The following is a 186,812-nucleotide window of genomic DNA, read 5'->3' as shown; positions in this document are numbered from 1 at the left end:
AAATTTCTCTGACTATATTCTTTACTTCTCAAGCACTCAAATCTCTTCAAGCGCCCACACAGTTTGTCTTCATCTTCTTAATCAACTCGCCCCGAAGGCGTGATGCGTATTCTACGGATTTCGCTTCTCATGTCAAACACTTTTTGCAAATTTTTTTGTTTTTTTTGCATTAAGTACTTCTCTCTGTTTATTGAAAGAACCACTTGGGTTAGCATTGACACATATGGAATTAAATCATGCAGCCGCATCGGTTTTTGCTTATGCTGCTTTTTATCAAACGCAAAAATTCATTATATACCAACCCCGTCAAATGAGCAATATTTGTACAGACAATTTGCAAGCCCTCTACAAAACACTTGATCTGTCTCTTTGAAGAAAGCTACTTTATCCATTAGCTTCATAAATAAGGAAGGTTATGGCCTGGTTCACTTTAATACTTGCAGGACTGTTCGAAATTTGTTGGGCAGTTGGACTTAAATATACGGATGGTTTCAGCAAGTTGCTCCCTTCAGCACTCACAGTATCCGCTATGGCAGTCAGTTTTATCTTATTAGCTTCCTCACTCAGGTCCTTACCCATTGGTACCGCATATGCAATCTGGACTGGCATTGGTGCAGTCGGCACTGTTATCTACGGCATCTGTTTTCTTGATGAGCCTGCCACTCTCATGCGACTTTCATGTATTAGCCTGATTATAGTTTCTATAGTTGGATTGAAGTTAAGCAGTCACTAGCCTGCTACTTTTGTGAACATCATGATCTTGGCTTATACTTAGAGAAAGCTTTGTAGCCAAGGACGAAATCATGAAGAAATTAGTGCTAACCGGTGCTTTGCTTGGATCCACTTTATGGCTGTCTGGATGCACAGTAAGTCAGACCACTTATACTACTCCTTCTTACAACCAGGACTATGTATATTCAGTAGGCTATTATGGATACAGACCTTACTGGGGCGGGTCTTATTATAACAGTTATAACTGGGGCCATCCTTATTGGTCTAGCAGACCTTATTGGCGTAACGCATACTACGGACCCAGAGTTAATAGGTGGCACTTTCGCCGCTGGTAACTGTTAATGCTGGAATTACATTTAATTCCAGCATTAGATTTTACATTGAGGGGATAACTGCTGAACCGCAGGTTTGCTCAAGATGATGATTAAAGTGTTCTGTTATGTCTTTAAAGGTTTCTGTTGCAATATCTGACATCGTTTCTAGCGAATTCAGTACAAAAACCTTGTATTCATTTCCTGAACTTTTCTCAAATACCGCATTGAGCATTTCTGGTAATTGATTCAGTGTTTGATTGAAAATTGTGCCTTTATCCTTGCTTACGCAAGCTACTTTCTCAGCCCCCGCAGTCGATGTGTACTTAAAGAGCAGCTCATCATTCATGCTATCCATAGCCACTGCCTGCCGATATAAGAATACGCAGCAAGAGAGGTCCCTGGTTCGCAGTGAGTCTGCCAAATGTTCCAGTACTTTCGCTTGATAAGCCTTATCATAATGCCTCATCTGCTCTAATACCTTTACCAGCGCATTGGTTACATCAGTTACCTTATGTGCTCTTTCTCTTTGTTGTTCAGGAGAAGGTGATGGCGTTCGTCTATTACTTCCGCCAAAGAATAAATTATCCAGATTTGAAGAAATACTCTTTTCTGGTAAGTTCGGATTAATCAATGGAGCATGAGTCTGCAGGGTATTGCAGGAAGTGCCTGGCGCAGCTAATCCTACCAGGAAATCTACGGCGTCAGAACTATTCAGCAAAGAATCCTCTACAATCACAGCGTTGGTATGCAAAACGTTCCTTTTCTTGCTGAGCGGGAGATCTTCTCCTCCCTTTTCATCGATCGCACCCTTTCGTTTTTTTGCATATTTTTCCTTCAGGCTTTTTTCAGCTTCTGTTTCGGATTCAGTCTCATCTTCAGTCATTGAATCACCATCTCCATACAGAACTATCTCGTCATCATCGCTGTCTGTATTTCCAACAAGAGGTTCGTATTCAAAACTTTCGGTAGATGAGTCTAATTGCAAGGCCTTCTTATTCTTGCCAGATGCAGGATCTGCAACTAATGCGCGAAACTCTTGAAACCTGCTCTCATGCATTTTCTTTTCTTTAGATGTCGTTCCTTGGGGGTAACGGATCGATGAGTCAGCGAATGCCTTAATGCTTTTCATCAGACCATCACGTTCCACTCCAGGTTTAGCTTCGCTGCTCACATCAAGCGCAATTTCAAAAAGTTCAACCAAATAAGGCATATGTAATGACGCAGTCGCTTTCTCAAGAGACAACAGGTTTTGTTTTTTTAAAATACTAATTATTTTTCTGAATTGACTGGCTGTTTTCGTCTCATCGCCAGCCAGATGATAGGCTATCTTGACATCGAGAAAGTGATGGTAATAAGGAATTTGCAAAGAAGCATCGGCAAGATAATCAAAACCTCTATTTCTCCACAAGAAAACAGTGTCCATGTTGACGTTTTTTGCAGTCTTTCCTCTAGGTATGTCGCCTTTTACGACAGAGAGATGCCAGTCCGCAATGTCGATCATCCGTGCAGCTAGCGTCAACCAGGTTTCATTGACCTTTTTTTGCAGATCATCAGAGTTCAACGTATACACAATGTCAGTGACTTGTTTTAAATTAGTAACAGGTTTCTGCAATTCTTCCCAGGCTACATCATACGAGCGGGGATTATATTCAATATGAGCAATCCTTTCGCACTCAGACATTAACACTTCACATATATCCTCTACTTTCTTTATATTTTCTATTGTTTCTTTGGACTGTTTAGTTTTAGCTTTCTTCATTTCTTACACTTGTTACAATAAAAGACCAAGCATTATACCTTGAGGCTTAAATTTAGTCAAAGTGTTGAAATATTCTATTTTTCAAGCCAGTTACAGCAAGCTGCTTACTATAGATAAGGGGAATTGGACAAAAAAATCCCCGCTAGGAACGGGGATTACTCTGAGCTTGATGAGTTTTTAAAGCTTAGGCGGACTGCTGGTCGTATCCTTAGCAGATGGCAATCCAAGCTCTTCTTCAAATTTTTTAATAAGCTGCTCATCCAATTCGGCCTCGGAAATCAGCTTTTCCCATGCTTTTAGCTTGTTTTTTAAATACTCTAACATTTTCTCAATTTGAGCCTTAAAAGCTTCCGGCTTATTTGCATATAACTTGTTGAGTCTGACAATAAATGTAATCAGGGTATGGGTAAAAATATCCTCGCCCTCACATTCATAATCCTTTTTATTTTTATGCAGCTTAGGGTGCATCGCGCTCAACCTGAGCATCGCATTAATAATTTTATCATTCTTTGGATGTATCGCCAGAACCTGTCGGTATAGATATAAAGCGATAGCAGGTTGATTGGTCTGCCTGGGCTCTAGCATGAAATCCGCCATAAATGATAAAACAATAGGCTTGAAGGATGACGTTTTAGCTTTTGCAGTAAAACTGTTTAAAACCTTCATAAATGCCTGCCCCACTTGCTGCATATCAGGTTTTTGGATTTCAACGCCCGGAGCTGAAACAGGAACGGGGCTGGGAGTCTTCCTGGTAAAAAATCCTGGAGCGCTGCTTGAAGAAGAAACCGATTGCTTCTCCTGTGCTTGCATCAGTGACATACTATCAGCAAAAAGAATCACTTCTTCTTCAATAACTGAATCTGTATCAGGTGTTTCAAGGCACACTTCGACAACTTCAACCTCTCTGCTTCTCTTATTGGCAGGCGAACTTCCAGTCTCAGAATAAGTGCTTACGTCTTCGGCTATTGAAGCCGCTTTTCTTTTTTTCCTGGCTGTATCCTTATTTATAGTCAGGGTTATTTCTTCTTCGTCATCCACTATAACAATCACCTCTTCGACCTCTTCAGAAGATGTCAGTGATTCACTGCCTCTCGATGTTTCAAAAACGGGAACACTATCCTCTTCTTCGTCAGTATCAGAATCGAAATGAACTTGATCAAAATCAAATTGATCTTCTGGAGTCTCTTCTTCAATTGGAATTTTTTCCAAACGTCTACTACTAATGAATCGGCGCGGCTCAATGACCAGCTCAATTTCCTCTTCCTCTTCCGCAGCAACGCTTACAGGGAAGGTTTGAGTGGTTTCATCCGAAAATTTTTCCAGATTATCTGCAAGTCTGCTTTCAAAAATATTCAGCCAGCCTTTTAAACTTTCTGCTTCATCTTCATCATCTGCCTTACCCGGGAAAGAAGCGGAACTTGCGAATTTCATTGCTGCTTTAACAATTGCACGGCTTAGTCTTTCTTCCGGGTATTCTTTTGTCGCGCACAGACTTACCGCAAAAAAGCACAGTCGTTCTTCGGGAGTAAGGCTGGATTTTGTAAGAAGCTTATGTACTCCAATCAGCTTAAGCATGCCCAAAAGATTTTGCCTTTCTTTTGAAAGCTCATAGCGATCCCCTAGAATTTCAAGCTTCAACAGGAAGGCATTAAAACCTATCTTCAACCCATGCTCATCCAATAGAGCTATGGAATAATCGACCCACTTCAGCGCGTTATCCAGGAGAATGGTCTTATCCGCTGCATCTTCCGCTTCTCCACAACTCTCAGAGGCTTTACCACTGGTTCTTTCACAAAAAGAAGCGCTAAGCGTGATAATTCTGGCGATCTCTGCCTGCTTTTGGTTTTTTTCACCAAATCGTTTGGCCGCCTTTAGAAGCATGCTGGAAATGGGCTGTATTAAACTCAAAATGGGATCATATTCTTCACTAACAAAACTTGCTTTTTCGTATAGATTAAAATAAGAAGTCAGTAAATATTCACTTACCGCTAAATAATCTTCATACCAGCCATCCGGCACCCTTTTATTAAGTCCCGACTGTCTATTCTTTACAGAGTTGAGCTGCTCAAGCATGACTTTAAATTTATCTGCTGCTTGCTGATAGGTTCTCGGCTTATATAACTTAACTGCACTATCCCATTCTGCTGCCTTGATATACTTCATATTTTTCACTTGCTTGCTAAATAGAGCAAATATTTTACCTCATGGCAAATATTAAGTCAAAATGATGGTTTTGTGCAGAAATTGCTTTTTCATTAATGTTCTTTGCGGGATGATTAATACAATTCGGGGATAGAACAGTGCCATCCTGGCAAAATCTGTGAATTATGAATGGATTTCCAGCCGGCGCGCATAGGCGTAAACTTAAGAAGAATCCTTTATCCCAAGCTGGGAGAGGGCGAGGGTTGATTTTTAAGCCCTCTCTAACTCTCTCCCTGAGGGAGAGAGAGGATTTTAAGGAGAAATAGCCCGAGAAGACTCTTTTCTCTCGAGCTGTAATGCAGGAATATTATTCTTTAGCGCGGGAAACGTATTCGCCTTTGCGGGTATCGACTTTAATCAGCTCACCCGTTTGTATAAATAATGGAACACGTACCACCGCTCCCGTTTCGAGAATGGCCGGTTTACCGCCGCCGCCAGAGGTATCGCCACGGACACCCGGATCGGTTTCAGTGATGGTCAGGACGACAAAATTGGGAGGCGTTACCTGAATGGGTTCGTTATTCCATAAGGTGACAATGCAAATATCCTGCTCTTTAAGCCATTGTTTGGCTTCTTCCAGCGGCTCTTCTCCGATTGCATATTGCTCGAACGTATCAGGAACCATGAAATGCCACAGTTCACCATCGTTATATAAATATTGCATTTCAACATCTGTCACATCGGCAGATGGCAGGGTTTCACCCGATTTGTAAGTGCGTTCAACCACTCGACCTGTTTTTAAATTCCGAATTTTTACTCGGGTAAACGCCTGGCCTTTTCCGGGTTTAACAAATTCACAGTCAACAATGCTGCAAGGCGCACTGTCAACCATCACTTTCAATCCATTTTTAAATTCATTGGTGCTATAAATAGCCATTCGGACTCCACAGTTGAGATTTTGTTGCATTTTCGTTAGAGTTCGCGCAGTTTATCAATTTTGAATCATTAATGCGAGATGCCTTTGTGAGTTGGCAAAAAATTTTAGCGCAGGGATTTGCCTCATCCAGTGAGTTGTTGCAGTTTCTGGGCTTATCAGCTGTTCAAGGCAGTACGGCAGCAGAAAAGCTCTTCAAAACCCGAGTACCACGCGGTTTTGCGGAGCGCATGAAAAAGCATGACCCTGAGGATCCTCTTTTGCTGCAAGTTCTGGCCAGTGAAGAAGAACTGCTTGAGGTCGATGGCTATCAGAACGACCCTTTGCAGGAAAACAGCAGCAATCCGCTCACCGGATTATTGCATAAATATACCGGGAGAGTTCTGCTAACCTTAACCGGCACTTGTGCGGTCAATTGCCGTTACTGCTTTAGAAGGCATTTTCCCTACCAGAAAAATAATCCTGGCCGCGAAGGCTGGCAGCAGGTCATTGATTATATAAAAGGAAACTCCAGCGTTTCTGAAGTTATTCTAAGTGGCGGCGATCCCTTGCTGGCCTCCAATACCGTTTTGAGCTCAGTGCTTAAGCAGCTGGATGAAATCAAACACGTCACCACTGTACGCTTTCATACCCGAATTCCTATTGTATTGCCGGAAAGGATTGATGAGGAATTTTTATCCATCTTAAGCTCATTGCGGTTGCAAAAGGTGATAGTGGTTCATTGCAATCATGCACAGGAGCTGGATGAAGCGGTTGAATCAGCCTGCCGGCTGCTGCAGACATCGGGTTGTCATCTGCTCAATCAGTCGGTTTTATTAAAAAAGGTTAATGCCGATGCAAAAACTTTAGCCGAGTTGAGTCAGCGCTTATTTAGTTGTGGCATATTGCCTTATTACCTGCACATACTCGATAAAGTAGCAGGAGCCGCACATTTCGATCTGCCGCAGGAAAAGGCATTGCAAATTTTTCGAGATCTGCAAACCTTGCTTCCCGGATATCTGGTACCTCGTCTTGCAAGGGAGGACGCCGGCAAAGCCAGCAAGACCCTGCTTATTAGCAGCTAAAAAGAGAGTGTTCTTCGAACTGTCATGCCATGTCATTTTGGAGATCTCTCACTGTGTTCGAGATGACGGCTGCCTGAACGCTCTCGCTAAAAATCCGCATTGGCGGTTTTTGAGTAAAGCTGCAGTAATTTTTCCTGGGCGGAGTGAGAACCATTACGCATAGGCTTATAAGTGCCGTCAGCCTGCATTTCCCAGGCATACATATTATCTTTCAGGTAGTTTTTGAAAATTTCCTGCTTGATTCGCTTACGAATGGATTCATCCTGAATAGGGAACAAAATCTCAATACGATTGTACAGATTTCGCTCCATTAAATCGGCGCTTGAACAGTAATAATATTCACTCTCTTCAATGCGGAAGCAATAGATTCGATGATGTTCAAGAAAACGTCCCAAAACTGAGATAACTCGAATATTTTCTGAAATTTCAGGTATACCCGGTTTTAAACAACACATGCTGCGAACAATCAAGTTGATTTTTACGCCCGCCTGGGATGCAGCATACAGAGCCTGAATCATGGCCTTATCGGTCAATCCGTTAATTTTAATGTTAATTTCGGCATTTTTTCCTTCTTTCGCCGCTTCAGCACAGGCATCAATATGTGCCATGAGATTTTTCTGCAGAGTAAACGGAGAATGGCATAATGCCTTTAACTTAACCGTTTTGCCAAGGCCGGTTAATTGCTGAAAAATAATTTGTGTGTCCGCAGTAATCGCTGCATCGGCGGTTAATAAGCCAAAATCGGTATATCGCCTGGCAGTTTGTTCGTGATAATTGCCTGTTCCCAAATGGACATAGCGTTTGAGTTTACCGTGAGTTCTTCGCACCACCAGAGTCATCTTGGCATGGGTTTTATAGCCCATTACGCCATACAAGACCAGCACACCCGCTTCATGCAAGCGATTAGCCAATCGCAGGTTAGACTCTTCGTCAAAACGGGCGCGCAACTCCACTACCGCCGTCACCTCTTTTCCAGAACGGGCGGCTTCAACAAGAGCGCGAACCATTACTGACTCAGAATGCGTTCGGTATAAGGTCTGCTTGATAGCCAGAACATTAGGATCAGCAGCAGCCTGTCGGACAAAGTCAATGATCACCTCATAACTTTGATAGGGATGATGCAGAAACACATCTTGCTCGTCTAACACATTGAACAAATTTCGGCGTTGATGGATAAAATCAGGATATTGCACATTGAGAGGCGGATAGTTCAAGTCAGGCCGGTCTATACGATTAATAGCACTGTAAAAGCGCTGTAAATTGACAGGCCCATCGCAGTAATACGTATCCTCATGGTGAAGGTGATGTTTCTGCAATAGAAAATCGACAATATGTTCAGGGCATTTTTTATCCACTTCCAAACGCACAACATGCCCATAATGTCTTGAAAATAGTTCCCTTTGTACGGCCACAGCCAAATCTTCAATTTCCTCCTCGCGCAAAAACAGATCGCTGTTTCTGGTCAGGCGGAACGGGTAACAGCCATTGATTTCCATGCCTGGAAACAAGCTGCTGATATGCGTTTGAATAATTGATGAAAGATAAACAAAGTAACTGCCGCCATCAGTACATAACTCGGAAGGCAGATGGATCATTCTCGGCAGCGAGCGCGGGGCATGGACGACCGCATAGTCAATGTTTCGATCAAAAGCGTCCTTTCCACGAAGGGAAATGATAAAATTAAGACTTTTATTAAATAATCTTGGAAATGGGTGTGCCAAATCCAGGGCAATTGGGCTTACGATAGGCAATATTTCATTTTTAAAATAGTGTTTGGCCCATAAATGAATGTCATCCGTCCATTCTTCGACATTTAAAAAATGGATATGCTCTTTACGCATCTCGGGCAGTAATTGCCTGTTGAAAATATTATAAAGCTCATCGCTTAGAATATGTGCCTTCTTACTGATCTGGCTAAACACTTCCTCGGCGCGCAAGCCGTCAATATTTAATTTTGGAGATGCTATGGCTATTTTTTCTTTAAGACCCGCGACTCGTATCTCAAAAAACTCATCCAGGTTACCACAGCAAATACAGAGAAAACGCATCCGCTCCAACAAGGGGATTCGCTCATCCTTAGCCAATTGCAACACCCGTTCATTAAAAGCAAGGGCTGTAAATTCGCGATTAATATAAAATTCCGGATTATCAAAATTCTTACTCAAGATCGCTCCTGCTGGATATTTAAATTATTCATTATCAGGTATGGACCAAAAAGAAGCAGATGCCAATATAGGCAATAAAGCCCCAGAATGGGGATAGTTGTAGATATACCAAAGCTAAGAAAAATAAGATACAGGCGATTACAACAGGCAGCGAATAATAGCTTTGAATAACTCCTTGCGCCACTGAATACGACGCGGCAGCTAATAAAGCCAGAGCCCCATACTGCACGGCGATCATTATTTTCTGAGCGAAGGGAGAGTTGTGATTGTTCAGGAACTGATAACCCACTACAGCAAGAACCAAGCCTGGTAAATTCAGGGCAAGGACCGCCAGAAGCAAGCCGATGTATCCGGCAAGCTTGTATCCTATTAATGCGGAAAGTTTTACTGCCGTTAAACCGGGGAATAGAAAACTCGAGCCCACCATCGCGATAAACTCTTCCTGGCCAACCCAATGACGATGATTAACCACCTCAACTTCAATCAGTTTAAGCATGGAATTGCCGCCGCCCAGAGAAACTATACCAATTTTTCCAAAGCTTGCGACTAAGTTAAGCAAAGTATTATTCATGAAAATGAGTCTGCTTTAAAAAACGCACATAATCGCAGGAAATATTCTGCCTCATCAATAACTGACTCAGGCGAGAAACCAAAAGCTGAGAACGCCCCTCAATACAGACACTAAAAAATCGCTGATCCGCAATACTCAACCTTGCCAGCTCAAGCTTAATTGTCGGATTGAGGGGGAATTTATACTTCAGAGCGACCTTGTCAACTCGAATCATACGGCTTTCCTGCTGAACTTTAGCGAGCATTTCCCCTACAGTCAGTGCTGGTTCTCCAGACAACAGGTCTTCTGGCGCCTGCTCCAGGAGGTTGGTTTTATGCCCGAAGCCCTGGCATCCCCCTTTTTCTTCAAGCAGGGGTTTGTATAACAGTTGATCGCGCCGATCTTTAATATTGTAGTATCCTTCACCGATAAGATGGTACACATCGACTCGCTGCTTGATTTGATAACGGGACAGATCGAGAAACTCCTCGCCTAATCCATGTAAGGTGATATGGCTGTCGGCGGGCCAGAAATAGCGAATTTCCCAGCGCAGCGAATCGGACTCCTCCTGAGGAAAAGCAGTGAAATCGATTAAATCCTCAGGGTCAATTTCAAAATTCCAGACCAGGCGGGTTTTTAGCATACCTTCGTTTTCCTTCACCTAATAAATCTTTAGCAAGCGACTCTCGCAAAATTAACTGTAACGAGTATATACTACAAAATCAAATGCTTAATTGCTCATTTGCAACTCATAATAATATTAAAGGAATAAACATGGCTACAATTCTGTTTCTAATCTATCTCGTGTTTACTCTGATCATCTTGTATCGCGGTTTGCCCGCAATTGTATGGGAGATTGGCTCGGCAGTTTATCTGATTCTGGCTACTTTTTTTATCGGCATGCACTGGCTGCCAGGAATTTTAATTTGGCTGGCTATTCTTGTGACGGTCATTCTATTACACGTTGAGCCGGTTAGAGCTGCCTTTGTTGACTTTATCTATAAGCGCTCGGTCAAATCAATTCCAAAGCTGTCGAAAACTGAAGAAGAAGCACTCAATACCGGCGATACCTGGATTGAACAGGATATATTTACAGGCTCACCTGACTGGGAAAAATTATCCGCTATTTCTTCAGACCTGACTCCTGAAGAACAATCTTTTCTGGACAACGAAACACAAGCGCTCTGCAATATGCTGGATGAGTGGAGCATTGGACAGGAAAGGGATTTACCAGAAACCGTATGGAATTTTATCAAGGAAAAAGGCTTTCTGGGCCTCGTTATTGCCAAAGAGTACGGTGGTAAAGGATTTTCTGCACGGGCTCATTCCGATATCGTTATGAAAATTGCCAGCCGCTCTGGAGTAGCGGCGGTTACAGTGATGGTTCCCAATTCTCTTGGCCCAGGCGAGCTCTTGCATTATTACGGCACGGATGAGCAAAAAGCAAAATATCTCCCAAATCTGGCAAAAGGGATTGATATCCCCTGCTTTGCGCTGACTGAACCTGGTGCGGGAAGTGACGCGACCTCCATTCAATCAGAAGCAATTGTCACTCAGAAACAAATCAATGGTCAGAATGTTCTTGGTTTAACCATTAATTTGAACAAACGCTGGATTACCCTGTCTCCGGTTGCCACTTTAATCGGTTTGGCAGTTAACCTCAAAGACCCGCAAGGCCTGTTAAACGGGGTCGGAGAAGAAGGGATTACCTGCGTATTAATCCCCAGAAATACCGAAAATCTGGAAATTGGCAATCGCCACTTACCGGCAGATCAACCCTTTATGAACGGCACCATTCGTGGAAAAGATATCTTTGTGCCTATTGATACCATTATTGGCGGCCAGAAAAATGCTGGTCATGGCTGGCAAATGCTGGTGGAATGTCTATCGATTGGACGTTCAATTTCCCTGCCGGCACTGGCTGCGGCTTCCTCCTCCGTTTGTTATCTGGTTAGCGGGGCTTTTGCGCGCATCCGTCGGCAATTCAGTGTGGAGATTGGTCAATTTGAAGGGATTGAAGAGAAACTGGCTGAAATTGCCGGCTTGAGTTATCTGGTTAACGCCACGCGTTTGTTAACAGTCGCAGCCGTGAATCAGCATATGAAACCTTCTGTTGCCTCGGCCTTAACCAAGTATTTTAATACCGAGCTGGCACGTAAAGTAATAAACAACGCAATGGATGTGCATGCTGGCCGTGCGGTAGTCGTTGGACCACGAAACTACTTAACCAGCTTCTATGTCAGTCTTCCCATTTCGCTGACAGTTGAAGGGGCGAATATTATGTCAAGAAACCTGCTGATCTTTGGCCAGGGTTCGATGGCTTGCCACCCCTTTGTACGAAACGAGTTTTATGCAATTGCCAAAGAAGACAAAAAAGAATTCGGTAATTTGCTTTGGCAGCATATTCATTATTTTCTGCAGAATTTTGCGAAAAGTATTTGTTCTGGCTGGACCGGTGGTATTTTCATCGCCGCTCCAGATAATGCGCTGAAAAAACAATATCGAAAATTAGCCCGGTTAAGCCATGCCTTTGCCTGGCTCGCTGATCTCTCCCTGATTTATCTGGGTGGTGAGTTGAAGCGTAAAGAGCGTCTGTCGGCACGTTTGGCAGATGCTATGTCGTATTTATATCTGGCCATGGCAGCGCTAAGGCTTTATCAAAATGACAAAGGCAATGCGGATCAGCAACTGCATGCGCTTTGGGCAACCTCTTACTGTTTTTATCATGCGCAACAGGCAATGATTAACTTCTGCCAGAATTTTCCTTCACGTATTATAGGCGGTTTAGTGCAATTTTTACTCTTCCCTCTGGGGCAGAGCATGCGTTATCCCTGTGATCGGCTCGACAAGAAGCTGGCGCGCTCAATGATGGGCAATAACCAATACCGCGACACTATCAAGCACTGGGTATTTTTGAGTGGCGATAGCAGTCAGCCCGTTGATCGTATGGAAGATACCCTGCAACTGCTAATCCAGAATGCCGGCTTGTATCAGAAAGTGGGCGGCTTAAAGCGTTATGAGTTTGACAAACTGCATGACATTCTCGAGACCCGGGTTGCAAAAGGAGAACTTACCCAGGAAGAAATGGATACTTTAATGAAAGTAGAAAAAGCCCGTTGGGACGCCATTCAGGTGGATGAGTTTACTTTTGATTCCATGAAAAACAAAACTTACTCGTCAGTGACAGATAAAATAGCGACACCTTTTGATTGATTTACTATTCTTTAACAATCGAGGAACTTATTTTAATCAAGCTACTCTGTTACTCTTTTGCTATACTTTGTTATATTTTTTGACAAATGTAACTGCTTGCCTGCCAAAGAAAAAAGGCTTGCAAGCAATTACGAATTCATCCTATCTGTGAGTTAAATGACATGCTGAAAACTACCAAAAGGGGCAGTACAGTTGCCGAAAATATGCCCTATTTTAAAGCAATCAAGCAAGCCGGCGAGGTAGCCTCAACGCCCGAAGCGGCAAGATATCTGGTAGATCAAGCCACTAAAAAAATGGCTGCGGTGGGTAAACTGGCTGATGCACAAACCATGCTTAAGTCGCTTGAAGAATATCGTCAGAATGTGGAAATGCAAAGAGAAAGACCTTCGCCGCAATCCGGTGACGGGCCTGTACGCTCAGACTTTCAAAATCTGCAGCATAATCTCGCTGAAGCAGCAATTGAAGCGATAAAGGGTTTAGCCAAGGGCAGCATCAAACTGGATTATGCGCTTAATGATCAAACTAAAATATTGCGTGGTTTTTCAGTGAACGGGGATATTATCCAAAAAGGAGAGCCATTACTGGATGCACTGGACAAAGCCCTTAATGCCTGGCTTGCTGAAAGAAATATGGTGAGCAAGGGAAGTATGATTTATGAATGCGATCAGAGTGGACAAATTAAAAAGGACTCCGCGGGAAATCCAGTCAAAGCGGATCCAGTTAAACTGGGACAAATGATCAATGATAGGGAACAGGGCTTTCAGAAGACCCTTTCTTCAAAAGGCGTTGACATCAATGTATCGCAGCATCGATACCCGGAAAAACGCGCCGAAGCCCAGCAAGCCGCACAAGCTCAACAAAGACAAGAACCGGAACCGGAAGCACCTACCTCAAGCTCCGGTATGGGAGGGTAGTGTCAGTTGTGAGGGAGTAGAACTAAGCAACTAGTTTGTCGTCTTTGCGAACAAAGTGAAGCAATCCAGATCGGAACTTGAGCAATGCAAGGAGCTGCATTGCTTCGCTAACGCTCGCAAAGACACTTTTTTGTGCTCCTATCTTCATACGCAACAATGCCTCGCGGGAAGGACATAATTCCTTAACTTAATGCAGTGATCCTAGTCCACTCCCATATTCTGAGAGGAGATTTTTCTTGAAGGGGTCTGATTAGCAAACTGCCAGCGTTCGAGAGAGCCTATATCTATCCAGCTGCCGGCATAATGCTCACCGCTGATTAAGCCTTTTGCAGCAGTCTCTCGCCAAAGAGGGGTCACTGAAAAACGCCCAGGCTCATACCGGTCAAAAAACTGGGGATGGTAACAGGCAATTCCCGAATAGGTGTATTTTTTATCCTCATTACTAACTTTCAGGTTTTCATTCAAACCGAAATCCCCCCTGCCATTATGAGCGGGATTATCGACCAGAACCAGATGCGCAAGCGATCCTTTCGGCAACTGGATATTTGAAAAATCAAAATCGGTAAATATATCGGCGTTTACAGTAAGAAATGGCGTATTACCCAATAAAGGCAATGCATTGATAATACCTCCGCCTGTCTCCAACCCCCCTGGTGGCTCAGGTGAATAATGGATATCCACCCCCCAACGGCTGCCATCCTGCAGGTGATGCCGGATCTGACTTCCAAGATAGGCGTGATTGACAATAATTTTCTTAAAACCCGCAGAGGCCAGATTGTTGACATGGTACTCGATTAAAGGCATGCCCTGAACACGGCACATTGCTTTGGGGCAGGTTTTGGTAAGGGGTTTTAGTCGCTCTCCTCTTCCTGCCGCCAAAATCATCGCAGTTTTCATGGCAAATGGATCCTTCGTTGAATAAATTGGTAGAATGGTTTCAATTCCTCATAACTCTCAAGACAATCAAGTACATAATGGAGAGTTAATGGCAAATCTTTTAAGTAACCCGGCTTATTATCGCGCAAATAAAGCCTGGAGAAAACACCAAGCACTTTCAAATGCCTTTGCAAACCACATAAATCAAATGCACGCTGAAACTCTTTGAGACTCATCTCTTCCGTCAGCGTGGACTGATCATAGAAACATTTGACCCATTCATGAACCCGCTCCCTGGGCCATTGAATATAACAATCTTTTAATAAGGAAACCAAATCATAGGTGCAAGGGCCTTTCATGGCATCCTGAAAATCAATCAGGCCCAATTCTTTTGGCCTGTCACTCAGAATCATCAGGTTACGTGAATGAAAATCACGATGAATCATGGTCTGCGGCTGAGCAGACAACTGCTCAACCAGCCAGTCAAAGGTATTCGCCAACAAATGTTGTTCCGACTCGTCAAGCTTCAGTTTCAAATAGGCATCAACAAACCATTCATTAAAAAGAGACAACTCCTGAAGCATGAAGCCAGTATTAAATACCGGTAAGTTGCCTACGGCACATTGCTGTAAGCGCAATATATTATCAATCGCCACCGCATACCATTCATCCACAGTGTCTGCCTGCAAATGTGCCAGAAGCAACTGGTCGCCAAAATCTTCAAGTACAATAAAGCCCAGCGTCTCATCGGCCCTGAATATCCTGGGGGAGCGCAAACCATAACGGTTCAATAATTCGGCAATAGCCAGAAAGGAATTGATTTTTTCCTTTTCTGGGGGAGCATCCATAATGATCCCTTTGAAATTGGCATATTCAATTCGGAAATAACGCCTGAAACTGGCATCGCCAGTCAAAGGTTTGATTTCATACTCTCCGCCTACCCAGGGTTTTAACCAATTGTGCAGTGCGTTTTCCCGTTCTTGCATGCTATACTCCAAAACCTTGTTCATAGACTGCTGAAGCATCAGCAATCATTAAAATGTTGTGCACTTTGTGCTCGTGGATCATAAGGTATTTTGGTGACGGTGAAAATCAGGTTTTATCAGAAGATCCTATCAATGAACAGCAAAACGATTTCCCGCGCGTTTTGCGCAGGTAGTCTATTGGCTGCGGTTTCTGCCGGCCTGTTTTATTTCCGAAGCGTCAATGCGGAAACTGCCATCATTGAGCCTGTGCAAGCCTGTGTTATCAAACCCAATATGGAAGATAACGACTATAACCGCGCCTTATTTGCGCGCTGCCTTAATTGGCAACCCAATGCAGCAGTTCCGGTTTGTCGCGGCAACTATACTGAGATGAGCATTCCGCCATTGGACGAGGATGAAATTCGCCTGCAGGCGGATAATGTATCCTTTTACCGCGAGGGTCGTTCTACCTTATCGGGAGATGTAACCGTTCAGCAGAATGAGCGCATTGTTAACGCCCAAACGGCTTATGTGTATCGAGATGACAAAACCAATGAAATTACCCATGTTGAATTATTAGGCAATGTCCGCTATCTCGAGCCAGGCCGATTGATGGTCGCCCGCAAAGTTACCATTAATATGCAGGACAAGTCAGGTAAGGCAGAAGATGTTATTTACCGTTTTAATACGCGGAAACAAGGTTCTATCCTGCCGGCCTGGGGACGAGCCAGCCTCATTGAGCGCTTTGCCAATAAGGATTATTATCTGAATAAGGCGACTTACAGCACCTGTGCACCTCAGGATAGAGCCTGGGAAATACGCGCTGAAAAAATCACCCTGGATGACTCTGAGAAAATGGGGGTAGCTCGTAATGCCCAGCTTTTAATCCGGCGTGTGCCTGTTCTGTATACTCCTTATTTAAGTTTTCCCACTTCTAAAGATAGAAAATCAGGTTTTTTACTCCCTACCAAGGGCTACTCCAATGTGGGCGGCTTTGATTTCTCACTGCCTTATTACTGGAATATGGCCCCCAATTATGACGCCACTATTATCCCTCATCTGTATACCCGGCGCGGATTAATGATGGGCGGGCAATTCCGTTATCTTACTGAAAACTCCAGTGGAAACATCAATGGCCGTTTTTTACCGCACGACCGCGCCTATGCTGATTTTTTGCATGACAATCAACTGGATTTTCCCGAACTGCGCGGTTTGTCAAAAGATCGCTGGTCGCTGCAATTCTTTGATTTGACGCGAATTAATCCAAATCTCAACCTCAGAATTAATTATCAGCAGGTCTCGGATGATTATTATCTGCAGGATTTCAGCAGTAATCTCGCTGTACTGACTGAGCGGCAGCTGTTACGTGAAGGCGAACTGGATTATACAACGGAACACTGGCTGTTTCGCGGTTTGCTGCAAAGCTATCAGACTCTGCAACCGATTAATGAATCGAGAATTGCTGATATTTATCAGCGTTTACCGCAATTGATGGCTCATGGCGTCTATGAGGATTTACCCTTTAACGGCAATTTGAGTCTGCACGGTCAATTCGATAATTTTGACTGGCCGAACAGTTTGTATTATCAGCCAGAGGGACCGCGCTATTACTTCAATCCGATATTATCTTTTCCACAACTTCGACCCTGGGGCTATATCACTCCTAATATCGAGCTGGTTGAAAATTACTATGATGTACGTCGTTATTACAGCGACATCAATCGGGATTTTAACAATACGACCCCCCGTTATTACCTGGACAGCGGTCTTTATTTTGATCGCTCAAGCAGTCTGTTCGGCCAGGCGTTTAATCAAACGCTGGAACCGCGTCTGTTTTATCTCTATGTTCCTTTTCATAATCAGACTGAAATACCAGTCTATGATTCGGCTTATACCATTTTCAATGCGGATCAATTGTTCAGGACTAATCGCTTTTCCGGTTATGATCGCATCGGCGATACCAATCAATTATCCTATGCGGTGACCTCCCGTTTTCTTTCTGATGAAACAGGTGCTGAAAAAGCCAGTTTTACTATTGGGCAAAGCCGTTATTTTGCCAATCGCCGCGTCCAGCTTTGTCAGTCGCCCACCGGCTATTGCAAAGATGTACCTTACACTCTGGGTTATCTCTCACCCACAACAGATTATTCGCCTATTGCCTCTCGAGCCTTGTATCGCCTGAATCCCTCCTGGGTAGTTACCGGTGACTATGTCTGGGATCCGCATACTCGCTCAACGGATAACGGCAATATTAATTTTCATTACCAGCCCGAAGTCAATAAAATTATAACGCTGGGATATACCTATCTGGTTAATGGCGATATAGTGGAGCTTTCTGAAATACCCCTGCAGAAAAATGCGCTGCACCAGGCCTCAGCCTCGTTTGCCTGGCCAATTAATGACGCATGGAGTACATTAGGTGCTTTCAGTTACAATATCAGCAAACGCTATGACATGATGACTTTTATGGGCATTCAATATGACAATTGCTGCTGGGCAGTCAGATTAGTAGGAGGACGCGCGTTCAAGAGTTTAAGCCAGGCTGCGCGGCCTCAGTACAATGATAATGTGTATCTGCAACTCTTGCTTAAAGGCCTGGGTTCAGTGGGGAATAGTGATCCTGCGACCATTATTCATACTTATATTCCGGGTTATCGAGACAGTTTTCATCGTTACTAATTGATTTGTATAATATTGATTACGACTTGTATTTTGTTTAAAAATAACCCAAAATCGCAGAAAAAATAAAATGAGGAAACCAGGCATGTTTAAACGTTTCGCAGTATTGAGTCTGCTGATATCCTTTTATACACCCACACTGTTTGCTGAGCCATTGGATAGAGTGGTCGCCGTTGTTAACGATGGTGTCATTACTTCCAGTGAATTAAATCAGCAGGTCAGTATTCTAAAGAAGCAGTACGAAGCCAAAAATATGCAGGTTCCTTCCGATAAGGTATTGCGTAAACAGGTTTTGCAGCATCTGATTGATGTGGATTTACAGCTGCAATTAGCAAAGCAAAATGATATCAGCATTGATAATTCCGAGTTGAATGAGGCAATTTCCAAGATTGCCGAAACCAATCATATTTCACTGACCGACTTGCGTGAGGCCGTAGAAAATCAGGGCTTAAGCTGGAATAACTATCGCGAAAATATTCGCAAGGAAATTCTTTTGGGCAGACTGCAGCAAAAAGCGGTTGGCCGGGATCTCAACATCACCAATCAGCAGGTAGAGGATTTCCTGAAGACCTCTTATCAGCAGGATAAAAGCCAACTGACTTATCATCTGCAAAATATTGTTATTCCCTTACCTGAGGAACCCACCACCGATCAATTAAAAAGTGCTGAGAAAAAAGCCAGCGATCTTCTGAAAAAACTTCGCCAGGGCGCTGACTTCAGTCAGATTGCCATCGCCGAATCCAGTGGGGAATTTGCATTGGAGGGCGGTGATCTGGGTGAGCGTCATTTAGCGGAATTACCGGATGTATTTGTCAGCGAAGTAACCAAAATGAAGGCAGGCCAGATTGCCGGCCCGATTCGCACCGGAAATGGTTATCAGTTAATCAAGCTCACTGCCATTGGCGGAGATAATGGTAAGCATGAAGTGGTAAAAACCCACGTACGTCATATTCTGCTTAAATCCGACTCCAGTCTGACTCCTGCTGAAGCAAGCCGACAAGCCAATAACCTCTATCAGCAAATCAAATCCGGCAAAGACTTTGCCCTGCTAGCCAAACAATATTCACTGGATGCCGCCAGTGCGGTTAAAGGCGGTGATTTGGGCTGGGTTACCCCAGGAGAGTTAGTTCCTGAGTTTGAAAAGGCAATGGACGGCTTGCCGCTGCATAAGGTCAGCAAACCGGTAAAATCAGTCTTTGGCTGGCATTTAATCGAGGTGCTGGAGCGGAAAAAAGTGGATGATTCCGCCTCGTATCAAAGGCAACAGGTTCGTCAATTCCTGCAGCAGAAGAAATTTACTGAAGCCGTGCAGAACTGGCAGCAGCATTTACGTACCGATGCCTACATCAAAATTATGGATAAGGAATTGGCATGAGGCCTCTGCTGCTCAGCAGTGGTGAACCAGCCGGAATCGGCCCGGATATTTGCCTCGCTTTAGCAGAGGAAGAATATCCGGTGGTGATCGCGGGCGATCCCGATGTTTTAGCCGAGCGCGCCCGCCAGTTAAATCTTGCGGTGGAATTGGAAGTTTTTCAAAGCAGTGCTTCATTCACGCCTCGCCGAGGCAGTCTCCAGGTGTTGCCGTTTTCTTGTGCAAAAAAAGTAAAGCCTGGTGAGCTTAACCCGCAAAACGCGCCAATGGTTATCCAGATGCTCTCGGAAGGCATTGATGCCTGTCTCGCCGGTGAGTTCGCAGCCTTAGTGACCGCCCCAGTGCATAAAGCCATTATTAATCAGACCGGTATTCCATTTACAGGGCATACAGAGTTTTTAGCCGAGCGCTGTAAAGCGGATACCGTGGTTATGATGTTGGCCTGTGAAGCGATGCGTGTCGCCTTGGTTACTACGCATTTGCCACTGCGTGCAGTTGCTGACGCGATTGATGGAGCGCTTTTACAATCCGTGATTCGCCAATTGCATCAATCGCTGCAGACTGATTTCGGTATTAAAAATCCGCAAATTGCAGTGGCAGGTTTAAATCCCCATGCCGGTGAAAGCGGCTATCTGGGCCGCGAAGAAATCGATGTAATCATCCCCGCACTGCGGCAATTGCAGGCCGCAGGTATTGAGGTTCACGGCCCCTTTCCTGCAGACACAATGTTCACTCCTCATCACAAGGCCGATGCCTTTGTCGCCATGTATCATGATCAGGGCTTACCGGTGCTGAAATATGCAGGCTTTGGTGATGCTGTGAATATTAGCCTGGGTTTGCCGATTATTCGCACCTCGGTAGATCATGGAACGGCGCTGGAATTGGCGGGCACAGGCAAAGCGGCTTGCGGTAGTCTGCTTGCCGCCGTAAAAACCGCATTGGCTATGGCCCAACAAAGAGCACAATATGACACTAATTAGCTTAATTGCAGCCGTTGACGAAGCCCAGGGGCTGGGTAAGAACAATCAGCTGCTCTGTCATCTACCGGCTGATCTGAAATTTTTCAAGCAAATGACTTTAGGTAAACCGATTATCATGGGACGAAAAACCTTCGCCTCCATCGGAAAAGCGCTTCCAGGCCGTCAAAACATTGTGATTAGCCGCTCGTCTGTACCCGCAGCTGAGATTGAGGTAGCTCACTCCCTGGAAGAGGCGCTGAAACTCACTCCGGCAGCACCAGAAGTAATGATCATCGGTGGCGCCAGTATTTATCAGCAAATTCTGCCACAGGCACAGCAGATTTATCTGACGCAGATTCATCATCGCTTTGATGCGGATGTGTTTTTTCCAGCGATTAATCAGGATGAATGGATTTGTGAGAAAATTGCGGAGCATGTGCAGGATGAGAAAAATGCCTATTCAATGAGTTTTTATCTTTATAAACGAAAATAATCGAGAACTTCAGAAGCTTGAACTTGCTTTACAATACACATTAGTGATACAGGCAATGGCTCTCCTGAGTCTCTGAGCCGCAACTAAAACATTATTATGGCGATCTATGAAATGCTTTAGGCAACCTGCTGCCCCAGGAGCACACCACATTTCAACTGCAATCTCCCTATCCTACACTTGATTTTGGTTCAGCCAGGATAAGTCATTACCTATATGTTTTATAATAGACCAATATTAATGAGTTCGCGATAATAATGATAAAAAGCAAAGGTGATGGTTTTTGTGGCTATATACGGTGCCCTTCTTCCCCATTCGCTTGCGTACCGCACATAAAGCTTTAGTTTACTTAAGCTTTCCTTGACTCCAAAAGATCAATTGTGTAGGAAGAAGCCCCCCGCCCGCGGAAGAAATTTAAGCAAAATACTTATGTTTTTCGCGGAAGGGTTGGGGACACTGCTATTAAGTTAAGAGTTTTGTCCTTCCCGCGAAGGCGGGAATCTATTTCTCAATTGGCATTATAGCTAGCGCAGAGATGGATCCCCGCCTTCGCGGGGAGGACAGTTTATATACATCTAAGCTTAACTTAATGGCAGTGAGGGTTGGAGCGCGGGAGAGCAGGCCGGGACTTAATCGCGAAAGTTCTCAAACTGTAATTCCACAGGCACTTTTTCCTTTTTTAATAAGGCAATGACTTCCTGCAAATCATCGCGTTTTTTGCCGTTCACCCGTACTTTATCACCCTGAATAGAAGTCTGAACCTTAAGCTTGGCGTCCTTAATAAGACTAATGAGTTCCTTGGCTGCGGGTTGATCAATTCCCTGCTTGAATTTCATATTCAGAGAATAGGTTTTTCCGGTATGAATGGGCTTATCTTCGATTTCCACACCGACTAAACTCACATTACGTTTGGTGCAGTGATTACGAAATAAATCTTCAAGTTGCCTAACCTGAAAGTCGGATTCTGATTTTAAGGTAACGGTTAGCTCTTTCAGTTCGATGCTGGATTCAACGCCGCGAAAATCAAAGCGTGTTCCCATTTCTCTGATGGCATTGTCGACTGCGTGACGCAGCTCCACCAGGTTGATTTCGGAGACAATATCAAAAGAAGGCATAGCATTTTTCTTTAGTTAGTTAATTCCGAATAATTGTACCAAAAAATCATTTTCTTCGATGCTGATTTTTTTTGTGAGTAGACCTGGCAGTCGTATTGATCAAATATCTTGTTAATTTGAGCCTCAGTGTGATAAAATTTTATCCACCAATATGCGCCTTATTAATAAAACCTTAAGCAAGTCAGTTTATAATTTTTTCAGATTTTTTACCTTAGGAGTTGGTATGTCAGTTGAACAAATAGCCAGGCAAGTTAAAGCAAATCTTTTGCAGATGCTGCAAGAAACAGTAACGCTTCCCAGAGATTATCAAGAAGGTGTGAAGATACCTGCTAATAGAGTCGAGAATGTTCAAAAGGCTATTCTTGATAACATCAACAAGATTTTGGATGGTGCTTTTCAAGCGATTGAAGAAGAAACCAGAATGGAATTTGCGGAAATTCATGGCGATAACTTTCTACGTAAAAAAGCATTGGCAGAGGAATTTGATAACGCAAAAACAAAAGCAAGAAAAGACTTATACAAGAAATTAGCGCTTACTCTTCACCCCGACCGGCTTCAACATGACCAGGCCTTACGCCCCTATTTTGACTATACTGGCCTTGAGATCCAGGTTCCCTTTCAACTTCTGAAAGCATTTGAAAATAATACCAATCTTATCAATGAAATGGCTAAAGATCCGATTAGTGGATTTACGTCGGCCATAAAATATTTTCTGAACGCATTCAAGTACATTTTTAATGCTAAAAACCGCTATCCGCAACCCTTAAAAGCCTTCGCCATTGCCGTGGATGGAGCAATTGCAGTGGTCGTTCTGCTCACCAGCCTTCTGTATCTGATCCCATTCGGTATGGTTCATGGTTTAACTTCCCTGATGCGTTCAGCCGCTGCTAACTTTACCAACTTTGTCACTTCCAGCAAATTGGACAAAGTCGCTAAGGATTATCGAAATGATCCGGTGAACTTCGTAGCTGCTGAAACTCAATACTTGGAAAAAGTGCGCAGCACAATGCTCCTGACAGTCGAACTTATCGCTATGCAAAAAGCCGAATGGGATGAAATGGAAGCACGAGGCATTCGAGTGGAGCGCACCGCACTTCCTGATATCACCGTTGAACAAGTACGTGCGATGACGAGAGAACAGCTTCGCCAACAAGTATTTGGTGAAAAAATGAGGAAAGCTATGGAGGAAAGGGCATTCGAAACCATGATGGCTCAGGCCTTTGGAAGACAAGCCCCCGAAATCACAGAAGAGGAGATTAACCGCCTTATTGATGAAGACATTCGTAATGAGTATCTATCCTCCACAGGGTTTACCCGGGTTAAACATACCGCGCAAGCTTTCGGCAGGGCAATTTTTGGGCCCCTTCCTGAAGGATTCGGCAACAAACTGCTCTCGATTTTTGTCGCCCGACCCTTGCAATTAGCGCTGTCACCCTTCGCTGTCGCTGCATCAGCTTTTGCTGAAACACTACGATATGCAAATGTTGCCATGCTCTTGGGAGTGATTACTGCGGGAGCACTCGCTTATACAGCCTTTAACATCATGATTAGCCTCCCTGTGCTGGTAGTTGATGGGATTGCCGCAATTGGACGTGCTTTGACTTCTGGATGCTCAAGCAAAGAAGAAGCGGATGTGGAAAAAGGCTTTGGCACCTCTCACAGCAAAATGCATGGGAAAGGGTTGGGTGCAGAGAAAAAATCTGAGCGGCAGCACCAGACTAGGCAAACTCATGGTCATGGCTACGATGGTCACTCCTCATATGGCTCACCTCATTCACAGCCTTCTGATAGAGCTGACTCCAGACGTTTAATCGAAGACGATGCTCCAAGTTCTGGATGCACAGTTAGCTAATTTATAGTTTTCTTTCAAAAGCCCCGCTTCAGGGGCTTTTTTTTATTAAAGCGATTGCTTAGACAGCTCTGCACATTTTTCTTCCGCATCTTTTTGACACTGTTGGAGACAATCGGAATTGCTGCCCTGGATGCACACCGACTCCTGACAGTCTCGCACCGTTTCCTGTATGCAAACATCCATATCAAAATCGTCATCAGCGGCATAAGCAGCCATCACCAGGCAATTTAAGGATAAACAAAGACAGATTGGAATGAGTTTCATTATTATTCTCGTCGTGACTATCCATTGTTAATAGTAGACGATTTAGAGAGGATTGGCTGAAAATGTTAGGCCTGCAGCCTTTCTAAACATTCATTCGTGTTATTCCCTCTCCCCAACCCTCACTGCCATTAAGTTAAGCTCAATTGTGTATTAAACTGTCATCCCCGCGAAAGGCGGGGATCCATCTCTGAGCTAGCCACAATGTCGATTGAGGAATAGATTCCCGCCTTTCGCGGGAATGACAGAAGTCCCTAACTTAAATGGCAATGTCTCCACCCCTCTTCCGCGATGACTAGCTGAATTTAATCAATGGCTAATTGGAAACCCGCACCCGCGCCTTTTGCGGAGCTGAGCTGAATGATTAAGCATTTAGTTGATTATTGATAGTCCCAAAGCACATCCGCTTTTTCCCGGGCAGCCGATTTCAACATATTAACCAAAGGAAATGCCCGATTTGACAAGCTAACCGGCTTTTCTTCTTCCTCATCATCGAAACCCTGTTTCGAGGGAGCCTGCCGCTGTTTTTCGAGAGCGGATTGTAACATGGCCAAAGCTTCTGGAATCTGCTCTTCCGTAAGGGCGCCGGGTATTTCGCCGGAATGACCCATCATGCTTATCAATTCCTTAGCTACTTTTTCAAACATCACAATATTTTCATAGGCATCACTGACAAATTTAACTAGCATACGAATCTCCTTTGCATAGTAGTATTCAGGCAATCGGCTATTAACTCATTTTTAAGCGCACAATGCTATAGTGAAATAAGGGACTGTGAAATATTCAGTCAGGGAGGATGTATCATGGACGGAATCTCAATGTGGAATGCACTGGAATTGAGCTCGCAGCCTGCAAGCGCTTTGGATCAGGATCTCGATGTTGAAATTGCAATTGTCGGTGCCGGCATTACAGGGATCACAACGGCCCTTTATCTGATTAACGCTGGGAAAAAAGTAGCTATTCTGGAAGCAGATCAAATAGGAGGCTATACGACTAGCCGCTCGACAGGAAATCTTTACACCGCAGTACAGCCGCTTTATCAGCAGATAGAAAAAAACTTTGACCTCGAAACCGCCAAAGCAGTCGCTCAGGCTCGGCAAGCTGCTATTCAGTTAATTGAAACGAACGTCAATAATGAGCAACTTAATTGCAATTTTTCTCCTCGCCCCTGGTATAGCTATAGTAATGGGCCGAAGAAATCTGTCTTTGATAATGAAGTCGATGTGTTCCGCAGAATGGGCCTTGGATTTGAGGAGGTTTCCGAGCTGCCCTTCCATTTCCCTTTTCAAAGGGCCATTGTGATGCCAAACCAGGCACGCTTCAATCCTTTACGCTATGTCAAAGCACTTGCGGATAAGTTACAAAAGGCAGGCTGCATGATCTTTGAAAATACACGCGTACTTTCCATTAAGGAAGATTCTCATCCTGTACTTTATACATCGCATAATCAAGTCCGCGCAGAGAAAATTATTCTGGCCACCCATACACCAATCGGAGTGCATGCGATACAAACCTTCACCGCCCCTTATCGAAGTTATGTTTGTGGCTTTAAAATGCCAGAATCCTTATGTCCAGAAGGGCATTTATGGAATTTTGACAGCCATCATGTGTTATCTACCCATGCCGGTGATACAAGCAACAGGCCGCAGATTGTTTTGATTTCTGGTGCTCATCATAAGACCGGGCAGGAAAAAAATCCCGAAAAACACTATATTGAACTGGAGTCGGATTTCCTCACCAGCCAACCTGAAGCCAAACTGGAATACCGCTGGTCTGCACAGCATTATCAATCAGCTGACGCCATACCCTATATCGGCTTTAGTAATAAGAAAACACAAACTGTGTTAATGGCTACTGGTTATTTCGCTGATGGTTTGATTTATGGTAGTTTGGCGGGATTGATTCTTGCTAATTTGATTATTGGCAAAGATAATGAGCTCAACCATTTATTCAAGGCAGATCGCAAAGCAAGTCTTGCCAGTTTGCCAAGCTTTTTTAAGGAAAATATGAATGTTTTAAGTCAATATTTAAGCGACTTACCGCAAATTAAACAACCGCTCGTAAAAGAAATCCGAATGGGTGAAGGAAAAATTATCGAGATGGAGCGGGCCAAATTTGCTGTGTCACGTGACGCCAATAACCAACTTCATGTGGTATCGGCCGTGTGCCCGCATATGAAATGTATTGTAGACTGGAATCATAGCGAACAAACCTGGGATTGTCCTTGCCACGGTAGCCGTTTCAGCCCTGACGGGCAGGTACTGGAAGGCCCGGCAATGCAAAATCTCCCGGTAAACTCCAATTTTAAAGAATAATAAGGAAGCAGCATGCAAGTAGTATTAGTCATTTTGTTTTGTTTAACGGCTTTGGGTGGCATCTATCTCGCCAGTTATGTGTTTAGCAATAGGGAAACGCCTAAGGGTGTGGCTATTGCGCATGGGAGTCTGGGGGCAATCAGTATTCTATTTTTTGTCGTACTGGCTTTTTTCTATTCTTTACCTTTAGCGGCACTTGCCATTTTTATTCTTGCTGCAATGGGCGGTATTTATATTTTCCTGAAGGATATTAAGGGCGTTCCTCCTTCAAAACTAATGGTACTCGGGCATGGACTATTGGCATTATGCGGCGTGTTAATTCTCATCCTGTGGATAGTGAAACAATGACCTATGTCAAAAAATAATCGCAAGGAAAACAAGTTGAACTGGTCGGCTTTGTTTGCAGGGGCAATTGGCGGAGTCGGCTTGAATTTCTTACTTAATCTTCTGGCCCTGGCCATTGGATTGAGTAGTTTTTCAATCGCTCAGGATGGGAGTACCCGCTTCTCACTTGCCGGCTATTCTCTATTTTGTTTTTCCGCTTTTATTGCTATGTTTTTTACCGGCTGGCTGGCTGGTAAATTATCCTCCGGGCTGTTGTTGAGAAAAGCATGGGGCATGGTGCATGGTTTTTTGGCCTGGTGTCTGCTGTTACTATTCACTGTGATGCTGATTACCAATCTTATCCAATATACTGCCTTTCATGCTAATTTCACCTCGAACTTAGTTGGTATTAAAATAAGCGCCAATTCGCCGATGGTGACCGAAACACAGTCAGAACAAAAGGGAGTTTCGGCCATTCCCGATACTGAGAAAGCTAAAAAGATTCTGCGAATCAACAGCTTTCAGACTTTCTTTCTGTTTTTAACAGGTGCCTTGGCCAGTTGCCTGGGCGGCTACCTGGGTTTTGTTCCGGGCAATTTGGGAAAACCATAGCATGAAAGCAGCTGATTGTATTATCGATCTAATTGTCGCAGGAATTGAGAAAGCCTATGTGGTCTTTGAAGATGAGCAATTTATCGCTTTTCTCGATCACCACCCTCTTTTTCCAGGACACGTTCTGCTTTCTCCCAAAACCCATATCGCCAATTTCGATGAACTGCCAATCCCGCTTGTTGAGCCATTATTTATACTGACTCAGAGGCTTAGCAAAGCAATAATCAAGGCCATGCAAGCCAGCGGCAGCTTCATTGCTACGAATAATAAAGTGAGTCAAAGTATCCCTCATCTTCATATTCATATTGTCCCCAGAAATAAAGGCGATGGCTTAAAAGGTTTTTTCTGGCCAAGACAGCGATACCGGAACGATGCACATCTGCTTGAGACGCAGCTTAAGATAATTGACTGTTTGAAAGAAACATAAACCAAAGCTGGTTTGTTTTAACTGATTTCCTCGTATAATAAGCCTTTTTATAAATTCGGTGTCTATCGTGTCTCAACTCAAAACATTTCGGGCCTTTTTAAACAATTCCTGGAAGTCCTATGAGAATTGTCGCAAAACGCTCTGGTGGCCATACAGCTTTTTATTGCTCACCCCGCTTGCAGTGCTGGTTCTGGCATTTGTTGTTCCGGCCTTAATGGCCAAAGCAGGATTATTTTCCGATCATTTTATGGATAGCAAGCTATATCATGGCTTTTTGCTATTGCTGTTTTATTCAGTAGCCGGCCTGTTTATTCATGCTTGCAACTTGGTATGTATGACGCATATTAATGGGGAAGCAATTAATGAAAATACCGGTTTTGTGAGCATAAAAATGACCTGGAAAACGGTGCTGATTTTCACTGGCGCCTCTCTAATCACCTGTCTCGGCTTTGCGCTGTCTCCTTTCCTGGGAATTTTAGCCTGGCTGGTTTTTTTATTAGCAGCAACAATCGCATCCTCTTCACCGACAACATCCTTTAAATCAATTTTACAAATCAATCTGCATTTGTACAAAAATCACTATGGCAAAATAATAGGCCTGGGCTTGGCACGTCTGCTGGTTTTACTAATTTTTATTAGCCCATTAATACTATTTGCATTGTTTCAGCACACCCCAGCCGGCCTTCGCTTTTTGACGGCCTTGCTTGCCTTTCCCTCGATGGCTTATCTATTTGTAAGACTTCTTCCCTTTTATGTGTTTCTTCCTAATTATTTTTATAAACACATGGCTTGAGCTATAGGTGTGTTTTTAAACACACCCTGGCCTTCCCAACATCTCTTTGCTCATTCTTAACTCACAATTTTTAAAATTAAAACTATACTTAGCTTGTGTGGAAAAAACTTTATAAAAAAGGATCCATTATGAAGATACAATCTCTAAGTATTTCTAAAGTTTTAACTCCCCTTGCACTGGGTGCGCTTTTGACACTCGGTATAGGTTATACCTCCAGTGCCAATGCAGCTCAAGGCTGCGGATTCGGTAATCATATGAATTACTGGGGTCGATGCGTGCCTAATGAGCCTGGTCCCTGGGCTAAACCTGTTCCTGGCAGACCTGATTGCTGGGTAAATGATCACGGGGCTTTTCGCTGCTATCGTTGATAACTCTTTGCTCATCACTCGTTGATGGGCAAATTCTTTATTGTTGAAGTAAATCAGAGTGTTCAGAAGGGAGAATTAGTGGGCTTACCACCGGCCTGTTATGTACAGGTGGAAGTCTGGTTACAGGCTTTAGGCGTCTTCAAATGATGAAGCATGCTCACGGCCTGCAAGAGCTGACCTCCTGGGTAATAGTTTGAGCGGTGTAAGCCCAACTAATTCTTTCAATTAGATTAGCGCAATTATTGATCGTTTACAAGAGCTACTGTCTTTTAAAAAGACATTTTCAGCCAAGCTCCGGACCAGTTCTTCTGCCTTCTAATCGCGGCAATGGATCCATTTTTGACTTTCCATTTGCAAAATCGGCAATACTGGCGGCCTGAACACTGTCATAGGGCCCATAGCTGCTGAGATGAGTGCAAAGCTGCTCGATCACCGTATAACTGTTTCGCTGATTCATCCCGCGATAAACATAATCCTTTAACGTACGACCACCGTCTCTGCTTATCAACAGCGTATGCAAGGCCAGGACTTTGGTATCCATACTCACGGCACCGCTTTCAAATAAGCGTTGATAAAACAATGCTCTATTTACACCCAGTTTTCCATGGTACCGGGCGCTGAAAAAGCCATCATGTGCAAACTGAAAACCACTATGATTTTGATAATCCTTTATATAATCCTTGATGCCCTGCAATGTTCTGCTGATTACCTCATCAATGTTGGTTTCATTAATTTTTAAAACTATCGCATCGTATTGCTGCATTTTTTTAAAATAAGATGCAGCGATCTTCTGATCATTATAACCAGGTTTCGGTATATACTGGCTATCATCAAAACCTGGATATACGATACGTCCCTTTCGTGATAAACGGCCTTCTTCTATGATCTTGTCACGATGCGGGATGACTAACTCAGGAATGATATTTTTGACCATTACCTCTGAAGAAACCCGCTTGGCAATCGGCAGACGAGAAGGATTGAAGTCATCACGAGTCCGGATAACTTCAAGCGTGTCAGCCATATTAATCAGCTGGCGAATGTAATCCACTTCTGGATGTATAGCCGCATGCAGGTCCATGAAGGTGGCTTGATTATCTTTAAAGCGAACCGCATCCCCAAAGAGTTTGGCTAGTTTGACTTTTTGTTCACTGGAAAGTTTTTTAAATTCCGGACTTTTCAGATAAATTTCCCTGAAATATTCTTCACAATGGTTTCCGCTATCTTCATCCCAGAGGTCCATACCATCACCGAGACGGCCGGTATCATGGAACAAAGTCGCGATCTGAACCATTTCGAGAAGCAGGGCAATATTATTACCCAAGCCAAGTTTCTCACAAATTTCCAGCATGGAGCTGTCATAGTCGGCATCATATTTTGTGTAGATGTGATCAATTTGAGTAATCGACTCCATTGCGGCCGAAGCGTGGGGCATACCATGCGATAGTCGGATATAGGTTTCAAAAGTGCCCGCTTCCTTTTGGATGGGAACATCTTCTCGTTTATGCTGTATTTTTTTTAAAGATACAGGGTAAGGGATTTGTAGTTTCCGTAAGTTCACAACGCTTAAAGGCTTGGAATAATAATGGAAATTTGCGTAATGGACTGCTTTATTGATATTGGACATATTCGACAACTCTACAACAAAAGTGCGCTTATTTTATCCCATTTGCGCATATATAAACAATAGAGAGGGTGTAAAAATGAAACAATTTTTGCTTTTTATCGTTGAGCCCAGGGTCCATAGCGGTCAGCTAAGAAGTAATGTTATCCCCTCTCCACCGTGCGCAGCGTGGTGGAGAGGGGATCTGATATTCTTAGCCTGACGGCTATGGGCCAAGGGCTCCACCTAAGTACATCATTTATAACTCATTGACGAACTGCTGGATGAACTGCAGGACATCTCTTTATCATCATGAGATTGCCCGATGTGAAAGTCAGTCACATCCTTAATCCTTTTTTCATAAGTATTCGGAAGCAGCAACTTAAGCTCTGCCTCCGACAGATTATTAGCAAATGTTATTTCTATCAATCTGCATTTCTTACCAAACCCTGACTTCAGCGTATACTGCTCATCCTGATTCCACTCATTTTTTATGCATTCGCGCCTGAAACGATCCAGATGACGGATAGAGATATACCAGATATGAGATTCTGGCAGGCTGGTTTTCTCCAGCAGATCACAACTGCTCCTGACTGTCTTGGGCAGCATCTCAGACAACTGATTAAAGGTGAGCCTGGCACTAATCACTATCATCAGCCAATGGGAACCATTGGAACGTTGTGCGGGTTGCTTTCCATCTGCATAAATACCGTTAAGGTAAACCAGCTCGTAAGTAAACCTGAACTTACTCTTTTTTACTTCATCTTTAAAGAGAGGTAATTGTTCAGTAGAAATAGGCAAATAAAATTTCGGTTTTGTAAAAAATTTAGACTCTAAAAACTTTTTGACCGGCTCAACTGTCTCCACTGGTTTTTTTGACTTAACTAAACTTCCAAAGAATGATGAGGATTGTTTTTTTGAATACATTCCTTGAAACACTAAACAGTCCTCCCTTGAGAAAAACAACAAACTCTCCGCCTGTTTTGAATCAGCAGGACTGTCAGTTTTCTCTGCATCGGGTATGAATTGCCAGAAATTGACCGGTCCGGAAGTGTCCTCAACTACTGGACGGTTAATATAGTAAACACTGCGCGAGGTTAAATGCGTGAGATAAAAAGAGTCTGGATTATCTAAATGTTTTGAAATGACGAAGGGCAAAGGCTCTGGAGCTTCCACACCTAATTCCCCTGCATGCTCTCCACAGGCTATTGACTGATTTTTATTATCTTTTACATATTTTTTAATATCATTAAAAGAAAGATTGTCGAAACTTAATAAAACAGCATTCTCAGCCAACCAGGTTTTGGATATCTTGCGCATAACGATTGGCATGCGTCTCTCCTTCTCAAATCTATAAAAGAAGGCATTATACACAAAATAGGTAAATTTTACACAGCAATGGAATAATTTAATCGAATTTGCTAATTTAACGTCGGTCCAAACTATGTCATTCCAGTTGCAGGCTGGAATCCACTTCTAGAAAAATCATCGATGGATTTCCGCCTTCGCGGAAATGACAGAGGATTAAGCTCGATGGTCCTGAGCCAAAGCCTTCACTCGATTCACAAAGTTCGTACCAGGATCGGTTTTTGAGCGCTCATATTCTGGATCTTTCTCCAGCCAGAGCGGGCTATGTTTATATTCAAGATATTCATGATGCCCAATCACATGCTCGATTTGCGGATACTTGTTTTTTAAATAGCAAACCAGAAATGCATTCGCCTCTGCTTGTTGCTCTGTTAAATCATCCTTGCCATCAATTCCGCCGACATTTTCAATGCCAATAGCGTAATGATTCAGCCCGATTACATGTCTGGCCATTAAATTATCAGGCATGAGCTGATAAATACTGCCGTCACGATCCACCAGATAGTGGCTGGATACATTCAAGTCATCCGGGATTTCACTCCTGCGAGGGGAATTTGCAGGTAAAGACGGGGGATTAAATACGCGCATAGCGAGTTCAAGACTTGGCAAACAGGTCCAATGAAGAACAATCATTTTAGGCTCGATCTCAATAGAAGAGGAATCGATTCCGTAATGAGTGAGTTGATATAACCGGGTAAGCTCCACTCGCTTGTGATCAAATTGTATTGGTTTTTGCTTGATGATTTGCGGTTGATGGCAGGAAAATGCCTGCAGTTTGGCTGCAAACAGGCATAAGAACAGTCTAATTAAATTCATACACTCATTGAACTTTTTAAAAGCTCATTGTTGCAGATTTAGGTTAAACAATACAGTTCTCTCTGCCGTTCCGCTTAAAAAGCAATGGAGAAACAGGCTGTATTGAATTTGACATCCCCGGCAGATGGTCTACTTTTAATTAGTGAGCTTTTTTTATGCTCAGTGGTATTTATTTCTAACAAAATATAACAAGGAGAGTTAATTATGGCTACTCAAAATCATGGCGGTGGACGAGGTTCTAACCTGACTCAGGCAGATCGTAAAAAAGGCGGTGAACACTCCCACGGAGGTCAAGGCAAAGGCCAGGGCTCTTTGAAGTCTAAAGGCGGTAAAAGCGGCAGCTCTAAAAATAAATAAGTCTGAAAACCTCAGAAATCCGAAGCTGTTCCTGTAACTATTTAAAACTTTGAAATCGCTTTGCTGCTCGTGGCTTATTACCGCAGTCTCGAGCAGTAAAGCATCAAGGTTTTTCTTTTTGTCTATACAAAAGCATAAGACCCATGGTGCTTAATTTCTGTTTCCTGATATTCAGGATATAATTTTTTGAATTCCGTATAGCAGTCTTTGAAACGCCCTTTTTGCAATATCACCAGATGTTCCTGAAGCTCAGAGGTCTTACTCTCCTGCAGACAAATTGACAATAATTTCTGAACAGCAAACAATTCTTTTCGGCTATGCGTTTCATTAAAAAAACAGCCGCCTCGGCGAATGGCACGTTGTAAGCTGCCTATTTGTTCCCTGAGTTTATCTTCAAATCCTAAACGAGCGATGTGATTGTCGAGTGTTGGCGCTAACTCGTTAACTGACTTTTGGGTGAGCTGTCCATAAGAAGCCAATGCTTCACTGCAAAGCGCTCTGGTACTACGATTTATTTCCTCATTGGTCTGAGTTACAAAAAAATCAGCAAGACGACTCCAGAACGAAGTCTGTTGCTGGGCATGATACTGCATTTGAGCCAGCACCTGAATGACCTTTGGAGCCCAGACTTCCGTATTATAAAATGACCCTTGCTGCACCATTGTATTGAGAGTCGACACTAACTGACGCAATTGTTTTAGTTCCATCTGAAAATTATGCCGATAGCGGCCAGTTAAAACACTCCACCAGGAACCATAGTTTTGCGTTTGCCGTACCAGTCTCTGTTCTGCCAGAAGATCTGAAATAATCGCCTGAGTTAACTGTTGGTGATAAGGATTGGTGCTTCTCATAAATAAATCAAGCTTCTGGGTGAAAGACAAGACATTGATAATTCCCTGCGGATTCACAGCCCCTGCTCTGGTAGGATCTTGCATCTCATTAGGGCTAAGTTTTATTGATTTAACCCCGGCATTTAATTCATCAGCCAAACGTCTGATCTCAATCACAACCTTCGAGCTGTTAGCAACTCGTTCTACACTGAAATGATAATTACGATGCGGAAAGCATTGTTTTAATTTTTCAGCTACTCGATCGAGTACTTGCTGCGGACTGCTTTTTGAAAAGAACGTCTCTGTAGGAAGCGTTAGTCGGGCATGACTAATGGTTTTAGGCGTCTCTCGTAATAGAGCATCAACCAGTGAATCCAGCGAATAATAATTCTCTTCAGGTTCTGCCCACAATAAACCTGTTTCCTTTGTTTTAAAGGATTCTGGAAGTTGCTTGTTGTCGCCTACTATGACTATCGAATTATCATAAACCTGTGCCGCGTGCAGCAGGTTGTCTTTTCGGATGAACTCACTGTTTCTAATAAGCTTACTGTCAGGGCCTGTAAATTCATTATCCAGGACAATCAGGGTTCCATGGGCATTGTCTGCCAAAAGTGATTCAGCCTCTGACTCCAGTGGAAATCGCCCATAGTAGGAGGTATTCCATACAGCAACTGGTTCCTGAGCAATGCCTGTCAATTGCTTCATCCAGAACTGCACTGCTTCAGGAGAGGTTTCAGCATTAATCACCAGCGTAATGCCACTCTTTGAATGCTGGTATCTGGGGGTTACCTGCACAGTAAAAACCTGTTGCTGAATCAGTGACATGGATTTATTTCTATCGATAGGCTTTAGTTGTAAATTGGCTTTAAATTCACGCCTTGAACCAAAGGCAAAGTGTTCATCCAATACAACCTGGGCCTGCAGTTTTTCTGTTTGATCAGGCCCTAGAGATTCGACTGCCTTTCCAACGAGAACGACTGAATTGCTTTCATCTTCATCTACAATCTGCAGAAAAACATCTCGTCCTTCCTTACGGCCCAAGGCTTTTGTTGAGATATTCTTAACCTCCAGCTCCAAATCCAAAGGCTCACCAATAGCGACGGTATAAAATTTCTTTCTGGGCAACAATTGAACGGGATAACAGACCCTAATCGGTGATATGTCCGACTCAGCGTAAGGACGAGCAAGCCTGGTATTCATTAGTTGAACACGAAGATGGGTGGTTTCAGCATAGGGCTCACTGCATTCCCCTTTTATAATAAGCGGTTCCCTGATTTTCAAAGTCAGGGGAGCTGACTGATTGTCAGCACGACCACCGGCAGGAATATCTCCCCGCACTTGCCCTGCTCCAGTTTGCTGGAAAATGCTTCGCACAGACAGATCAACATTAACAGGCATCGACTCTACTGGGGAAGGCATACTGATTGACTGATTGTGAATGTCGTAAACCACTTGCACCGTATCACCCGGTTCAAACAGACCATGTTGCTGACCTGTCCAGTATCGCGGATTAGTTATTTTCAGTTGATAGGGGGCTGTATGTGTTGATTGAATGATTCCCTGAGAGAGAATGTGATACCTGACGCTGCCGTCAATACCCGGAGCACCGGGGTATAAAATTTCTGTTGGGGTGTAACCATCGGGGCCGTCTTTACCGTCTGGAGCATGGCTATCAATAATGGGCAGGGGATTATAGGGCTCAAAATCCTGATGAGGGTGATGGTGGTGGTGACGGTGGTAGTGATAGTTTCCAGGGTCATCAAGATATCTTCCACCCTTACCGCCCTTGCCCCCTTTGCCGCCCCGACCATGCCTTCCCGCTCGACCAGGCATTCCAGCGCGAACATCTGTATCGCCGACCAGGGAGAATAATGACAGATCAGCAGGATCATTCACGCAAATCTCAACCTCTCCTCCATTTCCAGCAGGACCGCCATTTGTTCCCTTTTCACCATCCTCCCCTCTCTTACCATCCTGGCCTCTTTCAGCGGGCAGGTAACAGGTCGCATCACTTCCCCAGGCACCGTCAACTCCTTTTTTACCGTCAGCTCCTATCTTTCCATCAACGCCATTACCACCCCGCGCCGATACTTCAAGACTGTCTTTTTTAGAGATAAACCCGTTGATACGCTGTTGCCCGGAAGAAGAAGTCTCCACAGTTCCCTGATATCTCACATGAGAAGCAGAATCTTCTGTGAGCGTAATTTTAATCTTCCCCGCAGACTCTCCTGTGTTTCCTGAAACCGATAACTTCATGGTGACGACCTCTTCTTGTGAAAATCAGATGCCTTAGTCAATCGCCTCTTTCTGTTCTTCCTTCCTTGAAATACCCAACTTTTCCTTTAATCTGGCGACTGCATCAGGATCATATTGCTTGGCAGTTTTATGTTTGACAATAATATCAGCAGCGGATTTGCCAGACTGCTGTGCTGGAGAGGGATAGTTACGCTCACCAGGCTGGTTATAATCATAGCTGGAAGAATAATGCGTGTAATGATTATTCGTGGATTTTGAGGGCTCAATGCGGGCTGCTGATGTAATCACTGGTTTTACCGTTTGTAATTTTCTTGCATTGCGAACGCTTTTTTCAACCCGTTTCTTGATCTTTGCCGCGGCTCGCTCCGCTTCGTCCTCGCTTACCTGACTTGTGGCATTGCCTTGTAAATCAACGCGCATTTCACGTGCTTTGAGACAGGCCAGATAATCAAGACGACGGGTAAAAATGACTACTGCTTCACGTAATTTGCTGCGTGAGATTCCATCTTCTGCCGCTTTGTCTGCATAAACGAGTATATCCTCCATAATCCCGTTCTTTAAAGGGCGGATACGCTGCGTGTTATCAAATGCCTGGGGAAATTGTTCGCAAAGCCATATCAGAGCCTGATTGCGTGATTTTTTTGACTGATTTTTCTGTGATTTATTAATCACCGCTGTTCGTGGATGAAGCTCTTGTCTTCTCATTCTGATACCTTGAGTGGATAATGATTAGAGAATTGAAAATAAACCTCGGCCAATCAACAGTCGTTGATGTAATCGCGAGGAAAGGCAGCCATTCTACAAAACAAAAAAATAAAAGTAAATTTTAACTAAACAAAATATGTACTTCATGAACAATAATATTTCTTATTCTTCAATTATATTTTGACCTGGAGGTGCTTGACTGTTCCTTTGAAGTATAGGCCGCATCGCCAAATACAATCCCCCGGTATATAATACTCTTAAATAACAGCTTTTTAGATGTTGAATGATTTCGCTGTTTACTGCGGTTTGAGCTGGCTGCCCCTGGCAAACCGCAGCAGGTAGGGAAAGTTAATTCGCGGTATGCCGCGGCCCAGGCAGTTTGTTATTGGATTTTCATGAAACCTTGGCACCAAAGTTAGGATTATCATCCATGAAATGGTTAATGTCTCTTTTAGCGCTATTTTTTCCCTGGCTGGTATTATTAATTTATGATAACCCGGGAGGGGCTATTGTCGCATTGGTGATGCAGGCCACTCTCTTTGGCTGGCTCCCCGCCAGTATGTGGGCATTAAGAGTCGTGCGGGAAAATTATAAAGAGAAAAAACGGGTTAAGAAGGCACGCAAGGCTAAAAAGGCAGAGATGGAGGCAGAGGACTAGCTGGCTTCGCCTACTTACTGCGGCTTGACCGCAGTATCCAGGAATGGTTGCAGGAGGTCTGAATTGTATCAGCCAGTTTGAGCTGGATACCTCGAACAAGTCGGGGTACGTAGGAGGAGGGGTTAAGTGGCCTACAGAGGGAGTAAGTGGCGGTGGTTCTGATAAGAAATATAATAAAAAGGAGAGTAAATGACCATACGGGTAATTGTAAATGGTGCCTCAGGCAAAATGGGACGTCTTGCCTGCGAGACACTCCAGACCCAGGAGGAATTCCAGTTGGTTGGAGGTCTTGGACGTGAGGATAATCTGGAAAGAACGATTGCTGAAACACAGGCATCTGTTGTAGTTGACTTAACCCGTGCGGACTCTGCCTTTAAAAACGCCATGACCATTATTAATGGCGGCGCACATCCAGTGATCGGCACCTCCGGTTTATTACCTGCCCAAGTGGAAGAATTAAAAGCTACTTGCGCCAACTTAAAACTCGGCGGCATCATCGCCCCTAATTTCTCAATCGCCGCAGTAATGATGATGCATTTCGCAGCGCTGGCTGCTAAATTTTTCCAGAATGTGGAAATTATTGAAGCGCATCATCCGCAGAAATTTGATGCGCCGTCCGGCACTGCCATTAAGACCGCTGAAATGATTGCCCAAAGCCGTCAAATTCCGCCAGAAGAAACGCTCGCACAGGAATCTATCCTCGGAGCTCGCGGCGGTCAGCATGAAGGGATCCCCATTCATTCTATCCGCCTGCCCGGAATTCTGGCCCGCCAGCAAGTCCTGTTTGGCAGTCAGGGAGAAACCCTGTCTATAGTTCATGACAGCCTTGATCGCAGCTCTTTTATGCCAGGCTTGCTGCTGTCATGCCGAAAGGTTATTCAGTTGGACCAGCTGATCTACGGACTGGAAAACCTGTTAGACTTCTAGGCGTTTTAATTCAATCCCCTTGCTCTCCCTCAGTTCATTTGGGCCACAATATCCACACCGCCCACAGCTTCATCCATTAAGGGGATTGCTGCATTCTTCGCAAAGGCCAGGTCTCTCTTTTCCTTAAGCGTTTTCATGGCAGCACTATATTTCTCACCTGGAGGAGCTGAGTCTCTCAGTTTAAGAATGGCCTCATAAACTTCCTTAGTATCTTTATCGCGATAGTCAGATGAGCGGCTTCCCAAAATATAATAAATCTCCGCTAGAATTCTAGTGGAATCATCCTGCCGGCTAGTTGCCTTCTTCATAAAATCAATACCGCCAGGCATAGCATCGACGTAGGAGGTTTTATTCCAGAAAGGAATACTCTTACCAAATACATAGCGCTTGTCTTTCCAGAAAGCCGTTTCACCTGTTAATATCTTTATTGATTCCAGTAAATCCACGGTTTGCTGGTTGTCCAGTCGTTGCGCGGCCATGATACACTTGGACAAGCCATTAAATATCAAGCCTTTTTTATGCCCTTCTGATACCTGAGAAGGATGCGCCTGCTTAAAGGCAGCTATTTTTTTAACTTCATTATTCGTGGCATTTTTATCATCGCAAAGCAGGGAATTTTCAAAAGGTTTCATCTTCTCTTCAATTGCCTGTGCAATATCTCTGGGAAAGTAATTTGCGGGTGTTTTAATGCCTTCGGTTCCCGGCGCGTTTTCATCAGCAAATTCATGAGCATGCCGATCAACATAAAGGTCAGAAACTATATCCACAAAGTTGTCTCGCTTTACTCCGAACTCATTAAATTGAGGCCATTCACCATAAAGTTCATAGTAAATCTGCATTGCATCGGTATGAATAATTTCCAATGCTTTCCTGTCCTTACCGCTGACACATGATCCATAACTGGCTGCGTTGATAAAATCAGCCAATAAATGTTCATAGGAACTTAAGGTCAGTTCTCTACCAGTATAGTCCCGAAAATTGGTTGTGAATGGACCAGACTCCAGGGTTTTCTGGTAAGCCTCAATTAATTTCTCCAAAGCCGAGGTTTTGGGAAATACTGACTTCGCCGCATTGAGTAACTCCAGACAGTTTGGATCATCTGCTGCCGTATAAAGCAGCCGTTTTGCCATATTCAGCGCATGGTTTTTAGTAAGTACTCTAAACTTGTCTTTGGGTGCATTGGCAATAACCCATTTACGCATGCCATCGAGATACTGATCCGGCACCCCAACTAATGAGGCACCCATCACAGGGCTGATTAAAGTCTGAAAAAACACTGTGCTCTTCTGGTAACGCTGCTCAACAAGTTCAAGCACTCGTTTAAAATTAAGCAATGCATGCGACTCACCGATAGGTTTGGGCTGCGTCTTCACATCACGAGAGGCCAGATGGCTGCTACGCAGCCTGGGAGTAAACTTCTTTTTTTCGCTACAGTCCGCATAAAGCATTGCGCAATTATGTTCAGCCAGATTCGCCAAACCCGGAATGCTCCTTAATCGGCTCGGTAAAAAGTGCACCACATCTTCAATTCGTTCACTTTTATCAAGGGCCGCTTTTAGCAGTTTCTGTTCGGCAAGGGGGAGGTACACGAACCAGCTTGGCAGGTCACGAATGGTTTTAATATATTCGTCCGTAGTCTTGGTAAAATTTTCACGAAGGCTTTTGCCAAGCTCATGAAGCTTGCCCTCAACCCGTTCAAAACTGTTTCCTTCGGAAATCAATAATACCCGAATTAACTGCCGGCGATTCTCTGATATTGCCTGAAACCACTTCGGCTGGTTTTTGACAGAGCCATCAATAATCGCCAGATAATCGGCATTGCTGAGCGCCTTGGCGTCCGTTATCTTGCGCCACCAGGCGATTATCGCATTATTTTCACTGTTAAGCTGGGTGGCAGTCTGGCATTCCTCAGGAGAGGTGAGAAAAAACACCTGCTGATAATAGGGAAGTGTATCCAGCCACTTGGGTAAGTCAGAAAGATAGGTCTTCTTAATCTTTGCAAGGTCATCGATGGTTTCTTTGGAGCAGGCGGGTAATGTATTCTCCCAGTTCAGAATAAAACCTTCCCTGAATTGAGATATTTTACTGAGCGAGGCCAGGTTGTTACGCCCTTTCTGCATGATGACATATTGCTCAGCCCGATTGAGTAAACTCACTGCATCCCTGACACGATAGGGCCAATTCCAATTGTCAATCAGTGAGTTCACCAGCATGCCTGTGAAACTGGCTAATACTTCCTGATATTTATCCTGGTCGCCCAGCTCGGGCAGCTGACTACTCTGTTTACAAAATTCCAGATATTTCCTAAGTTCTTCAGGCATGCAACTTGAAGGGGTAATTGACTGGTAAATAAACTCAAAAGCCTCTGCCAGAATATCCATCCGGCGTTGATAAATTTCTTTTAAATCAGGTGTCTTTTCGTGTTCCTTAATCACTAAATCGTCAAGACTATCCAATTTAAGCTGAGATTTCAGATTTTGCTTCATTTCTGAAGTCAGAACGAGTCCTTTTTCAACCCTCAAGATTGTTTTTGGCATTTTGCATCGATCCTTGCATGCTTAGGTCATTTTATTATTGATTAAAAAGCCAAACTTAACAATTTTTTGTTAGTATTTTCAAATAGAAAATTGTTTGCCCTTCATTTTTCCAAAAAAAAGGACGATTTTTCAAGTCATTTCTTTCATGTTAAGATGCTTGTTTTCATCAAAGAAAGGTTAAAGGATGACCCTCCTCAATACAAGAGATTACACCGGCTACTCAGAAAGTAGTTTGGAAGAAGCCATTGCCCAGGCGCTCGCCAAGTCAGGCAAGGATCATGATCAGGTCAAAATCATCGAAACCCGAAGCGCTCAGCCTCAGGACAACAAGCGCTATTATCAGGCAACTTTGTCGACATTTAGCGAATATTGATAAGAAAGCAGGCCCTTTCTTCAACAGGAGTGAAAAGATGGAAACTTCCATTGGGCATTTTATTAATGGCAAAATAACCATTAATGACAGTAAAAACACGCATCAGGTTTATAATCCAGCTCTCGGCGAAATCATTGCTGAAGTCCATTTTGCGGACGAACAGATTTGTGAACAGGCCATTTCCGCCGCTGAGAAAGCAGGCAGCGCCTGGGCTGAAACACCGCCGCTCAAACGAGCCCGCGTTTTTTTCAAATTCCGCGAACTGCTGGAAAAAAATCAGAATGAATTAGCTGCGATCGTTAATCGCGAGCATGGCAAAACTATCGATGATGCGAAGGGCTCTATAGCGCGGGCCATTGAAGTAGTTGAGTTTCACTGCGGGCTTGTCAGCCATTTGCAAGGTCAGTTTTCCGCTGAGGTTAGCACAGGAATTGATAGCCATACTCTCTATCAGCCGCTGGGAATCTGTGCCGGTGTTTCGCCTTTCAATTTTCCGGTTATGGTTCCCGTATGGATGATGATCCCGGCGATTGCCTGCGGAAATACTTTTTTATTAAAACCATCAGAGCAAGATCCCTCTGCACCACTTCGCCTTCTGGAATTACTTGACGATGCCGGTCTGCCTCCGGGAGTGGCCAATTGCATTCAGGGTAATAAGGATACCGTGGACTATCTGCTTCGCCATCCCAAAATCAAAGCATTCACTGCAGTCGCCTCTACTCCAGTCGCCGAATATATTTATACGGAAGCCTGTGCACATGGCAAGCGCGCGCATACCTTTGGCGGTGCCAAGAATCACTGCGTCATTATGCCAGACGCGGACTTCGCCCAGGCAGCCCAGGCAGTCACAGGAGCAGCCTATGGTTCAGCCGGAGAACGCTGTATGGCAATTTCCGCTGTAGTTGCTGTAGGTGATGAGAGCGCTGATCGCTTCATTAATGAAATAAGTCCACTGATTAAAGCAATTAAAGTGGACGCCGGAGATGTGGCAGGCTGCGATATGGGACCTCTGATTAGTAAAGCCCATAAAGAACGTGTTGTTGAGGCTATTTCCAATGGTATTGAAGAAGGCGCCAGACTCTTGATAGACGGACGCTCATTTACTCATCCACAGCACCCTCAGGGATTTTTTGTCGGGCCGACCTTATTTGATCATGTCACTGAATCCATGAGTATTTATCAGAAAGAAATTTTTGGCCCGGTGCTCATTGTACTTCGCGTGAAAACCTTTGATGAAGCCCTGGCCCTGGTTAACCGTAATCAATATGGTAATGGTACCGCGATATTTACCCGTGATGGCTATACCGCCCGAAGATACAGTCAGGAAGTTCAGGTGGGCATGGTCGGGGTTAATATTCCGATTCCTGTTCCCATTGTTAATCATCCTTTTGGCGGCTGGAAGCATTCTTCTTTTGGCAATACCAATATGCATGCTCTGGAAAGCATTCATTTTTATACTCACCGCAAAACGGTGACCAGCAAATGGCCTTTAACCAATTTGAAGCAGAATGCGTTTGTAATGCCGACTCACGATTAATAGCAAAGAGAATAAGGAGAGGCCACATGGCAAAAATTGGATTTGTTGGATTAGGCCATATGGGATTGCCAATGGCTATTAATCTGGTAAAAGCAGGTCATGAGGTGACTGGCTTTGATTTACAGACAAGCGCTCTTGACGCCCTGGTTGAAGCGGGCGGTTATGCGGCCAAAAAACTTCATGACACCGCCAGAGATAATGAAGTGATTATTACTATGCTGCAATCCGGCTCGCAGGTCGAACAGGTTTGCCAGGGTGAAGATGGTCTGTATGCGACAGCCAGACACGCCATTCATATCGACTGCTCATCGATTGATGTACAAACCAGCAGGAAGCTCCATCAGCTGGCTGCTGATAAACAACTGCTGTCTCTGGACGCGCCAGTCTCTGGGGGCGTTGCCGGCGCTAAAGCGGGTACGCTGACATTCATGGTGGGCGGCAGGGAATATGCTCTGGATAAAGCCAAAACCGTGCTGAACAGCATGGGAAAACGGATTATTTATGCTGGAAACGCGGGAAGCGGTCAGGCAGCAAAAATCTGCAATAATATGATTCTTGGTGCCACCATGATTGCGGTTTCAGAAGCATTCACTCTCGCTCAGGCATTGGGCTTGTCGGCTGAAAAACTCCATGAAGTGGTTAATTCCTCGTCCGGCCAATGCTGGGTCACTTCAAAATATATGCCGGTGCCGGATGTGATACCAGATGTCCCCGCCAATAGTGATTACCATCCCGGGTTTACAGTAGCCATGATGTTGAAAGATTTAATGCTGAGTCAAAAAGCTGCCACCATGACTGGAGTTCATACTCCAGTTACCGGACGAGCCACCTTGCTCTACCAGCAGTTTAGCGAAGCCGGATTTAGTGAGCTTGATTTTTCTGCCATTATCAAAGCATTGAACGTATAAGGTTTTTTCTATGAACAGTCATTCAGGCGCTCTCAATTTTTGGGCTTCTGTCGCTAATAAGCAAATCAGCTGGTACGCCCCCTGGAAAGCAGTGATGCAGGGGGGCTTCAGGCAGGGATTTACCCAATGGTTTGTCGATGGCAAATTAAATGTATGTTTCAATTGCGTGGACCGGCATTTGCCCCACCGTGCTGAAAAAACCGCAATTATCTGGGAGGGTGATGAAGAACATGAGCAACGGACTCTAAGCTTTTCCGCCTTGCATGAGGAAGTCTGCCGTATGGCAAATGCCTTGAAGAAGCTGGGCATTCATAAAGGTGATACGGTCGCTATTTATTTACCGATGATACCGGAAGCTGCCATTGCTATGCTTGCCTGTGCTCGCATTGGAGCAATCCATACTGTCGTCTTTGCAGGATTTTCAGCCCATGCTCTGCGGCAAAGAATTCAGGCTGCGTCTTGTAAATTACTGATTACTGCTAATGGCTATCAGCGTGGCGGTAAATTTTATGCCTTAAAAGAGCAGGCGGATGAAGCCAGTGTAAACCTCGCATTGAAAACCCTGATTATTCGCTCCACCCATCGCGCGATTGATTTTAACCCCGCTGTTAACTTTTACTGGGATGAGTTGCGTGAGCAGGTTAGTAATGATTGCCCGCCGGAATGGATGGATGCTGAGGATCCGCTGTTTATTCTTTATACCTCCGGAAGCACCGGACAACCCAAAGGACTAGTGCATACCTGTGGCGGCTATATTGTCCAGACTACTTATAGTCACCAACTGGTTTTTGGATGCAAGGAAGAGGATGTCTTCTGGTGTACTGCTGATGTCGGCTGGATTACCGGCCACAGCTATGTCGTATATGGCCCTTTGGGAAATGGTACCACCACACTGATGTATGCCGGCATCCCCAATTGGCCCAATCCATCACGCTGCTGGAAGATTATCGATAAATATAAGGTTAATGTATTCTATACCGCGCCTACCGCCTTAAGAGCTCTTAAACGGGCTGGCGATGAATGGCTAAATGACAGCTCAAGAACATCGTTGCGCCTGTTAGGTACAGTGGGTGAACCGATTAACCCGGAAGTATGGGAGTGGTACTATCAGCAGGTCGGCGCAGAATGCTGTCCGATAGTAGACACCTGGTGGCAAACTGAAACAGGCGCTATCATGATAAGCGAACAACCGCCCTATCAGCACCAGAAAGCGGGTTCTGCCTCCCAGCCTTTGCCAGGCATTTACCCCATTCTGCTCAGTGATGAAGACGAAGAACTGGATGGACCCGCACAGGGCGCACTGGCTATTAAATTCCCCTGGCCGGCAATGGCGAGAACTATTCAGGGCGATCATGAGCGCTACCGCAAAACCTATTTCAGAGGCGATTACTATATTACTGGAGACGGCGCCAGACGAGACGAGGAAGGCAACTTCTGGCTTTTGGGAAGAATCGACGATGTATTGAATGTTTCTGGCCATCGCCTTGGGACTGCTGAAATTGAAAGTGCGCTGGTGTTACATCCGGCAGTTGCCGAAGCCGCTGTTGTGGGGATTCCCCATCCCATTAAAGGAGAAGGCGTACTAGCCTTTGTCAGTTTGAAGACAGGTTATCAAGCGAATAGTCCATTAAAACAGGCTTTAGTGAATTTAGTGATTGACGAAATTGGCGCCATTGCCAAACCAGAAAATATTCTATGGGTTACTGACTTACCTAAAACGCGATCCGGAAAAATCATGCGGCGCATCCTTCGACTGATTGCCGCTGGCAAAGCGACATCCATTAGCGATTTGGGGGATATTTCGACTCTTTCTAACCCGCAGGTGGTTGAGGAATTATTAAAAATAAAGATTGAATAGAGACAACCCTGGGCAACCTGCTCATTAAATTAGAGAGTGTTCATTAAATTATGCCATTCCTCACAGGCACGCCGTCATCTCGAACGCAGTGAGAGATCTCCCAATCCTGGTTTGTGCCCCATCCGGAGATCTCTCACTGCGTTCGAGATGACGTGACACAGTTTTGATGCACAATCTCTTATTTGGTCATTCACAAGCGCCAACGCCTTCGCGGGGATGGCAGCCGAATATACAAGCGGCCCTTGTCATTAGCCAATCTTTACATGCCTAGTTTTGTTTTGTGCATATCTGATTCGTCTTCTATATCCATGTCAGACTCATGCTCTTCAGCATTACCAATTACTTCCAGCGGTGGGGGCACGTGCTCATATTTTACAAAGGATCCACTATAAAATAGCGCAGATGCAGGTTGAGTCAAAGTGAACTGACTTTTCTCATTTGCAAGCTTTCCGATCAAATGCTCAGAAAACTGCACAATCAGCTCATTCAATTGTAGCTTGTTGAGTGCTCGCAGACGATCCGGATCCCAATTATGACGCTCGAGCGTACGTGTCACATCTTCAATAAGACAGGTTGCAACGAACGGGGTCTTAAGTTCATGGACTGGCAGCATCACCATGAATTTTAAACAGTGGATTGCCCAGGATACCGCTTGAGATGGATTAGCATAATATCCCAGTAATGCGTAACCCGCCACCTGACGTAAAGCCAGGGGATGCCCGAGTTCGGCGGCTATCTGTAAATACTGCCCGTCGCCTTTACCCAAAAACGGGTAGCCTTTCTGCAGATCAGCAAGTATATAATAGAGATCAGCCGTTCTGGCTTTTTCACCTAGTCTGGCAAGAAGGGACGCCAGTTTATTGCGCATAGCCTCCGGTTGCTCTTGTTTGCAGAGCTCCTCCAGGCGTCTGACCAGATTGTAAAAAGATAGCGCATCATTCTCAGGAAGCTCGTCGATTGCCTTCTCCAGCAGCAGTCTCTCCTCTTCAGCAGGGAGAGGCTTTACAGGGATGGGCCTAAAAAAACTTGAAATCATTCTTCACTCAGGAATTTAAAAATTGCATACATTTTATCCTTAGTGACCATAATTTTTCAATACTATCAGTATCAATTTACAGCAGATAATCATTGAACCAGCTATTAGCCAAATGCGATACTTCTTCAAGCTTGCCTGATTCCTCGAATAAATGATTCGCACCGGCAATAATCTGCAGCTCAGCATGGGAATTCATTTTCATTTTGGCATCCTGGTTAAACTTAATCACCGTACTATCATAACCGCCCACGATTAAAAGAGTGGGCGCTTTTAAATCCTGTAAATAAGCTAAAGCCAAATCAGGCCGTCCTCCTCTGGAAACAATGGCTTTGACCTGATCAGGATCGCGAACGGCCGCTTCTATTGCGGCGCCCGCACCAGTGCTGGCACCGAAATAACCAATCCCAGAAGGCATGGGATCCAAAGTCTGCTGACACCAGCGCTTGGCATCAATCAAACGCGAGGCAAGCAGGGAAATATTGAAGCGGATTTCGCGGGTAAAACTATCGATCGCTTCTTCTTTTGGCGTCAGAAGATCAAAAAGTAACGTTGCATGCCCCATATTGTTCAGAGAACGGGCAACAAAATGGTTACGACTGCTTAAGCGGCTGCTTCCGCTCCCGTGAGCAAAAAGTACAATACTTTTTGCCGACTCCGGTATGAATAGAATGCCATCCAGACAGGCATTGCCACTGGGGATACGAATAGTATGCATTTTGTTTCTGAGAAAATTATTCATGCGCTTTCACAATGCCAGGCCCATATGTTTAATAGTAGACAAGCCCGATCAATTATGGTGAAAATTAATTCAAATTGTAATGATAATAGGTACAAATTATTTGCATTGGAAAAGGATGGGCAAAAAGTATAAAATACACCCAACTTGAATTGATAGAAGTAGAATATGTTATCTTCTTTTTTCCCTCCTGAAACGACAAGAAACCGTAAAGTTTATATCCCTGTACCCTTGCACAACCTCTCTGAAAGCCAATCGGATGTGTCCATTGGACTTAAAACAGACTATGTGAGTTACTCGAAAGAACAATTGGCAGCCGCAGTAAGCCTGGAAGACGTAGCCGGTGTATTATCACGATATTTCTCATTGGCCAGGCGTCAGGTGGGTCTGGACTCGAGTGAAGCGGATAAAATTGTCAATCAAAATGGTATCACTATGTACTACATGATAGTCGAGGCCACCTTGAATGAACGCTATTTGTCTAAAGAAAAAGAATCAGCCTATATTGGCAAAGAGGACTTTCATTTCATTGCCAAAGATACCCAATTTTCTAAAATTAATATCATGTCCCTGACACCAATGGTCAAATACGGTACACGAACTCCCCGCAATACTCATGACAGAACAAAACCGGAGTCACTCTGGCCGAAGGAGGTTACCGGGGAGTTCCTCACCCTTTACAATCCGGTCTACCCTCCCTCGCAAAAAATCGCAGAGCCTCCTCGTCCTGTAATTATACCCAGAGCCTCAACTCGCGTGCGGCCATCGCCTACTCGAACGCCCGCTCCCCAGGAAGTGAGAAAGCAACTCAGCATGGATATTTTTAATTCTGATAAAACTCCTGAAGCATTCGCACAGCTTTTTAAGCGTGTTGAGCAGCAGTTCAATCAATATGGCGCATCAGCTGAAGCCCAGGCAGAACTCATCAGTCTTTTTGATCAACTGGCCACTAAAGCACAAAGCGCAGAAGAACATTTCAGGCTTGCTCATTTGCAGGCGCAGTATGAATACTTAGGCAATGAGACTGGCTTGCATATTCAAAATGCTGCACGGCTTGGATACCCACTAGCTCTATGCCAGGTTGCCGATTATGCTCTGCAAGGACGCTTCTCTGATACGAGCAAATCAGTAGCCTGGGCAATAAACTGCCTTGAGTTCCTGACCAGGCTCCCGGCCAGTCATCACGCTGATGCTGACAAACTTCCGGGTTTCCTGCAAAATTTGCGATGTGTATTGGAAGCGCATTCCCTTGATAAAGATAACCTTCCCAAAAGCGGTTCTTCCTTGAGTGCCTTGATTAGCAAATGCAAACAGGGGAATAGTTGTTTCTTCTTAAAGGATCCTGCATCCTTTTTGTTTTATAATCATTCGTTTGCCGCCAGTGATCTGGACGTTCCTCCTTCCCTGGAAGACAGTGAAGAGGATATTGGTTTTAGATGCAGTTAAAAGAATACTTATCCTGCCATCAAGTTAAGCTCAATTGTATATTGAACTGTCATCCCCGCGAAAGGCGGGGATCCATCTCTGAGCTAGCTATAATGCCAACTGAGAAATAGATTCCCGCCTTTCGCGGGAATGACAAAATTTCTTCGCTTAATGGCAGTGAGAGTTAGGGAGAGGGGGTTAAAAAGACTCGTTATTAGGATCGGTCAAGCCATACCATTGATTTAATTGTTTAATCAACTCCTCTACTCCTTCTTTCTTAAGGCTGGAAAAAGTCTGGGCCGTAATCAGATCAGGCATTAAATCGTATTGTTTTTTTACTTTCAGCAAGGTGTTTCTGGCTTCGCTTTTACTGATTTTATCCGATTTGGTCAGTAGGATATGCACCGGGAGTTCACGATCGAGTGACCAGTTAATCATCATCTGATCGAGTTCTTTCAGGGGATGCCGACAATCCATCAGCAATATCAGGCCTTTCAGGCATTGACGAACTTCGAGATAATGCGCCAGATTTTTCTGCCAGTCCTGTTTAGTCTTTAAGTCTACTTTGGCAAAACCATAGCCCGGCAAATCGACCAGGCGACGCTCTTCATCCAGACTGAACAAATTAATCAGCTGGGTTCGTCCCGGAGTTTTACTGGTTCTCGCCAGTTGCCTGATGCCGGTTAAACAATTGAGGGCACTGGATTTGCCTGCATTGGAGCGGCCAGCGAACGCAACCTCGTAACCTTCATCGTCGGGTAACTGATTGACTTTTGCGGCGCTTTTCAAAAAAACGGCCTGCTGATAGGGATTCTTTATCATCTTGTGAATTTCATTTTGGGATTTTTGCCGAGGCAGTGTAACATTATCCTATGCGATAGGGAATTTAAGTTCATTGCTCGATAAATAGATACGGTGAACTTTTAAAAATCAGAATACTAGTCTTTGGTGCGATATGAAAAAAATAATCCTTGCTGCGATGCTGTTGGCTTTCTCCACTGGTTTTGCAGCTCCGGAATCCGAAGCTGTGCAGAATCGGCCAGAAAAAATCAGTTTATGCTCTGCCTGTCATGGGGAAAATGGCAGCAGCAACAATCCGCTATGGCCCAATCTTGGCGGACAACATGTCGATTATTTATTGAAGCAGCTGCAGGATTACAAGGCTGGCAAAACCCGTGCCGATGCCAGTATGACCGGCATCGCCGCCACTTTGACCCCACAGGACATGGAGCTTCTATCCGCTTATTATGCGAAACAACCGGTAGCGCATGGTAAAGTGCCTAAACGCTTTGTAAAACGCGGAGAAGAACTTTATCGAGGCGGAGATTTCGATAAGCACATCACCGCCTGCATCGCCTGCCATGGTCCACGCGGAACAGGTAATGGACAAGCTGGCTTTCCTCTATTATCGGGGCAGCATGCTCCCTATACCATTGCACAATTGCAAGCCTTTAAAAATAAGAAACGCAGCAATGATATTAACCACATCATGCAGGATATCAGCAGGCGCATGAGCGATGAGGATATGGAAGCGGTGGCTTATTATATTCAAGGGCTGCACTAGAGCATGTTTTTATTTGCAATTGGTGCATTGCTCTATTTCGGAGTACAATAGCAGCCATTGCCCTTTACTTTGATTAAATGCGAGAACTTATTATGTTAAAAGCGCTTTTATTATCAATCCTGTTATTTCCCGTTATGGGCTTTGCAGAAGATTTTACCGCTGGAAAAGACTTTGAAGTACTTGAATCCGCCTCCCCGAAATCCAGCAACCAGGTCAAAGTTACCGAATTTTTTAGCTATGGCTGCCCCTGGTGCTATCGTCTGGAACCTAATCTTGAAAAATGGGTGGCACAGCAAGGTAACACGATCAAATTTAACCGGGTTCCCGTAGTCTTCAAACCCGATTGGGGATTTTATGCCAAAGCCTACTACGCAAGCCATCTGCTGGGTTTAGGCGACAAGCTCAATCCGGTTTTATTCAAGACGATTCAAATTGATAAAACCCCATTAAATTCTAACGAGGCAATGATAAACTTCTTTACTTCTCAAGGCGTCGATAAGGATATTGCCGAAAGCGCATTCACGCATTCAACCACAATCGATATGAAAGTAGGCGAAAGCAATAGCTTAATGGCTAAATACCGGGTTAACGCAGTACCGGCATTAATCGTGAATGGCCAATATAAAATCGATCTGCAAATGGCAAAAAGCGAAGAACGTTTGTTCAAAATCCTGGATTATCTGGTTGCCCAAACCAAGGCTGGAAAAACAGCCTGAGTTCAATGTGTGTAGCAGCCTGAGTATTAAATCCCAGGCTGCTGTTTAAAAGGAAAAGCAGTGACTCCCTTGCAGTTCGCCGTCATTGGTAACCCCATCACCCATAGCCTGTCACCGGATATTCACCAATCATTCGCAGCACAATTCGGAATAAATCTGGAATATCATCGGCTACTGGGCGATGAGCAACATTTCGCACAGCAAATCTCTGATTTTTTCATGCAAAATGGGACTGGCCTGAATGTCACCCTGCCATTTAAAGAGCATGCTTTTCAACTGGCTGAAATAAGCACCGAGCGCTGCAAAAAAGCACGATCGGCCAATACATTATGGGAAAAAGAAAACAAGCTGCATGCCGATAATACCGATGGCGTCGGTTTAATCAATGATTTAAAACGTCATCTTGTTTTAGACAAACTGAACGTTCTGATTCTGGGAGCTGGCGGGGCAGCACGCGGCATTATCTATCCCTTGCTTGAGCAAGGAGTAAAGCAGCTGGCAGTCTATAACCGCAGTCCCGAGCGGCTTAAAATATTAGCCAGTGACTTTCCGGATATTAATCCTGTTCAATGGGGGGGGTTGCAGACTTCTTTTGATCTCGTTATCAACGCCACTTCAAGCAGTACATTGCAAAAAGCAATACCCCTTCCCGATACTTTATGGTCAGCAAAGCCCTTTTGCTATGATTTGTCATACCAAAAACAAGCGGATACTTCCTTTGTTTCTTTGGCCAAGTCCAACGACTGTCGGGCAATCGATGGTTTAGGTATGCTGGTTGAGCAAGCCGCGGAAGCCTTTTCCATTTGGCATGGAGTCAGGCCTGATACGCAACCGGTACTGCAGATACTGCGCGGCGTCTAAGAAAATCAAATGACCGGAGTGCTCAATCCTCAAAAAACTCCAGCACAATTTCTCTTGAAGCAAAGGTATCCTCATAGCCCATTTTCCACAGTTCGCGGGTAAAGGGGCTTTCAAATAACAAAAAGCTTAGCAAGTCTCCTGAATGGCTTTTAGCCCCTAACATATTTAACATTAAGCGCAGTAAAGAAGGCATTGTATTATATTGAGCCTGTGCAATGGCACCAATATCAGTGCTCGGTCGCAAATGCAGAGTTTGCACCCCCCGCCAGGGTGCATTTCTTTTTTTCCACAGAGACAGCAGTTTGGAAATCTCATTCATTCGATTAACCATCTCTATATCACGGTCCAGGTTATCCAAAAATAATCCATTGAGCATACTACCCAGAATCCTGGCGAAACCAATTTCGCCATTGTGTAATTTTTCATGATGGAAAACAGGCAATTGGCGAGTTCCCAATATTAATATTTTCTCTGCCTTGAAACGAATCGCACCGCGCAAGGGCGAAACCAGCCCCATACTGCCATCGCCATAATGGTAATTATCGATACGAGTAGTTGGAAAAAACAGAGGCAACGCGCTCGAGGCCAAAATATGCTCCATCTCAAGCGTTGCGGGTTCACTGATATGACGCGGATAATGCCAGTCTTCAAATCCATCCGCATGAGTCTGGTAAAAAGAAATCGTTTGCTGGGCATCGTAACAATAAGTAATTACCTCCATTGTACCCAAATGATTATTAAGGATGTTTTCTTTGAGAGTCGTAAAATTAATATTACTGCTGATAAACTCCCGCAAAGGGCTGGTATCCAACAGATGACCAGATTGTCTTTGTTTGATTACGAGGTTACTGACATTGCGAAAAACGGATTTGCTCAGCGCATAATTACTGGCATTAAAGATCTGCTGACAATAAATGTTACTCCACAAATCTTCCAGCTTCTCGGCCGCTTCGAGAAAGTTTTGCGCATTCTCTGCCAGCACCGCTGCATTGATGCTGCCGACGCTAACGCCGCTAACCATCGCGAACGGCAATTCTCTTACATTAAGGATTTCTGCGATCGCTTTAATCACTCCGGCCTGATAAGCGCCACGCGCACCACCACCGGCCAGATAAAGGGCTACTTTTGCCATGTTCTTATTATTTATTGGTATCCTGCTAGGAATATAGAGGAGAGCATGCAATCATGGCAAGTAAGAACTTGAAATTTCTATCCTCAAATTAACTAGCATCATTTTTTGTTAATGATTACTTGCTATATTAAAGACAATAACGGGTAATTAATTATGAAAGAGAAAGAAACCGAAATTGAAGCATCGACCAGTCCCTGGCAGCAGAAACTGAATAAGCTGCAGCAGATCAGAGAACCGCTTAGCATTACCCCGGTACCGCCCAAGAAAAAGGCCCTGGTATTGGAAGCCCTTAAGCGAATTCCTTTATTTTCCGGATTTCTTCATAGTGTGGACGGAGCTGGAAATGCGTTTAGCAAACTGGCGATGGTTTCGGGTAATATTTCAGGCCCTGTGCAGAGTGCCAGCCGCGGATTTCAGATTGGTAATGCGGTTTTATCCGGAATTGATTTTATACGAATCCCGCTGATTTATCTGGCAGCCTATATGCTAGGTGAAAAACCTCCGATAAGCCTCTCCAAAAATGCCCGCCTCCTTTATTCGGCCGCTCTGCTTGGCCTGGCTATCACCGCACTGGCGATACCACCTATTGCGCCAATCATCGCAATGACCGCAGCAGTGATGGCGCTAGGTCTTAGTTTGGTAACCTTGGGAAAGCATCTTCATTCAATCTATGCAGCAAAAAAAGAGATAGCATCAATTAATACGGCCATTGAACTCGAAGAACAAAATCTTAAGAATCTTCAGGAGCAGGCTGAACTATTTGAGCGCAAACTCACTGCAGCTATCGATTCTGGGGATGAGGAGACCGCTAAACAGTTATCCCGGCATATTGATAAGCTGGACCAGGATTATGAAGCAGTTAAAAAATCGCTGCAGGCCCTGCACGATCGCCGATTTTCACGAGAAGAGAAACTCAAACGGCTCGGAGGAATGGGGATTGTCGATAAGGTCGTCGGAATAGGCTTATCCTCTCTGGTTATCGCAGGAATGGTACTAAGTCTGTTTTTTCCACCGGCAGGTCTTGGCATTGTTGCAGGAAGCGCGCTGGCGGGCGGCCTTTATGTGTTAGGCCGAGTAGGCATTCCACTGCTTAAACAGGGGTGGCAAAAGTTAACCGGTAAAGATAAGGCAGCCGAAGCCAAGGCAGAAACACCAGATGATGACGATACAGAAAATGAAAAACAAGAACTCCTGCAGGATAGTAAACAGGATCAGCTTGAGTCTGCATCACAATTAACACAGACACCTGATTTGCCTGATAAAGGATCGCCACTCATCTTAAGCTCCACCTTACAAACTGAGTTGAGTCTTGAAGCCCCCAACTCGCCTGCTGTGTTAAAGCGCAAACTGGAGCACCTTCATTGGGTTGGAGAGATAGAGCAGGAGTTGGACAATGCAATCGAGCACTCCAATCAAAGGGATATATTAAAAATTTTTAATCAGATCGCAGTTCACCTCAATGAAAGCCCTGAAAAAATGAATAAAGACCAGGTTAACGACTTACTTGAGGATTTTGAGTGTATGGATTCTGCCCTTAATTTGCTCAAGCAGGCAAAGCAGTCCGTAATCGAAAACAAGCTGGATATAACTTCCCATGAAATCAAAGATTTCATGGGATTTGCTCCTTTAAAAACCGCTCTTGAAGATCGCAACTTCGACTTCCAGCCACTTTCCGAGGCGCTTGAGCGGCAAAGCTCCGGAGGCCGCGAGGGAGATCAGGATACCGAGCAGGAAGGAATCAAGGAAGAAGCGAAAAACGGCTATCATTAAAACGGCAGTCAGCATTGAAACCGCCTTTGTTTCTGACTTTGCGTGGCGTATTGCAAATTCAGATAAACTCGTATAGCTTAGATAGATGTGCGTTCAAATAGCGTTATGAAATACCGAACCCACTCACATAATTAATCTAGGCAAAGGACTGATCAACATGCTGAAACTGTTTCGGAAGCAACCCCGGGCTTTTCATATGATTTTCATGCTGGAGATTTGGGAGCGTTTTGGTTATTACACTGTACAGGGAATTTTAACACTTTATTTTATCCGCTTTTTAGGTTTTAACGAGACTGATTCTTATTATACTTTTGGTGCATTTTCTGCACTGGTTTATGGCATGGTCGCTTTTGGCGGCTTTCTTGGGGATAAGGTGCTTGGCACGAAGCGCACTATTATTCTCGGCCTGATTATTCTTTCCCTGGGCTATTTGTCATTAGCGCTTGCCGATAGCGAGACTGTTTTTCTGGCATTGGGTCTGGTTTGTGTTGGAAATGGTCTTTTCAAAGCCAATCCTTCCAGCCTGCTTGCGAAATGCTATACGGAAAATGATCCGCGCCTTCATGGAGCCTTCACACTTTATTACATGGCAATCAATTTAGGCTCAACGGTTGCCTTATTTATTGGACCTGTATTTGCCAATCGCTACGGATATTCCTATGCTTACTTCGCAAGCTTCATAGGCCTGATATTGGGATTGGCTAATTATTTCTTCCAGAGAAAACATGTGGCGCATATCAATACACCAGCGGAGCTTAAACGTATTCCGCTCTGGCAGTGGCTCACTATAGGGGCCAGCATTGTTGCTGCCACCTTAGCCTCCGCCTATCTCTTGCAGCATGTCAATATTGCCAAAGATTTGGTGTGGCTCGTTACTGCCCTTGTCGTGGCAATCTATTTTATTTATATGCGCCGCGAACAAAAAGCCGGGTTTATGCGCATGCTGGTGGCATTTATTCTTATGCTGGAAGCTATCGTCTTTTTTACCCTCTATCAGCAAATGCCCACCTCTTTAAACTTGTTTGCCGTGAATAATGTCGTTCCCAGCCTCCTGGGCCTAAGTATCGACCCTCAGAGCTTCCAGGCATTGAATCCTATCTGGATTATTATAATGAGCCCGGTGCTGGCAATAGGTTATGGCAAATTGCATCACAAGGGCATATCGTTTTCCATACCCTATAAATTCGCCCTGGGCATGCTCTGCTGTGGGGTGAGTTTCGGGCTCTTGTATTTTGCCCGCTTCGCGCATGATGGTAATGGCATTGTGTCATCCTGGTGGCTGATTGCCAGTTACTTCTTTCAGAGTACAGGAGAGCTACTGGTTTCTGCTTTGGGCGTAGCAATGGTTGCCGAGCTTGTGCCTGCCGGAATCGCCGGCTTCGTGATGGGTATGTGGTTTCTTACTTCTTCGGTAGCAGGCTTTATCGGCGCATCAGTCGCCTCGCTGACCGCCTTGCCAGAACATGTCAAACCCGGAATAGCCTCCCTGGACATTTACACCAATGTGTTTGCTGGAATTGGCGTGGTGACCCTCTTTATTGGAGCAATTATGTGGCTTTTGGCAGGAAAGCTGAATCAGTTCATTCATCCTGGCCTGAGCAAACCACAATCAGCTACTGGATCAGAAGCAGGTGATCAGCATTTAAATCTTTTTCAAAACCCTTAACCGGATTCTTTGGGGCAATAGTGCATTGCCCTAGTATTCTTTTGCCAAAGAATCAGGTAGCTTTAATATTTGCATTAATCATCAAGGACAAATCATGCAAAACTTTATTAAATTCTCGTTACTCAGTAGTGCAATTATTTTTAGTTCAGCCTGTAGTATGAATTCAACAGATTATCTGGAAAACAGCACATCTGTTCCAATGACAGCTGCACAGAAAACAACCGATGGAAAAATAATCGCCGGACTTATTGCATTAAATCAAAATGAAATAGCAGCAGGACAGCTCGCAGAAGCAAAAGCGGTTAATCCCTCAGTCAGGAATTTCGGACAAATGATGGAAAGAGAACATGGTGCTAACCTGTCAACCACTGAAACAGTTGCACAACGCACAGGAATTACTCCAATCAATGGCCCCGTCGCTCAGACTTTAAAGTACAAGGGACGAGTCGAACTTGCCAGGCTAAAACGCCTGAATGGTCCAGCTTTTGACAAAGCCTATATAGCTGCAATGGTGAAAGGCCATGCAGACGCTTTAAAGCTGATTGATAATAAATTAATGCAACAGGCTGTTAATCCGATGCTGCGCGCTCATTTGGAAAGAACACGCGCTCACGTCAGTCAGCACCTGCAACAAGCTCAGACGATTCAGCAATCACTGCAGTAAGTTTTTGCCCTCTCTCAAGCAAGCGCCAATCAAGCAAGAGAGAGGGCTTTAATATCTCTATCGATTTCCCGGTTCAAAATGAGTACAATACAGCCTTTTCCAATGGAAATGACTATCCATGCAAACCTTGCAAGCTACCTGGCAGAGACTGTCGACCTATAATCTGGCGCCGTTTTTTTTGATTGGCTTATTCTTTGTTGAACCCTTAAGTTCAACAGCAAAGAGTATCTTCCTGGGACTGGCTGTTCTTTCAATTATTTTTACTCCCTGTTACCGTGATAATCTGGCTGCCATATTTCGTAAACCCTGGAGCCTGCTTGCCCTATCCCTGTTTTTTCTGGCACTGACGGCCAGTTTTTGGAGCCCTGCAAGCTGGGGAGAAAAATGGCTGGTTATTGAAAAATACAGTAAATTCGTCTATTTGCCTTTATTAACTCTGGGATTTATGGAAGCGGACACCCGCCGAAAAGCGGTACATGCCTTTCTTGCAGGAATGCTTTTAACCTGCATTTTATCCATTTTACAATCCAAAAATATCATTCCGGGCGGCCAGGTGAATGCGGATGCGATTTTCCGTAACCACATCATGACCGGCATTATGATGTCTTTTGCGGCCTACCTGTCCGCTTATTATTTTTTTCAAGGCAAAACAACAGCCCGCTATGCCTATGCCCTGGTTTACCTGCTATGCACTTACCAGGTCCTTTTTATAAGCACAGGCCGCACCGGCTATGTGATTTATTTTCTTTTGATGACGACTCTTGCCTGCCAGCTTTTTAGCAGAAAACAGGCCCTGATAGCGATTACTCTGATTCTGGCATTATTTGCTGTATGTTATAAATTAAGCCCGGCAATGAATTTCGGCATACACCAGGTGAAAGCGGAACTTGATTATTACCACGCCTATAAAGATACGTCGGTAGGCTATCGCTTACAGTTTCATAACTTCGCCAAACAATTATTCAAACAACATCCATTATTTGGTAATGGAACCGCAAGCTTTACTTATGAATTTAAAATTCATAAGCCAGTCCCTTCCTGGGATCGGCGGTTACTGGAACCCCATAGCCAATACTGGCTGATTGCTGTTGAATTTGGTTTGGCAGGTATTCTGCTGTTTGCTGCCTTTTATCTGGGACTGCTCAGTGCCGCCAATCGTCTGAGAGAATATCGCTTCACAGCTTTTGCGTTATTGCTTGTTTTTGCGGTAGGCAATATCTCTGACTCCCTGCTTTTTTACTCAGGGTCAGGATACTTTTTTATCGCCTTTATGGCGCTTTGTCTAGGAGAGTCTTTGCAAAACAAGGGCCGGGAAGAGATTACTCACTAAGGGATTTCTCTATAAATCCTCATCCTAGCCCTCACTGCCATTAAGTTAAGGAAATTTTGTCTTTCCCGCGAAGGCGGGAATCCATTCCTCAATTGGCATTATAGCGAGCTCAGAGATGGATCCCCGCCTTTCGCGGGGATGACAGTTTAATATATAATTCTTATGGTGAATTACATAATTAGCATAAATAAAGCCATTCCAATCATCATTAAGTTTTCAGTGAGCGAAATAAACCCCAAAGGTACCTTACTGTCACCGCCCACACAGGCGCATTTAAGTTCACGTTTGTCGATATATACCGCCTTAAATACTGAAACAGCCCCTACAGTTCCAATAAATAAAGCAATTGGAACAGAAAGCCAGTTTAAAGCGCCTGCAATCATTAATATCCCTGCAAGGCCCTCTGCAAATGGATAGATATAACTGTAGGGAACCCAGCGTTTAGCCAATAGATCATAGTTCAAAAACATGGTGGAGAAGCTTTCGATATTCTGTAGTTTCAACAAAGCAAGGATTGACATGCTAAAAGCGATAAACCAGCCCAGGGCATGTGGCGTAAACGGATTAGTAAAGCTAGCGTAACTCATTGCCATTGCCATGAGTGCCGTTACTGCAAAAAGTGCAATAACAGGGCGATAGCTTTTTTCTTTTGGATCTTTTAATTTCTTTCCAAAGTATGCTCGCAAATCGTCATAACCACCTATTCGCTTACCATTAATGAACGTTTGAGGCGTGGTGCTTACATTATGTTCGCGCTTGAAGGCATCGACTTGCTCACGCGTTGTTAAATAATTGTCTTCAACTTCATAACCTTGACGTTTTAACAAATCTTTCGCTTTAAGGCCGTAAGGACAGACATGATGTTCCATCACCATTCGATACAAAACCGCTTTTTTAATTGGAGTATTTTTCATTTCTGCCCTTTTTAATTATGCTCTGTAACTAGTAATATAGAGTACGCAATCATAATACCTAGTCAAGTCAGGTGCAGAAGAGCTGTGTTCCTATTGCGAATTAAGTGCAGGCACCAGGCGTTACTATCGGATCTTCCGGGAATTCCTTTTCTTTGAGATTTTCAAGAATTGCTTTCTTTTGCTGAAATAAGAGCGCTTGCGTGGTTTGTGATAAATCGACAGCAGCTTGCTGCGTTTTACTAAAGAAAAGAGTACGTCCTGCAGCCCCTCCGCCAAAGGCGGCGGCACTGCCAAAAAACAATGCAGCGACTCCCATCGCAATCGCTGTTCCCAAGCCTGCGCCTTTGACAGCACCGACCACACTGCCAACACTGGCTCCAGCGAGCCCTCCAGCCACATGCCCTACCAGAGTCCCCACCAGCGCCCCGGTCACTAAACCGACGGCCGCACCGATAAGAGCTCCCAATAAAGCTCCCACCAATACACTGGCAGCGATGGCAAATTGCTGTTTTCCACTGGGTTTGATAGTTTCTTTCTCAAACTTCTTCACTGAGTCAATGAATTCGTCAATAGCTGCGAGACGTACTTCGGGGGCCAGGCGAGGATCGTTGACTTTGTCATACTGTACTCTGAAAGCCGACATTAACTTTGCGGTCTCTGCAACGATTTCACCAATTCGTGTTGATTCACTTTCAAGATTGTCTTTAAAATAAGCATTACATAAACGGCTATGAAGAACAGATTTAAATTCATCCAATCGGGTGCCAATGACCAGTAATTGTTCCTGGGTCTGGGCATTCTTCTGCGTCCAGATTTCACTGGGTAGCATCAGTTCATCAATCTGTTGCAGAGCGACAAACAGCTTTTCATTTTCCTGCCATATATTCTGGTAGAAAGCATGTAAGATCTGATCACGCTTTAATGGCAGGCGGCTGACATCTGCTTGCAGAATATTAAGCAGATTAACCTGATCGGAGCGCTGTAGCCGGCAAAAATGATTTAAAAACAGAGTTTTTGCATGCTCCTGTTTTGAAATCATATTCTCCAGAATAAATGTCTTTAGTGAATCACCTAATGCGGCCAGATTATTCCTGGCATCTCCTGGTACAGGAGCCCCAACCCGTTTGGCAAATGAAATCAGGATGTCGGGTTTATCTTTATAGACATCGATTGCTCTGTCGATTTCGGCTGTGATTTTATCATTCAACTTGTTTGTATCGACCGTTGAGAATCGAGCTAAAACATGGAAAAATTCATTGCCTTCCGTCAAGGCGACGGGCAATTTTTTATGATAAGCCGGCGGCCCATGACGCGAAGGACGGTAACGGATTAAATCCAGGAGCTTGTTGACATGAATTTTTCCATCCAAATGGCGGTTGAGCAAACGAAAATCACCCAAAGCCCCGCCAAAATCAATATGCGCGGCACGCGTATTATTTTTTGCAGGAATAATGAATAGCTTGCCCTGCGCCTCGACACAGTATTCAATAACTTTATCTGAAAGAGTTTCAAGATTAGACATGCCTTCAACCGGCTGTAGCTCCTGGGCCTCAGCATTATATTGATGAACCTGTTGCTTATAATAAATCTGAGAGCCAATTTTTACTGGTTCATAGTCTTTAGAGTTATCGGGAACCTTAGTCCAAAGTACGAAACCTTCGTAACGGCCATTCGTAATAATAGGGAGATAATTTTCTGAACCTGAACGCTTTATGGGAACAGCGCCAATATTTTCATAGTGCAGATCAGGATCGTCTGGAATAGCTCTTAGAGCCAGGCCTACGGTTAAATCACGATAACGACCCGATTGAATCATGACATCAATGGCTTCATCGTGCTGAAAATAGGAAGGACGCTGATTGGGTAAGGTCTCCCAATTGGGCACCTGAGCCCTTAGCGGCTTATCTGTAGGCAAATTATAGGCAAGATGAGCATCTAAAAATAAATCACGGTACCCGGTGAATACGTTGGAAGCGATGTACACACCTTCATTCTGGGTCGGTACATAATCCACATTGGCAATAATGTCTGGATTTTCGCCGGTTTCCTCTGCAATGAAGCGCATTAGCTGACTGGCAAACACTTCACAGATATTCTTGTCTTCCTGCGGGTCTTTTTTTAGATACACCAAGACGTCTTGCTGCTCTTCTGATTTAACCTGGTACAAGCCGCCATGCTTGCCGCCATCATTTGCACCGCCGCTTTTTCCACTGAGAAAATGCCAGTTTTGCAATAGATATGAAGAGCTCGAAGGCTCTTTGTCATAACCATCAAAAACGGGCAATATAGGAGGCATAATAAGGACAAACCTTTGAAACATTATCCTAATTATAGAAAAAAAAACTTAAGAAATTATTAGCAACTGATAATAAATTAATTGTAACTCTCCAGGTTCGTCATCCTGAGCGTAGTGAAGGATCTCAAACTGCTTGGAACTGAGCCAGATTCAGGAGATCCTTCACTGCGTTCAGGATGACGTTGCGACGATCCACAACCTGGGGAGTTACAATTAATTAACGTCAAAAAATAAAGGATTGGCCTCTGGCCACGAATCCCAAAAACCCATCTTTTTTGGCATCCGGTAATTGACCGGGATTGTAATGATATAACCAGATTTTCTTTTTAAGTTCCGGAGGAATAGTTACCAGCTCCTTATAATGAGCATGCACACCACTGGGAAAATTCTGTGTTTCACAATCATGAAAAATAACATCGGCTTCTTTATAGAAAAGCATCATCTGATCCGGCACATACTGGGTATCAGCAGTAAAAAAAATTTTTTTTGAATTGTATTCAAACATCAATCCAAAACACGGCATTAGAGAATAATCATTAAATACGTGGATCATTTGTATTAATTTGAACGTGATCCCTTCCCAGACAAACGTTCCATATTTATTGATCGAGTGAACATTGAAATAAGTCTGTAAACTGGCTCGCTGATTGGGCAGGGTGCTTAAGCCCCCTGCCAAAGACTTTGACCAGAGATCGCCCACAACACTATCAGAAACAAACAGGTTGGGCTTGCCCTGATACCGCGCATCGAAAAAAGTACTTAAAGCAAACCACTCCAGTCCACCAATATGATCACTATGCAAATGACTGATATAAACGCTGCGGATATCATGGTAATCGATCTTTAAATCATACAGGGCAAATCTGACATCAGAACCCGCGTCAATTAGAAGACTTTCCCCATTTAATTGAAGCAATACATTGGACTGAAAATTATTACTTCCCACCGTAAATGCAGAGCCTGTTCCCAGAAAAGTCATCTTTAGTGACATATTTGCCTACCTGTTAGTCCAAACTGTTACTTTATGGAGGGAAGTCAGCTCCATTTGCAGCGAAGGCGCTTGTCGATTGCCCCTTTTTCGCACTCCATTGATACACTTCATAATCATCAACCGTTTTCCCGTTGCTCACAAAACCGCTGGTGTCCTCGGATGGTTTTATTGAGGTCTTTGAGATAGCAATGGTGCCTGGCTCAGCATGTTTTTGCATATGCCCTGCTATGTCAATAACCTGATCAGTTATCTCCTCCAGGGGCAAACGCTCATCATAATAAATCACCCCGGCGTGAATCCCGCAACGAACCGCGAAATCTCTGGAAATCTGCTTAACCTTTTCATTAAAGTGCTCTAATTGAATTATAGAAGCCTGCGCAGCATTCACTGCATTATCCACCGTGTTAAAACAAGCCATAACGCCATCCGGAGTCCAGGCAGATTTCACACAGCCATTTTCATCGAGATTTTTCTGCACCATTTTTTTAAATCGTAAAAAATCGAGCTGAATTAGAGAGCGATCTTCTTTCGTTTTCATGCCGGTAGAATTGACCACATCGATGGACAAAAATGCGAAATATCTCGACATTGCCTCCAGTTTCTTTTTAAGAGCCATGAATTCCTGATACAGTTTCTTGGAAACTCTCTTGTTTTTAGTACTATTAATCTGCTCGAGTTTTTCTTCCAATGCAAGATATAAACTACTATTTCGAGCAATTTTGTTCTGGCTTCGCCAGGCAAGCAAATCTTTTTTCTGCTTGAGATAATAAGAGTAGCGTTTAATGCGTTTGTGCAGGTATTTTATGTTGGATAATAAAATCAAAAATACGATGATTTTAATTAAACCGGTCAAGTCATGTTCCTTGTTAGGAGGAACTACCTTGGTAATCACTGAATCAATTGGTTTTGAAATCGGCTGCTCAATTTTTTCAAGCGCGGCAACATATTGATTGTTCGCCCACTCAGGCTTCCATTGTTTCAGATAGGGAATTAGAAATAATAGAATAGCGGCGAATAATGCCACTCGAACTAAAAGCAACACCAGCGATACTGTTCTCAGTAAGAAAACCAACATTCTGTTCCTCCTTAAAAACCTGCAAGAACTCTAAACCAGTAAATCATGCGTTCTGAAAATGACTTCGCCATTTTCAATCCATGCCTTGGTAATTGAGTATTCCGGAAGTTCTATCCAGGTTGTTCTATCATTGGTTAAGGGCTCTGAAGCGAATAAAATATTATTTCGCTTATTGAAACCATGCATTTTATATACCCCATCATACACACCGTACTGCTCACCAAAGGTGACCCATAAACTGTGATACTCAAGAAAGGCTTTTTGTACCTGTCTGGTGTTACGGCCAAAATCATAAACAAAACGGGTTACAATCAGATATTTTCCATTAGTCACAAACAGATTAACCGGTGACGCCAGCTCAATTTTGCAAAGCTGTCGCACTTCACGAAGAATTCTTAATGTCTCAATCAGGGATTCCCAGGCTTCATCGAGCGAAACATCCGCCGTGTAATCTTTAAGTTGAGAGAGAAATAAGGCATAGATCCATTCACTATCAGTAGTTCCTCTGATCTGCGAAAATACATCCGGTCTGATTCGTTGGGTGAGAACCTGCTTCATTACCGATATATGTTCCAAAGTACCATTATGAGCCAGAGCAAGTTGAGTATTGTCCAACTTAAACGGGTGAACATTCTGCTCGGATACGGTCTCATCAGTGCTGTATGCAACGCCTCTTACATGCCCGAGAAAGCAACTGGCCGATATCTTTTTTGATAAGCGATGCAGGTTTTTATCAAAAAAAGGCAATTGCGTGGTTTTATAATAAAAAGGCTCACTATCATTATATGAGTTTGAAGACCAGGCACAAAAGCCCAAGCCTGCCAAATTCTGAATATGATGCATTAACTGAGGGGCATAGCTTTGATGTGCCAGTGAATTATCCGGCCCATAAAGCAAATCATAAATCGGGGTTTCCTGTTGTCCCAGGTAAATGAGTACCCTGCACATAATGCCCTCACTTCAACAAATGATGATATTCGGTATCGATTCGGATAAATTGTCTATTGACTATATAAACCGAACGGGCGATACCCCGATGAATATACTGGCTTATTTTATAAAAAATTTCGGGATGCGTTTTTTGCAAGTTAAAATAGTCGGCATCATCGAGTTCCAGAACAATACTTTTTTCACAGATGACGTAATTGGCGTGCTTTCTGAATTCGGCAAGAAAGAAATTTTCCATGAATATCTCGCCAACTCCAAATACCGCAAGTGATTTCTGCAATTTGTCCTCTTCTTTGAAGAAAAGCATCACAGCTCCCGAATAAATCAAGGCCAGACGGCGATTGTCTGAATCGTCAGTGATAAAGCGATAACCTCGATCATAACTGCGAATGGCCATCTGTTTTATCAGAAATCCAAACTGCTCTTTGTTCATATCCTGAAAAAAATTCATGTGCCGAACATGCTCTAAATCCAAATCCTTTAAAGTCAGCTCTTCACTACTGGCCTTTGGATCTGCTAATCGTCTGGCATGGGCACTGGCCCAGTATTCTTCTGGCAGCTGACGAAACAATTCACGCATGTGATAAAAATTGGCGACAATCTTCTCAGCGGTCTGGTAAGCAATCGCTTTTTCAATTTTATACGCAATTTGCGGAGCCGCTACTCTCAGCATTAAAAGTACATCCTGGGATAAAATAAAGCAGAAGGTATCTACCTCGGCAATAATATTGGCCGTAAAAGGGGCGTGAGCCAGAAAGGACACCTCACCAAAACATTGACCTGGCTGCAAAGTGGTCGCTTCTTTAGTGTAATCCCCTGGTAAAGCAATCCATACAGATACCAGTCCATCTCCAATCAGATATAAATCCCCCCCCATGCGTCCCTGACGCAGGATGGTTTTACCCTGAGAAAACACTTGCTCCTTGATGTAATCAGCAAGGAACACCAGTTCTTCTCGAGTAAGCTGCTCGAAAAACACCATCCTGGTTAATGTTTCAAAATTATTTTTATTCATGATCGTGAAATAGGGGGCCTTATGAGCAAGTATAGACCAGCCCAGATAACCTGTTTAAAATCAATACGATTTTGGCAGAGAGCTTACCGTGGTAAATACTTCTTTGTTTCATGCAATTCGCTTGTCGGTGTAAGATGTTGCCAGCACTGCTAAAAAGAGGTTTATAGTGAAGCGATTTCTGAACTCTTATCTGTTTTCTTTAATATTAATTCTGGCATTTATTCTGGGGGGCATTTTTGCTTATTTTTTTAAGCAAGAAGTGAAGTATCTTAAACCTGTAGGTGATATTTTTCTTAATTTATTATTTACCGCCATTGTTCCGCTGGTTTTTTTCAGCATCACATCGGCAATATCTCGCCTGGGATCCCTGACACGCCTGAAAAAAATAATGAGTTATATGGCTTTAGTTTTTTTATGTACCAGTTTTATAGCAGCCCTGTATGCCTTAGCGATTGTGAAGCTGTTTCCTCTGGAAGGCTTATCAAACTTACTGATGAATAACCCAGCCCAAATGGAGTCAATTAAATTGGGGCAGCAGGTAGTGAGCATTTTTACTGTTCCTGAGTTTTTTCAATTGCTTTCCCATCAACACCTGCTTTCTCTTATCCTCTTTTCCTTGTTAGTGGGCATTGCCTGCGCTGAGGCTAAAGAAAAATATGAGCCCTTTATCACGCTGCTACAGATTGGCGAGATGCTGTTCATGCGGATTTTTTCATTCATCATGTATTTGGCACCGCTGGGTTTCTTTGCCTATTCTGCCACCCTGGTGAGTGAGCTTGGTCATGAGATTATCGAAACTTATTTTCATATTGCCGTCACTTACTACCTTGCCGCCTTGATCTATTTCACTCTCTTTTATAGCTTTTATGCCTTTCTGGCGGGGGGAAAGACAGGCGTTTCAACCTATTGGAGACATATTTTTCTACCCGCAATCACCAGCCTCGCTACCTGCAGCAGCGCTGCCAGTATTCCTGCCAACCTGGCGGCCACTCGCCAAATGGGGATCCCTGCTGATATTTCAGAAACTGCAATCCCTCTGGGTTCTCTCGTTCATAAAGACGGCTCCGTCATTGGCGGCATGTTTAAAATTGCTTTTCTGCTGACTATTTTTCAACTGAATTTCGACACAAGCAGCGTTCTGTTAGCCGCGCTCGGTGTTTCTTTACTGGTAGGGACAGTGATGGGGGCCATCCCCAGCGGCGGCATGCTGGGTGAGCTGCTTATCCTGAATGTCTATGGCTTTCCCCCTTCGGTGCTCATTGCGATTGCAGCGATTAGTATCATCATTGATCCGCCAGCGACATTATTAAACGTTACGGGAAATACGGTCAGTAGCATGCTCATTGCGCGCTTGAGCAAAGAAGAAGCTTAGTTAAGCTCAATTGTATATTAAACTGTCATCCCCGCGAAAGGCGGGGATCCATCTCTGAGCAGGCTATAATGCCAATTGAGGAATGGATTCCCGCCTTCGCGGGAATGACCAAACTCCTTAACTTAATGGCAGTGAGGGCTTTTTAAGGAAGATATTAACCGAGCCTTTGGCGTACCGCTTCATATAATGAAACCGCCGCAGCCACAGAAACATTCAGACTTTCGACACTACCAAGCATTGGCAGCGAAAAAAGACCATCGCAATGCTCGCGGGTCAATCGGCGTAAACCACTGCCTTCAGCACCCATCACCAGCGCAACAGAAGAGGTTAACTCAAGTTGGTAGATGCTTTCCTGAGCCTCGCCGGCGGCTCCATAGAGCCATACGCCTTCCTGTTTGATGATTTCCATCGCACGCACCAGATTGGTCACTTTGACTACAGGAATGGATTCAGCGGCGCCGCAGGCTACCTTACTGACCACAGGAGTAATCCCCGCGCTCTTGTCTTTAGGAATAATAACAAAATCCACACCAGCCGCATCAGCCGTACGCAAACAGGCCCCCAGATTATGAGGATCAGTAACGCTGTCGAGAATAAGGATTAAAGGCGGCTTTTTGCAAGCCGCTACCATATGCGCCAAATCACTCTCAACATATTCAGGCAACCTGCCTGTAATCGCCAGCACACCCTGGTGCGCCAGGTCAGGATATTGTTGCTTCATCTTTTGCACAGAAAGGAATTCCATTGGAATTCCTGCCTCTTCGGCCAATTTGACCAGCTGCTGCATGCGCTGATCCTGACGTTCCTGGCTTAGCAGCAGTTTATGTACAGGGCGATGAGGTTTTTTTAGTAAAGCGGTCACCGCATGGAGACCATAAACCATTTGATCAGCCATTCTTCTTTTCCTCATCGACAGGTTCAAAGTCAATCTTCCGTTCATCCAGATCAACACGGGCAACCAGAACCGTCATTTTATCACCCAGGCGATAGGTCTGACTCGTCCGCTCGCCTACCAGCCGATGTTTTACTGCGTCAAAAGAATAGTAATCATTACGAAGAGACGTTACATGCACCAGGCCTTCGACGTAGATTTCATCCAGTTCCACAAAAATTCCAAAACCGGTAACCGCAGAAATGGTTCCATGAAAAGTCTGACCCAGTTTGTCCTGCATATATTCACATTTTAACCAGGAAACCACTTCTCGGGTGGCTTCATCAGCTCTTCTTTCCGTCATCGAGCAATGCTTGCCTAATTTATTCATCTCATCATGGGAATAGCCGAATGAATCAGAATCCTTTTTATCCAGTAAATGCCCTATTGCGCGGTGGATCAACAAATCCGGATACCGGCGGATGGGAGAAGTGAAATGCGTATAGGCAGGATAAGCCAATCCAAAATGCCCTTCATTATCCTCACGATACTGCGCCTGTTTTAAGGAGCGCAGCATTACAGTTTCAATAAGGTGCCGTTCATGCTTGTCATGGATCATTGACAGGGTTTTCTGAAAATCTTTAGGGCTTGGCTTTTTTCCACCTTCCAAACGCAGACCGAGCTCTCCCAGAAATTGCCTCAAAGCAGTTATTTTGTCTTCTTCAGGCACCTCATGCACGCGATAGAGAGCAGGTATTTCTGCTTTTTCGAGAAAACGGGCAGTTGCCACGTTGGCTGCCAGCATGCACTCCTCAATTAATCGATGGGCATCATTGCGGACAACCGGTACTATTTTCTTTATTTTACGCTTCTCATCAAACTCAATTTTGGTTTCGGTGGTTTCAAAATCCATCGCACCCCGTAATTTTCTTGCTTTAAGCAGTACTCTATACAGGTCATACAGATTTTCCAGCATTGGCCACAGCGGCTGGTGAGTCTCATCCGCATTTCCCTGCTCAAGCCAGTCACCCACCTGATTATAGGTGAGCCTTGCGTGAGAATGAAAAACTGCCCGATAAAAGCGGGAGCGAGTAATTTTTCCTTCAGAACTGATGGCCATCTCCGCCACCATACACAGGCGATCCTGATGGGGATTTAATGAACAGATTCCATTTGATAAGGCTTCCGGGAGCATCGGCACCACTTTACCGGGAAAATAGACTGAATTACCCCGTCTGGATGCCTCCTGATCCAGTGCCGAACCTACTTTTACATAATGACTCACGTCGGCAATAGCCACATAGAGCTGGAATCCCCCTTTGGGCTTCTTATAGCAATACACCGCGTCATCGAAATCCCGGGCATCTTCACCGTCAATAGTGACAAAGGGCAGGTCCCTTAAATCGGTTCGTCCTTTTATCTGATCCTCGGTGACGCTTTGCGGAACACGAGTCATCTCTGACTGTACTTCGGAGGGCCATTCGGCAGGGATAGCGTGCGCATGGATAGCCACTTCTATTTCCATTCCCGGGGCCATATGATCCCCAAGAATATGAACTATTTTACCAATTGCCTGATTTCGTTTGGAAGGAAAAGCAATGATTTCAGCCAGAACCATCTGACCATTTTTGGCTTCAGCGGAAAAGCCCAGCGGAATAGCGATATCCTGAGTAAGACGCTTGTTATCGGGTATGACAAAGCCTACGCCATGTTCGGTAAAAAATTTACCAACTACGCTAAGATTCCCATGTTCAATCACTTCATGGATTTGCCCCTCTGGACGACCACGCCGATCAAAACCGGACTGGAAGGCTAACACTACATCGCCATGCATCACTGCGCGCATTTCCGTGGCGGATAACACAAAATCATCGCTGCCATCATCGGGGATAAAAAACCCAAAACCATCCGGATGTCCCTGGACAGTTCCCCGCTGGAGATTAATGCGTTTCAGAAGGCAAAAACGATTGCGGCGGTCTTGCATAATCTGACCATCACGCAGCATCGCTTTTAAGCGATAGCCAAGAACTTCCTGTTCATTTTCATCCTCTACAGCCAGCCGGGTTAATAGCTGCTGACGCGTCATAGGGCGTCCGTATTCCTCCAGAACCTGCATAATAAACTCACGGCTGGGGATAGGAACCTCGTATTTTTCTTTCTCCCTTTTATAGTAGGGATCCTTTGATTTTTTGCTCACAATTCTCAATCTAATAATTATATTGTTCAGTCTACCATTTATTGAGACTGATCAGGTAATTTAAATCCTCGTCCCCCCAGGTTTGCTGACAGGGAAGCAAGGGGCATATTTTCTGCAGCCCAGAAGGTGCCGGCATTCTTTTCCGGAATTTTTACACCGGTCCAGGCACACACAGCGATCGTTCCCTCACAGGGAATCTGTTGCTCATGGCCCGGTCTGGATTCGATACAACTTAGCTCAAATTTCTTTTTATCGAGACTCAGCGCAGACCAATTACCAGCGGTCAAACGACTGCTCCACCCGGCACTCGCATCGGGCTCGGAAACCGGGTGAGTAATCCATAAATCAGATTCGGATAAATTATGGATCAAAATAACGACCGGCTGTTTTGTCTTTAACATCACGGTTTCACCCTGAACTGTTACAGGCTGGCAGGTAGTCGGAAAATTGTCTGCTCGACTTATTAAAGAGGGCAATAGAAGCAAAGCAGCTATAATTAATCTCATTAATAACCTCCTGATTTTGATAAACCTCGCGTTTCTGCGAAAGGCTGGCAATTGTCTACTGATAGTATCACAATTTTATAGACTGTACCTCTTGCTTTAGCTAGGCTATAGTGACTGTAATCACTATTTTTTATCCATTCTCGAGCTCTATTCAATAAGGTTATACAATGAAAAAATTGGCATTGGGGGTTTTACTCCTGTTTAGCAGCGTTTTGCACGCAGAAACCCTCACTGTCGGTACACTTCCCTACGCTCCTCCTTTTGAAATGGCCGCTGACAAATCCAATCATTTCTTTGGATTTGATATTGATATCATGGAGGAGGTTTGTCGCCGCATTCAGGCTGATTGTCAGTTTATTCCCATGACTTTTGAACAATTAATGGTAAAAACCTATAGCGGAGAAATTAGTCTGTCTATCGCAGCCATTACAATAACTGATGATCGCAAGGAAAGCTACCTATTTAGTCTGCCTTATCTTCCCAGCAGCGGTCAGCTTCTGACCAGCACCAAATCACCGATAAACGCCATCAATGATCTGGCCGGAAAAAAAGTGGGCTCGGAAAAAGGAACAATTTTCAAAGAAATGCTGCTCGAAAAATTTAACAGCAACATTCAGATTATTGAATACTCGACGCAGCCCGAAATTTTTCAGGCATTGAGCAATAACGAGATTGACGCGCTTATTCTCGATGAAGGTTCCTCTAAATACTGGAGCGCTAATGGCGACTTCAAATTAATTGGTCCTGAAATGAAAATTGGTATCGGTTACGGTATTATGGCCAATAAAAGCGAACAGGCTCTTGTTGACCGTATCAATAAAGCCCTGCTGAGCATGGAAAATGATGGCACTTATGTCAAAATTTATTCCCAGTATTTTGACCAGACCCAGTAAGTTTCACAGCTGACAGAGATACATGCTACACTAGTGCCTTTTTATATCCCGGGTTTTAACATATGCTTATTGATCTTGATGCCCTTTTTGACTTGCATGAGCAATCCATCATCCGCTGGAAAGAGGAAGCGCTTCGCTTCACTCAACAGGACTTTTTTGCTCTGGTTGAAGAAAACCATGCCTTTAACTTTCAGTTATGGAATGCTGAAGATCGTGCTCGACGAGACGATCAGGGCTTTCAGTATGTATATGAGGCAAAACGAGAAATCGACGGTTTTAATCAGCAGAGAAATAACCGTATGGAAGCAATGGATGAGTGGTTGTATAACAAGTTATCGCCCAGCACCTCAGCCAGCTGCCCTGTTCATTCTGAAACACCTGGTATGATTATAGATCGTTTATCCATTCTGGCTCTTAAAACCTATCACATGGATTTACAAACAAGGCGCGAGGATGCCAGTGAAGCTCATCGTCAATTATGCCAGCGAAAACTGGATACTCTTCACCTCCAACAGCAACAATTGCAGCAATGTTTACGAGAATTCATTGAGGAAATCAGAGCAGGAAGCCGGACATTCCGAGTGTATCATCAGTTTAAAATGTATAATGATCCTACATTAAACCCATGCTTGTATCAGAAGAAATGATCGATGTACCCGCAGCATAAGTGAGTCTTGAGCTATCAGTGGGTTTGGAGTTATCAGATCGGCTAAATATTCCACGAGATCTGGGTGAATTCAGCGCTTTTATAGAAACGGCATCATCTTGCGAAGGTCTGCTTATGGATATATCAGATTCCGGGTGACTTGAGAGGGAAAACATGGACGTTGAACGACGGTGAAAATTATTACGGGAGTCAGGATGTCGTTCAACAGGCCGTCCTGATCCCTGTTTCGATGTGGGACTGGGCTGCTCCTTAAGATCTTTCACCTCAGCTTCATCATAGGTTTTGTCTTCTTCGTAGTCATCGAATGGCGGATAATCCTGGCCTTTGCCAGCCATGTTCTGCATTTCAATATCCTGGCTGTCCTTTTTGGACACGGCATCAATGGCATCACGTCCAAATCCACGCGCCAAAGCCCTTCCGCCCAAAATCAGCGAATGCACGACAGAACTCACTACCCCCAACCCCACCATCAGCGGCGTATCATGATAATGCCCATTTTTATCGACATCCTGTAATGGATTAAGGATAAAATCGGTCGCTTTGAGTCCTTTGTTAGGGTTGGCTGCGCGCACTACTTCAAACCACTCCTGGAAAGGCTGTTGCGGCGAAGGATCGAGTAGAAGCCCTTCTGCCAGAACTGCTGCCACTTCTTCCTGAGCACTCATTTTCTCAGGATCCTGTAAATCAGTACAATTTTTCAGAAAATCGGAGAGGCGGGAGTATGGATCTCTCTTTTCCGGTGTTTGTTGAATACGGTGCTTGTAATTGGCATACATTGTATAAGCCACAAACCCAATCAACAGAGCCAGACCAGAAGACACAAAGGCAATTACTAACAGGGGTGGAAATGGAACAGAGGCTAAGGTCAGAAACGTGGCAGCAGAGAATACCATACTCGCCACCGCACCGTAGGCTGCCAAACCATTTTTTAAACCCGCCAGAAAAGCTGAAGAATCTGAAAGTAAAACCAAATCCTGCAAGCGCTGACGCCGCTCGGCAAATCCTTTCAATATTTCGTAGATTTCAGAGGTTAAAGCCTCGTGTTGCTCTTTAAACTCTTTGTAATTGTGCTTTTCCCGAGGCTGCGTGTATTCCTCGAGATGTTGTTTTTCATCAGCCGATAAAGCATCAAGCTCAGTATCTCCAAGAGCCCGCTTGGCCAGAGAGCCCAGATAAGCTGAACTTCTTTTAGAAATTTCCAGCGTCAAGGGCTCTAACTCAGCAAACTTCTGGGTCAGAATATCGCGATATTCCTGGGTGTAAAGCGCTAGTTCAATTTTAGCCTGTGTAATTACCAGCTTACGCTGATAATCATACTCTTCATACAGGCGAGTGGCGACGCAGGTCACACAGTAAATAAGGCTGAACGCCGTCATGATAGCAAAAGCAGGTATAGACAATGGGCATAAACTCATTACCCCGAGATAAAGGTAAAGGCTATCGATGATTCCGCCATAGGTAGCTGCCATGAGGGCCATCACTCGCACACGAGTAGTCTGCCTTCTGACCGCCGCACGAAACTCTTCAATCTCATTGGCAGCCAGGTCTTTTCTATCCTGAATCATATCCAGATATTTGGCATTCAGGCGCATTGACTCTTTGCGTATGCTGAGCATGTGCCGATACCAAATGCGGTTGAGCGCTGCCAATATTCCAAAACTAAGTCCCATTGGCAAAATCAGAAAGTTAAATGCCTTGCTATTGTCAAGAACATTTGCAATTTGCAAAAGACTTCGTATTCCCTTATACGCATTTTTTAATGCTTTCATCACATCGCGCAGGTAGGGCCAATAGGTGGCTACAGCGCTCTTAAACCAGTTTTTATCTTTCTCATCGAAATAATTACCCATGACCGACAGGGCAATAAGACTGATGGATTCGGTAATTGCAATGGAGATTCCAACTGGTGTTAGCAGCCAGTCGTGCAGGGCATCGGCAGAGTTTCGAGAAGAGTTTGTAAGAAGTAAATCCCAAAACAGTTTCAGATTACTAATGGAAAGATTGAAGGCATCGGTAACGGAATAGGCAATGTAAATATCGCCGTCATCATGGAGCTTTTTGGCAAGCAGCCTTGCTTGCGCATCTAGCCTGCCGGGTATTGCCAGCATGAAGGCGAGTGCTTGCGACAACCCTTTTTTATACATTTCTTCTGCATCGGGTTTTAACTCTTCTTCAACTTTTTTAAAGCTTTCAGACTTCGACTTCATGCTCGTCAGGCAACGGCTAAGATGCTGCGCATTCTACCGAATTATAGGATAGATGGCAAGAAAATTTTCACTTTGATTTCAAAAGATACAAAAAGGCAGGACAGTCGACAATTTTATCACATTATTTTTTTTTTACAACCTATTAAACTAATCAATTTGTTCGTTTTTTGATTATTTAATAAAAAAAACCGGTGAAAATCCCTTGGCCGGACTATATTCTGTTAATTATTAAAAAGTCAATAAAAACAGTATATTATATACATCACTGCTCCCGCAACGAGGCCTGCTGCCGGAATGGTCAGCAGCCAGGCAAGAAAGATTCGCCGTATGATTGACCAGCGTGTTCCTGACGCTCCCTGGGCTTCAACCAGTCCAACTCCCGCAATTGCCCCTGTGACTGTATGCGTGGTTGACACCGGAATTCCATATTCTGTAGCTACGAAAATGGTTATGGCTGCTCCTGTTTCAGCGGCGCTGCCTTTGAGCGTATTCAATTTGGTTATTTTATTCCCCATTGTATGCACAATTCGCCATCCACCGGCGAGAGTTCCCAGGCTTATCACCAAATGGCAGGAGATAACTACCCAGAATGGTATATAGAACTTATCACCCAACCAGGACGCTGAGAAAAGCAGGACTGCAATTATGCCCATGGTTTTTTGCGCGTCATTGCCGCCATGGGTCAGACTGAGAAATGCCGAAGATGCAAGCTGCAGCAGTTTAAAAGTCCGCCGTATCTGTCTTGGATGAGAGTTACCAGCGGCAATTTTATAAACTCCTGTAAATAGAAAACCAAGCAACATTCCAAGAACGGGAGAAATGAAAATACCGGCGATCACTTTAAGAAAGCCCATTGGGATAAGCGCTGTAAATCCGGCTTTGACGACCGCGGCTCCCGCTAATCCTCCGACCAGAGCATGAGAGGAACTGGAAGGTAAACCATAATACCAGGTCAGCAAATTCCAAGAGATAGCACCGATCAAGGCAGCGAAGATTAATGGCGCGCTGACAATTGAGGTGTCAATTAAGCCGCTGCCAATGGTTTTGGCAACCATTAAATTAAAAACCAGAAAAGCGATAAAATTGAAAAAAGCGGCCCATAATACGGCTTGGCGAGGGGTTAATACACCAGTGGTCACAATGGTGGCGATGGAATTGGCGGCATCATGAAAACCATTAATAAAATCAAAAACAAAGGCAATCATGATAACCAGAATGATGAACCAGGCAGAATCCATAATTGTTATTTCCAGTTATGCGTTAATCTGACCTTTTGGCCAGGCTTTCTACGGCTAAACTAATACAATATTTCGAGATCGATTTAAAATCCGGGTCTCTGGATTAATCATTTGCTTTGACAAGGGGTTTAATTCGCACTTTGGCAATCCTCGCACCCTGCATCTGTTCAATACGGACAACAAAATCATTAAATTCAATGGTTTCACCTTGGGTCGGCACCGATCCTAACTGATGTAAAATCAAACCGGCAATGGTTGCCGCCTCTTCTTCCTGCTCTTCAGACAAACTAAGCTCCCTGTGCAAGGCGCGCTCAATGGTATAAAGAGGACAATCGCCTTTTACGGTAAACGACCCGTCTTTGTGTTCAATCCAGGCATCCTGCGTTTTATGAAACTCGTCTTTGATTACTCCCAAAACCAAATGCAGGAGATTATCCAGGGTGATAAAGCCAATTATTCCTCCCTGACGACTGACAATCAGAGCAAAATGCGGCATTCCTTCCTGGAAGCGTCTTAGCAAAACCAGGGCCGGCATGCGATAAGACACTTTAGGAATTGGCCTTACCAATTCCTGTAGATTCAAAAGCCCACCTTTCTCTGTTCTATGCAGCAAGGGTTGTATGTCTTTCACATGCAAAAGGCCGATGATTTTCTTTGTTTTTTGATCAAAGACAGGATAGCGGCTGTAGCGATAACGATTCAGAATTTCTATCAGGCTATCCTTTTCAACAGGATTGGGCAATTTAATCATGTCATTGGAGGACTGCATGACGTCATCCGCACGAAGATCAGCAAGCTCTAAGGTTTGCGCCAGAATATTGCTTTCCTGAGAGCTCAGCTCACCATGCTGCTGACTGGATTGCAGAATTAGCTTGATTTCCTCGCTCGAATGGGATTGTTCCCCGGGATGTATGACATCAAGCCCTAGCAATTTCAGAAAAAAATTGGATGAGTAATTGAGCATCCAGATAATAGGAAACATCAGCCAGTAAAAATAATAGAGGGGAGCAGCGGTCCATAGTGAGATTTGCTCGCTTTGCCGAATCGCTAAGGATTTGGGCATCAGCTCTCCGACAACAATGTGTAAAAAAGAGAGCAGGGAAAAGGCAAAGACAAAGCTGATAAATTCAACAAGGCCCTGACTCTGAATGCCCATTTGATGCAGCAGTGGTGAAATCAGCTCGGAAAAGGCTGGTTCTCCAATCCATCCAAGACCAAGAGAGGCCAAGGTAATACCTAACTGACAGGCGGAGAGGTAGGCGTCAAGCTGACTATGCACTCTGGCGAGGATCCGGCCGCGCCAGGGATATTCCTCTGCGATAATTGCCGCACGAGTCGTGCGCAAACGGACCATGCCAAATTCTGCCGCCACAAAAAACGCATTGAGCAGAACCAGGAGAAAAGCTGCGGCAATTAATAAAATAGTCATGGTTAGATATAATAAGCAGTTTTAGTCATTATTTTAGAGACTACAGACATCATCTTTTTTATCGGCAAGGGCAGATCCATTGCTCCCGCTTCAATCGCCTCATGGGCATGATTACTTTCGTCCTGTTCCATTTCCTCGATAATTGCACGTGATTTGTGATCCTCAGCAGGAAGATTTTTTAAATGATTTTTAAGATGTGTGGAGACCTGGTTTTCTGTTTCGGCCAAAAATCCCAGACTCACCTTATCGCCAGCCAGACCAGCCACCGCTCCCAGAATGAGTGAGCCGGCATACCAGACAGGGTTTAAAATACTGGGTTCACTGCCCAGTTCTCTCAAACGCTGCTCACACCAGGCAAGGTGATCCACCTCTTCACTGGCAGCCTGGGTCATTTTTTCCCGGACGTGATCCAGGTTAGCGGTGAGCGCCTGCCCCTGATATAAGGCCTGCGCACATACTTCCCCGGCATGATTCACGCGCATCAGGCCGGCAACATGCTTCCTTTCCTGCATGCTTAAATGCGGCTCCTTAAGTCCCTGTGCCGGGGATACCCTCGCCGTTTCCCGTTTTTCCGGTGGCAAAAGGCTGCGAATTGCCGTATCAATTTGAGCAAGACATTGATCAAGCAAGTTAAATTCCCGCATTATCTCATCCAGTTAAACAGTTCAATTATTATTATGTTAGCCTGTTTATCGTTTGAATACGAGTCCAGGAAATCAGTGGGCCAGGATGAGCAAAAGCGAGGGGGATTATTCTGCACTAAACTATATAAAACCATTTTAAATAGAATAGAGCGATGAATAACGATGCGTTTAAGAAGCTGAACGATAGAAAGGGAAATTACTCCGATGAGGACATTGATGCGCTATTCAGGCAAACCAATGACCTGCAGGATAAGGAGCTTGCTAAAAAAGAGAAGCAACGCGAAAAATATGATCCTTTTAACGAGGATGAGTTTGAAAGCTTTGATCCAAATGAAAGCTAGTCGATTTTACTAGTGAATCTAATTTGACTATTATTAAAGTGAAGGGCATTGAAAGATGCCGTTAACTTAAGATAGGGAGATCTCTATGTTAGGATGGGCACTTATTTTTCTGGTGATTGCAATTATCGCAGGCGCCTTTGGCTTTGGGGGAATTGCATCCACAGCAACCAGTATCGCTAAAATTCTGTTTTTCCTGTTCCTGGTTGTGTTCGTTGTTTTACTTATTTTGAACTTGTTTGGCGGCGGAACGCCACCTCCAGTTTAATCCTTGCAATGGTAAAAAAGACACCTTCGGGTGTCTTTTTTATTCAGGCATTAAATAACATTTGCAATTGAGCCGTTAACTGTCCGTATCCTGCTTCGATATTAATATAATTTTCCTTTCCCAGAAAGTAAGACAGAGAACCATCATCCTGGGCCGTGTCTGATTGTAATGCGACATTGAATGCCAGACGTTTCAACCTATAAAATTCTTCTTGCCGGGTCACAAAGAAAAAATTACGGAAATTGGAATTGCGTAAATAATTCAGCGCCTTGGCATCCGGTGCCAGAGGGTGCTTCGGAAAATACTCCTGGATGGAATAGCCCTGGTTGTTGTGCACCGCAATGACTTTTCCGGGAGGAATCAACTCAAGAATGGCTTTGGCAAATCGTCTGACTTCGCGATGCGCAGACGGTGAATAGTTACCATACTGCGTTAAGGTTTTTTTGATGCCCGCATCAGTAAATATTCTGTTAGGATCAAATTCATAGCGCTGCTTTTTCAGGTAGAAAACAATGTTCCGTTTTCCAGAATGATGTAAGGTAATTAATGTGCCGCCGTTAGAGTCCACATAAAGCTTGGCAGCCTGTAGAGCGGTACTCTCATTTTCATGCAAATGCACCAGGGTTTTTCCCTGGCCGGCCTGGCGAATGATCTGGATTTTAGCATCGCCTAAATTGAAATGGTGAATTTCAGTATGAAAAATTCCTGTAAACAGAAAATAGAGATAGCTGAAATAAATCATGTTGGGTCCATTAATTTTTCCAATGGGCAAATTTTATACTTTTCTCGAGAAAAAAGCACCTGCTGAATTTATAAATATTCAATTGAAAATGATTATCATTCGTGTATGATATCTGGCTTCTAGCTTAAATGGATTTAGGATGAAATTAGCCGTTTTTTGTCTCATGGCCCTTGGCGGCTTTGCATTTGCTTTTTCACCGCGCTGTGATGTTCACACCTGGCATGACATTCGTAGTACCGAAGGCAATTGGAAAATAACGATGAGGATGATAAGCCAGACAGGTTTACTGGTTGACGAATCCTGTCAGCCAGTAAATGAATTTAAGATTTCACCCAGGCAGGGATTGCGATATGGATTCGGTTTTTCTGATAATGCCAGTTTCGATATTGCCTACACGATTACCGCCATCAGGGAAGCACCGGGATTTGAATCCCAGACCTGCGTTTTTGTAGTCACTGCCAATGGACCAGCACAACCAGACATTAATGCACTGGCGTATCATGGCGCAAATTGCGACTGGAAAGTAGTTCCAGGCATTGGAGAAGACTTTACGGTCGGTTAAACTGGTTATTTATGGTCATAGCCTATTCAAGGATTTTAATGCCTGGCCATCCGTTTTAATTAAGCAGGAGAGAATATGTCTCTACTGAGATCTGCATTTGCTGGTTTAGGAACCGCATCCGGAGTTGCCTGGCCTTTTTTAGGGCTTTCCCTAGCCATCTTTGGCCTGGCTGCAGGCAGCGGTGCCGCTGTTAGCCTCGGAGTTTTAAGCGGCGGTCTTTTTGCTCTGGTATCGATGCCGGTCCTTTACTGGACCTATCAATATTTTCAGAAAAAAGAGAACAAATTATCCGACAAATTCAAGCGCTACTCAGAAGAGTATCTCAATCAATTTTACCTGCTGATCAATCAGGCTCAACTGGCCTATCAGAAGCAATGCGAGGCGAATAGTGGCTTCAATCAGGACTTCTATCAGTTCCTCAGAAACTGGCTTAATGAAATAGAATTAAATTCCGCGCAGGATCTCTCCCTGAATTTGCAATTCCTTGCTTGTCTTAAACGAAATAAACAGCAATGGCTGCAGGTCCTCACCTTGCAGGGCGATGCGCGTAAATCAGCTTTAAGGGAGCCTTTATATGAGTTTTTACTGCTTAGCTTTCATTCCGAACATGCAAAAGGAGCAACTGCCGATCAAAAAAGGGAAATCGCATTTATCGTATTTGCGGGTGCCTTTGGTTCAGTTGCAGGATTTAGTTCAGGATTCTCAAGTTTGTTGAGCAGTATGGGCTTATTTGCCGGACTTGGCAGTTTCCCTGTTCTATGCCTTGGGATATTGGCTTTAGCCATTGGTCTCGCGCTGTTTGCTGCCAGTCAGGCCGTTGAGCTGAGCGATCAGCACTCCAAAAAGAAATGGCTCTATAAAAGTCTTAAAGCATCCAGACAGCATTTGGAGACACTGCAAAATGAGCCGCTTTTTTCTGCAGAACAATTCAAATCAGAGATCAGTACAAAAGATACTGATCATTATCCTCCCTTGATACATAATACGGCAAGCAAGCCTGGATCATCCGCTACTTGCTGCGAGTCTCTCGGTTTTAACTCAGGACAAGGCCTGGGATAATTGACTGTACGTTTTGGAACTGTTCATTATGCAAAAATCAAAAAAAATTAACTGCCCTATCTGCGGCAAAACGAATACCTGGAAGCCGGAAAACAGCTTTCGCCCCTTTTGCTCGGAGCGCTGCAAATTAATTGACTTAGGCGAATGGGCGTTTGAAACCCGCAGAATCCCCGGCGCTTCAGTTTCTGGGCAGTCAACTGATGATGGCGAGGATGATTTTTCATAGGCTTAGGGGTGTTTTTTAAAATAATCGAATGTCGGGCGAAGCGCCCGACTTACGTTGTTTTCTATCAGAAAAAAGGGGGCGCTTTTTGACCTAAAGCGAGGCGGCAATTGCCTTGCTGATATCTGGCATTATATTCTCAGAGCCTATCAAATCATTGACTCCCGCTTTTTCCAGTTTGTATGTTACCCGGGTATTCGCTCCGGAGAGAATGACTTTCACGCCGCGGCGCTTGAGATTGCCAATCGCTTCTTTTAAGGTTTGCAAACCAGTGATATCAATAAATGGCACCCAGCGCAAATGAATGATCAGCACTTTGGGGTCGGTATGTGTGGCAGCCAGCGCATGTTCGAAATTTTCAACTGCTGCAAAAAAGAAGGGGCCTTCGACGGTATAAACCTGAGTATCCGCTGGCAGTTTTTCAATGCCATTTTCTTTTAATTCCTGCTGGATATCTTTTTCATCCGCCTCACGTACTTCGACACTGGAGGCCATACGGCGAACAAAATGCAGCACCGCCAGAATCACCCCAATATTTACCGCAATCACTAAATCAGCAAAAATGGTCAGTGCAAACGTCACCAGGAGGATGACAATATCCGCGCGCGGAGCCTGCTTGAGCATTTTAATGAAATGGCGCGCTTCACTCATGTTCCAGGAAACGACAAATAGAATGGCCGCCAGAACCGCCAGAGGCACATTAACCGCCAGCGGAGCCAGCACCAGAATAATCAGCACCAGCATCAGCGCGTGAACTATTCCGGATAAAGGACTATTTCCACCATTACGAATGTTGGTCGCTGTTCTGGCGATAGCTCCGGTGGCAGCAAAACCGCCCAGAAACGGCGCGACAATATTGGCCACACCCTGCCCTATCAGTTCCTGATTGGAATTATGTTTTGTACCTGCCATTCCGTCTGCTACCACAGCAGACAAAAGTGACTCAATCGCACCTAGCATGGCTATAGTAAACGCCGGACCAATCAGTTCAATAATTCTTGCAGTTGTGACCGGAGGAAAATTAAGTGAAGGCAAGCCTTGCGGAATCCCGCCAAACGCCTTACCAATCGTGTTAACGCCATCAAACTGAAAGATGGCTTGCAAAGCAGTGGCAATAACCAATGCGATTAATGGAGCAGGGATGCGCTTTAAAAAGGATATACGCGGTGCGATGATAAGCACTGCCAGAGAAAAAAGGGCAAGCAAGGTAGTTGTCAGATGGAATTGCGGCAAGGCTTGAATTAATTGCCAAAGCTTTTGATGAAAATGTTCACCCGAAATTGCCGGTAAACCAAAAAAGTCCTTCCATTGTCCAACCCAGATAATAACAGCTATCCCCGCTGTAAACCCGACGATCACAGGATCAGGGATAAATTTGATAATGACCCCCAAACGGGCAAGTCCTAGAAAGAACAGCATAAAGCCCGCCATAATGGTGGCAATCTGCAGACCATCAATACCGTATTTAGCGGTGATACCAGAAAGAATAACGATAAAAGCACCAGTTGGTCCGGCGATTTGTAAACGGCTGCCGCCAAATACAGAAACGAGAAACCCGGCAACAATCGCCGTGTAAATACCCTGCTCTGGCTTCGCCCCGGACGCGATAGCAAATGCCATTGCTAAAGGCAAGGCCACAACGCCCACAATAGAGCCTGAAATAATATTGGATAACCAGAATTTACGGTTTAATAATCCGGCACGATACGCTTCAAGAATGGCAATCATGAATTACTCACTGAAACAAAATTGTCCAGAATTATAACCTATTGCAGAGAATCAGAACAGCCCCCCCCCCTTCCCTGCAATCCTCACTGCCGTTAAGTTAAGGAATTATGTCCTTCCCGCGAAGGCGGGAATCCATTCCTCAATTGGCATTATAGCCAGCTCAGAGATTGGATCCCCGCCTTCGCGGGGAAGACAGTTTAATATACAACTGAGCTAAACTTGGCAGTGCCTGCTCATCTTCAGGCAGGAATGGATACTCGGGAAGCTCTCTTTCTTTTCCAGTCATTGTAGAGAGCGATGGAAAGGCTACAAAAGGCAAGATAGCTGACTGCATAGAGCAATGAGGCCATTGCTGGAGAAGCCCAGCCAAAAACCAGTTGCGTCAGATAATTCTTGAAATTAAGCATCTGACCTTCTCTTTCAATATGAATCATAAATTGCAGCTTGAGGAAGATGATGTGAAATACGTACAAATTTAAAGCATTCGCTCCCCAAAATTTAAAGAGGCCGCATGCCTTCTGTTTTTTCTTCAGATCAATCAGCCAATAGCAAAAGCTAAACGCTAAAATAGCCAGGCCGCCAGACCACAAGACAAAAGAGCTTGACCACAGGCTTTTGTTTACAGGAAACCAATGCCCCCAGCACCAGCCAGAAACACAAAGCGACAAGCCTAATATAAGCAGTATACCAAGTCGATTTTTTTCTCGAGCTCCGAGAAGAATATGAGCGCTTAAATTACCAAGCAAGGCCGTGCTGATGGCAGGGAATGTCGATAAAATACCTTCGGGATCATAAAGCGGTTGATATAAATGCGCAGGTGGAATAATCAGCCTGTCCACATAGGCCGCCAGATTGGATTCCTGAGTTAAACTGCCAATTGCTGCTCCCGGCACGGGGAAATAGGCCATGAAGAGCCAATAAGCTATTAAAATCATCACGGCAAGCGCCACTTGAAACCGTATACTGGTTGAGAGTTCTAATACCGCTGCAAAGAAATAACAGATGGCGATGCGCTGTAATACGCCTGGAATTCTTAGCGTTTCCCAGGAAAAATGAGGGATTGCGTTGAGCAATAGTCCACATAGAAACAGCATGATACTGCGTTTTAAAATCTTTGAAACCAGCTGCCCGGTTTGCAATCGTGCTCGACTGGATTGAACTGAGAAGACAGCTGAAACACCCACCATAAAAATGAAAAAAGGAAAGACAAGATCTGCCAGACTGCAGCCATTCCAATGAGAATGAGCCAGAAATCCATAACTTTGCGGATTTCCTGGGCTATTGACGAGAATCATTAACGCCACAGTTATTCCGCGAAATACATCAAGGGACAACAGACGGGGAGGAGTCTTATTAGCGGGAATGAAGGCAGTCAATTTATTCCTTGGGCAGCATGCTTTGTTTAAATTTGACTATATGTTCATAGGCTTCGTCAATGCGTGATTCCTTAATTTCTCCCGATTTGACCTTGGCTTCAATAATATCGATAACCTGCCTGGGATCCTGTGCCTTGTCGGTAATCTGATTACCGAAAATGAACATATCAACACCGGCATTAATAGCCAGGGGCAGGGAATCTTCCAATCGGTAATGCTCACTGACCGCTTTCATTTGCATGTCATCAGTAATGATTACCCCATTAAAATGCAGATTTTGTCTTAGAAGACCTGTTAATATTTTATACGACAAAGTCGCCGGTAGACCTGACTCATCCAGTTGTCTGTTGACAATATGGGCGGTCATAATCATACCGCAGGCTGAATTGCTGTTGATTAAATCGCGATAGGGGTTTAACTCATAAGCCTGCCAGGTTTGGGTCACATCAACAAAACCGAGATGCGAATCCGCTGTTGAACTGCCATGCCCGGGAAAATGCTTGTAGGCACATTGAACGTTTTCTTTTAAAAAACGACTGGCCATAATATCCGCATAATAACTCACCTGTTCCGGATCCGCGGAGAAACTTCGATTCAGTAAGCCGATAATCGGATTTTGGGGATTCACATTGACATCGAGAATAGGCGCAAAATCAAGATTAAAGCCTGCTTTTTTAAGGGTAGTTGCCATTGTCTGGGCCGCTTGCCCTGCCTCAGCCTGACTCATTTTACCGACATCCACTGCAGACCAGGTTTTAGGAAAACCATAATCCTGCTTCAGGCGATCCACAGCCCCCCCCTCGTAATCCACAGAAATAATCAGAGGTAATTGAGGGCGCTGTGCTTTCTCATTGGCTAAACGGGTCAACTCCTGCAGATCTTCATTGAGTTTCTTAACCTGAGCAGGACTTTCGATATTTTTATCAAATGATAAGGTTTTGTAGTTATAATCAAACAGTATTACACCGCCCAGATTGTATTGCCCTATGTCTTTTATAATCGCGGCATTGGAATCTACATTTTTACCCTCAAAGCCGACAATTAGCATTTGCCCTATTTTTTCGCGCAGGGAAATTTCCTTTGCAAAAGCAGGAACATTGAACAACGCCAGCGACAAAGCGAGAATGGACAGTTTTAATTTCACACTTAACTCCTAGTCAAGAAATGACAAAAATGCTGCCAAATTATATCAATGGTCTTAAAAAAACACAAACATATCGAACTTGCCCTGTTTGATTACTAACAATAGAAATTATCTCTCCTGCGTCATCCGAGCGCAGCGAGGGATCTCCCCGCAGTCGCACAGTCTTGTCATATCGATCGATATAAATCATCCCATCCGGATTCGACTCATTAATCAGACCATGCCTGTGCTCGTATAACGTGGGGAGTTACCTCTTCATTTAAGTGAATAAAACTTAATCACATGATAATATATTATACTTATAGAGCACAAACCAACCGCCGTTTACTATGCCAGGAAAAAAAGCTCCTAACGGAAAGCCTCCGCGAGAGGCTATTATTGCGCCAGCAGATCAGCTATCCGAGGCTGAGTTAACCAGACTTCGCCAGTTGAGTGATCATCAGCATGCCTTGGTGGGACAATTATCTCAATTCAGCAGTAAAAAATTTGAAATCGCGCCTCAGCTTATGGAGGGAGTCGAGCTCTTAAACGAGCTGGAGAAATTTCTGGAGATAATTCCCAGGTTTGAGCGAGGCATGGCAAGGATTGAATCGAATCAGTTGACCACTGAAGATCAGGAAAGTCTGATTCGCTTACTTGAAGCAGAGCAAAAAAAATTGCTGGATGAAAAATCCGGTATGGAGCAGCAACTACGGGAGATATCGGATGATGCTCTAAAGGGCTCAATCAGGAATACAATCTACGATATCGTAGAAAAAATCAGATTTCTGCAAACCGTTATTGTTTCTGTTAAAAAAAACCACACCACCGCACTACAGCGAACGCAAATCTCACTCCTGATTCTACCGGAGCGAATAAATCAATTACAGAAAACTTTAGAAAACATTCAGCCATCTTTTGCCCATTTACAATCTCTGGAAAAGACTCCTCTGACATCGATAATTACTGCAGCCAGTGAACTGTATGCGAATGCCAAAGCGGAACTGAATAATCAGCGCAGAGACCTCGGCCCACCACGGGCCGGTCCTGCCAATCAGAATGTTCGTAAAATCGACTCCTGGTCAGCTGAGATAGAAAAATTAATGCAGGAGTTTTTAAGCACCCGCGACGCAATGCCCACTGCAGAAAACCCTCAGAAAAATCTGATCAAGCTGTTCAATCTCAAGTGGCAGCTGCAGCTTAAGCATTTTGAGATTCGTCAAGGCATTAAATTAATGGCTGACGAACTGGAGATCAATAAAAAAGATGCCGAAATTAATGATACGCAACAGCAAATTCCTGAAAAAATAAATCGATTAAGGCAAACCCTGGCTGCTATCCAGCTCAACCAGATTTCACTTCCACAATTTAAGGAACTGGAGCGTCAGATACGAAGTGCTTTGGAAGAAAATGAAAAAACGGCCACTCTTGCTCCTCTTGGCAAGGCTGAACTGCAATGGGACAATCGAAGCGAACTGGCGCCTGTTTTACTTGAACAGCGCGACACACGTCTTAAGGCTCTGAAGGAACAAAACCAGCGTCTCGATGAACTATTAAACAACCTCAGTCAAACATTGGAAGCTGAGAAACAACGACTGCAGCCCCTTCAGGAGCAGTTGATTTTAGCCTCCAGGAAGCAGGCTCTTCTTGTTCAGCTAGGGCTCACCCAAGAGCGTAAAAATTTATTCCGCAATTTTAATCTGCTATTAAACAGCGATGTCAGGACTCTCCCGGCGGATAGCTTTGGCAATACGATGCATAACCTGTTAAGCCTCTTTCGTTGGGAAGATCCTGAATTTAAAGTAGAAAAATTCATTAATCAAATTAACTCGGAAACTGCAGCAGCAAAACAAAAATTTAACAGCAATTGCCCTGATTTAAATATCGGACCTAATTCATTCCAATTCAATGGCAAAAACTATGAGCCGGCCACTATCATTTCACTTCTGATAGCAAACCGCAGTTTTCTGAATAACCTGCCTTCATTCAAAAATGCCAATGACGATTTGAAGAGCCTTATTCATAAAGGAAATGAAACAGAGCTATTACATTTTCTCGAAAAACAGCTGCATGATTATCTGATTGCCTATACAAAGTTATCAACGGCGTTTGCCGAGGGAGCGAATGAGCAGACCAATTATTCTCAAGCCTTAATGCAGCTGAATGAGAACAGACCTGTGTTGAACAGCATACTCGAGCTGGCCGGGCAAGCTGCCGAGCATGAACGTATCATTAAGCAGCGTGAACAAAAAGCCCTTGAGGAAGTCGCCGCCGCTGAGAAAGCCGAGCAGGAGCAGCAATTGCAGAAATTGCAAACGGAGGCAGCTATTAATAACACGGTGGATATCTTGAGCGCACAATTGAAAGTTCAGTTAAACAAAAATCTGCTACTCACTCAACAGGTCGAAGAGATTCTTTACAAACTGACAAAAGAGGAGCAACGCATTAGTCAAAAAGATCCGGCAGATCCTAGAATCAACTTATTAGGAAATATTAGTCAACAGGTTTTTGCTCCCTTTCAAAATAAACTGAAAGATCTCAATGAAAGAATTCAGCAATCAACTACTAATTTGTCTGCAGATACAATGGAAAATACTAAAGCGGAACTATTGCAATATGTTAAGGAAACCAATCAGTTAGTTGCCACAATACCCAATCAGGTCTCTGCGCAGTTGAGTGATCAGGAGCTCGAAAAGCTGTCTTCTGTTAAGCAAAATGCCTTTCTGCGATGGATTGACCAATGGATTATCCGGCCATTTTATTCCAAACGTTCAGACAGTATTTTTGCAACAGCAGTTGAAAAAAATCTTAGTAGTTTCAGAGATAAATTTATCTCCCAGAATAAAACCGACACCACCAGTGAAACAGAAATTGGCGATCTTAATATTCCACAGCGAAATTAATTGTTTAATGCGCAGCTAACGCCTTTTGAATTAATTGCGCCTGCTTTAAATTTTCGACAAAATCCTGCTTGGAGGACTCAAGATAATTTTTGATGGCGGGATGAGTTGCAATCGGTTTAAAATCCTGCTCAAAAAGCGTTAAGGCCTTGCTGGAATTACGAATCTCAAATTCGAGATATAAGTTATCCAATTGGCTGTTTTCCGCTTCGGAAAGTTCTTTCAACTCCTGATTTTTTACACCGCGCAATTTCAATGCCGTGGCTGCATCAATAGTTGAAATGCCTGTCGTTTTGCTTAAATGATAGATTTCCTTTAAATGATGCCGGGCTTGCTGATCAAGTTTTAAGGCAAATTGCTGTATAACAGCATTGTTTGATCTTTTATACACATAGCGTGCCAACGCCGACTGATTTTCATTGATCACCAGCAAGTTAGCCAGCACCGCCCCATCTTGTTGCTGGGGTAAAGGACCCAGGACTGAATTATTCTGATTCACAGCAGCAATTTGCAAGAGCCCCAGCAAAAGCAGGCAGATAATACCCATTTTTGTTTTCATATTCAGGCATCAGGAACATCGGCTTAATTTAATTATAGCGATTAACAAATCGATTTTATAATTTTACTGTATTTGGCATTTACTGGATTATAACTTTCACGCTCTTCAAAAAGACTATCCCTATCAATTTTTATGTCCTTCATCAGGGCCAATTTAAAATTTCGCCATTCCGGCAAATGCCCTGATTTACTGCCATTACTTACCTGATAGGCATGCAGTTGCCTACTGCCATTTAAAATTCCGTAATGATGGGGTTCAACCCGGCGAGCATGCCCATCATAGGAAAAAAGCAGATGGCATTTCTTCATGATCGCCGTGGCAATGATCGTCTCTACGGAAGGCATGGTTGCCTATTGGGCTTTCACTGGCGTTTTAACCGTTTCAAGTACCTTGATATTATCGACAAAGCACTTGGTCTCACCGCTCCATGGCAGTACAAATTGATCACAGTGGTATCTTAGTACGACATGCCGATTATTTTCCATCGCGGAAATGGCCTGGTTGACCAGATCAGATTTGAATTGCCCCAAAGTGAAGTGAAACTCTCTGCCTGTCGCACCACTGGCATTGTCCAGTCCCCCGCGAATCAGTTCACCTTCCCAGGTTCCCCAATAACGGCCTTCTTTCGCCACCTTGACAATAATGCCCGATTTCTGGCCTGATTGAACCGTCCAGCATCCTGTCAGCAGGGGGGTTGTTGCCAGAAGTATTCCGAACAACAGTTTCTTACTCATTCTTTTCTCCAGAACAGTTTTAGAGGTATATCTGCTAAGTATAGAGAATTTCTAGAATTTTCCGATAGCTTTTTTCCATCTTACCCGATAACTATGATCGCGCCAGCGTAATTCCGCCTCGCATCCCGCTGATATTGAAGTCACACCGGCAGGCGTACCGGTATAAATGATGTCTCCCGCTTTGAGCGGGAAAAATTGACTGATGTAAGCGATTACATCGGCAGGTTTCATCATCATTTGGGTTCCTCTGGCCGATTGTCTGACCACTCCGTCGATAAGCAGTTGAAATTCAGCCTCCAGATAATCCGGGAATTGGTGACAGGGAATCCACGGGCCAAGAACTGCCGCATCTTTAAACACTTTGGCAGTAGTCCAGGGATGCCCCTGTTTTTTGAGTAGGGTCTGACGTGCTCTTAAGGTCATATCCAGCCCAAGCGTCACATCTGAAATCGCATTTGAAGCCTCTTCAACACTCATCTGATACCCATCGCGGGCAATGCGCAAGGCAATTTCACATTCAGGCTGAACCGCTGAATCCTCAGGAAAATACAAGACAGCTTCCTTATCCCAATCATTGAGCTGCCTGAGCACACTGGCAGGTTTTAAAAATAACACCGGCTTCTCCGGTACCGCATCGCCAAGCTCCCGGGCATGCTCGAGATAGTTCTTTCCCACACACACAATTTTATCGATAGACATTGTTCGTACCATGTATTCAGCCTTTCAGGAGTTTAGCTTAAACCCGTTTAGAGGCAAACAGTGACAGAGGATTCGATATATGCATCGGGTCTTACCAGAATAACCTGATTTTTGTAAGGTGAATTATCTGTCCAGTAACTGTCATCTTGATTAGTTGAATAAATCTGAATGCAATCAACCTCTTCCGGTAAATCCGGGCTGATGGCCTGATTACCAAAAACAAGCAGGGTGAATTTTCGATAATCCAGAAGCGAATACATTCTAGTTCTGGTTTCTCCCTTAAAGACCTCGAAATCAAAAAGCCGGGTACCACACAGCGCAGATTCGCCATAACGAATTCCCATGCCGGTTATGTTCCCAGCCCGTTTTTCTATTATTTTTACGTAATCCTGAGCGTGGCTTCCCTCTTTCGAATATTTGGTAGAACGGACCAGCTCGGCCGAGGTTTCAATCACTGAGTGCGCCACGGGTTTGCGCTCTTCCTCATAGGTTTGCAATAGGCTGGCAGGTGCGCTTCCCTTGATTACCCTGCTCAGTTTCCACATCAGATTGAAGGCATCCCCAAGACCAGTGTTAAGACCTTGTCCGCCATTCACCGAATGGATATGGCATGAATCGCCCGCAAGAAAAATACGCTCCTGTACAAAGAATTTTTCGGCAACCGATTCTTTAACTGAAAATTGCGAGAACCAGACAATTTCTTTAAATTTCAGGCTATGGGGTTTAATGGCCCGATTAATTTTGTCGATTGCATCCTCAAGACTAAACTCTTTGGTATCCATTCTGATGTAAAATCGGTCGATAGGTTCTTCTCTGGGGATCCAGGCGACATCGGAAGTTTCTGCCTGAAACACAATAATATCCGGAACTTTGGGGAAGTCGGTTTCAATAATCCCATCGATTACCGCCCAGATCAGTTGCGGACGAATAATATCAAACGCGATGTCAAAATGATTACGGACAAAGGAGCGCGAACCATCAGCACCGATTACATAACGTGACTGGACCTGTTCACCATTTGAGAGTGTAGTCAGACAGGCTTCATTATTGAGCTCAATATGCTCAATTGCCAAGTTTCGTTTAACCGGAGCGCCTAAGGCTATTAATTTATGATCTAAAAGATTTTCCAGATACGACTGTCCAAGCATCAGGAAATGTTTATGAAAGCAGCCCTCCAGAGACTCCCACCATGAGGACTGGCGAGAAATGAATTCGCCATTCGCCCAGACTGAACTGGTATTGCAGGTTTTTCCAAGCGGATACAATTCCTTGAATAAACCCGCCACCTCAAGGAGCTGAAGGCTGCGTGCATTGAGCGCGTCCGCCCGGCCGCGATCCAGAGGGCCGCTGGACTTATCCGCAACTATCGTTTTAAGACCGGAAATCTGGCCCAGATAGGCACACAGAAGCCCTACAGGGCCTGCCCCCACAATTAAAACATCCGTGGCGGTTTTACTCATTGATGGGATTCCAAATGAGGATTATCAAAAGGCGGATCACTTAAAACATGTACCCGCTGCAGATGCCTTGGCGACCTGGAAACAAATCCCTCGCGCCCGTGTAAAAGTGAAAAATTATCGGCAATCACTATATCATTGCTCTGCCAATCATGGGCATAAAAAGTATCCGGCGCATACAGGGCGGCTTTTAAGCTGCGATGAAATATCTCTGACTCTTCAGAATCAAGCCCGATAAAATCAAGATCAGGAGGGTTCACAAAGCGCCCTTTGTCTTCTGAACATGGCTCGTTGTAGCGAATAACAGAATAATCCTTATAAGGATGTTTATTGATAATCGGAGATACGGTTTTACTGTTATAAAACTCCATTGTTCTTTCATAAACTCCTGTCACTTTATTCCATAAATTTCTGCACTCAGTTGATGCGTTTTTTAAAGCTAATACGGTGTTTGAAAAAGTGGTTCGGCCTCCCTGACCAGCCAGAGGCGCTTTAACGCAATGAAAAATTTGAAATTCGGGCACTTGCGGTCGATACATTCCATCCCAGTGCAGGGGCACATAACTGTGATCAAATATATGATCTTCAGGCTTCTCCTGCTCGATTAATTCGAGCACTTTTCCAAAAGGCCAGACGCTGATTTCCCCCCAGCTTTCACAATAGGCTGAAAAGTCTGCTGAATTCTTAAACGTATCAAAGCCTCTTAACAAAACCAGCTGCTCCTCGCCGCACAATTGACGCAGCTCCCCAATGTCGAGATCGTTTACGCTGGTATTTGGGTAATCTGGTGTGAGACAAAGCCCAAAAGGCTTAAGCCTGGTGATCTTAAAATTCATGGATTATCTCCGTACTCTCGTTCAGTAGATAATGGCTTGGACGTCCATCATCGGAATGAATTAATGTGGCCCCCAAACCTTCGGCTTGCGAGCGCTTAAGCAGAATATATCCCTTACCGGTTCCAACCGCTACACCATGCCAGGGAGTCATCCAGCGTTCGTTTGCAATTAAACGAATCCCCAGTTTTTTTGAACCGCAGACTTGCGGATGGATTGATAGCCTTATTGCCTCTGGAAAACGCTCTGCAATCAACTCACTCCAGGCATTGCTTCTTCTGATAACCTCGTAAGCTTTATCGCGTGCTGCTTTTTGTATGGCCGAGCGGCTTTTCATTTGTCCAGTATAGAGAGAGTCTTCAAATAAAAAGCGAGTAATGCCGCAATACATTCGGTTAGCCTCCTGGTCATCGGCGTCGGCGAATGGCTTTGAGCCATTGCGTATTTTTTGTTTTATATTGCTCAGGGAATTTCCATAACGACTCATTAATCGATCACGCATTTCCTGAAAACTCAGTGACTCATAACAATGGTCGAGATTAAACGTTGACAGATCGCAAAGCGACATCTCATCTATTAACTTATCCAGTTCATGCTGGTAAGCGCTAACATGCGTTTCTTTCATGCCCACCACATCACTGAATACTCTTCCATCAGAACAGAGCAGAATGCGAATGCCCGGGAAATAATATTTTTTTACTTGCTGACAAAGAGTCCCCAGAAAAGCCAGGGAAAGCCGTTCCGCATGATCTGGCAGAGGGCTTAATACTTTTTCGAGATTGGGTGATTTTCCAGGAAAAGCCGGTAATACAAAAAATACGGGCTCGTTTCGTTTAACGGCAGACAGAATTTTAGGTAAATGGATTGAAACACAGCACGAACAGCCCACGCCCCTGCATGATACACCTGATTTAGATACACGCCGAAACGTCATGATCTCTGTCAGAATCTTTATCGCGGTTTCTTTCGCTGCCGAATGGCTGGACGCAAAATTTCTAATAGCAGGTTTCTGAGTTAATATGGGAAGCATTGCTGTATTTTTCCTTTTTTTCTCCTGAGTTAAAAAAATACAGGCTTTCAAAGAATAAATAAAATAACTATTTAATATGATTGTGATAAGGATTTCTTATGTCACTAGGTTTGGATGATATCAAGTATTTCATAACGGTTTGTGAAACACTCAACATTACCAGAGCATCGGAAATCATTGGCATATCTCAACCGGCCTTAAGTTATGCAATTAAGCGCCTGGAAAATGAACTGGGTGGAGAGTTGATTATTCGCCTTAAAAATGGCATTCAGCTCACCAAACTGGGCGAGGAATTCGTATTACGTTCGCGCCGTCTTCTCTATGAGTGGGAGCAGGCGCAAAACCTGGCTAAATCTGAATCTGGCCTTATTCAGGGACGCTATACTATTGCCATGCACCCTTCTGTCGCGCTTTATACCATCGGTTTTTTTATGCCCGCAATTCAGAGCGAATTTCCAAAGCTTAATTTTAATTTTATTCATGGTCTGTCGAGAGAGATGACCGAGAAGGTGATTAGCTGGGAAGCTGATTTAGGAGTGGTCGTCAATCCTATTAAACATCCAGATCTGGTAATAAACCATTTATGCAATGATGAAGTTACTATCTTTTTTGCAGAGAATGCCGCCAATAAACTCATTTATGATCAGAATCTTGCACAGTCTCAATACATCCTGAAAAAAATTGACAAGAGCAATCGCTTTGACGGAACGCTTAATTCGGTAAACCTTGAGGTAGTCGCCAAACTCACCTCTCTGGGTCTTGGTTATGGGCTTTTGCCAGCAAGACTTGCTTTACAATATCCTCATCTTAGAAAATTAACAGACGCGCCAGTGTTCAAAGATGAAATCTGCTTGATCTATCGCCCGGAGAAACATAAAAATCCTGTGAGTAGAAGCATTATAGAAACCATCAAATCGACGGTTAGCCGCTGCTGTAACAGCTGGTTAGATAAGCAATTGTAGCCCTGCGAGGAACCGGATTTCGAGAAGACAGGCTGGATGGAGTAAATAGTAATTACCGCTACCTACCCGACTTTAATCGATTGGTTTAGCTTAGTTTTATATTCATGCCATGTAAGCATCTGCTCTTGAGACTCATCAAAAAGTTTCAGGGCAATCAATTGTTTTGTGTCTTTCAAACTTAATCGAGTCACATGATGAAAACAGTGATTGTCTCGATGACATTGGGATAAATTATAAAACGGAATTCGAGGTATCAGGGTATGAATATGATGATAGCCGATATTTGCTGTCAGCCATAAAAGAGGTTGGGGAAGCTCATAAAATGAGCTTCCTTTTAAAGCAGAGTCCTGTAAATTCCATTCCTTTTGTGAAACAAAATATCTATTTTTAAAATTATGTTGAACATAAAATAAATAAATGCCCATAATGCCAGCTAACCATTGTGGTATTAAAATAGCAAGTAGAAAAAATTTAGTTCCACCCAATATAATTAGGGGAGCATAGAGGAGAACAATACCTATATTGGTTACTATTACACTTAATCTTTCTTTGCGACCGAATCCTTTTCTTTTATGGAAAAAACGGTGGTCAATAATAAAAATGTAAAGACTTCCGATTAGAAACATAACAAAACTATTACGATAGAAGTAATATACAAATTTACCCCATCGACTTTTTGCACTGTATTCACTTACACTTAAGACTTCAATATCACCGGGCCAGGGGCGTCGATCGATATTTCCCCCACTTCCATGATGAATAATATGAGCTTTTTGCCAATAATAATATGGGGTAAATAAAATGACTCCAGTGAAAACACCTACCCAGTCGTTATATTTTCTCCGTTTAAAAAGATTTCCATGACTTAGATCATGTTGAATTATAAAAAGACGAGTAAAAATAAAACTAAGTGGTATTACAAGGATAAATAAGGGCCACCAGTTCCTTAATATCACTTCATACAAAATCACTATACCCAGGATTAGCAACCCTAGCGTGAGGATAATTTCAAATGCCCCACGCAAGCACTTGATTTGAATGTATTTATGAACATCGATATTTTCCATAATTTCACCCTGGGTCCGCTGCTCGCTCTCCTGTTAGGGTTTCGCTTTATATGTTCTCTTGAACTCACTCATTTCTTTACCAATAACCAACAGCTCATCTTCGTCAAATATTTTTTTTACCACAGGAAAAAGTTCATTTTCTTCTTCACTCGCATGATGCTCAACATCTTCCTGTAACTGGGCTAATTCCATTTCCCAATCTTCTGAAGATTTAATTTTACTCAACCGATCCATCAATTTTTTTGCATTCTTCTCTTCAGAAATAAGATGTCTGACCTCGGGAGTCAATTGTTTTTTTGATTTAAATTGTGGGTACCAAACCGTTTGTTCCATTTCTTCATGCCTGGCTAATTCCATGTGAATGGTTTCAAAAATTCTTCTCTTAGTTTCTTTTCGATGACTGGACAGATTCATATCCTTAAAAAGGCTTCTGACTTTTTCATGTTCATTGATTAAAAATTCAATAGCATTCATATCTATATCTCCTATAGATCTAATTTCAGGTTTCAAAATCAATATCTGCTTTTGAAAAGAAGTATTACTTCAGGCGGTGAAAAGTCATCACAACCTCAAGGTATTATTTGATGTATATATAAGGGAGAGGAAGGTCGGAAGATTCATTCTTTAAATACTTCACATATTAATTATAGCAGTGATTGTCTGATGCGTGGGCTGCTTGAGAATTAGTGCCATTTAAAAATTATTATTTAATTTTTCTAAGAGGTATTTTATTTCATGCTTTTCCTCCTCTTTAAAGCCATTTAAAACAAGCTGATTAAGCTCACACGCACATTGTTCGATAATCTTTTGACAATTTCGCCCCTTTTCGGTCAGCCTGATTTCAATCGCTCGTCGGTCTGTGGCACTTCGAGTTCTTACAATCAGCCCATCACGCTCCATACGATCCAGCGTTCTGACCGCTGTGGGTTGTTCAATACCGATTTGCCTATGCATTTCAGATTGAGTCAAGCCGTCTTGCTGGTAAAGAGCCATCAGAAAATAAGTATAAGCGTCAGTAAGACCGTATGGCTTTAATAACTCATTGGCTCTTTTGATTAATAAGCGGCTCGCTTTTTTAATCAGAGTGGAGGGATACATTTTTTTTCTCAATTTACATAGCTTGCTATATATTAACAAGCTATGTAAGATTGATCCAGTTTCTTTAAAACCGAGATTCGCAATGACTAACCTAACCGATTTTTCAGGAGACTGCTCATGACGCTTAAGTTATTATCACTCTCCGACGTGAAACAATGCATCAGCATGCCAGAGGCTATCGACGCAATGGAAAGGGCATTTATTCAATTAGCCCAGCAAAAAGCGGCCTTGCCTTTACGAACGGCTATTCCTGTAGGCCATAACGGATTAACACTAACCATGCCTGCTTATTTATCTGACGAGAAAATTCTGGGATTAAAGGTAGTTTCTGTCTTTCCTGACAATAGTCAACACAATAAACCGTCGATTAATGGAACCATTTTGTTAATTGATGCAAGCACCGGTGAGCCTCTCGTGCTCATGGATGCGGCTTATTTAACAGCGCTTCGCACAGGTGCTGTTTCAGGTCTGGCAAGCAAATATTTTTCCCGCGAAATACCTTCAACGGTCGGCATTCTTGGAGCCGGAGTACAGGCGATGACACAGCTTGAAGCAGTGGCTGCCGTGCGCCAGATTGAACAGGTATTTGTGTGGTCACGGCATTTGGAAAGTGCAGAAAAGTTTGCCAGAGAAATGGGCGCTTTCTACAATATTCAGGCTTGTGAGCAGTTATCTACTGCCTTGAAAAACTCAGATATCATTTGCACTGCAACAGCGAGTACAGAAGCTTTAGTGCATCTTAGGGATCTTAAACCCCATGTACACATTAACGCCATTGGCTCACATCATCCTTCCATGCAGGAGATCAGCGGGGATGTGCTCCAGAATGCAGTGGTAGTAGTGGATCAGATAGACGCCGCAATGAAAGAGGCTGGTGAAATAATTAATGCGGTAGAGCAGCAAAAAATTAAAAGAGAATCCATTGTTGAGCTCGGAACCTGGTTAATGGAAAAAGCGCCTCTGGCTCAGGAAAAGCTTACTGTCTTTAAATCAGTTGGTCTGGCGATTCAGGATTTGGCAGTGGCAGAGGTCGTATATCAAAATGCCTTAAGAATGAATTTAGGTTCTGCGTTCAAGCTTAATTAATAAGGATAATCCATGCAGTATCTTCATACGCAAACACCGCTTATCGAGTCTCAATATTTAAAAAATACACTCAATAAACAGGTTTATTTTAAGCTGGAATGCTTGCATCCTCCAGGCTCATTCAAACTGCGGGGAATAGGCGCATTATGCCAGGAAGAGCTTCAACGGGGTGCAAAAACTTTCGTTGCTTCGTCAGGAGGCAACGCCGGGATTGCGGTAGCGTATTGCGCAATGAAATTGAATGTTCCTGCCACTGTGTTTATTCCTGAAACCAGCAATCCCATCTATATTGAAGCGATTAAATCCTATGGTGCAAAAGTCATTGTAGCGGGAAAAGTATGGGATGAAGCGCATCAAGCCGCATTAGATTTTGCCAGACAACATCAAGCCGCTTATATCCCGCCTTTTGATCATCCGACTTTATGGAAAGGGCATGCGTCTATGATTACCGAGGCCATTCAACAAGGGCTTTCTATTCCTGACGCGGTGGTCCTCTCTGTGGGTGGAGGCGGTCTTGCCTGTGGAGTTTTGGAAGGAATGCACCAGCATAAATGGGAAAAAGTGCCTTTAATTGCTGTTGAAACCAAAGGGGCTGATGCGTTTTTTCAATCGGTAAAGGCCAATAAATTAGTCACTTTAGACACCATCACCAGCAAGGCAACCAGTCTAGGCGCAAAACGGGTGGCTCAAAAACTAATGGATTGGACCAAAATTCATAAAATAGAAAACGTCGTTGTCAGTGATGAAGAAGCCGAACAAGCCTGTTTCAGTTTTGCCCATGAACAACGGATCCTGGTGGAGTTATCCAGCGGCGCCTCATTATCCCTGATTTATAATGATCATCCTGTTCTTCACAAAGCCCAATCCATTCTGGTAATTGTTTGCGGAGGGGTCAATACAACCCTTTTTAATATCCCTTAGCATTCAATATAAGCTGTCATTGGCAGTGTTTAGTATGTAGCCTGGTTGGCGCTTTGCGACAACCAGGTTGCTTATCCCCAATCTCAAGGAAGACTTTCCTTCATGAAAACCCGGTTGCCGCAAAGCGCCAACCAGGCTACGCTGCTACATATGGCCCGGCAAATTATTCATCGGTTGTGTTAAGAAAGATCATCACGAACATGATGAAATTCAGAAATAGTCCCGCTTTCATTTGCCCATTCCAGTTTGGAGATTGCCACATCGCAAACCACTCCCCACCAATAACGAGGAAGCCCACCATATATAGTAAAAAACCAAAAAACAAGCCAATGAATGCGGTCTGTTTATACGAGTCAAAGTCGCTATTTTTTATCTTGGAACCAAGTATAAAACAGCCAATCCAACAGATAATTGCCGCTACAACTTCCCATATAATAATGAAATAGTACGCCAGTTTCTGGAGGTTGGAGTCGGTAATAGCTCGCCCCATAAGAGCAGTTTCATGGAAGGTAGTATCCATGCTTAATACATGGTGCACGAAAAGCCAATTACTATTGAAATCCACCACATTATTAAAAGCCACCAGGCTTAAGAATAAAGCAACCGACGCCAGCATACCGATTTTTATATATCGCAAACTATAGTTCATTTTAAATAATGTGATTGTTGGATCTTAGAGACAATAATAAGAAAATTAATAATTGGAATCCACACGAGGGCCTAATGTGGTGTAAAAATATTCTTGAGCACTCATTTATTAAATTTTGACTCCGAGAGTAAACCAGGCTCTTCCTTTTCATCCCCTAGAATTTCCTGTTTAAATTTGTTCAGGGCCTTTGATTCATCCGTTTGATTAAAAGCAAAGAAAGTTTGGGCAAACTTTTGTCGCTGCTCTGACTTAGCCAAGCCTTGATTAACTACGGAACCCAGAACCATGCCAATACCAACAAATAAACCAATGACAGATTTAATTACTACTTCAGCAATACGATATAACCAGCCATGTCCCATAATCTTGTCTGCGGCTTTGATCTGTTCTTTACAAGAATTCCGAAATTCAATAATTGTTTTGTTTAATTCCTGTTCCGTTAACTGCAAGGATAATGAGTTGAAGAATTGTTCCTGATTCGTAAATAAAGCCGTATACAACCGTTCTCCTTCCAATTTGGTTACCGTATTATTTCGGCTGGATTTGTTGAGTTCTGACTGCAGCGCTGTCAAATTTTCTAAAAATTTAGTTTGAATTTCTTTTTTATTCGCTTCGAAGTTAATAATATTTTTTTGAAGTTCTTCTTCAGGATTTTGTGCCATAGCAGCATATTCTGCAGGAATCCTCTTTTCCTCAGTAGAACACTGGGTTATAACAGAAGCAGTCAGCTGTTTTGAATTTTGATGGCGATGATATAAAACATCAAAAGTGGCGGTTCCTGGTGCTTCTCCGTGTAGAATATCCTGCTGAATATATTCTTCCAGTTCATCACTTAAATCATTAACAAGGATATTTGGGCAATTTAATAAATTAGAGACTCCGGGTACATCCAGGCAGGTGGCAACATGACCACTACCTATGAGTGCTATATATTTTCCACCGTCATTAAATTCCCTGTATCGCTCAAGCATTGCCATATTCATTGCAGAAAACCGCTCTTTAATAGCGTTGGTATGTCCCAGATCACCCAATGAGTATGTAACCGCCAAACGATAAGAGGCTTCAGAATCGATCGCCACTATTCTGATCTGATGCTTTTTAGCTTCTTGAACTACCGCTGTAAATGTAGCAGATCCTGATAAATTGCGTTCTTTATCCAGACAATTTAAATAGAACTCCAATTCACGCGGCATCGCGTCATCAGGCTCTGAATGTAAATAGGCATCGAGTAATGCCTGGTGGCGCTCCTGAAGTAAATGCTCCATATAAATAGTGGTGACGCCTTGAGATTTAAACAAAGCCATATTATCTACTAAAAACTGTTTGGGGCTTTTATGTTCATGTACCTCGCCAACAATAAGACCCTCATTGCTGTCGAAGCATTTAGTAATAAATTCTGCTTCGTTGAAACCTTTTTTATTTTCAATACTTACTTTTCTTTTAGTTGCCAAGGCCTGCGGGGCCAATTCGATGGCCGCAGTTGAAAGAAGACGCTCTTTTTCAGCATTTAGAGAAATCTGATAATCTTCCTCTATATAGTCGTCTAAAAAATAATTTAATGGGGATTTTCCAAAATAACCCACACCGCCCAGAATCGTTTTATCAAATACTCCTCCATGATTAAAAAAATCAGGAAATAATACCGACATTTCTTTGGGGCCATATCCAATGTCAATACGCAGTGCTTGGTCATCAAATAAGATTAGTGGATTGCTGAGATTGAGTTCACTAATTTTTTGTTTAAAATACTCTTTGACCCTGTTATATCGTGCCGTATGTTTCTCCAGGCCGCTTAATAATCGGCTTGCTGGTTCATCTAAACCACGACTTTGATAATACGCGATCGCTGCAGCTTTTGCGGCTTTTGCATCCTCTGCATTAATAGTGTCACTTTCATCCTGCCTGTGAAATTGAATATCGGGTATTTTTAAATACTCAGCCAGTTCTTTAGGCCATTTTGCTATTTTCTCTCGATCTGTACTCGCAAAAATCTCAAAAGCCACTCTAAAAGGCGCTTTTTGAGGGTTCTGCAGAGCATTAATTATTTCAGACTTGTCTTTCATCTTCGTTCAAATTTATAACCAGATGTCCCAATTAAAACCATTATAGCATGCGTGTGAATAATTTTTGAGGAGATGCTCAACTCTGCATGAAGAAGAACAACAGCAAGGATTAACATCAATCGTGAATTTAAATATTATGTTGGCTAAAAAGGTACATGCAAAGCTTGACCTTGCAGTCGCGTCAAACTTTATCCTGTACCTTGTCAGTTATTGAAGCAAGTCTCTGTTTCTGATCAGAAGTAAAATACTTTAGCAAGCCCAATTCAGCCAAGACGTCAGCTTTTTTAATTTGGATATCCTGTAAAATAAAATCTAAAAAAGCAGCATTAAGGTGATTCCAGTCGCTCATAAAAGGAACCCCATTGGCTTCAGTAGCACAGCCACTTCTACTATAGTTACAGTGCAGTTTGATAATATCAACATATTTAAAGCTTAAGTCTTTTGGATAAAAAGGAAGGGTTTCAATTTTAGGTTCACTTAAGGGATAATTGGCATACTTAAGACATGTCTCTGAACCACGGCGAGCTCTTGCCATTAAGTGCGTGCAAGACAAATACTTCTTTTCGTCTAGTTGAAAATAATTTCCAAATACGAATACATCTGATGCCGCATTTTTCTGCTTAAGCCAGCGGATTATATCAAACCTGGAAGGGTTGATCACATACTCAAATGGTCTGTGACTTACAAGCATTATGGAAGAAATCCTTTTGATTATTGACACATTATTGATAAAACTTTGAAATGTTTCACAAATAGATTGAAACTGATTTGCTGTAGATAAAGCGGTTATTTTCTGAGAGTCAATTCGAATATCGCAACCCAAATATGAAATGGATACCACATCAAAATGGTCTAAATCAATATGACGACTTAGAGCTGAGGCCCAGTTTACAGTATAAGAATCGCCTATAATTAACACCACCGGTTTCTTCGACGCAGAAATATCTTCACCCAGGTAATTTTGGTATTTTTTAGCCAAACTATTTTCATATTGCTGAGCATATGGGCTGTAAAAGGAGTTTACGCGGTTAACAACCTCTCGAAACTCATACCCATTTTCAAGATACGTATTGTACGCTACGAGACCACAAAGAGGCATTAAGAGAAGTAACAAAACAATCTTAAGTCTCTGAAAATGCTTTCCAAGTCGAATGGGCTTCTCTATAAATTTATAGGTAAGATAGGACAAGATAATGGATATAAGCACAATGGATATTCGAACAATTCCAGTAGGATATTCAACACTGAGAATCCGGGCAAACGAGAGCAAAGGCCAATGCCACAAATAAAGCGGGAAACTGATTAAGCCAAACCAGACAGCAACTTTGTTTGACAATATTTTGCGATTGATCCAGGCATCAGAGCCGGCCGATATAATCAGGATTGTTCCTAGTATGGGAACGACTGCCCACACACCAGGGAAGCTTACCGTCATATTAATTTCACAAAATCCAAAAACCAGTAGTAGAAGGCCAAGGAAGGCAAGAATATTGGAGAATGTATTACTGCTGGCTTGATATGCATTATGATACAAAATAGAGTTAATCCAAGCGTTAAGCTTCGTATTAACAGTAGCAAAAGCCTTCCTATGGTACAGCATTAGCCAGGCTAATAAGCTACCGCAAAGCAGCTCCCAAAAGCGTGTTTGAGGAGAATAGAAGGTAGCGGTTATATCCTGAGAGACTCCTACTAAGTTAAGATAGAAAGACAGCGAAACAGCAATGATTGTGATCGTCAAAAGATTAAAATTGCGCTTCCAGGCAAACCACAGTAATAGCGGCCAGATGATATAAAACTGTTCTTCAATTCCAAGGCTCCACAAATGTAGTAATGGTTTGGTATCCGCCAAATTATCAAAATACCCGGCTTCATTCATAAGTACGAAGTTGGAAACAAAGCCTGTTCCCGCCGCAATGTGCTTACCAAGTTGTTTAAACTCATCAGCAAGCAATGTGAACCAACCAAAAATATAAATAATAATTAAAACTAAAATGAGAGCTGGAAAAATACGTTTGATGCGTCGAGCGTAAAACTCAGCAAAACTGAAGGTTCCCCTCTCTAAATTTTCGAAAATAATGGTGGATATGAGAAAACCAGACAGAATAAAGAAAATATCAACACCAATAAAACCACCCATTAGCCTGCCTGGGAATGCGTGATAGAGAACTACCGAGAGAACAGCGATGGCTCTCAAACCATCGATATCAGGACGGTATCCAGGGGATGAAAGGCTAATTGCTCCTTTGGTGACAGACGAGCCTTTTTCTGCACTCATACTCTTCCTTCGCTTGAATTAATATATGAGAAAATTTAGTTGAGCTACAATATTACAACGCAAGTCAAAAGACCAGTTATGAGTACAAAGATTTAGATTTAGCTCAATTACTTAGCCAAATGATAATAATAATGGGACATCTAACTTGAATCAGTTGAATTTTTGAAATCGGCACCAGAGCTGGTACCAAGCTTCAGGCTGGGGCAACTTGAAAGTTGTTAAAACCTAGACTGGAATTGGCTCCCCGGACAGGACTCGAACCTGTGACCTAATGATTAACAGTCATCCGCTCTACCGACTGAGCTACCAGGGAATAAGGCGGAATCATAAAGAGATCCCGCTGATGAGTCAAGGGTTTTCTTAAATTTTTTTATCTTTTGCAGAAACGACTTAAGCGATCAAGCGCACTGCTTAAATTATCCATGCTGGTGGCAAAAGATAGTCTTATACAACCCTCATTTCCGAAGGCAGAACCCGGCACTAAAGCCAGACCTTCGTCCTGCAATAATTTTTCAGCAAACTCGACATCATTGGCGTAGCCTCGCTTTTCGATAATCGATTGCACGTTGGGAAAGCTGTAGAAGGTACCATCCGCAGGGATCACCTCAATACCTGGCATGGTTTGCATGCGATCCACCAGATAATCGTGTCGATGATGAAAGGCCTTGACCATATGATGAACGGTTTCATCACCGCCGGTAAGTGCCGCTAAAGCGGCTCTCTGCGCGATGGAGCAGGCGTTTGATGTGGATTGCGACTGTACTGTTTTCATTGCATTGATCAAAGGTGCAGGGCCCGCCGCATAGCCAATACGCCAGCCAGTCATTGAATAAGCTTTGGAAACACCGTTAAGTACAACAGTTCTATCATATAATTCCGGGCAGGCATTGAGTATATTGCAAAAGGCTTGCGTCCAGATAATGTGCTCATACATATCGTCTGTGGCAATCAAAACCTGCGGATGCTTCTTCAGTACTTCCCCCAGGGCTTTCAGCTCATCAAAACTATAGGCAACTCCTGAAGGATTGGATGGACTATTTATAAAAAATAACCGTGTCCTGGGAGTAATTGCCTGCTCCAGCTGGGCGGGGGTAATTTTATAGCGCATGGCAGGCGTTGTCGGGATAATGACTGGTGTTGCATCCGCTAATAAAACCATATCCGGATAAGAAACCCAATAAGGTGCCGGTATTATGACCTCATCACCCTCATTCAAAAGAGCCTGGCAAAGATTGTAACAGCTTTGTTTTCCGCCGACTGAAACCAGAATCTGATTTAACTGATAAGCAAGTCCGTTATCGCGATTAAACTTTTCTCGAATCGCCTGTTTTAATTCGCTGATACCATCCACTGGCGTGTATTTGGTAAATCCAGCATTAATCGCTGCAATAGCAGCATCTTTGATATGCTGAGGCGTATCAAAGTCGGGCTCCCCAGTACCGAGATTAATAATATCCATTCCCTGTGCCTGCATTTGCGAGGCTTTGGCGGCCACGGCAAGCGTGGGCGAAGGCTTTACCTGCTTTACCCGATTAGCCAGTGTAATTTGCATCAATCACTCCTCTTTCTAAATATTGCCTCTAAACTGACGTGAATTCCTGCTGTTTTGTCATTTGTACATCAGGCAATTATTTACCGCTGTACGACAGGTCAAACTATAATGCAGGTTTGCTAAAAATCAAGCTGTAAAAAACTTGCATCTTTTCCTACAAAATGTATATAGTTCTTATTATGAAAAATGTATTTAAAATTTATTCAAATTTTCAGCCCGCAGGTGATCAGCCTACTGCCATTTCTTCACTGATCGAAGGCGTTGAATCCGGGCTGGCAAAACAAATTCTTCTTGGGGTTACCGGCTCAGGTAAAACCTTCACTATTGCTCATGTCATTGAAGCAATGAAACGCCCTACATTAATTATGGCACCCAACAAAACATTGGCGGCTCAGCTTTATGGAGAATTTAAAACTTTTTTTCCAGATAATGCCGTAGAATATTTTGTATCCTATTATGATTATTATCAGCCCGAAGCTTATGTTCCTGCTTCAGATACCTTTATTGAAAAAGACGCATCAATTAATGAGCATATTGAACAAATGCGCCTCTCAGCAACCAAAGCGCTTATTGAGCGCAAAGACGCCATAATTGTTGCTACGGTTTCGGCCATTTATGGATTGGGCGATCCGGATTCCTATCTGCGTATGGTATTACATCTGTCGCGCAAAGAACAATGCGACCAGCGTAAAATTTTACGCCGTCTGGCAGAAATGCAATATACGCGTAACAATCAGTCTTTGGACAGAGGGCAATTTCGGGTTACTGGCGATGTGATTGATGTATTCCCTGCTGACTCGGAGAAAGAGGCTATTCGTATCGAATTATTTGATGACGAGGTGGAGCGTATTATGCGCTTTGATCCTCTGACAGGCGATATCATTCAGCAGCTTCCCCGCGTGACTATTTTCCCCAAAACACACTATGTGACGCCTCGGGAAAGACTTCTGGAAACAATTGAGCAGGTTAAGGAAGAACTGCGAATCAGAGTGGATGAGTTTACCCGGCAGAATAAGTTGCTTGAAGCACAGCGTTTGCAGCAACGCACCTGCTTTGATATCGAGATGATGCTGGAACTCGGTTATTGCTCGGGTATTGAAAATTATTCACGTTATTTGTCAGGCCGTAATGAAGGCGAACCTCCACCTACTTTATTTGACTACTTACCACCAGAGGCCTTGCTGATCATTGATGAGTCGCATGTGACTGTTCCACAGATCGGAGGGATGTATCGCGGTGATCGCGCCCGCAAAGAAACCCTGGTTAATTATGGTTTCAGGCTCCCCTCTGCACTGGATAATCGTCCCTTACGTTTTGAAGAATTTGACGGCCGCTCACCACAAACCATTTATGTATCTGCAACCCCTGGTCCCTTTGAAAAAGAACAGGCCGACAATATTGCAGAACAGGTCGTTCGCCCTACTGGACTGATTGACCCACAGGTTATTGTCAGGCCGGTCAGAAATCAGGTGGATGATTTGCTTTCTGAAATACGCCTGGTTCAGGCTCAGGGTGAACGCATTCTGGTTACCACCTTAACCAAACGGATGGCAGAAGATTTAACTGATTATCTGCAGGATCAAGGGATCCGCGTGCGCTATTTGCATGCAGATATTGATACTGTTGAGCGGGTTGAAATTATTCGGGATTTAAGATTGGGTGAGTTTGATGTGCTGGTCGGTATTAATTTGTTACGAGAAGGGCTGGATATGCCTGAGGTGGCGTTAGTTGCTATTCTGGATGCCGATAAGGAAGGTTTTTTACGCTCCGATCGCTCATTAATTCAAACTATTGGCAGGGCCGCCAGAAATTTAAACGGCCGTGCTATTTTATATGCGGATCGCATGACCGGTTCAATGCAGCGTGCCCTGGATGAAACAGAGCGTCGGCGTAACAAACAATTAGCCTACAACGAGCAGCATGGAATTACTCCCAGGGGCATTAAAAAATCCATTGAAGATATTATGGAAGGCGCATACAGTCATAAGCGGAAGAGTCAAATCACCGAACGCCAGCCACAATATGAGCTTCTGCCGCCGGATCAGCTTGCCAAACGAATTAAACTACTTGAAAAACAAATGCATACTCACGCCCAGAATATGGAATTTGAAATGGCTGCCAAAGTTCGTGATGAACTCCTGGCCCTTAAAGATCAATTGAAAGCCTGAGTGATGCTCTAATGGAACTAAGCATATGACAATCAGTATGGGTCAACTGAAGTTAATTCTTGACGAGTTTGCAATGACAAATCAGCATCATGAACCAAACAGCAAGTCAGAGCAGCTGGCGGCTTCTCTCGCTTCATTGACCCGCAATATCAAGAATCCGGAGCAAATCGTTGATGCTGAGCTAAAAGCCAAAGTGATTAGATACATTGATCAGTTCTGGCAGTGGGCAGTTGCTAACATTACCGGGGCATCATGGGGAGAAAACCCTCAGGTTGGCAGCTGGCTTTCATTACAGAATAATCTGGAAAGTAATGGTTTTAAAGGCGTTTACCAAAGACATTACCCGTTTTTCTTTGCCCGCCACTCAGAGCGCTTTTACAATGCAGAACAGTCATTTTCCCTTGAACAGGTTTTAGCACTATTCAAGGCGACAGCCCGAGTTTTAGGCTATATAAGGGTAGAGCAGATGGAAAACCACCCCTTTGCCAGATTTCAGGATCTGCAAGCTCAAATTGAAAAAGGAATTAGCACACAGCATCCTATTCTAGTGGATGCCACCAACTTATTCGCATGCTTATTTTATCTTCTGCATTTTCATTTGAACAAAGAGCAAATAGCCTTACTGCCAATGCTTATTCGCTGCCGGCCTGAAACCACGGATGAAGAGCGGCATTCTGAAACTGCTCTGTTTATCAGCATATATGGTTCCAGCGCTTTATGCAGTATTCAGATTGCCTCTTTAAAAGAGTACCTCGATTATTTAACTGTCCGTTCGCATGAAGCGACCAAACCACTTCTGCATGTTCTTCCTCCTTCCCTCCTGGCTCTCTGGAATGTGTTTGCTGAAGTTAAACAAAAGCCGGCCGCATTGCCATTAGCAGCAGCGTTCAATAATGATTTGCTAAAAGTAAACTCTTCAGAAGGCAAGGCCAAACAGGTGTCTAAAGTAGAGAATCAGCAAGCATTTGAGAGGGCAATGAATTTTGTCAACTACACGCTGTATATGATAAACACGATTAAACTGGACCATCCAAACAACGTAATCCAGCAGCTATATCAGGGCTGTCTGCAGTATTATATGGATACACGGCAGAATGAATCCCGTTCAATTTTCTCCTTTACTCCTTTTTCTGATAAGGCGAAATGTCAGGTAGCCGCACAATTGCAGCAAGATAGAAATGCCCAGTTGGGGTTTTTCTCAGGTTTTACCAGCCAACAGGGTAGATTAGGGGTGATTAATAAGATATTTGAAACTGCGTTTTATCCAGTGTCTGAAAAAAGCAGTAATACGGCACCACGGGGATAATTTTGGGCATTTTATTGTTCAATCTTCACCCATATAATATTTTTGATAAATTGCAGTATAGGTGCCGTCATTTTCTATGTTAAAGATGGCCCTGTTAATTTTCTCGATTAGCGGCGCTTTATCAGGCAGGCCGATAATGCCATAACCCTCACCTAATTGAATGCTTTTTCCCACATTTTTTATATTGTAAATGCTGTTACTTATGAACATATAAGCTACTACATCGTTCAATCCAATGACATCTATTTTATGATTGGCCAAATCGGAGATCAGATCATTCATGCTGTTATAGGCAATGATCTGGTTGGTATTTCCATAAGGACTTTCCACTAGCAAAGTATAAAATGTGTCCTTCATTGCTCCTATCTTTTTATTCCTGATATCAGCTAACTTGTCAATCCCACTATTTTGCAAAGCGACAAATTGCATTTTACTGACTGCATAAGGGATACTGGCTGCATACTGATTGAGTTCAAAAGGTGTATAGGGGTTAGGCATAATAAGTAAATCGATTTTTCGATTATCCAGTAGCTCGAATTGATTATGAAGTGTCACACTCTTATATTCACAGCGCCTTCCGATTTGCTTACAAATGGTATTCATTATATCGATGCAAAAACCAAAATAATAAGAGCCTCGAGCGCTATCTACCTTCTGGACAATAGGAAGCCCCGGCACTGTGACCCCAACAATCAGGGAGGAGCAGAAACCAGACTTACAGAAAATCAGTAAAATGAAACACAGCGTCATCCCTGGCTTCAAGGCTCGATAGATATCCATATGATCCCTTGGCATTTTTTTTAAATTTAGGAAGAGGATTGGAAATTGTCAATTACGCCGAAGCTAACTCACCAGGTTATCCAGAGAACGATGAGATCCCTCGCTGCGCTCGGGATGACGTGGAGTTACGCCGAAAGAAGAGCAGAATTTTTGTCATTTCATTGACAAAAATGAATGGCATTAATACACTGAATTTTTATTCAAAATTTCAACACCTATGGCCGTTGATTTTTTTAACCCCTTCTCAGGGATCCAGGAAGCAAAACGCACCCCTCACGCCAGGACTTTGAGAACTTCCCTTTCGCAAAAAATAAAAGATACCTACTTCATTTTTGCCGGCAATGAGAACCATGTGGGCATCTATGATTATGCCAGTTTATTCATACCTCGACTTCTTGAAAATGTGTTGCCCTGGAGATGGGCTTTTGCATTCTATATTCTCCGCGCAATAGTCAGTGGAGCGGCTACCACTCTGGTTTTGCCAATCGTGCTAATCGTACACGCTGTTTCAGAAAGCATTGCCTGGAATTATAAAAAACAGGCGATGGAACTCAAAGGTTATGAAATTGGCGGTGATCTGGAAAATGGAAAACTGCAGAGATTAAGCTGCGCTGAGTTTTTAGAGAGAAACAACCTGGACATTGAAGACATTCAGGTCACTGTTGAAAAACTGGATCCTCATCTTCAAAAAACATTCATTCACACCTCCCATCAGCTGAGATTCTGGCGGCATCCACAGCAGGAAAAAAAGAAGGAGGAAATAACTGATTTTGTAATTCCATTACGACAAGGAAAGGACGCGGGTCTGTATTCGTTTTTCCAATTAAATGTTGGACGGGTAGTCAGTACTATTGAACACTGCAATCAAGTCCAGGAAACCGATATTAATAATGAATTACTTAAGCGTTATACGGGATAATGTTCTGGCTCCCCTCGGACAAGTGAAGCACGTAAGCGGCGGGTGAGGCGCAGGGCGGAGTCACGCTGGCTGGAGGCACTGCGATTAAGTTACGGAAATTTTGTCCTTCCCGCGAAGGAGGGAATCCATTCCTCAATTGGCATTATAACTAGCTCAGAGATAGATCCCCGCCTTCGCGGGGAAGACGGTTATTAATGGCAGTGACGATCAAAGGACGTACAATGCCTTGCGTTTGGCAAGGCAATGACAAGTTCAGAGTTAAGACAAGGCCTCAGTCTGGGCTGATTTAAATTGGCCTCTCCTTTGCCATAAACTGCTGATTAATGGTGGGGAACACATCAATAATAATCCAAGGATTAAAGTCAATTCATAACGACCTGTGCTTCCGACATTAATATTTTCCGGCGGCATGAAACTGACAACCAGGGTGGCCAGCGTTCCAATGATGCCAACTGAACAAACGAACAGCAAGCCTGCTTTGCCCCCTGGAATGCGAAACGCGCGATAATGATCCGGAGCACTGAATCTTAATTTGATTGCTGCAAGAAACATCATTAAATACATCAGCATGTAAAGCTGGGCGGCCAAAGCCGTCAGTAACCAGTATGATCCATTTACACTGGGCATAAACAAAAAGAGGGTCGATAATAAAGTGACAATAACTGCCTGGGTAATCAGCATCACCACGGGAGCATTTTGCCGATTGGTACGTTGAAACAACTCCGGCAGATTACCATCCTGGGCTGCCACAAGAAGTCCTTTGGTAGGCGCAATAATCCAGTTACTGACGCCGCCGAGACCACCCATAACCAGCATCAAAGCCACTATCGGCATCATCCACACCAGGTGGTATTGCTTAAAAAACGCATTGAAGGCCTGCATAATCCCGGCCACCAGATTGATTTCGCTGTTAGGTAATACTACCGCAATAGCCAGTGAACCTAATATGAGGGTGCTTAGAATAATCAGGACCGAGTAAATAAGCGCACGAGGAAAGGCATGCTGCGGATTATTGACATCGTTCGCATGTACCGTGGCGATTTCTATCCCGCAGAATGACATCATAATCGCCGTTAATGAAACCCACATGGAGCGATCCTGCCAATGCGGGCTGATACTTTGCAAATCAAACTGAACTTGCAGGGGATTGCCGCCTGCCAGCCAGACCGCTCCCAGGCCAATGATTAAGCCCATCGGCAACAAAAGACCGGAAATAGCACAGATATTGCTAAACAGAGCAGACGATTTCATACCGCGCAAATTGACCAGAGTTGCCCCCCAGAAGGAACATACAATTACCAGCCATAAAAAATAAGGATTGTCCGCCATTGCCGGATTAATCAGATAACCGATTGTTCCTGCGACAAAAGAAAGGATAGTAGGATACCAGATGACATTTTCAATCCATTGCAGCCAGATGGCAAGAAAACCGGCTTTTTTACCAAAAGCCTCTTTAACCCAGATATAAATGCCGCCCTGTCTGGCCCAGCCGGAAGCCAATTCGGCAGAAACCAGCGCGGTAGGAATTAAAAAAAACAAAGCCCCGAGAAAGAAAAAGGATATTAGCTGGCTGCCAAACAAGGCCGTTGCGGGTAAGTTTCGGATACTGTCTACCGAGCCTACAGTAATCATTGTCAGACTAAAAATGCTAAGCGCATGCTTATTACTCATTACATTCCTTCACTGCTGGTCCACACTTGCTGAAGCTATTATATTGGCTTTAGCTTAAGAAAATCTTAATTATTGAATAATTAATGGTCAAAATGAGCTATTTATTTTAAACGCATTAAAATAAATTATCAAAATGCACCACTGTACGCCACTCTTTTGCATTTGTAAATAATGGATGAGCTGAATAAAATTTAATCATTTTTGGCTCTAGTAAATTGCAGGCATAGAACACTGATTGTTTATCCATATCTGAGTTATAATATCTCCTTTCTATTCGCCTGATTTTAATATGGAAAATACGCTTTTGACTCAGGTTTTCATCTTTCTGGCAGCAGCCTCTCTGATCGTTCCGCTTGCCAGCCGCTTTAAACTGGGTTCGGTTCTGGGCTATCTTTTAATCGGTATCGTTATTGGTCCTTATGGTCTGCGGCTTATGGGTAATGCCGAGCAAATTATGCATTTTGCCGAATTCGGGGTCATTATGATGCTTTTTCTGATTGGCCTCGAGCTTGAACCTCCCATGCTTTGGCGCTTACGAAAAGCCATAATCGGCCTGGGCAGTTTGCAAGTGGGCATCACCACACTGGCTCTGACATTGCTTGGTCTTTTATTGGGCTTTAAATGGCAAACCTGTCTTGCTTTAAGTATGGCCTTTTCCTTGTCTTCAACCGCTCTGGTTTTGCAAATGCTGGAAGAAAAAAACCTGCTGCGGACTGTTGAAGGCGAAACCTCTTTTGCCGTTCTACTATTTCAGGACATTGCCGTAATCGCGATATTGATTATTCTGCCCTTACTGGCAGCCGAACCCGGTCTGGCTGCTGCCAGCGAAGCTCATGCAAGCCGTTTTCTGAACTTGCCGGAATGGGCGCATGCCATTACCGTCGCTACCGTCATCAGCTTGCTGGTTATCTCCGGTCACTATTTTTCACGTCATCTTTTTTCAATGATTGCCCGGACTAATCTGCGCGAATTATTTACCGCAACCTCGCTGGCTCTGGTGGTCGGTATCACTTTATTAATGCAAACCATCGGTGCTTCCCCCGCTCTGGGGGCCTTTGTCGCCGGCGTGGTTCTAGCTAACTCCGAATACAAGAGAACACTGGAAACCGATATTGAACCGTTTAAAGGCTTGCTGCTGGGCCTTTTCTTTATCTCGGTAGGCATGAGCATGAATTTCAACTTGCTGGCCTCCCATTCAGCATCGGTTCTGGCAGGAGTTTTTCTGATTGTGATTATTAAGGCAGTCATTCTGATCGGACTTGGCTATTCTTTTGGATTAACCCGATTACAAAACCTTGGTTTTGCCCTTTCGCTTTCTCAGGTAGGGGAATTTGCGTTTGTTCTTTTAAAGTTTTCTGCCTCACTTGGAGTTATTTCTCTGCAAATCAGTGAGTTGAGTATTCTAATCGTGGCGCTTTCAATGTCCATAACACCATTCCTGATGTTATTGTACTATCACATTCTGGTACCCCGGTTTATGAGCCGGATTCCAAAACCTGAGTTCGATACCATCAAGGAAAATCATCCTATTATTCTCGCTGGCTATGGACGTTGCGGCCAGATTATTGGACGTTTTCTCACTGCACAAAAAATTCCTTTGACTATTCTGGAAAGGGACCCTGAGCAAATTGAACTGCTTCGTAAATTTGGCTTCAAAGGCTATTTCGGGGATGCCACGCGTCTTGATTTACTGCAGAATGCCGGGGCTGCCCATGCGAAACTGCTAATTATTGCAGTGGCTGATCCGGAAGTAAGTCTTGAGGTCGCAGCGATGGCTAAAGAAACCTTTCCCCACTTAAAAATCTTTGCGCGCGCCAGAAACCGCCGGCATGCCTATGAATTGCATAAACTCGGTGTGGACTACTTCAAACGGGATACCTTTGATTCGGCACTCAATATGGCAAAAGATATTATGATTGAGCTTGGACACAATCCCAGACACATGGCAAAAAAAATGCAAATGTTTGCCGAACTCGATGATGCTTCACTTAGAAAATCCTTTGCTTTTTTTGATGAGGAATCGACTTTGATCAGCTTTTCGAGACAAGTAAACTGGGAACTTGAGAAAGTCTTGCAAACTGATTTGGAGGCTCAACACGCCGTTTCAAGAAAAGAGGTTGAAGCTTAAAGAGTCTCAGTGTCGCCATTGAAAAAAAAAGACTTCTGTCATTCCCGCGAATGCGGGAATCCATTCCTCAGTTGGCATTATAGCTAGTCTAGAGATGGATCCCCGCCTTCGCGGGGAAGACGGTTTAATAGAGAGTATTTTCTTAAGTTGATGATTATACACTTTTCGCAGGAAGGAGAGATTTTCAACTTATTTAACTACCATAATCCACTTGGAAGAAGGGTCAGTTCGTCTGTTGTTATTAGGATTACCTGCAGTGTAGTGCTTGCTCATCAAGGTGCTGGTGTTGCCATCAAATTTATTATTACTGATATGTTTTTTCAGGCACTCACTCACTGTTTCTCCTGATGTTTTTCCGCAGAAAGCCTGAGTAAAATCATAGTAGGGTAAAAGTTTGCTGCTGTCCGCATTCTTCCCGATAAAATGATAGGTTACATAATCTTTTAATCGCCATGCGCTGCCTGAATTCGATCTTGAAAAGCTCAGGGTTTTAAAGGAGGAAGCATTTCCATGGTCCACGCCAAGGCCTGCGGAATAAACGATGGGGATTACGTAGCTTTTATTGCCAACGACCATTGCGTGAATTTCATCATAATGTGAGTGAGCGGCCATCATGCCAATGACTACTTCAGGGTATGCCTTGATTATTTTTTTGAATGAGTTTTGATAGTCTGTTTCCCAGGATTGAGGAGGAACATGCATTGCCAGCACTACACTGTTATTTTTTGCGCGACTGGATTTAAGCTGACTCTCCAGCCATTGCATTTCTTCCCTGGCGCCCTCTCGTGAAGGTGAAAAGCTAGGCCTGTTCACAAATAATACGCTGTTTAATGACAGCATTTTGAGATGATCACCTAAATAAGCAGAGTAATAACCATATTTTTTGTTTTCACTGCTAATACAGGCCTGACCCTTGTAGGGGCATTTATTCCCGGTTGAAAGAAAGCCATTGCCATTTCCGGTTATTGCCTGCAAAAGCGTATAGGCTGAATCATCACGATAACTAAATGGACCGTAATTTCTTTGTAATGAATCGTTATTTCCAAACACGGAAAAGAAAGGAGCAGGATTTATCTTTTCCTGAAGCGCTTCGAAAACGCCATTAATATCATCCCTGGAGGTTTTGCGGCTATAGCCATTATGAGCTGGCAAATCACCAAGTAACACGACAGAAGGATTGGCGGACCTCTTCAGATCAACCTGTTCTCCCAGTTTACTGATTAGTGTCTGATAGCTTCGCTGGTCTAACTCATTTCTGAGATCAGCCGGCGGATTAATATTGGTTGTTTTGCGAAGCGTAACATCCATATGCGGATCAGAAATTAAAAACAATTCCGCCTGATTGCTATTGTTTGCAGCGATAGCTGGAATGTTAACGGCATAGAGTAAGCTTGCAGCCATTACCATCATTAATTTTTTAGTGTTCATCATTGTCTCCTAATAAACAGGTTGTCAGTAAGCACTATTAGCGTTCACTTGATTACAATGATATCGACTGGAATTTAAGGCCTCGTTAAAGCAACTACGCAATTTTTGCAAAATAGGTGGAAAAATCAGAAATTATCTGTGGTTTCAACAAAAACTGCCTTTAAATGGGCCTGCATTCAAAGGCAGTTATTAGACTAAGCGTTCTTATTGCTGTTCATCATAGCGTTTAACGCTGGACAGCACTTCCTCTCGGGCCGGTTCGATGCCAGCCCAACCATCGACTTTCACCCATTTGCCTTCTTCAAGATCTTTATAATGCTCAAAGAAATGTTCAATAGAAAGCAACAGCGGCTTAGGCAAATCCTGATAGGTTCCAACGCCTTCATACATTTTGGTTAACTTGTGAGTCGGCACAGCTAAAAGCTTGGCGTCTACCCCTTTTTCATCAGTCATTTTCAGCATGCCCAGTATACGGCAGGCAATTACAGAACCACTGATCAGAGGCACAGGAGTAACTACCAGAACATCAACCGGATCACCATCTTCCGAAAGCGTATTGGGGATATATCCGTAATTTGCCGGATAATACATGGCGGTTGCCATGAATCGATCGACGAATAAAGCGCCGGATTCTTTATCCACTTCATATTTTACCGGTTCTGCATGCATAGGAATTTCAATTACCACATTAATTTCATTGGGTATGTCTCGACCACTATTAATCCGCATTAAGCCCATTTTCTTCATCCAAAAAATTTTTTCGCAGGTATTATGCTAAAAAGTGCTTTAAAAGGCAAAATAACTAACTCCAGTATAAAAGCAATCTCGGTATCAACCTGTATGCAAATAAAATACCTGTTCTTGAACAATAAATTGTACCAGTTCAGATATGGGCTCCCGCGGGTCTTCACCCGGGGGCCAAGTCAAATTGTTATATTTAAATTGAAATATTAAGGTTGCTCTGAGCGCTTTCCTTATTGATTTTACCAATAATATCAGTTAGACCCTGATCAGCCTCTAATAAATAATTCAAGTTATTGCCAATATGACATATGACGGTGGCTCTGCCTTGAGACATTCCGGAATTGACTTCCATTGCATTGCTCATGTATTGCAATTTTTGAGCGATTATTTTTACATCGTCCATGTTATCCAGAGTTATCCAAAAGGTTAATCCTTTTGTTGTACTTGATTTCCAACCCGTTACCCCTGAGTATTTCTCAATAAACGCAGCGGCCTGGGAAACTTGTCTTTGTAACAGTTCAGGCGCTACAGGAATGGCTGTTTTTTTAGCATCATAAACTTTTTCAAGATTTTTGCCGGCTGTCACCATATCTCGGCAGAACCCGATTTGGCATTCTATCTCGTTTTTTAATTTGGGCTTAAACTGTTTTTTCCACTTTTCAATGGATTCTATTGCAAGGTTATTGATGTTGATGGAGGGATATTTACGCTGAATGCGCTTACAAAGAGTAGCCATTGCAATTGTAAGCTGCATATGCTCTTCTCTTTTCTCATTTTTATAGGGTGCCTTTTGAGCTTCAAGGATGCGAGCTTTAATCAAATCGGCTAATGGCTTTCTTGTTACAGCAATTTGACTAATTGCTTTCGAATACTGGCTATCAGGGTTTCTTGCATCTCCTGGATATCGCAATAAAATATCAGGATATCCCAATCCTTTTAAAACACAATTCATTAAACAGGTGGCAGTTCTTCCATTGCCATTAGCAAATGGGTGTATCTCTGTAAGTTCATAAAATACATTTGCTGCAAAAGTTGCTACCTCATCAATATCTTCAGCATTGCATTGTACTAGTTGCTTTACGAGTCTATCGGAAAACTCATTCATTTTTTCCATGATTTGTTCTGGCAAAATACATATCTTGCATAGCTTTCCAACGATGGCCTTATCTTCATCAGAAAGCAAATTCCTATTAAAAGCTACATATAATTTTGACAGCGTACGAACACTTTCCGGATTTTCATCTTTATCAACAATTTTTTGAGCACAATCTGGAATAGTTATTGATGGGTCTTTTTTGATTCGATCGATTAATTTTAAAAACTTTAAGCTATCTGGTTCAGGTACTTTATAGTTTTTGAGTAGAAAATTTGCGAATTTTTTTGGTGTATTTCCAGGAGAATGCTTGTTTGCCAAATAAAGAATAAATTCCTGCACTATGGATGCACCATGATGCCAGCGGAAAACAAATTGATCAGTAAATTCTCCTGAATGCATTTCAAATGGCGCTAATAATGTTTTCGCTATAAAACCATGTATTCTTTTTGTGTGTTCAAGCAGGTCGGTGCTGGTCAAAGACTTTGTTTTTATTAAGGGAAGCAGATTTTCCTGTGCATATAAATAGGCTGCCATCATATCCTGATATTGGCCTGCCTCATGGAAATATGTATCTTGCAAGGTCTGTGAATCGTGGTTGGGAGATGATTCTGGATCAAATGAATAGGCAATAGCAGGATTAAATTCTTTAAGAAAATCACGGTAATACATAGATGTCTCGTAAATTAAAAGCTCTATATTACCATAAATTGACCAATTATTGCATCTATTAAGCACAGATTGATAACATTTGCTCACCTGAATTATAGTTGTTCTTTAATGCTTGAAATATAATATTTTAGGCAGTACCACTATTTGGAGTAAGCATGCCTGCACCGTTCTATAGACGTCCATCAAGAATCTTGTATGGGTAAAAGGACTTACTTTTTATACAAATTACATTAACCAACTCCTGTAAGCGGACGAGGTAAAAACTGATTTAACCGCACTTTAAATCATCCCCCAAGCAGTAAACTTTGAAGTGCCTGCCATCTCGGAGTATAATGATTCATTAAGCCAAATTCAGGAAAACTATGGATTGCTTGTTCTGCAAGATTGCAAAAGGTGAACTCCCGTCAACGATCGTTTTTGACGGGCCTGAGATCATGGCCTTTCGGGACATTCGCCCTCAGGCACCGACTCATATTCTGGTCATTCCCAAGCAGCATATTGCTACAATAAATGACACAGACAGCAAGGATGAGCAACTCCTCGGGCGAATGATCCTGACCGCCAAAAATCTGGCTAAAAAAGAACATTTAAGTGAACAGGGATATCGGCTTGTTTTTAATGTGAATTCAGGTGGAGGGCAGGAAGTTTACCACATTCACTTACATCTTCTTGGCGGCCGTCAAATGACTTGGCCTCCAGGTTAGGACATTGTCAATGCATGAACTATATACAAAAATACTTGAAGAAATTGGTGAAGATCCTAATCGTGAGGGTCTGAAAGATACTCCAAAACGAGCAGCCACTGCTTTTCAATATTTGACTAAAGGCTATAATGAGGATCTCCAGGACATCATTAATAATGCTCTTTTTGAGTCAGATATGAGCGAGATGGTGATTGTTAAGGATATTGAATTATATTCCATGTGCGAACATCATCTTTTACCATTTCTGGGCAAATGCCATGTGGGTTATTTACCAAACGGCAAGGTATTGGGATTGTCCAAAGTAGCACGTATTGTGGAGTATTTCGCACGCCGCCTGCAAATCCAGGAACGTTTAACAATGGAAATTGCCAGCTGTATCGAATCCATTACAGGAGCGAAGGGCGTCGCAGTAGTCATTGAAGCCAAACACCTGTGCATGATGATGCGTGGTGTGGAAAAACAAAACTCAAGCATGCTGACTTCAGTCATGTTGGGCGCTATGCGTCAGAATGTAAGCAGCCGGGCTGAGTTTCTGTCTCTTATCGGTAAATAAATCTTCTGGGCAATATCATCGTCTCTCGGGCTCCCGTGAAAGCGGGAAATCCGCTGACATCCTGTTTATATCCGCTTAATTCATCGAACTGCAACTCGACAATTGATTATTTTTTGAGCAATTCCTATATTATATATGAGATAGTTTATTATGGAGTAATATGCCATGGCCAAAGCTCGTAAAACTTATGCAAAAGAAAGCAAAAAAATAGCGGATGAAAATCTGGAAAAATTGTCCGGTGGCTTAAATATCCAGGTTATAGGATTCAAGGAAGCAAAAAATACAAAAAATAAAGGGAAAAAGAAAAACCGTTAATTGAATACAGAGCTGAACAGAATTGATTTCTTGAATGGCTACGGTTTTTGATATGAGCTCAAACAATTAATCAAGCTGATACTGGAGATAATTATCATGAGCAAAGTACAGAAAACCACCGTAAAAGATAAAAAGATTACCGATGATAATCTGGAAAACTTGTCTGGTGGCACTATACGTACTCCGAAAGCCGAGTTGAAGGGTTATGTGTTTGAAGGTAACCCAAACTCATCTCCTTCGAAAAATACAAAAAAGAAACGACAGACTACAGTTAATCGGCCCCTTTAGGTGTTGGTGAAAAAAACGAATTGAAATAGCGGAGGAGAGCAATCCTCCGCATCTATTGCTAGAGATTGTCAGAATGCTCAGATAAATACTCAGCAACTCCTTTTGGAGAAGCTTTCATACCAGCCTTACCTTTTTCCCAGCCAGCTGGACACACTTCGCCATGCTCTTCAAAAAACTGCACTGCATCGATAATACGAATAATTTCATCAATGTTGCGGCCAATTGGCAGATCATTAACGATTTGTGAACGGACCAGGCCATTTTTATCGATGATAAAGGCACCACGGAACGCGACACCAGCCACAGGATGCTCGACACCATAGGATTGGCAGATGGTGTGGGTCATATCGGCAGCAAGAGTGAACTCAACAGCGCCAATACCACCTTGCTTGGTGGGCGTATTGCGATAAGCATTATGGGTGTACTGAGAGTCAATGGACACGGCGATAACTTCGACGTTTCTTGCTTTGAACTCACTCATACGGTGATTAAGAGCAATCAATTCAGACGGGCATACAAAAGTGAAGTCGAGAGGGTAAAAGAATATCAACCCGTAACGATCTTTTAAAGCACTGTGCAAATTGAATTTATCAGTGATTTCACCATTGCCCAACACTGCAGGCACAGTAAAATCAGGGGCTTTTCTTCCAACTAAAACACTCATTCCTGCTCTCCTTTTTCGGCACATTGCAATGTGCTTAATTCTTATTATTTTAAGAGGTTACTGCTTCACGCAAGATCGCTTCCAACTCACCTTGCTGATATAACTCGGCTATAATATCAGATCCTCCGATTAATTCACCCTTTACATAGAGCTGGGGAAATGTAGGCCAGTCAGCAATTTGCGGCAGAGCCTGTCTGATATCGGGATTGGCAAGCACATCCACATAGGCGAAATTAACGCCGCAGGCATCAATGCATTGGACAGCGCGGGCCGAAAAGCCGCATTGGGGCATTTTGGGATTGCCTTTCATGTAAAGTAATATAGCATTATCTTTAATCTGCTGTTTTATTTTGCTTATAACATCCACTGAAATTTCCACAAAGGCACCTAAAAAAGTTTCGATAAAACATAATTATGGCGAAAATAAGTTCAATTAGCAACTGAACAGCAATCCAGGCCTGTCATTTCAATCATTTTTTTAGTACGGATCCCCAGTCATTCCCGTCGTTTACCCTATAAAGCGCTTTGATTTAATTGAATATGCTCAACATCCTGCTACACTTACCCATTCAACTTACTTATTGGAGAAATCATGGCTTTTTCACTCCCTCCACTTCCTTATGCAATGGATGCTCTGCAACCCCATATTTCCAAAGAAACTCTCGAATATCACTATGGTAAACACCATAATGCCTACGTCACCAATTTGAATAAATTAATTCCCGGCACCCAGTTTGAGTCCATGTCTCTGGAAGAAATTATCAAAAACTCAACAGGCGGCATATTTAACAATTCAGCCCAGGTGTGGAACCACACTTTTTACTGGCACTGCCTGAGCCCACAGGGTGGCGGAGAGCCTGCTGGAGAGTTAGCGGAAGCGATTAATAAAGCGTTTGGGTCTTTTGCGGCTTTCAAAGAACAATTTACCCAGACAGCGATTACTACCTTTGGTTCTGGCTGGGCCTGGCTTGTTCAGGACAATGCCGGTGATCTCAAAATCATCAGTACCAGCAATGCAGGCACGCCGATGACTGATAATTTAACCGCCCTGCTCACCTGCGATGTCTGGGAACACGCTTATTATATCGATTACCGCAATGCACGACCGGATTATGTGAACGCATTCTGGTCATTGGTGAACTGGGATTTCGTAAGCAAGAACATGCGTTAATTCAGGAGTTCATTTTTAATTTAAATACTGCTATTTTAGGGGCGATCGATATCGTTCTCGTTCGCCCCGATATCTCTCAATTCCTGCATTAATCCATGCAGCAGCTCGAATAACCTGGAAAAGGAATATCATGGCAATAATTACCAGTTACAGCCCAATGCCAATTTCATTCACTCATGGAGAGGGAGTATGGCTGTTTGATGAGAATGGAAAAGCCTATCTGGATGGTTTAAGCGGCATTGCCGTTTGTGGACTGGGGCATGCGCATCCTGATGTCACTCGAACTATTCAGAATCAGGCGGCAAAACTTTTACATACTTCCAATGTGTTTCATATAAAAGAGCAGGAACTTCTGGCTGAACGGCTGACCAGAATGACCGGCATGCAACAGGCATTTTTTGCCAACTCGGGGGCGGAAGTCAATGAAGCGGCTATCAAACTGACTCGTTTATACGGGCATAAAAAAGGCATTGAAACCCCTTCAATCATTGTCATGGATCGTGCCTTTCACGGAAGAACCATGGCAACATTAACCGCTTCCGGCAGCAGAAAAGTGCAGGCAGGATTTGAGCCTCTGGTGCCAGGTTTTATCCGCGCCCCCTTTAACGATATTCAGGCGCTGAAAACCATTGCTGAAAACCGAGAAGATATCGTTGCCGTCATGCTTGAGCCTATTCAGGGTGAAGGCGGCATTTTTCCAGCAGAAAATTCTTATCTGCGCGCAGTATCCGATTTATGCCATCAACATGACTGGCTACTGATTCTCGATGAAATCCAGACAGGGAATGCAAGAACTGGCAAATTGTTTGCTTTTATGCACGCCGGAATTCAGCCGGATATTCTGACTACGGCCAAAGGGCTTGGCAACGGCATACCTATTGGAGCCTGCCTGATGAGCGGCAAAGCCTGTGACTTGTTTAAGCCAGGAAATCATGGCTCCACTTTTGGAGGCAATCCATTAGCCTGTGCAACAGCACTTACTGTTCTGGATGTAATCGAAAGAGATAAGCTCTGTGAAAAAGCGGCTCATGATGGAATGCAGCTGCAGGACAAACTGATGCGTAGTCTGCATGAGCATCCGGGAATTCGTGCCATTCGTGGTCGCGGTCTGATGCTTGGTATTGAAATTGACAAACCGGCCAGCGATGCCCGCCTGATTGGCCTGGAGAATGGAGTTCTATTTAATGTGACGGCTGAGAATGTCATTCGGCTTCTACCGCCGCTAACTATCACCGAAGAAGAAATGGATGAACTGGTGAAGCGTTTAAGTAAAACAATTTATCAGTTTTATGGAATGTGAGCGCCTGGCTTTCTCTTGCCCTGACCGGCTTGAGAAAGCCTGTCTTTGAAGCACTCGTTTTTTATTGCAAAGGGATCTCTTTGCCAGACAAAACGATGCTGTCCGCATGTTGCATATTTAAGTATTCGCTACGCATCGCCTGCAATATTTGCTGCAGGGTTAAAAACTCATAACTGAGCTGAAAATACAATTCCGCGCTTTGATTTTCCTGCAGTTCTCCCACTGTAAGATAGGCAGCCTTTCCCATATCTGAAAAATAACGGAGGCTGACATGCCTTTTCTGAGCCATTCCGGGAAACAAACCGCAGAATAATAAGCTTTTATCCCCTACATCCCTTAGCAATTCAACTTGCTTATGCCGGGTGGAATTCATGGACTCGAGAAAATCCATCGCAATTACCGATTCAATCAGTTTGGGGCCTTGTGAAAAACGCATTAACAGAAAGACCAGATAACTTTCAGTCGTTTCATTTAAGACCATCTGCGTTGAGGCTTGCGCTTCATTCACCAATGCATGCCATTGACTAAGTTCTGTGGGATGCAATATCAACTTCTTCATGAATGGCTTCCTTTTTTTGTACTTGTCATTGAAAGTTTAGCAAAGTGCATACCAAAAGATTAAAATTTAGGCATAAGCCGAAAGAAAAATCATGCTGAATAAAGTATTTGAATAGCAGCGCTTTAAAGCGCAGAATATAAAAAAAACATGCATTTTTATGTTATTTTTCAATAAGTTAATTAATATTTTTTACTTGAACCCTTCTCGGTTTTTTCCTAAACTGAAATTTTGCATCGCTTGGGTGTTGCAATGTATAAACGCATATTCGCATTCCTGTTAAGCTTCCTGATTCTCAATTTATATGCCAGTAACCAGCCAGATTGTGATGGAACTACAGCAAACCCCTGTTTGATTCAGGATACCATGCCGGAGACTATCGCATTGGCCTCGATGCGGGATTTATCGCAAATTATTCAATTTAAGAAAGAAGAACCATCTGCCTTGTGGGTTTCGGCAAGTGCTAATCCCAATTTGCAAGGCTGGCTTCAACTGGCAAGCTATATCACGGCAAAAAGCAATGACGAAGCATCGCAACGCATCGTTCTTGATTTAAGACAGGAAAATCATGCCTATCTGAATGGTAACTCCATCACTCTTTCTGACACTCATAACTGGATCAACCTTGGTAAATCCACTGAACAAGCCGAGAAGGCGGAACTGGATTGGCTTAAGGAGCTGGGTAAATCTGAAGTTATTTCAGGAATATTGACTCCTGATCAATTCCTGGAACAGAGTTTTGACGCGGGTTTGACAGTTCAGGTCGAATCATTGAGTAACGAAAAGCAACTGGTGAGCAGTTTAGGCTTCGTTTATTACCGTTTAGCGGTAAGTGACCATCAGAGGCCCAATGATGAGATTGTCGATGAATTTGTCAGCTTTATTGATCATTTGCCGCCGCAAACCTGGCTGCATATTCATTGTCGTGGAGGGAAAGGACGCTCCACAACGTTCATAGTGATGTATGATATGTTAAACAATGCAGCAGAGGTGAGTTTTGATGAAATCATTGCCCGCCATGCCGCCGTTCCCCCTTACTATGATCTGGCCAATACAAGCCGTTCCGATAGTGAGCTGACTCACTATTTTGTTGAGCGCTATCAATTTCTTGATTATTTTTATCATTATTCCCAGGCACGTCTTGGAGGTTACTCAGGCAGCTGGTCGGAATGGATTAACCAGCAAACTATGGTAAGTACCTCCAAGGCACTGTGATTAATCAGACAAGTTTATCAAAAAAGGAATAATCAATCTGGGTATCGGGGAGATTTAAACCAATGGGTAAAACAAAACTATTCAAAAGGGCATGCCAGAAATCAGAATATAAATAATTCTGCAGGGGATGCTCTGCTTCTATGGGAAAACAGGGGCCGTGATTAACTTCCAGCAACCAGACCCGTCCATTGCTATCCACCATAAAATCCACACCAAATAAAGCAAAAGTTTTTAATGTGAAACGGGTAAATGCCTGTGGGTAGCGTTGTTTCAGGGCCCGGAACAACTGTGAAACAATCTGCTGGATTTGTGGATAAATAGTTGGGAAAAATTCAAAACGCTCAGAGGGAATCTGAATGACATTGCTTTCCTCTTCATGCAAGTGTTCATTAGTCAGGTGGGGGCGCAAATCGCTGAATTGTTCAGGAGTATAGGGGTGGCGGGATACATTCAGGTAGCCACGAGGAAAGAGATAGGCGCCGGCATAATTACTGAGTACCAGAAACATCCGAATACTGTATTTACGCTGATCCCTTAATAAGTGAGGCTGGTTAATGTATTGCTGCAGTACATGCTCTCCACCAAGGCGCTGGTTACTGGAGAAATGGGTTTCCAGATCAGCGAGACTATTAAAAATTTTAATAAATTGCCCATTGTTTAACAAGGAAGGCTTTAAAATCCATACCGAATCTTGGTTTCTAAAGCTGTATTGATTAAGAAATTGCAAAATAACAGGCCAATTCTGATCATTAATGATAAAAGTCGGCATCATGACCTGCGGACAATATTCAGCAACCAAATCGCTCAGGCAGTGCTTGAATTCGAGACACTGCGCCGCATTTTCATCAAACTGCAGATTGGCGTCACTGAAATGAGCCATCCATTTGAATCTGGCAGGCATCCAGCCCGCTTCAAGCAGGTAATAATTCAAATTAAAAAAAGTGGGACTTATCGTTTCTTTAAACAGAAAACGTCCCGATTTTAATCTATTCATTACACAATTCCGGATCCTTTTCGTTTAACAGGGATTTGGCTGCAGAACTCTGTTTAATAATTAAAGAAGATAATATACCTGCGAGCAAGCCCCAGAATGCAGCACTGATCCCAAAAAAGTTAAGACCTGAAGCAGAAACCAGAAAAGTCAGTAAGGCCGCTTCGCGCTGTCTGTCATTATCCAGAGCCTCTTTGAGATTGGACGCCAGCGTACCAAATATAGCCATACCGGCAACCGCCAGAACCAAAGTTGAAGGGAATGCTGAAAATAAAGCGACGATAGTGGCGCTGAATAACCCCATCATTAGATAAAACAGTCCTGCACTCATTGTGGCACGATAGCGTCTTGATGCATCAGGGTCAGCCTCTTCATTCGCACAAATTGCTGCAGTGATCGCGGCGAGATTCAAACTGAAGCCGCCAAAAGGAGCCATCAGCAAATTGCCTGCCCCCATAATGCTAACCAGTCTTGAAACAGGAGGATTAAACCCCTCCGCTCTTAATACCGTCAGGCCAGGGATATTCTGGGAGGTCATAGTGATGATAAAGAGGGGCAAGCCTACGCTGAAGAATGCTGACCAGGAAAATTCAGGCCAGGTAAACACAGGTCCTGAAAAGCTCCAATGAATAGACTGGAAACGAAGCTCACCCTGTAAAACAGCCACTGCAATGCCCAGCAACAAGACGACAAGCAATACGTAGCGAGGATAAAAGCGCTTTCCGAGAATATAGGCCGCAAGCATTACTAAAACCATCAGCTGGGCATCCTGTAATGCAAGAAATACATTCAAACCAAAATGCAGGAGAATGCCGGCCAGCATGGCAGAAGCCAGTTCCCCCGGTATACGGGCCATGAAACGCTCAAACCAGCCGCTTATACCAGCCAGAAATATCAATAATGCAGAGCAAATAAAGGCGCCCACGGCTTCAGACAAATGCAGCCCTGTCAGGCTGCTTGCCAAAAGGGCGGCTCCCGGCGTAGACCAGGCTGTCAGAATAGGCATGCGGTAATACAGCGAGAATCCAATACAACTTAACGATACGCCCACTCCCAAAGCAAAAATCCAGGAAGCTAATTCCGCAGTGGAAGCATGCACAGCGGAAGCGGCCTGGAAAAGGATAGCAGCCGAGCTGGTGAAGCCAACCAGAACCGCGATGAATCCCGCAGAGAGATGAGAAAGAGAAAAATACGATCGCATGCTTGGATTCCTATTAAAAACACTTTAGGTATGTTATGATCGATGCGCTATAACGCACAGGACCCAAAGCATAGCATTGTGCGTTATAACGCTCAAGTTTTTATTATCAGACTCTCGTATCAGGTTCTCCACCCGGATACGAGAGTGCTTTAATAGGGGAACCCTGTGGACGAGTTAAACCAGCGTATTGGAATACGCCTGCGTGAGTTGAGGCAGCACTATGGATGGAGCCTTGATAAAGCAGCCCAGGAAACCACTGTCAGCAAAGCCATGCTGGGACAAATTGAGCGTTTTGAATCATCACCTACCGTTGCCACCCTCTGGAAAATTGCCAGCGGCTTTCGAGTTTCCTTTTCCTCTTTTTTAGAAGAGCCTGCTGAGGAATCAGCCAAACTGTTTCTCGAAGGAAGTACCAGTGCCTGGGAACACAGTGACGAGCTTATTAAAGTTACCCCCCTGTTTCCCTTCGACAGACATTTGCATGTGGAAATATTCAAGATCGAACTACTCCCTGGCTGTGAGCAGCATTCGGGAGGCCATGAGCCTGGCGTAGTCGAACATGTTATTGTGATTGACGGCGCTTTAGATGTGTTAATTGATCAACAATGGAAGCAGCTTACTAAAGGGGAAGCAATCCGTTTTGCTGCTGATCATGCACATGGATATCGTAATTTAAGCGATGAGACCGTTTATTTTCACAATATTATCCATTACCCCCACTCTGCTTTTGCATTAGAAAAATCCGTTTAGAGCAATTAATCTATACTATCTACAAACAAAGAACTCAATAACGTAAAGATTGCATCAAGAATCTGTAGTCCCCTTTTTGGAAAAACTGGCTATGCTATGATTAATGTATACCGTATTTCATGAGAATTAACACAATGTCAGGTACTACCCAGTCCAGCAGCGCTGAAACCGTCGAAACCGTTTCAACTCCGGCCCCTGCTACAACAAGTCCCGAGCCAGAGAGTACAGTAGCAGCTCCTGCACCAACTGCCAGCAGTGATACCGCTTCCAAAACCGAGGAAACGAATAAAAAAGCCGCTCAGGATAAAGAAGTTAATGCAGCGCTCGCCGCCGAGGCCGCCAAGGCAAAAACGACAATGGCCCCAGCGCAACCCGCCAATACTGCGAGTGCAAAAAAAGATGATAAAGCAGCGCCTGCCGCGGAAGAGTCTTTTTTTCATCAGGAAGTGGATAAAAATGCAGATCCCTGGATGCAGATGATTCAGGAATGGATGAACCTTATCAATGACCTCAATGCCCAGTTTACCGACTTTGCAGCAGATAAAATCAAAGGCGCTGCCGCCACCGGTAAAGTACTGGGAGGCCAGGCAGTTGATTCGATAGCCGCCCAGATCACCAGCTTCTTCAACAAGTTTAATAATAAACAACCTGCCGAACTTCCACCAGGCCAGGAAGCTAAGCCTAAACCTGATGAGGGCCTGGCCCTGGATGCAGATCATAATATTTCAATGGGAGTGGTGAAGCCCGAGATGGAGTCCCCAGAGGATATCCTGGCGACCTCCTACTTATATAATCCCGGTCCTGAAACCGGGAATACCGGTGACGAACCCGATTTCGGTGAAACTCAAATCCCAAAAGCGGATATGCCTTTGCCAACACCATCACCACAGGAAAGTGCTTCCTTATTCGAAGAGGATGATGAACTTTTTGAAATGAGCGAACTCCCGGAGTCCCCAAAGGATATTCTCGCCAGTTCGTTTACGAATGAAGCCGATTTTCAGATTGGGGATGCTGTCAGCGTAGAAGCTGATGACAATAGTTCCTCGCTAATGACTTCCATAGACGATGACGCGGTGAAGAATTCAGTAGCGGAAGAAGTACCAGATCTGCCTGCCCCCACAGCTTAGAGCAATAAAAATAAATAGTTTGTTTGCGCCGGCTACAGCATAAAAAATGGCTATGCTATGATTAATGAATATGATGTTTCTGACGAGATTTTAAAGAATGTCCGGATCTACCAGTAATACAGCGCAGACTGAAGAGAATAATAAAAAAGCTCGGGAAAATGAAGCAAATGCAGCTCTTGCCGCCGAAGCTTCCAAAGCAAAAATGGCGGTCGCCCCAGTTGCGCCTGCAAAAGGAGCTGACCCAGAGAAAGACGATAAAGAGGCCCCCGCGGCAGAAGAAGGGCATTTCTTTAGTGTAACAGTCGACAAAAATGCAGAACCTATGCAGCAAGTGGTACAGGAACTGCTGAATATGGTTCTTGAAATGAATCAAATGACCACTGATTTTGCAGAGACGAAGCTAAAGGGAGCTGCCCAGGGCGCTAAAGCGCTCGGAGGGCAGGCCCTGGACGCTTTGAAGCCTAAACTCTTGAGCGGTGTCGATGCACTCAGGAATTTCGTCAATCCTCCTCCCAAACCCGCTGAACTTCCTCCTGGCCATGAAGCCAAACCCATGCCTGATGCGGGGCTCTCGCTTGGCCCACGGCACTCTATCACAATGGAGGAAATGGAAGAGCCGGAAGATATTATTGGTTCTTCTTATTTATACAATTCCAGTGCTGATTTTTCAGACACTGGCGACAGCCCTGATCTCGGAGATACCCAGGCACCTAAAGCGGATATGAACTCGGTAATGCTCCACGATCCGGAACAGCAAAAGACCGTTGAGCTTACTGCGGAAAAGTTGCAGACCTGGCTAAATAAAGTAGACATCACCCCAGCCCCTGAAGGGGAAAACCCTTCTATCAAGCTTGGAAAGCAGGGCTTGCAACAAGCAAAGGATGTCATCAACTTTCTAAATACCCCGGCAGGCGATACCACCAAGGAAAAAGTTGCTACTGAACTGATGCAGGCCGTAGAACAGGAAAAAGCCCGGGAAGAGATGCAGAGGGAAGAACTGCTGCAGCAACAGCGCCTGGCCGCTTTTCTCGTGCATATAGCACAGCAGGATGAAGACAAGATTGCAGAAAGAAACATCCAGATGCAGGAAGCGATTGATCAGAAAATACAGCAGGACAGACAACATCAATTGGCCGATACTGACTCCGCCTCTGTCAAAGCAGAAAAAGAAGCCGAGCTGGACGCAAGGATTGATGCCTATGACGCTCAGATAGGCGAACTGCAGCAATCAATTGATAATCTTAATAAAGACATTGAAGCAACCGATAAAGAGATTAAGCGTTTAGAAAAAAATACAGAAACTATCGATAAAAAGCATGATGCCTATCAGGCTAGCGCCGACAAAGTGAAAAAATATGATCCAAAAGATCCCGCTGAACGGGCAAAAATCGAGAAAGGCCTCGCGGATTTGAAAAAAGAGATCGCAAAGGATATGGATAAAATCGCCGAAGAGGCAGGAACTGTATCCCCGGAACAAACCAAAGCTGATATTGCCAAGGTGAACGCTAAACAGGTAGAGGTAGCCGCCACGGAAGATATGCTTGCTGTTTACAAAGGCGAAAAATCTGCCTATAAGGCAGATGGGACCCCGACTTCTGACTTCAATGACACCGCCTATGTGGCACCCAAAGGAAAAAGTATATTAAAAGGCGATGATGGCAGTCTTTATCTGGTTAATAAAGATGTCACCGACGTGAACAGTTTAAGCGCTTCGCAAAAGCAGCAGGCGAGCAGCGATTTTAATCGCGCCAAAGGCCAGATGACCAGCGTAGAGGACGTCATTAAAAATAACCGAAGCGGTGAGCATGGCTTAAATAACCAGCAATTAGGCGCCGCAAGACAAACACAACAGACCCAGCTTAGCCAGCTGTCAGAAATGCGCATGCAGATACAAAAAGCACAGGAAGAAAAGACCCAGACCCAACAGGAACGAAATAACCTTAGAAATCCCTCCCCTGCACCCGGCAATTCAAGACAGTTATCCAAAGCCGAGGTCGACCAGGCCACAACGGTATTTAACAAAATGCTTAACCGGGTCGCGGATGATTACAGTGCTGGTGGTATAAAGGCTCTGCAAAATCAGGTGGTTAATACTTTTGGCAAAAACCCGCAAACCGATGCCTTGCTTAAGCAGATTCCTCAGGGCCAGCCTATTGATCCAGCGAATATCAGACAATTAACCCAGCAATTCCGCTCCTGCGGCACGACACCTGATGCGTCCATGCAGGCAACGGCCGAGGCAGATCAGCAAAATCAGCAGCGTGTCGGCCCTCGTTGAGTTAAGCTGCCGTCACTGACAAATCGCCATTAGGATTGTGACCGCATCTAGTGTATAATGTAAGCACAATTAATTACTACACCGCCGCAAGAATCCAAAAACTGTGTTTTTTGGCAAAAATGGGCTCATAGGCCTGCAGCTGTGCATCGTTATTCGTCCTGAACAAGGTTTTTTATGATTGAGAAGATAAGAAATATAGCCATTATCGCGCACGTGGATCATGGTAAAACGACATTGGTTGACAAATTATTACAACAAACCGGTACACTGAGTGAGCGTGGGCCTAAAGTGGAACGCGTCATGGACTCGAATGCCCTTGAAAAAGAACGGGGTATTACCATTCTGGCCAAAAACACCTGTGTTTACTGGCGTGATTATCAGATTAATATCGTGGATACTCCAGGGCACGCCGACTTTGGCGGTGAAGTGGAGCGAATTCTTTCCATGGTGGATAGCGTGCTGCTGCTGGTCGACGCCGTGGACGGCCCTATGCCGCAAACGCGTTTCGTCACTCAGAAAGCCTTTGCACGTGGATTAAAGCCCATTGTCGTAATTAATAAAATTGATCGTCCCGGCGCGCGTCCCCATTGGGTTATGGATCAGGTATTTGATTTATTTGACAATCTGGGAGCTACTGATGAACAGCTTGATTTTCCGGTTGTTTATGCTTCCGCACTGAATGGCTATGCCATGCTGGAACTGGATGAAGAAGCCAGTGACATGAACGCCCTGCTGGAAACTATCGTCGATCGCGTGGCTCCGCCAGACGTAGATGAGAATGGCCCCTTCCAGATGCAGATCAGTTCGCTTGATTACTCTTCCTATGTCGGAACCATCGGCATTGGCCGAATTACTCGCGGCAACATCAAAGCAAAATCACCGGTCAAGATCATTGATAAAGACGGCGCTATCCGCAGCGGTCGTTTGTTGCAGCTGCTCGGCTTTAAAGGCCTTGAGCGGGTTGAGGTCGAAGAAGCCAGTGCCGGCGATATAATCGCGGTAACCGGTATTGAGCAGTTAAATATTTCCGATACCCTCTGTGATCCTAATAACGTGGAAGCCTTAACGCCGCTGACCGTGGATGAGCCGACTATCAGCATGACCTTTCAGGTTAATGATTCTCCCTTTGCCGGTCAGGAAGGCAAGTTTGTAACCAGCCGCAAGATTCGCGAACGTCTGCAAACTGAATTGCTGCACAATGTCGCCCTGCGGGTGGAAGATACGGCTGATCCTGACAAGTTCAAAGTGTCAGGCCGCGGCGAACTCCATTTATCCATTCTCATTGAAAATATGCGCCGCGAAGGCTATGAGCTGGCCATTTCCAAACCGGAAGTGATCATGCGCGAGGAAGATGGCGTGATGCTTGAACCTTACGAGCGTTTAACGGTTGACGTTGAAGAAACGCATCAGGGCAGCATCATGGAAAAACTCGGCGAACGCCGCGGGGAACTGCAGAATATGCTTCCCGATGGGAAAGGCCGTGTTCGCCTCGATTATCTGATTCCGACTCGCGGCCTGATTGGCTTTCACACCGAGTTTTTATCCAGCACCTCCGGTACTGGTCTTAATTATCATGTGTATGATCACTATGGTCCGGCCTTTAAAGGCCGTCTCGGCAAACGGAACAACGGCGTCATGATTGCGAATTGTCAGGGGGCTGCGAGAGCGTTTGCTCTGTTTAACCTGCAGGATCGCGGCCGTTTATTCATCGAACCACAAGTAATGTGCTATGAAGGCATGGTGGTTGGAATCCATTCCCGCGATAATGATTTGGTTGTGAATGTCACCAAGGAAAAGCAACTGACCAATATTCGCGCCTCAGGCAGCGATGAGAATATTTTGCTGACGCCGCCAATAAAACTCAGTCTCGAACAGGCTCTGGAATTTATTGATGACGATGAATTGGTTGAGGTAACGCCGCAAACCATCCGTATCCGTAAAAAGGAATTGAAAGAAACCGATCGTAAACGCAGTTCTCGTGCTAATGTTGAAGAATAACATTTAACTTTGTCATTGAGATGATGAAACAGAAATTTCAACGCGTGATTTTATATGCACGTCAACACCGCGCCAATCAGGGGGTCAATGAAACCATACAGCGTTTGATTGATTTCCTGGCCAGGCAAGTTGAAACCTTTGTTGATACCGATACCGCAGACCATTTCGATACTGGTCTGCCGGTACTATCCCGAATTCATATGGGTAAGAAACAGGATTTAATCGTGGTCGTTGGCGGGGATGGCAGCCTGCTGTCCGCCGCAAGAATGGCCATCGGGGTTGATGTACCAGTTATTGGTATTAATCGCGGACGCCTTGGATTCTTAACCGATATTCTTCCTTCCGAACTTGAGAAACAGATTAAGCCGGTTCTTGATGGCGAATATTATGAAGAACGGCGTTTTTTGCTGAGGACGCGAATTCATGACCAGGACAACACCTACTTTCAAGGTAATGCCTTGAATGACGTGGTCTTAAGCCGTGGCAATGAAACCCATCTGATTGAGTTTGACGTTTACATTAATCAACAGTTTGTCAGCCACTATCGCTCAGACGGAATGATTCTTTCAACCCCTACCGGCTCAACGGCCTACTCATTATCCGCAGGCGGCCCCATTATGCATCCGCAACTCAATGCTATTGTTCTGGTGCCGATGTTCTCTCACAGCTTAAGTTCGCGTCCGCTGGTCGTTGATTCACAGGTTTCAATCGATCTGGTTATCAGCAATTCCAATGAGTCTGATCTGCGAATAAGCTGTGACGGTCATGAGTCAAGGCTGGTTAAACCAGGGCAACAAGTGAATATTGAAAAAAATGCGCAATGTCTGCGCCTCTTGCATCCGCTTGACTATCACTATTATGATACACTACGCATTAAATTGGGTTGGGAATCCAAGCATCAGGGATAAATCATGCTGACCACCTTACGCATCGAAAACTTTGCAATTGTACAATCATTGGAGCTTGATTTCGCCAGGGGGATGACTGCCTTTACCGGAGAAACCGGCGCGGGTAAATCCATTATGATTGATGCCCTGATGTTAGCTCTCGGTGAGCGTGCCGACTCCTCCGTAGTGAGGCCGGGCGCTGAACGCTGCGACATTACTGCCGTTTTCGATTGCAGCGGCTCAAAAGACACCGCGCTTTGGCTTAAAAATCATGAGATTGATTCAGACGGCGAGCTGGTTTTGCGACGTCTGCTTTATGCCGAAGGCCGTTCAAAATCCTATATTAATGGCAACCAGTTCCCATTACAGAAAATAAAAGAGCTCAGTGAGATGCTGGTACATATTCACGGCCAGCATCAGCATCAGACCCTCATGCAGCACGCCACGCACCGCCAGCATCTGGATCATTATGCCAACCACCCCGAGCTTCTGCAGAATGTGCAGCTCCATTACAAGCAGTGCCAAAAAATAAAGCAGGAACTCGAGCAATTACAAAAACTCGACAATCAGCAGGATCGGATTGATCTACTACAGTTTCAAATTGAAGAACTGGATAATCTGGAGCTTAAAGCCGGCGAAACCGACAGTCTGCACGCTGAACATCAGCATTTGCATCATGCCAGGGATTATTTACTGAGCGGCAATCAGCTTCTGCAGATGCTTGATGGCGATGAAAGTCTTAATATAAGTCAGGCTTTGCATCAGAGCTTACAGCTTCTGTCTGATTTGCCATCTCAGCACCCTGCTATCCAGAATGCGCTCGAGCTGTTGCAAACCGCTTCGATTCAATGTGAAGAAGCCCTGTCTGAAATAAAGCAATTTGTCGAGTCGGTGCAACTGGATCCGGAACGCCTGCAAGAGGTTGAATCACGCTTGGGCGCAATTCATCAGGCTGCACGTAAATACCATGTTGAGCCAGAGCAGCTTGTCGCTCATGCAGAAAAGCTGAAAGAAGACATTAGAAAGTTAAATGATGCCGAGCAAAGAACCGCCGAACTTGAAACACAATATCAGATTCACTTGCAGGCGTATCAGAAAGCGGCTGGGTTACTAAGCGAATCGCGCAGAAAACATGCTGTACAGCTCGCCAAAGAAATTACCAGTATTATTCAGAAATTAGGAATGCCCAAGGGATTCATCAGCATGGAGCTCAGTGCTCTTGAAAAAATGCAGTCTCATGGCCTGGATAAAGTGGAATATAAGGTTTGCACCAATCCGGGGATGACTCCTGATGCCCTGAACAAAATTGCTTCTGGTGGCGAATTATCGCGAATCAGCCTTGCGATTCAGATGATTACAGCTCAACGCGGCGCCACCCCTACTTTATTATTTGATGAGGTGGATGTCGGCATTGGCGGTTCAACAGCCGCATTGGTAGGACAACTGCTTCGCCAATTAGGAGAGCGCCTGCAGGTATTTTGTGTGACCCATCAGCCACAGGTCGCTGCTTCAGCGCATCATCACTTCATGGTGCAGAAACACAGTGATGCACATCATACCTACTCGAGCATTCTCCCGCTCAATGAGTTAGAAAAAGTGAATGAAATAGCTCGTATGTTAGGCGGAATCACTATTACGGAGCAAACACGCTCGCATGCTCGTGAATTACTGACACAACACTCCTGAGCAAAGCGAATAGAAAAGGATTTTCTATGAAACAGTTTATTTCACTGATTGAACGTTTACGATTTCTCTTTTTGTTTTTTGTGCTGATTGCATTCTGCCTGGCAAAAACAATCCATGCGATTTACGCCGATTCTGCTGAAGGCCTGGCCAACCTGTTCTTCTTTTTACTGATCGTCTCCAGTCTGTTTGTCATTGGAAATCGCTCCCTCAAACTGCTGGCGGTATTGACGACGGCCGCCGCCATAGAAATTCTGCTGGTTCTAATTGATTATCCCCGACTAAATACCATCCGCTCTTCCTTTGCTGCAATCTATTTTATGCTGATGTTCGCAGGTTGCCTGCGTTATACTTTTCGTGATAAGTCCATCAATATAACTACTTTATTCGGCTCTTTATGCGCCTACCTTTTTATCGGTCTAAGTTATGCCTATATTTATCTGATGCTTTGCAGCTTAAATCCAGCCGCTTTTTCAAACCTGGGCATGAATGAGGAAAACCTGGCGATTTATTACTCTTTCGTTACCTTAACCACTATAGGCTATGGCGATATTTTACCGCTTAGCCCTTTCGCTCAGACACTCTCATGGTTTGAGTCCTTTACCGGGCAGGCTTATCTGGCGATAGTGATTGGGCAGTTGGTAGGCCGCTATGTGGCGGACCGTCTGAGTTCACAGGAACATTAAAAATGCGGTTGCTCCATAACTGGCAACCCGCTAAACTTGCGCCAGAAAATTCGTCTCCCTTCGGGTGAATAGAAATCGACTGGAATTTGCTTAATGAATCAGGAAACACGCCGCAGGATATTTAAGATCTTTCAATCCTTAAACCCACATCCGACCACGGAATTGATTTACCATTCGCCCTTTGAGTTGTTAATCGCTGTTTTACTTTCAGCGCAAGCTACTGATGTCAGCGTCAACAAGGCGACTGCCAGGCTATTCGCCGTCGCCAATACACCTGAGTCCATTTTAGAGCTTGGAGAAGAGCGGCTTAAAGACTACATCAAAACAATCGGCCTTTTTAATACCAAGGCGAAACATGTCATCGCCACCTGTGAGATTCTGGTTACTCAATATCGAGGGGAGGTACCTGCTGAGCGTGCAGCCTTGGAAAAGCTGCCCGGCGTAGGGCGAAAAACAGCCAATGTAATCCTCAATACCGCCTTTGGTCAGCCCACAATGGCAGTTGATACACACATTTTTCGTGTGGCGAATCGCACCGGAATTGCGCCCGGCAAAACCCCATTAGCAGTTGAAAATGCCTTATTAAAGCGTGTGGAAAAGGAATTTATTCATGACGCGCATCACTGGCTTATTCTGCATGGCCGCTATATCTGCCAGGCGAGAAAACCGCGTTGCCCGCAATGCCCTATTCGTCAATATTGCGAATATCCTGATAAAACTGCCGAATCCGATTTTAAATGAAATCAACCACATAATAAGCCGTGTACCGCATTCAGGGGATATTAAACAAAAATGAACGTCTTGCTCTGGTTATTTGCAGATTTTCCCCATAGAATGAAATTTCGAGAGTCTTCATCAAACTGCCATAACATGACGGCGTGACTGTGAGTAAGGATACAGTTTGATGAACACTCTCGAAATTTCGGACTATTGCAGGAGAGCATTATGGGATGGATGGCCAGCGTTCAAAATTTGGGAACTACGGTTCAGAATTGGGGAAAAAGTCTGAACAATGCGCTAACGTCGTTGAGTAATAATAGCACCTTGACAACCGTTGCAAAGGGATTGGGTAATTCAGCACATAAAGTCGTTTCCTATGGGTTCAAACAAATGGCGGTCGCTCCTGATCTCGCATACAACCTCACAAATTCGTCAGTACGTTCAGTATACAAAAATATGGGCTATATCCTGGGCCGTGATGTTGCTCCCCTGGTGGCGGCAAGTTTTATCACTAAATTAGCAGTCGAGCAATTGCGAGCCCTATACACTGAGGACGAAGAGCAGCTGGTTAGTGTCAATACCGGCCTGACCCTCCTTATTGGCGGTCTCTATGTGCTGGGTTTTTTGTATCGTGCAAAAAAAAATGTCGAAACGACAACCCATATGTTAATGCACATTTCGGATGCCTCAAAAAAATTTTCGGAGGCAGGAAGTGAATTAAATGGCGCTTCATTTAGAGTTATGGCTCCCCCAGCTCCAGGGGCCGCGCCAATTCCAATGACCATTTGCCAACAGCAGAAATGTGGTTTCATGGAAAAATTCAAGGGCTCTATTGAAAACAGTATTACCTACTGGGCAACCCGCGGTCTGATCTGGGGGATTAGTTTTATTCCCTATGTAGGAGAGATGGTTTCTACCGTCTTATTAATTCTTTATGATGGCCAGTTTATTCTGGCGATGGCCATGCCTGAGCATTGCAACCGGCATATTACTGCCTATCTTGAGGAGAATTGGGAGCTGGCGGCCTCACTGGGAATAGGGTCGCGCGGAGTGGCCTTTGCCTTTGTTGAAGGGATTTTTTATTTAACCGGGATACCCCGCGAACACTATCAGGATGTGATGCTGAAATTTGCGGTGTTAATGCAGATTGCCACTGCGACGCATATGAATCTTCCCCCTCCTGTCGATGAAACATCACGCTATGTGGTTGACCCGCTATTGCTTTTCGGCCGAGGCGTTTCTTTTGTTGATGGATTAATCATGGAAGGGGCCAAGAAAAAAATCCCCGAAATGTTAAAACAGCAGAAATCCACCTTTAACTGGGAGAGGGCAGGAGAGATCGTGCAAAGCTGCTGGAGTCATCCCTATCTGCAAAAGGTAATCCCATGGGTAGCACCCTCTATGTTCGTCAGCAAGACAAGTTTTACCAATGACCCTCTGATTAAGGCGGACTGGATAGCGTTTAGAAAAGGCAGTCCGGCAGTGACGAAGGCTATCATCAAGACCTCAAAAAACCTGGCAGTTTGGGCTGCTTCAAGTGAGCCCGATATCTCAGCAAAAGCCTTGCAGAAAATTAAGGGAATGCCTCCTTTTGTGACCAAAATAGCGATGGCTTCATTGTATAATCCATCTATTATGGAGCTTGTCTATCGTGCCCACTTTAGCTTCTCAGCTATACCTCCGGGAGAAGAAAGACCACAGATTCATCTCAATGGGAATAAATTAAGGGAGATTGAATCCTCTGGCAAACAAGATAAAAAAGACGAAACCACTTTGAAAGAAGTCGCAGCGCTGCCTGCACCACCGACGGCAGATCTTAAGTCACAAGAGCCTGCTGACGTAAAGGCTACCCAGCTAAAGGATTCTTCGATAGAGGTTTCAGCCAAAGCCTTGCGATCACGAGGCAAGTTCTCTGCTACGGCCCGAACCGAAGATCTCAGACCTCTCTCATCCTCCGACCCCAGAAATGCAGCCGAGCGCGATAATCTTAAAGCAGTTTCTTTTTTTTGAAGAAATAAAGCATGGCCACAGCTAAAAAGGCCATGCCGCATAAGACCGTGGGATAGGCATAACGCCATTTCAGTTCAGGCATATAGTCAAAATTCATCCCATATACACCTACAATAAAGGTCAGTGGGATGAAAATACTGGCAAACAAAGTTAGTATTTTCATGGTTTCATTCATACGATTATTGAGCGTGGACAAATAAATCTCCAGCATGTTATTCGTCATTTCACGCTGCAAATCAATTGCTTCCAAAAGCCGCAAACAGTGATCATGCAGATCGCGAAAATACATATGATACTCAGCATTAATTAATTGCCCCTTACTCGAAATTAATAAATGAACAATATCTCGAAGAGGAGCGATGATTTTACGAAGCAGCATAATACGGCGCTTGATCACATAAAGGTTCTGCAAGGAAATCGTTTGCGGATTCTCTATCAGCCTGTCTTCAATCGCAGTCAGTGATTGTTCAATTCCCTCCACATAATCAAAGAAATTATCCACCACCTGGTCCATCAAAAGATAAGCCAGATAATCAACAACCTGATCGCGGATTAAGGAGTTTTCCATTGCCAGGCGTTTGTACAGGGAAACCAGCTCTTCATCGTCACTCTCTCTAAAAGTGATCAGCAGATTTTCCTTGATGATAATACTGAACTGCTCGCTTTCTTCGCATTCCTGCTCTTTAGGCTTATCCATCATACGAAAGACAATGAATAAACCCTCATTGATGACATCCACTTTCGGCCGTTGATGAGTATTCATGATATCTTCAACAATCAGAGGATGAACACCGAATACATTACAGCAGTGATTAATTTGTTCAACATTCTGCAAGCCGAAAATATCAATCCAGACGGTTTTCTTCTCGGCAAGCGCTGCCTCTACAAGCTCCTGGTCAAAGCCCTCGTGGCATTGATAATTGGATTCATCATAGATGTGTATGAACGCGCGTGTAGGTTTGGGCGGATTTTCACCGACATACACTGCTGATCCCGGCATCATGCCTCGTTTTGCGGAGGATTGCTTTCTGAAATGAACCATTCGTAATTCCCTGTGCAGAATATTGTACGAGTTTAAATGATGAAAGGGTTTATTGGCAATTTAACCGCTTATCAAAGGCAGCAACATCACTTCTTCCCATTCCCTGATCCCCAGTGTCCGACTTTACCAATCTCAATAACTTGCAAAAATAATTAGTATAGTGTTATATTGCCGGGCACTTATTGGCACGGATGTGGACAATGAGTGCTCTAAACGATTTGAATTAGGGCGGTTGGCTCATGTCTTTTCCAATACAGCAACAGTCACGCAATTGCTTAATGCTGACAGTTTCCATGCTCACTTGTCTGATGCTGCTTATTAATGTGTCATTCAAGATTATTAATTTTGAGAGTATGTTAATCACCTCCAGCAGTGTGCTATGCCCGCTGGTCGCCTGTTTTTATCTGGCCATATTAAGCAAATGCAGCTTTGTGCAACAACGTCATGCTCTCAATCAATCCTTGCTGACACTGTATCTCTTTTCTATAGGTATTTATATTCTCGTTAATCTGCCTGCCGCTGAGTATATGCGTGACAGCACTGCCTATCAGATTGTATTTGAGGATATTCCCAGGAAATTTTTCGCCTCAACCATTGCCTTTGCGGTCAGCTTTTATTTACCCCATCTATACTGTTGTGCGCGGCGTCCCGGAATACTCATTTCCCCCAAAAAACGCTTATTGCTTGTTTTATTCGGCGGTATTTCCTTTTTTTCTTTTGATTTTCTTCTTTTATTCGCTGACCCGCATGTTGAAAGCTTTGGCCGTATGTTTTTCGACTCGCTATTAATTTCAGCGACTATTCTGCTTATTGCAGCGATTTTTTATTTAATAAGGCACCTGACTGCCAAACCGGCTTCTACCGATGTTCCTAAGGAATCATTTTATTTTATTTCGCCCTGGTATCACTATCTGGTCAGCTTCGCTGTCACCGTTACATTAATTTCTCTATCCTGTGAATACCGCATTGTTTCATTTGGAAATGACTGGACTCTGACTGCCAGCGGCATTGTCTTTCCTTTGGTTATAATGGCCAGTAATTTGATCGGCGAGCTTTATGGCTATAAAGCCAATCTGCTGCTGGCCTTATTTATTATCCTGGCTGAGCTGGTATTTGACGGCCTGTTAATGCTGGTGACCGTGCTCCCTTCACCTGATTTTTTTGATTTGACTCCCTTTTATTCCTTCACCATGCCAAGACGCATCCCAGCGACCATACTGACCTTGTTAATAAGCCTGGCAGGGAACAGTTTTCTTCTTGAAAAGCTGAAGCAGACCGGTTACGGCAGCAATCGGGGCTTACGTCTGCTGGTAGCCAATCTCATCGTTAATTCCTTGTTATGCCTGATAAACTACAGTTTGTTATTCGGCGGAATGTATCCCTTTGAGCAAGTATTTAATCTGGCCACCAATGCCTGGGTGTTAAAATTTATTCTCACCTTGATTGGTGTGCCTTTCGTGCTATGGATTTATGAACTGCTCAATTCGCAGATTGTGAGGCGCAGGGATTCGAGCCTGCCTACTGCTTATTAATATCTTATAATCTACCCTTAAAGTCCTCTCTCCCTCAGGGAGAGAATTAGAGAGAGGGTTAAAATCAACCCTCACCCTAGCCCTCTCCCACGCTTGGGAGAGGGGATTTCTCTTAAATAGAATTTAAGAAGGGGTGATTTTATCCCTCTCATCTTTTCTTAGGTCTTTTCCAACCATAAACCGTTTTTTGTCGATTTTCACTTAATGTTAGTTCATCTGCAGGCACACTTTTACGAATCGTACTGCCGGCGCCCACTGTCGCATTGCGTCCGACGGTCACCGGGGCGACTAATTGCGTATCCGAACCAATAAAAGCGCCGTCTTCAATGACTGTCTGATGTTTATTAGCACCGTCATAATTGCAAGTGATGGTACCTGCTCCAATATTCACATCCCTGCCAATTCGCGCATCACCCAGATAGCTTAAATGGCTGGCTTTGGAATGCTCATCAAATACAACATTCTTGGTTTCTACAAAATTACCAATTTTGCAAAAGCTGGCAAGCTCTGTTCCTGGTCTCAGGCGGGCAAAAGGACCGATATGGCATTCAGCACCCAGTTCGCTTTTCTCAATCACACTATTAGGCAAAATCTCCGAACCTGCACCAATATGGCTATCCCGAATCACACAGTTAGGGCCAATGCGACAGCCGTCACCCAAACTCACTTTACCAATAAACACACAGTTGACATCAATGGACACATCCTTGCCACAAGTTAATTCGCCCCTAATGTCGATACGGCTTGCATCAGCAATCGATACCCCCGCCAGAAGGAGTTTCTCAGCCTGTCGCTGCTGCCATATTCTTTCCAGCTGCTGTAACTGCAATGGCGTGTTAACTCCCTGAATCTCCACCGGATCTCGGGCAGTAATGGATTGAACCATTTGTTCTTCCTGTACTGCCAAAGCAATAATGTCGGTTAAATAATACTCTCCCTGCGCATTATTGCTATTCAGCATGGGCAACCAGCGCTTCAGATCCCCGGCGTTGGCACAGCAAATGCCGCTGTATATTTCCCTGATCTGCCGCTGCTGCTCACTGGCGTCTTTTTCCTCTACGATGCCATAAATAGCGGTATTCTCATCGCGCAAAATACGCCCCAATCCAAAAGGATTATCGAGATTGGCCAGCAAAAGACTGAGTTGGTTAAAGCTGCCTGATTGCCGGATTAAATGCCCCAGCGTTTCAGAGCTTATTAAAGGAACATCCGCAGAGAGAATTAAAACCCGGGCTTCTTCGGGAATAAACGGCAGGGCCTGCATCACCGCATGACCGGTACCTAACTGCTTTTCCTGCAGAACCCAGTTCACCTCCAGTGACGACAACGCTTCCCGAACATGGGTTCCTCCATTGCCATAAATTATATGCACCGCTTCAGGCTTAAGGCTTTGTGCAGCCTCTACCACCCAGGACAACATGGGTTTGCCAGCCAGTTTATGCAAAACTTTAGGGGTAGTGGAATACATCCGCTTACCTAAGCCGGCTGCCAAAATAATAACATGTAAGGACATCTATCAATTCTCCTGTTAAAACAAGCGCTTTTAGTGTTTAGGAAGGTTTTGAATTAAACACTCTGCATCCGTATTGCTAATCCTAAAATTACTGATATGATAAAAAATTGCAACTAAAAGGAGTAGTGCAATGACAATATTTTTAAAGATCATGCAAGATTATATCAAAGAACAAATGCATTTGTATGATGCGGACTCCAGGAAGAAATGGGCTCCAACAGCTGAACGCGCGAAACTGGCAGAAGATAAAAGAACCATTGCGGATACGTTAACCGGCCTGATTTGTGCCATTGGAAATGAAGAAACTAAATCACCAATCAAAGAGCCAGCATCTGATGAACCAGAAGAGCCGTCGCTACAAGAAAAAGAGCCGGTGAATTCAGATATCCACAATGATGAAATTTATCTTGCCAAAATTTTAAAAATACTCGAAGACAAACAAATTGAGGCGAACGAAGAGGCACGCCTGAAGAACATTGGCCCCGGAGACTTTAACAAGTTAGTTGTAAATATAAAAGAATTAGCGAGCGCTTACTTAAGAAAGTTGAAAAAGCTGGGATTAAATAACATACCTAACGATCAGCCTAAAGATCCGCAACAGATATTTAATTATTTTATGGCTGATTATCTGTTTAAGAATACCCAGGCAGAAAGCAAAAATCCAACCCTGTTTCAAAGCGTTGCTTCCTTTTTCTTTACTGATAAAGTGAATAATCTGCAAATTGCCGCAGCAAAAGAACGACTGGTTGGTATCGCGGTAAATAATCTTTTTATCATGCTTGGGAGACCAGGTACAGATAAAATGAGAGATAACCCTGAAGGCAGAAAAATTGCCGTGAGTCTGCAATTAACTGCTTTAGAGAGTGGTAACGTGCAGGTAATAAAAGACAATGGTGTGGGCCTGGATCTTCCTATTCACTATGTTGCTCCTTTAGGAACAGTCGGAATGGATAATAATATAGGGGTCTCTGAAGCCTATCTGAAAGAATGTATTAATAAAGCCAGAGAGGCAATGGGTATAGCAATCCCAAAACCAACACCGACAGAAGCGTCCGTATACCAACCCTCCTGATCGGTTTAAAAAGGTTCGGGCATTCCCGGTTGGATCGGACCGGGACATACCTAGTAATTGCTTAGCTCACCACATAAATTTTTCTCTACTGCCAGTTTAATATCAGCCACTGGCAGGTTTTTACTGAGCAGATAAAGCAATTTACAATGTGCGGCCTCCGGCGTCATATCATGACCGCTGATTAAACCGGCATCTTTCAGAGTATGACCGGTGGCATACTGATTCATTTCCACATAGCCCTGCTGGCACTGGGTGCAGTTAATAATAATGACATCGCGCCTGCAGGCTTCTTCCAGCATCTTCAAAAATCGGGCATCGTTATTCTGCGCATTACCAGCCCCATAAGTTTCCAGAACCAGACCACGCAGAGGCTGTTGCAGAAGAGCCTGCAGGACATCGGTTGAGAAGCCTGGGAACAGTCTGAAGTTGGCGATAAAATGCGGGCTGATGGTTTGCAGATGAAACTTTTTCTTAACCGGAGGGAGAATTAAATCCTGATTAATTTTTATGTCAATACCAACACTGGCAAGCAGCGGAAAGTTTGGAGAAGCAAAGGCCTCAAAATGCTGAGCAGAAATCTTCTGACTGCGATTGCCTCTGAGCAAACGCTGGTTGAAATAAATACAAACTTCTGTGACAGGCTGATGTGCACAGAGCCATAAGGAGGTCAGGATATTATCATAAGCGTCATTCCTCACTTCCGACAAAGGAATTTGCGAGCCGGTGAGAATCACGGGTTTGCCCAGATTCTCAAGCATGAATGACAGGGCTGAAGCCGTATAGGCCATCGTATCGGTTCCATGAAAAATAACAAAGCCATCAAATTGCTCATAATGGGAAGCAATATCGCAGGCAATCTGATTCCAGTCGTTAAGGGTCATGTTGGAAGAATCAAGCAAGGGAGAATATTCTTTAATCTGGTATTCAGGCATGCTCGGATGCGAGAGCGCAGTCATTTGTTGCAAAGCCTGCTCCACATACCCCTCGGCCGGTTCATAACCGTGATTGGTTTTGACACTGCTGATGGTACCACCCGTATTGAGGATAAGAACTCGCTTTTTCATTACCAGCCTTGTTCGTAAAGTTCAAAAATCTGCAAAACAGCTATTATTTTAGTGTTGGAACCAAGTTAAATACAGTTTTATTTGCTCGGCTCGAAACTTTGTGAAAAAATCAGGGCATTAAGAGTTTAGTGTAAGTAGTTAGTCATGGTAATTGATCGTGCCGGGTACCGGCTGAATGTCGGTATCATTCTGGTGAACGACTCCGGCCGGGTTTTTTGGGGAAGGCGCCACGGGCATGATGCCTGGCAATTTCCGCAGGGCGGATTGGCTGCAGGCGAAACCTCTCTGGAAGCGATGTATCGCGAACTGAAAGAAGAAATAGGTCTGGATCGGGATGATATTGAGGTATTGGGTGTTACCAAACGCTGGTTGAAGTATCGCTTGCCGAAGCAATATCTTCGGCATGGCAGCGACCCGCTGGTGATTGGGCAAAAACAAAAATGGTATCTTTTGCGCCTGGTAACGAGTGAGCAAAAGCTTAGGCTGGATCTTAGTGACTCCCCTGAATTCGACAGCTGGCGCTGGATTGATTATCACGAACCGCAGGAACAGGTAATTTTTTTTAAACGTCAGGTATATGCCCAGGCAATGAAAGAGCTTGAGCATTTGTTAAGAAAACGACGCACGCCCTATGGCATTCGACGAAAGCGAGGTAACCAAAGTCGATAAATGTTAAAAATACTCAAGCGAATAGTTCAGGATGTAACGACTGCCAGCCATTTAAACGATGCATTGTCCATTCTCGTCCAGCGCGTACGCAAAGCGGTCAGCGCGGATGCGGTATCCGTATTTCTGATTGATAACAAACATGCCGAATATGTACTTGTAGCTACAGACGGCCTCAATAAAATGGCAGAGTATCGGGTTCGCGTGGCGCTTGATCGCGGCATTATCGGCCTGGTGGGACGACGGGAAGAACCAATCAATCTTGAGGATGCCCCTAGCCATCCCGATTTTCATCAGAATCCCCTGATTGGCGAAGAACATTTAAAAGCGTTTCTGGGTGTGCCGATTATCCAGCATCGCAAATTGTACGGCGTACTGACCGTTCAACAAGCGGAAAAGCGTTGTTTTGATGATGCCGAAGAAGCCTTTCTTATTACCCTGGCAGCGCAGCTTGGCGGCATTATCGCCCAGGCTGAGGCCACTGGCGAGCTGGTGCAAATCACTCAGCCCAGGCTCACCGGCGCAAAAAAACCGGAAACTATTCAGACAGCTCTCACCGGTGTGGGCAGTGTTCCGGGAGTAGGTATTGGCACCGCGGTTGTGGTTTATCCGCCGGCGGATATTGATGCGGTGCCCAGGCATAATGTGGACGACATTGAACAAGAGGTAACCACTTTTTTTGATGCCCTGCAAATTGCCCGCCAGGACATGCAAAGACTAAGCAAACGAATGAAACATACGGTTGCTGAAGAAGAACATGCATTATTCGATGTTTATATCCGTATTCTGGACAAAGACAGTTTAGGTACTGAAGTAGAAGATGTTATACGTTCCGAAAAATTAAGCGCGCAAGCGGCACTTTCCAGCGTTATCAAAAAGCATGTTCAGCAGTTTGAAAGTATGGAAGATGATTATTTACGAGAGCGGGCCAGCGATTTTCGCGATCTTGGCCGTCGGGTTTTGGCAGAATTGCAGCGCACCCAGCGGGAAGAAATAGTTTATCCAAAGCGAACCATTCTGGTAGGTGAGGAAATCACCGCCTCGGCTCTGGCAGAGGTTCCAGAGGGGCATTTAGCGGGAGTGGTTTCGGCAAAAGGAGCCAACAACTCGCATGTGGCCATTCTGGCGCGCGCACTGGGCGTACCTACTGTCATGGGAGTTCGCGGTTTAAAAACTGAATACCTGATGGAACGTGCAGTCATTGTGGATGGTTTTTTAGGCCATGTTTACATTTCACCCAATCGTACTGTGCTCGCTGAATTTAAGAAACTGGCACAGGAAGAACACGAGCTGAATCAGACCTTAATCAGCCTTCGTGACAAGCCGGCCGAAACTCTGGACAGCTATAAGGTATCCCTGCAGGTCAATACCGGGCTTGCGATGGATGCGGGTTTGTCAATGAGCGTGGGGGCGGAAGGGGTTGGCTTGTATCGCTCCGAAGTTCCATTCATGAGCCGCGATCGTTTTCCCTCTGAAGATGAACAATATATTATTTATCGACAAATTCTCAAAGCCTTCGCCCCGCGCTTTGTCACCATGCGCACTTTGGATATTGGCGGGGATAAAATACTACCCTATTTCCCGGTAGAAGAGGATAATCCCTATCTTGGCTGGCGAGGAATCCGCGTCACGCTTGATCACCCTGACGTGTTTCTGATGCAGATTAGAGCGATGATTCGCGCCAGCGAAGATCTGAATAATCTGCGGATAATGCTGCCGATGGTTACTACATTAAGCGAAGTCGAAGAAACTTCCCTGCTCATTGAACAGGCTTATCACGAGTTGCTTGAAGAGGGTTGCCGTATTGAAAAACCCAGACTCGGAGTAATGATAGAAGTACCTGCGGCCGTATACCTTGCCAGAGAACTGGCGAAACGCGTGGATTTTCTATCGGTTGGCAGCAATGATCTGACTCAGTATCTGCTGGCAGTTGATCGCAATAATGCACGGGTAGCGGGACTTTATGAATCCTTTCATCCAGCCATGCTGAGGACATTAATGCGTGTCGTCGAAGGAGGGCATGCTGCCGGTGTTGAGGTCAGTATCTGCGGCGAAATGGCCAGCGATCCTCTGGCGGTCATGTTATTGCTGGCAATGGGATTTGACACCTTAAGCATGAACTCCACCAGCCTGCCACGAGTAAAGTGGATTATCCGCAATGTGTCTTTAGCCAGCTGCCGTAAAATGCTGGCAGACGTGCTGGAAATGGAGCATCCGGCAGAAATTAAGCTCTATTTGCAAACGGCACTGGAAAATGAAGGCCTGGGCGGGTTAATCCGAGCAGGCAAGACGTGACTGGTGGTCTATTACTGAATGCTCTGTCTTATTGCTTAACGGGTCTGTTTGCCGGTTTAATGGCGGGGTTATTAGGCATTGGCGGCGGTATTATTGTCGTACCGGCATTGTTTTTCCTTTTTGAACAAAATCCGGCAATCAGCAATGATCTGGCGCCTCATCTGGCAGTTGGCAGTTCACTGGCAGTGATGATTTTTAGTTCTTTAGCGGCAATTCGGGCTCATCATCAACGTGCCAATGTATCCTGGTCGGTTTTTAACCATATCTGGCCAGGTCTGGTCAGCGGTGTTATTCTGGCTGCCGTTATTGCGAGAATATTGCCGGCGGACTGGCTGAAAGCCTTTCTCGGAGTTTTTCTCCTTGGCGCGGCAATACGCATGCGCACGGGATTACCCTCCAGACCAGAGGGCAGCTTTCCGGCCGCCTGGATCAATCACAGTTTCAGCTTCTTTACCGGGCTTATTTCAGGTTTGCTGGGGATTGGCGGCGGCCTGATGATTGTTCCTTATCTGGCTTATTGTGGTGTTAATATAAAAAAAATCGCCGGAATATCCGCCCTTTGCACCCTGGCTGTCGGTGCAATTGGCTGTCTCGCTTTCACTATATCAGGTTTAACTGATAGAGAGCTGCCTTATGGCGCCTATGGCTATGTGTATTGGCCAGCGGTAATTCCTATCGCGATAAGCAGCATTTTATTTGCGCCAGTGGGCGTGAGTTTAAATTATCGCTTGCCGGTAAGACGTCTGAATATTATTTTTATTATCATGCTGGTGGTGACCGCTGTAAATTTACTTTGGGACTTTGTTTAAACCTATAATTGAGGAAAACATGCTAACTTATCCCGTTATTAATCCCGTTGCGTTTACGCTGGGCCCAGTGAAGGTTCATTGGTATGGTTTAATGTATTTGCTTGGATTCTTTATGGCCTGGGCTCTGGCCCGCTTGCGCGTTAAGCTATATCGCCTGGACTGGAGTAATGAGCAGGTTAGCGATTTAATTTTTTACGCAGCGCTTGGCGTTATTATTGGCGGTCGTGTGGGCTATATGCTTTTCTATAACACGCATCAGCTAATCAGTGCTCCCTGGGCTTTGTTTAAGCTTTGGGAAGGAGGAATGTCGTTTCATGGCGGATTGATTGGAGTGGCTCTGGCTTTATGGTTATTTGCACGCCGCAGTAAAAAACCATTTCTTGAGGTTGCCGACTTCATTGCGCCACTTGTACCATTAGGTCTTGCCGCGGGCCGCGCCGGGAATTTTATCAATGGTGAATTATGGGGACGGGTTACGGATGTGCCCTGGGCAATGATTTTCCCGGGAAGCGATGGTCAGCCGCGCCATCCATCCCAGCTTTATGAGCTTGGGCTAGAGGGTATTGTACTTTTCATTGTAGTCTGGTTATATGCAGCTAAAAAACGCCCGACAGGCTGTGTATCCGCGATATTTTTAATCGGATATTCACTTTGTCGTATTTTTGCGGAATTTTTCCGCGAACCAGACATACAACTTGGTTATTTGGCATTTGATTCGCTAACCATGGGACAGCTGTTGTCCATCCCCATGTTGTTAGCCGGATTATGGTTATGGTGGGTAAAACAATGCAAACCTATTTGAATCTTTTAGATCATATTTTAAAAAACGGCACCGAAAAAACCGATCGTACCGGTACCGGCACCTTATCGGTATTTGGGTATCAGATGCGATTTGACCTGCGCCAGGGCTTTCCTTTAGTCACCACTAAGAAACTGCATACACGCAGTATTATTCACGAGTTATTATGGTTTCTCAAAGGAGACACCAATATCGCCTATCTTAATGAAAATGGCGTTAGCATCTGGGATGAGTGGGCAGACAGCAATGGCGATTTGGGCCCAGTTTATGGCCGCCAATGGCGAAGCTGGCCTTCTCAGAGTGGTGAAGCGATTGATCAGCTCAGTGAAGTCCTTCAGCAGATTCAAAGTAATCCGGATTCCAGACGATTACTGGTCAGTGCATGGAATGTGGGCGAGCTCGATAAAATGGCATTGATGCCCTGTCATGCACTCTTTCAGTTTTATGTGGCTAATGGACATCTGTCCTGTCAGCTTTATCAACGCTCAGCTGACGTGTTTTTAGGCGTTCCTTTCAATATTGCCTCCTACGCTCTCTTAACTCACATGGTGGCGCAGCAGACCGGGCTTTTGCCAGGCGAATTTATCTGGACCGGAGGTGACTGCCATCTTTATCTCAATCATTTGGAGCAGGCACAAACCCAATTACAAAGAACTCCTTATCCTTTACCACAATTGGAGATCAAGCGAAAACCGGATTCTTTATTTGAATACCATTTCGAGGATTTTGAAATTGTAAACTATCAGTTCCACCCGCTTATCAAAGCGCCGATTGCTGTGTAGTCGGTGTCATTCCGCACAGGCACGTTTGGCATTAACTTAAGAGAAAACCCCCTCTCCCAAGCTGGGAGAGGGCTAGGGTGAGGGTTGATTTTTAAACCCCTCTCTCTAACTCTCTCCCCTGTGGGGAGAGAGAATTTAGATCAATGTTTTGAAGCTATTTGCTTCGGTTCCGCTACAGCACGCGGCAATTTGCCGTTCTCGCTTTTTCCGTAGATAACCACCTGGTTCCTGCCATTGTTTTTTGCGTTGTAAAGCGCCTTATCGGCCGCCTCAATTAACTCGGCTGTAGTTTTGGCATCTTTGGGATACATTGAAAGTCCAATTGACGCCGTCACTTGCCCTATTTGTTGAGCCCCGTATTTAAGCGGGGTTTTTTGTATGGCCATTCTTATCGCTTCAGCTCGCATTTTTGCATCATCCTGACTAATATCATAAAACATCACAATAAACTCTTCACCGCCATATCGGGCCGCGATATCTCCCAAACGAATATTCTCCTGTAATATATGGCCAAATTCCTTTAAAACGACATCCCCCGCTTCATGGCCGTAAGTGTCGTTAATTTTCTTAAAATGATCCAAGTCAATCATCAGAATTGCAAAAGGCGAGTTGGAACGCTGCGCCTGATGCAGCTGCTTGAACATGAAATCTTCCAAATAACGGCGATTGTATAAACCCGTTAAAGGATCGCGAATGGACTGATGGCGAAGGTTTTCGCGCAGACGTACATTAGCCAGGGCTAATGCGGTCAACTCAGCAAAGGCAGTAATCAGCAAGCGTTTGTTTTCATCAATTAACAAAGGGGTATCTGTCTTTGCTTCCATATAAAGTAAACCATAGATGTCGTTTTGAGCCATCAGGGGTACACAGAGTAATCCTCTGTCACCATGCTCTTCCAGCTTAATATGAGAACAGACCAGTTCTTTCTCTGGATCATTCACCTGGTGAATACGACCAAGACGAATGGCCCAGCATTGGTCGGGGACAAAGGTTTGATCCTGATCGTGAGGTTCTCCCCAACTGGCTGCATTCTCAAGGTAGTTTTTAGAAGGGTGCATAATAAACAGATAGCCGCCATTGACAAACGATAACAGGCGCTGCGAGTATTTTGACATGACCGCGCTAAGCTCCTCCAGTGTACTGCATGCCAGCATGATGTCACTCATTTCAACCAGCAAGGTGATTTCTATATTCTTATTTTGCAGCTCGAGCATTCCAGCAGTTAATTTCTCATAGGACTGTTGCAGTTCTGTATGTTCTTTGATGCGCTGGGTGATGTTTCGCACGCTGTGAACGACTCCGTTGACTTCATTATTATCATTTTGAATCAGACTTGATGACATCTCATAAGTATATTTATCGTCATTTACCTTAAGTTCCGCACGAAGCAGCTTCTCATGGTTTTGCAAAGAATCCTTCCATTGAGCAGCTATTGCACGTTTTTCATCGGCAATATCCTCAAAAGCGTCATCGATCGACATTCCCAGGGTCAAAGTTTTCCCAAAAAGCTGCTTGAATTCCTGCTGATAGGCTTCATTAAAAATGATGAACTGCAGATTTTTATCCAGGGCGGCAATCATATCGCTTGCACTTTCAATAATTTTTCGCAGGCGGGTCTGCATGTTGAAGTTATGCTTTTCTGCGGTTCTACGAGTTAGCAGCTCCATATTCGCCAGTGCAAAGGCAATAATCAGAAATAAAATACTGATGGTACCGCCGACTATTAGAATAGAGCTAAATATTTTTGATTGACTGATTGCGGAATTATTTCGCTCAGTCAGCAAAACCATTTCAACTGATTTAATCTCCTGGCCCAAATCCTTTACCCGATTCGACAGATTCTGACTTAAGTTCAATTGCTCAAGACCTTCTGGCGTATCCAGTTTGTTACTCAATTTAAATTGCAAAATGCGGTTTAGTAACTCCATTCGCTGATCGACCAACTCCAAAAACCGCTGAGCACGTGCTTTTTGTCCTGGATTATCATGAGTTAAAGTTGTAAGTTGCTCTATATCTATTGTTAATTGCTTTTTGATGGGTTCGATATCGGCCAGAAACTGCTCATTACCTCGAAGCAGATACGCTCGCTGCCGGGATTCGATATCGACCACACTATATAAAGAGGAGTCGATGCTTTGAATCACCTGATAGGTGTGGTTAACCCAATTATTGGCTTTGATTAAAGCCTTAAGCTGATAATAGGAAAAGAAATTAATTACCAGGAGGCAGATTAACGCAGCAATAAAGACAAAATTAAGTATGCCTCTGCTTAATTGCAGATTATGTAAGAAAGACGAAACCGGTTTTTCTTTCACAGAGTAACTATCCTTAGCCTGTGTAACATTCTTTAATTATAGCTCTCAAATCGCAGCAGGGTAATTGTATAGCTGACCCGTCAGGCTTAAGCATTCCCTTTATGCCGGGCAAAAGCCCAGGCACGTAGGAAGCGGAAGGAATTGCTCTGTAATTTAAGATCGTAGTCAGAGCATCACCCATCTCGAAAGACCTTGTCGAGATAGTTAATGTTTTTTAGTACAGCTCCTGTACCCTTCTTTATCCGCAATTAAATACTCCGGTAATTTGGGGTTATCAATTTGTTCTGTATTCCTGTCCAGTATTAAATGACACTCCTCAACATAAGTAATCTGGCTGCTTTCATCAACCAGCAGTCGATACCAGGGGCTTCTTGCGGCAAATTCACGTTTACTGGCCTGCGGGTTATAGCGCCCGGATGCCTGGAATAAAGGATCAATATCAACAATAACGGCTCGGTAGCCGTGCTGTTGATGCCTGACGCAATCGCCGATATTAAATTTGGCTTCTTTAGTCATAGGCCCTCCTGCTTTTTTTGGCATTACATTATTAGTATCGGTCAATTTCCCTAAAGCTTAAGCTTGCTATTCCCCAGATTCAGGCTCAAAATGGCGGTCAATAGTCATATTTTTGCATATCAGAATGTCGGCCAGGATTAGCCCTCAGAGCATTAATTCGGATCTGTTCCTTTATAAAACCCGGTTTATCAGTTTTGTATTGCTGCTTGCCTATACGTTTCTTCATACCCGGCTCACAGTAATCTACATACAGGTTACACTGGAACAAATGCTTGATTTTTGCACTCGCATGCCGTTTGCCCAACGCCTGCTGGTTCCTGCAATGGCGAAACTTTTATCCTCTTTTCTGCCTTTCTCTCCAGGCCCCCTTTTCTTTCTACTGGAATTTCTGTTTACAGCCGCCTTTTTTTTTAGTTTGCAGGCATTGCTTCAGCGCCAGCTTTCTTTGCGGGCAAGTCTCGTTTGCACCTGGCTGTTTCTGTTGTTATTGCCGCTGTTATCAGTGGTTAATTACCGCATAATGTTTGGCGGCCCGGCGACTTTTTATTATCCCTCAGACTCAGCCTCCCTTTTTTTTATAAGCATGGGTTTTCTGCTGTGTTTACAAAAACGCTGGACGCTGCTCCTGTTCTGGATATTTCTTGCCACATTTAATCGGGAAAGCAGTATTTTATTGGTGCTGTTAATTCCAGCGCTGCATTGGAGTGACAGAAAACAAATAGCCAAGCCGATGATTGCAGCAGTGCTGCTCTATATTCTGGCGCGGCTGATCATTCTTCATTTAACAAAGAATTCGCCTGGCCCGCTCACCGAATGGTATGATCAGTTTTTTGGCCACACCTATTTTGAAACCAATTTCAACTGGCTATTCCGGCAACTGGCTATTTTTCTGATTAATTTTTGTTTTATGGGATTGCCTGTACTGTGGTTTGCTTTCATTGATTACATTCCCCCGCAGTTAAGACCCATTCGCTTCATAGCACTCTTCTATTTCCTTGGCTTACAGCTCATTGGAAATTTCTCTGAAGTTCGCATCTTTCATGAGATTGTCATTCTTCTTTATTTACCGGTCTGCACGGCGGTTAATCGCTGGATTCAAAATGAGCCCGTTTATGAAACACCTTATAACTCTGCAGGCCTCTTTTTCCTCAATCGATATGCCGTCTCGCTCATTTTATTAGTCACTACACTGGCTCATCCGCTGCTTGAGCCTTTGGTAGTCAAAATCGCCAACTTGTCTGGAAGCAAGAACCACAGGGCGACGAATGAAGACTGGTATGACAAATATTATAGATAGTGCACCAAATGGTGCAAATAATGCTATAATATCACATATGGTGCAAAAACGAGGGGCTCATGAACATTCAATCCAAACCTGAGGAAAATTATGTCCTGGCAGTAGCCCTCACTAATTTAAAAGCACAGCTGGGATTGACTGACGAGGAGTTGGGCAAAATCATTGGCCGCTCTCGTAATACAGTCAATCGAATCCTGAAGAAAAGCGAGATTGACCCAAAAAGCAAAGAAGGTGAGCTTTCATTATTATTAATTCGAGTTTACCGTTCTTTATTTGCTTTAAACGGTGGCAATAAAGAGGCCATTAACCACTGGTTAAGGACCAATAACTTTCATATCCAGGATATTCCTTTGGAAGCCATGAAGACTGTCACAGGACTATCCAGAGTAGTAAGTTATCTGGATGCTATCAGAGGAAAGATATAATGGTCGATATCTGGCTGCGGGCTAAAGGTAAAGATGAGATTAAACCCATCTTTGCGTCCATATTTCGCTTTGTAGAATCACAGGAAAAAGCAGCCACCTTGAATCTGGTAAATAACTTACATGAGCAATGTCTTTTAGAAGAGTTAATTGAGCAGACTAAACCGCTATTTCCTGATAATACCGATTCTCTGGACTATCTACTGAAAACAGCATTTCGTTATCCTCCGCTTAAATATGGTTCGCGATTTGGATCTACTTTTGAGCAGAGTCTCTTTTACGGATCATTAAATCTTTACACGGCACTAGCGGAAGTTGCTTATTACCGATTTGTTTATATGCTAGGCCCGGAAGTCCCCTTTCACAACTCTATTACAAGCGAATTCTCTTCCTTTTCCGTCTCTATTAAAAGCAAATGGGGAGTGTTTTTAGATCAGCCGCCTTTTACTGAATTTGAATCCATTCTAACCTCTCCCACTTCCTATTCTGATACACAGCAATTGGGTTCTAATATGAGGCAAGACGGAGTAGAAGCTTTCCGATATATTTCGGCCAGAGATAAAGAGAAAGGGAAAAATATTGCTCTGTTTTCGCCTAGCGCTTTTCATGCGAACAGCCCCTCCAATTTAACAGGTTGGTTATGTCAGACCAGCGTTAACGAAGTGGGCTTTATCTCTAAACGAGATAATCAACCTATAATGTTCACTCAGGACTATTTCTGGATCAATGGAAAATTCCCCTCACCTTCAACTTAAAATGTTATGAGTTTGGCTCAAAGAAGGTTTCTTCCACCGACATAGTAAAATACCCAGTTCGTATAAGAGGCATAACGGCACTGCTAATAATATTTGCGATAAAACATCAGGCGGTGTCAGCAGCATGCCCACAGTAAAGGCCAGCACAATAATGTAAGGGCGTACCAGAGTTAAATGCCGAATTTCAAGCCATCCCAGCTGAACGAGAACAAAGCAGATTAAGGGTACCTGAAAACAGATGCCGAAAATGATTAACATGCGGGTAATAAAATCCAGGGCATTGCTGATATCAGGCATCATTTTGACCCCATCGGGCACAGCCTGAATAAAAAATTGAAACATAAACGGCAAAACCCCATAAAAACAAAAAGCAATGCCCAGAAAAAAAAGGCCTAAGCTGCCAAGAACTGCTCCCTTTATTTTTTTTCGTTCATCGCGATAAAGTCCCGGCGCTACGAAGCCCCATAGCTGAAATAAAAAAAATGGCGTTGTCGAGAGAAAGGCGAGATTGCTGGCAAGAGCGATTGGCGTCAGTACTGGGGCGGTAACCTGTGTGGCAATCAGGCTGCCTTGGGCGGCTGGCAAGGCATTCAACAGAGGGGAAACCACCCAGTGAAATAAATCCTTGGCAAAATAAAAATAACTGGCAAACAGGATAGCAAAAAAAATCAGCACCCTGATCATCCGTTTTCTAAGTTCAATAAGGTGCTCTAACATAATTTATTCCAAATGGCTGCTCACCGAGATGCGTTGAAAGACTATTCATTTATATCGATCTCGGTTAGTCTGGTCAATCCGGTGGTTTGAATTATTGGAATTATGAACAGGGATCTTTTCCGCTATAAATTACGTTTCATCAGCATTGTCCTTATTTTCGGTTACGCCTTTATGCATGTCAAATTAACCGGTGTCTATGACGGGGCGACCCTTGATGAAATGATCAATTTTACGGCCAGACTCCCTTTTGGTCAGAGAATGCTGGTACCCGCGCTGGCCCGAGGACTCAGTTATATTTTACCCATCGGTACCGATCAACTCTTCTTTCTGCTGGAGCTTATATTTGTCAGCTCTTTTTTTATTGCGCTTTTTCATTTGCTGAGAACCGAATTTGCGATTGATGAAGCCCGGCTATTAAGCTGGCTTTTTCTTCTGCTGCTTCCTTTAATGTCCATTATAAATTACCGCTTTACCATCGACGGCGAAGCCTCTTTTTTTTATCCTGCCGACAGCGCTTCCTTGTTTTTCATGACGCTGGGCTTTTTATTCTGTATAAAAGAACAGTGGCGCTGGTTGATTCCCTTGATTTTCATCGCCACTTTTAATCGTGAAAGCAGCATCCTTCTGGTTCTCTTAATACCGGCACTGCACTGGCAACAGTTAAAAAAAGTTCAGATTGTATTCGGACTGGCTTTAATCACTTATCTTTGCGCTCGACTGCTGGTTGTATTGCTGACTTATAAGCTGCCAGGCACTTACAGTGAATTTTATTTTCGTGATACCAGTCATACCCATTTTGAAGCCAATTTGCTCTGGCTTCTGGAAGATAATAATCTCTTGTTTTTCATTTACTGTCTTTGCGGACTACCCTTGTTCTGGTTTGGTTTTCATGATTATATTCCCCCGCAATACCGGCCAATCCGCTATGCGGCCCTGATTTACTTTATCGGACTTTTATTGGTCGGGCATTTCATGGAAGCGAGAATCTTTAATGAATTGCTAATACTACTTTATTTTCCGGTCAGTATTGCCGTATCCCGATGGGTGGCAGGCCGCGCGCCCTTTATTGCCGCGAAACAACACTGGCTTTACTTTGCTGACCGATATGCAGTTCTGGCAATTCTGGCGGGCATTGCCATAGCGCGCGCGGCTATCAATCCGTGGGTACTTTGGTTTGCTGCAAACTAGCCGCGAGGAAACATTTGGTAGATTAGACAAAGTACTGTATAATTGGGAGCGATAATTTTTAGGTGAGCAAGCTCATCACTAATACGCACTTAACCCAGAGTTTGTAGCAGATAACAATTCTCGCATCCAATTTTATCTCTTTGATATTCCTAATTCTGAATACGAGTGCAACTACTAGCAGACTGGATTTCAGGTGAAAGAAGTGAGTCATCGTCCTCGTAAACGTTTTGGTCAGAATTTTTTGCAAAATCAATCTATTATTGCACAAATTATTGCTGCCATTCATTTAAGCTCCACTGATACTGTAGTGGAAATTGGCCCAGGTATGGGCGCAATGACACAGGCTTTGTTGAAAATCCTGCCCAAACTGACTGCTGTCGAAATTGACCGTGATCTTTGCGCATTGCTTAATGAAACCTACAATTCAGAACAACTGCAGCTTATTAATGCCGATGCCCTGACTGTCAGCTATAATCAATTGGGTACTGGCCTGCGGGTTGTGGGCAATTTACCTTATAATATTTCAACGCCACTGCTCATTCACCTATTTGGCTTTGTGTCTTCCATCCAGGATATGCATTTCATGCTGCAAAAAGAAGTGGTTGAACGGCTTGTTGCTTCGCCAGGTTCAAAGGATTACGGGCGTTTGAGTATTATTACTCAGTACTATTGCCAGGCTGACTTCTTATTTGAAGTGCCGCCAGAAGCTTTTTTTCCAAAACCCAAGGTAGATTCGGCCATCGTACGTCTTAAACCGTATATAAGCTCTCCCTATCCCAAAGTCGACATCATTCGCTTTCAAAATCTTGTTGCACAGGCTTTTTCCATGCGCCGCAAAACACTGGCCAATAACTTAAAACCCCTGCTGTCAGCCAATGAGATAAGTAACCTGGGGATAGACCCCTCGAGAAGACCAGAGCAGATTTCAATCAGAGAATATATTGACATCAGTAAGCATCTGGAAATGATATAAAATTAATTAGGAGCAATTGATTTACAACACGGATCAACTGCTCAAAGACTCGTAGATTATGGAGGTTGTCTTGTTTCATCGTTATGGAAGAGGACGTATGTCCCAAGCCCGGCCTTTAAAGGATTTAACTAAAATAGTAACAGTTGAACAAATCCTTGCCGAAGATAAACGTAATCAGTTAGTGCAGCACATTAGCGAAAACTGTGGTCTGGAACCGGCGCGCTTCGATAGTATCGGCCTGACTATCATCCATAATCTGGTAAATCACACACAGCTTTTGCCTGAAACCTCCAATAGTTATTATTCCCAACCGGGCGGCTTAATCGATCATGCCTTGAACCGTACTGAAGCCGCACTGAATTTGTTCAAGCAATACATGATCCTTGAAGAAAATAGCAGTTATTCAGAGGAGCAGAAACTATGGCAATACGCTCTGCTTTCTGCGGCTTTATTGCAAGGGATTGGCAAATTACAAATTGATTTGACCGTAGAGCTCTTTGACAATAGCGGACAATACCTTAAACAATGGAATCCCTTGCTGGAAAACCTGATTTTAGTCGGCAGCCATTATTCCTATACTTTCCAGAAAGAAAGCAATATCGAGTTTCGCAAACGTCTTAATCTGCTGATGGCGCGTCTATTGATGCCGGCCAGCGGGTTTGCCTGGATTGCCTCAAAACAGGAAGTACTTGAGGTTTGGCTGGCCTTGCTGAATGAAGACGCTTATTCTGCTGGTACGCTCGGCGCGATATTAATCCGCGCCAATGCTATTGCCTTACAACGTTATTTTAATCAGCAGGCAGCGCGTCATTATGGCAACAGGGGCCGCTATGGCCGGGTGAGCACTTTCGGCGGCGGAGCTCCTGACTCGGTCAGTGATATCGAGCAGCAAATCGGCATTGAGTTTTTACAATGGTTACAGAAAAGTCTGGATAGCGGCCTGATTATGATTAATAAGCCGCCGCTGTTAATGGTACCCGGCGGCCTGCTTATGTGTCCGGATATTTTCAAATGGTTTGTTCGCGAACATCCTGAGTATAAAAACTGGCAAGCGATTCAAAATGCCTTTCTTTCATTGGGACTGCACCGAAATGGGCCTGACGGCTCTACGTTTCGGTTTGAACATAGCAAAACTCAGCAAATGTATAGCGGCGTGGTCGCTGAGGATTACGGCTCAGTCTGCATGCCTGCTGAAGCCACTGTGAGCCATCTCACCACCGGAAAAGAAAGCAGAGTCAGCTCGCTTGAGTTGATTCATAACGCTCCTTATAACAATATCTTCACCCAACAAACGCAGCAGGCCTCTCCACCTCCGCTAGCGCATGTTGATGCGGCTGGAGAGTGGAAGAATCCGCGGCTGCCATCCATAGGAAATCAGCACAGCTTACTGCCTGGATAAATTATTGTAAGGACTCTTCACATGCCCGATTATGCGATTGGGGATATTCAAGGCTGCTATGAGCCATTAATGAGATTGCTGGACAGCCTTGATTTTAATGATCGCAGTGACCGGCTATGGTTTGTCGGCGATTTAGTCAATCGTGGACCGGAATCACTTAAGGTGCTTCGATTTATCAGACAGCTTCCTTTGAAGCCGGTTATTACCCTGGGTAATCATGATCTTCATCTTCTTGTTAAAATATTTGGCCAGAATGCAAAAGTAAATGCCGATGATACTCTTTATGAAATCCTCGAGGCCCCTGATTGTGAAGATTTAGGGCATTGGCTGCGCAATCAATCAATTCTCGCTCATGATCCGGATTTAGATGTGGTCATATGCCACGCAGGTATAGCCCCAATGTGGGATCTTGAAACCGCTATTCAGCTTGCATCAGAGCTGGAGCGGGTCCTTCATTCAGCTGACTATGCGCATTATTTTGCGGCCATGTATGGCAATGAACCCAGTTTATGGCGCGATGATTTGAATGGCGTGGAGAGGTTGCGTGCGATTACCAATTATTTTACGCGAATGCGCTTCTGTGATAAGGATGGGCGTCTGATATTAAATTATAAGGGAACGATTGCCGAGGCACCGGCCAATCTATTGCCCTGGTTCGCCGTTCCCAGTCGTATTTCAATTGATGCTGATCTGGTCTTTGGCCATTGGGCGGCCCTCGGAGGCTATTGCCCGGTACCGCGTTTGCATGCCATTGACACAGGCTGTCTATGGGGCGGTCAATTAACCGCATTGCGCCTGCAGGATAAAAAGCGCTTTGCAGTTTCCGGACAATCAGGGGCTGGATTGCTTTAATTTTACCGGAATAATCCCCCCTTTTTTTATACGGGCAAGGTCGGGATTGAATTTAAGATTTTGATACACACTGTCTATCGAACGCAGATCAAGTAATAGAGGGATAAGCTTTCCTTTAGGCTGGCGAACATTCACCAGATAATCACCCGGAGTAAGGCTTAGCGGCTGTGGGTCGTAATCGACGTCAATTTTAACTGTTGTAAAAAAATCCTGGATGGGTGAATAGTGGATTGAAACAGAATGCACTGCCGGATTAATCGCAATCACCTCTTGAGCGGCATCAATTTTTTCCACCTGAATATGGTGTTTATTCAATAAATCCAGTACGCGAGTTTCGCTGCCTTTTATTAAATAAGCGTCAGGCATTAAAATGGTTTCATCAATTTCTATATAATCAAAATTGGCAAATTCACGGTCAACAGTCTGGAGATTATCGGCGCGGCGTAAGGAAACGGCTGTTCTGGGCTGCTGCATGTTCAGATTATAGTGGTAAGCCAGATAACTTTTATAGTGCAGGGGATATTGTTTCCACTCATTGCGCGCTTGCTGAATAATCGGCTGCAAAGCCTGTTTATTTTTTTTAATTACGTTTAAGAAGCTCAGCACACTGATGTACTGTTTGTTTCGCCTGACCTCAATATTGCCTGGGGTTGCATAATGCCCATCCTTGGAGTCCAGACGGTTTTCAACCAGCACCGAAAAAACCCCCTGCAGTGCGCTGTAATTTCGCATGTTACTCACCCTCAGCCCACCATGGCTAACCGGCTGGTTAAGCTGCAAAATTTCGCCGCGATAATGTTCACTACGCAAACCGTATTCTTCACTGGTTTTCAGTAATTGCGGCAATAGTACTTCATGGCTGAACTGTCGTAACTTCTCGTTAATATTGGGATTATTTCCTATTTCGTATTGTGCTTCTGCATTGACATAATAACCTTCTTTCAGAGTAAGGATTTTCTTTTTGGTGGACGATTCATGCAAATCAAGTAAAGCGTCAATCTGATAATCTTTAAGAACATTGATAAAAATTTGAGTTTCAGTATAGGCCAGTCGGGTAAAGTCGACATTCAGGTTGCCGTTTATGGCATTAAAACGGGAGTTAGTATCACGACCATCCGGATTCGCGTTGACAATAATCATAAAATTAATATCGTCCAGCATACTTTGCTGCTGCTTATTGACGGCTAACTCCAGAGCCAGCTTCTGCAGGGCTTCGCAGCCTGAGGGCTCGGTTCCATGCTGCGATCCCAGTAGTAACACAGTCAGCTTATTAGCCTCATGCTGCCCGTTTTTTAAAAAGGCTTTTGAATTGGAAACCAGCAAGGCAGAAATGGGCCGCCCTCCTGCTGAAAGCCCAAGATGAAGCAGCTTCATGTGAGGAGAATGCTCACTTAACTGCTGAAGAAATGCCTCAATCTGCCGGCTATCAGGTAATGATTGAAACTGGGTGGCTTCCAGAGGGGTCGCAAGGGGCACTGGGCTGGTTTTCGCCATCAGCGGATGGCAGACTAGCCATAGCACAGAAATCACCATCCATTTTTTCATTAGTTTAATTCCTGTTTTTGTAACTCCCTAAGCTGTGGATTGGTTTGATTTTAATTCAATCAAATCGTCTCAACATCATCCTGAACGAAGTGAAGGATCTCCTGTATCTGGCCCAGTTCTAAGCAGTTTGAGATCCTTCGCTACGCTCAGGGTGACGTAGCTGAGGCGTTACAATTTTTTTTACTCATTCAAGCAATTTTTATGCCTATACCCCCACAGAAAGATATTTAATGAGCTAAGCAAATTGGCGAGTTGTTTTTTTCAAACAGACTAGTATTTTCTGTCACTAGTGGCCTAAACTAAAATTAATGACATCAATAAGTTATCTTACAGGATAAGACGATGGATTTAGTGAAACTATTAGAGTCCTCATCGCTGTTTTCAGCCCTGAACAAGCGCATTTTATGGCGAATTGCTGACTTGGCCCAGGAGAAAACCTATATCAAAGGGGACTATCTGGTTCGCGAAGGGGAAACAGCCCAATATTGCTTCATCATTGTATCCGGTCAGGTAGAGGTGTTTCGGGAAATGAATCTGCCCGATAAACTGTTTATTGCCAAACTGGGCGCAGGAGAAATCCTCGGTGAACTGGCAATAATTGATGGCTTGCCTCGCTCCGCCAGCGCCATTGCTCTGGAACTTACTAAAACTTTAGCAATCTCTGCCTGGGATTTTAAAGCCCAGATTCAGGCTTATCCTGAAATTGCCTTGCAGTTATTACCTGTTATTGCCAGGCGCTTGCGGGATGTCCAAAATCAATTAACCACTATGAATACTTAATATGGAAAAAAAGCCTATTGTTTTCCGACAAAGTGCCTTGGAGCATGTCAACCGGCCAGTGCTGCTTGATGACGCGCTGCAGGTGGTCTCTACACGCAATTGGCTCATCCTGTTAATTCTGACCTTGTTATTGCTGGGTTTCATCTACTGGTTATTTTATGGAAATATTTATCTGCGCGTGCAAGGCAATGGAATGCTTCTGAGCCTTAACAATCCAATTGTATCGGTACAATCCTCAGAACAAGGGGGTGTTGTTCAGCAAATCTATGTACAGCCCGGTCAGCACGTACATAAAAATATGCTGCTGGTAAGAATGGATAGCGAGCTAGGCATGCAACTGCAATTGCAGAAAAACTATTTAATCCAGCTTAAGAAGCAGCAAGCTGATCTGACCGAGCGCGCCAAGACCATTCTGGTTAATCTCGAAACCAGTCAAAAACAGCAAATTGAAAAAATAAACTCCAGTCTGGCTGCAGCGCAGCAGAAAATCAAGCAGCTGGAAACCATGATGGGCCTGAAAGAAACGGCCTATAAGAAAGGGATTCTTGATTTACCCAATGTCACCGAAACCCGTATTGAGTATTATCGTCTGCTACAGGAAGTGCGTTCTCACGAGGCGGATTTGATTTCCATGAAAGCTAACCTGATTGATCTCAAGGACAAGTGGAGAGAACGACAACTCGAAATGGACATGACCGTTCAGAAAGCTGAGTATGATTATAATCTGGCAGAGAAACGCTGGGAGCTCACGCAGAATATTATTAGCCCCACCGATGGTGTGGTTGCTGAAATCAAGGTGAAGGAAGGCGATCTGACCAAGCCCGGCGAACCCTTGCTGACTATTGCGCCAGCTGAAAGCAATTTATACGCCTTGATCTTCATACCAGCTACCAAAGGCAAGCTTCTTAAAATTGGCATGACGGCACAAATTGCTCCAAGCACGGTGAATAAACTGGAATATGGAACCATCCAGGGACGGGTCGAAACCATTTCACTGCTGCCGGTAACTGCTGAAAATATGATGACAATTCTGAGAAGCCAGGATCTGGTTCGCTTCTTTAATAACTCCACTCCGCTGATTGCTGTAAAAATTTTACTCGATAAAAATAGTGCTACTCATAGCGGTTACCAATGGACCAGCTCGAAAGGCCCTGACATTAATCTGACCCAGGGAACAGTGGTTGAAGGGATGATTAACGTCGAAGCGAAGAAACCAATTGAATTATTTGTGCATTTTGTGGACTAAAAAGCATACCCTATGGCAAAAGAAAAATTACAACAAGAGCGCGTCAATACGCCAACCATTCTGCAAATGGAATCCACTGAATGTGGAGCCACCTCCTTGTCTATTATCCTGGCTTACTACGGGAAATATATTTCTGCAGAAGAGGCAAGGGTAGCCTGTAATATTTCCCGTGATGGTACCAAGGCAATCAATATTGTGAAAGCAGCCAGACATTATGGGATGGATGCTTTTGGCGCCAATGTCGACATCGATGAGTTTGAAAATGTTAAAGTCCCCTTTATTGCCTATTGGGAATTCAATCACTTTCTGGTAGTAGAAGGCTTTAATGCAAAAACAGTTTTTCTAAACGATCCGGCAACAGGTCCACGCAAAATAAGCTGGGAGGAGTTTGGTAAAAGTTATACGGGTGTAGTGCTGGAAATTACTCCGGGAGAGGGATTTGAAAAGGGAGGCACTCCAGAACGCTCGACCCTGTCTTTATTGTTTGACAGAATCGGCAATAATTACTGGCCTATGCTGTTTATCATATTAACCACTGTGGCCTTAATAATTCCCCAGATTGCCACCCCAATTTTTACAAAAGCCTTTATTGACCATCTGCTTATCGATAATCAACGCTCGTTAATTCCTGTCGTTCTACTGGGGCTGGCTTTTACCACAATTGCTGAAGTTCTGTTTAGCATACTGCAGTTCAAAGCATTAAGACGCTTGCAATTCAAACTCAATATTGTCAATTCCATCCAATTTCTTTGGCATCTTCTGCATTTACCCATTCGTTATTTTCAGCAGCGGGCATCGGGTGATATCGCAAACCGGAACTCTCTTAATGAGGAGCTGGCCTTATTGCTGTCAAAAAATTTGCCGGCACAGGTGGTAGGGATTTTTGAGATGTTAGCCTTTGGTCTGGTTATATTCTTATTAAGCTGGCAAATCGGTATCGCACTATTTCTTCTGACTTCTTTAAACCTGTTTTCAATGTTGTTGGGCAGACGTTTTTTACTCGATTATGGCCGACGTTATGCGCAAAATAAAGGAAAACTGGATGGTATAGAGGCGAATGGCTTTCAAATTATCGAAACCCTGAAAGTCGCGGCGCTGGAATCCCATTTTTTTAACCGCTGGCTTGCGCACTATACCGAATACCTGACCACCGAGCAGCGTCTGCACTGGATAGGCGCATTGCTTGGCCTTATTCCCAGCCTGCTTGGTTTCTGGGCGAATATGGTGATTATTTGCTATGGCGCTTATCTGGTGATGTCAGGTGTTATAACCATTGGCTCGGTAGTAGCGATTCAGGCGCTGCTCAGCAGTTTTCTGCAACCGCTGAATAGTTTGATAGGCTTTTACCATCAGCTCAACCAGATTAAAGGAGACATTGTCAGACTGGATGATGTCGTGAATACCCGCTCTGACGCGCATTTTGACAGCGGACAAACTCGTCAGGTAGCCCCTCCCATTCCCGAGGACAAACGAATTCTGCAGGTTACAAATCTGGGCTTCAGTTTTTCTCCGCTTGATCCCCCTGTTCTATACGACGTGTCTCTGGAGCTTAGGCAAGGAGAGCGCGTTGCGGTGGTCGGTCAAAGCGGGAGTGGTAAATCGACGCTGGCTAAATTGATTACAGGAGTGTACCAGCCTACTGAAGGCAGCATCCACCTAAACGGCTGCCCTATTGCTGAATTAAGCCGATTGTCAATCAGCAAACTGCTGGCCCAGGTTGATCAGAACATATTATTCCTCCCCGGCACTTTGCGTGACAATTTAAGTTTCTGGGATAAGTCGCTTAAAGATGAACAACTATATGAAGCATTGAAAGCGGTTGAAATGGATGAAATTATCCGAGCGCGAGGCGGGCTGGACATTCTTATCAATGAGTCGGGAAATAACTTTAGCGGCGGCCAGCGCCAGCGTCTGGAAATTGCAAGGGCCATTCTCAGACAGGCTCCCTTGTTGATTCTTGATGAAGCCACTTCGGCGATGGATACTGTTCTTGAACGACAGATTTATGACAATTTGTGGGCAATGAATACCAGTTTACTCATTATTGCTCACCGTCTGAGTGCCATTCGCGATTGCGATCGAATTTATGTGCTGGACCAGGGACAATTGACTCAAACCGGAACCCATGAGGAGTTAATCGGCCAGGCTGGCTTGTATCAGGAACTAATCAACCAGGAGATGTAATGAATCAGGACGAGGATCTGCCTCTTTCCAGTTTGCATTTACTGGAAGATATTTATAACGAAAAAGAAACTCCGTTCCATAGTGATAATACATTGGAAAGCTATTTCGGGGTTTGCTCCATGATTACCAGACATTTGGGCATGGAAATCCACAAGCCGGTTCTCCAGTCGATTGAACATCCCGATCCGGTGGATTATCTGAACTCAGTGGCAACAGCCAATAGTCTGCGCATAAGAAAAATCCGCCTAAAGCGGAACTGGTGGCACAATGATCTTGGGCCAATGGCCGTGTTTTACAAAAAGAAACTCTGCGCATTAATCCCGCAGGGAACCGGGTATCAGCTGATCGATTGCCAGACAGGAAAACAATTCAGGATAACTCCGTCTAATCAGCAGGACGTTAAGGCCGACGCCTATATATTTTATCCAACACTGCCCCAGGAAAGCGTACCGCTCAAAGATATTCTGAAGTTCACCTTCAAGGTGTTAAAGAAAGATCAGGCCAAGGTCATTATTTATCAGATTTTAATCAGCTTATCGCTTCTGGTCGTTCCCGTAATGACGGGGGTTATTTTCGATGACATTATTCCTTTCGCCAATCTTTCGCTTTTAGGGCAAGCACTTGTTTTGCTGCTTCTGACCAATGTCATCACTCAATTATTGTATCTCTTACAGGTTGAATCGATTATTCGCCTGCAGATTAAATCCAAACACCGGTTGCAAGTCGCCATTATGGACCGCCTTTTACGTTTGCCGCTTTCTTTCTTTAACCAATACACAGCGGGAGAGTTAAGCTTTAGGTCGGGAATTATTAATGAAGTCCAGGAAATTTTAAGCGCAAACATTTTGCGCAGCATGCTGGATGGTCTGATGTCCCTGGTTAATTTCTTTTTAATGTTTTATATCAACTCCATGCTGTCGCTGGCGGCAGTTTCGATTGTGCTGGTTATAACAATCAGCAGCTTAATCTTTAACCGGATTATTCTGCGCCAGGAACGAAAAGTGATTGAAGCGGAATCCACTCTGAGCGGTATTTTGCTTAGTATTATCAATGCGATTATCAAGCTTCGCATTGCGCACAAGGAGGATGCGGCTTTTGCCAGCTGGAACAAGTGTTACAGCGATAAAATGCGAGAGGAAAATAAAACCCATATATACCAGAACCGGCTTGATGTTTTTAATATTTTTCTCACCGGAATGAGTACATTTACCATCTATAGTCTGGTCATATGGCAAAATGCCGGCATCAGTTTCGGGCAGTTTATTGTATTTAACGCCGCATTCGTACAATTTTTCTCAGCCTTTGTTTCTTTAAGCAATGTAGTCAGTGAAAGTCTTGAAATTATCCCTTTGTTCAAGATGGCCAAACCTATTTTTACGACTGAAACTGAAAAGGAGGAAAACAAATCGCCAGTTGATTTGGACGGGCACATTGTTTTGAAAGATGTTGTGTTCCGTTATCCCGACCATGAGGAGCCAATATTTGTCGATTTTAATCTGGAAGTACAGCCAGGCTCTTTTACAGCGATTGTCGGCCCTTCCGGCTCAGGAAAATCGACTCTGTTTCGCTTGTTGCTTGGCCTGGAAAAAATTGAATCCGGTGAGATCAAATTCAGCGGAATCGATCTGAAAAATATACATCTGCGAAACTTACGTTCACAGATGGGTGTGGTCATGCAGGTTACCCGTCTTATTCCGGGTACTATTTTTGAAAACTTTGCCGGTAATAACGATTCGCTGACTCGTCGTGAAGCCTGGGATATTGCTCGGGCAACAGGGCTAGAAGAACTGATTCAGGATTTGCCAATGGGCATGGATACCTTAATCAATGATGGCATCCAAACCTTTTCCGGCGGCGAAGTGCAGCGTATTAACCTGGCTCGCGCTATTAGTGCCAATCCTAAAATCCTGCTTCTCGATGAGGCAACCAGCGCCCTGGATAATAAGGTCCAGAAGCAAATCAATGAAACCCTGGAAGCAATGAATCTGACCCGCATCGTCATTGCGCACCGTTTCAGCACCATCGTCAATGCCGATATCATTCACGTCATCCGAAATGGCCGCTGCATTGAATCAGGAAATTATGAGGAGCTCATGCGTCAGCAAGGCTTCTTTTATCAGATGGCAAAACATCAGCTCTAGGATTAATTGTTTCATCGGCTATCCATTGAACTTATGTGCCACAACCTGATCGGACTTATTACATAAATGGCAGGTGCAAATAATTGTCTTTGCTAGCTTCAGCGAAGCAATCCACCTCCTAACTTTGTTCAAGGCTCGATCTGGATTGCTTCACTTCGTTTCGCAAAGACGAGAGGTATATACTATTTCATTTTTTTAATACGCTGTGCTTCGATAACCAGCAATTTGAAATAATCATAAGACATATAAAAGTTGCCTTTGTCGCCGATCCTGTCACTCCATGAATTTCGTAATTTTAATAAACCACGATGACTTACTTTTTTATCATCAACAGACAGCGCATTATCATCATAACCAATGATAACCATCTCATGGCCGCCAAACTCTGGATTGTTTTTTAGATCGTCGGCAATATCCTGCGAAATAACCCAGGTATCAAATTTCTGCTTATAGGTACCGACAGCACCCATCACTCCCTTGTCGAAATCAAGTAATAAAACACCAAAGGTCACTCGGTCACCTGCGTTTAATGCCTGCTTCACCTCTGTCAGGGTACGGTTTGCATCCATATTACCTGTAAAAGCATCATATACATCGAGAACGGGAGACCAGGTTATCTTGCTGCTGTCTAATGGTTCACTTAAGGGATGGAAACTCTCAAGAGACATAGCCGTACCAATATTGGGATTGTTGGTAGGATAATCAGTTAAACCACCACAGCCATAGCGTTTTTGCTTGTCTTTATTAATAAAACCAAAACTATCTATCTGTCCTAAAAGAAAGCGTCCCCAGGTACCTTCCCAGCCGCTCGTGGCATAGCCGTTATCGGCTAAATAAGCACCTAACTCCAGCTGGCATAACTGGCTAATGTAATCCCCTTTGCCAAGGGCTGCATCAAGAGCTGCTGTCGTCGCAAAGGTTACACAACTTCCATGACTTCCCTGATTTAATACCGGCGTATTATTCATTCCGAGATCTACAGCTGATTGCGCGGTAGATGCTGTAAGAGCGAATTGCTTGCTGTGCGTTTGTAAATTTTGAACTTGCTGGCTTAAATAGTCCCGTCCCTGCTCTGATAATTCAATTTTCATCAGACTGATTTCTTGTGGCGGCGCGACATTTACACTGCGGGCATTGCTGCTGGCTGGAATTTCTTTCGTAATACTTCCTACTATTGAAACATTTTGAGCAGCTAATTGACTACTCAATAATAATGAAGCGGCAGCGACTGACGCATATTTCATATTTATTCTCCAGTGTATTCATAAAATGAACGGCGAACCGATTCTATCATGTGAATCAAATTTAATCACCATGTTCAATTTAAACATTTAAGAACGTCATCAGTTAATTCATTATCCCGGGGATTCAAACAGGAATGGATTTCCAGGAGGTAAGTTATTATCGGAATCTCTGGAAAAAACTTTAGTAGTCCGCCCTAAATTGAATCACAGTTGACGCAATATAAGGGCTTGGGGAGTAATGGAACGGCCAACCGACTTAAGGAAAGGTCTTGATGCATTTGTTTACCATTATGAATGCAGATTATTTAGGTGTTATTATTAAAAAGTCAAATTATTACTTTCATTGATTGGACTTATGAAAAGAATATTGCATTTAGCACACATATAAATGTGTCAGCTCATTCTTATTCCCATCTTATCTGACAATGGTTCAACAGATTGATATGTTTGCACTTTACTCATATGTTTTCGATACTTTGCCGTTATTGCAGCAGTAGAATCTATAATTTTTTCGCTTTGGGCTAAACGGTTGCTTAGTGCTATTCGTCTGGTATAGGTTTCGCATAAATTAGTTATGCCAAACAGCCGTCCATCAGTCAGGATTTCCTTGTAAAGGGAAAGTTTAATGGTTTTATCACCGTTCATTCTGGCGAAGAGTGCAGATGCGGCTTCAATTTTATCTTTTTTAGAGAATCTTGAAAAAATTTTGTGACGATCGGATTCTCTTAAACGCTCTTCAATATAAGTATGAATTGCTTTTAGAATTAATTCTTTTTGAAACTCTAAGACCGTTTTATTTATTATAGGCAGCAGATAATTTTCACTGTTTAATCTAAAATCCGAGATGCTCCATTTTGTTTTCTCCATCAATATAGGAATTAGCTGTTTATGTGACGATAGCTTGCAGGCCATCATGAGTGGTGTATATCCGTCACGTCTTTTTAAGTTACAATCTGCGCCCGATTGAATGAGTAGTTCTACCAGGCATTTATCGTTACTCTGAATTGCATAGTGTAAGGCCGTTGATTTATCGTTCGCCTGTATATCTATTTTGCACCATATCGCAGTAATAGCTCAGCCATTTCCTTATTTTTGGACCGACAGGCCAGCATTAATGGGGTTTCGCCTCTGTGATTTTGTAAATTGGGATCTCCGCCTGCCTGGAGAATAACCTCCAGGATCGCGATACTTTCCGCCTGTGTATATGAAGCCAGATTGTGCATCAGTGTATCTTTAAAACAATCAGATTGATTGGGTAGAAAACTGGGGTGATTCACGATTAGATCAGTTACTTTCCAGTTTGAGGTCTTTCGATAAAACAGGGGCTTTTCTTTACAAGTTTTATTTACAGCAAGCGAAGGAATGGTAAGCAGGTATTTGATTACCTCCTCGTTTGGCGAAAACAGCGCTTCTGTTAGTAAAGAATTGTTTGAGTTATTGGTTTGATTAACATCAACTTTATCAAAATCAGCTCTAGTATTAAATGAATTAAAAAAAGGGGAATTAAATACAACTTGGACTACAAAAAGAAATGGAGAAGGTCTTTTATTTTCGCCTGAATTGAAAAGAAATCAAAGCGAAAACCTATCTATAGAACAAAAAATTTGCTTGCTTTTTAAGCAAGACTGTAAACTTTATAATTCACCTAACTTTGGCATTTTTGTAGAGATACCGCCAGGAACACCAGCAGCAACAATTAATCAATATGCCAACCTAATAAAAAGCGCAGGGATAACTATTGAAGTAACTCAAGAACATAAGATAGCTACTTTAATCTATCCCGGTAAGCTTAGGGTACAAGGAGAAACAATAGACACGTTTAGTGCCAAAATAACAGCATTACTCGAGCATACCTCAAAACAGAGCAATATCGAAAATCCCCAAATTTAATTGTTAAAACTTCGGGGGAGGTCAGGATACGTGTGCAAATGGGTCATTTTCACTTATTATTATTGTAAGCAAGTTCTTCTTTAAAATTCAGATCATAGCGAGTTTCTAGGTACCCCTGCCTCGTAAAATATTCGGCTGGACAATGACTGTAATCGTAATCTGACAATTTTAAACCTAAGTGATATTTGTATCCATTGACAGAAAGTTCTCTTAAATTGTGTAGTTCTATCAATGGCTGAGTTAATGGACGCACCTGATTTTCAATACCTTCTTGTAATACTGAATTCAATTGAGACGCATATTTCTCTTCATATTGGTTATCCAATCTCCACAAACCATTACTTTCAGCATGATAAATTTCTTCAATCAAAAAAGGACTCAGATTTAAAGAGTGATTGAAATTATATTCCGAGAATAAAGTCAGGGCTTGGCCAATCAAAACAAAAATTTTAGTTATTTCATTTTCATCCACAGACGCCAGGTAAGCCAATAAATCACTATGATAATCAAACAGCTCGAAAACTTTGCTTAGACAAAAGCGATTTATTGAATAAAGGTTACCATATATGATTGCATCGCTCTTATTGATTGTTAGCGTAAATGGTTTACCTAATAATGAAATAGTTACCTCTAGGGCTGGGTTGTCGCGCTCCTTTTTGCAAATATGCACCGTCAAGTCGGCACTAATTTTCAAGCGCCTTGAGAAAGGTGGTGCAAAAAAATCAAATAACTTAAAAAACTGATTATATTTTCCAGGACACGTTGAATTATTAAGATTGATGCTTACTCTAAGTAAACCAGCTCGGATTGCTCTGTTTCTAACCAGAGCGATGTCATCAACAAGGGCTGGGCAGAAACAAATAACACTACCATCTCCGTTTGCTATGTCGCCAGTGTTCAATGCATTTTTTTCAAAAGATATTCCGCTATCATGTATAATCTGGTTACCATAAAATGACCTGTTACGAATTATACTCTGGAGATTAGACAAGGTTGTCCAGTGGTACACTACATGATTAATTATTGCTTTCTGCTCCGTAAGTCTTAGTAATACTCGTCGTAAAACTGAAGGTACATTGATTGGAAAAAGAATATGCTCTCCTCTTCTAGCTTGATTTCCAAATATACCTAAATGCTGTTTTTCTCTGAATTTACTATGTCTAAATGGACCATCTACTACACTCCGGGCAACAGAGAAGAAACTCGCTCTGGGACTTTTTAGATGGTGATTTATTCGTTCTGGAGTAAGCGGGCTATATCCGTGTTTTTGGAAAACGCCTAACCAGTCCGGCTGCTTGTTTAAATAGAAATCATTTAAAATTGTTAATTGTAAATTTTTTAAATCCATGCAAAATTCGCCATCCCTGTATTCTTTACTTGGATCTTCACAAAAATCATGATATGCCCGGACCTTGGGCAGAATACTATTCAACATATTGCTGATAGCTACTCGATCGGCCTTTTCAGAGGTGCAATCAAATATGAGCTTTTTTAAATTAGGTAATGGCGGTGGGGTAAACATACACTTATCAGCACAGCAAAATTAGCCATTATATCAAAACTGCTCAGATATTAGAGCCGACAGCGCAGTAGTTTTAATTTCAATCCACTGCACTGTGTAGAAAACATTTTTTCTAACTTAGTTAAGAGGGCCATTTTGCTGACGGGGGCAAACTTTCTCGCCGTAAAAACTATAGCCGATTAACAAATGGCAACAATTAGTTAACGTATCCATGAAATAGAATCGAATATTAACGTAGTTAACTTAACAGTGTTTAATTACTATCAGAAACAAAGTTTTTCCATTTATCCAAATTTCATTAACCCGAGTTTAATAAATCCCCGTTAATTTGACCTTTGGAAATATATAGTACTATGTACTATAATACATGGTATTATAATTTGGCATGCATTCATGAAGCACTTAAAAATAAAAAAATTTAGTAATGAAGCAAATAAAATTGGATTAAAGGATGAAGTTCTTATCAATACTTTAGATGGTTTTTTTAAGTTAAGCAGAGATGAGCAATTAAAATATTCATTAGGAGCTGGGCTCTATAAATTAAGAATTGCAACCAATGAAGGGCGAGGTAAAAGCGGAGGCTCAAGAAGTATATTAGCTTTTAAGAAGGATAATGGCATTTACTGGCTACATTTATTCTCTAAGAATGATAAAGGAAATGTGACAACTTCCGAGCTTAAAAAGTTGAAGCAATTGGCTGATATCATGCTTGGGCTTGATAATGAACAAATAAATAAGTTAATTACTTTAGGGGAACTGTTTGAGGTAAATAAAAATGTCTAATATACAAGATACAATTAATGATCTTGCACAAGGTCTTTACAAAGCTGAAATTATTGATAAAAAAACATTAAGAAATCTTACTGATCAAGATTTACCTGTTTTACATGAATTTACCGGTGAGGAAATACAACAGTTACGGAAAAAACAAAAATTAAGCCAATCTGTATTTGCTAAATATCTTAATGTTAGCCCTGCAATGATTCGTGGCTTAGAGCAAGGGAAGCGGCATGCCCATGGCGCAATACTTAAATTACTCAATATTGTAGAAAGACATGGTATTGGTGGCTTGCTTTAAGAGTTTTGACATTTCCGGCTAAGAGGATTATTAGCAAATGATAAAGCGCATCTTCGTAGTGGGTCACATGGGGGCTGGTAAGTTTATATTTACTGAAGCTTTGGCTAATAAATTAGGATGGCAACTCGTTGATGCAAATCCAAGTATTGAACGCTATATTGGACGACTTACAAAAGATATTTTGGGAGAGCAAGGGGAAGCAGCATTTAATCGGTGCCAAGCAGACATCATTTCCCATTGTACCGGAAAAGAATATGTAGTCGTTTTATTGGAGGAGTGTATTGTCTCAAGCGAGCAATGCCGAAAATTATTGTCCACAGAGTTTGTTGTTTATTTGAAAGTATCTATACCAACTCAACTTGGCCGTATGAAAAATGGCCGGACTCCATCGCTTCCAGTAGATGATATGAAAAGCTTTTTAGAAAAACAACATCACGAACGAGATGCATTTTACGAGGAAATCGCTGACTTGGTTGTTGAATCGGTTGGTTATTCTGATCAAATTTCAGAAATTAATAAAATTATTGAAGAAGATGTCAACAAAGTTATGAAAGCCATTGGAAAGTAGGGAGAAATAAAGCTCTCTTTCTATGGAATAGGGCGGAAATCTGGATTAAGTCCAATGAATCGCTCCCTTCACATAATCTGAGCAATAATAAGACAGCTGGCGGAAAGTGAATTGATTTAAAATGAACTATTACAATTTATGTCAACAGTGTTGACAGTTTTGGGTATGGTGAACGTGTTTCATAAAATTTCTTTATTCTCCAAATATTTCTGGCTGAAAAAAAATTGAAGGGTTTCTAGCGGCCTTAAATGCGCTAATTCTTCAATACTCTGCCCCAACTGCGCGTCAGTTTTTTACTGATATAAGCACCAATCTGTAAATTCAGATTCTGCTCCTAAGTACTTACGCGTGCATAACCATTAGTCGGCCAATAGTTTCTGTCATATCATAAATGTTCTATTTTAATAGGTTTCTGATTCTATGTTAATTAAATGGGTTTTCAATACATTGATAAGCTTATTTTATAAAGCTCGACATTATTAGAGATTCATATCTCAAAAAACGACCGTTTAATGAGGCATGAGCAATCAGGGGACTTAATTTTTTAACAACATAATCCAAGGCGGCTTCAGACTCAAAGTTGCTTTAATCGCCTTATAATCGGCATAACTGGGTAGCCAACCGTTTTAAATCAACCGTACTTACCAAGATATCTTGCTGTTCAGGCAAGCAGTATTTAAACATATAGGCCAAAACTCGAGTAGTCCGAATAAAACCAGTAAGCGCAGGATCTTTACTTTTAAAATAATCAAAGATAACGAATTAAGAAACCCTTAAGCTGCTTTTGTTAAAATCAATCCTTTTGAACGTTCATAGATGCTGGATTTTAGAAATGATTGTACTGTATGTTCCCTTTACACGCGAAAAGGCAGGTGATCTCGTCGCAGGTACGGATGAATGGTTAAGGAATCATCTACCCATTAGTGCAGAATCAATCGGAGTTCTTTTCTATAAGGAGCCGCTTAAACTGGCGCTTCTTTCTGAACCACTTCAGGTGTATATCTGCGCTCATGGCTATGCGAATTCCAGTCTGGAGCTGGGAAACCATAGAAATTACAACCAGGCATTGCTTATTAGTGCGGAGAAAGTTGCTCAGCGCTTTAATTATGATTTTTTACTGATTCATCATCGAATTTGTTCAATTCATGTCTATTGCTGTGGAGAAAGCAGCAAAAATTCGGTTATTGCCTCCGAGTTGAACGAGAATTTACAATTATTTGAATGCCCTATCGTTTCATATGGCGGAACACTGACTGTTCCGGATAAGGATGGAAGACAATGGAGCCTGTATGGGAATTCGAGAGTGCCTGTTTCTTTAACCGCCCGAGAACAAAAATCAAAATCCCTGGCAGCGACATCGAACTCGGATCGGCATTTGATAACCCAAAGCTCCTCTCTTTGGTGGAGAGATTCTCAGGATGCTCGGCAAATGTCTTTTTTTACGCGCCAGAAAGCAGATCGAAAACGAAAATTTGAGGATTTATATCATTCAGAGTCTCAGCTTGCCCAGCATCGCGTTGATTGATTATCGGATCAACCCATTCTGATGAAGGGAAGGATTATCCCTGCCTAGCGAAGAAACTGCTCGCGGCTGAACTTCACTCGCTCTTCTACTGGCTCTTTACAGGCAGCAGCTCTGGCCTCAATGGCCCGATAGCGTTGTAATCCGCCCTCGCGATTGGCGATTTGAATATTTAATCCGGGCCTGGCATTCAGCTCGAGCATTAACGGACCGTGATCCTTGTCGAGGACAATATCAACTCCCAGGTAACCCAAACCGGTAAGTTCATAGCAACTGGCCGCTATCTCCAGAATTTTTTGCCAGTAAGGCACTTCAATACCGACAATCGGCATCATGGTATCGGGGTGAAAATCGATAGCATCATTATGAAAAACTCCTCCCAGAGTTTTTCCAGTACCGAGATTGATCCCAGCACCTATTGCCCCCTGATGCAGATTGGCCTTTCCACCCGATTGACGCGTTGGCAAACGTACCATAGCCATTGCAGGATATCCCAATAGCGTAATAATCCGGATATCGGGAATCCCCTCATAACTGACTTCTTTAAAGATGGGATCAACCACTACGCGATGCTCAACAATGGCGTAATCCGCGTGCCCTCCCAGGCTATAAGCTCCGGAAAGCAGGCAGGACAAATGGTAATCCATTTCCTGATTAGTCAATAACTTGCCATTAATCTGACGATAGCGTCCAAAAACGCGATCAGTGATCACAAGAATGCCATCGCCGCCGGCGCCATGAGCCGGTTTAATTACAAAGTCTTTATAGGGTTCGAGAATGGAATCCAGCTGCCTTATCTGATGTTCTGTTTCTATAATTTCATAAAGCTGCGGCACTGCAATTCCTGCGGCTACCGCGAGGCGCTTGGTTTTTAGTTTGTCATCAACCAAAGGATAGCGTTTTCTTTCATTGTATTTGAGAACAAAATCGCTGTTTCGTTGATTAATACTTAAAACATGTCCCTGTTTGAGCCGCCGGTAAATACCAAACATTAATGTTCCCCAGCCAAAGCCTTGAAGCGAAACAACTCAAACAGCCGGTAACCACGATATTGACCAAAAAGTAAAATCAGAGCCAGCAGCACCAGCAATAGTTCTGGAAAAGCAAATACTAGATACTGGAGTGGAGGATAATTCATAGCGCCGAAAGCAATTACTGCCGCCACAAGACTGCCAACACCGGCTCTTATTGCTTCGGAGGCGCCGCGCTCATCCCAGGTGATACACATCCGCTCAATAGTCATTGTAAGAATAACCATTGGGAATAAGGCAACCGACAAGCCCGATTCCAGACCAAGATTCTGGCTCATGACGCTGACAAAGATCATCAGGAGAATCACTACTGTCAGAATCGCCGCGAGACGCGGCACCAATAACAGTTTGAGTTGATCAAGATAAAAGCGAGCCAGCAACCCAAAGGACACGATGAATACGAAGAGTACAATCCCCCATATGACATGAGTTTCACGAAATGCCAGAGCAATCAGGACAGGCATGAAGGTACCGAAAGTTTTCAAACCTATAAAATTGCGCAGAAGTAAAATAATGAAAGCACCAATCGGTACAGTGAGCAAAATTTTATAAGTCTCCTGGACATTAACCGGAAGTTGCAGCAGGGAAAAGCGCAGCAATTGCGAGTCGGTTTGTAAACCGCGGGTTTTAGCAATCGATAAGGCATTAATAGGCGTCGGCGACACGGTCAGATTAAAACTGGCTTTTTTGCCTCCGTTGACCTCAAACAGAGGTTCTGATCCATACTGCCAGACCAGAAAAGTCTTCGGCAAACCTGTACCGCCAGTGCGGGGGTTAATGTAAAACCATTCCTTGTCGTTGTATACGGCCATGAACAATTTAAACTCGGCATGGCTTTGCTGATTGAGATAAATCCCTTTAACCGGCATTGCATATATCTTTGCCTGATTGAGGATTAAAATAGCCGCTTTGATCACATTCTCTTCGTTAAACTCAGGGCCCACCAATAATTTTGCATTTCCATCTTTTTTATTCAGTTCTTTTATTGTTTCCTGAGCGAAGGTCTGGATATCGGCAGATGTTGGGCGCACAATATTCGAAATCGTATCAACAGCAGATTTTTGATTTTCATCCAGCGCCTGCGCTTTGACCATTGGCGGCTTGGGCAAAACAGATTCATTGTTATCCGTCTCACGAAAGATGGCACGATAATACAAGGACTGCGCACCATGCCCTCGGCGAAGCGACCAGACGGTCTGACGGTTATAGCCCTTCAAATTGGTCGTTACCCCATAGTTATGAGAAACGAAGTACTCATCCAGAATGGCATAATAAGGCGGTAGATAGGGAATTATGAAGCTGGCTTTTACTGGTGCGTTTTTGTCGGCGGTGAAACGTAAATTTGACTCGACCATCCAGCTATTGACCGTTTCGGTGTCCGTCAGCGGAACATCCAGAATAAAATGCCGGTACAGAAAAAGACCCGTACCCAATAAAAACAAACAGAGAATTAAACCATAAACATGACGTTGATTAGACTTCATTCTTGTCCTACTTACCCATTTTTATTCTAAATGCTGAGGAAGGGTCTACCAGACCTGAAAACGCATTGATGGCATCTCTGCCTAGTAGAAGCGGATAAATAAATCGTTTGCGATTAGTCAGATTGACCGGGATCTGCTGCTCAACATTTCCCATCCGAATACGCATTAAGACCACCGGCCTCCTGATAGGCTCGAGTTTGCCTGCAAGATGCTCGCCGGCTCTGACCTTGATTCTAACTTTGCCCAGGTATTCGGCGATAAAATCAACATTGCCCTGCTTACTGGGTACAGTGAATTGCAGATATTGCTTACCATCCTTGATGATCGGCTGAATATTAATGGCGCTTAGAGAGGCTGATTTTGCTCCCGTATCCAGCTTGGCGGAAACCGTCAGATTTTTATCAACCAGCAGCGCTTTTTCAACATAGCCATACACGATTTTTTTTTCAGCTGCCATGAGGGAACCCGACATTAAGGTAAACATCAAAACACTCAAAAACCACGATCTCATTAATTTCCTTGCTGTGAATAAGGGGCCTGCCATTTGATCAGGAACAAGCCATTAAAGCCTGCTTAAATAGTAGCATCTTTGACTCGGCTCGCCCAGCCTTTAATAAAAAAACCGGGCCGTTCGCTTTTGGAAAAGAATTAGCCAATATTAACCAGATGAAAGGATACCAGTCCACCAACCAGCGCGGTAATCAGATAGAATACCAGCGTTTTCAGACGCTGACGGCCACGAAGTAAAATGCATAAGGCAGTAAGCACAATCACTGCCGGATAAGTTAACTGAAGAATCGGGGAAAGAAAAGCGGCGATCCCCTTAAAATCCAGTAGTGAAATGGCAAATGCCGTTAAGCTGGTCAAACATAGAAAAAACGGAAATTTATCCTCTTGCTTAAACAGTGAGCAAAGGTAGCGCGCAAACAAATTGTTCAGAGCCACTGCAGTAGTCAGGCATGAAAAAAACATGGTTATCGCCATAAATAAAGTGGCTTTATCACCCATCGCATAGGACGCTATTGCCGGCAACATCAGCTCCGGGGAAACATCGCCTATCAGACTGGAGTAATGAGCACCCAAATAGACCAACCCTAAATAAATGATTGCCAGAAGGCCGGCCCCAATGATACTGGGTTTAATGGCGAAGCCGATGATTTCTCTGGATGAGGCATTAGGAAATTGCTGTTGAATCTGCTGAAAAATTAAAGCAGAAAAGAAGAAAGAAGCGAACAAATCCATCGTCTGATAGCCGGTTACAAAACCGTTATTAAAAGCAGCAAGCGCAGCCGTATTACCTCCCGCCTGAGGAGATTTCCACATTGCCACACCAATCAGAACCACAAGCGTCAATAATAAAAGCGGACTCATCCATTTGCCAAGCAGTTTGACCATAATGCGATCATTTAAACAGAAAAAGAAAGTTATCAGGCAAAATACCAGACTAAAGGGCATCAGAGAGATTTTGGGGAACAGGTAATTAACACTGCCATAAGCCACTGTAATGCAGCGTGGAACTACACCAAAAGATCCTAATAAAGCCAGCATAATTAAAGGGAGCAATATGCCTGCTGTCTTCCCAGCCTCAGAGAAAAACCGCTGATAACTGCCCTGATAAAGCTTAATCACAAACAAGCCCATCAGCGGCAAAAAAATGCCGGTCAGCAAAAGACCGGCAAATCCCATTAACCAGTTACTTTCGCCTGCATATCCGATTTGCAGGGGGAAAACCAGATTTCCTGAGCCAAAAAACATTACAAAGATGGCAAATCCGTAGATAAAAATTGATTTGTAATTCTGCATTGAGTTCTCCTTCATGCGGTTCGAGCGAGATAAGTTCAGCTGTTGTTATCCGTTAACAGGCCACAGAGGCCACATGGGGAACTCGAAAGTCGAATTGTGAAAACAGAACATCAGAACTTGTCATCAGGAAAGAGAACTTCTTGTCAAAATACCGTTTTATCATACAAAAGCCAGAAAAAATGTTTAATAATGTTACAGACTTTCTCCTTTATACACAGTTTTGCAAGTTTTGGCAAGCATTATCCACTTGCGGCTGTCTTCAGAGGCTGATTCCTGACTATGAAATATATCCGCAAGAATTCAGGGATCTTACTGAATATGCGCAGGCTACACCCGACTTTGTCATTTTCGCAAAGGTGCAAACCCATTTCAAACATGACACTGTTCCAAACCATCAATAGATTTCCGCCTTCGCGGAAATGACAATATGGGCGGTAGCGTGTAGGTTGTGCCCTTGGCACAACCTTGAGTTTCGGAGTGGTTCAACCCCTTTGCGTGGGCCAAGGGTCGAACCTGCAATGATTACTTAACTGGATGGCAGTGGCCCCTACGCCCTGCGGGCTTAAGCAAACAGCCCTAAAAGCTGTCGGATCACCTGATTAAGAAAGAGAATATAGGCGGTAAACCCCAGATAGGCGAGCAAGATAAGCAATCCGTCTTTTTCTATCAAACCCAGGCCAAAACAAATGATCAGGGCCGCGAAAACAAAATTGCTAAGAGGAATCGGCAGCAGTAATAATAAACTTAGAAGAAGAAGGCAAAGTCCGTGGATGTGCTCTGCAATGCCTGAGAAGCAAAATAACAAACGCGGTTTTAGCAGCCGTTCGATATATAATAAATAAGGCCTTGTCCTGGTAAGCACCTTTTCCAGGGTATCAATATCAACAGTCTGGCGAGCCAGTCGCGCAGGCAACCATAAGCTTTTTCTGCCAATAATTAAATGCAGAGCGATAAAGACAATTGGCAAACCAAACACAAAAGAAAAGCCTGGAATAATTGAGATAGGCAGGCCACTGGGCAAAGCAAACAGAATAGTGATTAAGCCAAATGCGCGTTCTCCCATTGACTGAATCAAGTCTCCATAGCTAATCGACTTCTCTTTTTTATGAGCTGAAACAATTTTTCTCAATAATTGAGAAACCGATTCTTTTTTTCTGGCTTTTTTAATTGCCGGTTTTTTCTGTCCCTTTACCAAGCCTGACTCCATTAAGCGCACTGTGCCTGTAACTGTAACTAAAATAGATCACCAGTCCAATAGCCATCCAGATTACAAAACGCAGTAATGACAGGGTGGGAAGATTAATTATTAAATATAAACAGGATATCACCCCTAAAATGGGAACGACTGGCATAAAGGGCGTTCTGAATGGTCTTGGCAAATCCGGATGAGTATAGCGCATCACAATGACCCCGATACAAACAGTAATGAATGCAAACAAGGTTCCAATATTCACCAGTTCCGCCAGCTCATTAATTGGCAGAAGAGCGGCAATGAGCGACATTAAAACACCGCAGATAATAATGATCCTAAGCGGGGCTTTGGTTTTTGGCGAAGTTTTGGCAAAAAATCGTGGTAATAAACCATCTCTGGACATCGCCAGAATAATTCTTGTTAAACCATAGAATAGAACCAGCATTACAGTGGTTAGCCCGGCAACAGCACCTATACCGATAAATCCGGCAGCGGCCCGATAGCCAAGCAGCAGCATCGCATGCGTTACGGGGGAAGAAACATTCAGGTCAGGATAGGGAACAATACCCGTCAGCAGCCCTGAAACAATAATGTAAAATAAGGTACAAAGTATTAATGAACCGAGAATACCAACCGGCAGATCGCGTTGAGGATTCATTGCTTCCTCAGCCGCGGTAGAAACCGCGTCAAATCCGATGTAGGCGAAAAATATCAGAGCGCCGCCCTGAACCACTCCTTCCCAGCCGAAAGGTAGAAAAGGAGTCCAGTTGGCAGGATTGACATTGGAACTGGCGATAATGATAAAGAGACAAAGAACGATCAATTTCACAAAAACCATCAGATTATTGACCCGGGTGCTGGATTTGATTCCTATACTCAGCAGCAGCATTAAAAATAAAATAATCGACATGGACAGAACGTTAAATACACCGCCACTCTGCGGAGCATGCAGCAGATCCGCAGGAACCATAATGTGCATCGCCTTCAGCAAATCATTAAAATATCCGCTCCAGCCCACGGAAACAGCAGGAACAGAAATCGCATACTCCAGAATGAGATCCCAGCCGACAATCCAGGCCATTAATTCACCAAAGCCGGTATAGGCATAACCATAAGCACTGCCGCAGCCTCCGACTGCCGCCGCCAGCTCTGCATAGGAATACGCTGAAAAAGCACAGGCCAACCCGGCAAGAATATAAGAGAAAACGATACCCGGTCCCGCGTGCGTTGCGGCAACAATACCAGTCAGAACAAAAATTCCGGCGCCAATAATCGCGCCCACACCGAGAAACACTAAATCCAGTGCTGACAGGCATCTGGCCAGACGAGAGGATTCATCTTCCAATTCGGAATTAACCGCTTTTTTACGAAACAAGTCCATGTTAGTATGCTCTTAATAAATAACAATTTTACTAATGGTGATTAAGCTAAGCACCCGAATTCCATTCAATTCACTGTAGCATTAAACAAGTGCTGGCTGAACCCCTTCATTTCAATATCAAATGAATCGTTTACTATTTCCACTATTTGTACTAATTTTAAGCCTATCCACGGCAGCTTTTGCCGGTGAAACGTCTTCATCCTGTGAAGGTCTCCCTTATTTGATACATAAAACATGCCAGCGTTTGCATCAGATATGGACTGAAGGCAGCAATGAGCTATACGGAACAGGCTATGCCTGGCACAACCGCTACACTTATGACAAGGAGCGCCTGAAAACTTATAATGAACAGGCCTGGGGCGGTGGCCTGGGAAAAGGGTTCTATGATGAAGACAATGATTGGCATGGTCTGTACGCGATAGCATTTCTTGATTCGCATAAAAACATTGAACCCGCGCTGGGCTATGCTTTTTTAAAAGTGGCGCATTTGAGCGAAAACCTGCGGCTTGGCGGGGGTTACAGCGTACTGGTCACTGCCCGGCCTGATATTTTCAAGGGCATCCCATTTCCGGGGGTCCTCCCCTGGCTATCAATTAATTATCGCCATGCCAGCATTGGAGCGACTTACATCCCTGGCGCGCAGGGCGCCGGCAATGTTTTGTTTATATTTGGGAAATGGACCTTTGAAAAACTCTGAGCGGATTCGCTGCACCTGGTGTCAGAAAGATGAGCTATACCAACGCTACCATGATGAAGAATGGGGGGTTCCCCTTAAAAATCGTGACAAGCTTTTTGAAATGATTGTGCTGGAAAGTATGCAGGCAGGTTTGAGCTGGCATATTATTCTAAAAAGGCGCGAAGTGATGCGTAAGGCGTTTTATAATTTTTCTCCTGAACGCCTGGCGGCTTTAAGTGATGATGAGCTCATTACATTTCTGAGTAATGAGGAATTAATTCGTAATCGGCTCAAAATTTTTTCGATCAGGAAAAATGCACAGGCATTTCTGCGTATCGAAGAAACACAATCTATTGTTGATTACCTCTGGCAATTTACCAACGGACAGGTTATTGTCAATAAAAGGCATGATTTATCCGAGATTCCCACTGAATCCAGCGAGTCTCGTGCTATGGCCAGACAAATGCGTAAAGATGGGTTTGCCTTTCTGGGTCCTACCAGCTGCTATGCGTTTATGCAGTCCGTTGGCATGGTTAATGACCATATATGCTCTTGTTATCGTTATAATGAACTTATTGAACAAGCTGATACTTGATTTGTCAGATTAGATTCGCTAAGATAAATGCCTTGCCTAAAAATAGTACAAACTGCCCGTATGATTTTCTGAAGGAATAGAATGCGTTAAAGTCAGGAAATGAGCTGAATCATGCTAATTTATCACTCAACGAGGATATGTTATGTCTGTAGAAGGAATAGTTGGATCCTTAGCCTCACAAAAAAGCCATGTTTCTGAATGGAATAAGCAAGATACCATATGGGTGTTGGGTCTTTATGGCACCGCCATTGGGGCAGGAACCTTATTTCTTCCTATTAACGCCGGTTTACATGGCATCTGGCCGCTGATTATCATGGCGTTGCTGGCTTTCCCGATGACTTATTTTTCCCATCAGGCACTCTGCCGTTTTGTTTTGTCAGGCTCAGGCAAAAGCAGTGATATTACCGAAGTGGTCGATGAGCATTTTGGCTCACAGGCAGGGCGCATTCTGACACTGCTGTATTTTTTTACTATCTACCCTATCCTGCTGATGTATAGTGTGGCCATTACCAATACAACGCAAAGCTTTTTATTGAACCAGATGGGAGTTACTCCACCGCCACGCTCACTAATAGCGCTGGTGCTCGTCCTGGCGTTGATGGCCATCGTTCGCTTTGGTCAGCAAATGATCGTACGCTCGATGAGTCTATTGGTTTATCCTTTCGTCACCGTTCTCATTCTTTTGTCTCTTTATCTTATTCCCCACTGGAATAGTGCTATTTTTGCAGAGAGCAGCAGCTTAAGTGAGGTTGCCGCCAGCAGCAGCTTCTGGAAAACACTGTGGCTGGTGATTCCTGTGATGGTATTTTCTTTTAATCACACGCCGATTATCTCTTCATTCGCGGTTGCTCAGAAACAGCGCTATTCTACTGAAGCTGACCAAAAAAGCTCGAGCATTTTAAAATACAGCCATCTAATGATGGTGGCGACCGTCATGTTTTTTGTATTCAGCTGTGTGCTTAGCCTTTCACCCCAGGACCTGATTCTCGCCAAACAACAGAATATTTCCATTCTTTCCTATTTAGCCAATCATTTTAAAACCCCGGTGATAGCCTACATCGCTCCTTTTATTGCCTTTATTGCAATTTCAAAATCCTTTCTCGGGCATTACCTGGGCGCCAGCGAAGGCTTGCAGGGATTGATTGTCAAGGGATTGCAAAAACGAAACAGGGATATTGCCCATAATAAAATACAACTGGCCATCGAAGTGTTTATGATTATCACTTGCTGGCTGGTGGCGACCGTCAATCCCAGTATTCTGGGCATGATAGAAACTTTAGGCGGCCCAGTCATTGCAATCATATTATTCTTAATGCCCATGTATGCTATTGCCAAAATTCCTGTCTTGCAAAAGTATAAGCAACCTTTTACTAATACCTTTGTGATAGCGATGGGGCTGATCGCTATTTCGGCCATTCTCTATAGTCTGATCTGAAATAACTCCGCCTGATGTGCTGTGCTCTTCAGGCGGTCTTTTTTTAATCCTTGAGCGAAATACCCATGCTTAGTTTTGATTTAAGTACA

168 protein-coding genes, 1 tRNA gene, 1 other RNA gene and 1 pseudogene (1 of these 171 cut by a window edge) are annotated in these 186,812 nt (G+C 43.8%); 89 read left to right on the top strand and 82 right to left on the bottom strand.

Annotated elements, in window-relative coordinates:
* The first annotated feature begins 415 nt into the window (after positions 1-415).
* Entirely contained in the window at positions 416-733 is a 318-nt protein-coding gene (gene sugE / locus B1207_RS05605) for a quaternary ammonium compound efflux SMR transporter SugE (protein ID WP_112219003.1), read from the top strand.
* A gap of 374 nt (positions 734-1,107) precedes the next feature.
* On the opposite strand, the gene B1207_RS05595 is transcribed toward sugE, so the two are convergent.
* The 3 genes from B1207_RS05595 to efp form a co-directional block, all read right to left on the bottom strand.
* A complete protein-coding gene (locus tag B1207_RS05595) occupies positions 1,108-2,805 on the bottom strand; it encodes a hypothetical protein (RefSeq protein ID WP_112219001.1) in 1,698 nt (565 codons plus the stop codon).
* Between the two features lie 177 nt (positions 2,806-2,982).
* On the bottom strand, positions 2,983-4,968 hold the full coding sequence (locus B1207_RS05590) for a hypothetical protein (RefSeq protein ID WP_112219000.1): 1,986 nt from the start codon (positions 4,966-4,968) through the stop codon (positions 2,983-2,985).
* Positions 4,969-5,314: 346 nt separating this feature from the next.
* The gene (efp, locus tag B1207_RS05585; RefSeq protein WP_058506305.1) at positions 5,315-5,884 is read right to left on the bottom strand and encodes an elongation factor P; all 570 of its coding nucleotides are present in this window, start codon (positions 5,882-5,884) and stop codon (positions 5,315-5,317) included.
* A 53-nt stretch (positions 5,885-5,937) separates the two neighbouring features.
* On the opposite strand from efp, the gene epmB reads away from it, so the two are divergent.
* On the top strand, positions 5,938-6,945 hold the full coding sequence (gene epmB, locus B1207_RS05580) for an EF-P beta-lysylation protein EpmB (RefSeq protein ID WP_301182684.1): 1,008 nt from the start codon (positions 5,938-5,940) through the stop codon (positions 6,943-6,945).
* Between the two features lie 86 nt (positions 6,946-7,031).
* Here epmB and ppk1 read toward each other — a convergent pair whose 3' ends face one another.
* From ppk1 to B1207_RS05565, 3 genes are read right to left on the bottom strand one after another with little or no spacing between them, the layout of a single operon-like run.
* Positions 7,032-9,110, bottom strand: coding sequence for a polyphosphate kinase 1 (ppk1, locus tag B1207_RS05575; protein WP_172458137.1), 2,079 nt, complete (start codon positions 9,108-9,110; stop codon positions 7,032-7,034).
* Between the two features lie 34 nt (positions 9,111-9,144).
* Positions 9,145-9,681: a chromate transporter gene (locus tag B1207_RS05570; RefSeq protein ID WP_112218997.1), complete on the bottom strand. Its 537-nt coding sequence runs from the start codon at positions 9,679-9,681 to the stop codon at positions 9,145-9,147.
* Positions 9,674-10,303 (bottom strand): hypothetical protein, encoded by a 630-nt coding sequence (locus B1207_RS05565; protein WP_112218996.1) that lies wholly within the window; start codon positions 10,301-10,303, stop codon positions 9,674-9,676. The genes B1207_RS05570 and B1207_RS05565 overlap by 8 nt, the downstream gene beginning before the upstream one ends.
* 131 nt (positions 10,304-10,434) lie before the next feature.
* Between B1207_RS05565 and B1207_RS05560 the strand changes: the two genes are divergently transcribed.
* Positions 10,435-12,873 carry an acyl-CoA dehydrogenase gene (locus B1207_RS05560; protein ID WP_112218995.1) on the top strand — a complete coding sequence of 813 codons (2,439 nt, stop codon included), beginning with the start codon at positions 10,435-10,437 and terminating at the stop codon, positions 12,871-12,873.
* A 161-nt stretch (positions 12,874-13,034) separates the two neighbouring features.
* Positions 13,035-13,787, top strand: coding sequence for a hypothetical protein (locus B1207_RS05555; RefSeq protein ID WP_112218994.1), 753 nt, complete (start codon positions 13,035-13,037; stop codon positions 13,785-13,787).
* Between the two features lie 201 nt (positions 13,788-13,988).
* Here the strand turns inward: B1207_RS05555 and murU are convergent, their stop codons facing one another.
* A complete protein-coding gene (gene murU, locus B1207_RS05550) occupies positions 13,989-14,684 on the bottom strand; it encodes an N-acetylmuramate alpha-1-phosphate uridylyltransferase MurU (RefSeq protein WP_112218993.1) in 696 nt (231 codons plus the stop codon).
* Positions 14,681-15,649: an aminoglycoside phosphotransferase family protein gene (locus tag B1207_RS05545; protein ID WP_112219022.1), complete on the bottom strand. Its 969-nt coding sequence runs from the start codon at positions 15,647-15,649 to the stop codon at positions 14,681-14,683. Before B1207_RS05545 ends, murU begins: the two co-directional genes overlap by 4 nt.
* A 132-nt stretch (positions 15,650-15,781) precedes the next feature.
* Between B1207_RS05545 and B1207_RS05540 the strand changes: the two genes are divergently transcribed.
* The 4 genes from B1207_RS05540 to B1207_RS05525 all read left to right on the top strand — a co-directional run bounded on the left by B1207_RS05540 (position 15,782) and on the right by B1207_RS05525 (position 21,131).
* Positions 15,782-18,307: an LPS-assembly protein LptD gene (locus B1207_RS05540; protein WP_112218992.1), complete on the top strand. Its 2,526-nt coding sequence runs from the start codon at positions 15,782-15,784 to the stop codon at positions 18,305-18,307.
* Positions 18,308-18,392: 85 nt separating this feature from the next.
* Positions 18,393-19,682, top strand: coding sequence for a peptidylprolyl isomerase (locus B1207_RS05535; protein ID WP_112218991.1), 1,290 nt, complete (start codon positions 18,393-18,395; stop codon positions 19,680-19,682).
* Entirely contained in the window at positions 19,679-20,659 is a 981-nt protein-coding gene (gene pdxA / locus B1207_RS05530; RefSeq protein WP_112218990.1) for a 4-hydroxythreonine-4-phosphate dehydrogenase PdxA, read from the top strand. Before B1207_RS05535 ends, pdxA begins: the two co-directional genes overlap by 4 nt.
* The gene (locus tag B1207_RS05525) at positions 20,646-21,131 is read left to right on the top strand and encodes a dihydrofolate reductase (protein WP_112218989.1); all 486 of its coding nucleotides are present in this window, start codon (positions 20,646-20,648) and stop codon (positions 21,129-21,131) included. Before pdxA ends, B1207_RS05525 begins: the two co-directional genes overlap by 14 nt.
* Before the next feature lie 626 nt (positions 21,132-21,757).
* On the opposite strand, the gene B1207_RS05520 is transcribed toward B1207_RS05525, so the two are convergent.
* Entirely contained in the window at positions 21,758-22,243 is a 486-nt protein-coding gene (locus B1207_RS05520) for a YajQ family cyclic di-GMP-binding protein (protein WP_112218988.1), read from the bottom strand.
* A gap of 223 nt (positions 22,244-22,466) precedes the next feature.
* Between B1207_RS05520 and B1207_RS05515 the strand changes: the two genes are divergently transcribed.
* On the top strand, positions 22,467-24,095 hold the full coding sequence (locus B1207_RS05515; RefSeq protein WP_112218987.1) for a hypothetical protein: 1,629 nt from the start codon (positions 22,467-22,469) through the stop codon (positions 24,093-24,095).
* A 45-nt stretch (positions 24,096-24,140) separates the two neighbouring features.
* Here the strand turns inward: B1207_RS05515 and B1207_RS05510 are convergent, their stop codons facing one another.
* Both B1207_RS05510 and B1207_RS05505 read right to left on the bottom strand, forming a co-directional pair.
* Positions 24,141-24,359: a hypothetical protein gene (locus B1207_RS05510; RefSeq protein ID WP_112218986.1), complete on the bottom strand. Its 219-nt coding sequence runs from the start codon at positions 24,357-24,359 to the stop codon at positions 24,141-24,143.
* 377 nt (positions 24,360-24,736) lie between these two features.
* The gene (locus B1207_RS05505) at positions 24,737-25,045 is read right to left on the bottom strand and encodes a DUF1840 domain-containing protein (RefSeq protein ID WP_112218985.1); all 309 of its coding nucleotides are present in this window, start codon (positions 25,043-25,045) and stop codon (positions 24,737-24,739) included.
* A 114-nt stretch (positions 25,046-25,159) separates the two neighbouring features.
* Between B1207_RS05505 and B1207_RS05500 the strand changes: the two genes are divergently transcribed.
* The 6 genes from B1207_RS05500 to B1207_RS05475 all read left to right on the top strand — a co-directional run bounded on the left by B1207_RS05500 (position 25,160) and on the right by B1207_RS05475 (position 29,195).
* Positions 25,160-26,671: an FAD-dependent oxidoreductase gene (locus tag B1207_RS05500; RefSeq protein ID WP_112218984.1), complete on the top strand. Its 1,512-nt coding sequence runs from the start codon at positions 25,160-25,162 to the stop codon at positions 26,669-26,671.
* Positions 26,672-26,683: 12 nt separating this feature from the next.
* Positions 26,684-27,019, top strand: a complete 336-nt coding sequence (locus B1207_RS05495; protein WP_112218983.1) for a hypothetical protein — start codon at positions 26,684-26,686, stop codon at positions 27,017-27,019.
* 3 nt (positions 27,020-27,022) lie between these two features.
* Positions 27,023-27,607 carry a hypothetical protein gene (locus tag B1207_RS05490; RefSeq protein ID WP_112218982.1) on the top strand — a complete coding sequence of 195 codons (585 nt, stop codon included), beginning with the start codon at positions 27,023-27,025 and terminating at the stop codon, positions 27,605-27,607.
* Position 27,608: 1 nt separating this feature from the next.
* On the top strand, positions 27,609-28,034 hold the full coding sequence (locus B1207_RS05485) for an HIT family protein (RefSeq protein ID WP_112218981.1): 426 nt from the start codon (positions 27,609-27,611) through the stop codon (positions 28,032-28,034).
* Between the two features lie 67 nt (positions 28,035-28,101).
* Positions 28,102-28,827: a hypothetical protein gene (locus B1207_RS05480; protein ID WP_112218980.1), complete on the top strand. Its 726-nt coding sequence runs from the start codon at positions 28,102-28,104 to the stop codon at positions 28,825-28,827.
* Positions 28,828-28,955: 128 nt separating this feature from the next.
* Positions 28,956-29,195 carry a GCG_CRPN prefix-to-repeats domain-containing protein gene (locus B1207_RS05475; RefSeq protein WP_112218979.1) on the top strand — a complete coding sequence of 80 codons (240 nt, stop codon included), beginning with the start codon at positions 28,956-28,958 and terminating at the stop codon, positions 29,193-29,195.
* A gap of 69 nt (positions 29,196-29,264) precedes the next feature.
* On the opposite strand, the gene ssrS is transcribed toward B1207_RS05475, so the two are convergent.
* The 4 genes from ssrS to B1207_RS05455 form a co-directional block, all read right to left on the bottom strand.
* A non-coding RNA gene (gene ssrS, locus B1207_RS05470) (6S RNA) lies at positions 29,265-29,416 on the bottom strand.
* A gap of 62 nt (positions 29,417-29,478) precedes the next feature.
* Positions 29,479-30,819: a hypothetical protein gene (locus B1207_RS05465; protein WP_112218978.1), complete on the bottom strand. Its 1,341-nt coding sequence runs from the start codon at positions 30,817-30,819 to the stop codon at positions 29,479-29,481.
* Positions 30,820-31,050: 231 nt separating this feature from the next.
* The gene (locus B1207_RS05460; protein ID WP_112218977.1) at positions 31,051-32,127 is read right to left on the bottom strand and encodes a hypothetical protein; all 1,077 of its coding nucleotides are present in this window, start codon (positions 32,125-32,127) and stop codon (positions 31,051-31,053) included.
* 192 nt (positions 32,128-32,319) lie between these two features.
* The gene (locus tag B1207_RS05455) at positions 32,320-32,979 is read right to left on the bottom strand and encodes an N-acetylmuramoyl-L-alanine amidase (protein ID WP_112218976.1); all 660 of its coding nucleotides are present in this window, start codon (positions 32,977-32,979) and stop codon (positions 32,320-32,322) included.
* 204 nt (positions 32,980-33,183) lie between these two features.
* On the opposite strand from B1207_RS05455, the gene B1207_RS15935 reads away from it, so the two are divergent.
* A complete protein-coding gene (locus tag B1207_RS15935) occupies positions 33,184-33,336 on the top strand; it encodes a hypothetical protein (protein WP_157072317.1) in 153 nt (50 codons plus the stop codon).
* Positions 33,337-33,458: 122 nt separating this feature from the next.
* Here the strand turns inward: B1207_RS15935 and B1207_RS05450 are convergent, their stop codons facing one another.
* Together B1207_RS05450 and B1207_RS05445 are read right to left on the bottom strand one after the other, a co-directional pair.
* The gene (locus B1207_RS05450) at positions 33,459-36,422 is read right to left on the bottom strand and encodes a collagen-like protein (protein ID WP_112218975.1); all 2,964 of its coding nucleotides are present in this window, start codon (positions 36,420-36,422) and stop codon (positions 33,459-33,461) included.
* A gap of 33 nt (positions 36,423-36,455) precedes the next feature.
* A complete protein-coding gene (locus tag B1207_RS05445) occupies positions 36,456-37,127 on the bottom strand; it encodes a ProQ/FinO family protein (protein WP_112218974.1) in 672 nt (223 codons plus the stop codon).
* Between the two features lie 430 nt (positions 37,128-37,557).
* Between B1207_RS05445 and B1207_RS05440 the strand changes: the two genes are divergently transcribed.
* Both B1207_RS05440 and dapB read left to right on the top strand, forming a co-directional pair.
* On the top strand, positions 37,558-37,785 hold the full coding sequence (locus B1207_RS05440; RefSeq protein WP_112218973.1) for a hypothetical protein: 228 nt from the start codon (positions 37,558-37,560) through the stop codon (positions 37,783-37,785).
* A gap of 189 nt (positions 37,786-37,974) precedes the next feature.
* The gene (dapB, locus tag B1207_RS05435) at positions 37,975-38,712 is read left to right on the top strand and encodes a 4-hydroxy-tetrahydrodipicolinate reductase (RefSeq protein WP_112218972.1); all 738 of its coding nucleotides are present in this window, start codon (positions 37,975-37,977) and stop codon (positions 38,710-38,712) included.
* 29 nt (positions 38,713-38,741) lie between these two features.
* Here the strand turns inward: dapB and B1207_RS05430 are convergent, their stop codons facing one another.
* Positions 38,742-41,249: a hypothetical protein gene (locus B1207_RS05430; RefSeq protein WP_112218971.1), complete on the bottom strand. Its 2,508-nt coding sequence runs from the start codon at positions 41,247-41,249 to the stop codon at positions 38,742-38,744.
* A gap of 184 nt (positions 41,250-41,433) precedes the next feature.
* On the opposite strand from B1207_RS05430, the gene B1207_RS05425 reads away from it, so the two are divergent.
* From B1207_RS05425 to acs, 4 genes are read left to right on the top strand one after another with little or no spacing between them, the layout of a single operon-like run.
* On the top strand, positions 41,434-41,622 hold the full coding sequence (locus B1207_RS05425) for a hypothetical protein (RefSeq protein WP_112218970.1): 189 nt from the start codon (positions 41,434-41,436) through the stop codon (positions 41,620-41,622).
* A 37-nt stretch (positions 41,623-41,659) separates the two neighbouring features.
* On the top strand, positions 41,660-43,159 hold the full coding sequence (locus B1207_RS05420) for a CoA-acylating methylmalonate-semialdehyde dehydrogenase (protein ID WP_112218969.1): 1,500 nt from the start codon (positions 41,660-41,662) through the stop codon (positions 43,157-43,159).
* Between the two features lie 26 nt (positions 43,160-43,185).
* Complete coding sequence (gene mmsB, locus B1207_RS05415) at positions 43,186-44,067, top strand: 3-hydroxyisobutyrate dehydrogenase (RefSeq protein ID WP_112218968.1); 882 nt, start codon at positions 43,186-43,188, stop codon at positions 44,065-44,067.
* Between the two features lie 10 nt (positions 44,068-44,077).
* Complete coding sequence (acs, locus tag B1207_RS05410; RefSeq protein WP_112218967.1) at positions 44,078-45,925, top strand: acetate--CoA ligase; 1,848 nt, start codon at positions 44,078-44,080, stop codon at positions 45,923-45,925.
* A gap of 259 nt (positions 45,926-46,184) precedes the next feature.
* On the opposite strand, the gene B1207_RS05405 is transcribed toward acs, so the two are convergent.
* Entirely contained in the window at positions 46,185-46,961 is a 777-nt protein-coding gene (locus tag B1207_RS05405) for a hypothetical protein (protein ID WP_112218966.1), read from the bottom strand.
* 76 nt (positions 46,962-47,037) lie between these two features.
* Positions 47,038-47,700 (bottom strand): dienelactone hydrolase family protein, encoded by a 663-nt coding sequence (locus B1207_RS05400; protein ID WP_112218965.1) that lies wholly within the window; start codon positions 47,698-47,700, stop codon positions 47,038-47,040.
* Between the two features lie 165 nt (positions 47,701-47,865).
* Between B1207_RS05400 and B1207_RS05395 the strand changes: the two genes are divergently transcribed.
* Positions 47,866-49,143 (top strand): hypothetical protein, encoded by a 1,278-nt coding sequence (locus B1207_RS05395; protein ID WP_112218964.1) that lies wholly within the window; start codon positions 47,866-47,868, stop codon positions 49,141-49,143.
* A gap of 177 nt (positions 49,144-49,320) precedes the next feature.
* Here the strand turns inward: B1207_RS05395 and yihA are convergent, their stop codons facing one another.
* Positions 49,321-49,944, bottom strand: a complete 624-nt coding sequence (yihA, locus tag B1207_RS05390) for a ribosome biogenesis GTP-binding protein YihA/YsxC (protein WP_112218963.1) — start codon at positions 49,942-49,944, stop codon at positions 49,321-49,323.
* Between the two features lie 133 nt (positions 49,945-50,077).
* Between yihA and B1207_RS05385 the strand changes: the two genes are divergently transcribed.
* The 3 genes from B1207_RS05385 to aroE all read left to right on the top strand — a co-directional run bounded on the left by B1207_RS05385 (position 50,078) and on the right by aroE (position 52,263).
* Complete coding sequence (locus tag B1207_RS05385) at positions 50,078-50,686, top strand: c-type cytochrome (RefSeq protein WP_112218962.1); 609 nt, start codon at positions 50,078-50,080, stop codon at positions 50,684-50,686.
* Between the two features lie 77 nt (positions 50,687-50,763).
* Positions 50,764-51,402: a thiol:disulfide interchange protein DsbA/DsbL gene (locus B1207_RS05380; protein ID WP_367379931.1), complete on the top strand. Its 639-nt coding sequence runs from the start codon at positions 50,764-50,766 to the stop codon at positions 51,400-51,402.
* A 60-nt stretch (positions 51,403-51,462) separates the two neighbouring features.
* Entirely contained in the window at positions 51,463-52,263 is an 801-nt protein-coding gene (gene aroE / locus B1207_RS05375) for a shikimate dehydrogenase (RefSeq protein ID WP_253255787.1), read from the top strand.
* Positions 52,264-52,285: 22 nt separating this feature from the next.
* Here aroE and B1207_RS05370 read toward each other — a convergent pair whose 3' ends face one another.
* Complete coding sequence (locus B1207_RS05370) at positions 52,286-53,395, bottom strand: patatin-like phospholipase family protein (RefSeq protein ID WP_112218961.1); 1,110 nt, start codon at positions 53,393-53,395, stop codon at positions 52,286-52,288.
* Positions 53,396-53,548: 153 nt separating this feature from the next.
* On the opposite strand from B1207_RS05370, the gene B1207_RS05365 reads away from it, so the two are divergent.
* The 4 genes from B1207_RS05365 (at position 53,549) to B1207_RS05350 (ending at position 58,825) form a co-directional block, all read left to right on the top strand.
* The gene (locus B1207_RS05365; protein WP_112218960.1) at positions 53,549-55,165 is read left to right on the top strand and encodes a hypothetical protein; all 1,617 of its coding nucleotides are present in this window, start codon (positions 53,549-53,551) and stop codon (positions 55,163-55,165) included.
* A gap of 157 nt (positions 55,166-55,322) precedes the next feature.
* Complete coding sequence (locus tag B1207_RS05360; protein WP_112218959.1) at positions 55,323-56,831, top strand: oligopeptide:H+ symporter; 1,509 nt, start codon at positions 55,323-55,325, stop codon at positions 56,829-56,831.
* Between the two features lie 94 nt (positions 56,832-56,925).
* Positions 56,926-57,495, top strand: coding sequence for a DUF4142 domain-containing protein (locus tag B1207_RS05355; protein WP_112218958.1), 570 nt, complete (start codon positions 56,926-56,928; stop codon positions 57,493-57,495).
* A gap of 118 nt (positions 57,496-57,613) precedes the next feature.
* Entirely contained in the window at positions 57,614-58,825 is a 1,212-nt protein-coding gene (locus B1207_RS05350; RefSeq protein ID WP_112218957.1) for an O-antigen ligase family protein, read from the top strand.
* 170 nt (positions 58,826-58,995) lie between these two features.
* On the opposite strand, the gene B1207_RS05345 is transcribed toward B1207_RS05350, so the two are convergent.
* The 6 genes from B1207_RS05345 to B1207_RS05320 form a co-directional block, all read right to left on the bottom strand.
* Positions 58,996-59,739 carry a MauE/DoxX family redox-associated membrane protein gene (locus B1207_RS05345; protein WP_112218956.1) on the bottom strand — a complete coding sequence of 248 codons (744 nt, stop codon included), beginning with the start codon at positions 59,737-59,739 and terminating at the stop codon, positions 58,996-58,998.
* Positions 59,740-59,839: 100 nt separating this feature from the next.
* Positions 59,840-62,035: a hypothetical protein gene (locus B1207_RS05340; protein ID WP_112218955.1), complete on the bottom strand. Its 2,196-nt coding sequence runs from the start codon at positions 62,033-62,035 to the stop codon at positions 59,840-59,842.
* Between the two features lie 223 nt (positions 62,036-62,258).
* Positions 62,259-63,026 carry an MBL fold metallo-hydrolase gene (locus tag B1207_RS05335; RefSeq protein WP_112218954.1) on the bottom strand — a complete coding sequence of 256 codons (768 nt, stop codon included), beginning with the start codon at positions 63,024-63,026 and terminating at the stop codon, positions 62,259-62,261.
* 31 nt (positions 63,027-63,057) lie between these two features.
* Positions 63,058-64,101 (bottom strand): adenylate/guanylate cyclase domain-containing protein, encoded by a 1,044-nt coding sequence (locus B1207_RS05330; RefSeq protein ID WP_112218953.1) that lies wholly within the window; start codon positions 64,099-64,101, stop codon positions 63,058-63,060.
* A gap of 30 nt (positions 64,102-64,131) precedes the next feature.
* A complete protein-coding gene (locus B1207_RS05325; protein ID WP_112218952.1) occupies positions 64,132-65,049 on the bottom strand; it encodes a class II glutamine amidotransferase in 918 nt (305 codons plus the stop codon).
* A gap of 7 nt (positions 65,050-65,056) precedes the next feature.
* On the bottom strand, positions 65,057-66,064 hold the full coding sequence (locus B1207_RS05320) for a cyclic nucleotide-binding domain-containing protein (RefSeq protein WP_112218951.1): 1,008 nt from the start codon (positions 66,062-66,064) through the stop codon (positions 65,057-65,059).
* A 163-nt stretch (positions 66,065-66,227) separates the two neighbouring features.
* Here B1207_RS05320 and B1207_RS05315 point away from each other — a divergent pair, with 163 nt between their 5' ends.
* Positions 66,228-67,436 (top strand): dicarboxylate/amino acid:cation symporter, encoded by a 1,209-nt coding sequence (locus B1207_RS05315; RefSeq protein WP_112218950.1) that lies wholly within the window; start codon positions 66,228-66,230, stop codon positions 67,434-67,436.
* 154 nt (positions 67,437-67,590) lie between these two features.
* Here B1207_RS05315 and rlmB read toward each other — a convergent pair whose 3' ends face one another.
* From rlmB to B1207_RS05300, 3 genes are read right to left on the bottom strand one after another with little or no spacing between them, the layout of a single operon-like run.
* Positions 67,591-68,331, bottom strand: a complete 741-nt coding sequence (rlmB, locus tag B1207_RS05310; RefSeq protein ID WP_112218949.1) for a 23S rRNA (guanosine(2251)-2'-O)-methyltransferase RlmB — start codon at positions 68,329-68,331, stop codon at positions 67,591-67,593.
* Complete coding sequence (gene rnr, locus B1207_RS05305) at positions 68,324-70,504, bottom strand: ribonuclease R (RefSeq protein WP_112218948.1); 2,181 nt, start codon at positions 70,502-70,504, stop codon at positions 68,324-68,326. The genes rlmB and rnr overlap by 8 nt, the downstream gene beginning before the upstream one ends.
* A gap of 38 nt (positions 70,505-70,542) precedes the next feature.
* Complete coding sequence (locus B1207_RS05300; protein ID WP_112218947.1) at positions 70,543-71,010, bottom strand: hypothetical protein; 468 nt, start codon at positions 71,008-71,010, stop codon at positions 70,543-70,545.
* A 167-nt stretch (positions 71,011-71,177) separates the two neighbouring features.
* Between B1207_RS05300 and B1207_RS05295 the strand changes: the two genes are divergently transcribed.
* Positions 71,178-71,903: a transporter substrate-binding domain-containing protein gene (locus B1207_RS05295; protein ID WP_112218946.1), complete on the top strand. Its 726-nt coding sequence runs from the start codon at positions 71,178-71,180 to the stop codon at positions 71,901-71,903.
* A 62-nt stretch (positions 71,904-71,965) separates the two neighbouring features.
* Positions 71,966-72,550 (top strand): DUF4254 domain-containing protein, encoded by a 585-nt coding sequence (locus tag B1207_RS05290; RefSeq protein WP_112218945.1) that lies wholly within the window; start codon positions 71,966-71,968, stop codon positions 72,548-72,550.
* Here B1207_RS05290 and B1207_RS05285 read toward each other — a convergent pair.
* The 4 genes from B1207_RS05285 to coq7 all read right to left on the bottom strand — a co-directional run bounded on the left by B1207_RS05285 (position 72,516) and on the right by coq7 (position 78,088).
* Positions 72,516-74,777: a hypothetical protein gene (locus B1207_RS05285; RefSeq protein ID WP_112218944.1), complete on the bottom strand. Its 2,262-nt coding sequence runs from the start codon at positions 74,775-74,777 to the stop codon at positions 72,516-72,518. The two genes, B1207_RS05290 and B1207_RS05285, sit on opposite strands and share 35 nt — an antisense overlap.
* Positions 74,778-75,013: 236 nt before the next feature.
* Positions 75,014-76,015: an inorganic phosphate transporter gene (locus B1207_RS05280; protein ID WP_112218943.1), complete on the bottom strand. Its 1,002-nt coding sequence runs from the start codon at positions 76,013-76,015 to the stop codon at positions 75,014-75,016.
* A gap of 103 nt (positions 76,016-76,118) precedes the next feature.
* A complete protein-coding gene (locus tag B1207_RS05275; protein WP_112218942.1) occupies positions 76,119-77,444 on the bottom strand; it encodes a hemolysin family protein in 1,326 nt (441 codons plus the stop codon).
* A 2-nt stretch (positions 77,445-77,446) separates the two neighbouring features.
* Positions 77,447-78,088 (bottom strand): 2-polyprenyl-3-methyl-6-methoxy-1,4-benzoquinone monooxygenase, encoded by a 642-nt coding sequence (gene coq7, locus B1207_RS05270; protein ID WP_112218941.1) that lies wholly within the window; start codon positions 78,086-78,088, stop codon positions 77,447-77,449.
* Positions 78,089-78,240: 152 nt separating this feature from the next.
* On the opposite strand from coq7, the gene B1207_RS05265 reads away from it, so the two are divergent.
* Entirely contained in the window at positions 78,241-78,429 is a 189-nt protein-coding gene (locus B1207_RS05265; RefSeq protein ID WP_112218940.1) for a hypothetical protein, read from the top strand.
* An 85-nt stretch (positions 78,430-78,514) separates the two neighbouring features.
* Entirely contained in the window at positions 78,515-78,694 is a 180-nt protein-coding gene (locus B1207_RS05260; RefSeq protein ID WP_058506793.1) for a DUF1328 domain-containing protein, read from the top strand.
* A gap of 43 nt (positions 78,695-78,737) precedes the next feature.
* Here B1207_RS05260 and B1207_RS05255 read toward each other — a convergent pair whose 3' ends face one another.
* Entirely contained in the window at positions 78,738-79,436 is a 699-nt protein-coding gene (locus B1207_RS05255; RefSeq protein WP_253255786.1) for a protein tyrosine phosphatase, read from the bottom strand.
* Positions 79,437-79,575: 139 nt separating this feature from the next.
* Between B1207_RS05255 and B1207_RS05250 the strand changes: the two genes are divergently transcribed.
* The 3 genes from B1207_RS05250 (at position 79,576) to yacG (ending at position 81,283) form a co-directional block, all read left to right on the top strand.
* Positions 79,576-79,998, top strand: a complete 423-nt coding sequence (locus tag B1207_RS05250) for a hypothetical protein (protein WP_112218939.1) — start codon at positions 79,576-79,578, stop codon at positions 79,996-79,998.
* Positions 79,999-80,073: 75 nt separating this feature from the next.
* Complete coding sequence (locus tag B1207_RS05245; RefSeq protein ID WP_112218938.1) at positions 80,074-81,057, top strand: hypothetical protein; 984 nt, start codon at positions 80,074-80,076, stop codon at positions 81,055-81,057.
* Positions 81,058-81,085: 28 nt separating this feature from the next.
* Positions 81,086-81,283 (top strand): DNA gyrase inhibitor YacG, encoded by a 198-nt coding sequence (gene yacG, locus B1207_RS05240; RefSeq protein WP_112218937.1) that lies wholly within the window; start codon positions 81,086-81,088, stop codon positions 81,281-81,283.
* A 90-nt stretch (positions 81,284-81,373) separates the two neighbouring features.
* Here yacG and B1207_RS05235 read toward each other — a convergent pair whose 3' ends face one another.
* From B1207_RS05235 to B1207_RS05225, 3 genes are all read right to left on the bottom strand, one after another.
* Complete coding sequence (locus tag B1207_RS05235) at positions 81,374-83,008, bottom strand: SulP family inorganic anion transporter (RefSeq protein WP_112218936.1); 1,635 nt, start codon at positions 83,006-83,008, stop codon at positions 81,374-81,376.
* Between the two features lie 239 nt (positions 83,009-83,247).
* On the bottom strand, positions 83,248-84,384 hold the full coding sequence (locus B1207_RS05230) for an acyltransferase family protein (RefSeq protein WP_112218935.1): 1,137 nt from the start codon (positions 84,382-84,384) through the stop codon (positions 83,248-83,250).
* Between the two features lies 1 nt (position 84,385).
* A complete protein-coding gene (locus B1207_RS05225; RefSeq protein WP_112218934.1) occupies positions 84,386-85,528 on the bottom strand; it encodes a glycoside hydrolase family 3 protein in 1,143 nt (380 codons plus the stop codon).
* A 329-nt stretch (positions 85,529-85,857) separates the two neighbouring features.
* Here B1207_RS05225 and B1207_RS05220 point away from each other — a divergent pair, with 329 nt between their 5' ends.
* Positions 85,858-88,410 carry a hypothetical protein gene (locus B1207_RS05220; protein WP_112218933.1) on the top strand — a complete coding sequence of 851 codons (2,553 nt, stop codon included), beginning with the start codon at positions 85,858-85,860 and terminating at the stop codon, positions 88,408-88,410.
* A gap of 4 nt (positions 88,411-88,414) precedes the next feature.
* On the opposite strand, the gene B1207_RS05215 is transcribed toward B1207_RS05220, so the two are convergent.
* The 7 genes from B1207_RS05215 to B1207_RS05185 are packed head-to-tail and all read right to left on the bottom strand — an operon-like array spanning position 88,415 to position 93,719.
* The gene (locus B1207_RS05215) at positions 88,415-88,966 is read right to left on the bottom strand and encodes a DUF4142 domain-containing protein (RefSeq protein WP_112218932.1); all 552 of its coding nucleotides are present in this window, start codon (positions 88,964-88,966) and stop codon (positions 88,415-88,417) included.
* Positions 88,967-89,007: 41 nt separating this feature from the next.
* Positions 89,008-89,310, bottom strand: a complete 303-nt coding sequence (locus B1207_RS05210; protein WP_112218931.1) for a hypothetical protein — start codon at positions 89,308-89,310, stop codon at positions 89,008-89,010.
* 6 nt (positions 89,311-89,316) lie between these two features.
* Complete coding sequence (locus B1207_RS05205; protein WP_112218930.1) at positions 89,317-89,700, bottom strand: hypothetical protein; 384 nt, start codon at positions 89,698-89,700, stop codon at positions 89,317-89,319.
* 51 nt (positions 89,701-89,751) lie between these two features.
* Positions 89,752-90,399: a fumarylacetoacetate hydrolase family protein gene (locus tag B1207_RS05200; protein ID WP_172458135.1), complete on the bottom strand. Its 648-nt coding sequence runs from the start codon at positions 90,397-90,399 to the stop codon at positions 89,752-89,754.
* Positions 90,400-90,446: 47 nt separating this feature from the next.
* Positions 90,447-91,859, bottom strand: coding sequence for an FAD-binding protein (locus tag B1207_RS05195; protein WP_112218928.1), 1,413 nt, complete (start codon positions 91,857-91,859; stop codon positions 90,447-90,449).
* Positions 91,856-92,692 carry a TauD/TfdA dioxygenase family protein gene (locus B1207_RS05190; RefSeq protein ID WP_112218927.1) on the bottom strand — a complete coding sequence of 279 codons (837 nt, stop codon included), beginning with the start codon at positions 92,690-92,692 and terminating at the stop codon, positions 91,856-91,858. Before B1207_RS05190 ends, B1207_RS05195 begins: the two co-directional genes overlap by 4 nt.
* Positions 92,682-93,719, bottom strand: coding sequence for an L-tyrosine/L-tryptophan isonitrile synthase family protein (locus tag B1207_RS05185; protein ID WP_112218926.1), 1,038 nt, complete (start codon positions 93,717-93,719; stop codon positions 92,682-92,684). The genes B1207_RS05190 and B1207_RS05185 overlap by 11 nt, the downstream gene beginning before the upstream one ends.
* A gap of 98 nt (positions 93,720-93,817) precedes the next feature.
* On the opposite strand from B1207_RS05185, the gene B1207_RS05180 reads away from it, so the two are divergent.
* Entirely contained in the window at positions 93,818-94,681 is an 864-nt protein-coding gene (locus B1207_RS05180; RefSeq protein WP_112218925.1) for a LysR family transcriptional regulator, read from the top strand.
* Positions 94,682-94,743: 62 nt separating this feature from the next.
* On the opposite strand, the gene B1207_RS05175 is transcribed toward B1207_RS05180, so the two are convergent.
* The 3 genes from B1207_RS05175 to B1207_RS05165 all read right to left on the bottom strand — a co-directional run bounded on the left by B1207_RS05175 (position 94,744) and on the right by B1207_RS05165 (position 96,846).
* On the bottom strand, positions 94,744-95,748 hold the full coding sequence (locus tag B1207_RS05175; protein ID WP_112218924.1) for a fatty acid desaturase family protein: 1,005 nt from the start codon (positions 95,746-95,748) through the stop codon (positions 94,744-94,746).
* Between the two features lie 33 nt (positions 95,749-95,781).
* On the bottom strand, positions 95,782-96,258 hold the full coding sequence (locus tag B1207_RS05170) for a hemerythrin domain-containing protein (RefSeq protein WP_146740020.1): 477 nt from the start codon (positions 96,256-96,258) through the stop codon (positions 95,782-95,784).
* A gap of 183 nt (positions 96,259-96,441) precedes the next feature.
* Positions 96,442-96,846 (bottom strand): MarR family winged helix-turn-helix transcriptional regulator, encoded by a 405-nt coding sequence (locus B1207_RS05165; RefSeq protein ID WP_112218922.1) that lies wholly within the window; start codon positions 96,844-96,846, stop codon positions 96,442-96,444.
* 117 nt (positions 96,847-96,963) lie between these two features.
* On the opposite strand from B1207_RS05165, the gene B1207_RS05160 reads away from it, so the two are divergent.
* A complete protein-coding gene (locus B1207_RS05160) occupies positions 96,964-97,932 on the top strand; it encodes an ornithine cyclodeaminase family protein (RefSeq protein ID WP_112218920.1) in 969 nt (322 codons plus the stop codon).
* A 12-nt stretch (positions 97,933-97,944) separates the two neighbouring features.
* Complete coding sequence (locus tag B1207_RS05155; RefSeq protein ID WP_112218918.1) at positions 97,945-98,853, top strand: pyridoxal-phosphate dependent enzyme; 909 nt, start codon at positions 97,945-97,947, stop codon at positions 98,851-98,853.
* A 163-nt stretch (positions 98,854-99,016) separates the two neighbouring features.
* Here B1207_RS05155 and B1207_RS05150 read toward each other — a convergent pair whose 3' ends face one another.
* The 5 genes from B1207_RS05150 to B1207_RS05130 all read right to left on the bottom strand — a co-directional run bounded on the left by B1207_RS05150 (position 99,017) and on the right by B1207_RS05130 (position 105,392).
* Positions 99,017-99,502, bottom strand: coding sequence for a DUF2165 family protein (locus B1207_RS05150; RefSeq protein WP_112218917.1), 486 nt, complete (start codon positions 99,500-99,502; stop codon positions 99,017-99,019).
* Between the two features lie 101 nt (positions 99,503-99,603).
* The gene (locus B1207_RS05145; RefSeq protein WP_112218916.1) at positions 99,604-101,565 is read right to left on the bottom strand and encodes a membrane-targeted effector domain-containing toxin; all 1,962 of its coding nucleotides are present in this window, start codon (positions 101,563-101,565) and stop codon (positions 99,604-99,606) included.
* A 181-nt stretch (positions 101,566-101,746) separates the two neighbouring features.
* Positions 101,747-103,840, bottom strand: a complete 2,094-nt coding sequence (locus tag B1207_RS05140; protein ID WP_112218915.1) for an acyltransferase family protein — start codon at positions 103,838-103,840, stop codon at positions 101,747-101,749.
* A 237-nt stretch (positions 103,841-104,077) separates the two neighbouring features.
* A tRNA-Asn gene (locus B1207_RS05135) sits at positions 104,078-104,153 on the bottom strand.
* A 57-nt stretch (positions 104,154-104,210) separates the two neighbouring features.
* Positions 104,211-105,392, bottom strand: coding sequence for a pyridoxal phosphate-dependent aminotransferase (locus tag B1207_RS05130; protein WP_112218914.1), 1,182 nt, complete (start codon positions 105,390-105,392; stop codon positions 104,211-104,213).
* 179 nt (positions 105,393-105,571) lie between these two features.
* Between B1207_RS05130 and uvrB the strand changes: the two genes are divergently transcribed.
* Positions 105,572-107,560 (top strand): excinuclease ABC subunit UvrB, encoded by a 1,989-nt coding sequence (uvrB, locus tag B1207_RS05125; protein WP_112219018.1) that lies wholly within the window; start codon positions 105,572-105,574, stop codon positions 107,558-107,560.
* Positions 107,561-107,585: 25 nt separating this feature from the next.
* Positions 107,586-108,866: a hypothetical protein gene (locus B1207_RS05120; RefSeq protein WP_112218912.1), complete on the top strand. Its 1,281-nt coding sequence runs from the start codon at positions 107,586-107,588 to the stop codon at positions 108,864-108,866.
* A gap of 18 nt (positions 108,867-108,884) precedes the next feature.
* Here the strand turns inward: B1207_RS05120 and B1207_RS05115 are convergent, their stop codons facing one another.
* Positions 108,885-109,661, bottom strand: coding sequence for a transporter substrate-binding domain-containing protein (locus B1207_RS05115; RefSeq protein WP_112218911.1), 777 nt, complete (start codon positions 109,659-109,661; stop codon positions 108,885-108,887).
* Positions 109,662-109,863: 202 nt separating this feature from the next.
* Between B1207_RS05115 and B1207_RS05105 the strand changes: the two genes are divergently transcribed.
* Complete coding sequence (locus tag B1207_RS05105) at positions 109,864-110,565, top strand: hypothetical protein (protein ID WP_146740019.1); 702 nt, start codon at positions 109,864-109,866, stop codon at positions 110,563-110,565.
* Between the two features lie 258 nt (positions 110,566-110,823).
* Here B1207_RS05105 and B1207_RS05100 read toward each other — a convergent pair whose 3' ends face one another.
* A complete protein-coding gene (locus B1207_RS05100) occupies positions 110,824-112,236 on the bottom strand; it encodes an APC family permease (protein WP_112218905.1) in 1,413 nt (470 codons plus the stop codon).
* A gap of 289 nt (positions 112,237-112,525) precedes the next feature.
* On the opposite strand from B1207_RS05100, the gene B1207_RS05095 reads away from it, so the two are divergent.
* Entirely contained in the window at positions 112,526-114,364 is a 1,839-nt protein-coding gene (locus tag B1207_RS05095) for a monovalent cation:proton antiporter-2 (CPA2) family protein (protein ID WP_112218904.1), read from the top strand.
* Positions 114,365-114,553: 189 nt separating this feature from the next.
* On the opposite strand, the gene B1207_RS05090 is transcribed toward B1207_RS05095, so the two are convergent.
* From B1207_RS05090 to B1207_RS05080, 3 genes are all read right to left on the bottom strand, one after another.
* Positions 114,554-115,795: a metallophosphoesterase gene (locus B1207_RS05090; RefSeq protein ID WP_112218903.1), complete on the bottom strand. Its 1,242-nt coding sequence runs from the start codon at positions 115,793-115,795 to the stop codon at positions 114,554-114,556.
* A 201-nt stretch (positions 115,796-115,996) separates the two neighbouring features.
* On the bottom strand, positions 115,997-116,530 hold the full coding sequence (gene ppa / locus B1207_RS05085) for an inorganic diphosphatase (RefSeq protein ID WP_112218902.1): 534 nt from the start codon (positions 116,528-116,530) through the stop codon (positions 115,997-115,999).
* A 199-nt stretch (positions 116,531-116,729) separates the two neighbouring features.
* Positions 116,730-118,301: a Fic family protein gene (locus B1207_RS05080; protein WP_112218900.1), complete on the bottom strand. Its 1,572-nt coding sequence runs from the start codon at positions 118,299-118,301 to the stop codon at positions 116,730-116,732.
* 362 nt (positions 118,302-118,663) lie between these two features.
* On the opposite strand from B1207_RS05080, the gene B1207_RS05075 reads away from it, so the two are divergent.
* The 4 genes from B1207_RS05075 (at position 118,664) to B1207_RS05065 (ending at position 120,161) form a co-directional block, all read left to right on the top strand.
* Positions 118,664-119,005 carry a histidine triad nucleotide-binding protein gene (locus tag B1207_RS05075; RefSeq protein ID WP_058506824.1) on the top strand — a complete coding sequence of 114 codons (342 nt, stop codon included), beginning with the start codon at positions 118,664-118,666 and terminating at the stop codon, positions 119,003-119,005.
* Between the two features lie 10 nt (positions 119,006-119,015).
* On the top strand, positions 119,016-119,558 hold the full coding sequence (folE, locus tag B1207_RS05070) for a GTP cyclohydrolase I FolE (RefSeq protein WP_112218899.1): 543 nt from the start codon (positions 119,016-119,018) through the stop codon (positions 119,556-119,558).
* A gap of 165 nt (positions 119,559-119,723) precedes the next feature.
* On the top strand, positions 119,724-119,873 hold the full coding sequence (locus tag B1207_RS15930; RefSeq protein WP_172458133.1) for a hypothetical protein: 150 nt from the start codon (positions 119,724-119,726) through the stop codon (positions 119,871-119,873).
* Positions 119,874-119,969: 96 nt separating this feature from the next.
* Positions 119,970-120,161, top strand: a complete 192-nt coding sequence (locus B1207_RS05065) for a hypothetical protein (protein ID WP_112218898.1) — start codon at positions 119,970-119,972, stop codon at positions 120,159-120,161.
* 58 nt (positions 120,162-120,219) lie between these two features.
* Here the strand turns inward: B1207_RS05065 and B1207_RS05060 are convergent, their stop codons facing one another.
* Together B1207_RS05060 and grxD are read right to left on the bottom strand one after the other, a co-directional pair.
* Positions 120,220-120,825 (bottom strand): peroxiredoxin, encoded by a 606-nt coding sequence (locus B1207_RS05060; RefSeq protein WP_112218897.1) that lies wholly within the window; start codon positions 120,823-120,825, stop codon positions 120,220-120,222.
* Between the two features lie 49 nt (positions 120,826-120,874).
* The gene (grxD, locus tag B1207_RS05055) at positions 120,875-121,192 is read right to left on the bottom strand and encodes a Grx4 family monothiol glutaredoxin (protein ID WP_112219017.1); all 318 of its coding nucleotides are present in this window, start codon (positions 121,190-121,192) and stop codon (positions 120,875-120,877) included.
* A 225-nt stretch (positions 121,193-121,417) separates the two neighbouring features.
* On the opposite strand from grxD, the gene sodB reads away from it, so the two are divergent.
* Together sodB and B1207_RS05045 are read left to right on the top strand one after the other, a co-directional pair.
* The gene (sodB, locus tag B1207_RS05050; RefSeq protein ID WP_112218896.1) at positions 121,418-121,996 is read left to right on the top strand and encodes a superoxide dismutase [Fe]; all 579 of its coding nucleotides are present in this window, start codon (positions 121,418-121,420) and stop codon (positions 121,994-121,996) included.
* Between the two features lie 130 nt (positions 121,997-122,126).
* The gene (locus B1207_RS05045) at positions 122,127-123,296 is read left to right on the top strand and encodes an aspartate aminotransferase family protein (protein ID WP_112218895.1); all 1,170 of its coding nucleotides are present in this window, start codon (positions 122,127-122,129) and stop codon (positions 123,294-123,296) included.
* 61 nt (positions 123,297-123,357) lie between these two features.
* Here B1207_RS05045 and B1207_RS05040 read toward each other — a convergent pair whose 3' ends face one another.
* The gene (locus B1207_RS05040; protein WP_112218894.1) at positions 123,358-123,855 is read right to left on the bottom strand and encodes a hypothetical protein; all 498 of its coding nucleotides are present in this window, start codon (positions 123,853-123,855) and stop codon (positions 123,358-123,360) included.
* Between the two features lie 249 nt (positions 123,856-124,104).
* Here B1207_RS05040 and B1207_RS05035 point away from each other — a divergent pair, with 249 nt between their 5' ends.
* Complete coding sequence (locus B1207_RS05035) at positions 124,105-125,067, top strand: phosphatase domain-containing putative toxin (protein ID WP_112218893.1); 963 nt, start codon at positions 124,105-124,107, stop codon at positions 125,065-125,067.
* Between the two features lie 4 nt (positions 125,068-125,071).
* Here B1207_RS05035 and B1207_RS05030 read toward each other — a convergent pair whose 3' ends face one another.
* Both B1207_RS05030 and B1207_RS05025 read right to left on the bottom strand, forming a co-directional pair.
* A complete protein-coding gene (locus B1207_RS05030; RefSeq protein ID WP_112218892.1) occupies positions 125,072-126,061 on the bottom strand; it encodes a YheC/YheD family protein in 990 nt (329 codons plus the stop codon).
* On the bottom strand, positions 126,054-127,259 hold the full coding sequence (locus B1207_RS05025; protein ID WP_112218891.1) for a benzoate/H(+) symporter BenE family transporter: 1,206 nt from the start codon (positions 127,257-127,259) through the stop codon (positions 126,054-126,056). The genes B1207_RS05030 and B1207_RS05025 overlap by 8 nt, the downstream gene beginning before the upstream one ends.
* Before the next feature lie 165 nt (positions 127,260-127,424).
* Here B1207_RS05025 and B1207_RS05020 point away from each other — a divergent pair, with 165 nt between their 5' ends.
* The 9 genes from B1207_RS05020 to B1207_RS04980 all read left to right on the top strand — a co-directional run bounded on the left by B1207_RS05020 (position 127,425) and on the right by B1207_RS04980 (position 139,398).
* Positions 127,425-128,009, top strand: coding sequence for a helix-turn-helix domain-containing protein (locus B1207_RS05020; protein WP_112218890.1), 585 nt, complete (start codon positions 127,425-127,427; stop codon positions 128,007-128,009).
* Between the two features lie 119 nt (positions 128,010-128,128).
* On the top strand, positions 128,129-129,136 hold the full coding sequence (locus tag B1207_RS05015; protein WP_172458131.1) for a hypothetical protein: 1,008 nt from the start codon (positions 128,129-128,131) through the stop codon (positions 129,134-129,136).
* Positions 129,137-129,233: 97 nt separating this feature from the next.
* Positions 129,234-131,414 (top strand): hypothetical protein, encoded by a 2,181-nt coding sequence (locus tag B1207_RS05010; RefSeq protein WP_112218888.1) that lies wholly within the window; start codon positions 129,234-129,236, stop codon positions 131,412-131,414.
* A gap of 174 nt (positions 131,415-131,588) precedes the next feature.
* Positions 131,589-133,412, top strand: coding sequence for a translational GTPase TypA (gene typA, locus B1207_RS05005; protein ID WP_112218887.1), 1,824 nt, complete (start codon positions 131,589-131,591; stop codon positions 133,410-133,412).
* Between the two features lie 23 nt (positions 133,413-133,435).
* Positions 133,436-134,320 carry an NAD(+) kinase gene (locus B1207_RS05000; RefSeq protein WP_112218886.1) on the top strand — a complete coding sequence of 295 codons (885 nt, stop codon included), beginning with the start codon at positions 133,436-133,438 and terminating at the stop codon, positions 134,318-134,320.
* A 3-nt stretch (positions 134,321-134,323) separates the two neighbouring features.
* Positions 134,324-135,985, top strand: coding sequence for a DNA repair protein RecN (recN, locus tag B1207_RS04995; protein ID WP_112218885.1), 1,662 nt, complete (start codon positions 134,324-134,326; stop codon positions 135,983-135,985).
* Positions 135,986-136,011: 26 nt separating this feature from the next.
* Positions 136,012-136,668: a potassium channel family protein gene (locus B1207_RS04990; RefSeq protein ID WP_112218884.1), complete on the top strand. Its 657-nt coding sequence runs from the start codon at positions 136,012-136,014 to the stop codon at positions 136,666-136,668.
* Positions 136,669-136,761: 93 nt separating this feature from the next.
* Positions 136,762-137,409, top strand: coding sequence for an endonuclease III (gene nth / locus B1207_RS04985; protein WP_112218883.1), 648 nt, complete (start codon positions 136,762-136,764; stop codon positions 137,407-137,409).
* A 204-nt stretch (positions 137,410-137,613) separates the two neighbouring features.
* Complete coding sequence (locus tag B1207_RS04980) at positions 137,614-139,398, top strand: hypothetical protein (protein WP_112218882.1); 1,785 nt, start codon at positions 137,614-137,616, stop codon at positions 139,396-139,398.
* On the opposite strand, the gene corA is transcribed toward B1207_RS04980, so the two are convergent.
* Positions 139,376-140,440, bottom strand: a complete 1,065-nt coding sequence (corA, locus tag B1207_RS04975) for a magnesium/cobalt transporter CorA (protein ID WP_112218881.1) — start codon at positions 140,438-140,440, stop codon at positions 139,376-139,378. The genes B1207_RS04980 and corA overlap by 23 nt on opposite strands.
* Before the next feature lie 239 nt (positions 140,441-140,679).
* Here corA and B1207_RS04970 point away from each other — a divergent pair, with 239 nt between their 5' ends.
* Positions 140,680-141,972, top strand: coding sequence for a VUT family protein (locus B1207_RS04970; RefSeq protein WP_112218880.1), 1,293 nt, complete (start codon positions 140,680-140,682; stop codon positions 141,970-141,972).
* A 148-nt stretch (positions 141,973-142,120) separates the two neighbouring features.
* Here B1207_RS04970 and glmU read toward each other — a convergent pair whose 3' ends face one another.
* Complete coding sequence (gene glmU, locus B1207_RS04965; protein ID WP_112218879.1) at positions 142,121-143,485, bottom strand: bifunctional UDP-N-acetylglucosamine diphosphorylase/glucosamine-1-phosphate N-acetyltransferase GlmU; 1,365 nt, start codon at positions 143,483-143,485, stop codon at positions 142,121-142,123.
* Between the two features lie 130 nt (positions 143,486-143,615).
* Here glmU and B1207_RS04960 point away from each other — a divergent pair, with 130 nt between their 5' ends.
* A complete protein-coding gene (locus B1207_RS04960; protein ID WP_112218878.1) occupies positions 143,616-144,557 on the top strand; it encodes a hypothetical protein in 942 nt (313 codons plus the stop codon).
* A gap of 50 nt (positions 144,558-144,607) precedes the next feature.
* On the opposite strand, the gene ansA is transcribed toward B1207_RS04960, so the two are convergent.
* A complete protein-coding gene (gene ansA / locus B1207_RS04955; RefSeq protein ID WP_112218877.1) occupies positions 144,608-145,621 on the bottom strand; it encodes an asparaginase in 1,014 nt (337 codons plus the stop codon).
* Between the two features lie 144 nt (positions 145,622-145,765).
* Here ansA and B1207_RS04950 point away from each other — a divergent pair, with 144 nt between their 5' ends.
* Genes B1207_RS04950 through thyA form a run of 5 tightly spaced genes read left to right on the top strand, consistent with a single transcriptional unit; the run spans position 145,766 to position 150,972 of the window.
* Positions 145,766-146,290 (top strand): RNA pyrophosphohydrolase, encoded by a 525-nt coding sequence (locus B1207_RS04950; RefSeq protein ID WP_058506848.1) that lies wholly within the window; start codon positions 145,766-145,768, stop codon positions 146,288-146,290.
* On the top strand, positions 146,291-148,582 hold the full coding sequence (ptsP, locus tag B1207_RS04945; protein WP_112218876.1) for a phosphoenolpyruvate--protein phosphotransferase: 2,292 nt from the start codon (positions 146,291-146,293) through the stop codon (positions 148,580-148,582). It begins immediately after the preceding gene.
* Positions 148,579-149,391 carry a sulfite exporter TauE/SafE family protein gene (locus B1207_RS04940; RefSeq protein ID WP_253255785.1) on the top strand — a complete coding sequence of 271 codons (813 nt, stop codon included), beginning with the start codon at positions 148,579-148,581 and terminating at the stop codon, positions 149,389-149,391. The genes ptsP and B1207_RS04940 overlap by 4 nt, the downstream gene beginning before the upstream one ends.
* 19 nt (positions 149,392-149,410) lie before the next feature.
* Complete coding sequence (lgt, locus tag B1207_RS04935; RefSeq protein ID WP_112218875.1) at positions 149,411-150,193, top strand: prolipoprotein diacylglyceryl transferase; 783 nt, start codon at positions 149,411-149,413, stop codon at positions 150,191-150,193.
* Complete coding sequence (thyA, locus tag B1207_RS04930) at positions 150,178-150,972, top strand: thymidylate synthase (protein ID WP_112219015.1); 795 nt, start codon at positions 150,178-150,180, stop codon at positions 150,970-150,972. Before lgt ends, thyA begins: the two co-directional genes overlap by 16 nt.
* A gap of 140 nt (positions 150,973-151,112) precedes the next feature.
* Here thyA and B1207_RS04925 read toward each other — a convergent pair whose 3' ends face one another.
* Together B1207_RS04925 and hspQ are read right to left on the bottom strand one after the other, a co-directional pair.
* Entirely contained in the window at positions 151,113-153,287 is a 2,175-nt protein-coding gene (locus B1207_RS04925) for a diguanylate cyclase (protein WP_112218874.1), read from the bottom strand.
* Positions 153,288-153,491: 204 nt separating this feature from the next.
* The gene (gene hspQ / locus B1207_RS04920; protein ID WP_112218873.1) at positions 153,492-153,803 is read right to left on the bottom strand and encodes a heat shock protein HspQ; all 312 of its coding nucleotides are present in this window, start codon (positions 153,801-153,803) and stop codon (positions 153,492-153,494) included.
* A 124-nt stretch (positions 153,804-153,927) separates the two neighbouring features.
* On the opposite strand from hspQ, the gene B1207_RS04915 reads away from it, so the two are divergent.
* Genes B1207_RS04915 through B1207_RS04905 form a run of 3 tightly spaced genes read left to right on the top strand, consistent with a single transcriptional unit; the run spans position 153,928 to position 156,277 of the window.
* Positions 153,928-155,100, top strand: coding sequence for a hypothetical protein (locus B1207_RS04915; protein WP_216362457.1), 1,173 nt, complete (start codon positions 153,928-153,930; stop codon positions 155,098-155,100).
* A gap of 59 nt (positions 155,101-155,159) precedes the next feature.
* Complete coding sequence (locus tag B1207_RS04910) at positions 155,160-155,525, top strand: MbcA/ParS/Xre antitoxin family protein (RefSeq protein WP_112218872.1); 366 nt, start codon at positions 155,160-155,162, stop codon at positions 155,523-155,525.
* Entirely contained in the window at positions 155,525-156,277 is a 753-nt protein-coding gene (locus B1207_RS04905; protein ID WP_112218871.1) for an RES family NAD+ phosphorylase, read from the top strand. The genes B1207_RS04910 and B1207_RS04905 overlap by 1 nt, the downstream gene beginning before the upstream one ends.
* On the opposite strand, the gene tatC is transcribed toward B1207_RS04905, so the two are convergent.
* Positions 156,269-156,994 (bottom strand): twin-arginine translocase subunit TatC, encoded by a 726-nt coding sequence (tatC, locus tag B1207_RS04900; protein ID WP_112218870.1) that lies wholly within the window; start codon positions 156,992-156,994, stop codon positions 156,269-156,271. The genes B1207_RS04905 and tatC overlap by 9 nt on opposite strands.
* A 102-nt stretch (positions 156,995-157,096) precedes the next feature.
* Between tatC and B1207_RS04895 the strand changes: the two genes are divergently transcribed.
* The 4 genes from B1207_RS04895 to B1207_RS04880 all read left to right on the top strand — a co-directional run bounded on the left by B1207_RS04895 (position 157,097) and on the right by B1207_RS04880 (position 161,406).
* Complete coding sequence (locus B1207_RS04895; RefSeq protein ID WP_112218869.1) at positions 157,097-158,182, top strand: hypothetical protein; 1,086 nt, start codon at positions 157,097-157,099, stop codon at positions 158,180-158,182.
* 202 nt (positions 158,183-158,384) lie between these two features.
* Positions 158,385-159,155, top strand: coding sequence for a 16S rRNA (adenine(1518)-N(6)/adenine(1519)-N(6))-dimethyltransferase RsmA (rsmA, locus tag B1207_RS04890; protein ID WP_112219014.1), 771 nt, complete (start codon positions 158,385-158,387; stop codon positions 159,153-159,155).
* Between the two features lie 70 nt (positions 159,156-159,225).
* On the top strand, positions 159,226-160,554 hold the full coding sequence (locus B1207_RS04885; protein WP_172458129.1) for a TraI domain-containing protein: 1,329 nt from the start codon (positions 159,226-159,228) through the stop codon (positions 160,552-160,554).
* Positions 160,555-160,575: 21 nt separating this feature from the next.
* The gene (locus tag B1207_RS04880) at positions 160,576-161,406 is read left to right on the top strand and encodes a symmetrical bis(5'-nucleosyl)-tetraphosphatase (RefSeq protein WP_112218867.1); all 831 of its coding nucleotides are present in this window, start codon (positions 160,576-160,578) and stop codon (positions 161,404-161,406) included.
* Here the strand turns inward: B1207_RS04880 and B1207_RS04875 are convergent.
* Positions 161,386-162,951 (bottom strand): M14 family zinc carboxypeptidase, encoded by a 1,566-nt coding sequence (locus B1207_RS04875; RefSeq protein WP_112218866.1) that lies wholly within the window; start codon positions 162,949-162,951, stop codon positions 161,386-161,388. The two genes, B1207_RS04880 and B1207_RS04875, sit on opposite strands and share 21 nt — an antisense overlap.
* 342 nt (positions 162,952-163,293) lie before the next feature.
* On the opposite strand from B1207_RS04875, the gene B1207_RS04870 reads away from it, so the two are divergent.
* The 4 genes from B1207_RS04870 to B1207_RS04855 are packed head-to-tail and all read left to right on the top strand — an operon-like array spanning position 163,294 to position 169,302.
* Positions 163,294-163,731 carry a cyclic nucleotide-binding domain-containing protein gene (locus B1207_RS04870; protein ID WP_112218865.1) on the top strand — a complete coding sequence of 146 codons (438 nt, stop codon included), beginning with the start codon at positions 163,294-163,296 and terminating at the stop codon, positions 163,729-163,731.
* A 1-nt stretch (position 163,732) separates the two neighbouring features.
* Positions 163,733-164,977, top strand: coding sequence for an NHLP bacteriocin system secretion protein (locus tag B1207_RS04865; RefSeq protein WP_112218864.1), 1,245 nt, complete (start codon positions 163,733-163,735; stop codon positions 164,975-164,977).
* Positions 164,978-164,989: 12 nt separating this feature from the next.
* Positions 164,990-167,161, top strand: coding sequence for a cysteine peptidase family C39 domain-containing protein (locus B1207_RS04860; RefSeq protein WP_112218863.1), 2,172 nt, complete (start codon positions 164,990-164,992; stop codon positions 167,159-167,161).
* A complete protein-coding gene (locus B1207_RS04855) occupies positions 167,161-169,302 on the top strand; it encodes an ATP-binding cassette domain-containing protein (RefSeq protein WP_112218862.1) in 2,142 nt (713 codons plus the stop codon). The genes B1207_RS04860 and B1207_RS04855 overlap by 1 nt, the downstream gene beginning before the upstream one ends.
* A 182-nt stretch (positions 169,303-169,484) precedes the next feature.
* Here the strand turns inward: B1207_RS04855 and B1207_RS04850 are convergent, their stop codons facing one another.
* From B1207_RS04850 to B1207_RS04840, 4 genes and pseudogenes are all read right to left on the bottom strand, one after another.
* Positions 169,485-170,546, bottom strand: coding sequence for a C1 family peptidase (locus B1207_RS04850; protein ID WP_112218861.1), 1,062 nt, complete (start codon positions 170,544-170,546; stop codon positions 169,485-169,487).
* A gap of 393 nt (positions 170,547-170,939) precedes the next feature.
* Positions 170,940-171,413, bottom strand: a complete 474-nt coding sequence (locus tag B1207_RS04845) for a hypothetical protein (RefSeq protein ID WP_253255784.1) — start codon at positions 171,411-171,413, stop codon at positions 170,940-170,942.
* A gap of 27 nt (positions 171,414-171,440) precedes the next feature.
* A pseudogene (locus B1207_RS16195) lies at positions 171,441-171,590 on the bottom strand (ankyrin repeat domain-containing protein); the annotation flags it as partial.
* 2 nt (positions 171,591-171,592) lie between these two features.
* Complete coding sequence (locus tag B1207_RS04840; RefSeq protein ID WP_112218859.1) at positions 171,593-171,823, bottom strand: ankyrin repeat domain-containing protein; 231 nt, start codon at positions 171,821-171,823, stop codon at positions 171,593-171,595.
* Positions 171,824-172,106: 283 nt separating this feature from the next.
* Here B1207_RS04840 and B1207_RS04835 point away from each other — a divergent pair, with 283 nt between their 5' ends.
* Positions 172,107-172,436, top strand: coding sequence for a hypothetical protein (locus tag B1207_RS04835; protein ID WP_112218858.1), 330 nt, complete (start codon positions 172,107-172,109; stop codon positions 172,434-172,436).
* Positions 172,437-172,485: 49 nt separating this feature from the next.
* Here the strand turns inward: B1207_RS04835 and B1207_RS04830 are convergent, their stop codons facing one another.
* Complete coding sequence (locus B1207_RS04830; protein WP_112218857.1) at positions 172,486-173,958, bottom strand: hypothetical protein; 1,473 nt, start codon at positions 173,956-173,958, stop codon at positions 172,486-172,488.
* A gap of 393 nt (positions 173,959-174,351) precedes the next feature.
* On the opposite strand from B1207_RS04830, the gene B1207_RS04825 reads away from it, so the two are divergent.
* The 4 genes from B1207_RS04825 to B1207_RS04810 all read left to right on the top strand — a co-directional run bounded on the left by B1207_RS04825 (position 174,352) and on the right by B1207_RS04810 (position 177,129).
* The gene (locus B1207_RS04825; RefSeq protein ID WP_112218856.1) at positions 174,352-174,741 is read left to right on the top strand and encodes a type II toxin-antitoxin system RelE/ParE family toxin; all 390 of its coding nucleotides are present in this window, start codon (positions 174,352-174,354) and stop codon (positions 174,739-174,741) included.
* Positions 174,734-175,036: a helix-turn-helix domain-containing protein gene (locus tag B1207_RS04820; protein WP_045105560.1), complete on the top strand. Its 303-nt coding sequence runs from the start codon at positions 174,734-174,736 to the stop codon at positions 175,034-175,036. The genes B1207_RS04825 and B1207_RS04820 overlap by 8 nt, the downstream gene beginning before the upstream one ends.
* Before the next feature lie 37 nt (positions 175,037-175,073).
* Entirely contained in the window at positions 175,074-175,604 is a 531-nt protein-coding gene (locus tag B1207_RS04815) for a shikimate kinase (protein ID WP_112218855.1), read from the top strand.
* 832 nt (positions 175,605-176,436) lie between these two features.
* Entirely contained in the window at positions 176,437-177,129 is a 693-nt protein-coding gene (locus B1207_RS04810) for a hypothetical protein (protein WP_112218854.1), read from the top strand.
* Between the two features lie 44 nt (positions 177,130-177,173).
* Here B1207_RS04810 and B1207_RS04805 read toward each other — a convergent pair whose 3' ends face one another.
* From B1207_RS04805 to B1207_RS04775, 6 genes are all read right to left on the bottom strand, one after another.
* Entirely contained in the window at positions 177,174-178,118 is a 945-nt protein-coding gene (locus tag B1207_RS04805) for an alpha-L-glutamate ligase-like protein (protein ID WP_112218853.1), read from the bottom strand.
* Positions 178,118-179,641, bottom strand: coding sequence for an inactive transglutaminase family protein (locus tag B1207_RS04800; RefSeq protein ID WP_112218852.1), 1,524 nt, complete (start codon positions 179,639-179,641; stop codon positions 178,118-178,120). The genes B1207_RS04805 and B1207_RS04800 overlap by 1 nt, the downstream gene beginning before the upstream one ends.
* A 7-nt stretch (positions 179,642-179,648) precedes the next feature.
* Positions 179,649-180,152: an ATP-dependent zinc protease family protein gene (locus B1207_RS04795; protein WP_112218851.1), complete on the bottom strand. Its 504-nt coding sequence runs from the start codon at positions 180,150-180,152 to the stop codon at positions 179,649-179,651.
* 137 nt (positions 180,153-180,289) lie between these two features.
* On the bottom strand, positions 180,290-181,444 hold the full coding sequence (locus B1207_RS04790) for a branched-chain amino acid transport system II carrier protein (protein WP_165483090.1): 1,155 nt from the start codon (positions 181,442-181,444) through the stop codon (positions 180,290-180,292).
* A gap of 562 nt (positions 181,445-182,006) precedes the next feature.
* Positions 182,007-182,639 (bottom strand): exopolysaccharide biosynthesis protein, encoded by a 633-nt coding sequence (locus tag B1207_RS04780; protein ID WP_253255783.1) that lies wholly within the window; start codon positions 182,637-182,639, stop codon positions 182,007-182,009.
* The gene (locus B1207_RS04775) at positions 182,608-184,017 is read right to left on the bottom strand and encodes an amino acid permease (RefSeq protein WP_112218847.1); all 1,410 of its coding nucleotides are present in this window, start codon (positions 184,015-184,017) and stop codon (positions 182,608-182,610) included. The genes B1207_RS04780 and B1207_RS04775 overlap by 32 nt, the downstream gene beginning before the upstream one ends.
* Before the next feature lie 121 nt (positions 184,018-184,138).
* On the opposite strand from B1207_RS04775, the gene pagP reads away from it, so the two are divergent.
* From pagP to B1207_RS04755, 4 genes are all read left to right on the top strand, one after another.
* Entirely contained in the window at positions 184,139-184,714 is a 576-nt protein-coding gene (gene pagP, locus B1207_RS04770; RefSeq protein WP_112218846.1) for a lipid IV(A) palmitoyltransferase PagP, read from the top strand.
* Entirely contained in the window at positions 184,671-185,288 is a 618-nt protein-coding gene (locus tag B1207_RS04765) for a DNA-3-methyladenine glycosylase I (RefSeq protein ID WP_216362456.1), read from the top strand. Before pagP ends, B1207_RS04765 begins: the two co-directional genes overlap by 44 nt.
* Before the next feature lie 142 nt (positions 185,289-185,430).
* Entirely contained in the window at positions 185,431-186,723 is a 1,293-nt protein-coding gene (locus B1207_RS04760) for a serine/threonine transporter (protein ID WP_112218845.1), read from the top strand.
* 50 nt (positions 186,724-186,773) lie between these two features.
* Positions 186,774-186,812, top strand: partial view of a hypothetical protein gene (locus B1207_RS04755; RefSeq protein WP_172458127.1) — the start only. It continues 531 nt past the right edge of the window; only the first 39 of its 570 coding nucleotides appear in the window; the start codon lies at positions 186,774-186,776; its stop codon lies off the right edge, out of view.

Source organism: Legionella quinlivanii (assembly GCF_003265995.1).
GTDB classification, from domain to species: domain Bacteria; phylum Pseudomonadota; class Gammaproteobacteria; order Legionellales; family Legionellaceae; genus Legionella_C; species Legionella_C quinlivanii_A.
Note: the sequence above shows the minus strand (reverse complement) of the source record. Positions and strands in the feature narration are given on the sequence as shown.

Coding starts and splice junctions, on each gene's coding strand:
- sugE (WP_112219003.1), top strand. CDS start 416: ATGGCCTGGTTCACTTTAATACTTGCAGGACTGTTCGAAATTTGTTGG.
- B1207_RS05595 (WP_112219001.1), bottom strand. CDS start 2,805: ATGAAGAAAGCTAAAACTAAACAGTCCAAAGAAACAATAGAAAATATA.
- B1207_RS05590 (WP_112219000.1), bottom strand. CDS start 4,968: ATGAAGTATATCAAGGCAGCAGAATGGGATAGTGCAGTTAAGTTATAT.
- efp (WP_058506305.1), bottom strand. CDS start 5,884: ATGGCTATTTATAGCACCAATGAATTTAAAAATGGATTGAAAGTGATG.
- B1207_RS05570 (WP_112218997.1), bottom strand. CDS start 9,681: ATGAATAATACTTTGCTTAACTTAGTCGCAAGCTTTGGAAAAATTGGT.
- B1207_RS05565 (WP_112218996.1), bottom strand. CDS start 10,303: ATGCTAAAAACCCGCCTGGTCTGGAATTTTGAAATTGACCCTGAGGAT.
- B1207_RS05560 (WP_112218995.1), top strand. CDS start 10,435: ATGGCTACAATTCTGTTTCTAATCTATCTCGTGTTTACTCTGATCATC.
- B1207_RS05555 (WP_112218994.1), top strand. CDS start 13,035: ATGCTGAAAACTACCAAAAGGGGCAGTACAGTTGCCGAAAATATGCCC.
- murU (WP_112218993.1), bottom strand. CDS start 14,684: ATGAAAACTGCGATGATTTTGGCGGCAGGAAGAGGAGAGCGACTAAAA.
- B1207_RS05545 (WP_112219022.1), bottom strand. CDS start 15,649: ATGCAAGAACGGGAAAACGCACTGCACAATTGGTTAAAACCCTGGGTA.
- B1207_RS05540 (WP_112218992.1), top strand. CDS start 15,782: ATGAACAGCAAAACGATTTCCCGCGCGTTTTGCGCAGGTAGTCTATTG.
- B1207_RS05535 (WP_112218991.1), top strand. CDS start 18,393: ATGTTTAAACGTTTCGCAGTATTGAGTCTGCTGATATCCTTTTATACA.
- pdxA (WP_112218990.1), top strand. CDS start 19,679: ATGAGGCCTCTGCTGCTCAGCAGTGGTGAACCAGCCGGAATCGGCCCG.
- B1207_RS05525 (WP_112218989.1), top strand. CDS start 20,646: ATGACACTAATTAGCTTAATTGCAGCCGTTGACGAAGCCCAGGGGCTG.
- B1207_RS05520 (WP_112218988.1), bottom strand. CDS start 22,243: ATGCCTTCTTTTGATATTGTCTCCGAAATCAACCTGGTGGAGCTGCGT.
- B1207_RS05515 (WP_112218987.1), top strand. CDS start 22,467: ATGTCAGTTGAACAAATAGCCAGGCAAGTTAAAGCAAATCTTTTGCAG.
- B1207_RS05510 (WP_112218986.1), bottom strand. CDS start 24,359: ATGAAACTCATTCCAATCTGTCTTTGTTTATCCTTAAATTGCCTGGTG.
- B1207_RS05505 (WP_112218985.1), bottom strand. CDS start 25,045: ATGCTAGTTAAATTTGTCAGTGATGCCTATGAAAATATTGTGATGTTT.
- B1207_RS05500 (WP_112218984.1), top strand. CDS start 25,160: ATGGACGGAATCTCAATGTGGAATGCACTGGAATTGAGCTCGCAGCCT.
- B1207_RS05495 (WP_112218983.1), top strand. CDS start 26,684: ATGCAAGTAGTATTAGTCATTTTGTTTTGTTTAACGGCTTTGGGTGGC.
- B1207_RS05490 (WP_112218982.1), top strand. CDS start 27,023: ATGTCAAAAAATAATCGCAAGGAAAACAAGTTGAACTGGTCGGCTTTG.
- B1207_RS05485 (WP_112218981.1), top strand. CDS start 27,609: ATGAAAGCAGCTGATTGTATTATCGATCTAATTGTCGCAGGAATTGAG.
- B1207_RS05475 (WP_112218979.1), top strand. CDS start 28,956: ATGAAGATACAATCTCTAAGTATTTCTAAAGTTTTAACTCCCCTTGCA.
- B1207_RS05465 (WP_112218978.1), bottom strand. CDS start 30,819: ATGTCCAATATCAATAAAGCAGTCCATTACGCAAATTTCCATTATTAT.
- B1207_RS05460 (WP_112218977.1), bottom strand. CDS start 32,127: ATGCCAATCGTTATGCGCAAGATATCCAAAACCTGGTTGGCTGAGAAT.
- B1207_RS05455 (WP_112218976.1), bottom strand. CDS start 32,979: ATGAATTTAATTAGACTGTTCTTATGCCTGTTTGCAGCCAAACTGCAG.
- B1207_RS15935 (WP_157072317.1), top strand. CDS start 33,184: ATGGCTACTCAAAATCATGGCGGTGGACGAGGTTCTAACCTGACTCAG.
- B1207_RS05450 (WP_112218975.1), bottom strand. CDS start 36,422: ATGAAGTTATCGGTTTCAGGAAACACAGGAGAGTCTGCGGGGAAGATT.
- B1207_RS05445 (WP_112218974.1), bottom strand. CDS start 37,127: ATGAGAAGACAAGAGCTTCATCCACGAACAGCGGTGATTAATAAATCA.
- B1207_RS05440 (WP_112218973.1), top strand. CDS start 37,558: ATGAAATGGTTAATGTCTCTTTTAGCGCTATTTTTTCCCTGGCTGGTA.
- dapB (WP_112218972.1), top strand. CDS start 37,975: ATGACCATACGGGTAATTGTAAATGGTGCCTCAGGCAAAATGGGACGT.
- B1207_RS05430 (WP_112218971.1), bottom strand. CDS start 41,249: ATGCCAAAAACAATCTTGAGGGTTGAAAAAGGACTCGTTCTGACTTCA.
- B1207_RS05425 (WP_112218970.1), top strand. CDS start 41,434: ATGACCCTCCTCAATACAAGAGATTACACCGGCTACTCAGAAAGTAGT.
- B1207_RS05420 (WP_112218969.1), top strand. CDS start 41,660: ATGGAAACTTCCATTGGGCATTTTATTAATGGCAAAATAACCATTAAT.
- mmsB (WP_112218968.1), top strand. CDS start 43,186: ATGGCAAAAATTGGATTTGTTGGATTAGGCCATATGGGATTGCCAATG.
- acs (WP_112218967.1), top strand. CDS start 44,078: ATGAACAGTCATTCAGGCGCTCTCAATTTTTGGGCTTCTGTCGCTAAT.
- B1207_RS05405 (WP_112218966.1), bottom strand. CDS start 46,961: ATGATTTCAAGTTTTTTTAGGCCCATCCCTGTAAAGCCTCTCCCTGCT.
- B1207_RS05400 (WP_112218965.1), bottom strand. CDS start 47,700: ATGAATAATTTTCTCAGAAACAAAATGCATACTATTCGTATCCCCAGT.
- B1207_RS05395 (WP_112218964.1), top strand. CDS start 47,866: ATGTTATCTTCTTTTTTCCCTCCTGAAACGACAAGAAACCGTAAAGTT.
- yihA (WP_112218963.1), bottom strand. CDS start 49,944: ATGATAAAGAATCCCTATCAGCAGGCCGTTTTTTTGAAAAGCGCCGCA.
- B1207_RS05385 (WP_112218962.1), top strand. CDS start 50,078: ATGAAAAAAATAATCCTTGCTGCGATGCTGTTGGCTTTCTCCACTGGT.
- B1207_RS05380 (WP_367379931.1), top strand. CDS start 50,764: ATGCGAGAACTTATTATGTTAAAAGCGCTTTTATTATCAATCCTGTTA.
- B1207_RS05370 (WP_112218961.1), bottom strand. CDS start 53,395: ATGGCAAAAGTAGCCCTTTATCTGGCCGGTGGTGGTGCGCGTGGCGCT.
- B1207_RS05365 (WP_112218960.1), top strand. CDS start 53,549: ATGAAAGAGAAAGAAACCGAAATTGAAGCATCGACCAGTCCCTGGCAG.
- B1207_RS05360 (WP_112218959.1), top strand. CDS start 55,323: ATGCTGAAACTGTTTCGGAAGCAACCCCGGGCTTTTCATATGATTTTC.
- B1207_RS05355 (WP_112218958.1), top strand. CDS start 56,926: ATGCAAAACTTTATTAAATTCTCGTTACTCAGTAGTGCAATTATTTTT.
- B1207_RS05350 (WP_112218957.1), top strand. CDS start 57,614: ATGCAAACCTTGCAAGCTACCTGGCAGAGACTGTCGACCTATAATCTG.
- B1207_RS05345 (WP_112218956.1), bottom strand. CDS start 59,739: ATGAAAAATACTCCAATTAAAAAAGCGGTTTTGTATCGAATGGTGATG.
- B1207_RS05340 (WP_112218955.1), bottom strand. CDS start 62,035: ATGCCTCCTATATTGCCCGTTTTTGATGGTTATGACAAAGAGCCTTCG.
- B1207_RS05335 (WP_112218954.1), bottom strand. CDS start 63,026: ATGTCACTAAAGATGACTTTTCTGGGAACAGGCTCTGCATTTACGGTG.
- B1207_RS05330 (WP_112218953.1), bottom strand. CDS start 64,101: ATGTTGGTTTTCTTACTGAGAACAGTATCGCTGGTGTTGCTTTTAGTT.
- B1207_RS05325 (WP_112218952.1), bottom strand. CDS start 65,049: ATGTGCAGGGTACTCATTTACCTGGGACAACAGGAAACCCCGATTTAT.
- B1207_RS05320 (WP_112218951.1), bottom strand. CDS start 66,064: ATGAATAAAAATAATTTTGAAACATTAACCAGGATGGTGTTTTTCGAG.
- rlmB (WP_112218949.1), bottom strand. CDS start 68,331: ATGGCTGATCAAATGGTTTATGGTCTCCATGCGGTGACCGCTTTACTA.
- B1207_RS05300 (WP_112218947.1), bottom strand. CDS start 71,010: ATGAGATTAATTATAGCTGCTTTGCTTCTATTGCCCTCTTTAATAAGT.
- B1207_RS05295 (WP_112218946.1), top strand. CDS start 71,178: ATGAAAAAATTGGCATTGGGGGTTTTACTCCTGTTTAGCAGCGTTTTG.
- B1207_RS05290 (WP_112218945.1), top strand. CDS start 71,966: ATGCTTATTGATCTTGATGCCCTTTTTGACTTGCATGAGCAATCCATC.
- B1207_RS05285 (WP_112218944.1), bottom strand. CDS start 74,777: ATGAAGTCGAAGTCTGAAAGCTTTAAAAAAGTTGAAGAAGAGTTAAAA.
- B1207_RS05280 (WP_112218943.1), bottom strand. CDS start 76,015: ATGGATTCTGCCTGGTTCATCATTCTGGTTATCATGATTGCCTTTGTT.
- B1207_RS05275 (WP_112218942.1), bottom strand. CDS start 77,444: ATGACTATTTTATTAATTGCCGCAGCTTTTCTCCTGGTTCTGCTCAAT.
- coq7 (WP_112218941.1), bottom strand. CDS start 78,088: ATGCGGGAATTTAACTTGCTTGATCAATGTCTTGCTCAAATTGATACG.
- B1207_RS05265 (WP_112218940.1), top strand. CDS start 78,241: ATGAATAACGATGCGTTTAAGAAGCTGAACGATAGAAAGGGAAATTAC.
- B1207_RS05260 (WP_058506793.1), top strand. CDS start 78,515: ATGTTAGGATGGGCACTTATTTTTCTGGTGATTGCAATTATCGCAGGC.
- B1207_RS05255 (WP_253255786.1), bottom strand. CDS start 79,436: ATGATTTATTTCAGCTATCTCTATTTTCTGTTTACAGGAATTTTTCAT.
- B1207_RS05250 (WP_112218939.1), top strand. CDS start 79,576: ATGAAATTAGCCGTTTTTTGTCTCATGGCCCTTGGCGGCTTTGCATTT.
- B1207_RS05245 (WP_112218938.1), top strand. CDS start 80,074: ATGTCTCTACTGAGATCTGCATTTGCTGGTTTAGGAACCGCATCCGGA.
- yacG (WP_112218937.1), top strand. CDS start 81,086: ATGCAAAAATCAAAAAAAATTAACTGCCCTATCTGCGGCAAAACGAAT.
- B1207_RS05235 (WP_112218936.1), bottom strand. CDS start 83,008: ATGATTGCCATTCTTGAAGCGTATCGTGCCGGATTATTAAACCGTAAA.
- B1207_RS05220 (WP_112218933.1), top strand. CDS start 85,858: ATGCCAGGAAAAAAAGCTCCTAACGGAAAGCCTCCGCGAGAGGCTATT.
- B1207_RS05215 (WP_112218932.1), bottom strand. CDS start 88,966: ATGAAAACAAAAATGGGTATTATCTGCCTGCTTTTGCTGGGGCTCTTG.
- B1207_RS05210 (WP_112218931.1), bottom strand. CDS start 89,310: ATGCCTTCCGTAGAGACGATCATTGCCACGGCGATCATGAAGAAATGC.
- B1207_RS05205 (WP_112218930.1), bottom strand. CDS start 89,700: ATGAGTAAGAAACTGTTGTTCGGAATACTTCTGGCAACAACCCCCCTG.
- B1207_RS05200 (WP_172458135.1), bottom strand. CDS start 90,399: ATGTCTATCGATAAAATTGTGTGTGTGGGAAAGAACTATCTCGAGCAT.
- B1207_RS05195 (WP_112218928.1), bottom strand. CDS start 91,859: ATGAGTAAAACCGCCACGGATGTTTTAATTGTGGGGGCAGGCCCTGTA.
- B1207_RS05190 (WP_112218927.1), bottom strand. CDS start 92,692: ATGAATTTTAAGATCACCAGGCTTAAGCCTTTTGGGCTTTGTCTCACA.
- B1207_RS05185 (WP_112218926.1), bottom strand. CDS start 93,719: ATGCTTCCCATATTAACTCAGAAACCTGCTATTAGAAATTTTGCGTCC.
- B1207_RS05180 (WP_112218925.1), top strand. CDS start 93,818: ATGTCACTAGGTTTGGATGATATCAAGTATTTCATAACGGTTTGTGAA.
- B1207_RS05175 (WP_112218924.1), bottom strand. CDS start 95,748: ATGGAAAATATCGATGTTCATAAATACATTCAAATCAAGTGCTTGCGT.
- B1207_RS05165 (WP_112218922.1), bottom strand. CDS start 96,846: ATGTATCCCTCCACTCTGATTAAAAAAGCGAGCCGCTTATTAATCAAA.
- B1207_RS05160 (WP_112218920.1), top strand. CDS start 96,964: ATGACGCTTAAGTTATTATCACTCTCCGACGTGAAACAATGCATCAGC.
- B1207_RS05155 (WP_112218918.1), top strand. CDS start 97,945: ATGCAGTATCTTCATACGCAAACACCGCTTATCGAGTCTCAATATTTA.
- B1207_RS05150 (WP_112218917.1), bottom strand. CDS start 99,502: ATGAACTATAGTTTGCGATATATAAAAATCGGTATGCTGGCGTCGGTT.
- B1207_RS05145 (WP_112218916.1), bottom strand. CDS start 101,565: ATGAAAGACAAGTCTGAAATAATTAATGCTCTGCAGAACCCTCAAAAA.
- B1207_RS05140 (WP_112218915.1), bottom strand. CDS start 103,840: ATGAGTGCAGAAAAAGGCTCGTCTGTCACCAAAGGAGCAATTAGCCTT.
- B1207_RS05130 (WP_112218914.1), bottom strand. CDS start 105,392: ATGCAAATTACACTGGCTAATCGGGTAAAGCAGGTAAAGCCTTCGCCC.
- uvrB (WP_112219018.1), top strand. CDS start 105,572: ATGAAAAATGTATTTAAAATTTATTCAAATTTTCAGCCCGCAGGTGAT.
- B1207_RS05120 (WP_112218912.1), top strand. CDS start 107,586: ATGACAATCAGTATGGGTCAACTGAAGTTAATTCTTGACGAGTTTGCA.
- B1207_RS05115 (WP_112218911.1), bottom strand. CDS start 109,661: ATGCCAAGGGATCATATGGATATCTATCGAGCCTTGAAGCCAGGGATG.
- B1207_RS05105 (WP_146740019.1), top strand. CDS start 109,864: ATGGCCGTTGATTTTTTTAACCCCTTCTCAGGGATCCAGGAAGCAAAA.
- B1207_RS05100 (WP_112218905.1), bottom strand. CDS start 112,236: ATGAGTAATAAGCATGCGCTTAGCATTTTTAGTCTGACAATGATTACT.
- B1207_RS05095 (WP_112218904.1), top strand. CDS start 112,526: ATGGAAAATACGCTTTTGACTCAGGTTTTCATCTTTCTGGCAGCAGCC.
- B1207_RS05090 (WP_112218903.1), bottom strand. CDS start 115,795: ATGATGAACACTAAAAAATTAATGATGGTAATGGCTGCAAGCTTACTC.
- ppa (WP_112218902.1), bottom strand. CDS start 116,530: ATGGGCTTAATGCGGATTAATAGTGGTCGAGACATACCCAATGAAATT.
- B1207_RS05080 (WP_112218900.1), bottom strand. CDS start 118,301: ATGTATTACCGTGATTTTCTTAAAGAATTTAATCCTGCTATTGCCTAT.
- B1207_RS05075 (WP_058506824.1), top strand. CDS start 118,664: ATGGATTGCTTGTTCTGCAAGATTGCAAAAGGTGAACTCCCGTCAACG.
- folE (WP_112218899.1), top strand. CDS start 119,016: ATGCATGAACTATATACAAAAATACTTGAAGAAATTGGTGAAGATCCT.
- B1207_RS15930 (WP_172458133.1), top strand. CDS start 119,724: ATGGCCAAAGCTCGTAAAACTTATGCAAAAGAAAGCAAAAAAATAGCG.
- B1207_RS05065 (WP_112218898.1), top strand. CDS start 119,970: ATGAGCAAAGTACAGAAAACCACCGTAAAAGATAAAAAGATTACCGAT.
- B1207_RS05060 (WP_112218897.1), bottom strand. CDS start 120,825: ATGAGTGTTTTAGTTGGAAGAAAAGCCCCTGATTTTACTGTGCCTGCA.
- sodB (WP_112218896.1), top strand. CDS start 121,418: ATGGCTTTTTCACTCCCTCCACTTCCTTATGCAATGGATGCTCTGCAA.
- B1207_RS05045 (WP_112218895.1), top strand. CDS start 122,127: ATGGCAATAATTACCAGTTACAGCCCAATGCCAATTTCATTCACTCAT.
- B1207_RS05040 (WP_112218894.1), bottom strand. CDS start 123,855: ATGAAGAAGTTGATATTGCATCCCACAGAACTTAGTCAATGGCATGCA.
- B1207_RS05035 (WP_112218893.1), top strand. CDS start 124,105: ATGTATAAACGCATATTCGCATTCCTGTTAAGCTTCCTGATTCTCAAT.
- B1207_RS05030 (WP_112218892.1), bottom strand. CDS start 126,061: ATGAATAGATTAAAATCGGGACGTTTTCTGTTTAAAGAAACGATAAGT.
- B1207_RS05025 (WP_112218891.1), bottom strand. CDS start 127,259: ATGCGATCGTATTTTTCTCTTTCTCATCTCTCTGCGGGATTCATCGCG.
- B1207_RS05015 (WP_172458131.1), top strand. CDS start 128,129: ATGAGAATTAACACAATGTCAGGTACTACCCAGTCCAGCAGCGCTGAA.
- B1207_RS05010 (WP_112218888.1), top strand. CDS start 129,234: ATGTCCGGATCTACCAGTAATACAGCGCAGACTGAAGAGAATAATAAA.
- typA (WP_112218887.1), top strand. CDS start 131,589: ATGATTGAGAAGATAAGAAATATAGCCATTATCGCGCACGTGGATCAT.
- B1207_RS05000 (WP_112218886.1), top strand. CDS start 133,436: ATGAAACAGAAATTTCAACGCGTGATTTTATATGCACGTCAACACCGC.
- recN (WP_112218885.1), top strand. CDS start 134,324: ATGCTGACCACCTTACGCATCGAAAACTTTGCAATTGTACAATCATTG.
- B1207_RS04990 (WP_112218884.1), top strand. CDS start 136,012: ATGAAACAGTTTATTTCACTGATTGAACGTTTACGATTTCTCTTTTTG.
- nth (WP_112218883.1), top strand. CDS start 136,762: ATGAATCAGGAAACACGCCGCAGGATATTTAAGATCTTTCAATCCTTA.
- B1207_RS04980 (WP_112218882.1), top strand. CDS start 137,614: ATGGGATGGATGGCCAGCGTTCAAAATTTGGGAACTACGGTTCAGAAT.
- corA (WP_112218881.1), bottom strand. CDS start 140,440: ATGGTTCATTTCAGAAAGCAATCCTCCGCAAAACGAGGCATGATGCCG.
- B1207_RS04970 (WP_112218880.1), top strand. CDS start 140,680: ATGTCTTTTCCAATACAGCAACAGTCACGCAATTGCTTAATGCTGACA.
- glmU (WP_112218879.1), bottom strand. CDS start 143,485: ATGTCCTTACATGTTATTATTTTGGCAGCCGGCTTAGGTAAGCGGATG.
- B1207_RS04960 (WP_112218878.1), top strand. CDS start 143,616: ATGACAATATTTTTAAAGATCATGCAAGATTATATCAAAGAACAAATG.
- ansA (WP_112218877.1), bottom strand. CDS start 145,621: ATGAAAAAGCGAGTTCTTATCCTCAATACGGGTGGTACCATCAGCAGT.
- B1207_RS04950 (WP_058506848.1), top strand. CDS start 145,766: ATGGTAATTGATCGTGCCGGGTACCGGCTGAATGTCGGTATCATTCTG.
- ptsP (WP_112218876.1), top strand. CDS start 146,291: ATGTTAAAAATACTCAAGCGAATAGTTCAGGATGTAACGACTGCCAGC.
- lgt (WP_112218875.1), top strand. CDS start 149,411: ATGCTAACTTATCCCGTTATTAATCCCGTTGCGTTTACGCTGGGCCCA.
- thyA (WP_112219015.1), top strand. CDS start 150,178: ATGCAAACCTATTTGAATCTTTTAGATCATATTTTAAAAAACGGCACC.
- hspQ (WP_112218873.1), bottom strand. CDS start 153,803: ATGACTAAAGAAGCCAAATTTAATATCGGCGATTGCGTCAGGCATCAA.
- B1207_RS04915 (WP_216362457.1), top strand. CDS start 153,928: ATGTCGGCCAGGATTAGCCCTCAGAGCATTAATTCGGATCTGTTCCTT.
- B1207_RS04910 (WP_112218872.1), top strand. CDS start 155,160: ATGAACATTCAATCCAAACCTGAGGAAAATTATGTCCTGGCAGTAGCC.
- B1207_RS04905 (WP_112218871.1), top strand. CDS start 155,525: ATGGTCGATATCTGGCTGCGGGCTAAAGGTAAAGATGAGATTAAACCC.
- tatC (WP_112218870.1), bottom strand. CDS start 156,994: ATGTTAGAGCACCTTATTGAACTTAGAAAACGGATGATCAGGGTGCTG.
- B1207_RS04895 (WP_112218869.1), top strand. CDS start 157,097: ATGAACAGGGATCTTTTCCGCTATAAATTACGTTTCATCAGCATTGTC.
- B1207_RS04880 (WP_112218867.1), top strand. CDS start 160,576: ATGCCCGATTATGCGATTGGGGATATTCAAGGCTGCTATGAGCCATTA.
- B1207_RS04875 (WP_112218866.1), bottom strand. CDS start 162,951: ATGAAAAAATGGATGGTGATTTCTGTGCTATGGCTAGTCTGCCATCCG.
- B1207_RS04870 (WP_112218865.1), top strand. CDS start 163,294: ATGGATTTAGTGAAACTATTAGAGTCCTCATCGCTGTTTTCAGCCCTG.
- B1207_RS04865 (WP_112218864.1), top strand. CDS start 163,733: ATGGAAAAAAAGCCTATTGTTTTCCGACAAAGTGCCTTGGAGCATGTC.
- B1207_RS04860 (WP_112218863.1), top strand. CDS start 164,990: ATGGCAAAAGAAAAATTACAACAAGAGCGCGTCAATACGCCAACCATT.
- B1207_RS04855 (WP_112218862.1), top strand. CDS start 167,161: ATGAATCAGGACGAGGATCTGCCTCTTTCCAGTTTGCATTTACTGGAA.
- B1207_RS04850 (WP_112218861.1), bottom strand. CDS start 170,546: ATGAAATATGCGTCAGTCGCTGCCGCTTCATTATTATTGAGTAGTCAA.
- B1207_RS04845 (WP_253255784.1), bottom strand. CDS start 171,413: ATGGAGAAAACAAAATGGAGCATCTCGGATTTTAGATTAAACAGTGAA.
- B1207_RS04830 (WP_112218857.1), bottom strand. CDS start 173,958: ATGTTTACCCCACCGCCATTACCTAATTTAAAAAAGCTCATATTTGAT.
- B1207_RS04825 (WP_112218856.1), top strand. CDS start 174,352: ATGAAGCACTTAAAAATAAAAAAATTTAGTAATGAAGCAAATAAAATT.
- B1207_RS04820 (WP_045105560.1), top strand. CDS start 174,734: ATGTCTAATATACAAGATACAATTAATGATCTTGCACAAGGTCTTTAC.
- B1207_RS04815 (WP_112218855.1), top strand. CDS start 175,074: ATGATAAAGCGCATCTTCGTAGTGGGTCACATGGGGGCTGGTAAGTTT.
- B1207_RS04810 (WP_112218854.1), top strand. CDS start 176,437: ATGATTGTACTGTATGTTCCCTTTACACGCGAAAAGGCAGGTGATCTC.
- B1207_RS04805 (WP_112218853.1), bottom strand. CDS start 178,118: ATGTTTGGTATTTACCGGCGGCTCAAACAGGGACATGTTTTAAGTATT.
- B1207_RS04800 (WP_112218852.1), bottom strand. CDS start 179,641: ATGAAGTCTAATCAACGTCATGTTTATGGTTTAATTCTCTGTTTGTTT.
- B1207_RS04795 (WP_112218851.1), bottom strand. CDS start 180,152: ATGAGATCGTGGTTTTTGAGTGTTTTGATGTTTACCTTAATGTCGGGT.
- B1207_RS04790 (WP_165483090.1), bottom strand. CDS start 181,444: ATGCAGAATTACAAATCAATTTTTATCTACGGATTTGCCATCTTTGTA.
- B1207_RS04775 (WP_112218847.1), bottom strand. CDS start 184,017: ATGGACTTGTTTCGTAAAAAAGCGGTTAATTCCGAATTGGAAGATGAA.
- pagP (WP_112218846.1), top strand. CDS start 184,139: ATGAATCGTTTACTATTTCCACTATTTGTACTAATTTTAAGCCTATCC.
- B1207_RS04765 (WP_216362456.1), top strand. CDS start 184,671: ATGTTTTGTTTATATTTGGGAAATGGACCTTTGAAAAACTCTGAGCGG.
- B1207_RS04760 (WP_112218845.1), top strand. CDS start 185,431: ATGTCTGTAGAAGGAATAGTTGGATCCTTAGCCTCACAAAAAAGCCAT.